The sequence below is a fragment of the Gilvimarinus sp. F26214L genome, assembly GCF_054401055.1.
On record NZ_JBTIYG010000003.1, the window covers coordinates 8,060 to 238,745 of the forward strand.

The following is a 230,686-nucleotide window of genomic DNA, read 5'->3' on the forward strand; positions in this document are numbered from 1 at the left end:
CAGAGCTGCCCCGTACTTCACGTTTTACACAGCGGCTGGCGTTCATTGTTGGGTTACGCTGCGCTAACCCAACCTACGATGATTGCCACAATAGCACCTGTAGGTTGGGTTAGGCCGAAGGCCGTAACCCAACAGGGGCCGCCCGGTACTTCAGGTTTTAGGCGGCGCGGGCTCCAAGGTTTTGCAGGCTCTTCATCCACCGGGCACGCTGCTTGGCACTGGCGTTCTCCACCATTCCGATCAGGGTTTCGCGGACGGGCTTGATTCCCACGAATTTCAGAATGTTGCGTTCAAGGCTTTTGAGGCTGTGGGCGCGAAAGAACCAGCGATAGGCCACGGCCGGCATTCCCATAGTAATGACTACGCGGGCACTTTTGCCGTGCAGACGCTTTTTCGGGGTGCCCCGCTCGCCAGCGTCGTCCAGGGCAAAGCCGGGCCGCATCACCTGTTCGAGAAACGCTTTCATAATGGCGGGCATGGTGCCCAACCAGAGAGGATAAAAAATGACGATGTGCTCCGCCCAGCCAATCGCTTCCTGCGCGGCCTGTATGTCCTGGGGCGGCTGTTCCTCAGCCCACTCCTTCTGGCTGCGCACCATGCTGAAGTCAAGTTTGGCGACGGCAATCTGCTGCACTTCATGACCTGCCGCGCCCGCGCCCTGTACGTAGGCGTTTGCCAGCCCGTGGCCAAGGTGAGACGTATGGAAGTCGGGGTGGCCCTGAATCACGAGAATCCGTTTCATGGTGCGCTCCCGGAAGTTGCTGCGTCAGTAGTGTGGGGGCTTTTCGTCGTGCAACATTTGGGACTGGGGCCCCTCGTGGCGAAGCTGATCGAGTTTGTCCTCCAGCTCCGTTACCTTGCGTGCAAGGCGGTCGATGATTTCGCCCTGCTGAATGATGACTTCATCGAGCTTGTGTTGCGCGTCATCCTGGAACTGGATGCGGGTTTCCAGCTCGATCACCTGCTCTTCCAGGTGGGTGTCGCGCTGTTCCGGCTGCTCCCAGGGGTAGAACGGCGGCATGTCGCGGCTCACCCGGGAGGTAAATTGCGGGGCGCGCTTGTGGAGAAAGCTTTCCACGCCTTCCTTGCCATCACCAATGCTGGTGTAGAACATGGCCAGAGAGTCCACCTTGTGGGCTTCCACCGGGTGGCGTTGAGCGGAATTGCGGTACAGCATCTGGCGAGCCAGAGCGACCGCCACCGGGGAGCGGGCATCAACGATCTTTCTCGCCAGCGCGTGAGCTGCTTCCAGGAGCTGATCCCCCGGGACCACCTCCTTCACCAGACCGCCCCGCTGCGCCTCTTGCGCATCGAAGATGTCGGCGGTGTACACCCACTCCAAAGCCTGGGACAGCCCCACCAGCCGCGGCAAAAACCATGTGGAGCAGGCTTCCGGCACGATCCCCAGCTTGCCGAACACAAAGCCGACTTTAACCTTGTCCGATGCGAGGCGGATATCCATGGGCAAGGTCATGGTAGCCCCTATGCCCACCGCCGCCCCGTTGATGGCGGCGATCACCGGTTTGCAGCAGTTGTATATCGCCAGGGACACCCGACCGCCCGTGTCCCGCACGCCGTCCACAATGGCCGGATCGTCGAAGCGCTGTTCCATGTCGCTCATGCGGGGGCGAAGACTTTCGTCCAGGCCGAACACATTGCCTTCGGCCGAAAGATCCATACCTGCGCAGAACGCCCGGCCGGCACCGGTGACGACGATTGCCTTGACCTCATCGTCGCGATTGACCGCTTCAAAAAAGTCGATCAGCTCCCGGGCCATTTCCACTGTGAAGGCGTTGAGCTGCTCCGGGCGGTTCAACGTGAGCGTCAGCACGCCCCGGTCGTTGCTTGTTTTCAAAGTGTTGTACTGCATAGGCGCGCCTCGGTGGATCGGACTCTTTAACGATAGGAAATTATCGCACGTCCACTTTCTTTCGTCTTCGGTGTTCCTATCCCTCCGCCTGCAGCTTCAAGCGGGCAATCTGGTCGCGGATTCTGGCGGCTTCCTCGAACTCCAGGTTCTTCGCGGCCTGGAACATCTTGTCTTCCAGTTTGGCGATGCTCTTCCACACGTCCTGTGATGCCAGTTCACCCATTTCGTAATCGGAGTAGCGCTCCGCCACCGCCTGCCGTTTTCGACCACCCCCTTTGCCGGGCACCGCACCCGCTTCCAGGATGTCCTTCACCCGCTTCTTGATGCCCATGGGCGTGATGTTGTGTTCTTCGTTGAAGGCCACCTGTTTGGCGCGGCGGCGCTCGGTCTCTTTGATGGCGCGCTCCATGGAGCCGGTCATGTTGTCCGCGTACAGGATTGCGCGGCCATTGACGTTACGGGCCGCACGGCCGATCGTCTGAATCAGTGAACGCTCCGCACGCAGGAAGCCTTCCTTGTCCGCATCGAAGATGGCCACCAGGGAAACCTCCGGCATATCGAGGCCTTCGCGCAGCAGGTTGATGCCCACCAGCACGTCGAACTCACCCAGGCGCAAATCGCGAATGATCTCCACCCGTTCCACGGTATCGATGTCCGAGTGCAGGTAGCGCACGCGCACATTGTGTTCGGCCAGGAACTCGGTGAGGTTCTCCGCCATGCGCTTGGTGAGTACCGTAATGAGCACCCGCTCGTTTTTGGCGACGCACTTGCCGATTTCCGACAACACGTCGTCCACCTGGCTGCTGGCCGGACGCACCTCGATGGTCGGGTCCACCAGACCGGTGGGCCGGACCACCTGCTCCACAACCTGCCCTGCGTGGTCTCCTTCGTAGGGTCCCGGGGTTGCGGATACGAAGATCATCTGGGGCGCCAGGTTCTCCCACTCATCAAATCGAAGCGGGCGGTTGTCCAGGGCCGAGGGAAGGCGGAACCCGTACTCCACCAATGTTTCTTTCCGGGAGCGATCTCCCTTGTACATGGCGCCGATCTGGGGCACGGACACATGGCTCTCGTCGATTACCAGCAATGCATCGTGGGGCAGGTAGTCGAACAGCGTGGGTGGCGGCTCGCCGCTGTCGCGGCCAGAAAGGTAGCGGGAATAGTTCTCGATGCCGGTGCAGTAACCAAGCTCGCGCATCATCTCCAGATCGTAGCGAGTGCGCTGTTCCAGCCGCTGGGCTTCCAGAAGCTTGTCGTTCTTGCGCAGGTATTCCAGGCGTTCTTTCAATTCGTCCTGAATCCGGTCGATGGCGCCGAGCACGGTTTCGCGCGGTGTGACATAGTGGCTCTTGGGATAGATCGTGTAGCGGGCAACCTTCTGCAGAACCTCGCCCGTGAGCGGATCGAACAAGGTGAGCCCTTCCACCTCGTCGTCGAACAGAGTGATGCGCAGCGCTTCCTGATCGGAGTCGGCCGGGTAGATATCGATCACGTCGCCGCGCACCCGATAAGTGGCCCGGCGAAAATCCATGTCATTGCGGGTGTATTGCAGTTCGGCCAGACGTCGCAGAATCTTGCGCTGGTCCATGCGATCGCCGCGCACCAGGTGCAGAACCATCCGGAAATAGGAATCCGGGTCACCCAGGCCGTAGATGGCGGAAACCGTAGCGACGATGATCGCGTCCTTCCGCTCCATCAATGCCTTGGTGGCTGACAGGCGCATCTGTTCGATGTGCTCGTTAATGGACGCATCCTTCTCGATGAAGGTATCCGACGACGGAACGTAGGCTTCCGGCTGGTAGTAATCGTAATAGGAAACAAAGTATTCCACTGAGTTCTCCGGAAAGAACTCCTTGAACTCGCCGTAGAGCTGCGCCGCCAGAGTTTTGTTTGGGGCCATGACCATGGTGGGCCGCTGGACCCGCTCAACGATGTTGGCAATGGTGAAGGTCTTGCCCGAACCCGTCACCCCCAGCAAGGTCTGGTGGGCGAGCCCCGCTTCCAGCCCCTTAACGAGGGAATCAATGGCCTTGGGCTGGTCCCCGGCGGGTTGGAATCGGCTGTGTACTTTGAATGGTTTGGACATAGTCTTTCCGGCGATGGTTTAGCTGGTGATACGTTTTCGGGTGGTACTTGTGCTGGCAGTACTTTTACTGGTGGTACTTTTACTCGCAATAATAGTGCTGGCGGACGTACTGGTTCTTCCCGCGGTCACTCAGCGGGTGGCCGTGATGAGAAAACACTGGTGAATGGATGGATTGCGCTGAAAATCCCGGTCGATGCTGGCCCGGGTGAAGTCTTCAATGGAAAATGCCGCGAGGGAGTCATGATCCAGTTTGAAACGCCTTAGATTGGTGGAGAACACCAGGGTTCCGCCGGGCTTGAGCAACTCCATGCAGCGGCGGATGAGCTTGACATGGTCCCGCTGCACATCGAGGACATTGTCCATCCGCTTGGAATTGGAGAAGCTGGGCGGGTCCAGCATGATCACGTCAAAACCTTCCCGGCAGTTCTCAAGCCAGCTCAGGCAATCGGCCTGAACCAGTTCGTGTTTGTCGCTCAGTTTATTGAGCTCAAAATTCCGTTTCGCCCAGCGCAGATAGGTTTTCGACATATCGACGCTGACACTGGACGCCGCACCGCCGATGGCGGCCTGCACGGTGACACTCGCGGTATAGCAGAACAGATTCAGCAGGCGTTTGCCCAGCGCGAGCTCGGCCACCTTCTGGCGCACCAGGCGGTGATCCAGAAAAAGCCCGGAATCCAGGTAGGCCCACAGGTTCACCAGGAAGCGGGCCTTGCCTTCCTGCACCGTGACCATCCGCTGGAGGGAATCATCCTGCAGGCGTTCGTACTGGGATTTACCCTTGGTGCGGCGGCGCTGCTTGATGCTGATGTGCCCGACATCCGCACCGAATACATGGGCGACCGCCACCTGAGTCTCGGCCAGCCGCTCCGCGGCTTTCACCGGGTCCACGGACTTGGGCGGTGCGTATTCCTGCACATGGATGTAGTCGCCGTACAGGTCAATCGCCGAAGCATACTCCGGCAAATCAGCATCGTAAACGCGGTAGCAATTCACATCCCGCTGCTCGAAATACTTGCCCAGTTGTTTGCGGTTCTTGGTCAGGCGATTGGCCAGCATCCGGGCGCCTTCGCTGAGTTCGCCATCGAGCCGGGGCGACCGGTCGCCCCCCTGCCCCTCACGGACCTGCCCGTCCCGGACGAAGTACTCCGCTTTTACGTCAAACAGCAGCAGTTCGCTGGGGATTTTGCCATTGAACAGCTTGTACTTTTTATAGCTGCGCAGGCCCATGGCCTTGCCCAGTTCCGGGTTGCCGGTAAAGACCCCGGCGCGCCAGCCCGGGAAGTCGCTTTTCAGGATGTCCCCAAGCTGGCGGTAGAGCGGAATGAGCGCCCGGTGCTCACCCAGGCGTTCACCATAAGGCGGATTGGTAAGCAGCAGCCCCTGGTCCAGGGGCGCGTGGGTCGGGCGCTTGAAATCGGCGAGGGGTTTGCGCATCACGCGGATAATTCGCTCCAAACCCGCGGCCTCGATGTTGCGTTCCGCCGCACGGATTGCCAGGGTGTTTTCATCGTAGCCGCGAATTTCCGGCAGCTCGCGGGCAAGGCCCTGCTGATGCCGCTGCTCCGCCTGTTCCTTGAGCTCTGCCCACAGGCCGGCATCGTGTTGTCGCCAGCGCTCGAAGGCAAAGCCCTCCCGCCAGATTCCCGGCGCGATGTCCGCTGCCATCAGGGCCGCTTCGATCAGGAGCGTCCCGCTGCCACACATGGGATCGATGAACCCGGCCCCTTCCCTCTGCAGCTGGGGCCAGCCGGCGCGAATCAACAGAGCGGCGGCGAGGTTTTCCTTCATGGGCGCCACCACCGAATCCACCCGGTAGCCGCGCTTGTGAAGGCTGGCGCCGCTGAGATCAATGTTGACCGTAGCCTGTTGCTTGCCCAGGCGCACGTTGACGATCAGGTCCGGGCGCTCCCGGGTGATAGTGGGGCGGGTACCGTCCGGCTGGCGGAGCCGGTCGACAATTGCATCCTTCACCTTCTGGGCGGAGAACTGGCTGTTGCGCAAGGCGTGGTTGCTCCCCACGAAATCAATCCACAGTCCGGCAGTGGCACTCAGATGCTCGGCCCAGTCGATGGCGTAGACGCCCGCGTACAGTTCTTCCGCCGAGTTGGCCGGAAAGCGCGCCAGGGGCAGCAACACCTTGTTGGCAAGCCGGGACCAGAGACACACCCGATAGGCAAAGCCCAGGTCGCCCTGCACCTCGACGCCCGCCACGGTCTGGCGCGCCTGTTCGCCGCCCAGATCGGTGAGTTCCTCCTGGAGGAGGCTTTCCAGGCCCTTGGGACAGGTTATAAAGAGAGGCTGTTTGACGGGCGCGTTATCCAACAACAAATTTCCTTTGTATTCAGGTGGTTAGGCAATATGCCGGGGGGCCATAAACCGGCCAGAACCATATGACTATTAAATCGTTCACAAGGTCGCAGAATTTGTGTGTACTGAAACTCGGCCCATCGGCTGATCCGGCGATCCCCGGCCAGTCCCTGCGTCGCGCGAAGCATCTCTCCCTGCCTCCCGACGCACCCCGGGGATCACCAGATCCCTGCAGAGGCTCCGGTCTTTGCAGAGCTGCTGCCAGCAGCCGCGATGAGCTGTTCCCCTTGCAGCCGCCGGCACCCGGCCGGGGACTGCAACATCAATTCGCGAGCACTCGCGACATTGTAATCCGTCCGCGGGTTTGTCACTCCCCGGACGAACTCCCTGCCGGCTCCGCCGGTATCAACTGATCGCTGGAGGTTCACAAGGGCGATGTCAGAACAGCAATTGGGTACGGCAATTCAAGGCGTGCGATGTGGGAACGGGTCCCTGCCTCGCGCCGTGATGCTGACCCGATCAACAGCCACTCTGGGAGGTGCTCACCACTATGAAACGCCAGAAACGCAATCACGCGGACCGTGCTTTCGGCAAGGGCTATCAGGCCGGTGTTATGGGGCGCTCGCGCAGCCTGTGCCCCTACGACGTCGGTCCGGCTCGCCACGAATGGTTAAACGGTTGGCGTGAAGGGCGCGAAGATCACTGGAATGGATTCAATCGTGCAGCACAGGCTCAGAGGTTGAGTAACCTGCAAATGAGTAACCACCTGCCGTAAACCGCGATAAACAACAGACAAACTGATTCCTGTCTCCTCAACAGGACCGGGCGCGCAAACGCCCACCCCCACACGCCGTAACCAACCGGCGTAACTTGAGCCCGCCTCCCGCGGGCCGGCGCCTAGCCAGCGCCCTTTGAGCGATGTGCGGACGCAATTGCGTCCGCCGCCTCAAACACCAGATGCGGCCCCCGATAAATCAGGCCGCTGTATAACTGTACCAGGCTCGCTCCCGCTGCAATTTTCTCCCGGGCATCCGCTCCGCTCATGATGCCGCCGACACCAATGATCGGCAGCCGCCCCCCCAGCTCGGTGTGCAGTTGTGCAATCACTTCCGTGGAGCGTTTAGCCACAGGGAAACCGCTCAGCCCCCCCGCTTCAGCCGCGTAACGATGGCCGGCAACCGCGTCCCGACTGAGCGTGGTATTGGTCGCGATCACGCCATCGATGCCGGCTTCCAGGAGTGTGACAGCCACCTGCCGGATCTCCGCCTCATTCATGTCCGGCGCAATCTTTACCGCGATGGGAACGTAGCGCTGGTGCTCGCCGGCAAGCTTGCCCTGCTCCGCCTTAATGGTGTGCAACAGCGCCTGCAACTGCTCGCCAAATTGCAGTGCACGAAGTCCCGGCGTATTGGGCGAGGAGATATTGATGGTGATGTAATCGGCCCAGGGATAGACCTTCTGCAGGCCGATGCGGTAATCATTCTCGGCTTCCTCCACGGGAGTGGTGGCATTTTTACCGATGTTGATACCGAGAATGCCCCGGAAGCGGCGCTGTTTGACGCGCTCCACCAGATAGTCCACGCCCTTGTTGTTGAAACCCATGCGATTGAGAATAGCCTCATGCTCCGCCAGACGGAACAGCCGCGGCTTGGGGTTTCCAGGCTGGGGCCGGGGCGTCACGGTACCGATCTCCACAAACCCGAAGCCGAGTTCCCCCAGCGCGTTGAAGTAGTCCCCGTTCTTGTCCAGGCCCGCTGCCAGTCCCACAGGGTTTGGAAACTCCAGGCCCATGACGCGCACCGGTTGCGGCGCAATCTCCGGCACCAGCCGCCGGGCCAGTCCCAGCCGACTTGCCACATTCAGTGAGCCGAGTGCCAGGTGGTGTGTCAGTTCGGGATCGAGCTGAAAAAACAGGGGGCGAAGGAGAGAATACATAGGAAATTTCAACGGCCAGTGTGCGGCGCGCAGCTTACCGCAACTGGCCGTTCAGGTCGATCCGCTGCCAGCCGTTCCGCGCGGACGCGGCGGCTGGCAGCGGGTGGATCATCCAGCGCCGGCGCGCCGTATATCCTCTTGGGGCTCATCCTGCGGCTCCTCTCCTTCAGGAGCTTCCAGGGATTCGATATGCTGGGTGGTCTGGGCCAGATCGAGAAGCTCGCGCAGCGCCACGGAGTACATGGCAAAGTCACCGCCGGCACCGCCCTGGAGTTCATTGACCATCCCGATCCAGCGGTCCACAAGAGCACGCTGCTGCCGCAACCACAAGTCGATGGTCTTGTCGATGGGCATTCGGTCCCCGGCCAGTCGCAAGATCGCCACCGCCAGCATCCGCAGCTGGGCTTCCAGGTCGTCCATGTAGGCTTCCCTGGCCATGGCCTGCCAGTAACTTTCCACCCTGGCCTCCGCGATCTGGTTGGCAAACCAGTGCAGGTTGATGCGATCCGCCAGCAGGAAGAAAACCTCCGCGGCGCGCAGCACATCGGTGCCACTTTGGCGGGCGGCCTCCACCATTCCGAGCCCGCTGTACAGGTTGGCGGGCATGGCCGCGCCCGCGGCGATTCCAGCCGGAACCCCCAGGGCCACCAGACGGCTGTATTCCCGGTCCCATTCCTCGCGAGCGGCACCGCGCAGAACGTCCGGCATCGCTTCGCCAAGCTCCTCCATCACCGGGCCGAACTGATCGATTTCGCGCCGGGGATCCAGGCTGCCGCGCCGGTTGCGAAGGAGCCAGCGAGTGGCCCGCCGCACCTTGCGCACCATGCTGTTCAGCAACTGCAGTTGCAGGTGTGCGGGAACCTCCAGATCCAGTGCTTCGACCTGACTGCGGAAGCTGTTCAACTTGTAGATGTCCCGGGCCGCGATATAGGCCTTTGCCACGCTGGGAGACTTGGCCCCGGTGGACTCTGCCAGACGATGGCAGAAGGTAATGCCCATATTGTTGATCATGTCGTTGGCCACCTGAGTGGCAATGATCTCCGGACGCAGGCGATGGGCGTACAGCGGCTCCCGGTAGCGTTCCACGAGCACATTCGGGAAGGGTCGCTCCAGGGCTTGCGCCACGTAGTCGTCATCCGTCAGGCTGGGAACCGCAAGCTCCTCCTTCATCTTGACTTTGGCGTAGGAGACAAGCACGGACAATTCCGGCCGGGTGAGGGACTGCTCGTTGGCCTGCCGCTCCGCAAGAGCATCATCGTCGGGCAGGAATTCCAGTTCCCGATCCAGCCGCCCTTCGTCCTCCAGCGCCTGGATCAGGCGTCGGTATTCCCCCATGCGCTGCATCACCTGACTTTCCGCCAGGCTGATGGCCTGGGTTTGCAGATAGTTGTTGCTCAGCACGAGAGCGGCAACGTCTTCTGTCATATCCGCCAGCAACTTGTTGCGCTGTTTCTCGGTGAGGTCGCCGTTCAAAACCAGTTCGTTCAACAGGATCTTGATGTTGACCTCGTGATCCGAGCAATCCACACCCGCGGAGTTGTCGATGAAGTCGGTGTTACAGGCACCGCCGGAAAGGCAGTACTCCACCCGCCCCAGTTGGGTCATGCCCAGGTTGCCGCCCTCGCCGAACACACGACAGCGCAGATCGCTGCCGTTGACTCTGAGGGTGTCGTTGGACTTGTCCCCTACTTCGGCGTGAGTCTCCCGTGCACCTTTGACGTAGGTGCCGATGCCGCCGTTCCAGACCAGATCGACCGGCGCTTTGAGCAGGCCGCGGATCAGCGCGGCCGGCGTCAGTTCGTCTTCGGTAATGGCGAATACCTGTTTCATCTCCGGGGAGATGCGGATGGACTTGGCATCGCGGGAGAAGACTCCGCCGCCGGCGCTGATCAGGCTGGCGTCGTAGTCGGTCCAGCTGCTCTTGGGCTGGTTGAACAGGCGCTGACGCTCGGCGAAGCCCGCCTTCGGGTCCGGGTGCGGATCCACGAAAATGTGCCGGTGGTTAAAGGCCGCCACCAGGCAGATGTGCTCCGATTGCAACATGCCGTTGCCGAACACATCACCGGCCATATCGCCAATGCCCACCACGGTGAAATCCTGGCTTTGCACGTCCACGCCTTTCTCTCGGAAATGGCGTTGTACGCTCACCCAGGCCCCGCGCGCGGTAATGCCCATCTTCTTGTGGTCGTAGCCCTGACTGCCGCCGGACGCAAAGGCGTCACCGAGCCAGTGCCCGTATTCAGCCGAGATGCGGTTGGCAATGTCGGAAAAACTGGCCGTGCCCTTGTCCGCCGCCACCACCAGATAGGGATCGTCGCCATCCACCCGAACCACCTTCTCGGGGGGCAGGATCTTGTTTTCGACCAGGTTGTCGGTGATGTCCAGCAGGCCGCGAATGAAGGTGCGGTAGCACTCGATGCCTTCGTTCTGGATCTGTTCGCGACTGAAGTCTCCGCGCAGGCGCTTGGCCACGAAGCCGCCCTTGGCCCCGTCCGGCACGATGACCGCGTTCTTCACCTGCTGGGCTTTTACCAGCCCCAGGACCTCCGTGCGGTAGTCCTCCAGCCGGTCCGACCAGCGCAATCCTCCGCGCGCCACCTTGCCACCGCGCAGATGCACGCCTTCCACACTCGGGGAATACACGAAGATCTCGAACATGGGGCGTGGCTCGGGAATCCCCGGGATCTGCCGGGGCGCGAACTTGATACTGAGGTAGTCTTTGCTCTGGCCGTCCGCGTCCGTCTGGAAGAAGTTGGTGCGCAGCGTGCCGTTGATCAAGTCCAGGTAGCGGCGAATGATCGTGTCTTCGTTCAGATTGCGAACCTGGTCCAGCCCCTGGACGATCTTCTTCTGCAGGCGCTCGATCCGCTCTGCGCTCTTGCCGCGCCCCTGATGCAGCCGCGGGTCAAAGCGGGCCTTGAACAGGGCCACCAGGTTGCGGGTGATATCCAGATGCTGGGCCAGGGTGCCGGCAATGTAGGTCTGGCTGAAGGTGAACAGGGTCTGCTTCATGTAGGCCGCGTAAGCCCTGAGCACCACCACCTCACGCCAGTTGAGGCGCGCACCGAGTACCAGACGGTTGAACTCGTCGCTGTCCGCCTGGCCGTGCCAGATGGCGGCAAAGGCTTCCTGAAAATGGGCCCGCACCGCCTGCACGTCCACGCTGGTGCCCAGATCGTGTTGCAGTTCGAAGTCGTGCAGCCAGATCGTGTGCGCTTCGCCCTTGAGCGTGCGGCGAATTTTAAACGGCTGCTCGCCCAGGACTCTGAGACCCAGGTTTTCCAGAACCGGGATAACGTCCGAAAGCTCCAGGGATTTGTCCAGATTGAAAATCTTGAAACGCACGGAATTCTCGGCCGCGCCGACGGGCTGGTAGAAACTGAGTGCGATGTCCCGCGAATCCTCAAGCCCGATAAAGGATTGGATATCGTGTACCGCGGTACGCGCGTCGTAGTGTTCCTGATAGCTGGCCGGGAAAGCGCCCTTGAATTGATTGAAGTAGCGGCTGCCCGCTTCTTCCCCCAGGTTCTCGGTCAGGGAGTCGAACAGGTGATCTTCCCAGGAGCGGATCACGCTGACGATCCGCTGCTCCAGCCTGGCCACGTCGTAGGGCTGCGGGTGGTCCGGGTCGACTTTGAACACCAGGTGGACCCGCGCCAGAATCGACTCTGAAAAATAGGTGGTGAACTCGTGTTCACTGGCCCCAACAGCCTCGCCGATAATGTCCTGAACCTTCAGACGCACTTCGGTACTGAACAGATCCCGAGGCACGTAGATAATGCAGCTTATGAATCCCCCGTACGGACTGCGGCGCATGAACAGGCGCACCCGGTAGCGCTCATTGATTTGGGCCACTCGGACGGCCACATCGTAGAGTTGGTCCGCGGTGGCCTGGAAGAGCTCATCCCGGGGGAAGGTTTCCAGTACCTGGCGAAGCATTTTGCCGTCGTGGCCGAGGGGGTCCCAGCCGGATTTCTCAAGTACGTAGCGAATCTTGTCTTTGATGATGGGAATGATTGTGGGCGTGCGGTAGTAAACTCCGGAGGTATAAAGCCCCACAAAGCGGCTCTCGCCGCACACCTGCCCGTCCTCATTGAAGCGCTTGACGATCACGTAGTCCGGATAGGCGGCCCGGTGAACCCGGGAGTGCTGCGGTGCTTTTGCAAAACTGAGCAGCCGTGGCGAGGCATAAAACTCGGCGATCCCCGGGTTTTTTTCGTCCAGAACCAGCTCCTGTGGTGGCTCTTTGGAAAGACGATTGGTCCCCATGCGCCGGTCCGGGTTTTCCACCAGAACCTCTGTGCCGTTGCGAACACAGAGATCGTATTCGCGATAACCGAGAAAGGTGTAGTAGCCGTCGATCATCCACTCCAGGAAGTCCCTGCTGCGCTGGACCTCTTCCGGATCCACCTGTTTGGCCAGCTGCAGGTTGGCCATGGCCTCGCGGGTCTGCTCCATCAACACCGGGTAGGCATCGACGGCGACTTCCACTTCGCGCAGAACGCCACCCAGGGCCTCGGCAATTTCCAGCAACTCCCGTTCGTCGGTGTGGAGATTGATCTCCAGAAAGAGCAGCGCCTCCTTGCCAAAGTTCTCATCTTCCGTCTTGGAGTCGTCATGCAGGGCGAGCAGCTTTTCGCCTTTGCGACGAGCGGACAGCAGAGTGCTTTTTACGGTGTGAATGGCGATGTTGCGGCGGTTGAACTCCATCCGGACCGAGTCCACCAGGAAGGGCATGTCCCGCTGCAGAATGACCACGACCGTGTGCTCGGAAAGCCAGCCGTGCTCTTCGAGGTTGGGGTTGAAGACCTTGATTTTGGGCCGACGCAGGTCGTGCTGCTGGATGAATTGCCACCACTGATAGACGCAGCCAAAAACGTCGGTCCATTGGCGGCCGATGAGCTCCTCCATCGGATAAAGGTGGAAATACTGCTCCACAAAACGGTTGAAATATTCCGGGACGCGCCCTTCCAGTCTTTCGGCGAAAATTCCCTTCGCCCTTTCTACGAACTCCTCACTATCGACGATCTCCTCAGTATCAACAGCCATGGAAACTCCGCACTCCTGATGAGTTTTGTTTAAGAGAGAATAGACCATTGCCTATCTGCTTTGTGCCTTTTGTTGGCGGGCCTGCGAGCCAGTCGGCAATTGTCCGGGAAAGCTTTGCTCTTTCTCAGGGGGAACTTCAAGCGCCAAACGTTTTCCATAGACTTTCGCCGGTACCGCACCGTCAATTCGCGCGAGCATGCCCGACCTCGACACGTGCCGGAACGCGCCGGTAGAATCCCTGCAGTTCAGCCACGACGGCAGGGGATGGCCGGCTTGCGGCCATTTCCCACTCTGCGCTGCAATAACGATTCGCTGAAAGCCATCGCGATAAAACAGAAGCTCTGGCGTCCCTGAACAGAGGGACAGCCGCCCCTCAAGATCGACCGGGAAAAGGTAAGCACTAATGAGCAACGAGATCTCACCCGCTCCAGGCCCCCACGCGGCGCCCCTTGGCGAATCATCCCCCGCCACCGCGCTCAAGTCGCTGCAAAACTGGATGAACGACCAGATCGTCGGGCAGGAACACCTGGTGGAAAGGCTTATCATCGCACTTCTTGCGGATGGACACCTACTCGTGGAAGGACCGCCCGGTCTAGCCAAGACAAAAGCAGTAAAAACCCTCGCAGATGGCATAGAAGGGGATTTCCACCGAATTCAGTTCACCCCGGACCTGCTGCCGGCGGATGTTACGGGAACCGACATCTATCGACCCGAGAACGGAACCTTCGAATTTCAGCCCGGCCCCATCTTTCACAACCTGGTTCTCGCCGATGAGATCAACCGCGCCCCCGCCAAGGTTCAGTCCGCGCTGCTGGAGGCCATGGCGGAGCGACAGATCAGCGTGGGGCGTAAAACCTACGATCTCCCGGCTCTTTTCATGGTCATGGCCACCCAGAATCCCATCGAACAGGAAGGCACCTACCCCCTGCCCGAAGCGCAGCTCGATCGCTTCCTCATGCACCTGCGGGTGGACTACCCTGGCGTGCAGGCCGAGACAAACATTCTGCGCCTGGTGCGCAATGAGGCGGTCCAGCAAAGCCAGGCCCGGCCGGACATGGTTGTGAGCCAGTCCGTCCTGGAACAGGCGCGGCAGGAAGCCCTGGGCATTCACATGGCGCCGGCAGTGGAGGAGTACCTGGTTCAACTGATCATGGCCACCCGCCAGCCGGCGCTGTACAGCGAGGAACTGGCCTCCTGGCTGGAATTCGGCGCCAGCCCCCGCGGCACGATCTCCCTGGACCGCTGCGCCCGCGCCCGCGCCTGGCTGCGACAGCAGGATTTCGTAAGCCCCGACGATGTACAGAGTGTGCTTCACGACGTACTGCGCCATCGCCTCATACTGAGTTTTGAAGCAGAAGCCAATGGAGTCGATGTAGACCAGGTCATCGACCATCTGCTGTCCGCCGTGGCAGTGGCCTGATGAGTGGCGGTGACCTGATGAGGTGCAGCAATGAAGTCCGCCGTTTATAAGCCCGAAGCCGGGCCCGCCCGGTCGGGCCAGGATCTGGGTGCCCACGGCGCCTATACGGACATGAATGCCCTGCTCAAACTGCGCTTTGCCGCGCGGGATCTGCGTCTCGCGCCCCGGCGACAGAGCCGCGCGAGCCTGAGCGGCGCCTCCCGGACACGCTTCCGGGGCCGGGGAATGGAGTTTGAAGAGGTCCGCGTCTACCAACCGGGCGATGACATCCGCAGCATCGACTGGAGGGTGACTGCCCGCACCCACGTACCCCACACCAAGCTCTTCCGTGAGGAACGGGAACGACCCACATTCGTGGCGGCGGACCAGCGCGCGAGTCTTTTTTTTGGCAGCCAGCGCTGTTTCAAGTCAGTACTCTGCGCCCATCTGGCGGGCCTGTTGGCCTGGGCCGCCCTGCACAACAATGATCGCGTGGGCGGGCTCGTGTTCGGGAATCGGGATCACCGGGATGTACGCCCCCGTCGCAGCAAACATTCCGCGCTGGAATTCGTTCAGCGCCTTCACGAATACAACCACAAACTGCATTCGCCGCTGATTGCAGAGCGGCAAATGCCCCTGCGTACCGTCTTGCGGGACCTGCGCCGGATCGCCCGACCCGGCAGCGCGTTGTACCTCATCAGCGATTTTGACGATTACGACGATCACTGCCGGGAAGAGTTGTATCTTTTAAGCCGGCATACAGAAGTTGCCCTGCTGATGGTGAGCGATCCGCTGGAACAGGCTCTGCCCGCGGCGGGTCTGCTGACCGTATCCAACGGCAGCGAGCGCATGCAACTGGCCGCAGACGACGCGAGCGTGCGCGACGAATTCCACACGCGCTACGCGCGACGCTTCGAAACCATTCGACAGCACAGCCAGGCGCTCAGAGTTCCGCTCTACGCCTTCAGCACCGCTGAGGACGAAATCGGGCAGATGCAGCAGATCTATCGCGCCAGCAAGGGCGGGAAGCGGAGAGCAAACCGGCCATGAACGAGCAGGACCCACTCGCTCAGCTGCGGGATATTCATGTACCCGAACCCCTCGGCTGGTGGCCGCCGGCACCGGGTTGGTGGTTGCTTGCGATTCTCCTGCTCGCGGGCATTGCCCTGGGTCTGTACCTCTGGCAACGGCGAAAGCGGGCGAATGCCTACCGCCGTGTGGCCCACGCAGCGGTGGAAAACGCCTGGATCAGGTTGCAGCAAGACGGCGACACCCAAGCCTACGCGGGGGAGGTCAACCAGGTGCTGCGCCGGGCGGCGCGGGTGGCTTTTCCGGGGGAACCGGTGAACGCCATGCAGGGCGTGGACTGGCTGGAATTTCTGGACGCAACCGGCGGAACCGGCGAGGAGTTCGCGGGTGGTCCCGGCAACGCCCTGCTCACCCTGCCCTATCGCCCGGCAGCCGGTCACGGCGATCTTCAGCCGCTCCACGAGCTGGTAATGCGCTGGCTCGCGGAACACCGCCGTCCACGGGGTTCGGAAGGTATTGCCTCCAAGGGAGCGCGCCATGCTGCAGTTTGAGTGGCCGCTGGTTTTTCTGCTCTTGCCCCTCCCCCTGCTGGTCTATTGGGGGCTGCCGCGCGCCCGGCGTGACGAAGCCGCTCTGCGCGTCCCCTTCTACCAGGCCCTCAGCACCCTGCCCTCGGGACGCCGCCGGGAACGGGTACGTGGCAAGGGGTTGACCGCCTTGCTCTCGCTCATGTGGTTGAGCCTGGTGGTGGCCGCCGCCGGCCCCCAATGGCTGGGCGAGCCGGTCCGTCTTCCCGCGAGTGGGCGGGATCTGCTGCTGGCCGTGGACATCTCCGGCAGCATGGAAACCGCCGACATGGTGCTCAACGGCCAGCAGGTGAACCGGATCAGCGTCATCAAGGCCGTGGTAGGCGATTTCGTCCGCCGCCGGGAGAGCGACCGGCTGGGCCTGATTCTGTTCGGCACCCGGGCCTATCTGCAGGCTCCCCTGACCTTTGATCGCAACACCGTGAACACACTTCTTCAGGAAGCCCGGCTCGGCTTCGCCGGTGAGAAGACCGCCATCGGCGATGCCATCGGCCTCGCCACCAAACGCCTGCTCGATCGGCCTGAAGGCAAGCGGGTCTTGATCCTGCTGACCGACGGCGCCAACACCGCCGGGGCCGTCGATCCCTTGCAGGCGGCCGACCTGGCCAGTCAGGCGGGCGTGAAGATCTACACCGTGGGCATTGGCGCCGAGGAATTGGTGGTGCCCGGTATTTTCGGCAGCAACTTCGGCGCGCGGCGGGTCAATCCCTCGGCGGATCTGGACGAAAAAACCCTTGTTTCCATCGCAGACAAGACCGGCGGGCGTTACTTCCGGGCGCGGGATGTACAGGAACTGGCCGGTATCTACGCGGAGCTCGATATTCTCGAACCCGCCGAACAGGAAGCGGAAAGCTTCCGCCCCACTCAGGCGCTGTTCTACTGGCCCCTGGGCGCCGCCTTGTTGCTCAGCGCACTGATCGCCCTTTCACGCCTGCGCTTGCCTGCGCTTGCCCGGGAGGTGGGGAGCACCCGCCCCGATGCATCCGTGGAGAACACCTGAATATCATGCAGGACTTCATCGACAACTTTCATTTTCTCCGCCCCCTGTGGCTGCTCGCGATCCTGCCGCTGCTGCTGATTGGCTACTTACTGTGGTGGCAAAAGCGCTCGCAAAGTCAGTGGCAGAAGTTCATCCAACCCGAGCTGCTCCACCACCTGCTGGAGGAGAGGCTAAGCGGCGCGAGTCGCTGGCCTTTCGCAGGGCTGGTGGCTGCCTGGATTCTGGCGAGCGTTGCCCTGGCGGGCCCCACCTGGAAGCAGCTTCCGCAGCCGGTCCATCAATCCGAGGCGGCTGTGGTCATTGCCTTCGACATGTCACCATCCATGGTGGCGGAAGACTTCACTCCCTCGCGCCTGGAACGGGTGCGGTTCAAACTGCGCGATTACCTGAAGCAACGCGAAGAAGGCCTCACGGCTCTGGTGGCCTATGCCGGCGGCGCCCATGTGGTAAGCCCACTGACCGACGACACTCAAACCATTGCCAACCTGATACCCGCCTTGCATCCGGCCATAATGCCGGTCAGCGGCAGCAATGTGGAAAGGGGCCTGGAAAAAGCGCTGACGCTGTTCAGGGACGCCGGGATACCGGAAGGTGAAATTCTGCTGGTCACCGATGGAGTGGCAACAGACGCATTCCCGTCCATTCGGCAACAACTGAAGGACTCCGGCTACCGGCTTTCGATCCTCGGGGTCGGCACTCCCGAGGGAGCGCCGATACCCACGGGCGATGGCGGTTTCGCCCGTGGTGCCAGCAATGACATTGTCATCGCGCGGCTCAACGAAACCGAGCTGCAGGAACTGGCGCGGGAGTTCGGGGGAACCTACACCGGATTGCGTACGGACGACGGTGACATCGCCCATCTTCTGAATTACACCGAGCGCCAGGAACTCCGCAGCCAGCAGCAGAAGCTTGTGGAACGGGAGTTCGACATCTGGCGGGACGCAGGCCAGTGGCTGGCCCTCCTGCTGCTGCCTTTCGCAGCGCTGGGCTTCCGGCGGGGCTGGCTGCTGAGCATGGGCCTGGTGGCAATGGTCGGGCTTTCCGCGCCCGGCACAAGCCATGCTCTGGAGTGGCGGGACCTCTGGCTGCGAAGCGACCAGCAGGGCCTGAAGGCGCTTGAAAAAGGCGACCCGGTCGCGGCGGCAAAGGAATTCAAGCGTCACGACTGGCGCGGCACCGCCCATTACCGGGGCGATGACTACGCCGCTGCCGCCGAGGCTTTTGCCCAGGGCGACTCGGCGCGAGATCACTACAATCGCGGCAATGCCCTGGCCAGAGCGGGCAAACTCGAGGATGCACTGTCCGCCTATGAGGCAGCTCTGGATCGGGACCCGGAGATGAACGACGCCCAGTTCAACGCAGAGCTGGTGCGCGAGCTGCTGGAGAAGCAAGAGGAGCAGCAACAGCAGCAGGACCAGAACCAGAATAATCAGCCTCAGCAGAACGAGCAGGATTCCGCGCAGCAGGACGGCAGCGAACAGGAGCAGCCCCCCGATCAGGATGGGCAGGACAGCCAAAGTGGCCAGCAGGCACAGAGCGACGACGAGAACAGCGCCCAGGGGGAATCCTCAAGCACCGAAAGCAGCAGCCAGGAGCAGGCGGGCGACGAGGAAGCCGCAGAGGCACTTGCCGAACAGATGGAAGAAGAACTGCGCCGCCGGGAACAGCAAAGCCAGAGCCAGGAACAACCATCCGAGAACCAAAATGATGGAGAGCCGCAGCCCGGGACTACGCTGGCTGAGTCCGAGCAAGCGGACCGATCCGAAGAGCAGCAGGCCCTGGAGCAATGGCTGCGCCAGGTGCCGGACGATCCGAGCGGGCTGCTGCGCCGCAAGTTCGAGTACGAACACCGACGGCTGCGCCAGCAATACCGTCGGGGGAACTGGCTGCCCCCGGAGAACCAGGGACCGCAGCGCTGGTAATTCGTCACGGCCGCCATCCCTCACCGGCAGAGGCACACTCGCAGACGGAAACCGAAGACAAATGATGAAGAGTTTCAATAGAGGTTTTTGGGCCGCCACCTTGGCATTATTGCTGGGCATGGCGTCAGCCACCGCGTCAGGTGCGGACCTGACAGTGAGCGTCGACCGCAGCATCATCAGCGAAAATGAAACGCTGGAGCTCAGCGTGCGACTCAGCGAGCAGGTGGGCTACAGCAGTCCGGATTTCAGCGCGTTGGAGCAGGACTTCGAAATCCTCAGGCAGCAGCGCAGCAGCCAGTTCCGGAACGTCAACGGTGTCATCGAATCCTGGACCGAGTGGACCCTTACCCTTTCGCCGAGAAACGCGGGCACGTTGACGATTCCGCCCTTCAATTTTCAGGGCGCGAGCAGTTCGCCGCTGCAAATCACCGTCAACAATGCCGGGACGAACCAGAGCAATAACGCTCAGGAGCTTTTTGTTGAGGTCGACACGGACAAGTCCCAGTTGTACGTGCAGGAACAGCTTCTGGTGACGATCCGCCTGCACACCGGCATCCTGTTGCGCGACGCAAGCATGGATCGGGACTTGAGCATCGACAATGCGGTGGTGGAAAACCTCACCGAGACCGCCTACAACAAGCAGATCGACGGACGCCTCTATCGGGTGATGGAGCTGGTTTATGCCGTCTATCCCCAGCAGAGCGGTGAGCTGACCATTCCGGGCCTGAGTTGGACTCTCGTAATGGCAACGGAACCGGGCAGCGGATTCCGCAACCGATTCCGGTCTCCCGGTGATGTGCGCCGCCTGCGCAGTGACCCGGTCACGATTCCTGTGAAGCCGCAGGCACCACAGTTCAGCGGTTCTCACTGGCTTCCCGCTCGCAATGTCGAACTGGACCAGCACTGGAGCAGCGACCCCTCGCGCTTTGTGGTAGGTGAGCCACTGACCCGGACCATTACCCTGCGTGCAGAGGGACTGACCTCTGCACAATTGCCGCCGCTGCCGGATCAGGACGTGGACGGCCTGAAGATCTACACGGATCAGCCGCAGTTCGATAATTTGCAAAGTGCGCAAGGAATCACCGGTCATCGGGTGGAAAGTTTTGCCATCGTTCCCACTCGCCCGGGTAAACTGACCCTCCCGGAGACCCGTGTGCAGTGGTGGGACACTGAAGCACAACAGCCGCGGACGGCGACTATTCCCGCTCAGGAGCTGACCGTAGCGCCCGCGGCGAACCAGTCGTCGCAGTTGCCATTACGGGACTCTGCGCAGCTCTCCGGCGATGCCTCAAACGAGGGAGCAGAGGGGCGGGATGGAGCTGGGGGGCGCGATGGCGCCGATCTGCCATGGCCCTGGCTCATCAGCAACCTGGTCTGGGCGGCCCTCGCGCTGGGGTTCATGGTCGCATGGTGGCGCAAGCGCAACGCGGGTGCGCCGGCGCGGAACGATGCCCGTCCCGACGAAAACTCGAGCCGGGGCGATGGCGCCCTGGACGCGGTGCGGCGCGCCTGCAGCGATCATGATCCAAACGCTGCACGTGCGCATTTGGGCCGGTGGGCAAAGGAATATTGGGCTCTGCCCCGGGTCGCATCGGTGCAGGAGATCGCGACGAAAGCGGACTACGAACCGCTCACAAAAGAACTGGAACAGCTAGACAAAATCCTCTATGGTACGCAGCAATCCGGCCAATGGCAGGGCGAGAAGCTGTGGCAGACACTTGTCAAATTCAAGCGTAGAGATAAAAAGAAACGCACGTCACACACAAAAAAGGAAAACGACCTGCTGCCGCCTCTATATCCATCAACTCATTGAACACGCTTCGAATCCGTGGCGGACGCCGCGAATTTATTGTTGAGGATGGGGCTCGGTCGAAAATCACAAAAGGGACTTTAAGGCAATAGCAAGAGGTTCAGCCTTGAAGACAACAGCGCACCATCCTTTGCCGAGGCGGCTGGCCGCCTTGCTGGCCGCCACTTTGATGGCGGCATCATTCTCTGCGGCTGCCAAGCCACCGCCCGATGTGGAGCTTGCCCAAGAGCAGGTCATTCGGCGCGGGAACGGCGGTGAGCCTCACAGCATGGACCCACACATCGCCGAAGGCGTTCCGTCGTCCAACATCCACCGCGATCTTTACGAAGGTCTGATCAGCGAGCAACCGAATGGGGAATTGATTCCCGGTGTTGCCGAGCGCTGGGAGTTGAGCGACGACCGTCTGCAGTACACTTTCTATCTTCGCGAGAATGCGAAATGGTCCAACGGCGATCCGGTTACGGCCCACGATTTCGTTTATAGCTGGCGCCGCGTCGTGGACCCGGCCACCGCCTCCAATTACTCCCTGATGCTTGGAGCCGTGCGCAATGCCGAGGCGATCATTCGCGGCGATCTGCCCCCTGCCGAACTGGGTGTCCGAGCAATTGATGACCACACTCTGGAGGTTCAGCTAAGGGCCCCGACCCCCTTCTTCCTGGGCGTTCTGACCCACGCCATGACCTACCCCGTGCACCGCCCGAGCGTCGAAGAACACGGTGATCTGTTTACCCGCCCCGGGAATCTGGTATCCAACGGTGCCTATCAGCTTGCGGAGTGGGAGGTACAGTCTCACGTCAAACTGGTGCGCAACCCGCTCTACTGGGATAACGAGAACACCACGATCGACGCTGTGTATTTTTACAACACGGAAGACATGAATGCGGCTGTGCTTCGCTATCGCGCCGGAGGCCTCGACGTAACGTACAACCGGCTGCCCGTGAGTCAGATGGACTGGATTCGCGAAAATCTTGGCGACGAGTTGCAGGTGGCCCCCTACCTCGGCATTTACTACTACGGCTTCAACCTGACCCAGTCCCCCTTCAAGGATGCGCCTCTGGAACTGCGCAAGGCCTTGAGCATGTCAGTGGACCGGGAGATCATCACGGACAAGGTTCTCAATGACGGCTCCCTGCCGGCCTATGGTTTTGTCCCGCCCGATGTGCTGGACTACGAAAACCATGAATACGAATGGAAATCTCTGAGCCGCGAAGAACGTTTGGCGGAAGCACGCCGCCTGTATAAGGAAGCGGGATACTCCGAAGACAATCCATTGCGGGTGGAGCTTCGCTACAACACGGAGCAAAACCACAAGAAGATTGCCCTGTCGATCGCCGCCATGTGGAAGCAGAATCTCGGAGTCGTTACGGAGATCATCAACCAGGAGTGGAAGGTCTATCTGGATGTCCGCTCCCAGCGACGCCTGACCCAGGCCTTCCGAATGGGCTGGATTGGCGATTACAACGATGCCTACACCTTCCTGGAGCTCGGGCTTTCCTACAACGCGCAAAACGACTCCGGTTACAACAATCCGCGCTATGACGAACTGCTGGCTCGCTCTTTCGACGCAGAGAGTGTCGAGGATCGCGCACGAATCATGCGCGAGGCGGAAAAGCAGATCCTGACCGATTACCCCATCATGCCCATTTACTACTATGTCACCACCCGGCTGGTAAAACCCTACGTTGGGGGGATCGAGGGCAACATCATGGATCACCTCTACACCAAAGACATGTACATCAAGGCCCGGTGAGTAAACCCCAATGCTGAGTTACATAATCAAACGCTTGCTGAGCGCGATCCCCACGATCTTCGTCATCATCACCCTCGCCTTCTTTCTCATTCGTGTGGCACCGGGCGGCCCTTTTGATACTGATCGCGGATTGCCTCCCGAAGTGGAAGCAAACCTGAACGCGAAGTTCCATCTGGATGAACCGCTTATTCAGCAGTACGGGCGCTACCTGTGGGATGTTGTGCGGGGCGATCTCGGGCCTTCGTTCCAATACCGCGACTTCACTGTCAATGAGCTGATCGCCAGCGGTTTTCCGGTGTCGGTCACCATCGGCGGGCTGGCCATCCTGCTCGCTTTGATTATCGGCGGAGCTGCCGGGGTGATTGCGGCGCTGCGCCAGAACTCCCGCACCGATTACACGGTCATGTCGGCGGCAATGGTGGGCATCTCCATTCCAAACTTTGTGGTGGCACCCCTGCTCATCCTCATTTTCGCCGTTTACCTGGGCTGGCTGCCCGCGGGCGGCTGGAATGGTGGTGCGCTGCAGAACATCATTCTGCCCGTGGTCTCGCTGGCCCTCCTGCAGATTGCCTTCGTGGCGCGTATTGCGCGCGGGTCCATGATTGAAGTGCTGCGCAGCAACTATATTCGCACGGCGCGCGCCAAAGGCTTGCCAGGCTGGCAGATCATCCTCAGACACGGAATCAAGCCGGCGCTGCTGCCGGTCGTATCCTACCTTGGGCCGGCGGCTGCCGGAGTGATTACAGGCTCGGTGGTCATCGAGCAGATCTACGGTATTCCGGGTCTCGGTCGTTATTTCGTGCAGGGCGCGCTGAACCGCGACTACACCCTGGTCATGGGCGTGGTCATTTTCTACGGCTTCCTGATTATCCTCTTCAACCTTCTGGTCGACATCATCTACGCGTGGCTCGACCCGAAAGTCCGATACTCCTGAGCGTGATTCATCATGAGTAGTATTATTCAAAGCGATAGCGCAACATCGGCGGCTCTTCCGCTGGAAGAAGAAGCCATCAAGGGCCGCAGCCTTTGGGACGATGCCCGCAACCGTCTGCTGCACAACCGCGCCGCCGTGGTGGCAATGGGTGTTCTCGGGGTGATCCTGCTGCTGGTTCTCTTTGGGCCGGCGTTGAGCCCCTGGTCCTACGATTACCCGGACTGGGACCACATCCAACAGGCTCCCTCTCTCGAAACAAAGCATTACTTCGGCACCGACGGAATTGGCCGCGATCTATTCGTGCGAACCCTGGAAGGCGGCCGCATCTCCCTGATGGTGGGCGTGGTGGCAACTCTGGTGAGTCTTCTGTTCGGGGTGACCTACGGTGCTACCGCCGGTTATATCGGCGGACGTGTGGACAACGTCATGATGCGCATCGTGGATGTGCTCTATACAGTGCCCTTCATGTTTTTCGTGATTTTGCTGATGGTGGTGTTCGGTCGGCAGTTGATCCTGATCTTTGTGGCCATTGGTGCGATCAACTGGCTGGACATGGCGCGCATCGTGCGCGGTCAGACGCTCAGCCTCAAGCATCGCGAGTTTATCGAGGCAGCGGAAGCGGGCGGCGTCAGCACAGCCAGTATTATCCGCCGGCACATCGTGCCCAACCTTCTCGGGGTCGTTATTGTCTATATCACCCTGACCATTCCCCAGGTGATTCTCATCGAATCCTTCCTCAGTTTCCTGGGGCTCGGTGTACAGGAGCCGCTCACCAGTTGGGGCGCACTTGTGAACCAGGGCGCGGAAGACATGGAATCAGCACCCTGGTCTCTGGTCTTCCCTGCCGTGTTTCTTGCAGCCACTCTGTTCTGTTTCAATTTCATCGGCGACGGCTTGCGCGACGCGCTTGATCCGAAAGATCGCTGATTTTCTATCGAGGTCTCCAGGTGTCTTTACTCGAAGTTAATAATCTGAGCGTGGACTTCACCACCCTGGACGGAGTGGTAAGCGCGGTAAACGATCTGAGCTTTTCCATCGAGCCCGGAGAGGCTCTCGGCATCGTTGGCGAGTCCGGCTCGGGGAAGTCCCAGACAATTCTGAGCATCATGGGTTTACTGGCCAGCAATGGGCGCGCCCGCGGGGAGATTCTGTTCAAGGGCCAGGACCTGCTTACGCTGTCCAACAAGGCTCTGAATGATATTCGCGGCAAGCAGATTGCCATGATCTTCCAGGACCCGATGACGTCCCTGAATCCCTATCTACGGATTTCCACTCAGATGACCGAGGTTTTGCGTCTTCACGAGGGAGTCAGTCAGGCGGAAGCCCGCAAGCGGGCGCTGGAGATGCTCGACCTGGTAAAGATCCCTGACGCCAGGAATCGCTTCGACCGCTACCCGCACGAATTTTCCGGCGGAATGCGCCAGCGGGTCGTCATTGCCATGGCCCTCCTCTGCCGGCCGGAACTGATCATTGCCGACGAGCCCACAACAGCACTGGACGTAACCGTTCAGGCACAGATCCTTCGCCTGTTGGAAGAGGTCCGTCAGGAGTTCAATTCGGCCATCATCATGATTACCCACGATCTGGGTGTGGTGGCAAGCATCTGCGATCAGGTTCTGGTGATGTATTCCGGAGAAACCATGGAGCAGGGCAGCCTGGACGATATCTTCAATCGCTCCCAAAACCCGTACACTCGCGGACTCCTCCGTTCTGTGCCTTTGCCGGACCAGCCCCGCGGCGAACCGCTGTACAGCATCCCGGGCAATCCGCCCAACGCCTTGCGGGAACGGCGGGGCTGCCCCTTCTACGCACGCTGCGATTATCGAGCGGATATATGCAACTCTGCGAAACCCGCGCTGGTGGAAGTTGGCAAAGGCCACTGGAAAGCCTGCCATCACGATGACCTTGACGATGATAAGGTCGCCAAAGTGGCCGAAGCCGGAGGCCGATCATGACCACGCCTCTGCTGAAAGTAAACGATCTGAAGGTTCACTTCGATATCCCGGACCACCGTCGGCTGTTTGCGCCCAAGCAGACATTGAAAGCGGTGGATGGTATCAGCTTCGAACTGCAGGAAGGTGAAACGCTCGGTGTAGTAGGCGAGTCGGGGTGCGGCAAGTCGACGCTCGCCCGGGCAATACTGCAGTTGGTTACGCCCAGCGGTGGGGATGTGCTCCTGAATGGCCAATCCCTTCTGGAACTGGATAGAAATGCCATGCGCGAAGCGCGCCGCCAGATCCAGGTGATCTTTCAGGACCCCCTGGCGGCCCTGAACCCCCGTATGACTCTGCTCCAGATCATCGGCGAGCCGCTCACCGTATACGAGCCTCACCTGTCTGCCGCGGAGCGCAAGGAGCGGGTTCTCGACATCATGGAACGGGTCGGACTGTCCCGCCAGATGATCAACCGCTATCCCCACGAGTTCTCCGGCGGCCAGTGCCAGCGCATCGGCATTGCGCGGGCACTGATCCTCAAGCCCAAGCTGATTATTTGCGATGAGCCGGTCAGCGCCCTGGACGTGTCCATTCGCGCACAGATCGTAAACCTGTTGCTGGAGCTACAGCAAGAGATGGGTTTGTCGCTGATCTTTATTGCTCACGACCTGCATATCGTCCGCCACATCAGTCACAAGATCATGGTGATGTATCTGGGCAAGGCTGTGGAGATGGGAGATAGCGAGAGCGTCTATCACCGTCCCATGCATCCCTACACGCGTGCCCTGATCGATTCCGTGCTGGTGCTGGACCCCGAGGCGAGCCCGACTCGCACCGAGGCTCCCCTGGAAGGCGACCTGCCCTCTCCTCTCAATCCCCCAAGCGGCTGCCCCTTCCGCACACGTTGCCCCATGGCCAAACCCCACTGCGCCGATACCATGCCACCACTCTCCCTTCGCGAAGACGAGTACCCGCGACTGGTTGCCTGTCACGAAGTCTGAGTACGGGTGCGTAGGTTGGGTTAGCGAAGCGTAACCCAACAGGGGTTTGTAAAGCTGCCGGGTTGTGGCGTTCGGCCTGTCCAAGGAGCGGGAGTGGCAACCGAGTTGTTGGGTTACGGCCTGCGGCCTACCCAACCTACGGGCACCCTCCCTCGCAAGACGACTACCCGCTAATCTGGCTGCGGATTCGTAGGTTGGGTTAGCGAAGCGTAACCCAACAGCGGTTTATGAAGCTGCCGGGTTGTGGCGTTCGGCCTGTCCACGGAGCGGGAGTGGCAAACGAGCTGTTGGGTTACGGCCTGCGGCCTAACCCAACCTACGGGCACCCTCCCCCGCAAGACGACTACCCGCTAATCTGGCTGCGGATTCGTAGGTTGGGTTAGCGAAGCGTAACCCAACAGCGGTCTGTGAAGCTGTAGGGCTGTGGCGTTCGGCCTGCTTAAGGAGCGGGAGTGGCAACCGAGTTGTTGGGTTACGGCCTGCGGCCTAACCCAACCTACGGGCACCCTCCGCGCGAAGACGAGTACGAATCCGGGTGCGGATGCGTAGGTTGGGTTAGCGAAGCGTAACCCAACAGGGGTTTGTGAAGCTGCCGGGTTGTGGCGTTCGGCCTGCCCAAGGAGCGGGATTGGCAAACGAGCTGTTGGGTTACGGCCTGCGGCCTAACCCAACCTACGGATACTGCACTCCGTAGGGTGAGTGTCAGGCGCAGCTCGCTCATCAAGCCGCGCCTTTTTGGGCTGCTTACAGGCGCTCGATGTCCGCGTCTTGCTGCACCTGGGCCTCGTAGGCGGCATAGGCGTTGCCGCCTGCCATACCAGCCAGGCGCTGTCGCAGGTTGGCCTTCTCCTCTTCACTCATGCTCGCGTAGTCGCCGTCGCTGACCTCGGTAAGATTGACTACGACGTAGTCACCGCCGGCAGTGGTAAAGCCACGCGTGACCGGTTGACCGTCCGGGCGCGGCATCGCGAAAGCGTTGGTGAGAACCTCCCGATCCACCTGAGCGCTGTTGCGCTGGGTATTCAGGCTGGCCTGCCATTCGTAGCCGCGCTCTTTCGCAGCGTCTTCAACGCTGGTGCCAGCCGCGACTTCCGCTTCGATTTCCTTGCCGATCTCGGCCACCCGTTCAGCGGCCATGTCTCGCTTAACGCTGCGCTCCACCTCGGTACGCACCTCATCAAAGGAAAGAGTGCGGGCCTCCTGATGGTCGGTCACCCGCAGCACCAGGGCATGATCGGGGCCCAGCTCCAGTACTTCACTCGTGTAGCCTTCCTGCAGAACATCATCGCTGAAGGCCGCATCGACCACGGCTGGGTTACTGGCAATGCCGAAACCGCCGTCCCGGCTGAACGGCCCGGCAACCTTGCGCTCGACGCCAATGACCTCGCCGGCGTCGGCGAGATCGTTGGAGCTATAGGTTACATCGGCCATTTCCTGCGTGAGTTCGAGAAAGCGTTTATCTGCTTCGGCCTGCTTCAAGGCGTTGGCAATGCGGTTGCGGTCCTCCTCGAAGGTCGGCGGCTCGGCGCCCCTGACTTCCAGCAGCTTGATCAGGTGATAACCGGCATCCGTACGCACAGGCTCGGAAACCTCCCCTTCTTCCAGGTTGGCCAGCGCCTGTTCAAACTCGTCCGGAAATGTATCGCCGCTGGTAACGCCAAGGTCCCCGCCCATATTGCGGGACCCGAAATCCTCTGAGTACTCTTCCGCAAGCGCGGCAAAGTCTTCTCCGGCTGCCAAGCGCTGCTGGATGTCCTGAAGAATGGCCTCTTCACTGCCGTCGTCCTTCGGCTCAATCAATATGTGGGCCGCGTGGCGCTCCACGTTGGATTCGAATGCGGATACTTCCTGTTCATACTGCTCGCGCAGTTGCTGTTCCGAAATATCGATGCCTGCAGCGATCTCGTCCAGCTTAACCTCGAGATACTCGATCGATACCTGCTCCGGGTTCCGGAATTCCGTTTTGTGCTCCTCGTAATAGGCGCGCGCTCGTTCTTCATCCACTTCCAGTTCCGCCTCCACGGGGGCGACGGGGATGGTCATGTAATAGAAGTCGCGTTCTTGCTGTGAAAGTGCCGCGCTGCGCTGAAGCTCTTGCTGGGTAACGAAACCGCTGGCGGTAAGCCCGGTGAAGTGTTGGTTCAGTATCATGTCTTCCGCGAGCTGTTGGCGATAGCTGGCTGGCGTGTAACCAACATTGAAAACCCGCTGCCGATACAGGTCCGGATCGAAGCGCCCGTCGGTCTGGAATTCAGGCGCGCTCACGATCATCTGATTAACCAGCTGCTCCGCGGCAGCCATGCCACCCTGCCTGGCAACCTGGATCAACAACTCACGCTTGATCAAACTATCCAGAACCGGTTCGCGAAGATTCTCCTCGGATATGAACTGCTGAGGCAGATTGTCGCCGAACTGGGCCCGCATCTGGTTCTGACGCAGGAAAATTGCTCTCTGCAATTCGGCCTCGGTGATTGCCTTGCCCTCCACCTCGGCTACTTCGTTGGCGGAACCTGAATCCACGAACAGCGAATCCACGCCGAACAGGACGAGCGGCACCACCATCAGAGCAACCACGACAACCGCGACAGTACCTTTAAGGTTGTCTCGTAAACTTTGTAACATGTCTAGCCTCTTGAGTTCCTATCGCAGGAGCGCTGCGTTTCTTATCGGTGTCCGGCCTGCACGCGTCCCGAGCGCTTTGACACAACGGGTGTGCGAGGTTTCCGGCGACTGCAACAAAAAAGGCGCACCACTTCTTGATGCGCCCTTTTCGATTGCTATTCACAGTTGGTTTGCTATTCACTGACGTACTGTTCTGGACCCGGAACGGTTTGCACTTCACGCCCGGCATCGCTCAAACCGGTTTACCACAACAGACGAACTTGCTGTCGGGTTGTGGGGCTGTCAGATCTCGTGCATTTTGCGACAGCCCTGGAGGTAACCAGATTATTCTTTACTGCTTCTTGCTTGTTCCAGAATCATGTTACTGAAAAGCTTTCCGGTTGGGTGCGAGCAGATTACGGTTCAGGTGAATAGCATCCAGGGAATACTGTTTAGTTGACAGCGTCCTTCAAAGCCTTGCCAGCTTTGAAACTGGGAATCTTGGCGGCTGCAATCTGGATCGGCTGACCAGTTTGCGGGTTGCGGCCTGTGCGGGCAGCTCGTTCTTTAACGCTGAAGGTACCGAAACCTACCAGCACTACCTGATCACCTTTCTTGAGCGCGTCGGCTACATTGTCAACCATTGCGTCAAGGGCACGACCAGCTGCCGCTTTGGGGATATCCGCAGCAGCGGCGATCGCATCAATCAGCTCAGATTTATTCACTCTTAAACACCTCTTATTATGTTTCCCAGAATCTACTTCCAAAAAACGGTGGACGGTCATGCGGACAACGGCTCCCCCAAGTGAACCCTGAATGGGCTGGAGCCCGCGTAGATATTGAGTTGCGATTTATACCAACTGCCATTGGGGGGGTCAAGAAGACATCCTCTAAAACACCGCAGGAGTCAGCTTTCTGGACGGATTTTAACCGTTTGGCCCCTTTGACGCTCGGGAATGGCGGACCGGACCCTTCCGGTGCACAGGTCCGGTGGAGGGCCGGTACACCCGGGGGATGTACCGACACCGCCGGTCGGTTCCGCCGCCCTACTGGTCCACAGCGACTCGTTAATGCGCCTGCATGGACCCGGCAGATTCCTCCTTGGCCTTATTCACTTTCGCTTCGAGGGCCTGGTACTCCTCATCGGAATAAGGCTCCGGCATATGAGTCAGGGCCACTTCCAGGACCTCGTCGATCCACTTCACCGGGCGGATATCAAGTGCCTCGGTGATGTTTTCAGGAATCTCCCGCAGGTCCCGCTCGTTGTCGGCGGGGATGACCACGGTCTTGATTCCACCACGGTGAGCAGCGAGCAGTTTCTCTTTCAGTCCGCCAATCCGCAGAACCTCACCGCGCAGGGTGATTTCGCCGGTCATTGCCACATCCGCCCGAACCGGAATATTGGACAGAACAGAAACCAGTGCCGTACACATGGCGATACCTGCACTCGGTCCGTCCTTGGGCGTGGCCCCTTCCGGCACGTGGATGTGGAGATCGAAGTTCTCGTGCCAGTCGGGAGAGATCCCCAGAACCTTGGAGCGGGAACGCACCACGGTCAGAGCGGCCTGAATCGACTCCTGCATCACGTCCCCAAGGGAACCGGTCTTGATGACCCGCCCCTTGCCGCGCACAGCGGAGGATTCGATGGTCAACAGTTCGCCACCCACCTGCGTCCAGGCCAGCCCCGTAACCTGGCCGATCTGGTTCTCCTCCTCGGCGCGGCCAAAGTCAAACTTGCGTACGCCCAGGTATTCTTCGAGATCCGTGGCCGTAATGCGCTGATTGATCAACTCCTGGGATTTGACGTGCTGGGTTACAACCTTGCGGCAGATCTTCGCCACCTCCCGGTCGAGCCCGCGCACACCGGCTTCCCGGGTGTAAAAGCGGATGATGTCGCGGATCGCATCCTCTTCCAGCGTCAGCTCTTCCTTCTGGAGTCCATTGCGACTCATTTGCTTCGGCACCAGGTAGCGGGTCGCAATATTGACCTTCTCGTCCTCGGTGTAGCCGGGGATGCGAATCACTTCCATCCGGTCCAGCAGAGGGCCGGGGATGTTCATGGAGTTTGAAGTGCAAACAAACATTACATCCGACAGGTCGTAATCCACCTCCAGGTAATGATCGTTGAAGGTATTGTTCTGTTCGGGGTCCAGCACCTCCAGCAGAGCCGAGGCCGGATCGCCGCGGTGATCCATGCCCATCTTGTCCACCTCGTCCAGCAGGAACAGGGGGTTTTTCACTCCGCACTTGGACATCTTCTGAATCAGCTTGCCAGGCAGCGAACCAATGTAGGTCCGACGGTGACCACGGATCTCCGCTTCGTCGCGGACCCCGCCCAGGGCCATGCGGGTGAATTTCCGGTTGGTCGCCCGCGCCAGGGATTCACCAAGCGAAGTCTTGCCGACGCCCGGAGGACCAACGAGGCAGAGCACAGGTCCCTTGATCTTTTTGACCCGCTGCTGCACCGCCAGATACTCAAGGATGCGCTCCTTGACTTCGTCAAGACCGTAATGGTCCTCGTTGAGTATGGCTTCCGCACGTGCCAGGTCGTGGCGCACCTTGCTGCGCTTTTTCCAGGGGATGTTGACCATCCACTCGATGTACGCACGCACCACGGAAGCCTCCGCGGACATGGGCGACATCATCTTCAGTTTGTTGAGCTCAGTGCGGGTTTTTTCCTCGGCCTCTTTGGGCATGCCGGCAGCCTTGATCTTCTCCTCCATCTCTTCGGCTTCGCTGGCTTCGTCGCCCATCTCACCCAGCTCTTTCTGGATGGCCTTCATCTGTTCGTTCAGGTAATACTCGCGCTGACTCTTCTCCATCTGTTTTTTCACGCGGCCGCGAATACGCTTCTCAACGTGAAACAGATCAATTTCAGATTCCATCAGGCCCAGCAGATGCTCCAGCCGCTGACGGACGTTGGGCATCTCCAGCAGTTCCTGCTTCTGGGGCAACTCGAGGGACATGTTTGCGGCCACGGTATCCGCGAGGCGGCCCGGCTCGTCGATTCCACTGAGCGCGGTCATGACTTCCGCCGGGACCTTCTTGCTCAGGTTCACGTATTGTTCGAATTGATTCATGGCGGATCGAACCAGCAGCTCGGCCTCGCGCTCCGGGATCTCTTCGCTGGCCATGGCTTCCACCTTGGCGCGGAAGAACGACTCGGACTCGTCCACTTCCACAATCTTGGCGCGGGTGCCCCCTTCAACCAGAACCTTTACAGTTCCGTCGGGAAGCTTGAGTAACTGAAGGATGGTTGAGATCGTACCGATCTCGTACATGTCAGCGGGAGTCGGGTCATCCTCGGACGCACTGCGTTGTGCGACAAGGAGCACCTGCTTGTCGGTCGCCATGGCTTTTTCCAGGGCTTCAATCGATTTCTCCCGACCGACGAACAATGGAATCACCATATGCGGATATACGACGACATCGCGCAACGGCAACAATGGCAGTTCGTTGTTTTGCAGTTCTGGGGTATTCGGCATCGTAACCTCTTGGGTGCTCTGTTCGTGACCCTAACTAGGATCAAAAAAATACAGCGGGGTTCGGCTGCTACTGGGCTGATGGGGCTGCGGTGAGTCTGTCCATAGTGTGCTGTAATCTCCTTAGTGGGGGCAAACTGAAAGAATTACAAGCAAATCGAGCCGGGACGGCTCGCGGGGGAGTGCGGAAAGATGTGGTTGTTATCTGTTGATCCCGCCGGGCTGGCCTATGGGGCCCTGAATTCAGTTTAGCAAAGAATCCGGAGCACACCTAAGGCCAACTCGGCAGCAGGTAGGTCAGCTCTTCTCTTTCGAAGAAGCAGCGGCCGGTTTTGTTTCGTTTTCGTAGACGAGCAAGGGTTCGGACTCGCCTTTGATCACTGATTCGTCCACTACCACTTTCGCCACGTTCTGCTCAGATGGAATGCGGTACATGGTATCCAGGAGAACCGATTCCATGATGGAGCGCAATCCACGCGCACCGGTCTTGCGTTCCATTGCCTTGTGCGCAACGGCACGCAGCGCATCCTCCCGGAAATCCACCTCCACGCCTTCCATGCTGAACAGCTTCGAGTACTGCTTCGTCAGAGAATTCTTGGGCTCGGTGAGAATTTGTATCAACGCGGCCTGGTCCAACTCATCGAGCGTGGCGATGACCGGAAGGCGACCCACGAATTCTGGAATCAGGCCATAGCGAACAAGGTCCTCAGGTTCCAGGTCCCGCAGCGTTTCGCCTACATTCTTGCTGTCGTGTTTGCTCTTGACCTCGGCGCTGAACCCGATCCCGCCTTTCTCGGAACGGTCCCGGATGATCTTGTCCAGACCGGCGAATGCGCCACCACAGATAAACAGGATGTTGCCGGTATCCACTTGCAGGAATTCCTGCTGCGGATGCTTCCTGCCCCCCTGGGGCGGAACGGAAGCAACGGTCCCTTCGATGAGCTTGAGCAGTGCCTGCTGCACCCCTTCCCCCGAGACATCGCGGGTAATGGACGGGTTGTCCGATTTGCGGGAAATCTTGTCGATTTCATCGATGTAGACGATACCTTGCTGGGCCTTGTCCACGTCGTAATCGCATTTCTGCAGCAGCTTCTGGATGATGTTCTCGACATCTTCACCCACATAACCGGCTTCGGTCAGTGTGGTCGCGTCCGCAATGGTGAACGGAACATTCAGCAGACGAGCCAGTGTTTCGGCGAGCAGTGTTTTACCACTCCCTGTTGGGCCGACGAGCAGAATGTTACTCTTGCCCAGCTCGACGTCTTCCTTGTCCTTCTTCTTCTCGCCAATGCGCAGGCGTTTGTAATGGTTGTACACCGCCACTGCCAGCACCTTTTTGGCACGGCTTTGACCGATGACATATTGATCGAGAATCTCGGAGATTTCCTGTGGTGTCGGCAGGCGATCGGAAGCCGCCTCGCTGGCGCTCTCCTGAATCTCCTCACGAATGATGTCGTTACATAGATCGACACACTCGTCACAGATGAAGACGGAGGGGCCCGCAATCAACTTGCGTACTTCATGCTGGCTCTTGCCACAGAAAGAACAATACAGCAGTTTGCCGTTGTCGTCCCCGTTGTCGTTACTGCGATCGGTCATTAACTCACTCCGTCAATACATATACCGGTAGTCTAAAGATGCTAGGTTTCGGACGACTTTTCAAGTCCCGGTGCCAAAACTCCGTGTGAGGTTTGGATGTCCGCCCCCAGATTGCCCGCTTCCGGGCAAGAAACACGCCACCGCTCCGGAAACGGTGAGCAGGCGAAGTGTGAATGGGAATCAGAACCGGGACGGTCGCAGCCATATCGGTCACGCGCTCTGCGCTCCCGCGGACAGACGCTCCCGGGAAATCACCAGCCCCGGGGCGGCTCCGGTGTCGGGAAGCACCTTCTGCTGTCACGCAGCACTCAGGTACCCTGTCCATAGTATGGCCAACCGCCCGAAATCCGACTCCTCCCGGCGACATGGCGCCGCGCGCCACGTGCGCGGGAGGATATTCGACAGGCAATTAGTCCCTTTCTTGTACTTATTGATCCGAATTTGAACAGAATTTTTTGCTGGACGCCAACTCAGAGATCCTTGCCGACACCCGGGCGATGACTCAAAACCTCGTCCACAAGGCCGTACTTCTGCGACTCCTCGGCACTCATGAAGTTATCCCGCTCGGTTTCCGCAGCAATCTGCTTGAGCGACCGGCCGGTGTGATGGGCCATCAGCTCGTTGAGCCGCTCCCGGATCTTCAGGATCTCCGTCGCGTGGATATGAATGTCAGAAGCCTGCCCCTGTGCACCGCCGCTGGGCTGGTGGATCATGGTGCGGGCATTGGGCAGGCAGACGCGCTTGCCCTTGGCGCCCGCCGCCAGCAGGAAGGCGCCCATGCTGCAGGCCTGACCGACACACATGGTGCTCACATCCGGCTTGATAAACTGCATGGTGTCATAAATGGACAGGCCAGCGGTCACGGACCCGCCCGGCGAGTTGATGTACAGGTGAATGTCCTTGTCGGGATTCTCCGCCTCCAGGAACAGCATCTGCGCCACGATGAGGTTGGCCATGTAATCTTCCACCTGCCCGACCAGGAAGATGATGCGCTCCTTCAGAAGACGGGAGTAGATATCGTAGGAACGCTCCCCGCGTGCCGTCTGTTCGACGACGATCGGTACACCAACGCTGGAGATTTGCGGTACGGAACTCATAAGGTCAAAGTTTGGCATCTTCGTACTTCATTCCTTGGTTGAGAGGTTGAGGTCTGGACGTGACCGGGGTTTTTGGTGACCACGGTCAGATGATTGCTTCAGAACCAGCTTAAACCGAGACTCTGCCCTATGCCAGTCGTCCCGATAGCCTGTTCGGTCAGGTGCTGCTGGTGCGAGCAGCCGTTCTGTTCCAGGGTGAGACTGCGGAGGGCCTGATGATGGCAAGGAGGTAGAATCGGCGGCCCCGGTCAAGTCTGACTGACCGGGGCCACAGCAGTTCAATGGCGGGAGATGCGGCCGGCCAAATGCTCGTTTACTGTTCGCTCCGCAACCGCTGCATCAGGTCCTCGTAGTTGGTCTGCTCTTCAGTCACCTTGGCCTTGGCCACAATGTGATCAACCACGGCATCCTCGAGCACCATCGCTTCGATGTTGGCGCGGGCTTCGCGATTGTTGGTGTAATACTGCACCACCGCTTCCGGCTCATGGTAGGTTGCTGCAACCTGCTCAATGGCCTCCTGTACCTTGGCCTCTTCCGGCTTGATCTCCTCGGCTTTGATGATCTCGCCGACCAGCAATCCGAGAGCGACGCGCTTACGTGCCTGCTCTTCGAACATGGTGTCGGGCAACAGCGAAGCCGCATCGATATTCTTGGCTGCGTCGCCAAACTGCTGGAGCATCTGCTTGCGCATGCTGTCGATTTCGTTGGCTACCAGCGCCTTGGGCAGGTCCACTTCCTTGGCTTCGTAGAGGGCGTCCAAGGCCTGGGTCTTGATTACGGACTTCTCGGCGTTCTTCAGTTCGCGCTCCATGTTGCTGCGAACCTCCGTCTTGAAGGTTTCGAGCCCGCCCTCGTCCACGCCGTATTTTTTGAAGAACTCGTCGTCGAGTTCGGGAAGCTTCTGTTCCAGAACCTTGTTCACCTTGACCTTGAACTCGACGGCAGCGCCCTTGAGTTCTTCCGCGTGGTAGTCCTCCGGGAAAGTCAGATTCAGTACTTTTTCCTCGCCGGCCTTGGTGCCCACCAGACCGTCCTCGAAACCGGGAATCATGGAGTTGGAACCCAGCACCAGACTTTGATTCTCCGCCTTGCCGCCGTCAAACTCCTCGCCGTCCTTGGTGCCTACGTAGTCGATCAGTACCTGATCGTCCTGCTGAGCCGGTCGGTCCACGGCTTCCCAGGTGGCCTGCTGCTTGCGCAGATTTTCAACCATCGTGTCCACGTCGCTGTCTTCAACCTGGGCGACGGGCTTGTTGATGGCGAAACCGGAAACGTCGGGAACTTCGATCTCAGGATAGACTTCGATGGTGGCGACGTATTCAAGGTCTTCACCTTCGACATTCTTGGTAGTGTCGATGCTCGGCATCCCAGCGGGGTTGATGTCTTCTTTTTGCAGAGCTTCAAAATAGGTGCGGTTGATCACCTCGCCCAGCACTTCCTGGCGAACACCTTCGCCGAAACGCTGCTTGACCACTTTAAAAGGCACTTTGCCCACACGAAAACCGTTGATACGCACTTTCTTGGCAGCGTCCTGAAGGCGTTTTACGACTTCCTTATCAACCTGCTCGGCGGGGACGCCGACGGTGATGCGACGCTCTAACCCGGATGTTGTTTCAACAGAAACCTGCATATCGTTCCTCGTGATTACAAAGTGCGTGTTATTTGGTGCGGTCGGAGAGACTTGAACTCTCACACCTTGCGGCACCAGAACCTAAATCTGGCGTGTCTACCAATTCCACCACGACCGCATTGTTAATTGACGCCGAGCCAATAAAAAATCGACCTGGCGGCGCTTGCCGCTAGTCCTCAAAATCGATGTAAGTCGTTGATTTCCCAGGATTAATTTACAAATATATCCATGGCTCGGCGAGAAGGGCTGGAGATTGTGCCACAGTCGCCCGGGAGGTTCAACAGACTGAACGGCCCGTCATGTCCGGGGTTTCGCCACCAGAACGATTCCATCCGAAGCGGCATCGCAGCACAGTCGCGCGCGCTGGGCTCGAGGCAGCAAAACCGCCTGCTCCGGTGCAATGTGGGTTGTCGCAGGCGACTGGACCAGCTGGAAGCTGCCCGAGACTCCCATCAGCAACAGGTAATCCTCGCCCGCATCGACTACATACTCCCGACCGGCTCGAACACTGAGCCGCTCGACCCGGAAATCCTCGAAGTTCACCACCTCTTCGACCCGCAGGGCTTCGTCCCTAAAGACTTCCGGCAAGGTCGCCGGTTCCGGAGGGTCCAGCGAGATCTTCTGCAAGGCGGCCGCCGTGTCCCAATGTGGCTGAGTAAGGACCTTCTGTGCGAAGGACAGGATCTTGCGCTCATACACCGGCGTTTGGAACTCCACAGTCCGGACGCCGTGCAGCAGAGAATGAGGGGTAAAACAGGGGACCTTGACCACGTCTCCCACACGCAGCGGGGCTACGTGGATGAAGCCTTCCATCTCCTGTCGGAGCGTGGCTTCGCGCTGCAGGAGCGATTCCGGCAGCGCCGTCATCCATTCACGCAGAACGGCCGTTTCGACGGGCGCGTCCAGCGGAATACCTTCGGACCGGCGACGTTCGTCAAGCAGGTCATCAATGGCCACCCGCACTTCGCGGTAGGCGGTCACCGCCGCCAGATAAGCCTGTTTGAAGTGCGCTTCATCGCGAAAGTCAGCACGCTTGGCCTGATCGAAGCCAAAGCGAATCCCCCCTTCCCCGCCGGGCCACGCGTTGCGGTCCACGTGGGTAACCACGTAGACCTCGCGTTTTTCCTCGTGCATTTCGAAATAGAGATCCCCATAGACCGGTACGGGCAGAGGGTCGAGTATCTTCAGCAGGATCAGCCCGGAATTATTGGCCATGAGGCGCGCGGGACACAGCGACAGGAGCCAGGGCAGCGGAAGGGTTCGCCCCCGGGGATCGGCCACTCGCGATTGACCGCGCGCCTCGATCCCGGTGAACCAGACCTCTTGCCCCCAGGGCTTGGCAATATGAATCGGCTCGAGCTTGAGCGCCGAGTCGAGCCTGAGCCACGGGAGGTTCTGATCCTCACACCACTGCCGAACCGCTTCCCACTCGGCCCGCAGGCAATTCAGGCCTCGCAGCAGTTCGTCGGATTTCCGGGCGATGCTGAAGGCCAGTTCCACACCCTCGCTGGACCGGCGGAGGGCAATGAAGGCCAACAGGCTCACGGCGGGCGCCCCGGGCAGGTAATCCTGCACCAGGGTGTAATCCAGCGTGAACGCGTCCTGGAGTTTGCCGCCACGGCCGAACCCGGCCAGTTGGCGATCGAGTTCGGCTTCGGGGTCGTCGGTGGGGATCAGGCTTAACACAGGCTGCTCAATAACTGCGTGAAAAACGCCATTATAAGCCCAAGCCGGCGATCAATTCAGGCGTTCGATCACCGTACTGATACCCTGTCCCATGCCGATGCACATGGTCGCGAGGCCGAGGGTCGCGTTCTTCTCCTCCATGATGGTCAACAGCGAGCCGGAGATGCGGGTGCCGGAGCAACCGAGCGGATGACCAAGGGCGATGGCGCCGCCGTGCAGGTTGACCTTCTCCTCCATCGCGTCCAACAGCTTGAGATCCTTGAGTACCGGCAGACTTTGGGCTGCAAAGGCCTCATTGAGCTCGACCACTTCCATGTCCTCGATCTTCATATTGGCTCGCTTCAGGGCCTGCTGGGTAGCGGGTACCGGGCCATAACCCATGATGGAGGGGTCTACACCCGCCAGACCCGTGGAAACGATGCGGGCAATGGGTTTCAGCCCCAGGGCCTGGGCCTTTTCGGCCGACATCATCAACATGATGGAGGCGCCGTCTGAGAGCTGGGACGATGTCCCGGCCGTTACCTTGCCGTTCTTCGGATCGAAAACCGGAGGCAACTGGGACAGGGCTTCCAGATTGGTATCCGGGCGAATGGTTTCGTCCTGCTCCACCATGGTGGGATAGCCTTCCGGTGTGTGGCCAGGTACTGCGAAGATCTCCCGATCGAACTTGCCGCTCTCCCGCGCCTGGTGTGCAAGCTGATGGGAACGAACCGCGAAGGCGTCCATCTGCTCACGGCCGATGCCGTGCAGGGTCGCCAGGTACTCCGCTGTCATGCCCATGCTGCCCGCTGCCTTCGCGACCGAGCGGCCAATAAGCGGGTTCGGGTCCACGCCTTCGTTCATGTTCAGGTGGCCAAGGTGTTCCACTCCACCGACCACGTAAAGATCGCCCTGGCCGGACTGAATGTTGGCCGCGGCGATGTGCATTGCGCTCATGGATGAGCCGCAAAGGCGGTTGATGGTCTGGCCGGGGACTGTGTGCGGCAGATTGGCGAGCAGCCAGATATTGCGACCCACGTTGAAGCCATGCTCCTCGCGCTGAATCACGCAACCCCAGATGAAGTCATCCACCTCTTCAGGCTTGACGGCCGGATTGCGGGCCAACATAGCCTTGAGGATCTCCGCGGAGATCGTATCGCCACGGGTAAAACGAAAACATCCGTTCTTGGAGCGGCCCATTGCGCTGCGGCCGTAATCAACAATCACTGCATCTCTTGGGTTCAAAGCCACGGTGGTTCTCCTGTATCAAATCTTTTACTTGGCAGCCTGTGGTTACTCAGGGCTGTTCTGGTGCGTCAGGGGAGCGCTAAACGCCCTCCCATTCATTCGCTGTTAGCGCCTGTGTCCGGGTCAGGTCAGCCGAAATATTTCTTGTCGTCTGCCGCCATCTTGCGCATGGAGTCGGTGGCTTCGTACACACCACCGAGGGACTTGTGCTTGTCCGCCATCTCGACAATGGTTTTGGCACCGATGGAGTCGATCCAGGCAAACAGGCCGCCGCGGAACGGAGGGAATCCGATACCGTAGATCAGCGCCATATCCGCTTCCGCGGGCGATTCCACAATGCCTTCATCCACGCAACGGGCCAGCTCTGTTGCCATGGGCACCATCATGCGCTCGATGATCTCCTCATCGGAAAACTCGCGGCGCTCGGCGGTGTGCGGTTTGATGAGCTCATAGGCCGCTTCGCTGGTGACCTTCTTCGGCTTGCCTTTCTTGTCCGTCGTGTACTCGTAGAAACCCTTGCCGTTTTTCTGGCCGAGGCGATCCGCTTCGAACAACACCTCGATGCTGTCCTTGAAGGTTCGGTTCATACGCTCCGGGAAGCCTTCGGCCATAACACCCGCAGCGTGCACGGCTGTATCCAGCCCCACCACGTCCAGCAAATAAGCCGGACCCATGGGCCAGCCCCACTTTTCCATGATCTTGTCGATCTGCTGGAAGTCCGCGCCGTCGCGAACCAGCATGGAAAAGCCGGCGAAGTAAGGGAACAGTACACGGTTAACCAAAAACCCGGGGCAGTCTCTGACGACCACCGGCTTCTTGCCCATGGCACTCGCATACGCCACAGTGCGGGCAACGGCCTTGTCGGAGGTCTTGCTGCCGCGAATCACTTCCACCAGGGGCATGGCGTGAACCGGGTTGAAGAAGTGCATACCGCAAAAGTTTTCCGGACGCTGCAGCGCCTTGGCGAGGAAGTCGATGGAAATGGTGGAGGTGTTGGACGCGAGGATGGTGTCATCGGTCACCTTGCCTTCCACTTCAGACAGCACCGCGTGTTTGGCCTTCGGGTTCTCCACCACCGCTTCGACGACCACGTCCACCTGATCGAAGCCACCATAATCCAGCGTGGGATCAATGTTGTTCAGCACCTCGCCCATTTTGGCGGGGGTCATGCGGCCCTTGTCCACGCGCTTGAGCAGCAGTTTGCGCGCTTCTGAAAGGCCCAGGTCAAGGCCGGCCTGGTTGATGTCCTTCATCAGGATGGGCGTGCCCTTCAGTGCGGACTGGTAAGCAATGCCGCCACCCATGATGCCGGCGCCCAGTACAGCGGCACGTTCGACCTTCTTGTCGGCTTTCGACGCCCACTGCTTGGAGCGCTTACCCAGCAACTGATCATTGAGAAAGATGCTGACCAGTGCGCGCGCAACGCTGCCCTGCGCCAGTTTTGCGAAAGTCTCGCTTTCGATTTTGAGCGCCGCCTCACGGTCCAGAGAAGAGGCTTTCTGCATGGCTTTCGCCGCTTCCACGGGCGCGGGATAGTTGGGTCCGGCGGTGGCCTTGATGAATGCTTTCGAGGTCTCGAAGGCCATCATGGTCTCGATCATGTTCAGCGGCAGCGGCGAACGCTTCTGCTTGCGGCGCGCCTCGTAGTCCAGCTTGCCGGCGATGCACTGCTTGACCGTGTACAGAGCGGCGTCGCGCAGCTGATCCGGTTCAACCACCGCATCCACAACGCCGAACTTCAGGGCGTCGTCCGCTCGATGGTCCTTGCCGGTCGCTATCCAGGTTACTGCGGTGTCGACGCCCGCGATGCGCGGCAGGCGAACCGTACCGCCCCACCCCGGGATCAGCCCCAGTTTGGTTTCGGGAACACCGAGTTTGGCCTGGGTACTTGCAACCCGGTAGTCACAGGCCAGCGCAAACTCAAGCCCTCCTCCGAGTGCGAAACCGTTGACCGCAGCCACCACCGGAACCCGCAGGTCTTCCAGCCTGTTGTTGTTGCGGTTGTTGTCGCCCAACATAGCCGCGATTGCATCCGCTCCGGCTTCGAACACGCCGCCGAACTGCGTGATATCCGCACCAACAATGAAGACGTCTTTGGCGCTGGTGGCGATTACGCCTTTCACCCGCTGCTCGCTCTCGATCGCGGTAATCGCATCGCTGAGCTCTTTGACGACGTCGGCGCTGAACTTATTTACCGATTCATTCTTCAAATCAAATTTGAGCTCGGCGATATCATCGTCGAGCAACTGAACGGTAATGGCGCTGCCTTCGAATATCATTGTTTGGCCTCGTTTTGCGAATTTGAATGAAAGAAATTAGCGGGAAGCAGAGGTCGCTCAGCTGCTTTCCTTGCAGAGCGCCGGCGGGCTCCCCCGTCAGCGCGGGCCGTATGATAACGCTTTTGCTGGTCGAAAACTCGCTCTCGAAGGGGATTTTGAAGTGTTAAAACAGACGCCAGAGTCAGCAACGATGAGTCACCAAGCTCTGGTCAGGGCTTGTACCTGGGTCTGGAGGGGACCACGGTCGCCACAAGCTCGGCGGGTTCGGCGCTGAGATTTCGAAACCGATGGGGCCGGCGTCGCTCGAAGTAAAAACCATCGCCGCAGTGCAGCACATCCGTTTCACCGCCCACTGTCAGCTCAATGCATCCGCAGCTGACGTAGCCGATCAATTCGCCTTCATCGACCAACAGCTCGTCGCCGCTATTGGCGCCCGGCGGGTAGCACTCGCGGATCATGGACACGGCGTGCTCGCCACCTTTGGACCGCAGCATGGAGCGGGTAATGCCGTTGTCGTCGCTGCGGGTAATCTCGTTTTTCTTGAAGAAGACGCGGATCTGCACATCCAGATCCAGGGCGAAGAAATCGGCCAGGGAGATAGGCACCCCGTCCAGAACCTTCTGCAGGCTGTTGATGGACGGGCTCACCTGGCCGTGTTCGATCATGGAGATTGCGCTGTGAGGGACGCCTGCCCGCTTCGCCAACTGGCGCTGCGACCAGCCGTTCAGTTTGCGAAGTACCAGCATGCGCGCGCCGACGTCACTATTCATCCCGCTCCTTCCTGACAGGGGAAATTAAGAAGCGTCTGAACGAGCGCCCCCCGAAGTGACAAATATACGCAACACACTGCGTACCTGCCAAGCAGGCCTACTGCATGTCCTCATAGGGGTTATCGAGGTCCAGGTCCACAGGCTTGGCAAAGCCCGGTACCCGCAGTTCCCGGTCACTCAGCTCGATGGCATTTTCATCGATCATCCCCTCGCCGAAACGATAGATGGTGCTCAGCTTGCCACTGCGCGCCTCTTCCTCGTAGGCTCGGGCCTGTTCACGCACTCCTTCGCGGCGGCTCTGATAGTCGCTGAAAGCCTGCTTGCCGTAGCGTTTTTCGAGCATCTGCTCAACCACGCCCGGCGCAAGGACACTCGCTGTGGCGTTATTGCCGCCGAAGCCCTTCGAATTCAGGAAAGCAACCTGCGGTGCGCGATCGCTCAGATCCTGATCCTCCCGCGAAATACCGAGGCGGTCGGCGTGCACGTCCTCCGCCACGCTGTCCATGGTCTTGATTCCCGGCAGGAGGCCGTACTTGTACACGCCGAGAGTGGCCATGAGCTGGTCGGCACTGGCAGGACCAATGGAGTGTCCGAGGTACGCTTTCACCGCGCCCACCGGCCAGTGCTCGATACCGAAAGCCTGGGCCACCCGGTCGAAGATCAGTGATTCACTGACCCGGTTCTGCGGCGTACTGGAACCGTGGGCCTGAATAACGCTGCGCTCACGAATGGCCTTCTCCCCGAGAATCGCCCGTGCGCTGCCGACCGCCTTGGCCAACGTGAGGTAATTGCCGGGCCCCGGAGCCGAGATGGACTTTTTGTACCCATCGGCATTGATGAAGACGTTGGGTACAGCGCCAAAAATATCCACACCCAATTCCATTGCCAGCTCATCATCCATCAGCAAGGCGTACTGACTGGCCTCACCCAGCACGAATCCGCAGTTCTGACCGAAGGGCCGGCTGGCGCGACGATGATCCACATCCTGACGGCCGTCCAGACGGCGCAGGTTGGCATCCGTGGCGAGCGCACCCATGGCATCAAAGCCATCGATGATCTCGGGAGTAATCGGCGCCTCGGAGCTCCCCACCAGGACCACCCGGCGGCGACCGCTCTGAATGTCCTCAACCCCCTGACGCAGGCTGTAAAGGAAAGTCGCACAGGCACCCACGGCGCTGCCGGTCACCCCCACGCTGCCGAGCACATAGGCATTGATGAAGTCGCCGGGCATGCTGCTCATGCCCATGGCAAGGTGTTTGGACGACACCCGGCCGCCCTTCATGCGGGACTGGATCATTCCCAGGTTACTGAATTCATCGATCTGGCTGAGCACGCTGTTGGAATACACCCCGATCTCGTCCGGGCGAACGCTGTCCACTACGGTCTGCCAATCGATCCCGAGGGAGTTCACCGCGTCCGAAGCACCGACCACCGCCATCTGCAGACCCCGGGGGTGAAAACGCGACTGGTAGCATTGGGACGGATCGAAACCGGTGGGCAACTGGCCCCCGGCCTGGACGGGCATCTGCCGGTAGGCATCCACCTTGACGTCGAAACCGTCGGGAACCTCCACCCGAACCTCATCACCGCTCAGTTCCTGAACGCGCCAGCCAGCCGGTACCAGCTCGGGCAGATGTTTGCGTCGAGCGACAAAGCTGATGACGCCCTGGGCGTCCGGCTGCATCGGCAGGTTCTTTTGCCAGTGCACCGCGTCCGGGTCAAAGTGTTCGATGCGCCGCACCAGTGTTCCCGCGATCACGGCCTCGCGGAAAACCGAAGCGACCTGATCGGCTGTGAAGCTCTGCCCCTGCGTATCTCGAAACGTGCCATTGTCGGCGGTCACCAGCCCCATAAGGGTGGCAAGCCCCACGACGGTTTCGCTGGCATCGGAATTGGGCAGACTTTCCAGGACCATCCGCCGATAAGCGTGGTGGAAGGAGCTGCGACCGGCGGCATTGATGCCACCGATTGCGGTAATGACGGGCAAGCGCATTTTCGACATGTTCTACCTGCTGTATCGAAAAATTTAATAAGACGGAAGAGTATAAAACCGGGGTGGGAGTCTAGGCCGGTGAACGCCGCGGCGCACTGTCATTTTGGCAAGATAATGTGGTATTTTGGCCACAACTCCGATTTCGACGTTCCCGGGCCCATGCAATGGCTTCACAATCCTCCCGAGTCCATTCAATTCAATTTCTGCTTTTGGAGGGCATGATGGCCACGAGTGCCACACTGCCCTCGGAAATGCTTCACGCTGCGCAAAGTGTGGCCGATGGTCGGCGGAGAGGCGAGCACGAGCTGAACATTCGGACGGTTGCGCTGAGTCGCGCCAGGGTGCAGACCCGCGCCGGTTTTCCGTTGTCACCGGACCGCACACTGGCCCGTGCCGGGCGCGCAGACATCATTTATGTCCCTGCCTTGTGGCGCAATCCAAAGCCGATCATCAGGAAGCACGAGGCTGTACTGGACTGGCTGCGCGAAGCCTATGAGAACGGCACGACCATCGCCGGCGTGGGAACCGGCTGTTGTTTTATGGCTGAGGCCGGCTTGCTCGACGGGCGCCCCGCCACCACTCACTGGCATTACTTCGATCGCTTTGAACGAAATTATCCGCGGGTCCACCTCAAGCGGGATTATTTTATTACTCAGGCGGACGAGCTTTATTGTGCCGCCAGCGTAAATTCTTTGGCGGATCTGACGGTGTATTTCATTCGCCGGCTCTACGGGGAGAGTATTGCCCACCATGTGGAGCGACATTTTTCCCATGAGATTCGCCGCGCTTATGAAAGCATGCGTTATTTCGAGGGGAGCAGCGACAAGCACCGGGATGAAACGGTCCTGCAGATCCAGCTCTGGCTGCAGGACAATTATCAGCAGGAGGTGAAGTTCGGGGATCTGGCGGAGCGGTTCGATATGAGCGTCCGGTCTCTGAACCGCCGCTTCAAGCTGGCGACGGACAAGTCCCCTCTGAGTTATCTTCAGGACATCCGTATGGGTGTGGCCCGCGATCTGTTAAAAACCAGTAACCTCTCGATCAGTGAAATCGCTTATAGCGTGGGTTACCAGGATCTGGGCCATTTCTCGGCGTTGTTCAAGAAGTCGTTCTCGGCCACGCCTCATGATTATCGGACGACGGTAAGGGCCAAGCTGTTCAGCATCGGGTGAGTCTCGGCTCTTTTGCTGGATCGAGGATCGGGGTAGGTCGGGCTGGGAAGGTCGGAAATGGAATCGAGGTATCGATTCTGATCCGGAAATCAAAACGTTCTCGGAAAACGGATCTCAACGTTCGAGGTTATGAATCCGTTCGGAATCGGGTTGGACCTTTCGAAAACGCGGTGAATACGTCCGTGTAGCTCCCTCGCGGCATCCATGCCGCCAGGGTTTCGAAAGGTCCAACCCGACCGCGAACTCACATTGTGCGTGCTGAGAGGTCGTCGGCCTGCCACATCTTCACTCGGCAGTAACTGAACGTTCAGCGTTTTTTCTCGGTTTTCATTCCCACCGCACGGGTAAGCCGTACCGCGATGGGAGTTTGCGCTGACGGGGAGGGGTTTCGAGACCCTCACGGCAGGGAAGCCGTGAGGGAGCTCCAGGGATGGATTCACGCGTTCTCGAAACCCCTCCCCGTCAGTGCAAACGGATTAAGGACTCCGCCCTCCACCCACGTGACGAGCCGACGGCGATTCGGAACGCGGGTCTCAAGGTCCGAGGGTGTGAATCCGCTCGCGATCGGGTTGGACCTTTCGAAAACGCGGTGAATACTTCCATGTAGCTCCCTCGCGGCATCCATGCCGCCAGGGTTTCGAAAGGTCCAACCCGACCGCGAACTCACATTGTGCGTGCTGAGAGGTCGTCGGCCTGCCACATCTTCACTCGGCAGTAACTGAACGTTCAGCGTTTTTTCTCGGTTTTCATTCCCACCGCACGGGTAAGCCGTACCGCGATGGGAGTTTGCGCTGACGGGGAGGGGTTTCGAGACCCTCACGGCAGGGAAGCCGTGAGGGAGCTCCAGGGATGGATTCACGCGTTCTCGAAACCCCTCCCCGTCAGTGCAAACGGATTAAGGACTCCGCGCTCAGCCTCCACCTCCCGTGGCGACCCGACGGAGATTCGGAATACGGATCTCAACTTCCGAGGGTGTGAATCCGTTCGCGATCGGGTTGGACCTTTCGAAAACGCGGTGAATACTTCCATGTAGCTCCCTCGCGGCATCCATGCCGCCAGGGTTTCGAAAGGTCCAACCCGACCGCGAACTCACATTGTGCCTGCTGAGAGACCTCAACGCGGCTACATCATCACTTGGCAGCAAATTTCAGCATTTTTTTGGTTTCCATCGTTGGGTTACGGCCTGCGGCCTAACCCAACCTACGCGACGCGACAGCAAATGGAGGTTGAGTGTTTTTCAGTTTCATTTCCATTGCAAAGGTGAGCCGCACCGCGATGGGAGTTTGCGGTGGCGGGGAGGGGTTTCGAGACCCTGGCGGCATGGATGCCGCGAGGGAGCTCCAGGGATGGATTCACGCGTTCTCGAAACCCCTCCCCGCCATCGCAAAGGATTAAGAACTCCGCACCCCGGCCACAATCGCCGAGGATTGTGGTAACAGAGCAGCGAAATAAGTATGTGCACACGCTCCCGAGAAAAGGGGCAGCGGTTTGCAGCCGAGCAGTCGCTAAGGGGTCTTCATGACAGGTGTGGCGACTGACAAGTGGCACAGGCGCTCCATTTCTGCCACCCACTGCTCCATACGTTCGCGCTCCAAACCGACCAACATCGCATAGCGGCGCCCGCCCCAGACAGCCAGGTGCAATGCTTCTATGGTGGCCTCGGCAGGCAGGGCCGGCAGATCATCACAGGCCGCAAACAGTCGCTGCCACACCGTCTTCAGCTCAGTGTAAGCACGCTGCTGGTGTTTGGGCTCAGCAATGCGATTCTCCAGCCGCAGCATAGCGGGCTCGAACCAGGCCAGCCCCTCGCGCTCCAGACCCGACAACAAATGCAACAGGCGGTGCACACGTTGCTGCCAGGACAGGTCGGGCGGCGCTATGGCCTGCGCCTCAATGGCAGCAATCAGGCATTCGATACAGTGGCGCACATAACCCGAATGCAAGGCCTCCTTGCTCGGAAAATAGTCATACAGAGTGCCCACAGCAACCCCGGCTTCCAACGCGACCGCTCGGGTGGTCAGGCGCTCCCAGCCATCCCGTCGCCAAATCCGAACATAGGCTTCAAAAATGGCCTGCACGGTAAAGCGGGCGCGGGCCTGAGTTGGCCTTTTACGCGGCTTGCTGCGCGGTTGCGGGCTATCCGTAGTCATGGTTGACAAATTCCGAACCCGTCGCCGCCGGACAACGGATAAAGTAGACGGATACTTTGGAAACACAGCCGGGAGTCAAGCATGTCTGTTATCACCCAATTACAAACCAACAAATCCGCCCTCGATCAGACCCGTGTGATCGAACAACCCAGGCCAACACTGGCTGACGGCGAGGCATTGCTGCGCATCGACCGTCTGGCGGTCACCACCAACAATATCACCTATGCCTCCTTTGGTGACACGCCCCATCTGCGCTATTGGGATTTCTTCCCGACTGGCGAGAGCGGCTGGGGCCATATGCCGGCCTGGGGCTTTGCCGAAGTTATTGCAAGCACCGTTGAAGGGGTTAATCCGGGTGAACGCTATTATGGCTTCTGGCCGATTGCCAGCCATCTGGTCATGCAACCGGTGCGAGTCTCCGAACGGGGCTTCTATGACGGAACGCCACATCGGCTCGAACTCACCTCGGCGTACAACCAGTATCAGCGTGTCACCACTGACGCCGCGTACCGCGCGAAGGATGAAGACTACCAGATGCTGTTGCGCCCCCTGTTTATCACTTCCTGGATGCTGGCCGATTATCTGCAGGACAACGATTTCTTCGGCGCACAACAAATAGTGGTTTCCAGCGCCTCCAGCAAGACTGCCTACGGCACTGCTTTCGCTCTAGAAGCCTACCCCGGCTGTGAGGTAGTTGCCGTGACTTCCACCGGCAACCAGGCCTTCGTCGACAGCCTGGGTTGCTACAACCACAGTATCACCTATGAGCAACTGACCGAGCTGGATGCCAGCATCCCGACCCTTTATGTGGACTTCTCGGGCGACCGCGCGCTGCGGGAAAAGATTCATGACCACTTTGACGCCCAGTTGGTGCATGACTGCTTTGCCGGTGCAGCCCAAACCCAGGAACATCCCAGCGAGGTGGATGCTCCCGCCAAAGGCCCGGCACCAAAACCGTATTTTGCGCCCTACCAGATTCGCAAACGTAATGCAGACTGGGGCGCGGCCGAGGTAACCCGCCGTTTTAATGAGGCACAACTGGCTTTCATCCGCCGCGTCAGTGATCCGGCCAATCCCTGGATGCAGATTGAGCAGCATGACGGCTTCAATGCAGCTCAGCAGCTGGTCAGTGACCTGGTCAACGGCCGCGTAGATCCCAAACTGGGGCATGTGGTTTTGCTGGATCCCGGTGCTTGAACGCACTCATTGAAGCTTCTGGACGGAAATGGAGTTTCGAGGTTTTGAATCCGTTCGGGGTCGGGTCGCACCTTTCGAAAACGCGGTGAATACGTCCATGTAGCTCCCTCGCGGCATCCATGCCGCCAGGGTTTCGAAAGGTACGACCCGACCCCGAACTCACATTGTGCCTGCTGAGACATCGTCAACCCGCCAGGTCGGCAAGCTGCAGCAAATTGACCTTCAGTCTAGTTCCATCGTTGGGTTACGGCCTGCGGCCTAACCCAACCTACGCGACGCGACAGCAAATCGAGGGTGAGTGTTTTTCCGATTTTATTGCCACTGCGATCATGAGCTGCACCGCGATGGGAGTTTGGGCTGACGGGGAGGGGTTTCGAGACCCTCACGGCAGGGAAGCCGTGAGGGAGCTCCAGGGATGGATTCACGCGTTCTCGAAACCCCTCCCCGTCAGTGCAAACGGATTAAGGACTCCGCCTCCACCCGTGGCGACCCGACGGAACGCGGATCTCAAGGTCCGGGGTTTTGAATCCGTTCGCGATCGGGTTGGACCTTTCGAAAACGCGGTGAATACATCCGTGTAGCTCCCTCGCGGCATCCATGCCGCCAGGGTTTCGAAAGGTCCAACCCAATCCCGAACTCGCTTCGTGCCTGATCGAGGATCTCAACCAGGCACATCTTTATTCAGCGGCAACGTTCAGGTTTTTGGTTTTTAATTGTTGGGTTACGGCCTGCGGCCTAACCCAACCTACGCGAGCCAATGGCACGAGCGTTTTTAGTTTCAGTCCTACTGCAGAGGTAGGCCGCACCGCAAACGGATTAGATACTCCGCACCCCACGACATACCAGGCATAGCCAAGCTCAGCCGATTTGCGACGGGTATTGGAGAGACTTAAATAGGAGGAGAGAAATTGGAGCGGGAAACGAGACTCGAACTCGCGACCCCAACCTTGGCAAGGTTGTGCTCTACCAACTGAGCTATTCCCGCTTTAATAGAAAGGTGACCTGCATCTGCACTATAGCAACCTGCATGTCTGCCAGCCACCTAAATACTGCCAGAAGCAGTGGAAGAAGTGGCGTCCCCTAGGGGAGTCGAACCCCTGTTACCGCCGTGAAAGGGCGGTGTCCTAGGCCTCTAGACGAAGGGGACCCAGAGCTTTGACAACCCGTGGCTGCCAAAAGAGGTGCGCATTCTAAGTAGCCCGTTCACCTCTGTCAACACTTTTGCTCGTCATTTTTTCTTAGGCTAAAAACAGGTAAAACAAGCACTTAGCGGCTAGCACCTTCGCGCAAAAAGCGCAAGGCCCTGCGGCAGTTAATACCGGGCGCTACTCCTCTTCCGGCTCCAGGCGCAGGGACGCGGAGTTTACACAGTAACGCAGCCCCGTGGGCGCCGGTCCGTCCGGGAACACGTGGCCCAGATGGCAGCCGCAATTTTGGCAGTGAATTTCCGTGCGAACCATGCCGTGAGACGAATCCGTCTCCTCCGCAATCCTCTGCTCCTCCAGAGGTTCGTAGAAACTAGGCCAGCCGGAACCGGAATCGTACTTGGTCTCCGATGAGAATAGCGCCTCACCACAACAGCGACACAGGTATTGTCCCGGCGTTTTGCTGTTCACGTACTTGCCCGTAAACGCCGGCTCCGTACCTTTTTCCCGGCAAATCCGGTACTCGTCCTCGCTCAGTTTGTCGCGCCAGTAGGCGTCGTCTTTCAGCTGTTTATCTGCCATAATCTGCTCCAGTTCCTGGTGGCTGTGCACTCGCGCAGCAGGTTGCCGGGGGCGACTCTCCCCTCCCCACCATCCTACAAGTTGAAGATTATGCGCAAGCTTGAAAAGTCCCACAAGTTGGAAGGCGTCTGCTACGACATTCGTGGGCCCGTGCTCGAAAAGGCTAACCGGCTTGAAGAAGACGGCCACCGGATACTGAAGCTCAATATCGGCAATCCGGGCGCCTTCGGTTTCGATGCGCCGGACGAGATTATCGCCGATGTGATTCACAACCTGCGCGAGGCGCAGGGGTATACCCATTCAAAGGGGCTTTTCGCGGCGCGCAAGGCGATTATGCAGGAATGCCAGCGGCTGGACATTCCCGACGTGGACATTGATGACATTTATCTCGGCAACGGAGCCAGCGAGCTCATTGTCATGGCCATGCAGGCCCTGCTCAACGATGGGGAAGAGATTCTGATTCCCGCGCCGGACTACCCTTTGTGGACCGCCGCCGTCACGCTGGCGGGCGGCAAGGCGGTTCACTATCGCTGTGACGAAAGTTCGGACTGGTTCCCGGATCTGGAAGACATGGCGAGCAAGATCACGGACAAGACCCGTGGCATCGTGGTGATCAACCCGAACAATCCCACCGGCGCCGTATACAGCCAGGAAGTGCTCGAAGGTATCGTGGAGCTGGCGCGCGAGCACGATCTGATCCTTTATTCAGACGAAATGTACAGCAAGATTCTGTACGACGACGCGGAGTTTGTACCCATGGCTCGCCTGGCGCCGGACGTGCTGTGCATCAGTTTCAATGGCCTTTCGAAGGCCTATCGCCTGGCGGGCTTCCGCTCCGGCTGGATGATTATCACCGGGGCTAAGCAGCACGCCAAAGGCTACATCGAGGGTCTGGAAATGCTGGCCTCGATGCGGCTGTGTGCCAACGCACCGGCCATGTTCGCGGTGCAGACGGCTCTGGGCGGCTACCAGAGCGTCAACGAGCTGATCGTTCCCGGTGGGCGCCTCTACGAACAGCGCAATCTGGCGGTGGAAAAGATTCGAGACATTCCGGGCGTCAGCTGCGTGACGCCGAAGGGCGCCATGTACTTGTTTCCGAAGATCGATCTGGACATGCACAAGATCCATGACGACGAGCAGATGGTGGCGGATTTTCTGGTTCAGGAGCGGGTGTTGCTGGTTCAGGGCAGCGGCTTCAACTGGCCGGAACCCGATCACTTTCGGATTGTGTTCCTCCCACGGGTGGACGAACTTGGCCCGGCGATTGAGCGGTTCGGGGAATTTCTCCAGCGCTACCGGCAGTAGCCGGCTCAGCTAGTCTTCCAGCATGAAACCTAGCGCCCGCAGCTGAGCGGCCAGCTGCAGGCGCCGCTGGGGGTTGGCTTCCTCCAGTTCCACGCGAAAATTGGAGAATTCCCGCCGAATGGGATAGTTCCTGCGCAGCCGGTCGAAGGCTGCGCGCGGGTCCGTTCCTTCCTGCAGGGCCTGTGCAAAGCGCCGATGATCTTCGCGCATGTCGTAGGCGGTCAAAACGGCGCTGCGCAGAGCCTCCAGGGGGCTCGCCGGGGCGAGACGGATCGGCTCCGGCGCGGGGAACGGGTCCAGTTCGTGATAGGTCTTTTCCGCCGGTCGGTGCAGAAGTTCACATACCTTCCTGTAAATGATTTCCGTGCCCTTCGCCTTGCCGTCGTAGCTGTGGCCGGCAATGTGAGGTGTGCCCAAGGTCACCCGATCGAAAAGCGCCCTGTCCACCTCCGGTTCCGACTCCCATACATCCAGCACCACCTTCAAGTCCCTGCGGGATTCCAGCAGTTCCAGCAGTGCCTTATTGTCCACCACTCCGCCGCGGCCGGCGCTGATCAGGGTTGCTCCGGTTGGCAGGCGCTCAAGCTGTTTCGCGCCCAACAAATGAAGACTGGGGTGGGGACCGCTGCGAGTCAGGGGCGCATGGATGCAGATCACGTCAGATTCCAGCACCTCGTCCAGGCCGGTCAGGCCCGGTTGCGCCGAAGGGGAGAGAAAGGGATCGAAGCAGCGGCATTCCACCCCGAGGGCGGTCAGGCGGCGAAACAGTCCGCCGCCAACCTGGCCGCAGCCGATAATGCCCACTCGAACATTGAGGGAATCCACGCCCAGAGCGGCCAGGGCGCTGAATACATAATCCCCTACTGCCGCTGCATTGCAGCCTGGCGCCCCGCTCCAGCGAATGCCCAGCCGATCCAGGCAGGACACATCCAGGTGATCGATTCCGGCAGTACAGGTGCCTACGAACCGCAGCGCGCTGTTTTCCAGGAGGGTCGGGCCAATGGGGACCACGGAGCGCACCACCAGAATGTCTGCGTCCCGGGTATGTTTCGGCGACAGAGTCCGTGGCGGCACCGTGTATACCTCGCCCATAGAGTCGAAGAACTCGTGGATCAAAGGAATGTTTTCGTCAGCGACAATTTTCATGTGAGCGCTCCGTTGCGTGCGGGCAGCAGCACCTTTTCGAAGCGCGAAAGCAAGCGCGGAAAGCCCATTCGCTCGCAGAAATCCGCCGCCAGGTCCAGGCTCCCCCGCCGGCGGTTCCAGTTCAAATCGTTCACCCCGCAGTCCAGGGGTACAGTGTCCACGATCCTGGCCAGTTGGCGCGCCACGGCCACCTGCTCCCGATAGTCGCGCAATTTGGCGGCCAGATTTTTGGCTCCGCGGATGGGCAGTTGGTGGAGTTCATCGATTTTCTCATACAGCGTATCGATGCAGTTGTGAGCGCCGAGCAGAGCCCGGGCCGTCTTGGGGCCCAGGCCCGGGACTCCCGGGATGTCGTCAATGCTGTCGCCCACCAGGGCCAGGTAGTCCACCAGTTGCTGCGGGTGGACCCCAAATTTGCGGTGAATACAGCCCGGGTAGAACCGTTCGTTGCGGCTGTAATCCCAGAGGTGGTCCTGCTCCCGCACCAGAAGCTGACCGAGATCCTTGTCGCGGGTGAGAATGGCGATGGGCGTGGCGCTGCGCCGCAATTTCCGGCCCAGTGTACCCAGCAGGTCGTCGGCCTCGTACTCCCGACTGCCGAAACTCGCAATGCCCAGCAGTTCAGTCACCTCCCGGCACGCCTGGAGCTGGAACAGCAGATCATCGTCCGGATGGGCCCGACTGGACTTGTAATCAGGGTAGATGCTGTTGCGAAAACAGCTGCCGAGGCTCTCGTCGAAACAGGCGGCGATGCGCGAGGGCTGCTCTGCCTCCAGCAGACGCAGCAGGAAGGTGGTGTAGCCGTACACAGCGCCCGTGGGCTGACCGCAGTCACTGAACCAGTTGTCAGGCAGCGAAAAATAGTACTGAAAGATATAGATGGAGGCGTCGATCAGCAGGTTTGCCGGGGCGTTCGGAGCAGAAGCGGTCACCGCAGGTCCTCCAGGCGATAGGCGTCGGGAGCGAAGGCGCCCGAAGACCGGAAGTGGTCGGCCAGTGCCCGGGCGAAACGGGCGGCCCGGCCCGGTAGGGCCCCACCCGCGTACCGGCGCGCCTGCTGCCAGACCGCGCGTTGGAAGGTGTCACTGGGTCCGGCACTGCCGTCCAGATTGTCCGCGCTCAGCCGGAAAGGGTAAGCCGCGGCCCGCGAAAAAACCCACTCCAGAGCCTGGGGCTTCACCTCGACCTGCTCGAAGGCGCGCTGCTGCTGGGCGTCGCGGCCATCCGGCGAGTACCAGTAGCCATAATCGAGCTGTTTGCGTCGCTCAGGCCCGGCAATGCACCAGTGCGCCACCTCATGCAGGGCGCTTGCAAAATAATCGCGGGTAAAAATGATGTAATTCCAGCCGTCCGAGCTCTCCGCCGGCCGGTACAGGGGCTCCCGGGCGCCGCCCTCCAGACGCACCCGGTGGGATTCGGCAAATAATTGGTTGAAAATCCGCACCAGCGTGTCTGCCTGGTGACATTTGATGGACTGCACAGAGATCATAGATTGAGCAAAACCAGAAAGGCCAAGGTGGTCAGGAGCGCCCGTTTTCAAGCAATCGAAATATTCCCCGCCGAGCTGAGAAGTTTATGTCCCGCGTTGTCCAAACCACGGATTCGAGGGGCTGTAGAGCCGACCGGAGGGGGGTCTCGATTCGTTCAGAGCAGCGTGCTGGACGGCGCAAAATTCGTCAACAAGTGATTGTGCTTTTCAATTCCAGCATATACCTTATGTGGTGATGGTCCCCGACATCACATGCTCTGAATTTCAGCAGCATTTCTCCAGAGCCTTTTTAAGGAGGTGGTATTATGAAGACCTCAACCAATGGCGGCAACATGGACAACGTCGTCGATCTGTTTACGGGGAAACCCTACTCCTCCCTTGCGGACACCCGCTTTATCCGACTGGCTCCCGAGCTCGATGGCCTGGAGATGCTGTACTCCAACGAGGCTAATCCCGAGAAACTGTTCAGCCTTAAGATTCTTTGCTGGGGCCTGCGCGCCGATGGTGAAGTGGTGGGCCTGGTGCCCTGGCTGGACGACATCGTAGCCTGTACGGACATCCGCGATCCGCTCAATGGCAAATGGGAAGGCTACTTCGACCCGGGTATCGACGAAGTCTTCTACGAAGCACCCATTCACAAGATTGTCGAGCTTGAGACCGCTGCGGACTATTACGAGCTGATCTGCGAAGACGAATCGGACATCGTGCAGGAGGTTCCGGACACCATCGGCACTCATGCGGTGTTCTCCGACAACGGCTTCCGTAGCCTGGCACTGACCGAAATTGTGAGCTGGCGTTTGCACCACGATGGCAGCATCTGCGGCCTCGCAGCGGATGAAGCCCAGGTGAAGAGCACCCCGGTATTGCCGGGCGATGAGTGCCTGTACCCGGTGCAGTCGCGCAAAGGTTTCCGTTACTACTTCCAGCACCACATTGCCAACCGCTTGAAGGCCGAGGATCCGGAAGCTCTGGCCGCGATTTCCATGCTGGTGGAAGATTCCTACTGAACGCCTGAAGAATATGGGCTTGTGCTTTTTGCCCTCTTCACCCTTGAGGCCGAGCGGGTCTGACGGCCTGCCCGGTGCTGGCCTCCCGAGCAATACGGCTCACGCTTTGCGAATGTAGTACAGGTAGCTTTCGTCTTGCTGCTCCTGGGACAGGAGTTCGTGACCGAGAAAGCCGCAGAACTTGGGGACGTCGCGCGTGGTGGACGGGTCGGTGGCGATCAGCTTGACCACCTCTCCGCTCGCCACATCCCGGACCGCATTATGCAAGAGCATGAGCGGCTCCGGACACAGCAGACCGGTGGTGTCGAGGATTTTGGCGGGTTCGTAACTCATGGGCGGGAATTGTCGCCCATCTTCAGGAATCTGGCAAAACAATCAGGCCTCTGCACTACTGAGCAGGGCCACCTCGTGCCGGGGCAGCAGGTTGATGGATTCGGTGGTGTAATCGAAGACGATCACCACCTCTCCATTCTTGATTTGGCTGCGAAGCTGCCGCACTTTGGTGTCAAAACTCATCTCAACCGCACCGTAGTCGGTGCCTTCCCTGACAATGAAAGATTCAATCAGCGAGTCCAGCGTCTCGGACGCCAGTCGTTCGTGGGGGATAATCATAAATGGAACTCACTTGCGGGGTGGCGAAATCCGCGCACCTGGATCTTTGCACTTCAAATCTGGGCACCTGCACCAAAATCCTGTGCCCGCAATCTGTACAATTATTCGCCTTCACCGGGGAGACTGCCAAAATCCGCTGGTGTGATCAAGTCATACGCTGCCATTTGTTTTCTGAGCAGCGAACGTTCAAAGACCCTCTAAACATCCACGAACTGGCCCAGCCAGGCACCCACGCCATAGGCCAGGAGCGCGGCGACACCACCCACCAGCAGAGTCTCAAGCCCCGAGCGCCAGGCGCTTACTTTGACAAACTGCCCTTTCAGGGCGCCCACCATGAAAAAGGCAAGCATAGTGATCACCGAACTGAACAGAAAGGGTGATTCGATACTACCCGGGAACCCCCAGTTGAACAGAAACGGTAGCAACGGCAAGGCTCCCACCAGAGCGAAGGCAACGAAAGTCGCGAGCGCCGCCATGCCGGCCCGGCTGGGCTCCAGGCTCAGGCCATGCTCTTCCTTGAGCATGGTGTCCACCCACTGCTGTTCGTCGCTGGTAATCACCGCTACCACTTCTTCGAGTTGATCACCGGAAAATCCCTTACGGGCATAAATCTGCCGGATTTCCTCGCGCTCCCCCTCCGGGTGTAACTGAATCTCAATCCGCTCTTCTTCACGCAGGTTTTCCAGGTGTTCGTTGTCCGCCTGGGTGCCGAGAAAATTGCTGATGGCCATGCTGAAGCCATCCGCAAGGATGTTCGCCAGGCCAAGCACAATGATGATTCCGCTGGCCATACCGGCGCCGGCGACACCGGAAACTACCGCGAACGTTGTCACCGCGCCGTCGATTGCTCCGTAAACGAAATCCTTTACGTAAATCCGGTCGGGACCGGCCGCCAGGCGTCGGCGGATGGCTTCCGGGCTGTGGCTATGGTGCCAATGGCCCTGCGTCTTCCTTTTGATCATGGGTTCTCCAATCGTTGAAAGCGGATTTGGGCCCGTGGCAACCCCCGTGGCAGCGGGTTGGTCGGCATCCGGTTCTCCCGAATCCTACTGAAATCCTGCAACACGTCCAGCGCCGGCCGCCCATTTGATAGAATAGTCGACCGTGCCGTTTGAGCACGGCCCTTTCACCCTATCATCTGCCGTATCCATGAACGTTGTTCTCTATCAGCCAGAAATCCCTCCGAACACCGGCAACCTTATTCGGCTGGCCGCCAATTGCGGCTGCGGCCTGCACTTGATCGAACCCCTTGGCTTTGCACTGGACGATAAAAGGCTGCGGCGCGCCGGCCTGGACTACGGGGAGTGGCGGGATATCGTGGTTCATGAAAGCTGGCAGGACTTTCTCGCCCAGGCACAGCCGGGGCGGCTGCTCGCAGTATCCACCAAGGGAACGCGCCGCTATGACCAGGCGCGCTTCGTGTCGGACGATTGGCTGGTCTTCGGGCCCGAGACCCGGGGCCTGCCACGAGATATCCTCGAGAGCCTGCCCCCCGAGCAGGTACTGCGAATCCCGATGCTGCCGGGCAGCCGGAGCATGAATCTGTCCAACGCGGCGGCGGTCATTGTTTACGAAGCCTGGCGGCAGCTCGGCTTTCCCGGCGCGGGCGAGCAGCCTGTTTAATCCTCGAACTGAAGGTCATTATGCGCATCGGATTGTTTTACGGCAGTTCAACCTGCTACACGGAGATTGCAGCGGAAAAGATTCGCGATTATCTGGCGGAAAAGAACGCCCAGGTGGAGCTGCACGACGTGGGCCAGGAGCCGGTCGCGGGCATGGCCGATTACCCACTCCTGATTCTCGGCATCCCCACCTGGGACTACGGTGAGTTGCAGGAAGACTGGGAGAGTGTCTGGACGGAGCTGAGCGAGCTGGACCTTCGCCACAAGAAGGTGGCCCTGTACGGCTGCGGGGACCAGATTGGCTACCCCGAGTGGTTTCAGGATGCTCTGGGTTATCTGCACGATCAGGTGCTGGAACAGGGTGCGACCCTCTGCGGCTATTGGCCCTCCGCCGGATACGAGTTCAGCAGCTCCATGGCCCTGAGCGACGACGGCAGCTATTTCGTGGGCCTCGCGCTGGATGAAGAGAATGAGTTCGAGCTCTCCGACGAACGCATTCAGCGCTGGTGCGATCAGGTACTGGACGAATTCTCGAATCCGGCCTGAATGCCTTATTGCCAGGCGGGCCATTGGCGAGCGCTCTGGCGAACAATCCGGTCCAGAGCTTCGTCCTTGGTCCGTTTGGATGGTCTGAGAAAAGTCCGCAACCACAATCATTTCAGTAAACAGGCCCTCGATGTCCACACCCCTCAATCCGCCACCCGCCGAGCTTGACTGGAGTGACGACGGTCAGCCGGTTTCCACCCAGCACGACGATGTCTACTTCTCCCGCCACAATGGTCTTGAGGAAACCCGCTATGTGTTCCTGCAACAGAATCGTCTTCAGGAGCGCTGGCAGGAGGAACCCTCACGCTCTACCTTCTTTATTGGCGAGACCGGGTTTGGCAGTGGCCTGAATTTTCTCGCCGCCTGGCAGCTCTGGGAGCAATGCGCACCCCCAGATCGGCAACTCCACTTTGTGTCGGTGGAAAACCAGCCCCTGCTGCGGCGGGACCTGGCGCGAGCCCTAGCCATGTGGCCCGAGCTGGCTCAGTATCGGACGCGATTGCTGGAGCTCTACCCGGAGCGCCTCCTGACCGGCTTTCACCCCTTCAGTTTTTCCGGGGGCCGGGTGAAGCTCACGTTAATCGTTGCGGATGCCGCAAACGGCTTGCAGCAGTTGTTGGCCAGTGACCATCCACTCCACCGCAAACCCTTTCACAGGGGTATGGACGCCTGGTTCCTGGACGGATTTGCCCCCGCCCGCAATCCCCGTATGTGGACGCCTGAACTGTTCGAAGCGCTCGCATCCCTGAGCCATTCCGAAACCAGCCTTGCCACCTTTACAGCGGCGGGGGTAGTCAGGCGAGGCCTGGCGGAAGCCGGTTTTCAGGTGGAGAAACGACCGGGCTTCGGCCATAAACGGGAGATGATCGCCGCTCGCTTCACGGGGCGGCCGCAACCGGACCCGGCCGACTTTCCCACTGAGTGCAGGAAATCCCCCTACCCGGCCCCGTGGCACGTGAGCCCGCGGCGCACGTCGGAGGCACGGGCGGCCGTCATTGGCGCCGGCCTGGCGGGCAGTCACACGGCTCGGGCGCTTGCAGACCGGGGATGGGAGGTAACAGTCTTTGAAAGCTCCCGAGAGGTGGCCACCGGCGCCTCGGGCAATGCTCAAGGCGTGGTGTACGGCAAGTTGTCCACGGATCGGGATGGCCTCGCCCTGTTCAATCTGGCCAGCCTGTTGTTCGCCCAGCGTTTTTACTCGAATTATTGGCGAGAAGCACACGACCCTGCATTCGGCGAGCAGTGCGGACTGCTACAACTTGCCTATAACGAGCGCCAGACACGGATTCAGGGCGGGCTGCGCCGGGTCTTTGCAGATAGCGACGATTTTCTGTGCTTCCTCAGCCCCCGTGAAGCCAGCGAAAAGGCTGGCGTCGCGCTGGATCATTCGGCCCTGTTTTTCCCGTACCTGGGTTGGTTGAGCCCTCCCCTTCTGTGTCGAGAACTGGTGGACCATCCGCGCGTTGCCGTGTACTTCGGCCAGCAAGTGGAGCGGCTGCACCGGGAGGACTCCGGCTGGCGCCTGCAGAGCGCGTGCGGTGAAGACCTGGGACAGTTCCCCAACGTGGTAATCGCCAATGCCCATAACGCGCGGCACCTGCCCCCGATGGCCCATCTGCCCCTCAAACCCATTCGCGGCCAGGTCAGTTGTTTTGACGGCGAAGCCTTGCCGGTCAGAACAGTGCTGTGCGGCGAGGGCTACCTTGCACCCGCCATGCGCGACGAACAGCGGACCTTGCAATCGTTCGGCGCCACCTTCACGTTGCGCGAAACCCGCGCGGATGTCCTGACAGCAGACCACGAAAAAAACCTGGCCACGCTGACCACCTCCCTGCCCCGATTCGCCGACACTTTGAGGGCCATCGATCCGGCGACACTGACCGGGCGCACCGGTTTTCGATGCACCACACCCGACTACCTCCCCCTGGTCGGCCCCGCTCCCGATTTTGCCGCCTTTGCGGAGCGCTACCGGGCACTGCGCCACAACGCCCGCGCCGGCATTGTGGACAGTGGCGCATATTATCCGGGCCTCTACCTGAACGTGGGGCACGGGTCTCGCGGCCTCGCCTACACCCCCCTTGCCGCCGCCACGCTGGCCGCACAGATGAGCGGCGACCTGCTGCCCCTGTCGCGCGACCTGGCTACGGCACTCAATCCGGCGCGGTTCATTATCCGGGATTTGATTCGCAATCGGCTCGCGCCATAATGAACCTCATTCCCACCGGACGACGCTGATCATGACGAGATCCATACTTTTTACCGGAGTACTGCTACGGGCGCTGCCAATTGTTTTGTTGAGCGTTGGTGCGTTGGCGCAGGATATGAAAGTAAAGGAGTACGGCTATCAAACGCTGGACCGTGAGCCCCACGACGCACAAATTTTTACCCAGGGCTTCACCATCGACGAGGATTATTTCTTCGAGAGCAGCGGTCATTACGGTCGGTCATTCCTGGTGCGCTATTCACGATCGGGCGAACACCGACAGAAGCAGGATATTCCACGGGACATTTTTGCCGAGGGAATTACCGTGCTCGATGACCGCCTTTACCTCCTGAGTTGGAAAGCCGGCAAAGCCTGGGCGCTGAGCAAACACACACTCGAAGTCGAGGACGAATACCGGTACAGCGGCGAAGGCTGGGGCTTGACCCACAACGGCACGCACTTGATTCTCAGTGACGGCAGCGATCTGCTGCGCTACTACGACACGGAGTTCAAGTTGCAGAAGACTCTGCCGGTCCGGGTTGGCGACAAACCGCTGCCCCGGCTCAACGAACTGGAATACCACGAAGGCGTCATCTGGGCCAATGTCTGGTACGACGACCGGATCTACAGCATCGATGCGTCCAGTGGCAGGGTGCGGGGTTTCGTGGATTTGCAGCCCTTGAGAGAGGAAGCCGCACTGCGCTCCAGCGAAAGCGTTGTCAACGGAATCGCGTACGACCCGGTCCATGACGGTTTCTGGGTTACGGGAAAGTATTGGCGCTATCGTTATCTGATCAGGTTGAATCCGCCGGACTGAGGCGGGATCCCCAATGCGCTTTCAGTGCACACAACGCCCTCTCGCGGCCTGCACTGTATAACACCAGCCGTCCGAGGGTCAGGGCGCCGACGTGCGCGCAGCGTACCCCGCCCAGACTTCAACGCGGCGGTTTCGGGTCCTGCCCGCCGCGTCGTTACCCGCCACGGGCAAATCGGCACCAAGGCCGAGAACCGGTTCGGTAGGCACCCCCAGCTTGAACAGCTCCGACTTCACCGCGCTTGCGCGCAGCTTGGACAGAATAACGGCTCGGCGCTCACTTTGTCGGCGATCTCCGAAGCCGACCAGGAACAACCGCTTGTCCGCGTTTTCATCCCGTCTCATGTAGGACACGATGCGTTGGATATCGCGCTTCGCCTTGTTATCCAACTGCGCGCTGTCCTCGGCAAAGCGCAGATTGACCGAAAGCCGCTCGGCGCCGTTCGCGAGTTCCAGGTATTCGGGCGGTCCGCTGAGGCCGCCAGTGACCGGCGTGCTGATCAGGTTCTGGGAAACAAAACCGCTCTCCTCCACGATTTTCTGGCCGCGGTCGCTCTGCACATAAGCGAGGAAATCCTCCAGGTGCTGTGACCGTCCCGCCGCGTACAGATAAAGGCGGCGAGACAGGAGGTAGTCTTCCGTGGCCACAACGACACGCTCTGGTGTGAGCGGCGACGTCCCCGCGTGGGAAATCGCCAGGCTCCTGGTCTGACGAACCGACGCCAGGCCGACAAAGCCGATGCCGCGCCGATCCGCCGCGACCAGGTCGGAAAGTTCATCATTGGATTCGAAGCGGCGGGCCGCGGTGGACAGCTTCTGATCACCCAGCACCAGGCTTCTGAAAGTGTCCCAGGTACCGGAATTCTCATCCCGGGCGTACAGGTTGATGGCCCCGGGCTCCGCCCCCAACTCGCTCCAGTCCTTCACGGCCCCCGAGAACACTCTGGCCAGTTGGTCGATGGTGAGGGCAGTTATCGGGTTCTCGTGATGGACAATGACTGCCAGACCGTCAATGGCAATCACGTGCTCGCTCTCAAAGCTTTGCATGTTGGCCAGACGCGCGAGTCGGGCGACCTCGGCGGGCTTTATTCTCCGGGACGACATGGCGAGCTCCGCGTTGCCGGCCTCCAAGGCTGCAAAGCCTGTGCTGGAGCCATGTGCGGCTACGGCCACATGAACCGTGCGCTCTCCGTCGAAGGCCTGAACCCGGTATTCATTGAACACCGGCTCCGCCCGGCTGACCACATCCCGGGCGCCCCGTGCCTGGAACCAGTCGAGCAACAGCTGCTTCATAAGGTTCGCGCCCACCGTGTTGGAACCCTGCACGGTGAAAAGCGGCACCTGGGTTTGCGCGAATTGGAAGTGTGCGGATGGGAGCTCGTCCCCTCCCGGTTGTGCCGAAAGCCCCCTCGGAATGAACCCGCAGACACACAAGAATAACAACAAGAGTCCGCGCCCGGATGCGATGTTTCGCCATACCATCAGAAATCTCCCTTTCCCGGCGAAACATTCGCCGATGCGACTATCGCGGCGCATTGTACAGAGTAAATTTCCTGTTAATGTTACAGTTGTATGGCAGTTGTTCCCGAACCATTCGCGAGCCTCTCGCGTTCCGACGGGATGAGCGACAACACTCATGAGTTGTCTTTCATCAACCGAAAGAGCCGCTACCCGCCCGCGTTACCCACGAGGAGTTCTCTCATGTCTGATCAGGGTTTTTCCATCAACCTGCGCCTTGTAGAAGGCTATCTGTTCCAGATCGATTTTGGTGACTTCGGCAATTTCATGGTTGACGAGCCCGAGCCCCTGGGAAAAGGGGAAGGTCCGAATGCCGAGCGCATGCTCGCCGCAGCGGTGGCCAACTGCCTTTGTGCCAGCCTGCTGTTTGCCGTTCGCAAGTTCAAAGGCGAGCCGGGTGAGCTCAGCGCCACCATAAGCGGTTCAACGGAACGGGTGGATAAGCGATTGAGGATCGCAGGAATGGAAGTGACCATCACACTGGGCAACACGGCCGCCGAGCTGCCGCATCTGGATCGAGCGTTGGATCAGTTCGAGGACTTCTGCGTGGTCACCCAGAGTGTGCGCCGGGGAATTCCGGTAAAGGTGTCCGTAATCGATGGTGAAGGCACGGTGGTCAAGGAACATTGACCGAAGCGACCCCGCCGCAGTTGCTTCAATCGGGAACTTGATTAAAGCAACTGCTTGCCAGCCAGCGGATCAGTACGCGATGTCGATACCAAACAGAAGATAGTTTTCCTTGCTCTGGTGGCCCACAAAGGGGGGGCCGCCGTCTTCCTCACTTTGCAGGTCGATATTGAGCTCCATTATTCCTTTAACATTGCGCATGAAATAATACGCCGCAGTGGCGGTGAGAGTATTGATCTCGATCCCCTCGTAAATGGTGCCTGTATCGTCAAAGTCGTCCGCTTCTGCAATGTTGTAGAGCGCGGAGAAGGCCCAGCGTTGGTTGGGAATGTAGTCCACACCGGCAAAAGCCCCGATCCAGTCGTAATCGTCACCGGGAGCCTGGTCGAGAAAACCCTCCCAGCTGTTCCAGAGCACCTGGCCGTACCAGTGGATCTGCGGGCTGATATCCCCCGCTACATCAATACCGAGGATCTGCTTGTCCGAGTCCCGCACACCGAGATCCATGCCCGCAAAACCACCCGCACTGCGTTGCTCTCCCGCGAGGGCGAAAAGCCCGCCATCAACGGGACCCAGGGACGCGCCTACGCGACCGAAGTAATGTTTGCCGGAATCGTTGTCGAATAATTTGTCCGGGCGACGGTAGCCGGGCCCGTTCAGATCGTAGTTCTGCTCGATGCCATTGCCATTCACAGCGCCGACGGCCCAGTCCACAGGACCCAGATCACCGCTCACGATCAGTCCGCGGTCATAAGTTATCCCTGCGGCGCGGTAGGCGTAGTAATCCTGGAAGGTCAGCCGCACCTCGCGCGGGAACATCAGATCGGACACCTGAAACTGCCCCAGTTGGGCGGACACGCCCGTACCCAAAATGTCCGCATACTGGAACCAGGCATCCTCGACGATGGTTTCACCATTGCCGCCCTTCTCGGCGAATATTGCATAGAAATAGTAGGAAATGTTATCCGAGAGAGGAGCGCTGGACAGCAACTTCACCATGTAAGGAGCCTGGATGTCCGTGCTCGAATCGGACAGGGTGTGGCCGGTAGCCACATCGATCTGCTCGCCGTCCCGCCATTGGACATTGCCCTGGGCGCGAATGGCCAGTGGCAGATACTTCGGCAGGGCAAGGCTCTCGTCTCCCACATCCATCATCGTGTCACGCCATTGAGGCAAGCGGAAGTTGCTGTCGGCGAATGCTTCACCAAATTCATTCAGGCGTGGAAACGCATCGTGGCAAACGGTACAGGACATATTGTATTGACGGGCAAACACCGGGATGGCCGTCGCCACACTGGACCAGTGGAGGGCCAGGGTGAAAACAACTGCGAGAAGCGTCCGCAGAGACAGCTTCGTGGTTTTACGGCTCATGAATAAACCTCCGCTCACGACATCGATTATCGGGAGCAGTAGAATGGCATTCAAACGGAGCTCATCATTTGACACGGATCAATAGACAGGTGAATGTAGAGGCGTGGATGGTCTGCAACGGACCGCGGAAGGGTAAGCTATGAGTGAATTTACCGATCACCTGCAGGAGATTTTCGGCCTGTTTGGCCCCGTCTCGATGCGGCGAATGTTCGGTGGTGCCGGCATTTTCCACGATGGGCTGATGTTCGCCCTGGTCACCGACGACACGCTATACCTGAAAGCCGACGCCGAATGTCTGGGCCACTTCCAGGAGCGCCAGTTGACACCGTTTACCTATCAACGCCAGGGGAAAGCCGTACAACTGGGCTACTTCCAGGCGCCGGAAGAAGTGTTGGAGGATCAGGAGGAAGCCGCGCGCTGGGCGCGCCGCTCCTATGAAGCGGCGCTGCGAAGCAGAAAAACAGGGAAGTAGAAACGGAACGACCGCGGTGACGTTAGTCGGTCTCAAACAGACTGATGTCACCGATTTTGCGCAAGGCCTCAATGTCGGTGATCGTGATCTCCTTCTTGTCCGCCCGAATAAGGCCCTGTTTCTGGAAGCGGCTCAAGGTTCGGCTGACGGTTTCAACTGTCAGCCCCAGGTAATTGCCCAGGTCCGCCCGGGACATGGGAAGGCGAAAACTGGTAACTGACAGGTTTCGGCGACCATTGCGGCTGGAGATGCTGAGCAGCAACGTGGCTACCCGTTCGTCCGCACTGCTCTTGCTGAGCAGTGTAATCAACTGCTGATCCGTGCCGATCTCGCGTCCCAGCAGGCGGTACATGTGGCGATGAAGATTGGGGATATGGCTGCCCAGGTCATCCAGCTTGTTGAATGGGATTTCGCAGATCGCAGATGTTTCCAGCGCCACCGCCGAGTTGGTATGAGTGCTGCGAGCGACTCCGTCCAGCCCCAGAATCTCCCCGGGCAGATAAAAGCCGGTCACCTGCTCCTTGCCATCATTGGTGCTGGTGTATGTTTTTACAGTTCCCGATCGAACCGCGTAGACGGAATGGAAGGTATCCCGCGCCCGGTACAGGTAATCCCCTTTCTGCAGAGGGCGGCCTCGCTGAATGATGCCGTCTACCTTGTCCACGTCTTCCACGTGCAGGCTGATGGGCAGACAAATGGACGCCAACCGGCACTGGGAGCAGGAAACGGTAGGGGTGGAGTGACAGCTCTGAATGATTTCAAGGGGCTGATTGGACTTGGACATACGGTACGAATGATCCGTCTCTGGATGCCCGCAATGGCTGGAGAGGTTGCAGGCGAATTGATATGGATCAAGAGAGTAGGATAAACGCTGCGTGCTTGTCAAAGGCTGCCGGCTGACCCTGAGGCCGGCATCGAGGTCCAGGCCGGTCAACATTGAGATTCAAAACGGTCATCGACACTGTACAATTGAATGCAGATCAACGAGCTCGAAAAAGGGGAATTATCAGTCAATGGCCGATCCGATGGCGCCAAAGCCCGACAAGCAGCCGCAGCAGCAACCGACCCGCGGAAACCCACCCCCCGTTCGCCCCTTCGACGGTCACATGCTCATGTGGCTGTTCATGTTTTTTGCCGTTTATTACCTCTTCTCCACGCTATCCGAGCCCGGGACGCAAAATATTCCCTACACTGAGTTCAAATCCGCAGTCGTGGCGGATGAAGTGGCCAGCGTGCGGTTCGAGGGAGACCAGATTCGGGGCACCTTCCGCGTCGAAAGCAGTGGCGCACGCGGAGCAGACGATGAGCCCAAGACCTTCACGACCGTAATGCCGAGCCCCGGTGACGAGGAACTCCTGCCCCTGCTGGAAGAACGGGGGGTGACCATTACTGCCCGCTCGGCCCAGGAGCCCCGCTGGTTCCAGGTGCTGCTCTCGGTTCTGCCGTGGCTGCTGATCCTCGCCTTTTTCATCTATTCGAGCCGCATGCTGCAGCAGCGCATGGGTGGCGGCGGCAAGGACGGCTTCTTCAGTTTCTCCAAATCCAAGGCCCGACTGTTCGAAAGCACCGATCATGACGTGGGCTACGAGGACGTGGCCGGCGCGGAAGGAGCCAAGCAGGACCTTCAGGAGATTGTGGATTTTCTCAGCGACCCGGACAAATTCCGGGAACTGGGCGCAAAAATGCCCCACGGCATTCTGCTGATGGGTCCCCCCGGCACCGGCAAGACCCTGTTGGCCAAAGCCACGGCTCACGAAGCGGGCGTGCCCTTCTACAGCATCAGCGGTTCGGAATTCATCGAAATGTTTGTGGGCGTGGGCGCCTCCCGGGTGCGGGACATGTTCGCCGAAGCGCGGCGCCGTGCCCCGGCCCTGATTTTTATTGACGAGATCGACTCGGTTGGCCGAGTCCGTGGCACCGGCCTCGGCGGCGGTAACGATGAACGAGAGCAGACTCTCAATCAGGTGCTGGCGGAGATGGACGGCTTTTCGGGCGAAGAAGCCGTGGTGGTACTGGCTGCCACCAACCGACCGGATGTACTAGACCCGGCCCTGCTCCGACCTGGCCGCTTCGATCGCAAGGTGACGCTGGAGCTGCCTCAACGGGGCGCGCGCAGGGATATTCTCAAGGTCCATACCCGTAAGGTTCCCCTGGCGAGTGACGTGGACCTGGACGAAATTGCCGGTATCACCGTGGGGTTTTCCGGCGCGGACCTCGCCAACCTGGTCAATGAATCTGCCCTAATGGCCGCCCGCCACAACAAGCACCAGGTCAACCGCGAAGACTTTCACAAGGCCCACGACAAAGTGGTCATGGGCAGCGAGCGTCGGGACCTGCTCAACCCGTCGGAGCGGAAACGCACCGCGGTTCACGAAAGCGGCCACGCACTGGTTGCCCTGCTGCTCCCGGAGAGTGATCCTCTGCGCCAGGTCTCCATTATCCCCCGCGGCCGGGCTCTGGGCGTCACCGCGCAGCTCCCACCGGAGGACCGCCACAACTATTCCCAACCCTATGTGGAGACCCGGCTCTCCGTCATGCTCGGCGGACGCAGTGCGGAGAAGCTCGCACTGGGCAATATCAGCTCGGGCGCCGCCAACGACCTGGAACAGGCCACCCGGCTCGCCAAGATGATGGTGACCCAGTGGGGCATGAGCGAGGTGATCGGTCCCGTGCATTTTCGGGTCGGCAGTGAACACCCCTTTCTGGGCTACGAACTGACTCAGGAAAAGGACTTCAGCGAAGACACGGCGCGGAAGATCGACGAGGAGGTCCACCGCATCATCTCCGAAGCGGAAGCTCGGACGGAGAAGACCCTGCGGGAAAACAAGGCGGCATTGCAAAAGCTGACCAATGCGCTGCTGGAGAAGGAGACCCTGGACCGGGCGGCAGTCGACGAGCTATTGGCCGACGTTCTGAAGCCCCGCGCGTCGCTGGCGGCGAACCCTTGAACGGTTACCCAGGAGAACGTTTCTAGTCTTCGCCGGGAATCACAAGTTTAATATCTTGAATGCGGCGCCGGTCCACACGGAAGTGGCGGCTCTGGGTCGCCCCTGATGCGTCCCGGGCCTCCACCACATAGTGTCCATCAGGCAAACCGATGGTAAGAAGGCCGTCGGCTGTCGCACGCATCAACTCTGCTCCGGATTGGCTTCGCAGGGCCAGTTCCACATCTTCCAGAAAACGCCCGTCCGGCCCGGAGATGAAAAAGCGAGTCCCCCCTTCCTCCAACTCATCCGCGCCCGGATCCCGTGCGTCATCAAGCCTCCCGTACAGAGTGTAGTCTTGCTGGAAGGCCAGAGCGGTGAAGATTACCGACAGCAACAAAATCCAGTAATGAATCTTCACGCCCGTCCTCCCAACCTCATTCATATCCTGCTTACGAGACAGCCCTCAGGTGAACGAAGTTCGCGGTCGGGAAAGTCTGTCGTTCCTGTTCACCGCATTTGCCCTCCGCGCGTTCGCGAACTGTGCCGGTAAAAGAAACTCGAACCAATTGGCTGGTAACAGTAACAACAAAGGAAAAACGCCCATGTCGGAAATCCTGGCGCCATTTGCGGAAGCGACCGCGGCCACCATCGAGCTGCTGGGCATCCTTGTCATCCTGGGGGCCACCTTATATTCCCTCGCATTCGCGGGAACCTGCCTGATCAGAAAGGCCGAACGCGACCGGCTCTACCACCAGGTCCGTCAGCGCCTGGGCAGCGGTATACTGCTGGGGCTCGAGTTCCTGGTGGCCGCGGACATCATTCACACGGTAGCGGTCGATGTGTCCGCCAGCAGCGTGGGCTTGCTGGCGGCGGTGTTGCTGATTCGAACCTTTTTGAGCTTCAGCCTCGAACTGGAGTTGACGGGGCGTTGGCCATGGCAGAAGAACGCCATCGAATAACCGGAGCAGAGGAAACCTAGAGCGCGGATGGCCACACACCAGTTTTTTCACGAAATCACGATCGCGCGAGAGCCCGAAGTGGTGTTCGACTACGTCACCGACCCGAAACGGTGGCACGAGTGGTTTTCACTGTCCACGCCACCAACCGTGGAGACGGACGGGCAGACACCGGGGGATCGGTTCACCGTGCGGACGGTTCGCCGGGGACCGCAGTTCTTGCCGTTCAGCCTGGTCCGATCCGTGTGTTGCACCATCACAAAGTCGGACCGCCCCTATCTGTGGGAGCTTGAAGCGCAATCCGTCATTCTGGATGCCGTCACCAGCTACACCCTTAGTCACAGTGAGGAGGGCACCGTCTTCAAGCGGCAATTTTCCTACACCACCAAAGGCTGGCTGAGATATGTGGAGCCGGTTCTGTTGCGCAAGGCAATTGCCGTTCAGAGCCGGCGCAGCCTGGAGCGACTGCGCGACAAACTGCAATCGGAAAGCGCCTAACTCCAGCCGCACAGTGAACCAATCAACTCCGGGCCTGCCGAAGCTCTGCGCCTCCAGTCGCAAAGGTACGGCCCGATTGCGGATCGCCTTGAGGACTTCATGTTTGTCGCGTTCCTTATCGCCACCATCGCCCTTGTGGGCATTGCACTATTGCCCCAACTGCACTTCGAGTCCTGGGTGGTTCGAAGCTTCGATTTTCCGCGCCTGCAGATTTCCATCGCCCTGGTCGTTCTGCTCGTCATGGAACTGGCGCTTCTGGACCTGGATCAGCTCTCGAGCTGGTTGCTGATTGTGGCTGCAGTGGTCGGGCTGTGTTACGAAGCCTGGTGGATTATTCCCTACTCTCCCCTGTTTCCCGTGGAAGTAAAACAGGCCGACCGGCGGAATCCCGATCGCACGCTCCGCCTGATGATTGCCAATGTCCTTATGTCCAATCGGCGCGCCGATGCGCTCCTTCACCTCGTGCGGGAGAGCAACCCGGATCTGCTGGTCACCCTGGAGACCGATCAATGGTGGCAGGAACAGCTGGACGTTCTGGAACCGGACTATCCCTACGCCGTGAAATGCCCGCTGGACAACCGCTACGGCATGCACCTTTATTCGCGTCTTCCCCTCAGCAACAGTGGCATCGACTATCTGTTGAGTGAGGACAATCCCTCGATCCATACATTGGTCACCCTGCCGGGCGGCCAGCAAATCCGCTGTCACTTTCTACACCCGGAGCCACCCAGTCCGACAGAGAGCGACGACTCGGTGGAGCGCGATGCCGAGCTGCTGGTGGTGGCGCGCAGCGTGGCCGATTCGGACATGCCCACCATCGTCAGCGGCGATCTGAACGACGTGGCCTGGTCCCGGACCACCCGGGTATTCCGCAAGGTGAGCGGGCTGCTGGATCCGCGGGTCGGACGCGGAATGTTCAACACCTTTCATGCCCAACACTGGTTCCTGCGTTGGCCACTGGATCACCTGTTCCACAGTCACCACTTCACCCTGGTCTCCATGTCCCGACAGGGGGACTTCAGCTCCGATCACTTCGCGCTGGTAACCGAACTCATGCTCGAAGGGCCCGACACGGACCAGGAGGGCCTGGACGAGGATGAAGAAGCCCGCCGGTGGGCCCGGTCCAAGCATCGCAAAGCCGGTGTTTCGAAGCAGGACGTTCCAGAGCCGGAAGACTGAAAAAAGATGCTTTCAGCTGAGAGTTAATCCGTGGTTTTGCGCGCAAAGATTGTATAATCTGCGGCACTCAAGCACCGCCCCGAGACCTTTGGATCGCAGGCGGTCAATAACAACAGAAACCAGAAGGTGATCAGTGTGATTTCAGCAACCGACGCTCTGAAGAGGTTAATTGATGGCAATCAGCGGTTCCGGGCGGGCAAGCGCGAACGGAGCGTCCCGCCCGAGCAGATTCGCCGGGACGAACTGGTGTCGGGCCAGAATCCTTTCGCCATTATTCTCGGCTGCTCCGATTCCCGCGTACCCGCGGAACTGGTATTCGACCAAGGGCTCGGGGACCTGTTTGTTATCCGCGTCGCCGGCAATGTCGTCGCTCCCTCCCAGATCGGCAGCGTCGAATTCGCTGCGGAAGCGTTTGGAACACGCCTGGTGGTGGTGCTCGGCCATACCAAATGCGGGGCCATCCAGGCTACGCTGGAACAGCTGGAACGCCCCCAGGAAAATCGATCACCCAATCTGCGCTCTATCGTGAACCGCGTTCGCCCCGCCGTCGAGACCCTGGTAGAAAGCGGAAGCTATGCAAATCCCGACGAGTTGTATCACCACGCGGTACGGGCCAACATCCGGGCTTCGGCGGATCACCTTCGCCATGGCTCTCAGATTCTCGAACAACTGATCGAAAAAGGTGAGTTGCTGGTGGTCGGTGCGGAGTATTCCCTGGAGACGGGCGAGGTGGATTTCTTTGATGGCCTCCCCCAGTCCTGATTGCCTTCCGCCGGGTCCGATGACTGATCAACTGACGCAGGTTATCCGGGCCATTGACCAAGCGAATCAGGAGGACCCGAACCGGGAGTTCGCCGACGGCCGGGAATGGCCGAAGGAGTATCTTTATTCATTGCGAATGACCCGGGAGTTGCAGAACTTCGCACCCGGCGCGGGGGAAGTGCTCAGGATCGCAGCACGCGCCCAGCACATCCGCCGCTGGAACATCCCCCGCGACAGCTTCCCGCGGAACCGGCCGGGCTACCTCCAGTGGCGGCGCGAACTGGGTCGTTTCCATGGGGAACAGACCGCGTTGCTGATGCGGGAGGCAGGCTATGATCGAGACAGCATCGCACGGTGCCGGGCCATGCTGGCGAAAACAAGCCTCAGGCAGGACCCGGATGCCCAGACCCTTGAGGACCTCGCCTGCCTCGTGTTCCTCCGGTATCACCTTGCAGACTTTGCGGAGCAACACCGGGAGGAAAAGCTGCGCTCCATCATCCGCAAGACCTGGAACAAAATGTCCCCACCGGCGCGGACAGCGGCCATGACCATCGAGTTTTCGAAAGCGCTCAGGATCCTGCTGGACTCAACGCTGTCCGATAGCGCTCGCTGACTAACACCTCGCTGACACACATGCAGCCGCGATAGGCGGGCAATGCGCCTCTGGGGTGCGCATATAGAATCTTCTTTTAAGACAATTTCGTTACGAACTAATCATTAGTGTTGACTTCGATACCTTCTGTGATATACATCACCGCAAGCATGTGAAGTTCCGTTCTTACCTTTCATCCTTGAGGCCCATAATATGAATAAGCTCATAGGTCTTATCGTATTGCTGGTACTCGCTGCGCCGGCGCTCGGCTGTGACGAAGCCTGTCAACGGGAGCGCGCCACCGCCCAAAGCAACGTAGAGTTTGCAAGTTATCTGAGTTGGAAGTTTTGTGAAGATACCAAGCTCTCGTTTATGCAAAGCGATGTCCCCAGCCTGAAAAACTTTCGCAACACCCGGCTCGACACTCAATACAAAGGACGCATACGAAACATCAAGACCTTTGTTGATCAGCGCAAAGCCTGGCTGATGGAGTGTGACGGTTACATGACGCAGACCAACCACGGTCGCATCTTTGGCGATGAAGCGACCACGACCAAGCTGTTTGCGGCCATGGACGCAATGTCGACGGAATTGGGTAAAGCCATCAAGGGAGTCACCTACGTGGCCAGTGGCGATCAGGACGAAAATGCCATCATCGCCTCCAAGTTCGACTCCTTCTTCAAGCTGATGGACGATCATCGGGCTGTAATGAGCCTGAAAGGCCAATTTGTAACCAACTAGCCGTCGGTTGGAAAAGCCATCCCGGGCTTTTCCGACTGAGTTTGCGGCCCGGGTTTGCGGCATCGTCCGCAAACCCTTCACGAGCCCTACTCTTCCCTCGCCTTGCCGCCCATGCAATCGGGTGACGGGGTCACCTGCGCGCCATCCTGCCACTCGTCCGGTGCATAGGTATGCAGGGCCAGCGCATGGACCGGCCCCGCGAGCTCCTCTTGCAATAATTGGTATACTCGCTGATGGCGTTGCACCAGCCGCTTGCCGGCAAATTCCGGGCTGACCACAACGACCTTGAAGTGTGTTTCCGAATTAGCCGGCACGTTGTGCATGTGGCTTTCGTTTTCGACCTTGAGATGGCTCGGCTGCAGTTCGCTGGCCAGGGTAGCTTGGATACGTTCCTGAATACTCACAGATACACCTCTACTGAAGCTTGGGCTGGCGGGATCACGATTTCGAGCCCCCGCCGCGTATAGTCGCCAGTATACGGGGCGACGCCCGACAGCTAAAGAGGACCGCGGAGGACCCAGCGCATGGACCGCACCAGAATCTTCATCGACCGCCGTCGACGCGAACGACGCCAGGAGCCGGACCCCTGCCGCCAACTGCCCATGGACCTCTACCACCGCAAGCGCCGCAAATCCGCCGAGCGGCGTGCCCAGGGGCGATCGCTTCTGGAGCACTACGAGGCGTTCATGGCAGCCCGGGGCGAGCGGGAACCCGAGCCGATGGAGTAAGCCCCCAGCCGCGGACCTGACCGCTCTCGCGCCGCGCCGTTATCAGTCGTCGATGGCCTGGGTGGCCAGCACTTCCATATCCTGACGGATGTTCAGGTGATCGTAAGGTCGCACCTGCGTAAGCATCATGCCGAACAGCTGCTCCACCGGATCGTTCCACCAATAGGTGCAGTACATTCCACCCCACGAGTAACTTCCCGGGCTGATGATCTTGTGGGCGATCCCCTGGTCCAGCATGACTCCGAAACCCAGGCCAAAGCCATAGCCCGCTCCACTGAGCCACACCTGCCGCTTCCCTACGTGGTTCTGTGTCATGAGGTCGACGGTCTTGCGGCTGACCAGCCGCCCGCCATTCACCCGCCCTCCCCGCCGGAGCATCTCCGCGAACCGGAAGTAATCCGCGGCCGTGGACACAAGCCCGCCCGAGCCAACGTAGAATTCGCTGGTTTCGCTGAGAAAAACACTCTCCTCGGTATTGGGATCATCCAGAAGAATTCTCTGGTCGTCCCCGGGTTTGTAGGAGGCTGCAAAGCGGGAAGCCTTGTCCCGCGGCAGGAAGAAATGAGTATCCACCATTCCCAGGGGAGCAAAAATGCGCGCTTCCAGAAACTCCTTGAGAGATTGCCCGGAAATCACTTCAACCAGACGCCCGACAACGCAAGTGGCCCTCGAGTAGTGCCATTTCTCCCCGGGTTCGAAAAGCAGCGGGGCCTGAGCCATGCGCTCCACAAAATCCCCGATAGTCCCGCTGCGATCCCCCGGGCGGACGATTTCCTTATAAGGCTTGTTACTGAAACCGCCGAAGTTCTCCAGATGTTCACTGGCAAACCCCGCTGTATGGGTCAGGATGTGGCGGATATTGATCTGGCGCTTGGCCGGCACCGGGCGCCAGCCGCCTTTTCCGTCATCGGTCATCACGTCCATCTGGGCAAAAGCGGGGATGAACTTGCCAAGTGGATCGTGGAGCTGAAACCGGGCCTCCTCGTAGAGCATCATCAGGGCCAACGACACGATTGGCTTGGTCATGGACGCAACGCGGAAGATGGTGTCCACCTGCATGGGGTCCTGCCGCGCCACCTCCTTGTAACCGCAGGACTCAAAATGAACGATCTTGCCGTGACGTGCCACCATGGTTACGGCTCCGGGAATCATCCCATCGTCCACATAGCGCTGCATAACCGGTTGTATTCGCGCGAGACGCTCGGCGGACATGCCGACCACTTCCGGCTCCGCCATGGGTAAATCGTCAGGTGTTTGTCTGCTCAAACTGATCCTCCGCTTTCTCAGGTTCCGGGTGCTTGGTTCGATCCGGAAGATCGAAAACACCGTCCAGCCACACATCGAGAGCCTTCATGACGGCTTCCCGGCGATTCATTCTGGCTTTCTCATAAAATTCTGGTTGCGGGGCGTTCATCATCAGCAGCATATAGACTTGAAGCCCGAACTCCTTCGACATTCCCGGTTTGCGAAATTCAGTCAGATGGCTGCCAATGTGACGCATGTTTTCGAACATCACATCAAAGTACTTCTTGCGCAATGCCGGATAGTCATTCCCAACATCGTCCCAGAACACCGGCTTGAACTGCGCATCATTGTCATACCAGCGTCCCACGGCCGCATGAACGACGGAGCGGGGATCGTCGCCGCCTGAGAAATCCAGCGGCTGGCGCAGTTGCTCTTCCCAGCCGTTGAGGACCTCGCGCACAAGGTCCTCCTTGGACCGGAAAATCTTGTAAAGAGTCTTTTTGCTGATGGATAGGGAGCGGGCCATGTCGTCCGTGGACACCGCGCGCACCCCCACCTCCTTCGCGCGCTCCACGAAAGTATGGACAATTCGGGTTCGCAGTTCAGCTCCGTCTTCGTTCGCGGGGCGATTTTCGCTGACCGGCATTTTGCTTACCTTTTATTTTTTGCGATCGGAACGATGTACGATATTTGCGAGAATATCTGTCGACTTCCCTGTTCGGCCTGACAGGCTCCCCAGTTTTTCAACCCACTAGTGTTTGGTTCCTGCTGCGATCTTGTCCATGATGGCGAACAGCACACCGGAGACCACGAATGTCATATGGATGATGACTTTCCACATGATCAGGTCCGCATTTACAACATCGGCATCGCGCATTTCCATGAATGTTTTCAAAAGCTCGATTGCGGAGATGGCCACAATTGCGCCTATGACCTTGAGCTTGAGTCCGCTGAAGTCCACCTTGCCCATCCAGTCCGGTCGATCCACATGATTGCTGACGTCGATCTTGGACACGAAGATTTCATAGCCACTGAAAATGATCATCAGTAACAGGCTGCCCACCAGTGACAGGTCCACGAGGGTCAGAATACTGGTAACTACTGCGCCCACCTCCATGGCGAAAAGGTCCTGAACGAGGTAGGCAAGATAGGTCGTGAACTTGATCAGCAACACCACGATGCTGACGATCAATCCGAGAAAAAACGGCGCCAACAGCCACCGGCTGTTGAATATGGTGGACTCGAGACCTCTCTCAAATTTGTTGCTCATTCCCCTGCTCCATCTACTGCTGCGTCCGCTGGTCACGTCGACGCGATCAAAATGCGCAACTATGATAGATGATTCCCGGACGGATGAGTATGCCCGGAGCAGGAGTACAGGGCTGGGAGCGCCGGCCTGACCCAGAGGCGCTGGCAGGCCGGCTGGATTTTACCCACCCCGGTTTTGCGGGCCTGTTCCACAAACCCTTCATGTCGAACCAGGCACTTCGGCCTTGATTGCGGACCGAACGTCGATGTTCGGCCCGGCAGGCCGCTAGTGCATGGTGGGCCAGAGGTCCCAGACTTCCTTGGGATGGATCGCTTTGATCTTCTCGAGTTCTTCGGGGTTCATGTGCCGGGCGGCCACTTTGAGTACGGCCCGCGCGGCCTGCTCGGGGTCCAGATTGTCCCGACCGGGCAGTTTCTCCCGTATGGCTCCAAGATAGTCCTGCTTGTGCCGCCACCGGTGCGGCGCTTCCGACGGGCGCCAGCCTTCGTAGTAAGCGCCACGAATAAGGGTTGGAAGTTGCGCGGCGAAGTCGGCCGCTTCGTCCACCGGAACCCTGTCCCGAACCGTGCGCAGAACCGCGTTCATGGCCGCCCAGGCGGCCTCCCGGTCGACATGGTCAAGCTGATCGGAAATTTCCGCCAGCCACACATTCGCCATCTCAACATTCCGATCGATGGTACCCACATGGTTTCGCATAGTCCCTCCTGGCCGTGCTTAATAGTGATGATTGCAATGGCTTGGACCGACTTGCATGGAGCCTTACTCCAGTCATTCAGGATTTTAATACTCGCGCTAAACTGAGCACCGGGGATATGGCTGCCGGCATCACGTTTGCCGATGGGGTGGGGTGTTTTGAAAACGCATGAATCCATCCCTGGAGCTCCCTCGCGGGGTCCCTCCCGCGAGGGTTTCAAAACACCCCACCCCATCGGCAAACTGCATCGGGGTATCGGAGCCACCAACAGCTTCGACTCACACAAACTCAAGTCCATCGATCCCCTGCGGAGGAGGGGCGCCGGCGCGGAGCTTAAAGCCTGCCCCAGCAAATGCTTTGGGGAAAACCGGCGTATTTGGATTTATGGCGTAACACAATCTCCGTCCGTTTACGGGAAAGCCAACAGATCCATAAAACGGTGCACGGGTGTTCTGCGCAACTGATCGGAATCGTTACACAGATCAAAAATTCTTTCACATCGACCCGGAGGGAAGACTTCCGCGAGGTTGTTGCGAAACTTTCGCTCGAGCAAGGGAACTCCCTCGTCCCGGCGTCGCCGGTGCCCAATGGGATACTCCACCGCCACCTTATCGGTAGAAGTCCCATCGGCGAAAAACACTTGTATCGCGTTGGCGATCGAACGCTTGTCCGGGTCCAGGTAGTCCCGGGAGTAATCGGGATTCTCCTGAACCTTCATTTTGCTGCGCAGTTCGTCGATCACAGGATGTTGCCTGTGGAAGGCATCCTCGTAATGTTCAGCTTGAAGATCGCCGAATGCCAGGGGCACCGCCACCATGTACTGCAGGCAGTGATCGCGGTCAGCGGGGTTGTTCAACCGCCCCTCCTTGGAAATGATTCTGATGGCGGACTCGTGGGTCGTCAGTTCGATGCGCTCGATGTCTCCCAAACGGCTCTGCACCTGCGGATGCAGGATGACCGCGGCCTCACAGGCGGTTTGGGCATGGAACTCGGCGGGAAAGGCGAGCTTGAACAGTATGTTCTCCATCACATAGCAACCGTATTTCCGCTGGAAGTGAAACGGCTGGCCTTTGAAGCTCACGTCGTAAAATCCCCAGGTGGGCGCAGTCAGGGCCCCCGGAACGCCCATCTCGCCACGCAGGGCCATGTCCGCAAGACGTACCGCCCGTGCAGTCGCGTCGCCGGCGGCCCAGGATTTTCGCGAGCCGGCATTGGGCGCGTGACGGTAGGTGCGCAGCGCCGAGCCGTCGACCCAGGCCTGGCTGATGGCGGCCAGGGTTTCCTCCCGTCCGGCGCCCATGAGCCAGGCAGCCACTGCGGTGGATGCGACCCGGACCAGCAGCACATGGTCCAGGCCCACTCGATTGAAGCTGTTTTCCAGAGCAAGAACCCCCTGAATCTCATGGGCCATGATCATGGCATTCAGCACGATCTCCATGGTCAGTGGCGGCTCGTTGTTCGCCGTTTGCCGCTGGGACAGGAAGTCGGCGACGGCCAGAATGGCCCCGAGATTGTCCGAAGGATGCCCCCACTCTGCAGCGAGCCAGGTATCGTTGAAATCCAGCCAGCGGATCGTGCAGCCAATGTCCCAGGCGGCCTTGCCTGGGTCCAGGCGATAGGGCGTGCCCGGAACGCGCGCCCCCATGGGGACCACGGTGCCCTCCACCAGAGGGCCGAGATGCTTGGTGCATTCGGGAAACTGCAGCGCGAGCATGGCGCAGCCGAGGCTGTCCATCAGGCAGTGCCGCGCGGTGGTCATGGCAAGCTCCGAAAAGCTGGGCCTGGCCAGCACATAGTCGGCCATGTCCTTGAGCACCGTGTCGTAATCGGGCCGGTTCGCCAGTTCCGTATTGCTGCTCATCGTGTACCTCTCTTTGTCCTTCCTGTTGTGCTCCGCCATCTGAATGCCCCCATAACGCCCTGCAGAATTTTGACCAGCACGGGCCCCCGGGACCCGTAAACCGTTGACCACCCGATGGCGCTCACCTAAAGTAAGCCGCTTGACCCGAATCCGGTCGAGCCGGAGCCAGTAATGACTCCAAGGTCTGTGTTCGCGCGGTACTCACCGTAGCGAGACCTCCATCCGCGAAACAAGCTACGCGAAACGAAACAAAAGGTACTGTCATGGCGCTGCCCCCCATTCTGAAAGATTCACTCGCCCTGCCGATGATCGGCTCTCCGTTGTTCATCATCTCCAATCCGGACCTGGTGATCGCCCAGTGCAAGGCAGGAATCGTCGGCTCCTTTCCGGCACTGAACGCGCGGCCGGCGGAAGTGCTCGAGGAATGGCTGAAACGCATTACGGAAGAGCTGGACGCCTACAATCAGGCCAACCCGGATTCGCCCGCCGCCCCTTTCGCCGTAAACCAGATCGTGCATGGCTCCAACGATAGATTGCAGCACGACCTGGAGTTGTGCGTGAAGTACAAGGTGCCGATCGTGATTACCTCGCTGGGCGCGCGCCCGGAGGTGAACGAGGCCGTGCACTCCTACGGCGGCATCACCCTTCACGACATCATCAACAACCGCTTCGCAAAGAAGGCGATCGAGAAAGGGGCGGACGGGCTGATCGCGGTAGCCGCGGGCGCCGGCGGCCACGCAGGCACGCTCTCGCCGTTCGCATTGGTTCAGGAAATTCGCGAGTGGTTTGACGGGCCGCTGATTCTCTCCGGCTCCATCGCCACGGGAGGCGCGCTGCTGGCCGCTCAGGCCATGGGCGCAGACCTGGGTTATGTGGGTTCCGCGTTCATCGCCACGGAAGAAGCCAATGCGGATCAGGCCTACAAGGACATGATCGTCGAATCCGCGGCGGACGACGTGATCTACACCAATCTGTTTACGGGGGTTCACGGCAACTACCTGAAACCCTCCATTGTTCGCGCCGGTCTCGATCCGGACGATCTGCCCGAAAGCGACCCCAGCAAGATGAACTTCGGTTCCGGTCGCAATAAGGCCTGGAAGGACATCTGGGGCTGCGGGCAAGGCATCGGAGCGGTAAAACAGGTGGTGCCGGCGGCTGATTTGATCGCGCGCTTCAAGCGCGAGTACGCCGAAGCCAAAGAGCGGGTTTGCAATACCGATTGAAGGCCCTGCGTCGCAAACTCCTCTAAAAAGCATTGAGCGGTCCGACCGCGCAGTTTATGATCCGGGCCTGCTTCCATCCGGGAGCGCCCAGGCTCAGATGACGCCCATGCAGATGCACACGTCCCGCCAGCTCAACTTCAGTCACTGCACCCGCCGCATGCGCTGGGTGGCAGTGGCCCTGTTGCTGTTCGCCCAACTCTCGCTCGCCTACCACTTCCACGATGTGGAAGAGCTCTCGGCCGGGCACGATTGCACAGTCTGCTCGCAACTCCAGTCCGTAAAGGACACCGCCAGCAAAGGAGCTGAAACTCTCCAGCCCGAGCCGGGTTCGGATCGACCGGTCCAGGCGGGCACCAGTGCCCCCGTCGTTACTGCACCCCATTATCTTCCTCCCACCAGAGCACCACCTCTCAGCTGATTTTTCGCCTGCTCCTGGCCGCCTGCGGCAATGGAGTCTGTCACCGGCCCCGCCACGAGCCCGACATCGGTTTCGTGCGGCCGCCTATGGAAAACCATCGGAAATTACATGATGAACGCGAAAATCAGCGGGGTCGCTCTGTGCGCGACCGCTCTGTGGGCGCCCCAGGCGTTTCCACAGCACGAACACGACCACCAAATTGAAGAAATCATTATCAGCGCCTCCCAGAACAGGAGCCGCGCGGAGACCGCACTGCCCGTCAATGTACTGACGGGGGAAGAACTGTCGCAGAAGGCGGCCGCGACCCTGGGGGACAGCATCAAAACCACCCTGGGTGTTCACTCGTCGTCCTTCGGCGCGGGAGTGGGGCAGCCGGTGGTGAGGGGACTCAGTGGCAACCGGGTTACCGTTCTGGAGAACAACTTGTCGACTCTCGATGCCTCCGGTGCCAGTCAGGACCACGCCAGTACGGTCGAAGCCCTGCTCGCTGAGCGAATCGAGATTGTGCGCGGGCCGGCTACCCTCCTCTATGGCAGCGGCGCCATTGGCGGGGTCGTCAATGTGATCGACAACCGCATCCCCAGACAGTTGCCCCAGGCTCTGACCGGCGCCGTGGAAACGCGCTTCAGTCGCGCGGATTCGGGCCGGGTGGCCGTGGCCCGGCTGGAGGGCGGCGCATCGTCCCTCGCATGGCACCTGGATGGCGTATTCCGCGAGACGGACGACTATGACATTCCCGGCTGGGCCATCGATGAAGCGGCCCTGGAGCACGCCGAACACGAGGCGGGCGAACACAATGAAGAACTGGAAAATAGCCGCCACTTCGTCGCCAACTCGGACACGGAGGCACAACGATTGACAGCGGGCGCCTCCTGGATCGGAGATGGCGCTTTTGCTGGTGTGGCAGTCACCCGGCTCGAAAACAACTACGGGTTACCACCTGGAGCCCACGGCCACACAGAACACGAAGAGCCCGCAGGCGCGCACGAAGAGGCGCATTCGGAGTTTGTAAGGCTGGACATGGAGCAGGAGCGCATTGACCTGGTAGCGGCAACCGATCTCGGTGCGGTATTTCATCGCACAGAACTGCAGCTGAGCTCCAATCGCTATGAACACCAGGAGTTGGAAGGCGAACAGACGGGCACACGTTTTACCAACGACGGCCTGGAGGGTCGCATCAAGCTGCATCATCGCATTGGCTCCTGGTCCGGGTTGGCGGGTGTACACGCCAGTGACCGGGACTTTGCCGCGGTCGGCGAGGAAGCATTCATCCCCGAGTCCCAGATTGGCACAATCGGTATTTTCCTGCTGGAGACGCTGGACCAGAACAATTTCACTCATGAATTCGGGGCCCGCTTCGAACAACCGCGGATCGACACCACGAACGCCTGCGATTACGAGGAAACAACCTGGAGCGCCAGTGCCGCTTCCATCTGGCACTACCGAGAGGATGCCAACCTCAGCCTCAGCCTCAGTCGCGCGCAGCGGACGCCCAGTGTTGAAGAGCTGTACTCCAATGTTGACGGTGGAAGTTGTACAGCCCGCCAGGATCCGGAAACCTTCATCGTGCACGGCGCGACCGGGCGGTTTGAACTGGGAAATCCAGGGCTGTCAGTGGAAACCGCACAGAACCTGGAACTGGGTTGGCATAAGCATCTGGGTCCGGTGCAGGCGGAAGTCAATCTGTTCTATAACCGGTTTGATGATTTCATCTATCTCAGTGACGTGGGTGAACACGAGGAGGTGATTGTCAGCCGCTATCTGCAGGAGGATGCGACATTCAAGGGCATCGAAGGCCAGGTCCTGCTGCCCCTGGATTTGGGCGGCCACCATCTGGACCTTACTCTGTTCGGGGATCTGGTCAGGGGGGAGTTGAACGACGGCCAACCGCTGCCCCGCATCCCCCCGGCCCGGATCGGCTTCGAGATGGCCTATGCGAGCCAGGATCACTGGTCCGTCCGCCTGCGAACCACTGCTGTTGGTGAGCAGGACGAGGTTGCGCCCGAAGAGTCAACTACTGATGGCTATGTTCGCGTCGACGCCCATTGGGATTACCACCTGCCGGTGGGAAACGAGGAAGTGGTCCTTTTTCTGAAGGGCGAGAATCTGACCGATGAGGAGATCCGGGATCACAGCTCTCTTTTGAAAAACTATGCCCCGGAACGGGGACGTTCTTTTCAGGTGGGCCTCCGTTACAGTTTTTGAAGTCTCTGCGGTCGTCCTGAATGTACCGATGGCGCCGTGCGGCGGAAGCATCCCTGCTCTCCGTCCGCCGGCGCTTTCCGGCCCGATGCTACGGACCTGTGGAGTGGGACATTGTCAGCCGTGTATCACGCCTTCAGGTGACGCGCGTGATAGCGAATGTGCTGCTCAATGAAGGTGGCAATAAAATAGTAACTGTGGTCGTAGCCCGGGCGGCTATTGAGGGTGAGCGGGATGCCGGCCTCCTTGCAGGCTTGCTCCAACAACTCGGGTTTGAGTTGCTTTTCGAGGAATTGGTCCTGATCCCCCTGCTCCACCAGAATCTCCGGCAGACGTTTGCCGCTGCGGATCAGCTCCACGGCGTCGTAATCTTTCCAGTGGTTTTCATTGTCGCCCAGGTACCCGCGAAACGCATTGATGCCCCAGGGGACCTGGGTGGGCGCCACAATCGGTGCGAATGCCGAAACCGCCCGATAGCGATCCGGATTCTTCAGGGCGATCGTGAGGGCACCGTGGCCGCCCATGGAGTGACCGCTGATGGACACGCGCTCGTCATTCACGGGCAGGTGCTCGGCGACCAGGGCGGGCAGTTCCTTAACCACGTAGTCGTACATGTGGTAATGGCGGGACCAGGGTTCGCGCGTGGCATTGAGGTAGAAGCCCGCGCCGGAGCCGAAATCATATCGTTCGTCCTCGCCCGGTAGGTTGACGCCGCGGGGGCTGGTGTCCGGCATGACGATGGCCACGCCTTCTTCCGCCGCATAGCGTTGGGCGCCGGATTTGCCGCCGAAATTTTCGTCAGTACAGGTCAAACCGGAGAGCCAGTAGATGACCGGCACCTTTTCCGTTTCCGCCTGGGGCGGCAGGTAGACGGCAAAGGTCATTTCGCAATCACAAAGCTCCGACTTATGGGTGAAGCGTTTGTGGTGCCCCTCGAACATTTTGTTGCTGCTGATTTCCTGCATAAAAACAATCCTTTTGGTAAATCTCATCTGACTATTGGTGACAGACAGGTTAGTATGCGCAGGTTTCGGCCTTCGCTGTCTTCACTATGTTTGAAATCACTCCCCTGTTTTTCGCCCTGCTGCTCGGCACCGGTCTGGTGGCGGGCGTGATCAATACTCTGGCAGGCGGCGGCTCCAATCTGACGCTGCCGGCTTTGATGATTCTGGGCCTTCCCGCGGATGTGGCCAATGCCACGAACCGGGTGGGCGTGCTGATGCAGTCGCTGGTCGGCACCCGCGCTTTTGATCGCCACGGCAAGCTGGAACGCGGTGATGCGGTACCCATCCTTGTGCCGACGCTGTTGGGCTCGGTTATCGGAGCGCTCTGCGCATCATACCTTCCTACCACTTATTTGAAACCGATTTTGCTGGGCACCATGTTGACGATGGCGCTGATAATTTTGATTCGCCCGGCAGTGGTGACTCCTATGCCGGGTGAGATGCCCAGGCATGTGGGCAAAAATCCCGGCGCCTGGTGGACGCTGTTTGTGGCGGGTATTTACGGGGGGTTTGTGCAGGCGGGGGTGGGCTTTGTTTTGCTCGCTGCCCTTGCGGGAGGCTTGCGTTATGACCTGGTGCGTGCCAATGCGCTGAAGATGTTTTGCACGGCGATTCTTACGATTCTGGCGTTGGGCATTTTTGTGTGGCGGGATCAGGTTTTGTGGATTCCGGGCCTGACTCTGGCGGTGGGCACGATGGCTGGCGCCCAGTTGGGAGTTCGTTTCGCGCTGAAGGTGAGCCAGAAGACTTTGAAGTGGTTTTTGTTTCTAATGACCTTGTTTGCGAGTGCGGCGGCCTTGTTGTTTTAAGGGTGCGGGTGATGAGTACCGGCTGGTATGTGCTGGGGGTAAGCGCTGGGAGCATGTGCGGTGCCGGGGGTATTGTGCCGGGTCAGGGCTCCGATTCACTCCCGTGACACGCCGTGAACCCTTCCCTGGGGGCTCTTCGACAGCATCCCTGCTGTCGAAGGTCACGGGAGTGAATCGGAGCCCTGACTGCGAGTTGGGTGCGAGCAGCAGGGTTCGCTGGACCGAGGTGACGGCTACTCGCTGTCTTTCTTCTCGGCTTCCGCCTGGGTTCTTGGCTTGTCCGGGCGCGACGTGCCTAAGCTCGCCGACGCGTTCGTGCTCGACGGCGGCGCGGCCGGGGGCTGGTCCGGTTCCGGCACGGTGAAGAAGGGGATGCTCAGCGGGTACTTCCAGTATTCGCCGGTGTTGGCTTTCACGCCGCCGATGATGGCGAAGATGATGTTGACCACGATGACGGCGACAAGCAGCGGCCCGCCGATCAGCACAAACAGCAATATCAGGCTTACGGCGAAGTAGATGATGTAGCTGATCATCCAATTCAGGACGATGCGGCCGTGGATGTCCACCGGACGGCTCTTGTCCTTTTCCGATGCCCACATCACTACGGGAACAATCACGCCGATAAAGGGGATGAACGGCAGTACCACGCCAAGCAGCTGGCTGAAGTGGATCAGCATGCAGAAGACCCGCTCCTCCATGCCCCAGAAGCTCCGCTCGCCCAGGGTCGAGCCGGCGCCGCTCAATATCAGCGCCTTTTCGGCCTCATACTCCTCGGCGGTGAGCACGCCGTCGTCGTGCAGTTTTTTCAGCTTTTCCAGCCGGTCGTACTTGTCGCTCATCCCTGGATCTCCTTGTCACCGCATGTGAGTTACTTGAGTCTTTCGACCCCCACTGCCACAGCTTCGCCGCCGCCGATGCACAGTGAGGCGACACCTTTTTGCAGGTCGTATTTCTCCAGCGCAGCCAGCAGGGTCACCAGGATACGTGCGCCGGAGGCGCCGATGGGGTGGCCGAGCGCGCAGGCGCCGCCGTGAACGTTTACCTTGTCGTGGGGCAGATCCAGGTCCTTCATGGCCGCCATGGTGACAACGGCAAAAGCTTCGTTGATCTCGTACAGATCCACGTCCGCCGCGGACCAGCCACTCTTCTCGAAGACGCGCTTCATGGCGCCCACGGGAGCGGTGGTGAACCACTGAGGCTCCTGGGAGAAGCTTGCGTGTGCAGCAATCCTGGCCAGGGGCGTCAGGCCGCGTTTTTCCGCTTCTGACTGGCGCATCATGACCAGTGCCGCCGCTCCGTCAGAGATGGAGCTGGCATTGGCGGCGGTAACGGTGCCGTCCTTGACGAAGGCGGGGCGCAGTTGCGGAATCTTGTCGAGCCTAGCCTTGCCCGGCTGCTCGTCGATGCTGACTTCCACTTCACCCTTTCGGGTTTTGACTTGTACCGGGGCAATCTCGCCCGCGAAGGAACCATCGGCGATGGCTTGCTGGGCACGCTTGAGGGAGGTGATGGCAAACTCGTCCTGTTGCTCCCGTGTGAAGCCGTAGTGGCTCGCGGTGTTTTCCGCATAAACGCCCATGGGGGTTCCCGGCTCGTAGGCATCTTCGAGGCCGTCCAGCATCATGTGGTCGTAGATGGTATCGGCGCCCATGCGATAACCGCCGCGCGCCTTGGCGAGCAGGTAGGGCGCGTTGGTCATGCTTTCCATGCCACCGGCCACAGCGACCTGGGTGTGGCCCAGCAGCAGGCTGTCGTGGGCCAGCATGGTGGCTTTCAAACCGGAGCCGCACATCTTGTTGATGGTCAGGCAGCTTGCGGAGCGGGCAATCCCCGCCGCCAGCGCCGCCTGCCTTGCCGGCGCCTGCCCCTGCCCGGCCTGCAGTACGCAGCCCATCACCACGTCATCCACCGCGTCGCCACTCACCCCGGCTCGCTCCAGCGCCGCAGCCACCGCCGCCTTGCCCAGCTCGGTGGCACGCACCGCGGCAAAATCACCCATCATCCCCGCCATCGGCGTCCGGGCAGCACTCACAATTACAATCGGATCGTTATTCATCGTTGCAGATTCCTGATTTGAAATGGGAAAAATTGGAAGTAGGTCTTCAAAGCGTTGGCGAGGCAGTTCTCGCGGTGGTTTGGAGCTGGGAGGAAGCGGAGTTTATTCGCCATAAATGAGCATTCCGAGCTGATCCAAAACGCCGCGAGAACCACGCAGGTAGCTTTGAAGGCCTACTTCGGGCCAGAGGCAAGTGTTGTATGCGGCCTCCCCATCACCCGCTCCACCATCGGAATAAAAAACTCCAGCGGTTTGGTCGGGTAGTCCGGATCAAAGGCCTCGCTGTCGTACAGATCGCAAAAGCGTTTGGTGTACTCGTAATAGGGCGAGTCCTTGTAATGGTCACGCATATCCCGGTCCATACCGAGGTGGTGGAAATAGTCGTAGCCCTGGAAGATCTGGTGGTGTTTCAGGAGCCAGTAGTTGGCTTCGGACACGAAGGGCTTGAGTATGGTAGCCGCCAGTTCACCGTGGTCGAAGGTACCCAGGGTATCGCCGATGTCGTGCAAAAGGGCGACCACTACGTACTCTTCGTCCTCTCCCGCTTCGTGGGCGCGGGTGGCGGTTTGCAGGCAGTGCTCCAGGCGGTCCACGGGAAAGCCACCGCAGTCGCCTTTCAGCAGGAGCAGGTGCTGAATGACCCGCTGGGGCAGGCCTTTCGCGTAGTCCTTGAAGGCTTCGCCAATAATCTCCCAGTCTTCCCGGGTACTGTTTTTGAAACTGGTAAAAGTGGCCTGTTTCATAGTGTGCACCTATTTTTGTTAGGGCCGCGGATCAGCGGTATCGGTAATCTGCCACAAAGGGGTTGGTTGCGCGCTCCTGCCCGAAGGTGGACAGTGGGCCGTGGCCGGGAATGAAACGCACGTCGTCCCCGAGGGGCCAGAGCCGCTCGCGAATGGAGCGGATCAAGGTGTCGTGGTCGCCCCGGGGGAAGTCCGTGCGCCCGATGGAGCCCTGGAAGAGCACATCGCCCACTTGGGCAATGCGGGTTTCCGGGTCGAAAAAGATCACATGCCCGGGCGTATGCCCCGGGCAGTGCAGCACCTGGAGGGTGGAGTTGCCCACCTGGACCGTATCGCCGTTTTCGAGCCAGCGGTTCGGAGTAAAGACCTCTGCCGGGGGAAAACCCATCATCTGGCAGCTTTCCGGGAGCTGGTCGATCCAGAACTGATCTTCCTTCTGCGGGCCTACGATGGGCAGGCCATGCTTTTTGGCCAGCGCCGCTGTGCCGGCAATGTGATCCAGGTGGCCGTGGGTGAGCAGGATCTGCTTGAGCTTCACGCCGTTCTGGCTGACAGCCGCCTCCAGCCGGTCCAGGTCCCCGCCCGGGTCCACCAGCGCGCCCTCCCCGGTCTGGTCACACCAGACGAGGGTGCAGTTCTGCTGGTAGGGAGTGACGGGAATTACCTGGAATTTCAACATGGATCTGACGGGTCCGCTCTCGGGCTTGGTAATCCGAAATTATGACATAGGCGCAACTGCCTTGTCCTTTGCCCGTTCCGGCACGAACCCGGTGAGAATCGAATCACAGCCGCGCATCAGCCTGGCCCCGGCCATAGACGGCAACCAAATTCAAGTCTGTTCGCTGGGCTGTTTTTCCGCATAATAAGCCGCCCGGCCGCCCTCAGGCGGCAAATCCCTCATATGACCAACAAAATGTGCAGCGCCTATGAAGTCCATTTCCGCTCGTATCGCAGAAGAACTCCAGGTTCAGGAACAACAAATTCGGGCCGCGGTGGCCCTGCTCGACGAAGGCGCCACAGTGCCCTTTATCTCCCGCTACCGAAAGGAGGTGACCGGCGGCCTGGACGACACCCAGATGCGCAACCTAGAGGAGCGGCTCCATTATCTGCGGGAAATGGAGGACCGGCGCAAGACCATCCTGGACAGCATCCGCGAGCAGGAAAAACTGACCCCTGAGCTGGAAAAGGCCATTCTGGAAGCCGATACCAAAACGCGCCTGGAAGACCTCTACCTGCCCTACAAGCCCAAGCGACGCACCAAAGGTCAGATTGCCATTGAGGCCGGTCTGGAGCCTCTGGCGGACGCCCTGCTGAGCGACCCGACCCTGGACCCCCAGGCGGAGGCCGGCAAGTATTTGAACGAAGAACACAAGATCACCGAAGCCAGGGACGCTTTGGAAGGCGCCAAATATATTCTGATGGAGCGCTTTGCCGAAGACGCAGACCTGCTCGCCAAGCTGCGTGAACGCCTGTCGGAAGAAGCTTACGTATTCTCCCGGGTCATGAAGGGCAAGGAGACCGAGGGCGCCAAATACCGGGACTACTTCGAGTATGACGAGTTGCTCAAGAAGGTGCCCTCTCATCGGGCATTGGCCATATTCCGCGGCCGCAACGAGAGCATTCTATCCATCAACGTGGACCTGAAACTGGACGAAGACGAGCCCTCGGGTAAACGCCACCCGCTGGAGATACTGGTCGCGCGACACTGGAAAATCGAACACCAGAATCGCCCCGCCGATGACTGGCTGGCGGAAGTCGTCCGCTGGACCTGGCGGGTCAAGCTTCACTCCCACCTGGAAACCGACCTGCTCGGCGAACTTCGCGAGCGGGCCGAGGAAGACGCCATTCACGTCTTCGCCAACAACCTGAAAGACTTGCTGCTGGCCGCTCCCGCCGGACCCAAGGCCACCATCGGCCTGGACCCGGGGCTGCGCACCGGGGTGAAAGTGGCCGTGGTGGACAGCACCGGCAAGGTCCTCGACCACGGCGCCATCTTCCCCACCCCGCCCCAGAACCGGCGCCAGGAGGCGGAGGCGCAACTGGTGCACTGGTGCAAAACTCACGGTGTGGAACTCATCGCCATCGGCAACGGGACCGCCTCCCGGGAGACCGACAACTTTGTGGGGCAAGTGCTCAAAGATCATCCGGAACTGAAGGTCCAGAAGGTCATGGTCAACGAGGCCGGCGCCTCCGTGTATTCCGCCAGCGAATTCGCTGCTCAGGAATTCCCCGATCTGGACGTGACCATCCGCGGCGCCATCTCCATCGCCCGCCGCCTGCAGGACCCACTGGCGGAACTGGTGAAGATCGAGCCCAAGTCCATCGGAGTCGGCCAGTATCAGCACGACGTCTCGCCCACCAAACTCACCCGCAGCCTGGGTTCCGTGGTGGAGGACTGTGTAAACGCCGTAGGTGTGGACGTGAATACCGCGTCCGCTCCCCTGCTCACCCGGGTGTCCGGGCTGAACAAGACACTCGCCAGCAACATTGTCGCCTTTCGCGATCAGCACGGCGCCTTCAAAAGCCGCGAGCAGCTCAGATCCATTCCCCGCTTCGGCGACAAAACCTTCGAGCAGGCGGCGGGCTTCCTGCGGGTCGCTAACGGCGACAACCCGCTGGACAGCTCCGCCGTACACCCGGAATCCTACCGGGTGGTGGAGCGCATCGCGCAATCCAACGAGCGGGAACTGCAGAGCCTTATTGGCGACAGCAGCTTCCTGAAATCACTCAAGCCCCAGGATTACACCGATGACACTGTAGGCCTGCCCACGGTGGTCGACATCATCCAGGAACTGGACAAGCCCGGGCGGGACCCGCGCCCCGAATTCAAAACGGCTCAGTTCAAGGAAGGCGTCGAAAAAATCTCCGATCTCAGCGAGGGCATGGTGCTCGAAGGGACTGTAACCAACGTCACCAACTTTGGCGCCTTCGTGGACATCGGGGTCCACCAGGACGGCCTCGTGCACATCTCCGCCCTGTCCAAAACCTTCGTCAAAGATCCGCGCGATGTCGTGAAAGCCGGCGACATTGTGAAGGTGAAAGTCATGGAAGTGGACGTCCCGCGCAAGCGCATCGGGCTGAGCATGCGCATGGATGACGAACCCGGCCAGGCCCCCGCCCGCGGCGCGGCCAACTCCCGCGGCGAACGCAACAGCAGCAACAAGCGCTCCGGCGGCGGTAACCGCCCCCAGAAACCTGTCGACAAGGGCATGGGCACCATGGGCGCGCTATTGCAGCAGGCAATCAAGAAAGGAAAATAAACACAGATCTAGTGCCGGCGTCACGTTTGCCGATGGGGTGGGGTGTTTCGAAAACGCATGAATCCATCCCTGGAGCTCCCTCGCGGGGTCCCTCCCGCGAGGGTTTCAAAACACCCCACCCCACCGACAAACTGCATCGGAGTAAGCGGCGCCACCCGTAGGTTGGGTTAGGCCGCAGGCCGTAACCCAACACCGGGGCCCGGGACAAATGTTGGGTTACGCTCCGCTAACCCAACCTGCTCGACTCCCCGGACCACACCCCCGGAACAAAAACCATCCACCTCTCGCCAAGGTCAACTGACAATGCAATGGCTTTGGTTTAACATCCCTCGTTCACCCGCCGGTCGTACTCACCCCAGGAGTTGCCTATGAAAACCCGCGCCGCTGTGGCTTTTGCTGCCGGACAACCCCTCGAAATCCACGAAGTGGACCTGGACGGCCCCAAAGCCGGTGAAATACTCGTAGAACTCAAGGCGACGGGCGTCTGCCACACTGACGCCTTCACCCTCTCCGGGGACGATCCCGAAGGTGCGTTCCCGACCATTCTCGGCCACGAAGGGGCCGGCATTGTGGTGGAAGTGGGCCCTGGTGTGAAATCCGTCAAACCGGGCGACACCGTCATCCCCCTCTACACCCCTGAATGCCGCGAGTGCGAATACTGCCTCAACCCCAAAACCAACCTCTGTCAGGCCATTCGCGGCACCCAGGGCCAGGGCGTCATGCCCGACGGCACCAGTCGGTTTTCACTGAACGGCAAACCCCTGCTGCACTACATGGGCTGCTCCACCTTCTCCAACTACACCGTCCTGCCGGAAATCGCCGTGGCGAAGATTCGCGAAGACGCGCCCCTCGACAAGGTCTGCTACATCGGCTGCGGTGTCACCACCGGCGTCGGCGCCGTTGTGTTCGATGCCAAAGTCGAGCCCGGCTCCCGGGTCGTTGTGTTCGGGCTCGGCGGTATCGGCCTGAACGTCATTCAGGGTGCGCGCCTGGTGGGCGCATCACAGATCGTGGGCGTGGACATCAATCCGGAAAAGGCGCCCCTGGCCCGCGAATTCGGCATGACCGACTTCGTCAATCCCAAAGACGTGGATGACATTGTTCAGGCCCTCATGGACATTACCAACGGTGGAGCCGATTACAGCTTCGAGTGCATCGGCAACGTCAACACCATGCGCCAGGCTCTGGAGTGCGCGCACAAGGGTTGGGGCGAATCCATCATTATCGGAGTTGCCGGTGCCGGGCAGGAAATTTCCACGCGCCCGTTCCAGCTGGTAACCGGCCGGGTATGGCGGGGCAGCGCATTTGGCGGCGCTCGCGGTCGCACCGATGTACCGCGGATTGTCGACTGGTTCATGGACGGCATGATCAATATCGACGACCTGATTACACATACCATGCCTCTGGACGAAATCAACAAGGCGTTTGACCTTATGCACAAGGGCGAAAGCATCCGCTCGGTCATTCTCTACGATTAATCGGCGGCCCATGTTCGAAACCCCATTCACCCTGCGGGGCGCCCCCGGCGGCCCGCGCCAACCAGTTTGTTTTTATGCTTAATTCCGACGCTCTCCAGCAGCTTGCCCAGCTGAAACAATCCATTGAAGACACCAAGGACTACGCCGAAGGCGTCGTTCGCGGAACCCAAAGCCGCTTCGGTTTTGTCACCCTCGATGACGGTCGCGAGGCCTTCCTCCCCCCCGAGACCATGCAGCAGGTTCTTCCCGGAGACCGGGTCAAGGTGAGCCTCACGGAAAACGACAAGAAGAAGCACGAAGCTCATTTGGAGAAGCTCCTCAGCACTGAGCTGAAGGAGTTCGTCGGCACTTATGTGGAAAAGGGGAACAACCACTTCGTCTCCGCCGATCACCCGCAATTGTCCCGCTGGCTGTTCGTGCCGCCTAAACAGCGCAAGAACTACAGGCACGGCGACCTGGTGAGCTGCCGTGTAAGCCGCCACCCCTTTGGCGATGGCCGGGCACAAGTCAGCATCAAGGCCCGAATTGGTCGCGCCGAGGATGCGGGCATCGAACGGCAGTACATGATCCACAAACACAACCTCCCGTCCGAGTGGAGCCAGGAAGCGCTTGAGGAGGCGAAAGCGATTGCCTCCGGAAGCGATGCTCTCGCTCAGGACGAACGCGAGGACCTGCGTCACCTGGATTTCGTCACCATTGATGCCGAGAGCACGCTGGACATGGACGATGCGCTCTACCTGGAATCAGCGGAGGACGGCTGGCTGCTGTATACGGCGATCGCCGACCCGGCCGCATTTGTCCAGACGGACAGCGCCCTCGACCGGGCCGCCCGCCAGCGGGCCTCGTCCGTCTACTTCCCGGGGCAGACTCTGCCCATGTTCCCCAACGAACTGTCCCAGGATGCCTTCTCGTTGCTGGCCGGTGTGGAGCGCCCCGCTATGGTGTGCAAACTGCGCGTAGCATCTTCCGGCGAAGTCCTCGATTACACCTTCTGCAACGCCCTGATCCGGTCCCGCCACAAACTCAGCTACAACCAGGTGGCGGACCTGCTGGAAAACGGTAATGAAACGGCCGTTCCGGGGGAAGCTCTCGAAATTCTAAGGAACCTGCACCACTTCGCCGGGGCGCGCAAACAATACCGGGACGAGAACCATGTGGTGCAGGAAGACAAGTTCGATTACGTGTTCCGACTCAACAAGCAGCAGAAAATCGAGAAAATCGAGCGGCGCCAGACCACCCTCGCCCATCGTGTGATTGAGGAAGCCATGCTGGCCACCAACTGCTGTGCCGGTGAATTTTTCGCCCGGGCCGCAGAGAGTCTTGGCAAGGCCAGCGGCGGACTGTTCTCCAGCCATGCGGGTTTTCGCCCCGAGCGGGTCGCGGAGATCGAACAGTTGCTCAAGAAGGACAAACCCGACATCGAAAAACTGGAGCTTGAAGTCCTCGACAGCTTTCGCCAACTCATTCGCGCCCTGCAGCAGGACGAGGCGGACTCCGTATTGCTCGCGACCCTGAAACGGCGCCTGCAACCGGCGAACGTCACCTATGAACCAGGGCCCCATTTCGGCCTCGGTTTCGATTATTACGCCACGATCACCTCCCCCATCCGCCGCTACCAGGATCTGCACAACCACCGCATGATCAAGGCGCTGCTTGCAGAGCAGCACGGACACGCGCTGGATGATTCCCTGACTGAGGACCTGCAGGCACAAATCATTCGCAATCGCCAGGCCTGCCGTCAGGTGGAGCAGTGGCTGCTGTGCCAGTTCATGGCCAGGAGGAAGGGTCAGGTGTTCGATGCCGTGATCGCCTCGGTGGCGAGCCAGGGAATACTGGTCCGGCTCACGGACACCGGCGCAGAAGGCTTCATACCCATTCGCGGGAGCAAGAAGGAGCCGCCGAAGTACGATTCCCTGCGCATGACCCTGACCCACCAGGGCACCACCTACCACCTCGAGCAACCGGTGCGGGTCAAACTGGACAAGGTGGACCTTGCGAGCAGGCAACTGCAACTGAGTCTCGCCCCCGACGAGCCCCGGGAGAAAAAGGTGGAGGAACCAGCCGGGAACACATCCTCAAGTGAGGGTACGGCTGAGGGTTCTATAAAGCCAGCTGAGGGCTCTCCAAAGCCGGCTGAGGGCTCTCTAAAGCAGGCTGAGGGCTCTCCAGAGCCGGCTGAGGGCTCCCCAAAGAAGGATCCAGTTGAAGGATCGGCCGAGAAGAAGACAACCCCGGTCGACCCGGGTTAGAGGATTCAGACAACCATGGACGATTTTAGGGAAGTGATTCGCTTCTGGTTCGAAGAACTGGAACCGGCGGACTGGTGGAAGAAAAACCCGGAGCTTGATGCCCACATTGCCCGGCGCTTCATGAACATCCATCAGGCCGCTGCTGCCTGCGAGCTCCACACCTGGCGAAGTGAAGCGTTGGGCCGACTGGTGGAGATCATTGTGCTGGACCAGTTCTCCCGCAACATCCACCGGGATCTGCCCCTCGCCTTCGTCAATGATCCTCTCGCCCTCGGTCTGGCGCAGGAGGCCATTGCGCAGGGCGTTGAGCAGGAACTCAGCGCGGTCCAGCGCACCTTTTTGTATATGCCCTTCATGCACAGCGAGTCCCCGGCGATTCACGAGTGGGCTCTCAGCCTGTTCGAAGCCAACGGCATCAAGGACAACCTGGACTACGAAATAAAACACAAAGAGATCATCGATCGCTTCGGTCGCTACCCACACCGGAATGCCATCCTGGGACGGGACTCCACTCCTGCCGAGCTGGAGTTCCTGAAACAGCCCGGCTCGTCGTTCTAGCAGCCTGCCTGGTAGCAGCCTGCCTGGCCTGCCACCCTGCCGACCCACTCCGGCTCCCCGGGACCACCCCCGACCTTACTCATCATTTCCGGTGCCTATCGAGTGGCCTCACACTGCCTGAACCCCACCTTGGGAAGCCTGCCTCCTTCATAGTGCCTGCCAATCGAAAATGTCCCGCTTATATCGGTGGGCTATCGATGCCATTAAAATAGATAATTTCAATTAATCACACCCATTCGATAGTCTATACACCGTTGAGAGCAACTTCGCTTTACTGAAGTCAAGCAACCACGAGGAGCAAGCATGTCACGTTATATCGATTCAGAACTCAAACCCTTCAATGCCAAAGCCTATTTGAATGGCGACTTTGTGGACGTCAGCGACGCGGACGTCAAAGGCAAGTGGGCTGTATTTTTCTTCTACCCCGCGGACTTTACCTTTGTCTGCCCCACCGAGTTGGGAGATCTGGCGGACAACTATGAAGAGTTCAAGAAAATGGGGGTCGAGATCTACTCCGTCTCCACCGACACTCATTTCACCCACAAAGCCTGGCACGACTCGTCGGAGACCATTGGCAAGATCCAGTTTCCGATGATCGGGGACCCGACCGGAACCATCACGCGCAACTTCAACGTGATGATCGAAGAGGAAGGGGTGGCCGACCGCGGTACCTTCGTCATCGATCCGGAAGGCCGCGTGCAGATCGTGGAGATTACCGCCGGCAGCATCGGCCGGGACGCGCAGGAGCTGCTGCGCAAGATCAAGGCCGCTCAATACATTGCCGCCCACCCGGGTGAGGTGTGCCCGGCCAAATGGAAGGAAGGCGACCAGACTCTCGCACCTTCACTGGATCTGGTGGGCAAGATCTAAGCGGGGACAGCCCTCCCCATCTTTGGCCCGCCTCCCGGCGGGCCCTTTTTAATCCATTCAGTTGACGGAGCTCAGAGAAGACCGATGTTAGACGCGAAACTGAAACAGCAATTGAATACCTATCTGCGGAATATCGTTGAGCCGGTCGAGATTCGTGTTTCCGCAAACCGCAGTTCCCAGTCTGCAGAGCTGGAAAGCCTCGCCCAGGAGATCGCCAGCCTCTCAGACAAAATCCAAGCGCTGCCGGGCAATGGCAAACGCACCCCCAGCATGGCTCTCGCTCCCGCAGGCCAGGAGCCGCGAGTGAGTTTTGCCGGCATTCCCCTGGGCCATGAATTTACATCCCTGGTGCTCGCACTTCTCCAGACCGGCGGCCATCCGTCAAAGGCCGACCCGGACCTGCTCGACCAGGTTCGCAGCCTGGAGGGTGAGTACCACTTCGAAACCTATATTTCCCTGTCCTGCCAGAACTGTCCCGATGTGGTTCAGGCATTGAACCTGATGGCCACCGTGAACCCCAACATCACTCACGAGATGATCGACGGTGCGCTCTTCCAGGACGAAGTGGAAGAACGGCAGGTCATGGCCGTTCCCGCGGTGTACCTGAACGGCGAGCACTTCGCCCAGGGCAGGATGAGCCTGGAAGAGATCGTCGCCAGGCTGGACACAGGCGCGACCGAGCGGCAAGCGGCGGCGCTGAGCGAAAAAGAGCCTTATGACCTGCTGGTGGTGGGCGGAGGTCCCGCCGGTGCAGCAGCGGCAATCTACGCCGCTCGCAAGGGCATTCGCACCGGGCTGGTGGCCGAACGCTTCGGCGGCCAGGTGATGGACACGGTGGGCATCGAGAACTTTGTCGCCACGCCCTACACTGAAGGCCCCAAGCTGGCAGCCAACCTGGAGCAGCATGTGAAGGAATACGGAGTCGACATCATCACCAACCAGCGTGCCTCCGGCCTTACCCGCGAACAGGCCATTGGATTACACCTGGAAAGTGGCGCCACCTTACGCAGCCGCTCCGTGGTGCTTGCACCGGGCGCCCGGTGGCGTCAGCTCGGGGTGCCCGGCGAAGAGGAATACCGGACGAAAGGCGTGGCCTACTGCCCCCACTGCGACGGCCCCTTGTTCAAAGGCAAGCCTGTGGCAGTGATCGGTGGCGGCAACTCGGGCATCGAGGCGGCCATCGACCTGGCCGGCATCGTGGACCATGTCACGGTACTTGAGTTCGCGGACACTCTGCGCGCCGACGACGTTCTGATCCGCAAGGCCCGGTCGCTGGATAATGTGGACATCATCACCAGCGCCCAGACCACTGAAATCCTCGGCGACGGTAACAAGGTCAACGGCCTCATGTACACCGACCGCGCCAGTGGTGAAAGTAAACGGATTGCACTTGCGGGAGTGTTTGTGCAGATCGGGCTGGTGCCCAACACGGAATGGTTGCAGAACAGCGCACTGGCTCTGAACCGAGTGGGCGAAATCAAGATCGACGAACGCGGCGCCACCAGTGTGCCCGGTGTTTATGCCGCCGGCGATGCCACCACGGTTCCGTACAAGCAGATCATCGTTTCCATGGGAGCCGGGGCGACTGCCGCACTGGGTGCGTTTGACTACCTGATTCGCTCGTCGGTGGACGACAGTCCGGTAATGGAACGGGAAACCCCAGCCCTCGCGGTCAACGCCTGAGGATCGGAGCGTCGGAACCCTCCGGCGCTCCTCCACCTGAAAAACAACTCATTATCGAAAGCCGGCTAATCAGCCGGCTGATTTTTGGGTTTGAAAGCCAGCAGCACGTTGCCGGGCGTTTCGTTGAACAATGCGTACCCGGCGCTCACCAGCAGCAAACCGTTGTTCGCCACGATGGTGGCGTTATCGATACTTCCGCCCCTGCCCTTGATGCCATTGATGCTTTCGAAATCCCGCGCCACGTTGTATTCGAACAGCATTTCACCGGTTCGGGAGTCGAACACCCGGAGCATGCCGTCGAGTGTGCCGGAAACCACCGCGCCATCGATGGCGGTGGGCGCGCCGCTGTGGCCGATGCGCGTCTCGCACATGCGCACGCGCTTGGCACGTTCGCCCTCACAGTTGGCACGGGCCGCGTAGGTCCAGATCCGCTCACCGCTCACGACGTCCACCGCGTGGATGCCCGGCTTTTCCTTGCCGCCCGGCGTCGGTTTGGCGTACGCGCGGTTGATGGGGGCGTAAACCCGCTCGCCATCATAGGCAATGCCCCAGTGAATGCCGCCGTTGGCCGCGCCGGTGCCGAACTGCTGGCGCCACAGCACCTTGCCTGAGTCATCCGGGTCCAGTGCCCAGAGGGTGCCGGACTTCTGCCCGCCGAGGATGACCTCGGAACCGTCGGGACGTTTGGCCAGGATGATGGACGCACCAAAGTCAACATCCCGGAACACAGTGTCCTTTTCGCAGTTCAGACCGCCCCGGTGGCAGCCGATCAGATAGATGTCGTTCGCCGTGGCCTGGAAGCTCCAGCGAATAGAACCGTCCTTGAGATCAATGGCGAGAATCGCATCCGTGTTTTCGTGAGCCGGTGCCGACGTTGCCTCGCCCGTACCCACATAGAGCACACCGCGTTTTTCGTCGATTGCGGGCGAGTTCCAGATGGGCGCGCCTGACGGCCCCCAGAGCATCTGGCCATCGCCACGGTCGCGCACCGGCTTTGCATCCTCCATGGCGTGCGCTTCCCAGATTATTTTCCCGCTGCTGGCATCCAGTGCGACCACCATGCCGTGGGTCTGGCAACAGACATAGGATTCGATTGCGCCATGCATGATCTCGTTCTGGGAGACGGGCACGTAGATCACGCCCTCGTGAATGGCCGGTGTCCCGGTGCCCAGTGCCAGCTCGAACTGGCCCAGCTGCTTCTTCCATAACAGCTCACCGGTGTTGGCATCCAGCACGTGGACCGCAGCCCCGTAATCATTGACCGCGATGATCTTGCGACCGTTGGCCTGCTCGCCGTAGGCTGCGCCGCTGCGCAGGATGCCGTCGCTCTGGTAAACCCACTGGATGCACGGCTCACTGGCAATATCGATCGCGTAAACCTTGGCATTCTCGGCAACCGGCAGAAACAGGGTGCTGCCCACCACCGCCGGCTGGGAACGCATGCCGGTCACACCGGGGAACGCAAAGGACCAGGCCAGCTCCATATCCGCAAAATCATCCCGGGACAATCCGGCCTGCTCCGCCGTCAGATGGCGGCTGTTATGCAGGTCAAAACCAAAGCCCCGCACCTTGGGGTCACTCAGGTCAATGGCTCCCTTGTTTGCGCACATCATGGTGTCGATCCACTCGTCGCTCTGAACGGCGGCAGTGAGATAACCGACCAGGTCACTTTTTTCCTGCAGTGACAGCATATCGCCCTGGGCCTTCATCTTGCCGCTGGTCAAAGCCGCGGTCACCATGCCTGCGGACATCTGCTTCAGGGTTTCGAAGGCCGGCGATCGGCTTTGCTCCGGGTTGTCGTGGCAGGTGGCGCAGGCTTTTTCGTAGACCGCTTGCCCGGGGTGCTCCGCCGCCGATCCCGTGCCCGCCATCAGAAACAGGCTGGCGGCCAGTCCGAACAGACCGACGGGGTTTACACAGATTTTTTTCATGATCGGGTTCTCGCGTTGTTCGGCAGTGAGTGGCATTTGCGTTTTCGCGGACCGGGTGGTTTCGCCGGCGAGGAGCAAACATACACAAGCACTGCTGCCGGGTGCCAGCGAGCGAGTGGTAATGAAGGGTAAAGACCTTAGCCGATCATGTGCACCGTTTTTTCGAGACCGGTCTCCTGCTCCTCCATGAACTTGAACTGAGTCCACGCCATGCGGATCAGGTCATTGTGCTGAAGGCGTACGCGGCCGTTGATACGCTCCCCATTGACAAAAGTGCCGTTGGTGCTGCCCAGGTCTTCCAGGAAATATTCCTTGTGGGCGCTAAAGAAGGCATTGCGCTCGGCGATGATGAGGGCGTGTTTGCCACTCACTGCTTCTTCATCAATCTGCACATCGTTGGACGGGTGCCGCCCAATGGTGAGCTGCGGATCGGCGATTTCGAAGCGGTGAGTGACCACGTCTTCCACGAGTTGGGCGAGGATCGCCATAATCTGTTCCTCTTGTTACTGCGTTGGCCAGGTCCTGTCGGGCGCGGACTGGTCTGTTCAAATCAGTTTAGCAGGCTGCTATAAAACAGCTGTGAACCATCTTGCGGCCACACTTTGGGCCTGATCAAACTCCCGCACACGAGGGCGGGCGCTCACAGCTCCATCGCCAGCTTGCGCAGCGCCTCGGCGAACGCGCCCGCTGTGGGGTAGCGCTTGTCGGTATCCTTGTGCAACGCCTTGTTGATAATACGCGTGATGCCCTTGGGCAGGTCCGGGCGCAGCTCCCGGATGCCCGGATGCCTCTCGTTTATGATGTTGTAGGTCAGGCTTGCCAGGTTTTCGCCGCTGAAGGGAAGTTTTCCCGTAAGTAGCTGATACAAGGTCACTCCCAAGCTGTAAACGTCGGTCTCCCGACCCACCTTGTCGCCCTTGAGCTGCTCGGGCGCCATGTACAGTGGGCTCCCGAGGATATCGCCGGTGCTCGTCTTGGAGCTGTCCACGATACGGGCCACACCGAAATCGGTCACCTTGATCCGCTCGGCCTCCGCCTCGTACATGATGTTGGCCGGTTTGATGTCCCGGTGAATGATCTGGTTCTTATGGGCGTACTCCAGCGCGTCGGCCACCTCGGCGCAGATGTCGAGGACCTCCGGCACGGGCAGAAGTTTGTCCTCGTGCACATAGGCGCTGAGCGCGTTGCCCTTCACATAGTCCATTGCGATGAAGGCCAGGTCGTGCTCCTCGCCCACGTCGTAGATGGTCACAATGTTCGGGTGGTTCAGCCGCCCCGCCGCCTCCGCTTCGCGGAAGAAGCGCTGCTTGAATTCTTCCAGTTCCCGGGGATCCAGCTGGCCGTAGCTCAGGGTCTTGATGGCCACCTGACGGGCAATCTTCGGGTCGCGGCCCAGGTAGACAACGCCCATGGCTCCCCGGCCCAGCTCTCGCTCGATTTCGTAGCGGCCCAGAACCGGTTTGCTGATGCTGGATTCGGAAATGATCAGGGTCTTGGCGATGTCGGAATCATTGCCCAGGGTCATGGCCCCACTGCTGCTGAAAGCCATGAGCTTCTCCACCTTTTCCGCCGCGTCCTTGTAGTTTTTCTGGCGGGTAACCACGGCCATATAGGTCTTGATGGCCTCGTTATAGAGGCGCTTGCGCTCCTGCTGCGCCGCAATGTCGTACATGAGGCTCAGCACCGCCTCGCTGGTATAACACTCCTTGATGGCCAGCAGGGCGTCATCGGCGCGACCGTCGCGGAACAGCTGCAGGCCCAGCTGATAACGCGCGCCGTGGGCCGCGGCCTGCAATTGCAGGGAGCGATCTCGCTGGCGTTTCCAAAGCAGCATGGCGAGATGCCCGATCACGAGTAACTGGATGGTGATACCGAGGGGCAGCCACTGCCACTGGGTAATCTGGGCCCCAAGCTGAAAGACGAGCAAGACCACCACCAGAAGGCTGCTGGCGAGGATTCCCGCGATGTACGACAGGCGCGGGAGCAGAACCGCGAGATAAAAGGCGATCAACAGCGTGAGCGCCACCTCGGCGCCCACGAACCAGGCGGGGGTGCGGTAGTAACTTTGGGCATCGAAGCTGCGCAAGGCATTGGCCATTGTATCCAGGCGCCCCGAGCCCTCTGGCCCCAGCAGGATCAGGTTGTTACCCAGCCGCTCCTCGAGGGCCTGATCGAGCGAGACCCGGCCCAGCGGCGACTGGTAAGGATAGGGCCGGAAGCTGCTATCCGGCGATAGGGGAAAGAAGCTGGCCCCCAGTTGAACACCCTCGAACTGCTGCCAGCCAATTGCCGCCGCGCCGGAAAAGTGCCCATACAGGCCAAGCACAAAGGAGGGGTGTATCGCCTCTCCCGCACGGGTGAACAGATGGAGACGGTTCGCGGGCATGGAGTTGGCGGCATCGGGAATTTGCGGGCGAACGAGCGGCGGCAGCCAGTTCAGGTAGTCTCCTGCCGTGGAGGGGGATACCTCGACGGGGAGCCCCGTGACCGGCGCCGACCCAGCGTCCAGCACAACGCGCGGATGGGATCGGTAGCGCTCCACCCCTCGGCTTACGCGCAGGTAGTTTGAGAAGTCCTCTGCGCCCGCCAGAGCGGGCGCGGGACCTTCCCCATCCCAGAGCTCCCCGGCAAATTCCTGCAGGCCCTCGGGCAAGTGGCCCAGGGGTTCAGGAAGGATCAGTCCGACCACCACTTTGCTGCTGGCGGTCACCCGATCGAGCAGGCTCCGGGTTTTGGCGGCGCGGCCCGGATCGCGGGTTAAAAAATGCACTTCCTCCGCCGGCAATTCCACCAGACTGATGCCCAGGGTGGGCTCCGGGACTTTATGAAGTTGCACACCCGTGCGAAAGGCGAGTTGGTCGAGCCAGTGAACCGCTGGCGGGAGGGAGGGTGCGAGCACCAGCAGGACCGCCACGGCCACAACCAGCGTTCGCAGGCTGAGCCAGGCCGTCAGCTTGTCTGCGGTGGCTTTCATTGACTTCTGCATCGCCCCAAATTCATACAGGACCGGAGTGGCCCGCCCCTGTTACTGCAAATACCGCCCGGTGTTGGTAAACCGCCGTCGACCGGGCCGGTTTTATTCTGTGTAATAAATGCCCGGAATCCAGCTCTTCTTGATCTTCAGGGTCTTGGCGAACTCTTCGGGCAGCTCGTGCAAAAACTCGAATTCGTGGGTTCCCAGAGTGATCACATCGCCGTCCGCGAAGGTGTGGTCACTCACCCGCTTGCCCCCGAAAAAGATACCGTTGGTGCTGTTTGCGTCGGTGATCACGTACTGATCACCCTTTTTGTTTACATTGGCGTGGCGCGCACTCACGGTGCCGTCATCCAGCACGATCGTGTTGTCCGCAGCCCGACCGATGGTCAGCGTATCGGTGAGTTCCACCGCACCCACTACCGCCCCGTTGGCATAATGCCGAAGAAATGCCATAACTCAGCCCCTGGTCGCTTGTGTCGAATCGCGACCCGCCCCAGATTTTCGTTCACGGGGCGACCCGGTTCTTATTCCCACTCGATCGTTGCCGGTGGTTTGCTGGGCACATCATAAGTCACCCGGGACGGGCGGGCAATTTCGGTGTGAGGCGATCCAGCCGTCAGTTAGGACAAAGGGGGCCCAGAGCAGACCATCTGGAGCTTCTCCGCCGCACGGGCGCAATGGAGTTCTTCGGCCTAAGACAGTAAGCAGCGAAGGTGGCGAAGCTCCATTACGCATTAACCCCGTATTCGTCTGTCACGACCGTCTCATTGCATCCTCCGCAGAGCGGGCGACCACGATTTTGCCGGTCATGCCGCCGTTTTCCACCAGCCCATGCGCCTCACGCAATCGGGCGGCGTTGAGCGGATAGAGCACGCGGTTAACGGTCGAGCGCAGCACCCCGGAATCGACCAGCGCGGCCACTTCGTCGAGGATGCGATGCTGCGCAACCATGTCTGGCGTACCGAACAGCGGGCGCGTGAACACCATTTCCCAATGCAGCGACACGCTCTTGGCTTTGAACGGCACTGCATCCAGAGCATCGTGGTCGGTAATAATGGCGAGCCTGCCCTGCGGAGCGATCAATTCAGCCAACTCCCCCCAATGTGCAGCCGTGTTCGACAGCGCGGCAATATGCGTGACGGGTGGCACCGGCAGCGCGCTGACTTGTTCCGTCAGTGGCTGCCGATGGTCAATGACGTGGTGTGCCCCTAGGGCTAGGCACCAGTCGCAGCTTTGCGGGCGCGAGCACGTGGCGATCACGGTGAGCCCGGTCAGACGACGGGCGAACTGGATGAGCATTGAGCCCACGCCACCCGCGCCGCCCAGCACCAGAAGACTGCCGGCTTTGGCCGGCTTGCCGGGCGGCACGCCCAGGCGGTCGAACAGCAGTTCCCAGGCAGTCAGAGAAGTCAGGGGCAACGCCGCAGCTTCGGCAAAGCTGAGATTCTCGGGCATATGGCCGACGATGCGCTCGTCCACCAGATGAAACTGCGCATTACTGCCAGTGCGATCGAACGAGCCAGCGTAGTACACCGCATCGCCCGGCCGGAACAGCGTGACGGCTTCGCCGACAGCCTCCACGATTCCAGCGGCATCCCACCCAAGGCATTGGACGGAATCGGGCACGGCAACCAGCCCCGCCCGAATCTTGGTATCCACGGGATTGACCGAAACGGCACGGACCGCTACGCGCAGATCGTATGGCCCGGGTATCGGTCGCTCAACATCCACGTCAACAAGGCAGTCAGGATCGGCCACCGCCGAGTGTTTCCGGAATGCTACGGCGGACATGCTCGAAGAAGTCGCCGCCATCATTGCCTCCAGTCGGCCGCAGACCGATTCCAGCTCAAGACCGGGGAATGACCGACGTTATGCGCGTGGAGAGACAGGCGATACGCCTGGATAAAGAGGGAAATATGAACCGGCATCGCGGCTAGACCTTTGGTGAATGAACGGGACCGCGACGGTACCTCCCCTGACGTTCAGGAAAAAGTAGGATACAGTTCCTTTTTATGCGGAACTTTCTGTCCGCAATCGAGGTACGGAATGGACAATCTGAGCGGTTTAAAGGTGTTCGTGCAGGTCGCAGAAACGCGCAGCTTCGTGGCGGCCGGCCGGCTGCTGGGCGTGTCTGCCTCTGCCGTAGGCAAGAGTGTGGCCCGATTGGAGGAAAAGGTGGGCGTGCGCTTGTTCCACCGCAGCACGCGCAGCGTCACACTGACGGCGGAAGGTGCGCTTTTTCTGAAACGAAGCCGCCGCATTCTGGCCGAGCTCGAAGCGGCGGAGACGGAACTCTCCCAGGCAACGGTCGCTCCACGTGGCCGCTTGCGCATCAGTCTGCCAATGGTGAGTTCACCGTTGGTGCCGGTATTGGGCGAGTTCATGCACGAATACCCTGAGATCGAACTGGATCTGAACTTCACCGACAGGCTGGTCGATGTAGTGGAGGAAGGCTTCGATGCCGTTGTCAGGGCTGGCGAGCCAAGCGACTCGCGCCTCGTTGCCCGAAGACTCGGCTCGTTCCGTTCGGTGCTGGTGGCTTCTCCCGATTACCTGGCGCAGCGCGGTATACCCAAGGCCCCTGCCGATCTGTTGGAACACTCGTGCCTGCACTACCGTTTTCCCCACACTGGCAAGCTGGAGCCGTGGGAATTGCGCCGCGCCGAGGTCGAAGCCGAGCTGCAATTGCCTACCTCAATGATCTGCAACAACATCGAAACGCGCGTGCGCTTTGCGCTGCAAGGCTTGGGGATTGCGTACCTGCCGGAATTCGCAGTCAAGGAACCGTTGTCAGACGGGCGGCTGCGCACCATTCTGGCCAGTTATGCGAAGCGCACGGGCGTCTTCCATGTGCTCTGGCCCGCCAGCAAACACCCCTCGCCGAAAGTGCGGGCTTTAGTGGATTTTCTTCATGCACGGGTATTCCCGGCTGTCTCCTCATGAGCCTCGCTGGGCAATAATTTCCGCTCCAAGGTAGGCGCCGGTTTGGCGCTGTTTACAATCGAGTTGCAAAACGACAGATAGCCGTCAAATCACTTCCAAGGTTTTCTCGCCAGCGTCGCCCACCAGAACAGCAGCGCCAACAGGCTAACGGCCGACCCCAGTAGGCACACGCCCTGCCAGCCAGCATGGGCATAGGTTACGGTGGTGCCGATTGCCCCCAAACCGCTGCCGACTGCATAGAACAACATGTAAAGACCGACGAGCCGGCTGTGTGCCTCGGGTCGAGCGCGGAAGATCAGGCTCTGGTTGGTAACGTGTAGGGTCTGCCCACCCAGATCGAGCAGTACGATGCCGATCACCAGTGCCCACAGCGACCGCTCCATCAGCGACAGCGGCCACCAAGCCAGTAGCAGTACGGCGAGCGCCGCAGCGCTGGCGCCCTGGCCGTATCCGCGGTCAGCCCAGTGTCCGGCGCGTGCGGCGGCCAACGCACCCACCACACCGACCAACCCAAAAGCACCGATGCCAGTTTGCGAAAAACCATAGGGCGGTGCGCTCAATGGCAACACCAACGCACTCCACAAGATGTTGAGCGCGGCGAACATCAGCAACGCCAGCATGCCACGCGTTTGCAACGTCTGATCCTGCCGCAGGAGCGTCAGCATCGACGCGATCAGACGAGGGTAGCTCAGCGTGTGAGTCGCGACGGGCAAGGCTGGCAAGCGTCGCCACAATAGCATCGCGATTGCCAGCATCAGCGAAGCGGCACAGAAGTAAACCCCTCGCCAGCTCGTCAGGTCACTAACGCCACCCGCGAACACCCTTGCCAGCAGTAGGCCGATGAACACGCCGCTCTGCGCGGTACCCACGACGCGGCCTTGCTCATGAGGCGCGGCGGCGCTGGCCGCGTAGGCAATCAGTCCCTGCGTCATCGCTGTGCCCAAGAGGCCGACCGCGAGCATGCCGGCCAATAGGGCAGGCCCGGACTGCGACATGCCTACCGTCACCAGTGCCGCCACCAGCGCCAGCAATTGCACAGTCATCAGCCGACGGCGATCCAATAGGTCGCCCAATGGCACCAATAACAGCAAGGCGAGCGCACAACCGATCTGCGTGGCCGTGATCACGCCACCGACCGCCGCATGGCTGATACCAAAGTCTCGTGCCAGCACATCCAGTAGCGGCTGTGCGTAGTAGACATTGGCCACGCTCAAGCCACTGGCGGCGGCAAACAGCAGCACCAGGCTACGCGACATCTGCGAAGACTGGTTTGGAGCGCGTCGACGTCGACGCACGGTGGCGCCACACAAGCGAGGAATGTCTTCCAGATCCATAACTTCACTCAACTGGTTTCATACAAAAACCAGTTGAATGCTATGGCATGGAGTTTTAAAATGCAACCAGAAGTCCAATCCTTTGCCATCCCCGGAGTAGTCATGCCGCGCCGCAAGTCCTTGAAGGAGGAACCCTGTCCCGTCGCACGTGCCGTGGATGTTATCGGGGATCGCTGGTCGCTGCTCATCGTGCGCGATGCCTTCGATGGCATGCGCCGTTTCAGCGACTTCCAGCGCAGCCTGGGTGTAGCCCGCAACATCCTATCCGACCGCCTGCACAAACTGGTGGACGCTGGCATTCTCGAAATGCAGGCGGCTTCAGACGGCACGGCCTATCAGGAATACGTGCTGACGACCGAGGGCGAACGACTGTTTCCCATCGTGGTGGCATTGCGCCAATGGGGAGAACGCCACCTGTTCGCGCCCGGCGAGCGCCATTCAGTACTGATCGACAAACGTACCGGCAAGCCGGTCCCGCTCATGGTCCCCCACGACTCGGACGGCGCCGAGCTTCTGCCCCTCACAACCGAGGTGCGTAAGCTTTCGCCAGCATCGTCTTGATCGTCCACCCGCCCACGGTCTCGTCGCCGGCCGCGTATGATAGGCGTATGAAGGCTTTGTGCGAGGGAGGGCCAATCAAAACCGCAGGACAGCCTGCCACGGCGCCCACGTCTGCGCGTAGCCATATTCCCAGTTCAAGGGCGCGGGTGCAGCAGGGTGGAGTTCGGCCCCACCGGCTTGCACCGGCTCTTTGGCTGCGCCTGCGAGCCGCTGGCCGATACCGTCACCCCGATCGAGCAGGTCGCGGGCGAAGCCGCGGGCCTACTGCATCGGCAACTGGTGGACGCAGAGACTACCCGACAAAAGTTTGAAGCCCTTCAGGATCTTGGCCGACTGAGAGCATTGATTGCACCTGATCAGCTTACCCATGCAGGGCTATGCCCATACGCTGATACCTCAACCTCGGCGAGTGCAACTGACGACGCCCATTTCCGCCTGTGTCGCCTTAACCTTGATTAGAAACAGTAGGTCGATCTGCCGAATTGAGCCGTTCGCACGTCATCGGTCAGCCACAACTTCAACAGGCCGCCCAAACGGACAAGGTCGTCGTTAATCCGAGCCCGGACCTGCAGCTGGTGTTGGTCAGTGATCACTCCCACTCAATCGTCGCGGGTGGCTTGCTGCTTACGTCGTAGGTCACCCGGGAAACTCCGGCAATTTCGTTGATGATGCGATTAGAGGCCCGTTCCAGCAATTCGTAGGGAAGGTGGGCCCAGCGGGCGGTCATGAAGTCCACGGTTTCCACTGCCCGCAGGGCGATCACCCATTCGTAGCGGCGGCCGTCGCCCACTACGCCCACAGACTTCTGGGGAATGAAGACGGCAAACGCCTGGCTGGTCTTGTGATACCAGTCCGCTTTTCGCAGCTCCTCCAAAAAGATGGCATCGGCCTCGCGGAGGATGTCCGCATATTCTTTTTTCACTTCGCCAAGGATGCGTACTCCGAGGCCGGGGCCGGGAAAGGGATGGCGGTACACCATGTCATAGGGAAGGCCCAGTTCGAGGCCGATCTCCCGTACCTCGTCCTTGAACAGCTCTCGCAGGGGCTCGACCAGCTTCAGGTTCATTTCTTCCGGCAGGCCACCCACGTTGTGGTGGGACTTGATCACATGGGCCTTGCCGGTTTTGGCGGCCGCCGATTCGATCACGTCGGGGTAGATGGTTCCCTGGGCCAGCCATTTGACTTCGGTGAGCTTGTGGGCTTCCTGGTCGAAGACTTCGATGAAGGTATTGCCAATGATCTTGCGCTTGGCTTCGGGGTCCTGCACACCCGCCAGCTTACCCAGGAACAGCTCTTCGGCATTGGCCCGAATCACTTTCACGCCCATGTTCTTGGCGAACATGTCCATCACCTGGTCACCTTCATCCTTGCGCAGCAAACCGTTGTCGACGAACACACAGGTGAGTTGGTCGCCGATCGCCTTATGCAGAAGCGCCGCCACGACGGAGGAGTCCACGCCGCCGGAAAGGCCGAGAAGCACCTTGTCCGAACCCACCTGTTCTCGGACACTCGCGATGGCATCGTCGACTATGTTGGCGGCGGTCCAACTGGCGTCGCAGCCGCAGATGTCGAGGACGAAGTGTTCGTAAATGCGCTTGCCCTGCAAGGTGTGCGTCACTTCCGGATGGAACTGCACGCCGTACAGTCTTTTCTCCTCATGGCTCATCCCGGCAATGGGGCAGGATCCAGTGGAGGCGAGCAACTGGAAGTCTTCGGGCATTTGCACGACCTTGTCGCCGTGGCTCATCCACACATCAAGCAGCGAGCGTCCGTCGTGGTCCACGTGGTCCTTGATGTCCTTGAACAGGGCCGTCTCGCCTTCCACGGTCACCCGGGCGTAGCCGAACTCACGTTGATCGGAGCCCTGGACTTTGCCCCCCAGTTGCTCCGCCATGGTCTGCATTCCGTAGCAGATACCGAGCACCGGAACGCCGAGGGTAAAGACGCTCGCGGGCGCGCGGGGGGAAGAAGCTTCACCGGCTGTCACCGATTCCGGCCCACCCGCGAGGATGATGCCCCTCGGTGCAAAGGCTTCGATTTCCGCATCGCTCATGTCGAAGGCGCGGATCTCCGAGTACACGCCGATCTCCCGAATGCGACGGGCAATCAATTGGGTGTACTGGGAACCAAAATCGAGAATAAGAATGCGGTGGGCGTGGATGTCTTGGGTCATGAATAGCTCATTTACCTGATGTGAAAATTGGCCGAGTTCTCTGGCGCCCTGCCCTCGATGCGTTTGCCGGATGAGGGAGTGTCTTTTGAAAACGCAGTGAATCCATCCCTGGAGCTCCCTCGCGTGGTCCCTCACGCGAGGGTTTCAAAAGACACTCCCTCATCCGTCAAACTTGGACCGATGGTAAAGCGAACTTGACAGCCTCGAACAGAAATAAAGTACCTGCAAACAAAAACGGGGCCGCACTCAGCCCCGTCACATTTCAATGCATCGCCGACTAGCACAATCCAGTTCGGGGCTGGGGCGGGGTGTTTCAGAACCCTCGCGTGAGGGACCACGCGAGGGAGCTCCAGGGATGGATTTACCGCGTTTCTGAAACACCCCGCCCCAGCCCCGAACGGACTACTGGCACCAGCCTATCGCATCGAGAAACCTAACGACCCACAATCGGATAATTAGGCGCTTCCTTGGTGATCTGTACATCGTGGACGTGGGATTCACCCATGCCTGCGGACGTGACCCGCACGAACTGAGGTTCGGTGCGCATGGTCTCGATGTCTACGGAGCCGGTGTAGCCCATGGCCTGACGCAGGCCGCCCATCATCTGGTGAACAATGACGGTGATGGGGCCCTTGTAGGGAACGCGTCCTTCTATGCCTTCGGGAACCAGTTTTTCCGTACCGGATTTCACATCCTGGAAGTAACGATCCGAAGAGCCCTGGGTTTGGGACATGGCTCCCAGAGAACCCATCCCGCGATAGGACTTGTAGGTGCGGCCCTGATAGAGCTCCACCTCGCCGGGGGCTTCTTCGGTGCCCGCGAACATGGAACCCATCATTACGCAGTGGGCGCCCGCGGCGACTGCTTTGGCGATGTCGCCGGAGAAACGTATGCCGCCGTCGGCGATCACCGGGATGCCGGTATCCTTCAGGGCATTGACTACATTGGCGATAGCGGAGACTTGCGGTACCCCTACCCCGCTGACGATGCGCGTGGTGCAGATCGAGCCGGGGCCGATGCCCACCTTGACGCCGTCCGCGCCCGCTTCCGCCAGGGCCACGGCACCTTCCGGTGTGGCCACGTTGCCGCCGATGACCTGCAGAGCGGGATAGTCCTGTTTGATCTTCTTCACCCGCTCCAGCACATTGCGCGAATGGCCGTGAGCGGTGTCCACCACGATCACGTCCACCCCGGCTCGCACCAGCGCGGCCACGCGATCGTCTGTGTCGGGACCGACGCCTACCGAGGCACCCACCCGCAGACGGCCCTCCGGATCCTTACAGGCGTTGGGAAAGGTTTCGGCCTTGTTGATGTCCTTGACCGTGATCAGCCCGCGCAGCTCGAACTTGTCGTTGACCACGAGTACTTTTTCGATGCGGTGCTTGTGCAACAGCGCCCGCACTTCGTCCGAGCTGGCTTTTTCCTCGGCGGTTACCAGCTTCTCCTTCGGTGTCATGATGCTGGCGACGGTTGCGTCCATGTTGGTTTCGAAGCGCACGTCGCGGCCGGTCACGATGCCGACCAGGTCGCCGTTCTCAAGCACCGGTACACCGGAAATATTGTGTTGCTTGGTGAGGGCTACCAGCTCGCGAATGGTGGCGCTGGCGTCGATGGTGATGGGGTCCTTGACGACGCCGGCTTCGAACTTTTTAACGGCCCGCACTTCCATGGCCTGCTGTTCCACGGACATGCTCTTGTGAATGATGCCAATTCCGCCTTCTTGAGCCAGAGCAATGGCGAGGCGCGATTCGGTCACGGTGTCCATGGCGGCGGACACAAGGGGAATATTCAGAGAGATGGCGCGGGTGAGCTTGCTTTTCAGGGACACGTCCCTGCCGATTACTTCGGAGTAGCCAGGAACCAGAAGAACATCATCAAAGGTAAGGGCTTCCTGAGCGATGCGTAGCATAAAGTTAACCTCCCTAGGTTAACGCGACATTATACCGCCCGGGGCGTTTCCTGAATAGGACCTGTCGCCCTTCGCCCGCATCTTTGAGCGCACACTCCGGCTTCTGCTCCCGGCTGACTGTTCAGCCGTAGATGATCCGCTCACGTCCAAGCTGCCTCGCCAGCAGGGCGGCAATCAGCAGTGCACTCAGGAAGGATACCCCCACCGCAATGCCCCACTGCTGAGCTCCGGAGCTCTCACCCATGAAGATATTCTCCATGAGCGTGAGCGGGCCAAGAATGGGGACCCAGACCTGCCAGGCCCCGTTTACGTCCGTGAAGAGAATGTAGTAGGCCAGTGCGATGGGAAGCATGACCAGCAGGCTGATATAACTTTGAGCCTCTTTGAAGGACTTGGCAAAAATCGACAGCAATAACTGCGTGATGGTGGCCAGACAAACAAGCGGTAGCGCGGCCAGGCTGCTGAGCATCAGCTGCCGCCCGCCCACTTCGTACTGGAGCCCGAGCTTTTCCAGAGGCAGGGCCGGGACGACGAAGTAGAGAGCCACGCAGGTGAGCACGAAAACCGCGGCGGTACAAAGAATGGCGGCCAGCCACTTGCCCATGAGAATCAGCTCCCGGGAAACCGGATTGAGCAGCAGCGGCTCCAGCGAGTGCTTTTCCCGCTCGCCCGCCATCATGTCCACCGACAGGCCGATGCTGGAGGTGAATATGGTCATCACCAGCATGATGGGAATGATGGCAAACACCCGTGAGGCAAGCTTCTGGTCGTTGGCCACATCCACATCCTGAACAGTGATGGGCTGGGCGAGCTGCGGAGACACGCCGCGGGCCATCAGCCGGAGACTTCCGACTCGCCCGCTCCATTGCTGGATCAGCATCTTGATGCGGTTGACCTGACCTTGAAGGTTGCTGCGGGAGCGGTCATAGACCAGCTCCAGACTGGCAGGTTCGAAGTCCTGAAAACGCTCCGGCAAATCCGGTGGGATGACCAGTACGAAATCCTCCCGCTGGCTGCGCACCAACTCGACCGGGTCGGCGGAGACCGGCAGAACCTCGACCCCTTCCTCCCACAGCCATGCCATCAGCGGTTGTGCATGCTCCAAGCCGTGTACCGGCAGGCGAAACGATTCGCTCTTCTGCTGGACATTGACGATGAAGAGCACCATTCCCACCAGCAGAATCAGAAAGAAGACCGGCATGAAGAACAAGGTGAGCAGCGCCCGCCTGTCTCGCAATCCGTCGAGCAGCTCCTTGTGAACGATGCTCCTCAATACCTCAACCATCCAACTCCTCCTGCAGTGCCCGGGGTCCATAGGCGAGGTGTATGAAGGCATCTTCGATATTGCGCCGTCCGCTGCGCACCAGCAGATCATCGATGGTCCCTTCGGCAGCCACCCGGCCCCCCGCCACAATCACGATGCGGTCACACAGGTGCCCCACCTCGTGCATCAGATGGCTCGAAAACACCACCGCCTTGCCTTGCTCCTTCAGGGAAAGGAGCAGCCGCCGGACGGCGCGGGTGGTCAGCACATCGAGACCATTGGTGGGCTCGTCCAGCAACACATAATCGGGCTGGTGAACAATGGCGCGGGCCAGCGCCACTTTGGTGCGCTCTCCGTGGGAAAAACCCAGTGCCGGGCGGTTGATAATGGAATCCATCCCCAGCAGTTCGGTCAGCTCCGCCACCCGCGCCGACAGCGCAGCTCCCTTCAGCCCTTGCAGACGCCCGAAGTAAATAATGTTTTCCCGCGCGGTCAGCCGCTTGTAAAGCCCGCCGCCGTCGGGCATGACCCCCAGCCTCCGTTGCACCTCCTGAGGCGCCCTGGTCACGTCTACGCCGCCCACCCGAACGGAGCCGGACGTGGGCCGGACCAATCCGGAAACAATCCGCATGGTCGTGGTTTTACCCGCCCCGTTGGGGCCCAGCAGGCCAACGATTTCACCGGGCGCAATAGAGAAACTCACCTCTTCCACGGCGACCAGGGATCCGAACCGCTTGTGAACCCGCGAGACCTCGATCATTCGTCCCCTCTCTCTCGCAAAAGCGGACCGGCGGGTGTAAGGAATGGGGGGCGCAGCTCAACCCTGGCGACGCACGCAGTCTCCAGTTCCGCGGGACGGGGATCGGCAATGAAGTCCGCCACCAGTGAGTCCACACAACCGGTGTGACTGACGATGTGATGGGCACCGGGAACCCGAACATGGCGGCTGTTGCTGAGCGTTTCGGCGGCCACGTCCCCCCAGCGCGGAGGGGTCACGGGGTCCAGTTCTCCCGAGAGCAGCAGCACGGGCTTGTCGCTGTGTACCGGCTCGAAGTAGCCGGCAGGAAGGATGCCCTGCGGCCAGAATTCGCAAATGCGCTGCATCGGACGCAGCACCTGCAGCTTGAGGATGCTGTTGGACGGCTCCAGCGCGGGGGCGGGACGGGTGACGTCCTCGGCGCAGAGAATGGTCTGCTGAAGCCCCAGGCTGACGGATTGGGCAACCTGTTCCGAAGTGACCAGCAGCAGACTGAAGGGCCGGAAGTCCCCCCGCTCCGCCGCTTCGATGGCAAGGGGCAGCAACGGCGCAAGGTCGCGCTGATACAGGGCCAAGCGGATCAATCCGGCCAGCAGTTGCCCGTCCATGTGGAGGGTAAGGTCCTGCTGGGTCGAAGGATGTTCGAGGGACAGTTTGCGCGGAGTCCGGTCCAGGCTGGCGACCAGAGCGCGGGTCTTCGCTTCCAGGTCACCGAAGCGTTCACGGCATTCGTGATTCCGGTCGCACGCGGCAAAAAGCCGGCCCAGCGATTCATCCGCATCGCGACCTGCATAGTGGGGAAGCTGAATGGCGGTGGGCGCAACTCCGTCGAGCACCGCGGCGCGTACGCTGCCAGGGTGGCGGCGCATGTAGATCAAAGCGGCGCGGCTGCCATAGGATCCGCCCCAAAGATTGATTTGGGGGTAGTTCAGCGCTCTGCGCACCGCCTCCAGATCGTCTGCGAAAAAAGGCGTTGTGTAGTAGCGCACATCGGCATCGTAGGTTGCCAGGCATTCGCGCAGCCGCTGCTCCTGAACGAGAAAGCTCTCCGCGCTGGACAGGCTCAGGTCCACCGGTTGTTCGGGCGTGCAATCCAGGGGGTTCGATTGCCCGGTACCCCGCTGGTCCACCAGCACAATGTCCCGGGTCTGGTTGATTTTCCGAAATACAGGAGGCAGGCGGTCGACCAGGTCCGTGGCCGCTTCTCCCGGTCCACCAGCCAATACAAACAGCGGATCGGGCGCGGGTGCGCTGGCGAGGGCCGGCAGGCGGAGGATGTTGAGTTCGATCTGCCGGCCACCCGGCTCGTCCGGGTTCTCCGGGACCGCGAAACGGCCACATTCACCGCGCCCGGGCAGGAGCCGCTCATCGCAAGGCTCCAACTGCAGGGCGGGCGTTTGCGTGTCACTGATCTCACTTGAAGGCGCACCGCAGGCACTCAGTACCAGGGCACCGCCAAGGACGACCATCCGTAACGCTGAGCGCCACCTGCGCTGCACACGGGCGCTGGCAACCAGCCGGCGAGTCCGGGTGTTAACTTGGGAAGGGATATCGGTCGGGGAAAACGTCATCATTGCTCTGCCGGCAGGTGCTCGCAGAATCCATTATTGTCGCGAGACACCACGCGCGCATTATACAGGCTGGAGAAAGGCAGAGCGAGGCGGTTTTGACGGGACACGCCGGACACCCCGGGGCGGAGTGTGAACCGGGACTCAGCGCTTGGCCAGCCGGTCGAGGCCCTCCCCTTTTACCCCCTGGGCCTGCAACAACAGCTCGGGCCACAGCCGCTGCCAGGTTGTCCACCGATGTGCGCCGGCTACCACCGTGCTGTGGTCGCGGGGAAGCATATCGCGCAAAAGCTGGTGGCTTTCGGCGTAGGTGTCCGATGCCCCGAACCCCAGGTAAATGCGAGCGAGAGTCTCGCCCGAAAGGGACTGAAGCCATGGCCAGAGGTTCTCCCGCTCGAGCACGGGCTCCATGCCGTCGGTCGTCAAATGAGCGTAATGCTCCGGGCGGCCGAGATAGGGGGCAATCAGTATTGCCGAACTCACGTCCTCGGGGTAGTTCCTCATGTAGAGCAATGTGCCGTATCCGCCGAGGGAAATGCCTACAAAATGAATGCGTTCATAGCCCTGGGCTTTCGCCGGATCAACCACATCCTCTTTCAACCGGATCAGCAGGCTGCGCTGGTTGTAATAGCCCAAATGAGCGTTTACGGCGACCGCGTCCAGAGGCAAGCCACTGGCTTGCAACTCCCCCACAAACTGGTGACGGGCGAAGGCTTCCGGGTAATCCCCGATTCCCGGGAGCATCACCACCAGGTCCTTGACCGTATCGGCGCGCAGCTCACCGTGGGCCGGGTAAAAGACGGTTTCGATGGGGGCTCGGGAAGGTTGCAGGTAGTAGCACCCCTGCAGAGCGAGCATGGCCAGCAATGTCGCAGTGATGCCGATACTCCGCATAAATGCCCTCTTCCGGTTCCGTCTCTTCAGTCAGAACGATCCCGAAAACGGGCTGGGGTTCCGCTTCGCGGGCGGAATCTGCGGGCCATCTCACAACAGATGAGGTCGGACTCGCGAATTACAGGCGGGGTTCTAGGGGGACGACAAAGGGGAGAACGTCAGGAAAAGAGAGCGGCAGCCCCAGGGGGCCGCCGCATGGATGCAGGGATTAGCGAGCGCCGCCAGATTCTTTGGCTTGCTCGAACTCCTGCTCGGAGACTTCCTGGTCGCCATTCTGGTCCAGAGATTCAAAGGCGACGGGCTCCATGCCGGACTGCTGAGCTTCAGACTGGGTCAGTTTGCCATCGCCGTCGGAATCCAGCTCAGAGAACTCCTTGCCCTGGATATCCATGGTCGGGCTGGACTGAGTGGGGTCGGACTGGCCCGGCTCCTGGGCGAAGACGCCTACAGAACCCAGAGAAAACATAGCGAGAATCAGAGCTGTCATTGAAGATTTCATAAGTCACTCCCTCAAAAGTTATCGATAACGTCGAACGTTGAACGATTCACTGATCGCCAGCGCCAGGATTGGCTGACTGGCAAAGCGGCTTTTCAGGCCGCCCACCCCCGGAGTGCATTGGCCATGCCATCCCCATAACTCGCTGTTTTTTCGATCTTTTTACGATTTCGGGAAACCGATTACCGACCGGAGGCGCGAACGTTAGGGCGAAAATGCAACAAATAGCGGGCAATCAAGACATAGCCCCGCATTCTCAATCACTTAGCATGTTGCCGAAGTGCAACAGGGGAGCGAATTTGCGGTCTGCAACAGGCGGAACCTGCAGCAAACCGGAAGCTGCACCTAACGAACAGGGACGCGGTACTGCACATCAGGAGTACCTTTCCGCCACATAATTACTCGCGAGCCGATCGGTGATGCCTGTCCGACGCTGGTTCAACCAGCTCACCCTCACACAACAGTGGATCGCCGTCACCTTGCTGACGGTGGTGCCGCTACTTGTCGCGCTCGGCTATGCAGCCTGGTCGCTTGCCCTGCAGTCGGAACAGCAGCGGGATCTGCTGGCCCGCATGGACAACCTCAACAAGATGGATGCCTTCATTCAGCGCCAACTGGCGAGTATGGAGCGAGTTTCGAGACAATTTATGCTGATCGGCGACAGTCGCTTCGCGGAACTGTATCGCCACAGGCTCGAAGCACTTGCGGACTACCGCATCAACCTGGTGGTCACGCTTCCGAGTGGCCGGGAGCAAAGCAAGCTTACGGAGTTGTTGCAACTGGCGTCACAGATCGGTGTTGAACTTTATCAGCGCCCCGCCCAGGTGGACGGCAACAAAATCGACCGATTGTGGGCGCAGATCAATGCGGAACGTGAGGAGCTGAGCAGTCTGATCGAGCGGTTTGGCGAAGAGTCCACAGCCGCCGGCGAACGCCGCTTGCAGCAGGTCCAGCAGCGCCTCGCTCTGATTGGTGCCGGAACGGTCCTGGCCACCCTGGTTCTGATCAGCATCAGCTCCATCGCGGTCACCAAGCCGGTGCGGCGCCTTGCGTCCGCCATTGACAGGATGGGGCATCAGGAATGGGAACAGGCCGTGGAAATCGACGGGCCCCGGGACTTTATAGCACTTGGCAACAGCCTGGAATGGATGCGCCTGCAGTTGCTTGCGGCCGACAAGCAGAAGCAAGCCTTCCTTCACCACATTACCCACGAACTAAAAACACCATTGGCCGCCATCATGGAAGCCGAATCGCTGTTACGCGATCAGGTTCCCGGACCGCTGACCCAGGAGCAGTTCGGGGTGCTGAGCATACTCCATCACAATGCGCGCAGTTTGCAGTCGCTGATTCAGCAACTCCTGAACTATAACGCGATCAAACACAGCCATGCGCTTGAACTCAGCCCTGTCAACATCCGCCAGCTGTGCGAACGGATCCGCCAGCAACTCGATCAGGCCAATACCGAGAACAAGCAGGTTCACTACGAATTCAAGGGCGAGTGGAACTCCATTCCCTGCGATCGCCAGTGCCTGGACATGATACTCAGCAACCTGCTCTCAAATGCTCACCGCAGTGTCGGCCCCGAAGGCAGGATTACTGTGGATTGGGGTCGTGATCGTCATCAGTGGTGGCTCACCGTCGAGGACAACGGTTCCGGCATCGCCGCTGACGAACAGGACAACATCTTCAAACCATTCTATCAGGGACGAAACACCAAGCGAGGGCCGCTGAAAGGCAGCGGCATGGGGTTGGCCATTGTGCGCGAGTGTGTTCTGCGGCTGAACGGCAGCATCGAAATGAGCTCCATACCCGACCAGGCGACCGTGTTTACCCTGCGATTTCCGTTGGGAGACCAGAACTACCATGAAGCTGCTTAATATCCTGCTCCTCACGACGCTGACCGCTTGCGGCCACGTATCCGAGTCCACGGGCCCGGATGCCGCTCCCGATGGCACGGTGCGAGAGCTGCCCCCCGGCACCACCGACGAGGATAAACCGGAACCTCCGGATGAAGTCGACGATTCGGTGATTTCCGATGCAACCACAGAAGAACCCGAAGAGCTGGAAGAGAACTATCTGCCCGTTTCCGACTGGCTGATGCAAAGAAAAAGCGTGTGCGAAGAGGACCCGCAAACCATTGACCTGCAACTGGAGCGCTACGTCGCCAGTATGGACGAACCCATACCCGAGGATGGAGATGACGAACTGGTACAGGCTTATTCCCGCCTCAAAGCGCTCATGCTCGCCAGCTGCGATCCGGCGCGCACTCCCGGGCTGATCGGCCGTTTCCTTCAATCCATGCGGCGTTACAGTCATTGGCCGCCGGAGTATGAGGGGCTTTTCGATCTGCTCGAGGAACAATACCGCGCCTACGTCCTGCTCGACGACAGGTATCGTGAGTTGGAGACACGCCACCAGAAAACCATCGAGGGGATCGGCAACATCGAGCGCTCCCTGGAATCGCCGCCCGATCCGGGGGAGTAGCAGCTTCACACGAACCTGCGAGGAACGCGGGTACTGAGTCAGAAACGATAAGGACATCCAGAGTAGTTTATGAATGCAACAACCGTTTTACTGGTTGACGACGACACAGGCATGATGGACCTGCTTTCCATGCGCCTGCGGTCCGCCGGCTACCAGACCGTATGCGCCACCTCCGGCGCGGAAGCACTGGCCCAGATGCAGGACCGACTGCCGGATCTGGTAATGACAGATCTGCGCATGGAAGAAATGGACGGACTCACCCTGTTCGAAAAAATTCACGAGCGCTGGCCGAGCCTTCCGGTGCTCGTACTCACCGCACACGGGTCCATCCCCGAAGCGGTGGCGGCCACTCAGAAAGGGGTTTATTCCTTTCTGACCAAGCCGGTGGACAAGGAAGAGCTGCTCACCACCATCGGTAAAGCGCTCAAGACCGCCCCCACGGCGGACCTGGAGGACTTGAGCTGCGGACGGGTTAAAACCCGCAGCGCCAAAATGTTCAACATCCTCGAGCAGACGCGCCTGCTGGCCGAGAGCGATGTCAATGTGCTGGTCACCGGCGAGAGCGGCACGGGCAAGGAGTTGATTGCGAGAGAGCTCCACAGTCTCAGCCACCGCTCCGGGAAACCCTTCGTGGGCGTCAATTGCAGCGCAATCCCGGCAGAGATGCTGGAGTCCGAATTATTCGGCCACGTGAAAGGCGCCTTCACCGGCGCGATCCGCGATCATCAGGGCTTGTTCGCGACCGCAAATGGCGGCGTGCTGTTTCTGGACGAGATCGGCGACATGCCCCTGTCGCTGCAGGCCAAGTTGCTGCGTGTGCTGCAGGAGCGAACCATTCGCCCGGTCGGTGGAACGGAAAACATTCCTATTGATGTACGGGTCGTGTCCGCGACCCACAAGAACCTGCTCGATTCCATTCAAACGGCAGAATTCCGCGAAGACCTGTTCTACCGCCTGAACGTGGTGAACATTCACCTGCCCGCGCTGCGGGAGCGGCGGGAGGACATATTGTTGCTCGCCAAGCACTTTCTGCAGGCCATTGCCGACCGGAACCAGGTTCCCGCGAAACAGCTTTCCCCCCAGGCCATTACCCGCCTCCTGGAATACAACTGGCCTGGCAACGTCCGGCAACTGGAAAACGTGATGGAGCAGTGTGCGGCATTGACCCGGGCAACGGTAATCTCCGAAACGCTCGTGGCCAACGCGATCCCCGGAAGTCTCTCCAGCAGCATTCCCCCTCTCAGTGAGGCCAAGAAGGAGTTTGAACGGGAGTACATTGCCACCTTATTGAAGTCCACCGATGGCAATATGCGACTGGCCGCCAAACTGGCCGGGCGAAATCGCTCTGACTTCTACAAGATTGTGAGCCGGCACAACCTGAACGCCAGTATTTACAAGCGAGGAAACCAGGGTAACGTGCAGAACCGCTAGGCGGGCAGGTCCCGGGCATCGCGCAGTGGGGCAAACCCGGAAATTTCCCGGCGGCCTGCTAGAATAGGCAACCGTTTAAATGAAGTTGAGATTCAATGACCACCATCCACCTCGTCCGTCACGGACAAACCGACTGGAATGTCGAACGCCGCATCCAGGGCCAGACAGAATCCTCATTGACGCCGATGGGCCAGGAGCAAGCCCGCCAGGTAGCGAAAGAGTTGCAGAACGTCGCGTTCGATCGCGCCTATTCCAGCAGCAGCCGCCGCGCCAGGGATACAGCCCGTTACATCCTGGAGCATCACGAGGGGGTGGATCTGGAACTGCGCGATGAACTGCGCGAAATCTATCTGGCAAGTTGGGAAGGACAACTGCACGCGGATGTGAAGCAGACTCACCCGAATCTGCACCACCTGTACCGGAATGACCCTTCCCGTTTCGAACTTGATGGTGCCGAGACCTTCTTCGATCTTCAGAACCGCGCCCGGGCGGTGGTGGACGAAATCGCCAGTGAGAATGAAGGAAAAACCCTGTTGATTGTGAGTCACGGCGCCTTCATCAAAGCCCTGCTCACCCACTACGAAGGACGCCATCTGCGCGACTTCTGGCAGCCGCCGCAAATGACCAACTGCTGCCACAGCATCATCCAGCAGGGGTCGGACGGCGACTTCACGATCCACCAGTATGCCGGGCTGCGAGAGTGGTAGAAGCGTCTTTCCTCTGCAGAACACGCCCCTGCAGGGGCAGTCGTAACCGGGCTTAGCCTTCGACCTCGCGCAGGACCACGGCCGGCGCTGCGGTTACAACGCGCCGGCAGCTGATCACGCCCAACAGCCCGATGCTGAGAGTGCCCAGTAAGGTGCCCACGAACCACAAATGCAAATGGGGCTGAATGGGCACCTCAAGTACCCAATGCTGGATGCTCAGCAGCAGAACCTCCGACCCGAATACCGCCAGCAGCCCGGCGAACAGCCCCAGCACGGAAAACTCCGTCCACACACTGCCGATAATGAGCTTGCGTGAACTGCCCAGGGCGCGAAGCAGGCCTGCTTCCCGAAGGCGGTTACCCATGCTGGCGTTCACCGCAGCCACAAGGACCAATGCACCGCCTGCAATCACCAGCCACAGGACCAGCTCCACACCACTGCTCACCTGATCGATAATGCTACGGATCTGCTGGATGATCTTGTCGAACTCGAACACCATCACCGTGGGGTGTTCGAGCAGTACATCGTTTACCAGGGACTTCTTCCCCGGCGGCAGAAAAACATCGCTGCGGTAAACCGGGGAGTAGTCTTCCAGCACGCCAGGGGCCGCGATAAAGAAGTACCATTCAAAGGAATCCCGATTCACGGTCCGGAAATTTTCCACCACCACATCGACGGTCAGGCCGCCCACGCTGAAAGTGAGCGTATCCCCCAACTCGAGCCCCAGCCGCTCGGCCACTTCCACCTCGACGGACATGGCGCCGGGGCGTTGCTCGTCGTTGATCCGGGCCGCGTCCCACCATTGTCCCGCGACAACTTCGTTGTCCTCCTGCAGCTCGGCGTTCCAGGTGAGATTGAGCTCCCGTCGCAGCACCCCGTTGCGCTCGCGCATTTCCTCGGTCGGCGCCTCGCCGTTAATGGCGACCAGACGCGCCCGCAGCATGGGCGAGAAGCTCACGTTCTCAATGCCTTCCTTTTGCAACAACTGGCGCACCGGTTCGCGCTCGTGGGGCGCGATGTTCAAGAAGATGTGGTTGGGGGCATCCTCGGGCAACTGCAGCTGCCAATCGTCCAGGAGACTGCCGCGAATCGTGGTCATGGCCAGCAGCAACATGATGGCGGTGGCGAATACGAGGATCTGCACGGTACTCTGGCCCGGACTGCGCTGCAAACTGGCCAGAGCCAGTCGCCACACGCTCCCGGCATGCATACCCAGCTGGCGCCCCAGGCGCAGGAGCCAAAGCGCCAGTATGCTCGCGACCCCAATGATCCCCGCCAGGCTCAGGAAGACGGAGGCCGTGAGCCAAAGGTCCCCGCTGTAGATGAAAATCAGCAACAGGACCGCCGCCACTCCGAAACCGCCCTGAATCCAGGCGCGGAGGTGCCGTACCGGCATCTCCCGTCGAAGGATCTTCAGTGGCGGAATACGTGGCAGATGCCAAAGCGGCGGCAGAGCGAAAAAGATCAGGCACACGAAGCCGGTGAGAATACCCACGCCGTAGGCGCCAAGACCGGCACCTCCGAGCACCACCGGGAACAACGAGGACAGAGCTGCGGACACCAGGCGCTGAACCACTTCTCCCACCAGCAAGCCGGCCAATGAAGCCATTGCGGCCAGGTACAGCAACTGAAACAGATACAGCCCGCGCACCCGCCGCGCACTGGCGCCCAAACTCTTCATGAGAGCGACTTGATCAACATGGCGGTTGGCGAATTGCTGGGAGGCGATGGCGATGGCCACCCCCGCCAGTAACACGCCCACGATCCCCGCCAGCAGCAGGAAGCGGGTGCCCCGGTCCAGTGCGTTGGCCAGTTGCTCCTGAGAGGATTCCAGACTGAGTATGCGCTGATGTTCGCTGGTTTGCGCCTCCAGCCACTCCTCCAGAGCGACCATCTCGCCTTCGTCGCCGGCCAGCAGCCAGCGATAAGAGACGCGACTGCCCGGCTGAATCACGTTGGTAGCTGGCAGGTCCTCCAGGTTCATGATCAGCCGCGGACTGACCATGGACATGCCGCCGCCGCGATCCGGCTCGTTGATAATCACCCGTGTGGCCCGCAGGTCTTTATCACCCACTTGGACCGGATCGCCGAGTTCGGCTTCCAGGAGCGGCAACAGGCGGGAGTCCACCCAGGCTTCGCCCGGGGCGGGTATTCCGTCCGCCACGCGAATATCCTCCGCATCCACGGCAAAGGGGCGATCGCTCAGTTCGATTTGCCCCAGCAGCGGATAGCCACTGCTGACGGCCTTGATGGAGGCCATGTTCATGCTTTCGTCGGAGAACACCATGGAAAGAAATTCCACCGTGTTCGCCTGACGGACATCGAAACGCCCGGCCGCTTCCTGCTGCCATTGGTCGGGAATGGGTTGGGAGCTGTCGACAATGCGGTTGGCGCCCAGAAATGCGGCGCTTTCCTCGATGAGAGCGGTTTCGAGCCGGTTGGTGAAGACGCTGATGGCGCTGACCACGGCGACGGCCAGCATAATGGCGATAGCGAGGATTTTTACCTCGCCGCTGCGCCAGTTGCGCCACAGCAGGCGGAAGGCCAGCATCAGTTCACCGCCGTTTGCGCGGGTGCGTGTACCACGCGACCGGCCTCGAGCTCCAACTGATGGCGGCAACGGCGGGCCAGCCGATCCTCATGCGTGACGAGAACCAAGGTGGTGCCCTGCTCCTTGTTCAGCTCGAACAACAGGTCGATAATTTTAAGGCCGGTTGCAGAATCCAGGTTGCCCGTGGGCTCATCGGCAAAAAGAACTTTGGGTTCGCTGGCAAAAGCGCGGGCGATCGCAACCCGTTGTTGCTCCCCGCCGGAGAGTTGCTTCGGGTAGTGATGCATGCGGGCTTCCAGGCCCACCCGGGCAAGAAAGGCCTCGCTGCGTTCGCGGGCCCTGTCCCGCCCATGCAACTCCAGGGGCATCATCACGTTTTCCAGGGCACTCAGACCCGGCAAGAGCTGGAAGGACTGGAAGACGAACCCGACGTTATCCGCGCGCACTTTCGCACGCCCTTCCTCGTCCATGTTTGTGAGCTCGTGGCCGTTGAGGTTGACGGTGCCGCTGGTGGGAACGTCGAGGCCCGCAAGAATGCCCAGCAGAGTCGACTTTCCCGAGCCCGACGCGCCGATAATGGCGAGACTGTCGCCGTCGGAAACCTGGAGTGAAACCTTGTCGAGGATTACCAGCTCGCCTTCGCTGGTGTTGACCTTCTTGCTGAGATTGTCTGCTTTAATCACTCGAGAGCCGCTAACCTTTTCGAAGCGCGCCATGGCCAAGGGCCCGGGGCGTCTGTGAATCTGTGAATGCCTCAAAATCCCTTCCCCGGCCATTCGCCAACGAGGCCATGCGGAGGGGTGTACGGGAGTTATTCAGAGGCTTCCTAGTCGCGAAAGTTTGTGAATTGCAGAGGCATATCGATGGGCGCTTCTTTGAGTAGTTGTATCACTTCCTGCAAGTCGTCCCGCTTCTTGCCCGTGACGCGCACCTGATCCGATTGTATCTGAGCCTGAACTTTCATCTTGCGGTCTTTAATCAACTTAACAATCTTCTTGGCCAATTCGGTGCTCAGCCCGGTGCGTACCGTCACCTCCTGCCGGACCTGTTTGCCCGCCGTGTTCAACTCCCCTTCCTCCAGGCACTTGATGTCGATGCCGTTCTTGTGCAGTGCGCTTTTCAACATGTCGAGCATTTGGGCGACCTGGAAGTCCGCCTCCGCCACGATGTTCACATTGAAGTCGTTGCGCTCGAATCGTGCGTCCACACCTTTGAAATCAAACCGGTTGCCGACTACCCGGTTAGCCTGATCCACGGAGTTCGTCAGGGTCTGTTTGTCCACTTCCGAGACAACGTCAAACGATGGCATTTATTCCCTCCCACTCTTTTATGTTCTTTTAAATGGGGAGCATCATATCACCACTCGAAAGCCCGGCGACAGGCACACTGTGGCGCGGCGCCTAAAGCAGGACCGTCACGATGGCCAGCACGCAGAGCCAGAAGATAAGGGTGCGGGAATAAAGAGACAGGACGGCGTTGAACTCACCTTCCGCATGGGCTTGAGGATGGGGGCCCTGGAGGTGAGCACCGTCCACGTTCAGAGCGCCGGCGACGAAGTGGCGCAGCGCTTCACCCGTGGAGAGCTGGGGCGCCCAGAAATAGTTGTGCCAGGCATGAATACACCCGACGAAATTGCCGGTGAGCGCAAAGGAAAGGCCCAGCACCCGGGATGCAGGCCACTCCAGCAACCACAGCCATCGGCGCGCATCTTTGCGGCCTGCAAGCTCGCTGTCCTGCAGGTAGAGAACGCTCAACCGGTAGACGAGCGCGCCCACCGGACCCAGAACGATGAACCAGAAAAGCACCGCGAAGGTACGCTCGAACCCCCGATAGCTCATGCTGGTAAGCATACGCTCATCAAGGGCCTCCCAGTCCCCCTCTCCGATCAGATCCAGCTGCCCCTGACCGGGAATGACGATGGTGTGGCAGGCCGCCAGCGCGCCAAGCCAGTCATCTTGCTGACGCGCCCGGATGTACCGAACTACGCACCCGGTATAGCGACCGCGCCCCACGCTGTACAAAAGCACCGGAACGGCCACCAGAAGCTGAAGCCAGTACCCGATCTCTTCCACCAGCGCCAGCAATATGAACAGCGCAAGCGCCGGTACCGCAATGGCGAGAGCAGGCACAGCAGCCGCCTTTTGCAGCAAAGCGGGCTGGTCGGTCAACCAGTGGCTCCAGCGGAAAAACCAGCCGTCATGATGCAAGGGCTTTGGGGCACCGCTCCAGCGAAGCACCAGGTAGGCGATGACCACCGCAAGTAAGGTCATAGTGAATCTCTCTTGTCCGTCGTTCCGGAATTTTCAGCCGGGCAGGCAGTTGGGAAACGCAGGTCGTCGTTCAACAACCAGCCGCCAGGGTCGAGCGATAGCGCCGCCAGTCAAAAGCCGGGCCCGGGTCCGTTTTGCGCCCCGGTGCGATGTCGCTGTGTCCCGTGATTCGGTTCGGCGTCATGGCGGGATAGGTTTGCAGCAAGGTTTGTGTCACGCCGGCGAGCATTTCGTATTGGGCGTCCGTATAGGGGTGGTCGTCAACGCCCTCGAGTTCAATACCGATGGAAAAGTCGTTACAGCGGGTGCGGTCTTCGAAAAAGGACTCGCCCGCATGCCAGGCCCGGTGCTCAAAGGACACGAACTGGGTGACCTGCCCGGTGCGCTCGATCAGCAGGTGGGAGGATACCCGCAAGTCCACCAGTCGCTGGAAGTACGGGTGCTGAGTGCAGTCCAGAGTGTTGCAGAAGAACTGCTGGACGCAGCCACTGCCAAACTGGCCCGGCGGAAGGCTGATATTGTGAATGACCAGCAGATCGACGGCGCAGTCCCCGGGACGCGTATCAAAATTGGGGGAAGGAACATGATTGGCCGGCTGCAGCCAGCCCTCGGAAATACTGAAGCTCACCGCGGACCCCGAAAGAAAAAACACGCGCCGGATTATTGCACAGGTGGGCCGACGGGAAAACCAGCCCTCCGGCGGGCCCGGTAGGTTAGGTTAGCGAAGCGTAATTCAACAGCTACCCACATCGGCCCGGTTCAACAATGTTGGGTTACGGCCTTCGGCCTAACCCAACCTACGCACACCGCCCAAGTCCGGATGCGGGTAGGTTGGGTTAGCGAAGCGTAACCCAACAGGTGCCCACATCGGCCCGAGTTCGCCATGTTGGCCGCGCTCACAGCCAAAGTTCCACAATGTTGGGTTACGGCCTTCGGCCTAACCCAACCTACGCACACCGCCCAAGTCTGGATACGGGTAGGTTGGGTTAGCGAAGCGTAACCCAACAGGTGCCCACATCGGCCCGATGTTCGCCATGTTGGCCGCGCTCACAGCCAAAGTTCCACAATGTTGGGTTACGGCCTTCGGCCTAACCCAACCTACGGGTCGCGCCGGCCCCCGATGACCGATTCCAGCGCACGTTCGAACAGCATGCTGTCGTCGAGCGGTTTGAGCTGATCCTGCTGTAGCGCCAGGGCAAGGCCCTCGCGGCTCTGCTCCGCCACTTTCATGCCACTGCGGTTCACAAAGATGTACTTGCCGGTGGGTTTGATGATGGCAGCCAACCGGCAACGGTAATTCTTGCCCGAGCTTTCCACCATCTCGAACCAGGCCCCCTGGGTCAGCCGATCCACCATCGCCAGAAATTCGTCTTCTACATGGATTGCGGCTTCGCTTTCCACAGCTTCCATTTCGGCTTCTGCGCTCATGGGCTCAGCGATTTGATCCGCTGAACCGGACCAGGCCTCCGATTCCGACTCCAACTCCGCCGCTGCTGGCGAGCCGGGCTGCAGGCGGGCCAGATGAATCTTCTCCAAACGGTTCAGCAGTTGCGTCATTTCAAAGGGGTTGAACGAGATTCGCTCCAGTCCGTCCCGCAGGCGCTTGACCAGATGCGGAATCATTCCCAGCAGTTTCTGGCGCGAGTCCGGGCCGGGAACCACTGTTACGCTCCACACCAGGTCCTCTGCGGTTTGCAACGCCCGTTGCCACTCCTCGCTGTCCGCGCCGTGTTTTACACGGATAAGAAACAGCACGTTGCTCCAGGCCGTGTCGAGAAGATTGCGCACACTGGGCGGGACCGCCTGACCTTTCAGCACCCCCGCAAGAGCCTCGGTGACCTGCTCCCGCGCGGTTTCCGCTCGGGCTTTACCGTCCTCGGCATCCACCGTGCGACGCTCCAGAATGGACGCCCGCCGGCGTTCACGCTCCACAAAGGAGACGAACTCGGCAAGCACCTCGTCGAAGATTCCCACGTCCGTCTCGAAGCCGCCCAGGAGGCGCTGCACAATCTCATCTATCTTCTGGTACAGCGGGTCGCGCGGGCGCTCGCCATCGGGGTTCTCCTGCCACCCGAGGGAAGCGGTAGCCATTTCGTTCAGGAGCCGCCGCGCGGGGTGGCCGCGCTTGTTAAAAAACGAATCATCCACGAGCGCCACTTTCAGAACCGGGATCTGAAGCCGGCCAATGAGGGCTTTCATGGGCTCAGCCAGATTGCTGTCGTCCAGGATGAAGTCGAACAGCAGTTTGACTAGATTGATGGTCTCCATCTGGGTCCGGGACAGTGCGCGCTCCCCGTGCTGCTCATTGAGCACCTCGAGCAGTCGGCCGGTGAGATCCGTGTTCAGGTTCCTGACGGACGCTACGGAACGGTCCCGGGGCTCGCTGGCGCTGCCCTGCAACAGGGTCAGGGCACCCAGCAGATCGCTGCTGGCCACATAGATATTGACCTGGGTGCTTCCCTGCTCTTGCTGACGGTCGCCACCGGGTTCCTCGGCGGGCGCTTCCGTGCGGGAGGGTGCGGCTTCGGCCTCCGGTTTCTGATGCTGGAGCGAGGGCAGAACATTGTTCTCGATCAGTACCTCGTTGAGGCTGTCGTAAACCTCGGGAAGTTGGCTGACCACATACTGTTCGAACAGCTTGAACAGCACCAGGCGCGCCTTGACCTCCGCATCGAGCCCCCGGACCGCGCGCGCAAAGGCCGCGCAGATCAGCTCGGGGCCGAGCGGGTTGGTTTTCTGGTAAACCTTGTTGGGAACCAGACTGTCGAGGCGCAGGGAGAGATACTGAAGACTTTCACCACAATTTTTATTGGCCTTGGCCACCATGGACTCGATGGCCACGAGCTCTTCCAACTCCTCGTCGCCCACCAGCGAAAGGCCGCTCCCGCTGGCGCTCGCCGAGGCGTAGGGCTCCCCTTGTTCCGGGGCGGGCGGGTTCCCCACCAGGTTGAGGAAGCCCTCATCGATACTGCGGGCAAACTTCGCCTCCATATCGCGGCGGCGAATCCGCACTTCGCGCATGGATTCGAAATACAGGTTCTGATCGTGGTTGCTGGTGGCCTTGTCCGCAAGCGCGAACAGGGCATCATCCGCGTTATCGAACAGGGTGCGCAGCAGCTTCGAGAACAGGTGAGCGCCGCGTTCCCGCGTCGCGTGAACGGGTGCTGGTAAGCGCGCAACCAGCGCGCGGTCGCTGGCCGTAGAGGCATCGGTCCCGGTTATGGAGACGACTTTCGCACCAGGATTTTTGGTGTCGGAGGACATAAGGACAACTCTCCCGGTTCATATCCCGATCGGTGTGGGGGCGGTGATGCGCACCCGGCAACTCTCGCTCGCCCGGGCGTTCGAATCAGGTCGTCCGGCTCTCGCGCATCACCCGCAGGTAACTATGCCTGACCCGGATGACGGCTGTTTGACAGATCTGGGTCCAGTCCGGCGGATCAAAAAGCAGTTGTGCCGGAGCAAGTCCTCGCAGACCGACTTCCGGCAGCCTGCTATGATGGCAGGATCGTGCTTTTACTGGAGTTGGAGTATATATCGCGACTGCCGGCTGACTCAGAGACAAATAGCCAGTTCGAGAAACCATTCACACAGTGGTAATAAGACCGCCGGCCCTTTTATTACTAAAACGAAGCGACCCGCAAGTTCTGACTCCAAAAGTAAATTAAACCCATTTTTCCGTCGAGTTTGCCAAGATGCCCTCAGATTCCTCCCCTTCCCACGCGCGGCTCGGTAGGCACATGCTGTTCATCGGTTGGGCCGTTGGGCTGGCGCTGCTCGTTCTCGCCTTCGGGAACTGGGAAGAGCGTCAGTTCAATCCCAACAGCAACCTCCAGGGCCAGACCCTGGAGGGGGCCCGGGAGGTGACCCTGCAGGGCAACCGCTTTCACCACTACGTGGCCACCGGCGAGATCAACGGTCGCAAGGTCACCTTCCTGCTGGACACCGGGGCCACGGACGTGGTGGTGCCCGCGGGCCTTGCGGAGGACCTGGGCCTGCAACCGGGCGCCCGGGCCTACGCCCAGACCGCCAACGGCACCGTGGAGATCCGCCGCACCATGATCCGCGAACTCACCCTGGGACCCATTCGCTTTGAAGACGTGCGGGCCAGCATCAATCCGGGCATGTCCGGCAAGGAAATACTGCTGGGCATGAGTGCCCTGCGCCAGGTGGAGCTGATCCAGAAAGGCACCGAGCTGACCCTGCGCCAGTACGCACCGTGAACAGCTAAGGCAAAACTGCTATGATCCACGGCCTCTTTCAGCCCCGACCACCATCGAATCCATGACCGATTTTTCCAAGCTCCTTCCCGACCTCGAAGCCGACATCAGCCGCAGCGTGCGCATCGCCCTGGAAGAAGACATCGGCGATGGCGACATCACCGCCCGCCTGATCCCCGCCGAACAACAAGCAGAAGCCACCGTCCTCACCCGCGAGGACTGCGTTGTCTGCGGCACGCCCTGGGTCGATGAGGTCTTCCGACAACTGGACCCGGACGTAAGTATTCAATGGATGGTCAAGGACGGCGACCGCATTGCGGCCAATACCACCCTCTGCACACTCAAGGGCAAGAGCCGCAGCCTGCTCACCGGCGAGCGCACCGCCCTCAACTTCCTCCAGCTCCTCTCGGGCACCGCCACCACCGCCCGCCAGTTTGCGGACCTGGTCAAGGACTCCGCCATCAAAATCCTGGATACCCGCAAAACCATCCCGGGCCTGCGCACCGCCCAGAAATACGCCGTGCGCTGCGGTGGCTGCCACAACCACCGTATCGGACTGTTCGACGCCTTCCTGATCAAGGAAAACCACATCGCCGCGTGCGGCGGCATCAAACAGGCGGTGGAGGAAGCCCGGCGGCAACAGCCCGGCAAGACCGTGGAAGTGGAAGTGGAGAACGTGGAGGAACTGGTCCAAGCGCTGGAGGCGCAGGCGGATGTGATTATGTTGGATAATTTCTCGGGCGAAATGCTGACCCAGGCGGTCCGTTTACGCTCCGAGTTGCACAGCGCCTCTCAGTATGAGGTATCGGGAAATCTTGAAGCCTCCGCTCTCAGTCATCTCGCGGGAATGGCCGTGGATTACGCCTCGTCGGGCGCCCTCACAAAGCATCTGCGGGCAATCGACCTTTCGATGCGGATTGGTTAGGAGCCATCCGCGCTCTGCGGCTCCGCTCCCCGAAATGGCACCCTGCCGTCAATCCAGAAACGGGGTTTCTTTCTCTCCCAATCGACGAGATTGTATTCGACCATTTGGGAGTGATATTCGAGCACAGCGTACCATGTGCCCGTCAAAAGCGCGGCGACCACAACGCCTGCCATTCCTTTTTTCCAGAATGAAGCATTACCCAAACAGGACGTATTATTGACGAGAGCAGGCCGCCACACCACGGCCAGGAACAAAGCCAGAATCCAGAGACCGAGAAACATCGACCAAGGCAGGATGAATATCCCCGATACCTGGGAATGAATAAGCGCTGCAACCACAGAAGCAGTGAGACCCGTTATTCGCAGACCTCGCTCGGTCGGCCCCTCGTCCACAACGGAACGCCGCAGTTTGAGCCATTGCCGAACCGTCGCTCCCACAATCAACAGCAGTCCGAGTATGGACAACCACCCCCACTCGGAGGCCCACACCCACAGCATGCTATGTGGTGCCGCAACCGTTGAGTCTTCCGTGGGCCAGCCAAGCGGGCCAACCCCAAGCGGGAAGTTCTGCAGGCTGAGTTCCCACGCACGGGCCCACAGCCCGAGACGACCACTGCTCGTAGTGTGAAAATCTCTCCCTTTCGCCGCAGCATCAAACAGCCAATCAGGGACGGCGTAACTCAAAAGGAGCCACAACAGCACTCCCACTGCCACGATTCTGAGCATTTCCCTAAACAACACCCGACCGCTTGCCCCCAGGACAATTGCGACAAATATCATCGCCGTTGAGAGGGAAACAAGGCTACCACGACCCATACTCAGCATCAGCACCCAGATCCAAACTCCAGCTGCGGCCCTCAGGGCCCACAGGGTAGCTGGTGAGGCGCCTTTATCAGACAGCCACAACAGAAGGACCGGAAAAAGCGGCAAACTCCAGGTAGCCAAATGACTCCAGAATCGTCGGTGCGGAAATCCAATTGGCAGATGAATGTGTAACGCACCCCCACCGTCGGCAAGGAACCAGCCATACGTAAGCAAGGTCAGCAGCGCGTAGACGCTAACCCCGATTCCAATTGCTACCACTAAAAAATTGGAATAACGAATCCATTCGTCTTCTGGGTGTGCAAAAAACATCGAAGCAAGAAGCCAAGCGGCCGTGAAGTACACGAGGTATTGCAAGACTTCGGCAAGCGTTGCCGAGGACACATCAGAGCTCAGGAGTGAAGCCAATCCAGCGCCAATGAAGATCGAGAATCCCATCAATACAACGAGTGGGGGCCGGTACACCACCCAAAAGCAGGAAATCAGGACAACTGAACACACGATCATCAGAAAAAACCGGGCCCGATCATAGCTGCCCATCATTTGACCACTGTCGCCGACTAAAGCAACGACAATGAGAGCCACTACCGAAAGTGGAACCAGACTCCGTGCCGCTGTAGCGAGATTATTTTTAGCCAGAATCACTGCGAGGCGCTTCCATGCTTAGTCATGCCGCCCACTCTGGCCCGATAGATATTGCTCAACAGACTTTTTCTCTGCTCTCCCGTCAAAGCAGTACCACTTGATAAAATCACCAGTACTCCGCCATTCTCGTCAACCATTAGCAGTGACTCAGCCCCCGGAAGCAAACCCTTCTGAAGATAGACTCGTGTGCCCCCCCTCTCGGAATAGGGATACAGTGCAAAGCCGAAGCAATCCTCGTGACGATCTCTGCCACAGTTTTGGGGCACCTGTGCCGACAACAGATTCAACCTATCGCGAGAAAGCATTCTTTTTACCGACACGGCAAGAGCGGCAGCACTGCCGGACAAGGACGCCACAGGAGCCAGTGCCTCGAAATCAAAGAACCTGTGGTACGTTTCGCCATAAAAGTCGTCATTGCGAAAATCATAATGCACTTCGTCGGGCATGTAAGGTCCGTGTACGAATTGGATTCCTGATTCGTCATCCAAATAGTGTTTCCGAATATGGTCCTGGTAGGTGCTTCCCGTTACGCCTTCGATTACCTGGCCAAGTAAACAATAGCCTCGATTCGAGTAGCTGTGTCGCTCGCCCGGAGCAAAGTCGAGGGTGAATTTCGCCAACACCTGAAGATCGTAGGGACACCAGGGCTTTTGACCGTGAGCGAACATTACATCGAGCGTCTGAAAACGATCGAACCCCGCCTGATGACGCAGCAATTGCTCGATCGTAATGCTTGCAACACGAGGATCCTTCAAGGGTGAAAGATCAGGGATAAACTCAATTAACTTACTGTCCAGTTGGAGTTTTCCCTCCGACACCAGTTGCAGCACTGCATCCGCCGTGAAGATCTTGGTCAGGCTCGCGTAGCGGAATCGGGTGTACTGATCCACCCTCGGCGAAAGAACCGGGACGTTCTTCCACCCGTTTTCACAATGGTGCAGGCGCCCCCCAGAGGTCATGAATACCAGCTGGTTCGAGAGAGAACCACCCTTCCGAGTGATCTTTTCCAGTACCACCTCCATCCACTCTGGCGCTTCGGCACTGCACCGCCCGCTCATTACGCTAAGTTGTGCCTCGACGGGATATATCGCTCGAAAGATGGCGAGCCGGTCGGCAATCCAGAAGTGGGCACCCGTTGCCACGAGGGACACCAGCCCCACGACAATCGTGATATCCACCAAACGCCTTTTCATTCTTAGAGTCTGCCGTAGTTTCGCGTGCACCTTACCCAAAAAAAATGCCCCCGTTCGGGGGCATTTTCGATCGCATGCTGCCTATCTTAGGTGCTGCTTACGTCACAACCTGTCGGAGCGTAATTTGCGTCGACGTTAGTCGTACAGGTCCACGCACCATAGAAATCACGTGACCATTTGAGGTATTTTTCTTGAATCACGCCCGAAGCTCCGTTGCCGAAGGCCGCATTCATTTCAATGGTGTTGCTGCCCGCGGTGGCGGCTGCATTGATAAACGCCGTGAAGCCTGGGATTGGCGTATCTGACTGATCGTTAATCGCTACCAGGTTAGATCCACCCAGCAGGCTGCTTCCGCTGAAACCCCAGTTGCATTGGGTTTCGTCGTCGCCTTCGTTGAAGCAAAGCTCGGCTGCAGTTCGCAGTGCGCCGATTTCGCCCATGACCCGGCTAACCTGAGATTTGGTTACATAGTTCTGATACTGAGGAATCGCCACAGCGGCCAGAATACCGATGATAGCGACTACGATCATCAGTTCGATGAGCGTGAAGCCCTGTTGTTTTGCTTTCATAGTGAACTCCGATAGCAGATATTTGGATAACTTTGTTTGGGTAGAACCCGGCCCGATGCTGCAACACGCATCCGGACACTGACATGCCGCGAGCAACTTCCGGGCCAAGCTCAGCCTTGGCCGTTCGGACGCCGCTTGAAGCGGCCTTCCACCTTCCTCACCGACCAAATCGCTGACAAAATACGTCACATTCCTTCGGTTTTCGTCTCGTCGGCTTGCGATAAACCGCCAGAACCGAACCTTGCGCTCAACACTCACATCGATTGACTAAAGCCTTTGATTTACATAGTGTTAGGCAATCTACCTGTTATCGACTATAAGAATAGCCGGCCACCCTGAGATCCAACGCCCATGAATGCCAAATCCCCCGTGATTAGCGGCCTCGCCCGACGGCTGATTAATGACGGCATCATCGACGAACAAACCGCGCAGAGTACGCTGGCTCAATCTGCACGGAGCAAAACGCCCTTTGCGATTCAACTCGTAAACGACGCAAAGGTGGACAGTCTCGCCGTGGCCGCCGCGGCCAGCGATGAATTCGGCACCCCACTGCTGGAACTGGCGGCCTTCAGTCCCGAGCACATTCCCTCGGACCTGATCGACCAGAAGCTGGTTCAGAAGCATCACGTGCTGCCGCTTTACAAGCGGGGCAACCGGGTGTTTATCGCCGTGTCCGACCCTACCAACCTGCACGCCTTCGACGAGATCAAGTTCAATACCGGCAAAAACGTCGAACCCATTGTCGTGGAGCCGGACAAGCTGGCCCAGGCCATCGAGGCCTACCTGAATCGCCAGGAAGAATCCATCGGCGATGCCCTGGGCGGGCTGGATGACGAGACGCTGGACAACCTGGATGTTGAAGGAGGAGCCCAGGATCCGGCAGAGGTGGACGATGAAGACGTGGAGGCGGACGAGGCGCCCATCGTCAAGTTCATCAACAAGGTGCTGCTGGACGCAATTCGCGGCGGGGCCTCGGACATTCACTTCGAACCCTACGAAAAAACCTACCGGGTTCGCTTCCGCACCGACGGCATCCTCAAGGAAATGGCCCGACCGCCGATCAACTTGGCCGGCCGCCTGGCCGCGCGCCTGAAAGTGATGTCCCAGATGGACATCTCTGAACGCAGGGTGCCCCAGGACGGGCGGATCAAAATGAAGATATCCCGATCCCGGGCCATCGACTTCCGGGTGAACACCCTGCCCACCCTGTTCGGGGAGAAGATCGTACTGCGTATCCTGGACCCCAGCTCCGCCAAGCTCGGCATCGATGCTCTTGGCTACGAGGAAGACCAGAAGCAGCTCTATCTGGATGCGCTGAACCAGCCCCAGGGCATGATCCTGGTCACGGGCCCGACCGGGAGTGGTAAGACGGTGTCCCTCTATACCGGTCTGAATATTCTCAATACGCCGGAACGGAACATCTCCACGGCGGAAGACCCGGTGGAGATCAACCTGGAAGGCATTAACCAGGTTCAGATGAACACCCGGGTTGGCCTTACGTTTGCCGAGGCCCTGCGCTCCTTCCTGCGTCAGGACCCGGACATCGTGATGGTGGGGGAGATCCGGGATCTGGAAACGGCGGAGATCGCCATCAAGGCGGCCCAGACGGGTCACCTTGTGCTTTCCACCCTGCACACCAACAGTGCGCCCGAGACGCTCACCCGTCTGCTGAACATGGGAGTCCCCGCCTTCAACGTAGCTACCACCGTGAGTGTGATTATCGCCCAGCGATTGGCCCGGCGCCTGTGCGGGAACTGTAAAAAACCCGCCAAGGATATCCCCGATCACATCCTCACCCAGGAGGGCTTCGATGAGATCGGCATCGAACGCAAGGACCTCACTCTCTTCCACCCGGCGGGCTGCTCCCAGTGCACCAACGGCTACAAGGGCCGGGTGGGCGTCTATGAAGTGGTTCGCATCACGCCCAAGATCGCCAGCCTTATAATGGAAGGGGGTAATTCCCTGCAGATTGCTAAACTTGCAAACGAAGAAGGCTTTCGGAACCTGCGAGTCTCGGCTCTGCGTAAGGCGGCAACAGGTTTAACGAGCCTCGAAGAGGCGAATCGGGTAACGAAGGACTAGAACAATGGCAACAGTAGCCGCAAGCAAATCCGACGTTTTCATCTACAAGGGAGTGGACAAGAAGGGAAACAAGGTCGAAGGTGAAATGAAGGGCCAGAGCTCGGCTCTGGTACGCGCCCAGCTGATGAAGCAGGGCATCCGCGCCAAAGGTGTGCGCAAGAAGCCCAAGCCGCTTTTTGGGGGAGCGTCCAAAAAAGCCATTAAACCCATGGACATCGCCATGTTCACACGGCAGATGGCGACCATGATGAAGGCTGGTGTGCCGCTCGTACAAAGCTTTGAGATCGTAGCGGACGGTCTGGAAAACCCCAGTCTGAAGGAGCTTCTTCTGTCCATACGCGAGGACGTGGCAGCGGGCAGTGGGTTTGCTCCGAGCCTGCGCAAACATCCCAAGTATTTTGATGATCTGTTCTGTAATCTGATCGAATCCGGAGAGCAATCGGGCGCTCTCGAAACCATGCTCGATCGGGTTGCTACCTACAAGGAAAAATCCGAAGCGCTCAAGGCCAAAATAAAGAAGGCCATGACCTACCCGATCGCAGTCGTTGTTGTTGCCGTTGTGGTCACTGGCATCCTGTTGGTCAAGGTTGTTCCTACCTTTGCCGAAACCTTTGCGGGTTTTGGGGCCGATCTTCCCGCATTTACGCTTTTCGTTCTAAGCATATCCGAGTTCGTCCAGGAATGGTGGTTCATAGGACTGGCGGGCGCGATAGCCTTATTCTTTCTATTCAAAGAAGCCCGGCAACGTTCCAAAGCGTTCGCGACGGGAGTGGATCGCTTGTCACTCAAAATGCCCATCATTGGCGACATCATCTACCAGTCCATTATGGCCCGCTTCGGACGAACGCTTTCAACCACCTTCGCCGCGGGCGTACCGCTTATTGACGCGCTTACCTCGGTGGCAGGCGCAACAGGCAATCGCATCTATGAATCCGCGATCCTGCGTATTCGAGAAGAGGTGTCCACGGGTATTCAGCTCAACCAGTCACTCCGCGGGTCTGGCCTGTTCCCGGCCCTGCTGGTCCAGATGACCGCCATCGGTGAGGAATCCGGAGCTCTGGATGAAATGCTCGATAAAGTGGCCTCCTTCTATGAGGAGGCCGTAGATAATATGGTGGACAACCTCACCGCCATGCTCGAACCCATGATCATGGCCGTACTCGGCATCCTGATCGGCGGTCTCATGGTGGCCATGTACATGCCCATCTTCCAACTTGGCTCGGTGATCTGATCCATGGAATCACAATTGAGCCAGTTGCCCCTCGGGCTGATCGTCGCGTTTTTCGGAATTCTCGGCCTGGTGATCGGCAGCTTCCTGAATGTTGTTATTCTCCGCGTGCCCAAAATGATGACCAACTCCTGGCGCGCGGACTGCTGCGATCTGCTGGAAATGGACACACCAACCGGCGGTGAAGAGCCATTCAATCTTTTTGTGCCCGCCTCCCACTGTCCGGCCTGTGGACACAAGATCCGCGCCTGGCAAAACATCCCTCTGTTGAGCTACATCTTCCTGCGGGGGCGCTGCGCCAACTGCCAGGCGCGCATTTCCCCTCGCTACCCGCTGGTGGAACTGGTTACGGGCCTGCTTTCGGCCGGGGTAATTTTCCATTTTGGGCCCACGGAACAGGGGCTTTTTGCGCTGTTGCTGCTGTGGGGTCTGATCGCGCTCACGGTCATTGACATCGACACCCAGCTTCTGCCAGACAACATTACCCTGCCCCTCCTGTGGCTGGGCTTGATCGTTAACAGTGCGGGCATGTTTGTTCCGCTCCAGGACGCCGTCTATGGCGCGGTGGCCGGTTATCTGGTGCTCTGGTCTGTGTTCTGGGTATTCAAGCTGCTCACGGGCAAGGAAGGCATGGGCTACGGGGATTTCAAGCTGCTGGCGGCCCTGGGGGCGTGGATGGGCTGGCAGTCCCTGCCGGCGGTGATTCTGCTGTCCTCCTTCGTGGGGGCCGTGATCGGCGTCGCCGGCATTCTCATTCAGGGCCGGGACAAGAACATCCCCATTCCCTTCGGGCCCTATCTGGCCATTGCCGGATTGATCACCTTGCTTTGGGGTGAGCAACTGGGTCAGTATTACCTGCAACTCGCGAACCTGCAGTAATCCCTGATAGCTCTTCCAGAGCGGGAAAGCCCATGTATGTAGTCGGTCTGACGGGCGGCATCGGCAGTGGCAAATCCGCTGTGTCCGCCCTCTTCGAGTCCCACGGCATCACTGTTGTTGATGCGGACATCGCCTCCCGCCTGGTGGTGGAAAAGGGACAGCCGGCCCTGGAGAAAATCGCCGAGCATTTCGGCCCGGACATTCTGCAGCAGGACGGCAGTCTCAACCGGGCGGCTTTGCGCAAGAAGATCTTTGATGATGCGGGAGAGCGGGGCTGGCTGGAGCGCCTGCTCCATCCGCTGATCTACCGGGAAATCCAACGTCAGCTCGCCGCGGCGAGCAGCCCCTATGCCATGCTGGTCTCGCCGCTGCTGGTGGAAACCGGACAGAACCGCCTGACCCAGCGGATTCTGGTGGTAGACGTGCCCGAGGAACTGCAACTCGAGCGAGCAATGGCCCGGGATGCCAGCAGCGAGGAGCAGATTCGCGCAATCATGGCAGCCCAGGCCAGTCGGGATCAGCGCCTCAAGTACGCGGACGACGTCATTGTTAACGACAATACCCTCGAGCAACTGGCCGAAGAAGTAAAAGCGCTCCACGAGGATTATCTTTCACGGGCTGCCGGTGCTTGACGCGAACCGTGGGCAGGCCTTTGGAAACTCCTTTTCGACTCGAACTCTTTTCCACTTGAAATAGGGCGCTCATTCGGGCACATTCCCGCCTTGCTCCGAACTCCTCGCCTGCATCGCCGTGGCCTGGTGTTCGATCGCGTACTCCACGCGCAACCACTTCAACCTGAACAGCCGCACTATGCCCGAGCCACTCGAACTTGAATGTCCCCAGTGCAAGGCACCGGTCCTCTGGACCGAGGACTTCCCCTACCGCCCGTTCTGCTCCAAACGCTGTCAGATGATTGATTTTGGCGAGTGGGCGGAAGAAAAGCACCGGATACCCGGCGACAAGGACGTGGACAGCAGCTCCTCCGCCGACGAAGAAGAGTTCTAAATCGCTCAGCCCCAGAACGCGCGGATTGCGGCTACTCCCTGGGCGCCGGCTTCTTTTGCACGGGATAGATTATCCATCCCGAGCCCCCCAAGTGCATAGATCGGGATGTTCACGGCCTCAACCAAAGCGGCGAAGCGCTCCCAGCCGAGGGGCGGCTGATTCGGATGCGTCGCGGTCTGCGCCACCGGGGATAACAGCGCGTAATCCAGATCCAGCTGTTCCGCACGCAGCAACTCCTCCTCCGTATGGCAAGAGGCCCCGCAGAGCTGGCCAGGCGCTGTGGGGCGCCCATCGCAGGCCATCAAACCCTGAGCGGTCAGGTGCAGCCCCTGGGCCTCCTGCTCGTCTCCAATGGCCTGATGCAGGATTACTCTGGCCCCGTAGGCCGTACACATCTGCAGGGCCCCTTCCACCAACTTCGCCCGCTCTTCGGGTGCCAGCCGGTTCATCCCTTCCGCGGGCCTGAGCAGCACCAGCCGAATACCCTTTTCCAGCGCCTGTTCCAGCCGCATTAAAAACTCGTCACGGTCCCCAAGAGCGCCGCTGATGAGCATGGCGTCCGGTAGGTTCAGGGCTTTCACGATGGTCCGGTTGGCCGCCGGCAAAGGATAGTCCCCGTGCGGGCCCAGCTCGCCGACATCCACCCACGCCAGCGGTTGGCCTTCGTTGCCGCGCGGAGCGCCGCTGAACCGGGTGACCTGCCTTACATCCAGCAACACGCTTTTATCCGGGTAGTGGTGACGGATCTGAATGAGAGGCTCACTGGACTCAATCCCGATCAGCAGTTCCTCGTGGAGTTCACGGGCCAGCGCGGTTTCGATGGATTCGCCCGGCTCGACCTTGCCGCCTGGAAACTCCCACAGGCCACCCTGGTGAACATCGTCCCGGCGTTTGGCGAGGAGCACCCGGCCATCCTCGTCCCGCACAACACCCACGGCCACATGGAGGTAGTCGGTCATGTCAGGTCCGGTACTCCGCGTTGATGCGGACGTATTCGTGGGAGAAATCCGTGGTCCAGAGAGTCTGTTCCGCGCTACCGCGCCCCAGGTCCACATTTATGGCGATGTCGCTCTGGTTCATCACCGCCTGGCCCTGCTCCTCCGAATAGGACTGTGCCCGGGTGCCCTGATCGACGATCAGCACATCCCCCAACCGGACGGACACCCGGGCGGGATCCAGCCCCTCCACACCCGCGTAGCCGATGGCGGCCACGATGCGGCCCCAGTTGGGGTCGGATGCGAAGAATGCCGTCTTCACCAGGGGCGACTGGGCGATGGCGTAACCCACCTTCCGGCATTCCTCTTCCGTCCCGCCGCCGGCTACATTGATCTCGATAAACTTCGTGGCGCCTTCGCCGTCGCGCACCATCATCTGCGCCAGTTCCACGAACACCTGCTCCACGGTATCAGCAAAGCTCTCATAGAGGCTGCCTTCCGCCGCGGCAATGGCCGGCACCCCGGCCTGACCGCTCGCCATCAGGATGCAGGCATCATTGGTGGAGGTATCCCCGTCAATCACAATGCGATTGAAGGACTTGCTCGTGGCCCGCCGCAGGACGGCATCCAGGACACCGGCATCAACGGCTGCATCCGTTGCCACGAAGCCCAGCATGGTGGCCATGTTGGGCTTGATCATCCCCGACCCTTTGGCGATGCCGGTTACCGTGACGGTCTCTCCTTCAAAGGCGAACTGCCGGCTCACAGCCTTGGGCACCGTATCGGTGGTCATGATGCTGCGCGCCGCGCGGATCCAGTTGTTGCCTTCCAGGCCCGCAAGGGCTTGAGGCAGGGCCTGCAACATCTTTTGCACCGGGAGCAACTCACCGATCACGCCCGTGGAGAAGGGCAGCACCTGCTCCACACTTACACCTTTCTCATCGGCGATCTGCTGGCAGATTCTTCGGGCATCTCTGAGCCCCTGCTCTCCGGTGCAGGCATTGGCATTACCCGCGTTGATCACCAGGTAACGCACGCAGTTTTCGCAGGCACGGAGGTGTTGCCGGGCGAGAGTTACTGGCGCTGCGCAGAAAGCGTTTTGAGTGAACACGCCGGCGGCTGTACTGCCTTCCGCCAACTCGATGACGAGGATATCGTCGCGGCCGACCCGTTTAATGGCAGCCCCGACGGTGCCCAGGTTGACGCCGGCAAGCGCCGGGATTTCATAAAGAGGGATTTCGCCTACGGTCATGGAGGTGAGTCTCTGGAGAATTGCAAACGATAATCAGCGAAAGTAGCGCCAGGGCCTGACGAGTTCAAGCGAAACAATGCGAAGCCCGCGCGCCGGGCGGCAATCAGCGCGCGGAACACATCTGATGAGTTGGGGCCGAGCCTGAGAGGCAGCGGCCCTATGTTGCCAATATTGGCGCCTTCAGCGCCCTGGCTTCAGAGTGCTTGCCGTCAGGACAGACGACCATGGCACTGCTTATACTTCTTGCCGGACCCACAGGGGCAGGGATCGTTGCGGCCCACTTTCTGCCCCTCGCGCACATAGGGAGTCTGCTGGGCTGCCGCTTGCTGAGGACGCTCGCCGCCCTCCTGCGCGGGCTCCGCCTCGCCCAGTCCGGCCGCTTCCGCGTGCTGGAGTTCCAGTTTCTGGCGCTCCAGCGCTTCGCGCTGCCGGCGCTCCATTTCTGCCACCTGTTCCTGGCTCATGGGTTCGATGCGGGCCAGAATGCGGATGGTCTCCTGCTGAATGCCATTGAGCATGGACTGAAACAGCTCGAAGGCCTCCCGCTTGTATTCCTGCTTGGGATTCTTCTGGGCGTAGGCGCGCAGACCGATGCCCTGACGCAGGTGGTCCATGTTGGCCAGATGCTCTTTCCAGCGGCTGTCCAGCACCTGCAGCATGACCTGCTTTTCGATGTCCCGGATGACGTCGCCGAAGCGCTCGCACTTCTCGTCGTAGGCCTTCTGGGCCGCATCGAGAATGCGCTCGCGCAGGGATTCCTCGTGCAGATTTTCATCTTCATCGAGCCACTTCTGCACCGGCAACTGCAAGTGAAACTCGGCGGCCAGGTGCTGTTCCAGGCCAGGAATGTCCCACTGCTCCTCGATACTCTGGGGTGGTACGAAGCCACTGATGGTGTCGTTGATTACATCCCGTCGGATTGCCGTGATTGCCTCGGCGATGTCCTCCGACTCCAGCAGGTCCTGCCTCTGTTGGTAGACCACCTGGCGCTGGTCGTTGGCCACGTCGTCGTACTCGAGCAACTGCTTGCGGATGTCGAAGTTGCGACCTTCCACCTTGCGCTGGGCGTTCTCGATGGTATTGGTGAGCATGCGGCTCTCGATGGCCTCGCCTTTTTCCATGCCCAGGCGCTGCATGAAGTTACGCATGGAGTCCGAGGCGAAGATCCGCATCAGGTTGTCTTCCATGGACAGGTAGAAGCGCGATACACCCGGATCCCCCTGACGACCGGCGCGTCCGCGGAACTGGTTGTCGATGCGGCGCGACTCGTTGCGTTCGGTACAGATGATGTGCAGACCGCCCGCTTCGATCACCGTGTCGTGGCGCTGCTGCCACTCGGCCTTGATCTGTTCTTTCTGCTCGGGAGTGGGCGATTCCACCTTGGCCACTTCCGCTTCCCAGTTGCCGCCGAGCATGATGTCCGTGCCGCGACCGGCCATGTTGGTGGCAATGGTCACTGTGCCCGGTCGCCCGGCCTGGGCGATGATTTCCGCTTCCTTCTCGTGAAACTTGGCGTTCAGCACCTGGTGCTCGATTTTTGCGGCCTTGAGCCGGCGGGACACTTCCTCGGAAGTCTCGATGGAGGCAACGCCCACCAGCACCGGCGCATTCTTCTCTTTCAGCGACTTGATGTCCTCGATGATGGCCGAGTACTTCTCTTCCATGGTGAGGTAGACCAGGTCGTTCAGATCGGTACGTGCCACCGGTTTGTTGGTGGGTATCACCACCACGTCCAAGCCGTAGATCTGGCGGAATTCAAAGGCCTCCGTGTCCGCAGTACCGGTCATGCCGGACAGCTTGTCATACAGGCGGAAGTAGTTCTGAAATGTAGTGGAAGCGAGGGTCTGGCTTTCGCTCTGGATGGCCACCCCTTCCTTTGCCTCGATGGCCTGATGCAGCCCCTCGGACAGGCGCCGGCCCGGCATGGTGCGGCCGGTGTGTTCATCGATCAGCACCACCTGATCGTTCTGAATGATGTAGTCCACATCCCGGTGAAAGAGAGCGTGGGCCCGCAAGGCCGAGTTAACGTGGTGTACCAGGCCGAGATTTGCGGGAGAGTAGAGGCTGTCGTCCTCCCCGAGCAGGCCCGCCTGGGTCAACAGGTCCTCAACCAACTGGTGCCCCACTTCCGTCATCTCCACCTGGCGGGTCTTCTCGTCCACCAGATAGTGACCCTCATCCTCCTCGCCCTCCTGTTTGCGGAGCTTGGGAATGAGAGTATTGATGCGCTTGTACAGTTCGGAACTGTCCTGGGCGGCGCCGGAGATTATAAGCGGGGTTCGGGCTTCATCGATGAGGATGGAGTCCACCTCATCCACGATGGCGTAGTTCAGGGGCCGCTGCACCTTGTCCTGCAGTCGCAGGGCCATATTGTCCCGCAGGTAATCAAAACCATACTCGTTGTTAGTGCCGTAGGTAATGTCTGCGTTGTAGGCGTCCCGCTTGGCCTGCGCCGGCTGCATGGACTGAATCACCCCGACCGTCATACCCATAAATCGATAGATGGGTCCCATCCATTCCGCATCCCGGCTCGCCAGATAGTCGTTCACCGTCACCAGGTGTACGCCCGTTCCCGGGATCGCGTTGAGATAGGCGGCCAGGGTGGAGACCAGGGTTTTACCCTCCCCGGTTTTCATCTCCGAGATCTTGCCTTCGTGCAGCACCATCCCACCAATCAACTGCACATCGAAATGACGTAGCCCCAGGGTGCGGCGGCTGGCTTCGCGGACGGCCGCGAAGGCCTCCGGCAGCAACTGGTCGAGGGTTTCCCCATCGGCAAAACGCTTGCGGAACTCTTCGGTTTTGGCGCTCAGTGCCGCATCATCGAGGGCCTGCATGGATTCTTCCAGCTGGTTGATGCGCGCAACAACCTTGCGCATGCGGCGCAGTTCTCGGTCATTTTTTGATCCGAAGATGGAGCGAAGTAATCTGCCTATCATGTGTCAATCCAATTGTTGTGCGGCCACCGATCAGTGCCAGATTCAAAAAATGTCGCACAATCTACTACAGGCGGTGGCTCGATTGCTACTTTTGGGGGGTGCGAGCACGAAGCTCGGACAAACGGAAGGTGCCGCGGGATTCCGCTCCCTGGCTCATTGTAATGGGTTCGTTTCCGGGGAAATAAACCCTGCCAGGGAAGGGAAGCAGCTTGAGGGGAAAATCAGCGTGAAGCGCGGTGAATATAGGTCGCAGGGTCGACGGTGCGACCGTTTTTGTACACTTCAAAGTGCACGTGCGGGCCGGTGGAACGGCCACTGGAGCCCATCTTGGCGATAACCTGGCCCTTCTGGACCACCTCGCCCACCTCTACCAGGTTCTCGTGGTTGTGGGCATAACGGGTGGAGAACCCACCGCCGTGATTGACTTCCACCATTTGGCCGTAGCCGTATCGCTCACCGGACCAGGTCACCACACCGGCTGCAACGGAAACCACTTCGGAGCCTTGCTTGCCCGCGAAGTCCACCCCCGCGTGCCAGGCGATATTGCCATTGAAGGGGTCCGTACGGCGGCCGTAGCGGGACGACATCCAGCCTTTGGTGATGGGGCGCCCGGCAATGAAAATGTCGCTCTGGATATTCTGCTTGGCCAGCAGGGCCTCAAGGGTTTCGAGCTGCAGTTCGCGATCCTCGATCTGATCGCCCAGTTGCTGGATCATCTGCAGGAAGTCGGGGGCCTGATAGGCCTCACCCATGGCAACGGATTCCGGGCCACCCACTGCCGGCGGCTGGCTGAAGTCGAATTCGCCCTGGTCGAGTTTGGCGATGGTCGTCAGGCGTTCACCAAGCGCGTCGAGCCGGAGCAGGCGTGCCTGGAGCTCCGCGACGCGCAGCGTCAAGGCACCGAGCCGCTCTTCCGCCTGGCGGCGCGCTTCGGCGATCTGCGCTTTTTGCTCCTCGAGCGCCTGGTTCCACATACGGGTGGACTGTTCGGAAAAGAGCTCTCCATCGTGCCGCTCCTGCTGGATCGCCACCATGTATCCGAGGGCCGTCAGAGAGCCGATAAAACAAAGGGAAACCAGGCCGCGAGTCCAGCCACCGAGGGTGAAGCTACGGGTGCGCCCGTTGCGTTTGCTGACCAGAATAACTTTCATGTGTGTGTTGCCAGCGCCCTTCGACAGACCATGTGCCAAACCCCTACATCGTGTGGCGAGCCCAACAGTTTACGCTGGCTCAGCTATACCTCAAGTAAATTTCATTGGCCGACAGTGACTTAGGCGCTATTTTTTATCGGTTGGGATTTTTGCGTGCCGCATTTCTGTGCTTCCGCCGCGGGAAGCAGGCGTCAAGCGTCACTCCAGCTCAAGCACAGGAAAATATGGCATAGAAAACAACGGATTGCCAATGGCTTTTTGAGCGGAACCTCAACTTTTTTGATGGGCGGCACCACGAGAGCCACGAGCAGTCGGCATTACCGATGCTCGTGCTCAAGATTAAGGCAGGTTAATCCAATCCCTTTGTGCGGACCGCAAAAAGGTCGAATCAGGCGAGTATGGGTTGCATGTAGGAGATCGGGGCAGTGGCCTCGTCTTCGAAAGTCACCACTTCCCAGGCGTCTTCCCGCGCAATCAGCTCGCGGAGAGAACGGTTGTTCAGGGCGTGACCCGACTTGTGGGCCTTGAACTCACCGATCAGGCTGTTGCCCAGCAGATAAAGGTCGCCAATTGCATCGAGTACCTTGTGCTTGACGAACTCGTCCTGGTACCGCAGGCCGTCTTCATTGAGGATGCGGTACTCATCCACCACGATTGCGTTATCCATACTGCCGCCCTTGGCAAGGCCCTTGGAGCGCAGGTATTCGAACTCGTGCATGAAACCGAAGGTTCGGGCACGACTCACCTCTTTAACAAAGGAGGTGCTGGAGAAATCCACCGCCGCTTCGGTCTGGCGATCGCGAAAGACCGGGTGATCGAAGTCGATGGAGAAGCTTACCTTGAAGCCGTCGAAGGGCAGGAACGCGGCCTGCTTATCGCCTTCTGTTACTGTAACCGGCTTTTTGATTCGAATGAATTTCTTCGGAGCATTCTGTTCAATGATGCCTGCTGATTGCAGCAGGAATACGAAGGGCCCCGCGGAGCCATCCATGATCGGAACTTCAGAAGCGTTGACCTCGACAATAACATTGTCGATACCCAGGCCCGCCATGGCCGATAACAGGTGCTCAACTGTGGAGACCTTGACGTCGCCCTTCATCAGTGAGGTGGAGAGCGTCGTGTCCCCCACATTTTCGGCTTTTGCTTCGATCTCCACGACCGGGTCCAGATCGACCCGGCGAAACAGAATACCCGTATCAACCGCTGCGGGTTTCAGCGTAAGAAGGACTTTCTGGCCTGTGTGCAAGCCAACACCGGTGGCCCGAATTTCATTCTTTAGTGTTCTTTGTTTGATCATCGATTAAAGTTTCACCAGTGGAGGCCGCGGAGGCGGCAATACTATCAGAAAAGATTGACCAGGAACAATGCTTAAGTATTAGGACGTACTTCCTAATACCCAGGCTTTATTGATACTGATGCTTTATATAGCCAAAGCGCGCCGGGCTGGCGACCCGGCGATGTGAAAATGTTACCAGCTTCACGCGGAGAAGCCCGTGTTGCAATCGACCCTTCCAGCACAGTGGGGATCCGTGCGCAACCCGCCCATCGATCGGTATGCCTTTTATAGCACCGGTCCGAAGGGCAGCGGCGGGAAGAGTCGATTATAGACCCTAATCCGCCTGGCGTCGGAGGAAAGCGGGGATATCCAGGTATTCCATCTCACTGTCGTCCAGGTGTGATTGCACCTTGGGCCGCGAAGATCCGGCCGCTGCCTTGGTGCGCAGCACGGTCGGGCGGTCCAGGCTGCTGTAGTCCGGCTGCCCGGTACGACGCTGGGTATTGTCCACGACCACCTTGGTGGAGCTCGGGGCCGCTTCCGACTTCTCATTACCCAGGCCAGTTGCCACCACGGTCACCCGCAGTTCATCGGTCAATTCGGGGTCGATCACCGTACCTACAACCACGGTGGCATCGCTGGAGGCAAACTCCTCCACGGTGTCACCCACTTCCGAAAACTCGCCCAGGGACAGATCCGGCCCCGCGGTAATGTTTACCAGGATTCCGCGGGCGCCCTGGAGGTTGATGTCCTCAAGGAGCGGGCTGTGGATGGCCGCCTCGGCCGCCTCGCGCGCGCGGTTCTCGCCAACCGCCCGGCCAGTGCCCATCATGGCCATGCCCATTTCCGACATCACCGTACGCACATCTGCGAAATCCACGTTGATCATGCCGGGGCGGATGATCAGATCGGCGATCCCCTGGACCGCACCCAGCAAGACGTTGTTGGCTGCCTTGAAAGCATCCAGCAGACTGGTCTGCTTGCCCAATACGGAGAGCAGCTTTTCATTGGGGATGGTGATCAGGGAGTCAACCCGGTCCTGAAGGTCGCGGATGCCTTCATCCGCCACCAGAGAACGCTTGCGGCCTTCGAAACTGAATGGCCGGGTAACCACCGCCACGGTGAGAATGCCAAGCTCGCGGGCCACCTCTGCCACCACCGGAGTACCGCCCGTACCGGTGCCGCCACCCATGCCGGCGGTAATGAAGACCATATCGGCTCCGTGAAGAACTTCGGCAATGCGCTCCCGGTCTTCCATCGCTGCCTGACGGCCGATTTCCGGGTTGGCGCCGGCGCCCAGTCCCTTCGTCATGTTGTTTCCGAGTTGCAGAACGGTGCGCGCGTTAATGTCCTTGAGTGCTTGCGCATCGGTGTTCGCACAGATGAACTCGACACCTTCCACGTCGTTGTCGATCATGTGCTTGACGGCGTTGCCACCGCCACCACCGATACCGATCACCTTGATCACTGCGTTTTGCGGCATGTTGTCAACGAGTTGAAACATAATGGATCCCCTTTTGTGAAGCGCGAAGTTTAATTTGTTCGTATTGATTTGCGAATTAAAAATTTCCCTGGTACCAGTTTCTGACTCTTCCCCAGAACGAGCCGCCGGCAGGACGATTGATCCGGCCTTCTCCGTTAGTTTGTTGTTGCAGCCCGTACATCAACAGGCCGACTCCTGTGGAGTAGATAGGGTTGTCGACAATGTCCTTCAGGCCTCGCACATTGGTGGGCGCGCCAAGGCGAACCGGCATATGAAAGATCTCTTCGGCGAGTTCCACCACCCCTTCCATCTTCGAGGTGCCTCCGGTCAGAACAATGCCTGCCGCAAGCAGATCCTCAAAACCGCTGCGACGCAGCTCGGCCTGCACCAGTGTGAACAGTTCGTCGTAGCGCGGCTCCACCACTTCCGCGAGGGCCTGGCGGGACAAGTCCCGGGGCGCGCGATCGCCAACGCTGGGCACCTTGATGGTCTCGTCGGCACCGGTTAGCTTCGCCAGTGCGCAGGCGTACTTGATCTTGATTTCTTCCGCGTGGGGCGTGGGCGTGCGCAGGGCCATGGCGATGTCGTTGGTAACCTGGTCGCCCGCGATGGGGATCACGCCCGTATGGCGAATGGCCCCCTCGGTGAACACCGCGATATCGGTGGTTCCGCCCCCGACGTCCACGACACACACTCCCAGTTCCTTCTCATCCTCTGTCAATACCGAGTAACTGGAAGCCAGTTGTTCCAGAATAATGTCGTCCACGTCCAGGCCGCACCGGCGAATGCACTTTTCGATGTTCTGGGCTGCATTCACCGCGCAGGTCACCAGATGCACTTTGGCCTCCAGGCGAACGCCTGACATGCCAAGTGGCTCCTTCACGCCTTCCTGTTCATCAATCAGGTACTCCTGAGGCAGGATGTGCAGCACCTTCTGATCCGCCGGGATCGCTACGGCCTGAGCTGCGTCGATCACTCGGTCGATATCCTGCGAGAACACTTCGCGATCCTTGATCGCCACGATTCCGTGAGAGTTGAGACTGCGGATATGGCTGCCCGCGATACCCGCGTAGACAGAATGAATCTGACACCCGGCCATCAACTCGGCCTCTTCAATGGCCCGCTGGATGGACTGGACAGTGGACTCAATATTGACGACCACCCCTTTTTTCAAACCCGTGGAGCGATTGGAGCCAATCCCCACCACTTCGATTCTTCCGTCGCTGGTAACTTCCCCAACAATGGCAACGACTTTGGATGTACCGATGTCCAAGCCAACGATCATTCGATTATCGTTTGAACCCGCCATTTGCTAGACCTCGCCTAATAATGCCCTGTTAGCAGCTCGCCGTGATTGACTGGCAACTGCTTATGCTTTCTTATCCGAATTTTCGACGGCCTGTTGCGTTGAATCCGCCGTTGCCGTCTTCCATTCCACTGCAAGCCCGTTCCCATATCGCAGGTCGATGCGGGCCACTTCATTCAACCTGCTGTGCAACTCGCGGTTGTACACCACCAGGAAGCGCTGAATCTTCTCCATGGTCTGATCGCGTCCAATGGTTATTTTCAGACCATTCGCCAAGACCAGATCCCAGCTCAGCAACTCATCACTGTAGAACTCGCGGATCTTCAATCCATGTGAGCCCAGCGTCTGAGCCAGCTTCTGGTAATTTTTCATCATCGTCCGCTCCTGACCCGCGGCACCTGTCAGCAACGGGAGGCCTGTGAGGTGCCCGTTCATCTCCACCGCAATGAATTCGCCACGGTGGTTGAGAAAACCCCGGTCTGCCCAGCGGGCAATCGGTTGTTCCTCCGTGATGGAGATGAACAACTCATCGGGCCAGCGACGGCTGACTGCTGCCTGGGCTATCCACGGGTTATCCTCCAGCTTCTCCTTGATGGCCGAAAGCGGCGACTGCAGGAAGCCGCCGACGATCATGGGAGTCACAATGTCCGAAATCTGCTGTTCACTGACGTAGGCAAATGTCCCTTCAACCCCGATATTATTGATGGGGCGGTCCGAGGCGCGCTCGACAAAATTCTTGCCGTAATAACCCGCGCATCCAATAGCGGCCAGCACACACAGGCCCGCACCGAGCTGGGCGAGACGGCGGGCAATGCGGCCCATTCCGCCTGAACGTCGCGCTGCCCTTCCCCGTACGGTGGCGCCGCGCCTTTTCGTCTTGTGCTCCGCCTGGGCCATGGAATCGTTCCCTTAACCTTTGCTCACAAGAATGTTCAAAACCAGGTCCTCAAAGGAGAGGCCAGCCGCCTTCGCCGCCATCGGGACCAGACTGTGGCTGGTCATGCCGGGCACGGTATTCGCCTCCAGCAGGTAGAAGTTGCCCGCGGCGTCGGCCATGACGTCCACGCGCCCCCAACCCTCGCAACCGATGCTTCGGTAGGCTTGGAGGGCCAGGTCTTTCAAATCCTGCTCCCGTTCCGGCGCCAGACCGCAGGGGCAGTGGTAACGGGTTTCGTCCGAGAGGTACTTCGCTTCGTAATCGTAAAAGACGTTGTCTGTTTCGAGGCGGATCGCGGGCAGCACCTGGTCACCAAGAATTGTGACCGTGTACTCCGGGCCCTGGATGAGGGCTTCCGCTATTACCGAAGTGTCATAAGTGCGAGCGGCCTCATAGGCGCGTTCCAGTTCTTCGCCGGACGTGACCCGGGACATTCCAATGCTCGAACCTTCGTGGGCCGGCTTGACCATAGCGGCCCCACCGAGCTCCCCAAGAATCTGTTGCCAATCAGTTTCATCTCGAAGAACTGCGAACTTCGGAGTCGGGAGTCCTGATCCCTGCCACAGGAGCTTGCTGCGGAGTTTGTCCATGGCCAAAGCGGAAGCCGCCATGGGACTGCCTGTAAACGGAATATCCATTGCACTCAGCAGCGCCTGCACCCTGCCGTCTTCGCCAGCGGCGCCGTGCAGAACGATGAACGCACGGTTCATTTGCGCGCCCTGAATCTGCTCCAGGGCGTTGCTGCCCAGATCGATTCCGAATGCGTCCACGTTAGCCCCCTTGAGGGCCTCCAGAACCGCAGCCCCGGATTGCAGGGAAACCTCACGCTCGGCGGAAACGCCACCGAAAAGAACGGCCACCCGCCCAAGCTCCCGGCGCAACTCTTCGCTGGCCGGAGCAACCGTCTTCATGTTTTCTCGTGTGCTCATGATGAGACCATCCAACCTATCGCAATTGACGCCGGGCCAGTTCAACAGCCAGCGCGTTGACGTTGCCGGCGCCCTGGGTGATCACAATGTCCCCCGGCTCTACAATGTCCTTGATGACTTCGGGCACCCCATCGATGCCCTCGACAAAAATGGGATCCACGTGGCCCCGGTTGCGAATACTGCGTGCGAGGTGACGACTGTCTGCCCCGGCCACCGGCTCTTCGCCCGCCGGGTACACTTCCAGAAGAATCAACACATCCACCCTTGAAAGCACGTCCACGAAATCTTCAAACAGATCCCGGGTACGAGAATAGCGGTGTGGCTGAAACACCATGACGAGCCTTCGCTCGGGCCAGCTCTTGCGGATCGCTTCGATGGTGACAGCCACTTCGCGAGGATGATGGCCGTAGTCGTCCACCAGCATCGCCGTTCCCTTCGCTCCCTGGGGATCGCCCACCGGATAGTCCCCGTAAACCTGGAAGCGGCGCCCCACCCCGAGAAAATTGGCCAACCCCTTTTGGATGGCTTCATCGCTCAAACCTTCATCGGTGGCAACCGCAATGGCAGCCGTGGCATTCAGAACGTTGTGATGTCCGGGCATATTGAGAGTGATGTCCAGCGGTGCCTTACCCTCCGGACGCGAGACCTTGAACCGTGTGCGTAACGCGTCCTGCTGTATATCACTCGCGCGAAAATCGCAGCCTTCGGAGAAGCCGTAGGTAAGTACCGGTCGGCCCACCTGATCAACGATCTCTGCAATAACCGGATCATCTCCGCACAGCACGGCAAGGCCATAGAACGGCAGGTTGTGCAGGAAGCTGACGAAGGTGCTCTTGAGTTTTGCAAAGTCGCCTTCGTAGGTATCCATGTGGTCCGAGTCAATGTTGGTGACCACAGCGACCATTGGCTGCAAATGCAGAAAGGATGCGTCGCTTTCATCGGCTTCGGCGATCAGGTAGCGGCTGGTGCCCAGTTTTGCATTGCTGCCGGCGCTATTGAGCAGACCGCCGATCACGAAGGTCGGGTCCTTGTCTGCTGTGGCGAAAATGCTGGCGATCAGGCTGGTGGTTGTGGTTTTCCCGTGGGTGCCTGCGACCGCAATGCCATGACGGTAGCGCATCAGCTCAGCCAGCATCTCTGCTCTGCGAACGATTGGAATCCGCGCCTCGCGGGCGGCCATGATCTCCGGGTTGCTCTCGTCAACGGCGGAGGAGTTCACGACCACGTCCACGCCGCTGACGTTCTCGACCCGGTGGCCGATGAGGATGGTCAGCCCCATCTCCTGAAGGCGCAAGGTTGTGGTGGATTCTCTGAGGTCGGAGCCAGATATTTCGTAGCCCTGGTTATGCAGAACTTCCGCAATGCCGCTCATGCCCGCACCGCCGATGCCAATGAAGTGAATACGGCGGATGCGTCGCATCTCGGGGATCTCGCTCGCAACCGGCGATTTGTTCGGTTCAGCCATTGGCGGCCTCCATACAGATTCGGGCCACTCGGGTGGCGGCTTCAGGGTGCGCGAGCTTGCGCGCGTTGACCGCCATCTCAAGCAGGTGCTCGGGCGATGCGAGCAATTTTTTCAACTCCGCGCTGAGGCGCTCGGCGTCCATGTCGCGCTCTTGCATCAACACGGCAGCCTGGTTATCCACCAACCAGCGGGCGTTCAGGGTCTGATGATCATCGATCGCATAGGGGTAGGGCACAAAGAAAGCAGCGATCCCCGCCGCCGTGATCTCTGAAACGGTCAAAGCCCCTGCCCTGCACAGAACCAGGTCCGCCCAGCCATAGGCCTCCGCCATGTTTTCGATGAAAGGTTCTACTCTCCCCTCGAGGTTTGCGTCCGCATACCCATCCAGTGTTACCTGCAGGTGCCTGGGGCCGGTCTGGTGCCAGACATCAGGGCGATCCTCAGCGTCCATGTCCGCCAGAACCTGCGGTAAAAGTTGATTCAGTTTCAGTGCGCCCAGGCTGCCGCCCAGAACCAGCAGACGACGTCGACCCGTGTGCCCCGCGAGGCGCTGCTGGGGCTCCGGCAGAGCACTGATGTCCTTGCGCACCGGGTTTCCTACCTGCTCCGCGGCGGGTAGTTTTACCGGAAAAGCCGCGAGACGCCGCTGTGCAATCTTCGCAAGCCACCGGTTGGTGGTTCCCGCAACGGCGTTCTGCTCATGGATCACCAGGGGTATGCCGGCCAGCCTGGCCGCAAGTCCGCCCGGACCCGACGCAAAACCACCAAGCCCCAGGACCACATCGGGCTTGAATGTACGGATGACTCCCAGGGCCTGCCAGACCGCGGTGCTTAGTTTTACCGGCAGACTGAACCACGCTTTCGGGCCCTTGCCGCGCAAACCTGCGATGCTGAGGTAGTGCAGTTTTATGTTCGCCTTTGGCACCAGGTCGGCCTCGATACCGCGCGCAGTGCCCAGCCATTCGACCGCAACACCCTGAGCCATCAGCTCCGATGCAACGGCCAGCGCGGGAAACACATGCCCCCCGGTTCCGCCCGCCATGATCAACACTCGTTCAGCGGCCACGTTGCGCCCTCCCCTTTCTGGGCGGCCGGGATGAAACCGGTTGCGACAACTCCCAATCCAGACGCAACACAATCCCGATCAGCATGCAGCTGATGATGAGACTGCTGCCGCCGTAGCTCACAAAAGGCAGGGTCAGCCCCTTGGTCGGCAGCAAACCTGAAGCAACTCCCATGTTGATGAAGGCCTGACCTGCAAACAGAATCCCGATCCCGAACGCGGCGAGACCGGCGAAGTGGTTGTCGTGACGAATGGCTCGCTGTCCGATCAGAAAGATTCTCCACACCAGTGCCCCAAAGAGCACAATCAGAACCGCGGCGCCCAGCAGACCGAATTCTTCGGCCACGATCGCGAAAATAAAGTCCGTGTGGGCATCGGGCAGGTAGAAAAGTTTCTGTACGCTGCGGCCCAGGCCCACGCCAAACCATTCGCCCTGACCGAACGCAATCAGTGACTGGGTGAGCTGATAGCCACTGTCGAACTGGTCCGCCCACGGGTCGAGGAAGGTCACGAGACGTTCCATCCGGTACGGAGAGAAAATCGCGGCCATACTCAGGAGCCCCGTGCCCAATGCCACGAGCCCCAGAAAGTGCCACAACTTCATGCCTGCGATGAACATCATCGCGAAGATGGTTCCCGCCAGTACAACCGAACCACCGAAGTCGGGTTCCAGCAACAGCAGCCCCACGACCAATCCGACAATCAGAAGCGGTTTAATGACGCCTTTCAACGTGGACTTCAATTCGTGATGACGGCGGGCGAGATAACTCGCAAAGAACATAACCATCAGCAGCTTCGCAGCTTCAGAGGCTTGGACTGAAATCGGCCCCACCATCAGCCAGCGCTGGCTGCCGTTCACCCGTTTACCCAGACCGGGTATCAAGACCGCCAGCAGCAATACCAGTGTGAGCAGCAGAAGAACCCAACCGTACTGCTGCCAAAGCTGCGCCGGCACCAGGGCCAGCATGGCGGCCGCAAACAGGCCCATGCTGAGAAACACAGCGTGCTTTTGAAGAATGTACCAGGGCGAACCGTAAACGGACTCCGACAGACTCATGGAGGCCGAAGCGACCATCAGCACTCCGGCGGAAGCCAGGGTGATGACCAGTCCGAGCAGGACCCAGTCCAGCTCAAGGTTCGCTGGGGGCCGGAGGCCAATCGATACCATGGGGCGCGTAAGGACTGCGATCATGAGGTCAGCTCCTCCACCGCGGCCATAAAACGCTCTCCCCGATCCATGTAGCTACTGAACATGTCAAAGCTCGCACAAGCCGGCGATAACAGTACCGCGTCGCCCGGTTCGGCGGCCGTGGCCGCTTTGTGTACGGCGTCCTCCATGCTGGACGCGGCGATGACGTTGACGCCCACTGACCGAGCGACTGTCGCAATCTGCTCGCCGTCAACGCCGATGCTCACGAGAGCCCGCAGGCTCTCCTTCATCACCGGCGCCAGCTCGGAGAAGTCCGCACCCTTTCCTTCACCGCCCGCGATCAGAATCAGTCGTGCTGGTGTGCGGGCCAAACCCTGAATCGCCGCCAGGGTAGCGCCAACATTGGTGCCCTTGGAGTCGTTGATGAAATCAATTCCATCTCGTTCTCCCACCCACTGACAGCGATGGACGAGCCCCGGAAACCTGCGAAGCGTCTCCAGCATCCGTTGCACATCTGCACCCATATGATGCCCAATCGCCAAAGCAGCGAGCGCATTGGCCAGATTGTGTCGGCCCTGAAGCCTGAGCTCTTTGGCTGACAGCAATTTCTGCAGGCCGAAGGCCAGCCAGCTTTCACCACCCTCCTCGATCAGGCCGAAATGTCCGAGATCGGGCCGGTCGAGACCAAAACTGCACAACACCTGATCCGGCCGCAGCGGCGGCTGGGTGAGTGGATCCTCCCTGTTCACCACAACTTTTTTCGCACCAAAATACACACGCTGTTTGATGCGGTGATAATCCAGCAGCCCTGCATGCCGATCCAGATGGTCCAGCGAGATATTCAGGATGGTCGCCACTTCAGCATTGACCGAGTCCACGGTTTCCAGCTGGAAGCTGGACAGTTCCAGCACATAAACATCCGGCTCGACTTCTCCGAGTAAATCCAATGCCGGAGTTCCCAGATTGCCACCTACGGCCACCCGCATTCCGGCGGTTTTCAGCATCTCGCCGACCAGAGTGGTAACCGTGCTCTTCCCGTTGGAGCCGGTGATGGCCACCAACGGAGCGCTGATTTCATTCACAAACAACTGGATGTCACCCAGCACCGGAACCCCTCGCTCGCGGACTTCGCGCAGAGCGGCCTCATCCGGTGATACACCGGGACTCACAATAACCCGGGTTACGTGTTGCAGGCTCGTCGCACGGAGGTCGCCCAGCTCGAGGCGCACATCCGGGAAGTCTGCTTTGACGCGCTCCAGATTTGGCGGCGCTTGCCGGGTATCAAACATCACGAAACGCTGGTTCTTCGACGCCAGATAACGGGCGACCGACAGCCCGGTCTCCCCCGTACCGATGATCGCGGTCAATTCGCTGCTGGCGATAAGCTCCGGCATTCCGCGCTCGTTCCTTAACGTAGTTTCAATGTGGCCAGGCCGAACAGCACCAGCATGACCGTAATGATCCAGAACCGCACAATCACGCGCGGCTCGGGCCAGCCCTTCAGTTCGTAGTGGTGGTGCAGTGGAGCCATTCGAAAAATTCGTTTGCCCGTCAGCTTGAAGGACGCCACCTGCAAGATCACCGAAACCGTTTCCATCACAAACACGCCGCCCATGATGAACAGGATGATCTCGTGACGCACAATGACGGCGATGATCCCCAAAGCGGCCCCCAGGGCCAGTGCCCCCACATCACCCATGAAAACCTGGGCGGGGTAGGTGTTGAACCACAGGAACCCGAGCCCGGCGCCGCCCAATGCACCGCAAAAGATCACCAGCTCACCGGTACCGGCCACATAGGGAATGTTCAGGTAGTCGGCGAACTGCACGTGGCCCACCAGATACGCGATGATCGCCAGCGCACTCGCCACCATCACGCAGGGCATGATTGCCAGCCCATCCAGGCCGTCGGTCAGGTTCACCGCATTGCTCGAGCCAACCACGACGAAGTAGGTGAACACCACATAGAAGATGCCCATGTCGATGGCAACATTCTTGAAGAACGGCACATAAAGCGTGGTTTCCACCGGATCCACGGCGGATACATAAAGAAAGATCGCGGCCCCGAGGCCGCCGATGGACTGCCAGAACATCTTCCAGCGTGCGGACAAGCCCCGTGAATTGCGCTCGATGACTTTTCGATAGTCATCCACAAAGCCCACCGCTCCGAAAACCGCGGTAACCAGCAGCACCACCCACACATACCGGTTGGACAGATCCGACCACAACAGGGAGCTCACGAAAATGGATGCGAGTATCAGGGTCCCGCCCATGGTGGGCGTTCCGGTTTTTGACAGATGGGATTCGGGGCCGTCATCGCGCACTGATTGACCGATCTGAAGAATGTTCAGCCGGCGAATCATCCACGGGCCCAGTATCAGGGACATGCCAAGTGCGGTCAGCACACCGAGGATGCCCCGGAACGTCAGGTACTGAAACACCGCGAATGCGTTGATGTACTGCTGTAGGTATTCGGCGAGCAACAGAAGCATTTATTGTTCTCCAGAGATGAGCGCCGCCACGACTCTTTCCATGCGCGAAGAGCGCGAGCCTTTTACCAGGACAGTGGTCTCGTCACTCAGCAAAGGCTTGATGAATTCGACAGCTTGATCATGATCGTCAAAATGATGAGCTCCTTCTCCAAAGGTCTCGCAGGCGCCCCGACTCAGGGGGCCCACAGCGACCAGGGTGTTGATTCCCGCGTGGTGGGCGTAATCACCCAGCTCCCGATGCAGTTTGTCTGCGTCGGGTCCAAGTTCCGCCATGTCGCCGAGCGCAAGGATTCTGCGTCCCGTGCGGCGGGTTAGAACATCTACGGCAACGCGAGCGGAATCGGGATTGGCGTTGTAACTGTCATCGATGATTGTCGATCCCGCCACGCCAGGCTTGCTTTCCATTCGTCCCGTTACCGCGTCACTCGCCTCGAGTCCCGACCGGATCGTCTCCAGATCGATACCCAGGGCATGGGCACAGGCGGCTGCGGCAAGTGCGTTGGCAATGTTGTGGCGACCGACCAGCCTGAGTTGAACGGCCACCGAATCGGCTCCGGCGCGCAGGGTAAAGCGTCCACACCCTTCTGCGGTCTCGGTAATAGCCGCCGCAGACACATCGGCTGTGCGCCCGGCGACACTGAATCCGAGACGTTTGCGCGCACCGATCTGCTCCCGCCAGATATCCAGCGCCGGGTCATCGAGATTGACCACCCCAACCCCATCGGACGCAAGACCTGCAAACATTTCGCCTTTGGCCCTGGCCACGCCCTCGGGCGAGCCAAATCCTTCCACGTGGGCCCGCAGGGCGTTGTTCACCAGCCCCACCTGAGGTTTCGCCAGCGAAACCAGGTAGGCGATCTCTCCCGGGCCGCTCGCGCCCATTTCAATTACGGCGAAATCGTGTTCCGGGGTAATTTGGAACAAGGTGAGCGGCACACCGATCTGGTTGTTGAGATTACCCTGGGTCACCAGAACGTGACCGCACCGGCCCAGAATATTGCTGAGCAGGGTCTTGACCGTGGTCTTGCCGCCCGAGCCGGTAATGGCAACCACTGGCCCGTTGAATCGTTCCCGGTTGAGCCGGGCAAGCTGGCCCAGGGCGACGGTGGAGTCGTCCACTACCCATTGGGGCAAATCCATTGCGGATTCGGCTTTTTCCACCACCAGCCCGCAGGCACCCTGATCCCGGGCTTGCTGCAGAAATTCATGTGCATCGAAACGCTCGCCGCGCAGGGCGACGAAAAGGTCACCGCGCTGGAGTGCCCGGGTATCAGTACAGACCCGGGAAAAGCGGCAATCGCCGAAGGGCAAGGAACCGCCCAATGCGCCTGCCACTTCGCTTAGCAGAAACTCGCCCATCATGTGGTGCTTCCCTCCGCTCCGTTGCGCGCGAGCAAAGCGAGCCTGGCCTGTTTGACGTCACTGAACGGAAGTCGGTTGTCGCCCACCTGCTGATAGGTTTCGTGCCCCTTGCCGGCAATCAGTACGCAGTCTCCGGGTTGCGCCGTGAGGATCGCCTGTTTGATGGCTTCACTGCGATCATCGATAAACCGGACGTCCTGCGGACGCTGAAAACCCGCCCGGATGTCGTCTGCGATTGCTGACTGAACTTCGCTGCGGGGATTGTCACTGGTGACGATCACCTGATCGGCCCTCCGCTCGGACGCCTCGGCCATCAGTGGTCGCTTGCCTCGGTCACGATCGCCGCCACATCCGAAAATGCATACCAGATTGCCAGGCACATGATCCCGCAGCGCTTTCAGCGCCTGTTCCAGACTGTCCGGCGTGTGCGCATAGTCGACGATGACGTTGATCTCCGAGTCTTCACAGACCTGCTCCATTCGTCCCGGCACCGGTTTCAGCTGCGGGAGCGCGCGAAGCACGTCGTTCAGAGCGTGGCCCTGAGCACAGCAAACACCCACGACGCCGAGCACATTGCTCAGGTTGAAATCACCCAGCAAACCGCTGCGCAGCTCGCCTTCGCCCCAAGGGGTGACGATATCGGCGCGAACACCGCCCCGCAGGTGCGTTATGTTGCGCAAGTGGATGTCGGCCTCTAAGGCGCCCAGAGCGTAGGTGAACGACGGAACGGCGGTGTCGCCACTAAACTCGCTGGCAAGCTCGCGACCGAAGGCGTCATCCAGATTGATTACCCGGCAATCCAGGCCCTTGTGCTGGAACAGCCGACGCTTTGCGAGCCCGTACTCTTCCATCGATCCGTGGTAATCCAGATGATCGCGAGTCAGGTTGGTGAACAGGGCCGCTGCAAAGCGGATGTCTGCCACCCGGCCCTGATCCAGACTGTGGGAGGACACCTCCATAGCCACAGTTTTCGCCCCCTGGTCTTTCAATTCCGCGAGAATCCGCTGACTGGCAATCGGGTCGGCAGTGGTGAGCCCGGTGTCCACCAGATCCGTCATGGAAGCGGACCGCGCGCTCATCAGCCCGTAGCCCAGAGTCCCGGCCACACCGGATGGCTGGCCGAGCAGGTCGTACAGTTGAGCGAGCAAGTGGCTGCAGGTGCTTTTCCCGTTCGTTCCGGTGACGCCGAGCACATTCAGGGATCGGGACGGATGCCCGTAAAACTCACCCGCAATAGCGCTGACCTCATCGCCCAGCTTTGCAACAGGAACAACCGGTACGGCACCGATCCAGCGAATCTTTTCTTCGTCACTTTCCGCAGTTTTAACCACCGCCCCGGCGCCAGCCTGGATTGCGTCGTTTATGAACTGACGGCCGTCGAGGCGTGTACCCGCAATCGCAATAAACAGATCACCGGGATTCAGCTTGCGATGATCGAGACACAAACCACCAACGGTGGCCTCACCCACATCAGAAGGAAGCCACTTGTTCTGCAGCAGATCCGCGAGCGGCTTGCCGGGTTTGGTATCTTGTTGAGTCATCACGACAAGGGCCCCTTGTTCTCCGAATGCTGTGTAAACTGTGCCTCGCTCTTGTCGGGAGCGACCTGCAGAATTCGCAATGCATTCTCGGCAATGTCGGCAAATACCGGAGCGGCCACTTCGCCCCCGCCGGAATATCCCTTGCGCGCTTCATTAATCATAACCACCACCACGATTCGCGGATCGCTGGCAGGCGCTATGCCCGCGAATACCGAGAACGCAGCATCATAGGAGTAATCGCCGCCTTCCACCTTGCGCGCAGTGCCGGTTTTTCCGGCAGCGGTATAGGATTGCAGACGCGCGCGTGTGGCCGTGCCGCCGGGCTCCAGAACCGTTTCCATCATAGCCAGCATCTGCCGGCCCAGCCGTTCATCGAGCACCCGCTCCACGGGCATTTGCCGACTTTCGTTCTCACCTAGCCGCAACAGCGACACAGGTTTTCGCTGCCCGCCATTGGCAATTACGCTGTAAGCCTGGGCCAGCTGCAGAGTGGTAACCTGAAGTCCGTGTCCAAAGGCAAAGGTGGCCCGCTCCACCGCGGACCACGGGCTGTGGTTGGGCAGATCCCCGGTGGATTCTCCCGGGAAGCCACTGCCCGTACTCTGACCAAGGCCCATGCGAAAAAAGAAATTCCGGACGTAATCCGGATCCAGGTCCATGGCGATTTTGGTGGTGCCCACGTTGCTCGATTTTGTAATCACCTTCGTCACATCCATGACCCCATAGTTGACCGGATCCTGGAAAATCTTGCCCGGCACGCGCACGTAGCCCGGGCTGGTGTCGATTGTGGTGTGCGGCTTGTATTTCCCGGTCTCCATGGCCGCCAGCACGGTGAGCGGCTTCATGGTGGAGCCCGGCTCAAACAGATCCGTCATCGCCCGGTTACGCACCGCAGCCGCCGAAACACTGCGGCGGTTGTTGGGGTTGAACGAGGGTTGGTTCACCATCGCCAGAACTTCACCGGTGGCACTGTCGAGAATCACTGCGGACCCGGAAACCGCATCGTGCTGGGTCACCGCTGACTTGAGGGCACGGTAGGTCATGTATTGCAGGCGCAGGTCCATGCTCAGGCTCAGATCCTTCCCCGGCTGAGCGGCGTTCAGGAGTCTCACCTCTTCAATCGTGCGGCCGCGCCGGTCCTTCATCACCTGCTTGGCCCCCGGTGTGCCGCGCAACCAGGTTTCGTAGGCCAGCTCGATCCCCTCCTGGCCAGCATCATCGATGTTGGTAAACCCCACGAGGTGGGCGGCGACTTCACCAGCCGGATAGAACCGCTGATATTCCTGCTGTGGAAACACACCCGGGAAATCCCGCTCGAGAATTTCCTGAGCGGTCGCTGGCGCCAGGTGACGGCGCAGATACATGAATTCGCGTTGCGAGTAACGGTTGATCTGGTCAGCCAACTCACGGGGCGGCACTCCGAGCGCTTCAGCCAGCGGCTGCCATTGGTCCCGCGCTTCCATCAGCACTTGCGGATTGGCGCAAACCGACAGAACCGGACTGCTCACAGCCAAGGGCTCACCGTTGCGATCCGTGATAACCCCCCGGTTCGCATTGATGACTTCCACCCGCAGGGAACGGGCCTGCCCCTGGGTCTGAAGAAACTTGTAGCCCCGTTCGGTACTGGGGAGTACCTGCAGACGTGCGATGTGCCACAACAGCGCGGTTGCCAGAATTGCGCAGATTCCGACGGTCGCCAGCAAGCGCCAGCGCATGATCACCGGCTGAGACGCAGGCGAACGCATGGCGTTACTCGCCCGACGATTCGTCTTCTGCTGCTTCTTTTTCGGCACGGTCGCTTTACTCATCAGTTGCGGATGACCACCAGTTGCTCCTGGGCCGGCGTTCCCATCTCCAGCTCATCAGCGGCTACGTTTTGCACACGGCTGTAGGCCGCCCAGGTGCTTTGCTCAAGCAGGTACTGGCCCCACACCACGTGCAGCTCCGCCCCCACTCGACGCTTTGTCTCCAGCTCGCTGAGCAGTTGACGGCTGAGGTGATTTGCGTACACAACAGCGATGCCGCTGACCATAATGATCAGCCAGAGAATACCGACCACCAGCGCGTTTCGATTGAAGCGCCGCAGGCCTTCGCTTGTATTTACTCGCTTGCTGTCCATATCCAGTCCTCGCCTCGCGGTTTTGCCCGGTACGTTGAGCAGGCTATTTGGCCAGCTTTTCGGCCACACGCATGATGGCGCTGCGTGCGCGGACGTTTTCATTTACCTCTTGGTCACCGGGTCGCTGAGCCTTGCCGATTGCTTTCATGGTCCGGTTCAGCTTGTCTTCGGTGACCGGCAGACCGCGCGGCAAGTCCTCTCCTTTGGCTTGCCGCCGGATGAATCGCTTGACGATTCGATCCTCAAGAGAGTGGAAACTGATCACCACCAGTCGACCACCGGGAGCCAGCACCTCGACGACTTGACTGAGTAATTCCTCCAGATCCTCCAGCTCCCGGTTGATGAACAGGCGAATGCCGAGGAAGCTCCGCGTTGCCGGGTGCTTGCCCGGCTCCCAGGCCGGATGGGCTTCGGCTACAATGCGTGCGAGCTGGTCGGTTCGCTCGATGGGCGCGGCCATGCGCGCTGCCACGATGGCCCGGGAAATTCGTCGGGCGAACCGTTCCTCGCCGTAACTCCTCAAAACCTGCGCAATCTCCGCCTCCTTGGCCGTGGCGATCCAATCGGCCGCGCTCATGCCCTGCGAAGGATCCATGCGCATGTCCAGCGGTCCCCCCTGGGAAAAACTGAAGCCGCGTTCCGCTTCATCCAGCTGGGGCGAGGAAACACCCAGGTCCAGCAAAACACCACTGACCCGACCAAGCTGCCCTCGTTGTTCCACCAGTCGGCGCACACTGGTGAAAGAACCGCGGGCGAATTCGAACCGCGAATCCTCCGCAAACTCCTGTGCGGCCACTTCGGCCGCCGGATCCTTGTCGACCCCCAGCAATCGGCCCTTGTCCGAGAGCTCGGCCAGAATCGCCCGGCTGTGGCCGCCGCGGCCAAACGTACCGTCTACATAGAAACCATCCCGATCAATAATCAGGGCGGATACCGCTTCCTGCAGCAGGACGGTGGTGTGTGGAGTTTTTTCTTGATTCATGTCTACAGGGACAACGACAACATTTCAGCGCTCATCTCCTCGTCGGCTGCCGAGGCATCCAACCAGGCGTTCCAGCGCTCCTCACTCCACAACTCGAGCTTCTTGCCCTGCCCCACCAGCATCAGCTTCTTTTCGAGGCTGGCGTAATCACGCAGCGTGGGTGGCAGCAAAAGTCGACCGCTGCCATCCATCTCCATGGGGCAGGCGTAGCCGATCAGCAGTCGCTGCAACCGGCTTGCGGCCTTATTCAGGTTGGGAAGGGCCTCGATTTTGGGCAGCAGTTCCTGCCACTGGGGCTCCGGGTAGACGAGCAGGCAGCGCTCTTCAGCGTGGGCAGTAATCACCAGGCGGCCATCACAGACGGACAGCAGCGACTCCCGCACCTTGGTCGGCACGGCGAATCGCCCTTTGGCATCCATGTTGATGGCATGACTACCGAGAAACACTGATTGCACCTTTCGCCTGATTGCCCCGATGGGGCCGTATGCCGCACTGGCTCGGAAGTAGCCAAGGCGGGATTGCCAAAAATCGCCACGATTCCGCTATTTAGTTCTACTTTTTACCGCTGAAACCTACTTTTTCCCACTTTTTACCACCGAAGCTACTATAAGTTGGCACTGATCAAAGTCAAGCCAGCATCGCGCTAAAACATTGAAATTTCGGGGTAAATCACGGAAGACCGGAGGCAAAATGTGGCAATTCTGAGGCACGAAAAAAGAAGAAGATGAATCGAATTCAGCGTGCTATACCGCACACTTAAAGTAATGTCTGAAGAGTAAGATTATTTCGGGGAATCTGCCAGCGAGTTTATTATGAATTGTTATAAATGCTAGCTTGTTCCGCTCCCTCTGAGTTGGGGACGAGGTGATGGTCCAATCGATGTTCGGAGTCGGCCTGTAAGCCGCGTTCTCTCAGGAGAAAGCGTCGGGGGTAGTCATTCATTCTCGTGAATGACACTGCCGGGCAATAAAATCGGAGTCGGCCGATAAGCCGCGTTCTCTCAGGAGAAAGCGTCGGGGGCAGTCATTCATTCTCGTGAATGACACTGCCGGGCAATAAAATCGGAGTCGGCCGATAAGCCGGGTTCTGTCGGGGACAGTCATTCATCTGGGATGCATGTCACCATGCACCTCAAGCGACCTACCCGGATCCAGTGCGGGCCGCACCATTGGATCCCTATTTGGTCTTGCTCCGGACGGGGTTTACCATCGCCACAGACTGTTACCAGCTGCGCGGTGCGCTCTTACCGCACCTTTTCACCCTTACCGCACCCCGGCGAACCGAGGTGAGGCGGTATCCTTTCTGTTGCACTTTCCGTAGGCTCACGCCCCCCAGGCGTTACCTGGCGCCCTGCCCTGTGGAGCCCGGACTTTCCTCCACGACCCGCCGGACAACACAAAACGAGCTGACCAGCCAAAGTCGCAGCGACTGCCGAGCCGACTCCGAGCGCGGAGATTAGCTCGCAGCCCGGGAAAGTGCAAGACGGTATGGGCACGACCATCGCTCCAACCGAGCGGGGCACGCTCCTTCGATGCGAACGGGTGGTACACGACATGGCTACAGCGTTTTCAGGAAGCCGATGATTGTCTGGTTGGTTTCCGCCGCCGCTTCCTGCTGAATCCAATGGCCGATACCCGGCAGGAGAATTACATCCCGCAGATCGGTGACTCTTGCACCAAGGGATTTCAGCAGCGCTTCGCGGCTGGCCCCCATGATCACCATGTCCTTCTCGCCCGCCAGAAAGAGGCACGGCAGATCAATGGTGCGATCCGCGAACTCAGCCATGATTTCCCAGTTCCGATCAATGTTTCGGTAATAATTGATCCCGCCTCGGAAGCCGGCCCGCTGAAACTCGGCCACGAAGTATTCCAGGTCCTCCTCGCTGAGCCAGTCGGGCCGTTCGCGGGGCTCGCCCAGGCGGGGAATCCAGCCACCCGCATCTTTATGTGGGTCTTCCACCTCCGGCTGATTGCGGAAGCTGTCCGGCGAGGCAAGCAGCCGAAAGAGGATTGCCCGCGGGTCCGCGTCAAACTCCGCTTCGGCCACTCCTTCGTCCTGGAAATACAACTGGTAGAAAAAATTGTCCCCGAATCGCTTGCGCAGAATGCGAGTGGGCGGAACGGGTGGATGCCCCCATAAAGGAACGCTCATGTTGACGAGAGCGCGAAATCGGTGCGGATAAAGCTGAACCGTGGACCATGCGATGGCCGCGCCCCAATCGTGGCCCACCAGTATGGCTTCCGTTTCCCCCACTGCGTCGATCACTCCCACCACGAAGGCCGCCAGCTCACGAACGTTGTAGCTTTCTACGGAAGGCAGCGCCTGTGTGCTTCCGTAGCCCGGCATATCCGGCGCGACCGCCCGGTATCCCGCTTCGGCCAGTGCCCTGATTTGGTGCCGCCACGAGTACCACGATTCCGGCCAGCCATGAAGCATCAAGACCAGGGGCCCCTCCCCTTTGTCGGCGATGCGCGCCGTGATTCCGTGGCTTTCAATGGTGCGCAGTAGAATAGCGTCGTGCCCGCTCATGGAAACTCCTTTTGTTTGGGTTGAATACACACTTCTTTACCGCCTGAAACGGCGAAGTCGCAGCCTTGCAGGCCCAGGCTCGACTATAATCCTTTTTCCAAACCCGTGAGAGTCTTGCCCGCAGTTATTCTCACAGCGCATAAATTCCGCAAAACGCCTTTACTACGCGTATAAGTTATTTCACGAATACCGATTATCTCCATCTCAACCCTGCTGAGCTATTGCCATAGCTCCCGGTGTACGCATAATGGCGCCCGAACTCGCAAGACCAACCAAAAAGGTTCTTAAGGATGCTCCGATTAGCTCAATCAACTATTGCGTGTCTTACGCTTTTTCTTTTCGCCCAGTGGGCCGTTGCAGCGACGGTCGCGGAAGAACAGCAACGGCTACAGGCACTGCAACAGAGCCTGGCCAAACAGGAAGCCAGTCTGAACGAAATGCAGACCGAAATGGGAACCTATCCGCCCAAACTCGCGGACGCGCAAGCGCAAGTTCAGAACGCTGAGCGCGAGCTCGCCACGGGCAGAAAGGAACTTGCCGAGCTGAAAGAGCAGGCCGCTTCCGACCCTACGCCGAAGCTGGAACGGGAAATCCCCTTGAAGGAGCACGCCGTAAGAATGCTCGAACGGCGAGTGCGTAGCGAAACTCGCATGCTCGAACGCTACCAGCGTTATCGAGACAATCTGCAGGAAGATATCGCACAGGTTGAGAACGACGTGACCCAGCTCAAGCGGCGGATCTCCGAGCAGCGGCGCCGGGTTGCTGCAGCCCAGGCCGCCCCGACACCGAAGGCCACCGCCGGAACACCTGCACCGATTCGCGCTCCTGAGCAGAAGGCTCCAGCCGCTTCGACCCAATCCGAAGCAGTTGCGAGCGCTGCGCCCGAGCCGCAACGAGCGGCGAAGCCTGAGCTTTCCTCCGCCGATTATGAAGCGTTCCAACTGGCCACCGCCACTATGGACCGCGTGGAAAAACTGGTTGCCTCCAAGCCCGGCACCAATCCCCGCTACACCAGCCTGGAACTCAGCGGTTCCGACATTGAGAATGTTCCCTTCACTCACCTTGGAGCGGACCAATACCAGGCTGAAGTGGTACTCCCCAGTGGTTCACAGCGTTTTCGAATCGACAGCTTGCGATTCCGGGCCACCATCTCTACGGAAAACGCGGGGGAGACCTATGTATTCATTGTGGACGCCCGTGACCGCCATCGCCTGAAAGCAAATTACTTCAAGAAATCCCTGCTCGCCTATCGCGGTACGGAACCGGTCCTCGCCACGCGCAAGGAGCGCTCCACAGAGCCTGAACTGGAGACCGTCGAACTCGCCTCCGGTGAATTGATACAACTGTCGGAAGAGGACGCCTACGCACTGGAGATTGCACGAGAACATGCAGGGCTGCTCAGCGAATTGAATGCGGGGCAGCCTCAGGCCGGCGGTGCCAGCTTCACAATCAGCGGCAACTCCCTGGACAGTGCCGAAATGGAACATCTGGGACAGGACCAGTACAGAGCGGAACTGAAAGTGCAGAGTGGGCGACAGTCCGTCAAAATCAATCGCAGCAGCTTCCGAATCGAAATACCGGAAGCCGACGAGGGCGAGATTTATCTGTTTTTTGTGGATGCTTCACGGCCCACCCGTTTGCAACTGACCTACTATAAGAAGTCGCTGCTTGACTATCTTTGATCTGCAGTGAACAACCGGTCGAATGAGCAACTCATTGGCCGTAAAAAAAGGGGCGTGCCATCGGCACGCCCCTTTTTTGTCTGATCCTTAAAACCTCAATAGTGGTGTCCGGCTAAATGGGCGGCCATCAGAACCGCAAGTCCACTCCGAAATACGCGGATCGTGGCTGCCCCGGGAAGTAGCGATCCCCGCCAAAGCCGGTCCAGTCTGCGCGGTTCGCGTAGTTCTCGTCTGTGAGATTGAGAATATTCAAACTCAGTCGCACCGCCTTGCTCACATCCCATTGACTGCGCAAATTCAACAGATCGTGGCCGTCGTAATGGTGCCGGTTCTCCGGATCCGTGTAATAACTGCCCATGTGAACAAGCTCAAGCTCGGCGCGCGCGCCGCCTCCAATTTGCCAGCCGAGGTGCGCCGTTCCGAAGTGCCGGGGCGCCGAGTCCTCCTGATTGCCGGCAATACTCTGACGGCTGAGCGACTGATCATTGGCGTACTCGTGCTCCGCGTAGTTGGCGACCAATCCCAGATCCCACCGTTCGGACAGCTGATAGCCAAGCTCGAGTTCCACACCCAGGTGATCGGTCTCGCCATCCCCGAGGTTGTTGCGCAGATTGGTGTCCCGGAAAATCACGTTTTCCTTTTCCATTGCGTAGATGCTGAACTGATACCTGAAACCATCCCATCCTCCTCTTGCGCCCAGTTCGAGGCTGAGCACCTCTTCCGGGTCCAGGTGGGCGATCTGCTGCCCGCCTTGCAGGCGATACAGCTCCGTCGCCTGGGGCGCGCGGAAGCCGTTGGCGACGTTCACGAAAAGCTGCTGTGATTCAGTCAGATCGAACAGCAATCCAACTTGTGGCGACCAGTTGTCGAAGTCGTCCTTGCGGTCTGCGGGGCGGCTATAGCGACATCCATCGGCCGGCGCACACGGCGTTCCATCGGCTGCGGTATTCCCGGCAATCATCTTGTTATCGTAATCGTAGCGCATGATTTCGTAGCGCAGCCCCGCAGTCAAACGCCAGCGGTCGGCAAAGCCCCAGGTCAGCTGTGCGAATGGGGCCATCTGCAGTGCATCCACCTGGAAGTCATAATGCCGGCCCGTGGGAAACGGGCCCATGGTCGGGGCGCTCTGGGTTTCTCTCAGCCAGCCATCGGTCAGCTCCGCATCAAAGCCCGCTAGCCACTGAACGCGGTTGGAAACATCGTCATACCAGGTGAACATGAAACCGGCGCTGTCCTGCCCATTTTCCTCCAGCGGTGTCTGCGGCAGGAAATGCTGCAGGAATTCCATTTCCGTTTTGCGCACGTAGGGCGTGATCACAAAACTCTGGGTGTCGGAAACCTGTCGGGCCATCCGCGAGTACAGGCGAAACGACTGCGCATCCCGGTAAGCCTCGGGGTTCTGGTTTGTCGTGATCAGATCATCGTCTTCGTAGGCTTTGTAACCTTCGATGTACCCTGCGGTTTCCTGGTTCAGATTGGTTGCCGCGAAGGTAGTGGTAATGGACCAATTGTCCAGTTCCACCTCGTGGCGCAGTTGGAGCTTCTGTTGGTCATAATAGGCGTCGTCACGCCATCCACCATCGTGGGTGGTGGTCAGATTGACCAGAACCCCCTGATCGCCACTGCGGGTCCCGTAATAGAAGTCCTCCCGGCGATAATCGTTGGAACCCAGTTCCACCCCGAAGCGGGATTCCGCTTCAGCGGGCACGGAGGGCATGATCACGTTGATCACGCCATGCAGGGCATTGGAACCATAAAGGGCATTACCGGGCCCACGGACAACCTCCACCCTCGCCGCCTGTTCGGTATAGGCCTCGAACAGTTCGTTGATGTTACAAAAGCCGGCGGCACGCAGCGGCACCCCGTCCTGGGCCGTGAGAAAGGCGCCGCAGGCGCCTGCCCCGCTCATCACGGCGGATCGAATGGAGGGCAGGTACTCCTGCCCGTCACCCTGATGAAAGCTCACTCCCGGAACCCGGACCAGGGCGTCCTGGATATGGAGATGACCGATCTGCTCCAGCGTCTCCTGGTTCAGCCGGGCAATATTGCCCGCCGTATCGAACTGGGCGTCCCGGCGCTGTGCCGTGGTAACGATTTCATCGATGGAGGGGGTCTGAGCCACGGTCGCCAGGGACGGGGCCAGAAGCAGGGTGGAAACGAGGTAAGGCATTCGCATGTTCAGTTCCGCTCGCTGTCAGTGATTCATCGCGCGGAACCATAGCAAAAAGGAGCATTTGCCCGCCACACGCCGATAGCGCGGCTCGGTTAAGCTCTGTAAATCGACGCAACTCTTGCCGGCAATCGACCGTGCCTCGCGGCCTTTACGGCTTTTCCGCGGCCTCAAGCCTGCCCCGCCTTTGCAGAATGTCGGCACCGGCCCAGCAGAGCAAAGCCCAGGTGGCGCCCGCCGTCCAGCCCGCCAAAACATCCGTGGGCCAGTGCACCCCCAGATAGATCCGGCTGATACCCACCGCAATGGTGAGAAAGATCGCCACGCCGAGCACGTAAATGCGCAATGCGGGACGGGAGTCCAGGCGCGCAAGCAGCACCCCGAGGGTCAGGTAAACCACTGCGGACATCATCGAATGACCGCTGGGAAAGCTGGCGGTATACACCGTCGCTCCGTGCGGGACCAGGTCCGGACGCGGTCGGTCGAAGCCACTCTTCAGCAGAGTGCTCACCAGTATTCCCCCACCGACGGTGAGTGCCACATAGAGCGCCCCGCGGTGTCGCCCGCGCAGCATCATGTGACCCACCGCCACGATCGAAATGAAACCGACGATCGCAAGACCTCCGAGAGCCGTCACATCGCGGCCCACCTCCTCCACCCAACCGGGCCCGAGCGGATCCGACAGATCGGCGGGATTGCGCATGGCAAGCAATACGACTTCGTCCAGCCTGTGGGTCTCCCCTTCCAGCACCTCGTCCGCCAGTTCCATGAATCCCCAGGCGCCGCCCACAATCAGAACCAGCAGCGCCAGCAATGCGTATTCGCTGCGTACAAAATTCACGACACCCCGCCTATCCATGAATCTTCCTGTGCAGATTGTTCGCTGTTACAGATAAGAAATGTTTCGACCGTACTCCGGCGACGGGACAGCCTGGAAGTTAACAGCCCCGGCCGGCATAATCCCCGGTTCACCCGCCGACTGTAAACCTGGATCGTTGCATGTCTCTGCGCATTTACCCGTTTCTACTCCTGACCCTGTCACCATTGCCCCTGTTCGCCACGCCACTGGAAGAGATTACCGTGACCGGTTCCTCGCCCCTTTCCGGCGCGGAGGTCGGTCCCGAACTTCCTTATCAACTCCAGACCTTCGACGCTGAGGATCTGCGTCAGGACCACTATAACTCGTTGGCCGACTTGCTGGACCGGAGGGCCACCGGAGTCTCCGTCAACCATGCACAGAACAATCCGCTGCAGCCGGATCTGCAGGTTCGCGGCTTTTCCGCCTCCCCGCTGCTCGGCGCACCTCAGGGCATCGCCGCCTATGTAAACGGCGTACGAGTGAACGAGCCCTTTGGGGACACCATCAACTGGGACTTGCTGAGCGCCTCGTTCCTGAATCGCGCCACACTCGTCTCCGGTGCCAACGGCGCTTACGGCCTGAACGCCCTCGGAGGCAGCCTGCTGCTCGACACCAAAACCGGCTTCGACGATCCGACCCGGCAACTGCGTGCCAGCTCGGGATCCTTCGGCCGCCATCAAGTGGCCCTCAGCAGCGGCGGCAACAACGGCCGCTGGGGCTATTTTCTGGCTCTGGACGGATTCGAGGAAGATGGCTGGCGCGATCATTCTCCCTCCAGCGCCTACACCGGCTACGGTGCGCTCAGCCTGCGTGACGACGATCTGAGCTGGGATGTGTTCGTCCTGCTGGGGGACACGGACCTGCACGGCAACGGCGCTGCGCCCGAGCAGTTGCTGGACCGCGAAGACCGCATGGCGGTCTTTACCCATCCGGACATCACCGAAAACAACCTCGCCATGCTCAGCACCCAACTGGGCCTGGACCTCGATGAACAATCCTCTGTGCGGGGCAACCTGTTTCTGCGCAGCAACACCACCGACGCATTCAACGGCGACGGCTCCGAGTTCGAGGAATGCAACCCACCGCTGGACGGTCTGCTGTGCGAAGACGATGAGCCCGATCCCGTGGAAGACCAGTACGGTGATTTTGTGGATGACAGTTACAACGCCATCAACAACATCGGAGAGCGGGAACAGGAAAGCTGGGGAGCGACGCTGGAGTATCACCACCGCTGGCGGCTGGGCGCTTCCGAGCACCAGAGCAACTTTGGGGTCGATTTCTACCGGGGTACGACCGGGTTCCAGTCGGCCGTGGAGTTCGCCCGACTTCGCGACGACCGCTCCACCACCCGGTCCGGTCGCTACGACACTGAAGGCGCCACCGTGCTGGACACTCGCATCCAGTCAGCAGCACTGTACTGGATCGACGCCTTCGCCCCCACCGAACGCAGCGAACTGACCTTCACCCTGCGCTATGACACAAATCAGGTGAAAACCGAAGATCGGAGCGGCGAAAACCCCGCGCTGGACGGCAATCACCGGTTCTCCGGATTCAATGGCGGCCTGGGTTTGCGCTATGGGCTTTCGGAGTTCACTCAGCTCTATGGGAACCTCAGTCAATCCTCACGCAGCCCGACCCCCGTCGAACTCGCGTGCTCCCATCCGGACGCGCCCTGCACCCTTCCCAACACCTTCCTCGCGGACCCACCCCTGAACAAGGTCGTGGCCCGCAATCTCGAATTGGGTCTGCGCCAGAATATCAACGAGGCGACCCACTGGAGCCTGAACACATTCCTCAGCGACATCGATGACGACATCGTCTTTCAGACCACCGGCGGAGTTTCATCCAACGAGGGCTTCTTCTCCAACGCCAGCGATACCCGGCGCCTCGGTCTAGCCACCCAGGTGGAAACCGGCAGTGAGAACCTGCGCTGGACCCTGCAATACACCTGGCTTCGCGCTACATTCGAAGACGACTTCCTGGTGAGCAGCCCCAATCACCCCCTGGCGGTCGACGATCGCATTCCAGTCCAGGCGGGCGACCGCTTGCCCGGACTCCCGGAACACAACCTCACTCTGGCGAGCGAATGGACGATCACCGCGACCCTGAGCTGGCGCTGGGACGCTCATTACCAAAGCGGTGTCTACCTGCGCGGCGACGAGGGCAACCTCGATAACAAAACAGACAGCTTCGCCGTCCTCAACACCACACTCGACCTCCGCCCCACCCAGGCATTGCGATTATTCCTGTCGATCAACAACCTCCTGGACGCAGAATACGAATCTTTTGGTCTTTACGGCGAACCGGACGAAGTGACCCCAGGTCTTGACTCCGGAAACAACCGTTTCGTCAGCCCGGGGGAACCACGCGGAGCCTGGTTAGGAGCTCAATACTCCTGGTGAGGTAATTGCTCTGTATCTCGCGTTCTAGGGGCACATCGCAAGAAGCCGCCACAATTCCGGGTAAGGCGATAAACCTGACCCCAAGCAACCGAAGCACTCCGATATCGCAGGCGGGAGTTCGGTGTTGGCTCCTGTGACCTTCGCCAGCAGGGATGCTGGCGAAGAGCCCCCAGGGACGGGTTCACGGCGTGTCACAGGAGCCAACACCGAACTCCCGCCCTGGCACGCACCTGATCGCCCAATCCAAACGGGCCAGGAAGCGCAACTATCTCCCTTTACGCAATCGTCACACCATCATCCAGATAAACATCCTGAATCGCGTGCAGCAAATCAATGCCCTCTTTCATGGGACGCTGAAATGACTTTCGCCCGCAAATGAGCCCCATACCCCCGGCGCGCTTATTGATCACCGCCGTCCGCACGGCCTGCTGAAGATCATTCTCGCCCGAAGCGCCGCCGGAATTGATCATCCCCGCACGCCCCATAAAACAATTCGCCACCTGATAGCGCGTCAGCTCGATAGGATGATCCGGACATAACTCGTCATACACCTTCGCGTGAGTGTGGCCGAACTTCAACGCCGTATAACCCCCGTTGGAGACCGCCTGCTTCTGCTTGACAATGTCCGCGCCAATACTGGCCGCAAGATAATTGGCCTGCCCAGTAAGATCCGCCGCCGTGTGAAAATCCTGCTCCGGCGTCTTGAACGCCGAATTGCGCAAATAGGCCCACAGAACAGTTGCCATCCCCAACTCGTGAGCACGCTCGAACGCCATGCTCACCTCCTGAATCTGCCGTCGACTTTGCTCCGAGCCGAAGTAAACCGTTGCACCGACCGCCACCGCACCCATCTCATAGGCCTGCTCCACGCTGGCGAAATAGGTCTGATCGTACACATTGGGATACGAGAGATGCTCGTTATGGTTGAGCTTCATGATGAACGGAATCTTGTGCGCATAGAGCCGCGCGACGGCGCTGAGCACCCCCAGAGAAGAAGCCACCGCATTGCATCCGCCCTGCAAGGCCAGCTCAACAATATTGGCAGGATCGAAATAGTCCGGATTGATGGCGAAGGAAGCCCCGGCGGAATGTTCGATGCCCTGATCCACCGGCAGAATGGAAAGATAACCCGTACCCGCTAAACGACCGTGATTGAACAGCGCCTGCAAATTGCGCATGACCACCGGCGACCGATCACCGTTCGCCACAACCCGATCGACAAACTCAGGGCCAGGCAGATGCAGCCGGTCCTTACTGATCCCCCTGCACTGATAGCTGAGCAAGGGTTCCGCTTCGTCACCCAGAATCTCCGTGATGTCATGCATGCTTTGCCCCCGATCATCATGTTAACGACGATTAAAGCCACCAATCTAACCACTCATCGTGGCTGTACAGGCTGCTCCAGATCAAAGCATCCTTCAAAGACGCAAAAAAAAAGCGGCTGATTTTCAGCCGCTTTTCGCATCTGTCCGTTTCTACCGTGAATTAGGTGAGCGGAATCAACTCCAGCTCCACCCGGCGATTCTGTTGACGGCCGGCTTCGCTGTCATTGCTGGCGACAGGGTAGCGCTCGCCGTATCCAACTGCCTGTACCCGCCCGGCAACAATGCCGCGGCCGAGCAGATAGCTGCGTACGCTGCTGGCCCGCTCCTCACTCAGAGTCTGGTTGTAGCGGTCCGATCCGGTGGAATCCGTGTGGCCGGATACCTTGATCGCCGTTTGATCAAACTCCTTGAGTACGACGGCGACGGAATCGAGCACTTCAAAGAAGTCGGCGCGGATCTCGCTGCGATCGGTTCCGAATGTCACATTGCCCGGCATTACCAGCTCGATGGTGTCACCCACCCGTCGGACCTGAACCCCGCTGCCCTGCAGCCGTTGCCGAAGTTGTGCCTCCTGACGGTCCATATAATTACCCACGCCGGCACCAATGGCGCCGCCCGCAACGGCCCCGGTAACCGCCCCTTTACGGCGGTCCTCGTCGCTGGCCGAGGCGGCTCCCACCACGGCGCCCAAAACCGCACCCACACCAGCCCCCTGGGCCGTACGGCTGGTTTTTTGCTCACCGGTATAGGGATCAACTGTTGTACACCCTGCGGCAAACAGACCGAGGCTTGCCAATAAAATCAGACTCTTCAAACCTTGCATGCTTGATACTCCAATTGTTTTTCCAAAAAGATTCTGCGCCATCGTCACCGGTATGCCTTGTGCCCGCCCGCGGCGAATAGTAGCCTCAAACTCCCGGTGACTCGAGTGAATTTCCGTGCCTTTTGCGAATAGAACGCGCTATTTCGTCTTTTGTTCCATTTTGAGCCTTTTGGCGGCTTGCGGCCGGTACGCTGTCACACTTAATGAACAGCCTGTGTATGAGCCTCCACCGGCGCCGGTTTTGGAGCAGATTGCCGACCAGAATCTGGCTGCCTGCGTCGAACAGACCCTCAGCGATCAACAGATCGCCGACGCCCAGGAATTGACGCTGCTTGCGTGTACAAGCGCCGGGATTGAGAATCTGGACGGCTTGCAGCAGTTCACGAATCTGGAGCGGGTGGATCTAAGTAACAACGAGGTGGTTCGGCTTCAACCCCTGTTTGAGGCGGATCGGCTCAGGGAGCTTCGATTGGCAGGCAATCCCCGCCTGTCCTGCGCGGATGCGGACACTCTGGAAGAACTGAGAGGCGAACAGTTGCGGATCGAACGGCCCGAGCACTGCCGTTGATCCGAGCTGTCAGCCCCGAGGGCACGGCACCAACAGGGGCTAGGAGGTCGCGACCTGGGGGGTAAACATGAGGCCAATCACATTGCGGTGATGATGCATGACCTTCATGGCGACGGGTTCTTCGTTGATGGCTCCAACCATGCGCCGGAAGCGCACCTTCACGATTGTGCCGACCGGCGGATTGGGCTGATTCTCGATCAGCACCGAAGCGCCACCATCGGAAATGTCCTGGGTGAAGCCCACAATGGTGCCGAATGCCGGGTGCATGATTTCCACCCGGATTGAAGTGGATTTACGCTCAAAACGCCGTCTTTCGTCCAAGGCGGAATCTCCTGGTATTACTTGCAGAACATGGGAGTGCGCCGGGGGCGCCCGCGAACATTCTCGGTGGCTTTTGCCGTTACCGTCCACCACCTGCTGCGGACGGTCGGAACCGGCTACGGGGCTGCCCCACGTTCACCGGTTTCCAGTGCCCTGTTTGGCCTGCTATATCTGAACGCCGAGGCGGCGCCCAACGGCTTCGTAGGACTCCACCACGTCGCCAAGATCCTGGCGAAACCGGTCCTTATCAAGTTTTTCCCGGGTTTCCGTGTCCCACAGGCGGCAGCCGTCCGGCGTGAATTCGTCACCGAGAACAACTTCGCCATCGCTGGTTACCCCGAACTCCAGCTTGTAATCCACCAGCAGCATATTGCCTTCGATGAACAACTGCTTGAGTACGTCATTCACCCGGAACGTGAGTTCCTTCATTTTCTCCACCTGATCCCTGGTCGCCCAGCCAAAGGATGCAATATGGTATTCGTTGACCATGGGATCACCCAGAGAGTCGTTCTTCAGGAAGAACTCGAAGGTGGGGGGATTCAGATCCTTGCCTTCCTCAACGCCAAGCCGACGGCATAACGAACCTGCCGAAATGTTGCGTACCACACATTCGATCGGGATCATCTTCAGGCGCTTGACCAGGGATTCCTCATCCGAGAGCAGCTTCTCGAAGTGGGTGGGAATACCAGCCGCTTCGAGCTTTCCCATGATAAAGGCATTGAACTTGTTGTTCACCATGCCCTTGCGCTCCAGTTGTGCCACCTTTTTGCCGTCGAAGGCCGACGTGTCGTTTCGAAAATGCAGAATCAGGTGGTCCGCATCTTCGGTTGTGTACACTGACTTGGCTTTCCCCGCATAAAGTTCTTCGCGTTTTTCCATCTCACACCTTCGGTCAAGGGCACGCCTTGCGTGCACATCAAAGCAAAACAGGTAGCGGCAGCGCGAAGCCTCGCGCCCGCGCATCAAATCAGATTGCGGCGAACCGTAGTCAGCAACTCCCGGGTCGTGCGGCTTTCAAGCGGTCTGCCGCGGGCGTTCCGCACATGAACGTCCACACCGCTGCCGGAGTTCTTCACGAGAACGAGATAGCCGTCCAGTTGTTCCGGCGCCTGTTTGCCTGCTTCAAAAGCCGCTGGCGGGAACAGATCGCGGTTGTCGGGTGTGTCCGGCAGATCCATGAAGCTCAACACCTCTTCGATCCGGTACTGCTGCGCCGTATTGTCGCCACTGAACCAGCCACTGAAGAACCCGTCACTTTCCTCCGGGTCGGAGTAAGCCACGTAGTAGATCCCTGCATCGGAATCCTGATCCAGAATTTGCAGGCCTTCCTGCTGCAATGCGTGATTCAGAGAGGCCCAGGCACGGACCAGTTCCAGCTCCATGCGCAGCACGGGTTGCTGATTGCGGGACACAATGGAGATTTTCTCGCCGCCGCCAATGGTCTGAGCCAACAACGAGGCACTTGCGGAACCGATCTCAGCGGCAAGGTTCGCCGCCAGTTCCTGGATCATCCAGGATTCCTTCTCATCGCTGCTGGATCGCTCGGGCCAGGTGATTTGCTCCGGGGGCGCCGCGTCCCTCGGCATGCTCACATGGATCACGTGGATCTCCGCACTCTCGGGCTGAATCCCCTGTTCGATTCGCAGACGGTATTTGTCCCGGTTGTCGGGATCATCCTTGAAGGTGAGCCAGGCCGTTTCAATCAGGCCGCGGGGAGCGTCAGTACGTGTCACCTGCAGACCGTTGGCGTTGAGGAAGTTTCGGACCCGCGGCCAGACTTCGCTGGGCGAGGCGCTGGTAAAAATCCAGCTCTTATCGCCCAGCTTCTGAATTTTCACGTTCTCAGAGTAAGCATCGGTCGACAGGGCTTCGGGCCGGGGCACCTCGAATTCGTCGGGATACTGGTAGGCTTCACTGGACACATCAGGGATCGTGTAGAGCTGGCCAAGTACATTTCCGTCCACGTTCCCGGGAACTTCCATGGGAGGCATGGGCTTGGCTTTCAGATAATCATCACTGCGATCCCGGAAATAACCTTCATCACCGAACAGGAAGCCGCAGCCGGAAAGAGCCGAACAGGCAAGCACGGCCATCGTGAATGTTGAATACTTCATCTTGCTGCACACTTTAGTTCAAAGGATTGTTCGTTCAAACGTTGGTTGGATGATCAGTCCGAATACCGGAGCCCGGATTAAAGCCCCACGCCTCGCAAGGCCTCGCGGACTCTGTCACGGTACTGCTCGGCCAGCGGCGTCAGCGGCAGGCGAATCCCCTCGGGGATCATGCCCAGATCATGCAACGCCCATTTGACGGGAATTGGATTGGACTCCAGAAATAACGCCTTGTTAAGACTCTGCAGCTGCTCATCGACGCTGCGGGCTTCCTCGGCCTTCCCCGCGAGCGCCAGACTGCAGACTTCTGCAACCCGGTCGGGAACCACATTGGCGGTCACGCTGATGTTGCCGCGACCGCCCCTGAGCATGAGATCGAGGGCGGTGGGATCGTCCCCGGAAATCACCAGAAATCCGGCAGGCGCTTCGTCCAGAATTCGCTGTGCCCGGACCATATCCCCGGTGGCTTCCTTGATGCCGATAATGTTATCCAACTGGGCAAGGCGCAGCGCTGTTTCAGGCTGCATGTCCACGCCGGTCCGGCCGGGGACGTTATACAGCAGCTGAGGGATGGCAACCCGCTGGGCGATGTACTGGTAATGACGAAACAGGCCTTCCTGGGTCGGCTTGTTGTAGTAGGGAGTCACCAGCAGACAGGCGTCCGCGCCGGACTCCTTGGCGCTTTCGGTGAGCTCCAGCGCTTCCAGGGTATTGTTCGCCCCGGTGCCGGCGATGACGGGAACGCGACCGCGCACGGTCTCCACAACCGCTTTGATCACGGCCTTGTTCTCCGCCATGCTGAGGGTGGCGGATTCACCCGTCGTGCCCGCAGCGACAATGGCGTGGGTGCCCTTCTCGATGTGCCACTCCACTAGCCTGGCCAGGCAGTCCCAATCGATCCGATTGTCCGCATTCATGGGGGTTACCAAGGCAACCATACTACCTTGCAGCATCTTGTACTCCGTAGGGGGCTTGATCCGGCTTCCAATCGGGCTGAATGTGGTGGATTGAAGACCGGGTAATTACAGTGGCTTTGCGCTCTCGTCTGGAACATGACCGCCTCAGCGCCAGCGATCGTCCAGGCCTTGTCGTTGCGGGGTCTAGCCAGGCGAAGGAGCCAATGGTACTGAGGCCGTGTTCCGGACACAAGCGTCAGCGTTCGCAATGCCGGATTGCTCCTCCCGGTCACGCCCCGCGATGGCGGTGGCGCCGCCGACGGGAGCGTTTCGGCAATCCGTAGAGGTCGGGTTCGCCCGGGGGCCGGGACTTGAAACGGCGGTGCATCCACAGGTATTGCTCCGGGCATTCCCGGATGCATCGTTCCACATGTTCGTTGAGCTTCAGCGCGTCTGCCGTTTCGTCACCGGAGGGAAAGTCCTCAAACGGGGGAAGAACGCGGAAGATATAGCCCTTCCCGTCCGGACGGCGAAGGTTCACCAGCGGAATAACCGGTACGTCAGCCATTCTGGCGAGCCGCGGCAGGCCCACCACAGTGGCGGCAGGGATTCCGAAAAACGGCGCAAACACGCTGTGCTTGGGACCAAAATCCTGATCCGGCAGGTAGCCGATGCCATACCCTCTGCGCAGATGCCGCACCATGGAGCGCACGTCGCCCGCGGCGATGGCTGCCGCGGTGGGGTTGCGCCGGGCCCGGGAGCGGGCCTGGATCAGGTCGTAAACGGGGTTGCGGTGTGGCCGGTAGCTCACAGCCATGGAGTCCATCAGGCTGGTCATAGCGGCACCCATGATTTCGAGGGTGGTGAAATGCAGGGTGAGGAGGATCATGCCCTGCCCCTTCCGCAGCTGATCCTGGATGATCTCAATGCCCTCGATTGTGTACAGTTTTTTCAACCGGGAGACGGGCCAGAACCAGGCGATTCCGCTTTCAAATACAGCGGTTGCCGTGGAGACGAAGTTCTCACGCACCAGTGCCTCGCGCTCGTCGGCGCTTTTTTCGGGAAAGCAGAGTTCCAGGTTGCGGCGGGTGATGAAACGGCGCCGCTTCAGCAGGTGGTACGTGACCCACCCGAGCCCGCGGCCGAGCATCAGCAATACGGGGTACGGTAGCTGCGAGACCAGCCACCACAAGCCGAAGCTCAGCCAGGTGAGCCAATATCGGGGGTGCAGCAGGGCGAAGCTGAATTGGACTTTACTTCTGGAATTCACGGTTCTGTCGCAGGCTGATTCAGGGGGCGGGGTTGCTGTACTGCCGATGGATGGCTTCGATACCCCTCAGCAGCTCATCAGACAGTGTAGCCTCGGCACTGTCGATGTCGACTTTCAGCTGCTCCAGTGAGGTGGCCCCAATGATGTTGGAGGTGACAAATTCCCGGGAGTTGACGAAGGCGAGAGCCATGGTCGCCGGATCCATGTGGTGCTCATGGGCCAGCTTCACGTAGGCCTCGGCGGCCGCCTGGGCCTGGGGATTCTGGTAGCGGACGAAGCGTTCGAACAAGGTGATCCGCGCCCCGGCGGGTCGCTGCCCATTGAGGTACTTGCCGGTCAGCACGCCGAAGCCGAGGGGCGAATAGGCGAGCAGGCCGATGTTTTCACGGATGGACATTTCCGCCAACCCCACTTCGTAGGTCCGGTTCAGGAGGTTGTAGGGGTTCTGCACGCTGACGATGCGGGGCAGGTGGTGTTGGTCTGCGAGGCGGCAGTATTCCATGAAGCCCCAGGGGGTTTCGTTGGAAATGCCGATGTGGCGGACTTTGCCCTCTTTTACCAGTTCACCGAGCGCTTCGAGGGTTTCCTGGATGGGGATGCCGGTGTCGCGGGAGTGTCGATAGCCGAGCCGGCCGAAGTAGTTGGTGCTTCGTTCCGGCCAGTGAACCTGGTACAGGTCCAGGTAGTCGATTTGCAGGCGCCGCAGGGAGTCTTCGAGGGCCTGGCGAATGTGCTGTGCGTCCAGGCGTGGCCCACCGCGCAGGTGGTCCATTCCGGTGTTCTGGGTTCCCCGGCCCGCCACTTTGGAGGCGAGAATGATTTTGTCCCGGTTACCGGTCCGGGCGAGCCAGTTGCCGATGTAGGTTTCGGTGCTGCCTTGTGTTTCCGCCCGGGGCGGGACGGGGTACATTTCGGCAGTATCGATGAAGTTGATGCCCCGCTCCAGCGCGTAGTCCATTTGGGAAAACGCTTCATCCTGAGTATTCTGCTGCCCCCAGGTCATGGTTCCCAGGCAGATCTCACTCACTTGAATGTCGGTATTGCCAAGCTGTCTTTTTTTCATGGATTCGATTTGCCGATTGTTGAGTGGTTTTGTGCCCGTCGCCCGTTCACTGGGACAGTGATCGCCTCACATCGCGATTACGACTCCCGCCCCTCACACCAGATCCCACAGCTCGTCGTCGAACAGCCAGTGTTTCTCCGCGTGTTTCGCCGCGCGCCCTTCCCGCTCCAGTTTTAACAAATGCGCCCAAAGGGAAAGCTTGGCGATTTTGTACAGGCGTTTGTCAACGTCCGCGTAGACCACCTCCATGAGCTGGTCGAGTGTGGAATTGGGGATCTGCCGCAGTGCGGCGACGACCTTGTCCTCGCGACTCATGCGGTGGCGAATAAGGTCATTGACGGCCGCCTCGGCATCGGCGATCAGATGGCCATGGGCCGGGGCGAGACGGTCAATCGGGTAGCGGGTCAGAAGTTTCAGGGAGTTGATATAGTCGAGCATGTCGCCACTGGGTGGAATAATGACCACGGTGGCGCCTTGCATGATGTGGTCGCCCACGAAGGCGATCTGTTCTTCCTGCAGGTAAAAGCAAAAATGGTTGCCCACGTGGCCCGGTGTGTAGAGCGCCTCGACGGTGGCGCCGGGGGTGGAGATCCGGTGGCCGTGCTCCAGATGTACGTGGGGGGTGAAGCTCTTGTCCTGGTGACCGTCGTCGTCCAGCACCGACCCGTAAAGAGTTGCGCCCGTCGCTTCGGCCAGCGGCTTGGCGGCAGGGGAATGGTCCGGATGGGTATGGGTCACGGCGATCGCGCTGATTTTCCCCTGGGCCGCGGCCAGGATTGCCTCGATATGGCTGTCGATCCTGGGGCCGGGGTCGATGACGGTGATTTCGTCCGTGCCCACCAGGTAGGTGTTGGTACCCGGCCCCGTCATGGGGCCGCCGTTGGGAGCGGTGATGCGGACCACTCGCTCGCTGAGCCGGATAGGTTTGCCCGGGACGATCTCCGTCTCGATGATGCTGCTGTGTAGATCGGCCACGATATCGGCTTAAAAATCAGCTTTGACGATGGGGCTTACATCCTTGCTGTAGTCCACCGAATCGAAACCAAATCCGAACAGTCGGGCAAATTCGGCCTTATAGCCCGCGAAGTCGGTAACGTCGGTCAGGTTCTCTGTGGTGACCTGCTCCCAGATTTCTGCGACTTTGGCTTGTACCGCTGGCTCCAGTTCCTTTTCGTCCACGCGATAGCGGCCCTTGTCGTCCAGGCGCGGATTCGCGTTGTAGAGGCATTCGGTGTACAGGCGGTAGAGCTGCTCGATGGGGCCTTCGTGGGTGCCCTGCTCTTTCATGACCTTGAACAGAATGGACATGTACAGGGGCATGATGGGAATTGCCGCGCTGGCCTGGCTCATGATCGCTTTCAGGACCGCAACACGCGCTTCGCCGTGTACACCTTGCACTTGTTTATTGATGCAGTCGGCGGCTCGGTCCAGGTCTTCTTTCGCCTTGCCGATGGCCGCGTGGCCGTAGATGGGCCAGGTGATCTTGTCGCCGATATAGGACAGGGCGATGGTCTTGCAGTTGTCGGCCAGTACACCGGCTTCGGTGAGGGCGCTCAGCCACAGTTCCCAGTCCTCGCCCCCCATGACTTTGACGGTGGCCGCGATTTCTTCGTCCGTGGCAGGCTGAATGGTGACTTCGCCCACTTCTTCCTTGTCGGTATTGAGGCTCTTCTGGGTGACGGCTTCGCCGATGGGCTTGAGAACGCTGGAATAGGTTTCACCAGTCTTCGGGTCGGTACGCCGGGGCGCGGCCAGGCTGTAGATCACCAGATCCACGGTACCCAGGTCTTTCTTGATCTGCTCGATCACCTGCTGCTTGCATTCGTCGCTGAACGCGTCGCCATTGATGCTGTGGCTGTAGAGTCCGGCTTCCTTCGCCGCTGCTTCGAAGGCCGCGGTGTTGTAATAGCCGGCAGAGGCGGTTTTGGTCTCCGTGGGCGGCTTTTCGAAGAACACCCCGAGTGTGTCAGCTCCGCAACCGAACGCCGCGGTAATCCGCGAGGCGAGCCCGAAACCGGTGGACGAACCGAGCACCAGGACCTTTTTGGGCCCATTTTCAATGGCCGGCTGAGCTTTGATGTAGGCGATCTGCTCCGCCACGTGAGCAGCACAACCTTCGGGGTGGGCGTTGGTACAGATAAAACCGCGAATCTTGGGGCTGATGATCATTCCTTCACCTTTGTTGTATTCAGAAAGCGCCGCGTCTGTGGGCGACTTGTTGCCATGGCGTGAATGCGGGCGGTGCCGGGACCCTCGTGCTCGAGAACCTTGGGAAAGGGTGCAATTCGACAGGGGCGCCATTATAGCCGCTGATCCGGGGCTTGAATATGGCCGCCCTTTCGACCCGATCCGCGAAGCGGAACCCCGCAAGCGTCGTGGCAGCCAATTCATTCTGCACAAAAACCCGCTTCACTTGATAATGATCAGTTAAAGGAAGTGACGAGGATCTCATAATGGCGCATTTTGCCATCTGAGCGAGTTGTATCATGAGCCAGCGCGTCCTCAAACTTTACGATCACAGCGATCACATCTGTCTTTTCGTCACCGGCCTGGTGGAGGGGGAGGGCATCCCCAGCAATCAGTTGGCCATCGTCGATCACGGCGAGGCGGCACTGTTCGATCCGGGCGGCGACCTGACCTATACACCGCTGTCCATCGAGCTGGCCAAGCACATCAACAGCCATTCCCTGCGTTACGTGTTCGCATCCCATCAGGATCCGGACATCATCGCGTCCCTGCCCCGCTGGCTGATGCACACGGATTGCCAGGTGGTCACCTCCCGGCTGTGGAGCCGTTTCCTGCCCCATCTGGTGTCCAGTTTTGTTTCGGACCGCATGAATGCCTCGCTGGCCAGCCGGCTCCTGGAGCTGCCCGATGAAGGTGAGAAAGTTCCGTTGGGCCGCTCCCATATTCAGGCAGTCCCCGCCCATTTTCTGCATTCGGTGGGGAACTTCCACTTTTACGATCCGATCAGCAAGATCCTATTCTCCGGCGATGTGGGCGCGGCGGTGACTCCGGGGCAGGACCACCTGCCGGTGGACAATGTGGCCGAGCACATTCCGCATATGGTGGGCTTCCATCGCCGCTACATGGCGTCGAACCGGGCCTGCCGCCACTGGGTGCGCCGGGTCCGCAAGCTCGACGTGGAAATGCTGTTGCCACAGCATGGCCGCCCCTTTGTGGGGAAAAAGGCGGTGGGCCAATTTCTGGACTGGTTCGAAGGACTGGAGTGCGGGATCGACCTGCTTGACTGACGGTGCCTGCGCGATCAACAGGAAGCCGGTACACTGGGGAACCTTCTTTCCCGGGCGCAGATCGGAACCAACATGCTGAACAAGATTCTCGACTACTTCAATACGGAACTTGCCCGCAACGAGGGCGAGACCCTCAGCCACGACCAGTGTCAGCTGGCCACGGCGGCCCTGCTGATCGAGGTAGCAGCGGCGGACCGGGACTTCGGTGCCGATGAAATGCAGACCCTGCGCACACTGCTGGCCCAACGATTTGAGCTGGATGACAGTCAGCTGGAGGAGCTGACCCGGCTGGCGGAGGCGGAGCAGGAAGAGGCCACCTCCCTCTACCAGTTCACTCAGATGATCAACCAGCAGTGCCGGCCCAACGAGAAATACCAGCTGCTCCAGGGCATGTGGGAGGTGGCGTACGCGGACGGCAACCTCGACAAGTACGAGGAGCATCTGATCCGCCGGGTGGCGGAGCTGATCCACGTGCCCCACAACGAGTTCATCCGAGCCAAGCTGGAGGCCAGAAAGTAGCCGCAAACCCGGGTTCGCGAGTTCGCCGCCGGCAGGCTCTCACCCCCGCTCGAAGTTTTCCAGCGGGGGATCATCGCGGTCTTCCCAGCGCACCTCGGTCACCCGGGCAGTGGGCGGCCCGATTGCGACTTCTTTCTCCGCGTTGGCCACCTGCTCCGGGTCGCCGCACAGCAGGACCTCCACCCGCCCGTCCGGCAGATTGCGGGCAAAGCCGCTCAATCCAGCGCGCTGCGCGATTCGCTCCACGTAGGCTCGAAAGCCCACTCCCTGAACAATTCCGGACACCAGGCCATAACGGCTGATCATTGACTCTCCTCCTCTGTGGTGAACCGTCGGGGCGAACTCTCCATGCCGGCCTGAAGCTCAGCCGGAGGTGCATCTGAGTGATTAAAAAGCCCCTTAATGTACAATACCGCGCTTTTCAGCCATTCGAACACGGGTGAGGATTCCACACATGGTTACGATTTATCATAACCCGCGCTGTTCCAAGTCTCGCCAGACCCTGGCCATCCTCGAGGAGAAGGGCGTGCAACCCCGCATTGTGCACTACCTGGAGACCCCGCCGGATGCGGCCACTTTGAAGGGCCTGCTGGCGAAGCTGGGGATCAGCCCCCGGGAGCTGCTGCGCAAGGGCGAAGACGCTTACAAGGACAATGAGCTGAACAACCCCCAGCTCAGTGATGAGGAATTGATCGGATACATGGTGCGTTTTCCCAAATTGATCGAGCGCCCGATCGTCGTTAAAGGCGATACAGCCGTCCTGGGTCGTCCACCCGAAAACGTATTGGGCCTGCTTTGATGAGTCACTCCAACCCGTATATCCTGATTCTCTATTACAGTCGTTTCGGCGCGACGGGCGAGATGGCATTGCAAATTGCCCACGGGGTGGATCAGGTAAATGGCATCGAGTCCCGGATCCGCACCGTGCCGCCGGTGTCTGCCACTGTGGAAGCCGTGGACCCGCCCGTTCCCGATGAAGGGGCCATCTACTGCAGCGAAACCGACCTGAAACAGTGCGCGGGGCTCGCTTTGGGCAGCCCCACCCGCTTCGGCAATATGGCGGCACCCCTGAAGTACTTCCTCGACGGTACCAGCAGCCTGTGGCTCAGCGGTGACCTGATTGACAAGCCCGCCGCCGTTTTCACGTCCACCGCCAGCCTTCACGGCGGGCAGGAAGCGACGCTTCTGTCCATGATGCTGCCCCTCCTCCATCACGGCATGGTGGTGGCCGGGCTCCCTTACAGCGAAGAGGCCCTGACCCAAACCCGCACCGGCGGCACGCCATATGGCGTCTCCCATTGGGCCGGCACCGACTCGGATCAGGCGCTGAGCGACCACGAGCGGGAACTTTGTCAGGCTCTCGGTAAACGAATGGCTCATCTGGCTCTGCGCCTGGGAGAAACTCCATGAGCGAAGCGCCCGATGTGCGGGAACCGCAGGCCCTCGCCTGGAGCCAACGGGTCAGCTGGATCTCCCTGGGCGCCCTGGTGGTGCTGTTCAGCTGGATCAATGTGACCTCACCCACCGGATCGTGGCTGCGCTGGGCGGTGCAGGCCCTGCCCTTGCTGATGTTCGTGCCCGGCATGCTTGCGAAGTCGCACCGCGCCTACAGCTGGCTGTGCTTTGTGATTATTCTCTACCTGATCCCCGCCATTACCCAGGCGGTGATGTTGCTTGGCTTTCGCAATGCGGAAACTCCACCCGGACACTGGAGCGACCTTTTGATCCTGTTGCTGACCAGCGTCCTGTTCTTTTCAGCGGTACTCAGCAGCCGCTGGCTGCAGCGCTATCAGTATTCCCAATTTGTCACCGCAAACGGAGCGAGGAATTCCAATGAGCAGCAGTAATCCCGGCGTACTGGGACGAAGTCTGCGGGCTATCGGCCGCACGATTGATCGAACGCGCATCGTGGTTATCAACGCAATCTTCCTGCTGGTGCTTGCCCTGGTGCTGCTGGCGATCTTCAGCGGGGGCCCGGGTCCAATTCCCGAGCGGGCGCCCCTGCGCGTGGAAATCACCGGGTTTCTCGTGGATCAGCGCAGCTATATCGACCCGGTCGCCCAGATGCTGACGCCGAGCGCCGGCTCTTCGGAAACGGTGGTGCGCGACGTGGTGCGGGCCATCAAGGCGGGAGCCCAGGATCCGCGGATAACCGAGCTGGTGCTGGAACTCCAGTACTTCACCGGCGGCGATATCAGCAAGCTGGAAGAAATCGGCACGGCACTGAGCACCTTCAAGGACAGCGGCAAACCCATCACCGCGGTCAGCGCCTTCTATTCCCAGGCCCAGTATTACCTGGCCAGCTACGCGGACCAGGTCCTGATGGACCCCATGGGGGCCGTACTGCTCACAGGCTACGGGAGCTACCGCAACTACTTCAACGAAGCCCTGGATAAGCTGAACATCAACCTGCACGTGTTCCGGGTCGGGGAGTACAAGGACGCCGTGGAGCCCTTCACCCGCATGTCCATGTCGGAGGCCTCCCGTGAGCACAACAGCCAGTGGATCGATCAGCTCTGGGGTATCTACACGAGCCGGGTGGAGACTCAGCGGCAATTGCCCAAGGATGCCATCAACGACTACGTGAGCAACCTGGACCAGCATTTACTCTCCCTTGACGGGGACGCGGCCGCTCTGGCGGTTCAGAACAAACTGGTGGACAGCCTCACCACCGCGCCCCAGCTTCGGCAAATGCTGATTGAAAAATACGGCTATGACGAGCAGCAGGACAGTTATCGGGCCGTTCCCTACCTGCGCTATGTGGACCATCTTGAACAACAGCCCGCGATGGCCCGCAACCGGATCGGGCTCATCGTAGCCAGCGGCACCATTTTCGACGGTGAGCAGCCCCCCGGCAGCATCGGCGGCGACACGCTGGCGGCGCTGATCCGCGAAGCCAGGGAATCACGCGACGTCCAGGCCCTGGTGCTACGGATCGACAGCGGCGGCGGCAGTGCCTTCGCATCCGAGATCATTCGCAGTGAACTGCTGGCCACCCAGGACGCGGGGATTCCGGTGATCGTCTCCATGGGCAGCGTGGCAGCCTCCGGCGGGTACTGGATCGCCGCCAACGCGGACGAAATCTGGGCCACCCCGACGACACTTACCGGGTCCATCGGCGTCTTCAGCATACTGCCCACCTTCGAGAACAGCCTGGATCGGCTGGGCATCAGTACCGACGGCTACGGGACCAACACGCTGGCCGACTCCATGCGCCTGGACATGCCCCTGGACCCGATCGCCGCGAATGTCATTCAGCTTAATGTCGAGAACATCTACCGCCGCTTCCTGACCATTGTGGCCGAAGGGCGCAACACGGAACCGGATCTGGTCCACCCGATTGCTCAGGGACGGGTCTGGAGCGGGATTGCAGCCCAGGAGTTGGGGCTGGTCGACAAACTGGGCTATCTGGACGACGCCATCGCAGCGGCTGCGGAACACGGCGGCGTCAGCGACTACCAGGTGGAGGTTATCGAGCAGGTTCTTTCACCCTGGGAGCTGTTCGTACAAAGCATGGGAACCGGTGCCAGGAGTCTGCTGCGATCGGCAGTCGAGGCAGAAACCGGGCTGGACCCGGCGGCTCTGGGCCAGACCCGGAGTCCATGGAAGGGACTTGCCGAGTTGATGCAACTGGTCCAGACCGACAAGCGCCCGGGGAGCGTATACGCCCACTGTACGCAGTGCGTCTCCCCGCGCTGAACGGGTTGCTGAAGGGACGGAATCAGAGTTTGCCAAGCACCTGCTTGACGAAGGGAATGGTCAGCTTGCGTTGCTCCTGGAGGGATTGCTCATCCAGGCGGTTGAGCAGATAGAACAGTTCGTTCATATCCCGGGGCGAGCGGCTGAGGATAAACTGGGCCACTTCCCTGCTCATCTCCATGCCCCGTCTCCGGGCCCGCGCTTGCAGGGCCCGCTGCTTTTCCTCGTCGTCCAGCACCTCCAGATGGAAAACCACGCCCCAACTCAGGCGCGAGCGCAAATCCTCCAACTGCAGTGGCAGGGATTGAGGGCTGCTTCCCGCTGAAAATACCATGTGCTTGCCGGCATCATGGACGCGGTTGAACAGACCGAACAGCGCCTCCTCCCAATGGGGAAGTCCCGCCACCGCTTCGAGGCTGTCGAGGCAGATCAGGTCCTGGGTTTCCAGGCCCTCGAACAGTGCTTCCGGTGCAAAGCCCGCCAGTTCACGAAGGGGGAGGTACTGGGCGGATCGCCCCTCCCCTGCCGCCTTGTGGCACGCGGCCTGGAGCAGGTGCGTAAGGCCCGCCCCCGGGGCGCCCCAGAGATAGATAAACCGTTCACCGCCCCCGAACTGCCGTTCCAGCGCCGCCACCGCCTGCCGGTTCGGGCTCTCGGGCGGCAGGTAGAAGTTAGCGAAAGTAGCCTCGTCGTGCAGGGAGACGCTCAGCGACAGTTGCCGCGGCCGGGGCTCCATCGTCAACGCCAGCGGTAACGCAGGGGGTTACCCGGGCTGCCTGGCGGAACACCTGCCAGACCCAGGTCTGTATAGGGCAGCAGCCGCTCATCCAGGGCCAGGGCGCTTTGCAGCTGATCCAGGTCGGCCGTCGGATAGACGTAGACCAACATACTGCTCCCGTGAACGGCGACCAGATCATAGCGACGGATGACCGCCAGATTGTCGAGATAGTTGCTCAGGCGGGCATAGCCGGCAAAGTCGTCCACATCGTCGATCTGAAAGACCAGGGCCTCGGAGCTGCCCTCCTGGGGAATGATCCCGTACATCTGAAAGAAGTGAGCGGCCATCTCGTCCACCGCTGCGGCGACCGCGCCTTCCAGGTCGGCCGCCCGACTGTCAAACACGGTGCTGCGACCCCGGTGCATCAAGCGCCAACTGGCGCGCCACTCGCCCCGGGCCGTTTCGGTCAACCGGCCCACCAGAATGCTGTCTGGATTGTACCGTTCCGAGGCCTCACGGATCGTATCCTCCTGTACGGACCAGAGCGCCTCCGATGGCAGCGCAACGCTGTCCTCAAGGTCGAGTATGGGCTTGATCAGGGGCAATCCCCTGCGTCTGGCGGCACTTTCCAGTGCTTCAAGCACTTCGGTGTGAGACGACGGCGTGACGCGGTTGCGGCCCGACGCATCGTCCACCATCAGCCACGGGAGAACACTGGGCCGATTGGCCGGCCAGATCGGCAAACGCAGATCCCGAAGCAGCTTCTCCACAGCGTCGCCGGAGTAGCGCAACACCAGGCGCCAGGCAGGCACTTCGCGGCCATCGTCCTCGACCGTCTCCTCAGTGGTTTCGTAGCGCCACTCCACCAGATAGCGGTCGGCGTTCCCCAGCGCGTCAATCACGTCCGGATTCTCCAGCACCTCGGGCAGGCCTGAGGCCCGTACCACCACTTCGGCCAGCCCGTCCACGGTGGCCTGGCTGCGTTCACGGGGACTCTGGCTGGTCACCAGCATTTCCGCTCGAAACAGGTCGATTCGTTCCTGCGCTACGGCGCTGAAGCTCAGAACAAGAAGGATGAAAACGCGAAAGGCAAAATTCAAGAAAGATTCCTCGGCGGATCGCATGTACTGTGGCTAAACGAATGTGAATTTCGGCGCTATTGTATCAGGCTGTCCCGCTCCTGAATAAGTAGCCAGACTTCTGCGCGTGACGCGCAGCGCACTCAATCTTTGCCTTGGGCCACCGTCGGGCCAGTTGGCGGCCTGCACGGTGGACAATTTCTCCTGCAAGAGCGGGTACTGAACTGATAAAATGCCGCCCGCCTGAACTTCCATCCACCCCCCGCAGAGTACGACTATGAGCAAGAAGGACCCCTCTTCCTCCTCCCCGCCTCCCTCGGAGTCCCTGAGTTACAAGGATGCAGGAGTGGACATCGACGCGGGCAATGCGCTGGTGGATCGCATAAAATCCGCCGCCCGACGCACCCATCGTCCGGGCGTGATGGGCGGCCTCGGCGGCTTCGGGGGGCTTTTCGAGCTTCCGACCGGCTACCGGGAGCCCGTTCTGGTTTCCGGAACCGACGGCGTGGGCACCAAGTTGCGCCTGGCCATCGACAGCGGCCAACACGACAGCATCGGTATCGACCTGGTGGCCATGTGTGTGAATGACATCATCGTCACTGGCGCCGAGCCTCTGTTCTTTCTCGACTACTACGCAACCGGTCGCCTGGATGTGGATGTAGCCAGCTCCGTCGTGACCGGCGTGGGTGCAGGCTGCGAACAGGCGGGTTGTGCTCTGATTGGTGGCGAAACCGCCGAAATGCCCGGCATGTACGAAGGCAATGACTATGACCTGGCCGGATTCGCCGTGGGTGTGGTGGAGAAGAGCGACATCATCGACGGCAGCAAGGTGGCCGCCGGAAATGTGCTGATCGGCCTACCCGCCAGCGGCCCCCATTCCAACGGCTACTCTCTGGTCCGCAAGATTCTCGAGCACAGCGGCGCCAGCCTGGATACGGAACTGCAGGGCAGACCTCTGCGCGACTGGCTGCTCGCTCCCACCCGAATCTATGTAAAACCTCTGCTACAGCTCATGAAAACGGTCCCGGTCCACGCCCTCTCCCACATCACCGGGGGCGGGCTGCTGGAAAACCTGCCCCGGGTTCTGCCGCACGGCGTCCAGGCCGAAATCGATGCACAGAGCTGGCAGCGCCCGGCCATCTTTGACTGGCTTCAGAAGCAGGGCAATGTGGCGGAACGGGAGATGTACCGCACCTTCAACTGCGGCATCGGTATGGTCCTGGTGGTGGCCGGCGAGCACAGCCAGGAGGCGCTTGATCAGCTCCGCGCCGCTGGCGAGAGCGCAGCGATCATCGGCGAGATCAAAACTGCGGACACAAACGCCGCCCCCGTGCGCATTACCGGCAAAGCCGGAACCGTCGAATGAGCAACCCAGCCCGGATCGCGGTACTCATCTCCGGCAGCGGCACCAATCTGCAGGCCCTGATCGACGCGCAGCAGGCGGGGCAACTCTCGGGGCAGATCGTGGCCGTGGTCAGCAACCGCCCCGGCGTGAAAGGACTGGCCCGTGCCCAGAAAGCGGGTATTCCGACCCAGGTCGTCGACCACCGGGACTTTCGGGACAGGGAGGCCTTCGACAAGGCCCTGGCCCTGGCTCTGGATCAGTATCGGCCTGACCTGCTGGTGCTGGCCGGCTTCATGCGCATTCTTACCCCGGGCTTCGTGGCCCATTACCAGGGCCGCATGATGAACATTCATCCGTCCCTGTTACCCAAGTATCCCGGCCTGCACACCCATCGCCGCGCTTTGGAGGCCGGCGATACTCACCACGGGGTGACCGTGCACTTCGTCACAGATCAACTGGATGGCGGCCCGCCCATTATCCAGGCCCGCATTCCGGTTCTGCCCGGGGACACCGAGGAAAGCCTCCAACAGCGGGTTCTTCAGCAGGAACACCGGATCTACCCCATGGCCGTGCAGTGGTTTGCGGAGGGTCGGCTACACTTGAATGGGAGCCGCTGCACATTCGACGGCGAACTTTTACCCCCTCAAGGTCATCTAATCGACGCGACACCTTGATCCGGGCTGCGCTGCCGAGTACTGAGCGCCCGGCCATACACCGCAACATGAATGTCACCCATGAAATCAGCTCTTCTGCATAAAGTGCCCGCGGCCGCCTGCCTGCTGCTGTTCAGCTTGCTTGCTCAGGCCGCCCCCGCCACCCAGCCCAAGAACTTCGAAGCCACTTACAAGGCCAAGTACTTCGGTATTTCGGTCACCGCCACCCGCAAGCTGGAAACACTTGGAGACGGCTCCCGCCTGTTCACGTTTTTTGCCGATAGCTGGCTCGCGGATCTGAAAGAGGTCAGCCAGTTCCGCTGGGCCGACGCCGACCGGATCCAACCCCTGCGCTATGTGTACGAACGCAGTGGCCTGGGCCGGGACCGCGAACTGGTGGTGGATTTCGACTGGGACAAGCGCCAGGTCGTCAACGACGCGAGCGACAAGCCCTGGCGAATGGAGGTTCCGGCGGGTGCTCTGGACAAGCTCAGCTGGCAGCTGCAGATTCGAACCGATCTCTTGAACGGCCGCCCCCTGCTCGAGTATGACGTTGCCGACGGCGGAAGCCTCAAGCAGTACAGTTTCGAAGTTCTCGGGGAAGAAGAAGTCGATACGGACGCGGGCCGATTCAAGGCTGTGAAGGTCAAACGTCTGCGTGACGAAGATGCCGAGCGCCATACCATTTTCTGGATGGCGAAAGAATGGGACTACCTGGTGGTCCGGCTCCTGCAAAAAGAGGAAGACGGGGCAAATTACGAAATTGATCTCCACCGCGCCGTTCTGGACGGGAAGGAGGTTCGCGGCCTGTAGGGAGCGGTGATCGGCGAATTGTAATCCGGGCTCCCGCCCCTCAAATCGCCTTCGTCTGCTGCTTGCCGCATCGAGCACAGCGATAGACCGTCACCAGCCTTCCCTGCTTTACGTCAAACTGCTTCTCCGTCACCACTTCCCATTTGTGGAAGCCATCGCGGCAGAGACTGCGGCCCTTGAACTTTTCTTTCAGCTTGGGCCGCTTGAAGGGAATTACGTCGCCCATAGCGGGAATCCTCGCACCGATTTGTGCCAACCCGGCTCTGCAATTGCCGGGCCTCTCGCGGAGCCTGGCGGGACCGGGAAAAATTGTCCGTGTTCGGCTCGCAAATGGAATGCTTTGCCAGGCTCCTGAGACCCGCTCTCCGAACCAGGGTTCAGGTCTGAGGCAAGGTCACGCCGCGCTGTCCCTGGTATTTGCCGCCGCGATCCTTGTACGAGGTCTCGCAGACTTCATCGGACTCGAAGAACAACATCTGAGCCACCCCTTCGTTAGCGTAAATCTTGGCTGGAAGTGGCGTGGTGTTGGAAAACTCCAGGGTAACGTGGCCCTCCCACTCGGGCTCCAACGGAGTCACGTTAACGATGATTCCGCATCGGGCGTAGGTGGATTTACCCAGGCAGATCGTCAGTATGTTGCGCGGGATTCGGAAGTACTCGACGGTGCGCGCCAAGGCGAACGAGTTGGGCGGAATCACGCAAACCTCGCTTTTCACGTCCACAAAACTGTCTTCGTCGAAGTTTTTCGGATCCACAATGGCCGAATGAACATTGGTGAAAATCTTGAATTCATCCGCGCATCGCACGTCGTAGCCGTAGCTGCTGGTGCCATAGGAAACGATGCGCTGGTCGTTTCCGTCGTAGCGAATCTGGCCCGGTTCGAAGGGCTCGATCATGCCGTGTTCCTGCGCCATGCGACGCAACCACTTGTCGGATTTGATGCTCATGAACTCTCCTGAACGGATGAAGGGGCCAGCGCTGAATTGAACGGAGGGGGATGCCCCACGCGGCAGGCGCTGCCGGGGGGCGAATAATACGGGTTTTTGGCGCCGCAAAAAAGCGGCTCGTCCGCGGGCGGCAAGCAGCGCGGGCCTTGCTCAATCGTCGCTGATGCTGATTTCCGTCGCTGCCGCCAGGCGGTTGATTTGCCACAACTCGGCGCCAATGCGACGGGCGATCTCGCGATAGGCGCGCGCGACCGGCGAGGCAGGCTCCGCAACCACGGTCGGGCAGCCACTGTCGACCTGCTGGCGAATACGCAGGTCCAGAGGGAGGGAACCAAGCAGGGGGGTGTGGTATTTGCGGGCTATCTCCTCGCCGCCACCGGTCCCGAAGATGTGCTCCTCGTGACCACACTGGCTGCACACGTGCACGGCCATATTCTCCACTACCCCCAGCACGGGGACGTTCACCTTGCGAAACATTTCGATGCCCTTCCTCGCATCGAGCAGGGCAATGTCCTGGGGCGTGGTTACGATCACCGCCCCCGTGACCGGTACACTCTGAGTCAGTGTCAGCTGAACGTCGCCGGTGCCGGGCGGCATGTCGATGATCAGATAATCCAGCTCGCCCCAATGGGTCTGTTTGATCAGTTGCTGAAAGGCCCCGCTCACCATCGGTCCGCGCCACACCATGGGAGTTTGTTCGCTTACCAGAAAGCCCATGGAATTGGTTTTCAGGCCGTGCGCCTCGATGGGCATCATGTAACGGTTATCCACCACCTTCGGGCGCTGGTTACCCGCGCCCAGCATCTGGGGCTGACTCGGCCCGTAGATGTCCGCGTCCAGCAGGCCGACCCGGGCCCCCTCCGCCGCCAGTGCCAGCGCCAGGTTGGCCGCCGTAGTGGACTTGCCCACCCCGCCCTTGCCGGAGGCCACCGCGATCAGGTTCTTCACGCCACTGATGGAACCCTCCCGCGCGCTCACTGCCTCCATAATCCGGCTTTTGACCTCCAGTTCCAGGTTTGAAAAGCCCGCATTCCGGGCTTCCTCGCGTAGCGCGGATTCAAGCTCCGCCGCAAGTCCGGCGCAGGGGTAGCCCAGCGCCACGCGCAGGTGCGGGACCCCGCCCTGTTCATCCAGCTCCAGGGCATCCAGGGAACGCAGGCTCTGATTGAGAACGGGATCTTTGAATTCACCGAGGGCGGTTTCGATTGCCGCCAGACTGGCGTGAGACATACGACGACCTTGTGTTGAAATGCGTGTTGAGGTGCGGGGCAAGGGGTATTATCCGACCAAATTACTCGGATTCACAAGGGCCCCAACCCCCGTCCCCGCAAGCCCCGGCAGACGGCGCCGCACCTGATCGAGGGGCCAAAAGGTGGTATAGTTGCGCCCTTTTCAGCCAGGCCCATCTCGCCCCAAACTCAGCCAATATCTGACCTCTGGACCGGACCTGCGCGACTGAGAGGATTCGAAACCCCATGACCGAACGCCGCGACATTCTTGTCACCAACGCCCTGCCCTACGCCAACGGCCCCATCCATCTGGGTCATCTGGTGGGCTACATTCAGGCGGACATCTGGGTGCGCTACCAGCGCATGCGCGGCCACAATGTTGTTTTCGTCTGCGCGGACGACGCCCACGGCACCGCCATCATGCTGCGGGCCGAACAATTGGGCGTTACGCCGGAAGAGCAGATCGCCCGGATCAAGGCGGATCACGAGCGGGATTTCGCGGACTTCCGGGTGGATTTCGACAACTTCCACACGACCCACTCGGAAGAAAATCGCGAGCTGGCCGAGTACATCTACAAGAAACTGCTGGCCAACGGGCATATCAAGACCCGCACCATCACTCAGGCCTACGACCCGGAGAAGAACCTGTTTCTGGCGGACCGCTACATCCGCGGGACCTGCCCCCGATGCAAGGCGGAAGACCAGTACGGGGACAACTGCGAGGTCTGCAGTGCGACCTACACCCCGGACGAACTGATCAATCCGCGCTCCGTTCTGTCCGGCGCCACCCCGGTTCAGAAGGAGTCCGAGCACTTCTTCCTGGCGCTGGGGGAATTCACCGACTTCCTGCGGGAGTGGACCCGGGCCGGCCACCTGCAGCCGGAGGTCGCCAACAAGCTTTCCGAGTGGCTGGACGAAGGTTTGCAGGAATGGGACATCTCCCGGGACGCCCCCTACTTCGGCTTCGAAATCCCCGACCAGCCCGGCAAGTATTTTTACGTGTGGCTGGACGCCCCGATCGGATACATCGCCAGCTTCAAAAATTATTGCGATCGAAACGGCCTGGATTGGGAACAATGGTGGAAGCCGGATTCCAAGGCCGAATTGCACCACTTCATTGGCAAGGACATCATCAACTTCCACGCCCTGTTCTGGCCCTGCATGCTGACCTCCGCCGGTTTTCGCACGCCCACCAAAATCGCCGTAAACGGCTTTTTGACGGTAAACGGCGCGAAGATGTCCAAGTCCCGCGGCACCTTCATCGATGCCCGAACCTACCTGGACCATCTCAATCCCGAGTATCTGCGTTATTACTATGCGGCCAAGCTGTCCAGCAGCGTGGATGACCTGGACCTGAACCTGGACGATTTCATTCAGCGGGTTAATTCCGACCTGGTAGGCAAGGTCATCAACATTGCCAGCCGCAGCGCGAAGTTCATTGAGAAAACCGGCGGGCGATTGTCCACGCGAATCGAAGATCCGGACCTCTGGCAGCGCTTTGTGGGCACGGCCGAGTCCCTGGCCGACCACTACGAAAAACGGGACTTCAGCCGTGCCATGCGCGAAATCATGGATCTGGCGGACCACGCGAACGAGTATGTCTCGCGCAAAGAGCCCTGGAAGATGATCAAGGATGAGGCTCAGCAGGACGCGACCAACGAGGTGTGCTCCCTTGCGGTCAACGCGTTCCGCTTGCTGGTGACCTATCTGGCGCCCGTCCTTCCGAACCTTGCGGAGCAGGCAGCCGAGTTCCTGCGCGCCGAACTTTCCTGGGACCGTACCGGCACCTGGCTCGGCGATCATGAGATCGGCAAGTTCAAGCCATTGATGACCCGGGTCGAGAAGGACAAGGTGGAAGCGGTGGTGGAAGCCAGCAAAGAATCTCTGGAACAGGCAGCGCCTGCGGTGTCCGGGCCGCTGGCGGAAGAACCTATAGCCGACGAGATCGAGTTTGGGGATTTCGCAAAAGTGGATCTTCGGGTAGCTCTGATCGAGAAAGCCGAGCATGTGGAAGGGGCGGACAAACTGCTGCGTCTGACATTGGACCTGGGCGGCGAAAAGCGTAATGTGTTTGCGGGTATCAAAAGCGCCTACGACCCGGCGGAACTGGAAGGCAAGCTGACGGTGATGGTGGCCAACCTCAAGCCGCGCAAGATGAAATTCGGCATGTCGGAAGGGATGGTTCTGGCAGCGGGTCCAGGTGGGAAGGACATTTACGTGCTGCAACCGGATGCGGGAGCGCAGCCGGGCATGCGGGTGATGTAGATGAAATTTGTTGGGTTACGCTTCGCTAACCCAACCTACTCGTGAAGCGGTAACCCTGTAGGTTGGGTTAGCGAAGCGTAACCCAACAGAGGACCAAACAGAGATAATCGGGCGGCGCTGCTGCCCGGATCTGACCGATCCACCTTGCAAGATCTCCGTTGGACACCCACTCAGGACAGCCATTCAGCAATGACCGATTTCGCCCTTATTCTCATCGGCGCCATTCTGGTGAACAACTTCGTGCTGGTTCAGTTCCTGGGGCTGTGTCCGTTCATGGGTGTGTCCAACAAGCTGGAATCGGCCATTGGCATGGCAGCGGCCACGACTTTTGTTCTCACGCTGGCCTCGATCGCCAGTTACCTGGTGCGGACCTTTATCCTGGTGCCCCTTGATCTTGAGTTCCTGCGCACCATTTCCTTCATTCTCGTTATCGCGGTGGTGGTCCAGTTCACCAAGATGTTCATCGACAAGTCCAGCCCCCTTCTCTCGCGAGTTCTGGGCGTGTTCCTGCCGCTGATTACCACCAACTGTGCAGTACTCGGGGTCGCCCTGCAAAACACCACCCGTTCCCACAGCTTCATGGAATCATCGCTCTACGGACTTGGTGCGGGTGTGGGGTTCTCCCTGGTACTGATTTTGTTCTCTGCCATGCGCGAACGCCTCGCCTACGCGGACGTTCCCGCGCCCTTCAAAGGCGCCGCCATTGGCATGATAACCGCGGGGCTCATGTCCCTGGCCTTCATGGGCTTTGGCGGACTCATTTAACGCAGCGCTCCAATGGAATCACTCTTCAGTCTGTTACAGCAAACCTCGATCGCCGTGCTCGCGCTGGTGGGACTTGCGCTCGCCTTTGGTGCCCTGCTCGGCTTTGCGGCGGTGCGCTTCAGGGTGGAGGCGGATCCGATCGTGGATCAGATCGACGGAATCCTGCCCCAGACCCAATGTGGTCAGTGCGGTCATCCGGGCTGTCGGCCCTACGCCCAGGCAATCAGCGAGGGCGAAGCCATCAATAAATGTCCGCCCGGCGGGCAGTCGACGATCAATGCGATCGCCAAGCTGCTGGATGTGGAAGCGCCAGCCCTGGATGAAGAACATGGGGAGGAAAGTGAACTTCCGACGGTAGCGTACATTCGCGAGGATGAGTGCATCGGTTGCACCAAATGTATCCAGGCCTGTCCGGTGGATGCGATTCTCGGCGCCGCCCAGCAGATGCATACGGTGATTGCCGACGAATGTACCGGCTGTGATCTGTGTGTGGAACCCTGCCCCGTGGATTGCATTGAAATGCGACCGGTGGAAGTCACAGTGAACGATTGGCGCTGGGAGCTCCCCTCCCCTGAGACGGAAACGGTTCATCTCATCGCCAGTGATCGCGACGAATCGGGAGCGGCGGCATGAGGAAGATCTGGGACATCCCGGGCGGCATTCACCCACCCGGGCACAAAGACCAATCCCTCGCCCTGCCCCTGGCGGAGCTTCCTTTGCCCGCGCAGTTGGTGCTCCCGGTTTCCCAACACCTGGGCGCACCTGCCGAACCCGTGGTTGCGGTCGGGGACCGGGTATTGAAGGGGCAGCTCATAGCCGAAGGCAAGCAAGCCATCAGCGCCAACGTGCACGCCTCCACCAGCGGCACTGTTGCGGCTATTGAAGAACGCCCCCTGCCCCACCCGTCCGGCCTGAACGGAATGTGCATCGTGCTGGATGCCGATGGCCACGATGAATGGGCGCCGCTGCAAGCGTGCGAGGATTACCGGCAACTGGAACCGGCGCAGGCTTTGGAAAAAATCCAGGCAGCGGGCATCGCGGGAATGGGCGGCGCAGGCTTTCCGACGGCGGTCAAACTCGATTCCCGCCGGCCCATCGAAGCCCTGATCGTGAACGGCACTGAATGCGAGCCGTATATCACCGCCGACGACATGCTGATGCGGACCGCCGCCCAGGACATTGTGCGAGGCATCGGGTTGCTCTCCTATCTTCTGGATGAGCCCCGGGAAATTCTCATCGCTGTCGAGGACAACAAACCGGACGCGATCGCCGCGTTGCAAAACGCGTTGGACAATGTGGGCGACACACGCATGGAAGTGGTGCCCCTGCCCACCAGGTATCCCAGCGGCGGAGAGCGCCAGCTGATCCAGTTGCTCACGGGGCAGGAACTGCCCTCCGGCGGACTGCCCGCCCAATTGGGAATCGTCTGTCAGAACGTGGCCACGGTGCTTGCCGCCTACCGGGCCGTGCGCTTCGGCGAGCCCCTGATCGAGCGCATCACCACCGTTACCGGCGATGCCTTCGCAACCCAGCGCAATGTGCGGGCCCGCCTGGGCACGCCTATTTCGTTCATACTGGGTGAACACGGCTACGACGCCGCGTGTGCTTCGCGCCTGGTCATGGGCGGCCCCATGATGGGGTTCAGCATCCTCAACCCGGATGCGCCGGTGATCAAAACCACCAACTGTCTGCTCGCACCGTCAATGCAGGAGGCTCCTCCACCGGCACCCGCCACTGCGTGCATCCGCTGCGGCCTGTGCGCGGAGGCCTGTCCGGTGAACCTGCTGCCCCAGCAACTCTATTGGTTTGCGCGAGCGCAGGAAGAAGAGAAGCTAAAGGCCCACAATTTGTTCGATTGCATCGAGTGCGGGGCATGCTCCTACGTTTGCCCCAGCCATATCCCCCTGGTCCAATACTACCGCGCCGCCAAGGGGGAGATCCGCAAGCACGAAGCCGAGCGCCGCCACGCGGATCGTGCCCGCCAGCGTTTTGAGTTTCACAAGCAGCGCATCGAAGCGGAAAAGGCCGCCCGCCTCAAAGCCCGGGAAGAAGCACAGGCCAAAGCCCGCCAGCGCAAGGCGGAGGCCGGAGGCGAGCCCCCCGCGAACGCCCCCAAGTCGGAAAAACCCGGGCGGCTGGCTGCTGCGCTGGAGAAGGCGAAGCAAGGCGGCGCCGGCGATGAGCGGGGCCGACTGGAACGCAAGCTTCTGGCAGCGGATGATCGCCTGAACAAGTTGCGCCAGAAGCTCGACAGCGCGGCCGAACAACCAGAGCAGGCGGAAGCGCTGCGCGCGCGAATCAAGGAAGCGGAGCTTGCCTCCCAGGGCATTCGCGACAAGCTGGCAGCGCTTGCGAACGACCCGGCGCAACCGAAGAGTGCTACGCACCCTGCCGGCCCCGGGCCTCATTCCAGTGAGGATGCCAGCAAGGTGGAAAGCTGAACATGATGCCCCAGATCACATCCCCTCACGCTCACAGCCAGAACTCCACTGCGCGCATCATGCAATGGGTATTGCTGGCTACCGTACCCGGCCTTGCGGCACTCACGCACTTCTTCGGCCCCGGTACTTTATACAACCTGGTGTTGGCCGGGGTCACTGCCTTGCTGTGCGAAGCGGCAATGCTGAAGTTGCGCGGCCGGCCAATCGGGTTTTACCTTCGCGATTGCAGCGCACTGGTGACAGCGGCACTTCTGGCCCTGGCCCTGCCGCCCTACTGTCCGTGGTGGATCGTGGTGGTGGGCACCGCAACAGCGATTGTGCTGGCCAAACACCTGTACGGCGGCCTCGGCTACAACCCGTTCAACCCGGCAATGGTCGGATACGTGGTGCTGTTGATTTCCTTCCCCGTGGAGATGACCACCTGGGCGGCCCCGCGCAGTGTGCTGGCGGAGGGCGAGAACCTGATGGGCCCCATCTCGGCGCTTGCGCGGATATTTCTGGAAACACCCGTGGACGCTTACAGCGGTGCAACCCCCCTGGATCTGTTCAAGCATCAGGAGGGTCTCACGGTTCAGGGCATCTACGAGGCGGAACCTGTTTTTGCCCGGGCTGAATGGGCTGGCGCCGGCTGGGAATGGGTAAACCTGGGCTTTTTGGCCGGTGGTCTGTTTCTGCTCTACAAGAAGGTTTTCACCTGGCATACGCCGGTCAGCATGCTCGCCACGCTGGGGCTGATGGCGGCTGTGTTCTACGATGGCGGCAGTTCCGCCAGCGGCGGCTCGCCTCTTTTCCACTGGCTTTCGGGCGGTACCATGCTCGGTGCATTCTTTATTGCCACGGACCCGGTCACCTCCGCCACGAGCCGCCGGGGCAAATTGATTTTCGGGGCCTGCATCGGTGTATTGATCTATGTGATTCGCTCTTGGGGCAGCTATCCGGACGCGGTGGCGTTCGCGGTGCTGCTGATGAATTTTGCCGCACCCTTCATTGATTACTACACCGTGCCCCGCAGCTACGGCCACGCCCGGAGTCGCCCGGGAACAGGACATTGATGATGTTGCGCAGATCCGTTGGCTTCAACAGTTTATTGCTTGGTGCGTTTGCGCTGGTTACGGCGGGTGTGGTGGCGACTACCCAGCAGCTCACAAAGGACTCGATCGCCCAATCGCGCACGCGCGCGGCTCAGCAGGCGCTGTACGAAATCATCCCCCAGGAACGGCACGATAATGACCTGCTGGCCGATACCCTCCAGATACCGGAGGAATATCAGGAGGTTCTGGGCTTATCGGATCGGGCGGCGAATAAGAAGCAGATTCACGTGGCCCGGCGCGCGGGTGAGCCGTTTGCGGTGATCGTTCCCACTGTGGCGCCGGACGGCTACAGTGGCGCGATTGAAATGATCATGGGCATTGACCGAAGCGGTATTCTCGGCCTCCGGGTCACGCGCCACAACGAAACCCCCGGACTGGGCGACAAGATCGAAACCAGAAAGAGCAACTGGATTCTGTCCTTCGACGGCAAGTCGGCGTCGGCCAGGCTGGACGGACGGGATCCGGGTTTTGATCAGTTAACGGGGGCGACCATCACTCGGAAGGCAGTGACCCGCCAGGTTCAGCGAACGTTGCGGTTTTTTGATGAGGCCGGGCTTCTGGAGGACCTTTCGCCCGTGAAAGTTGGCGAAGGAGAAGCGGTGCCACTCGACCGTCTCTCGGGCACGGAGGCGAATTCGGGTCGCGGATACTCTGGAAACCGGAATGAGCGATAATCTGATCAACTACAAAGAAATCAGCGTGAACGGGCTGTGGAGCAACAACCCGGCACTCGCACAGCTATTGGGCCTTTGTCCACTGCTGGCGGTCACCGGATCGGTGGTCAATGCCCTGGGGCTGGGTATCGCTACCATGGCCGTGCTCCTGGGCTCCAATCTGGCAGTTTCGTTGATTCGCAACACGGTCAGCGATGCGGTGCGCCTGCCCGCTTTCGTGATGATTATCGCTTCATTCACCACCTGTGCCGAACTGCTGATGCAGGCCTACACATTCGAGCTGTACCAGGTGCTGGGTATATTTATCCCGCTGATTGTTACCAACTGCGCGATTCTCGGGCGGGCTGACGCCTTTGCCAGCCGCAACCCGATCCTCCCCTCCGCGGTGGACGGACTCATGATGGGCCTGGGTTTTGGTGCCGTGCTGATTGTGATTGGTGCGATTCGCGAGGTACTGGGGGCGGGAACCCTGTTCGCCAACATGCACTTGTTGCTGGGCGAAGGAGCCCGGGACTGGGTGATCACGGTGATTCCCGATTATTCCGGCTTCCTCGTGGCCGTCCTTCCGCCCGGCGCTTTTCTGGCGGCGGGCTTCCTCATTGCCCTGAAAAACTGGATCGACTCCGGCCTGAAGCGCCGGGCCGAACTTCGCCGGCAGCCGGTGGTGCGTGGCAGCAAGCGGGTCAAGACCACTTCGGTGATCGGATAAGCCTTCAGGAGGGCTGGTCGAGGGCCCACTGGTACAGTGCGTTTTTCTTCGCTCCAGTGATCTCGGCGGCCAGGGCCGCCGCCTGTTTGGTCGGAAGGTTCTTGCTCAGGATTGCCATCACCCGCCGGGCTTCCGCTCCCAGCTCTTCACTGCCCCCTCTTTCCGCTCCCCGCACCAGCAAGACGATCTCGCCCTTCTGCTGGTTGGGGTCCGCCACCACCCACTCCAGCAATTCCCCCGCGGCCCCGCCAACGATGGTTTCGAAGGTCTTGGTCAATTCGCGGGCCAGCACCACCTCCCGATCCGCACCGAGCACCTCGGTCATATCCTCCAGTGCCGCGGCCACCCGGTGAGGAGCTTCATAGAAGATAAGAGTGCGGCTTTCCGCCGCCAGGTCTTCCAGCACTTTGCGGCGCGCCCCGCGCTTGGGAGGCAGAAATCCTTCGAAGGCAAAACGATCCGAAGGCAGTCCGGCGGCCGAGAGAGCCGCGATGAGTGCCGATGCCCCCGGGATGGGGACGATTCGGAACCCGGCCTCCCGGACGGCCCGCACGAGCCGGTAACCGGGGTCGGATACCAGGGGAGTACCCGCATCGGATATAAGGGCGATGTTTTGGCCTTCCGCAAGACGCTTCAAAAGTCCAGGGAGACTCTGTTCCTCGTTGTGATCATGGTAGGCCAGCATGGGAGTGGAAATGTGAAAATGTTCCAGCAAACGCTTACTGTGCCGCGTATCCTCGGCCGCGATTATGTCCACCTGTTGTAGTGTTTCCGCGGCTCGGGGTACCATATCTGCCAAATTGCCGATGGGCGTTGCCACCACGAACAGCGTCCCGCCGACCCGGACTTTGGTGCTGTTCTCTGGCTCGACAGGTGAATCATTCATTAACGGGCACCTCCAAAAAACGCATGAGCGGACGCTGCCAGGGAGCGGACAGCGCGACTGGATCGAGTCGTCCCCGGGCGAGCCGCCCCGCAAGGGTGATTCGTCAGCGCCCGACCCGTTTTTTGACAGATGCGCCCTGATTTGTCCGTGGTCCGTTTGCGGTAATGGTCCATGTTGATAGCCACTTCTTGGGCACCCCGCCGGGTGCGAACTGCAGGTCCCTGAATGCTTAGTTTTGCTCGCCCCTTTCTGCTCATTGCTCTCTGTTCCGGTCTCCTGATCCTTTCCGGGTGTAGTGGTCAACCCCGCCCGCGTGGGGATGTTCAGGTGGACGCGGTTACCAGTGAGCGGGTCCGCGATCTGCTGGCCCAGGCACAGACCAGTGACTCGCCGGAGCGCGATCGGCGCCAGTTGGAAGCTGCTCGATTACTGGTGGAAATCGGCGAATTCCAGTGGGCGATGGATCTGCTGGGCTCCATCGATCCGGACCTGCTTGTGGCCGGAGAATTTGTGAACTACACCCTGGACTACAGCCGTGCGGCCCGGGAGCTGGGCGACTACTTCCTGGCGCAGCGCATTCTAACCAACCCCCGGGTTGAACAACAGTGGGACGCCCTTTCAACCGAAGCCGCGCGGGAGCTTCGCGCAAGCCGGGCCGAGCTGTTCGCTCTTCTGGGCGAGCACGTGGCCAGCGTCCAGGAGCGGGTAGTACTCGGCCCGCTTCTGGAAACGGAAGAGGAGCACATGGCCAACCAGGACGGCATCTGGCAAAGCCTGATGGCCCTCTCCGAAGCTGAGCTGGCTGCGCTGGACTCAAACCCGGAGATCACCCGCAGCCCCGTCCTCCGGGGATGGGCCGAACTGGCGGTTCTCAGCAAGAACAACGCGGCGGACATCGAACGCCAGGAATCCCTGATCGACGACTGGATCGCCCGCCGCCCGGAACACCCGGCAAGCCAGCGCCTGCCGAGCGACCTGCAGCTTCTCAAACAACTGGTGGAAGAACAGCCCCGACAGGTGGCTCTGCTGCTTCCGCTCAACGGAGATTACGAGCGTGCCGGGAAGGCCGTGCGCGACGGCTTTCTGGCGGCCTACTATCACGCGAAGGATCAGAACAGCTACGTCCCCCAGATCCGGATCTTCGACACCAATTCCGACGATTTCAACGCAGTGTACGACCTGGCGGTACAGGATGGTGCGGAGCTGATTGTCGGCCCTCTGCGCCCGGAATACCTGGACGAGTTGCATCTGCGCCCCAACCTGCCTGTCCCGACCCTGGCACTGAACTATGCGGCCAATCCCTTCGGCCTCCCGGACCAGCTCTATCAGTTCAGCTTCGAGGTGGAAGACGAAGCCCGTCAGGTGGCCGCGCGCGCCTGGCTCGAAGGCCACCGTTACGCCCTGGTGCTGGTACCGCAGACTGAGCGCGGCGAGCGCAGCGCCCGGGCTTTTCGTGAGGCCTGGACCGAACTGGGCGGCACTATCGTAAACCAGAGCTACTACGCGGACCCGCGCGACTATTCCGGTGTGGTGGAATCCGCGTTGCTGGTGGACGAGAGCAAGGCCCGGGCACGGGCCTTGCGCCAGCGGTTGGGCGGCAGCCTGCGTTTTGAAACCCCGCGCCGACGCCAGGACGTGGACTTCGTGTTCATGGCGGCAGACGCCGCCGCGGGCCAGCTACTGAAACCGACCCTCGCTTTCCATTACGCTGGCGGATTACCGGTTTATTCCACCAGCAGCATATTTGCGGCGGACGAAGGTTTGCGCACCAGCCGGGACCTGAACGGCATCCGCTTTATCACGCTGCCCTGGCATTTCGACAACAGCAGCTCGGTCAAGAGCGCGGTTGAGCGCTATGCCGATCCCGCTCCGTCCTATTTGCGGCTCTACGCCATGGGAGTCGACGCTTATCGACTCTATCCTCGGCTGAAGCAACTGGAACGGGTGCAAGGTACCCGGTTTTACGGCCAGACCGGCGTTCTCGCCCTCACCCCGGAGCGCAAGGTTCAGCGTGAGCAGGTGTGGGCGCAGATCATCAGCGGCCGGGCCGAGCCTCTTCCCACAGTGGTTACCGAGGCGGATGACAGCTAGTCTTACGGGGCAGCGGGCTGAACGGGAGGCCGAGGCCTTCCTGTGCGCCAAGGGCCTGCGGCTTGAAGAGCGCAACTTCAGCTGCAAGCTTGGCGAGATCGACCTGATCATGCGAGACGGCGATACCCTGGTTTTTGCCGAGGTTCGCTATCGCACCAATCCGCGCTTCGGTTCGCCCGCCGAATCCGTTGACTATCGCAAGCAGCAAAAGATCGTTCGCAGCGCCCAGTACTTTATGCAACGCAAGCGCCTTGTTGACGCGATCCCCTGCCGCTTCGACGTTGTGAGCATTACCGGTGGGGCTCCCCCTCAAATCCAGTGGATCAAAGACGCTTTTTGATTCAGAAGTGGCCTGTGGCCACAGGACGGACCGATGTACGAAAGAATCATTCAGACCTTCCACCAGAGCATTGAGACCAAGATGCAAGCCGGTGAACTGCTGGCGCCTCTCATTGCCAAAGCAAGCGAACTGGTGGTGGGCAGTCTGTTGAATGAAGGGAAGGTGCTGGTGGCCGGAAACGGCTGCTCCACGGCGATCGGGCAGGTCTTCGTGACGACGCTGATCAACCGTCTCAAGCAGGAGCGCCCCAGTCTGCCTGCGGTGAACATTGCCAGCGACAGCGCGGTGCTTACTGCCGTGGCCAACGACTTCAGTTTCAATGATGTGTTTGCCAAGCAGATTCGCGCCCTGGGCAATGCGGGCGATGTGCTGCTGATGATCAGCAGCAGCGGTAATTCCAGCAATCTGGTGCAGGCCGTGGCGGCCGCTCATGATCGTCAGGTAAACGTTGTCGCCCTGACCGGCGGCGATGGGGGCGATCTGGCCACCCTGCTGGACGCCAATGATCTGGAACTGCGCGTTCCGTCCGACTCCGCCGCCCACGTGCACGAGGTGCACCTGCTGACCACTTTTTGTCTCTGCGATCTTATCGACTTTCAGCTTTTTGGAGCCGAGGAACCTCTATGAAGAAACTCGCTGTGTTCTGCCTTCCTCTGGTGTGCTATTGGCTCGCCGGTTGTGCGTCGATTGTTGGAGCAACGACCAGCGAACCCATCGACATGGACCCCAATCGTCGCACCATGGGCACCATGATGGATGATTCCCAGCTGGAGACCATCGCCAAAGTCAACATCGACAAAGCTCACCCGGATCTCAAAAGCTCCCCCATTACGGTCACGAGCTTCAATCGTGTGATCTTGCTGACTGGCCAGGTCAAATCCGCCGAACTGCGCGAGCTTGCGGCCCGCACGGTGAGCAAGCTCAGCAAGGTTCGCCAGGTATACAACGAGCTTCAGGTTCAGGCACCGACCTCATTTCTGGCCAACACCAACGACGCCTGGCTCACCACAAAGGTAAAGTCGAAGCTGGCCTTCAATGACGAAGCGCGGGCCAGACGCATCAAGGTATTGACTGAAAACGGCATCGTTTACCTGATGGGGATGGTGCCGCGAACCGAAGCGGAGCACGCGGCGGAAGTCGCCCGCTCAACCACAGGTGTTCAAAAGGTGGTCCTCGCCATCGAGTACACCGACCAGTAGTCGGAGCCGCCGGTCAGGCGAGTTCGCGCGCAAGCCGCTCTATTTCTGACCATTGCCCCGCTTGAATGAGTTGGGGCTTTACCATCCAGGACCCACCCACGCAGATTACATTGGGCAGCGCCAGATAGCTGTCCAGGTTCTCCCGGTTGATTCCGCCGGTCGGACAAAACTGAATGCCGGAGAACGGTGCCGCCAGCGCTTTCAGGAGCGGAATCCCTCCCACGGCTTCGGCGGGAAACAGTTTGAAGCAATCGAAGCCCAAAGCCATGCCCTCAAGGATTTCCGAGGGCGTCGCCACGCCGGGCAGGAAGGCGAGATTCTGTTGCGACGCAGCTTCGGCCAGTTCCCGGGTGAGCCCGGGGCTCACGGCGAAGTCCGCCCCGGCCTTTTTCACTGCGTTCACATCGGCCACGGTTTTCAGTGTGCCTGCTCCCACCAGGAAATCCGGTATTGCCGCCTTCACTGCTTCTATGGCCTCGAGCGCGGTCGAAGTTCGCAATGTGATTTCCACCGCGGCCAGTCCACCGCGATGCAGGGCCCGCGAAGTCTCCACCGCCTGCTCGGCGGAATTCACTGTCAGCACGGGCAGGACCCGCAGCGGCTTTAGCAGGGCAATAACCGATTCCATGCATTCCTCCCGACTGGCAACTCAGAAGACCGTACAGCCCCGGTTCGCGGTGCTGGCGTGTTCACGGAACGCCTGAAACAGGGGGCGCCCCATAGTGCCGTTATCCTGGTGATGCAGAGCTGGGCTGCGGGTGGCGAGCACGCCCTCATCCAGGTGGACCTCCATGGTGCCCTCGTCCGCATCGATGGTGATAAGGTCCCCGTCGCGCAGCCTGGCAATGGGGCCGCCCTCCACCGCTTCCGGGGACACATGGATTGCGGCCGGCACCTTGCCCGAAGCGCCGGACATGCGTCCGTCGGTCAGCAGCGCGACACTGTGACCGCGGTCCTGAAGAACGCCCAGGAAGGGTGTGAGGTGGTGCAGTTCGGGCATGCCGTTAGCCTTGGCACCCTGAAAACGAACCACCGCTACAAAGTCCCTGTTCAGGTCGCCGCGCTCGAAAGCTTCCTTGAGCTCGGCCTGGCTGTGGAAGATTACCGCCGGCGCCGTGGTCTTGCGTTGCTCCGGTTTGACCGCAGAGATTTTGATGATGCCCTGACCAATGTTGCCGTTCAGCAGCCGAAGCCCCCCTTCCTGATTGAAGGCCTCGCTAACAGGGCGCAGCACCTCCCGAAAGCGGCTTTCCATAACCCGGTCCCGCCACGCCACACGGCCGTTTTCGCCGGGAGCGGGCTCGAATTCGTAGGCCTCCATCCCCTCGCCCATGAGAGTCAGTACGTTTTCGTTGAGCAGGCCCGCCCCACGCAGTTCCCGAACCAGAAACGCCATGCCGCCCGCACGCCGAAAAGCGTTTACATCCTCATCGCCGTTTGGATAGACGCGGGCGATCAGCGGAACCACACGGGACAGGCGGTCGAAGTCCTCCCAGCGCAAGTGGATGCCGGCGGACCTGGCCATGGCCACCAGGTGCAGAGTGTGGTTAGTGGAGCCGCCCGTGGCCAACAGGCCCACAAGGGCGTTGACGATGGACTCCTCCGTAACGAGACGGGTGAGTGGCTTGAACTCTTTTGAATCGGGGTCCGCCGCGGGAATGAGCCGCAAGACGGTTTCACGAATCATGGCCTGGCGCAGCGGGTCGTCTGGATTGATAAACGAGCATCCGGGAAGCTGGACACCCATCATCTCCATCATCACCTGATTGCTGTTGGCGGTGCCGTAGAAGGTGCAGGTCCCGGGCGAATGGTAGGAGGCGGATTCAACCTCCAGCAGCTCTTCCCGGGTGGCCTTCCCCTCTGCATAACGCTGCCGCACGTTGGCCTTTTCCTTGTTGGGAATACCGGATCGCATGGGTCCCGCGGGCAGAAAGGCCGCCGCCAGATGCCCGAACTGCAAGGCGCCGATCATCAGACCGGGAACGATCTTGTCGCAGGTGCCCAGGCAGATGAATCCATCGAAGAGGTTGTGGCTGAGGCTTACGGCCGTGGCCATCGCAATCACGTCGCGACTGAACAGGCTCAGCTCCATCCCCGTGCGGCCCTGAGTCACGCCATCGCACATGGCCGGCACCCCGCCAGCCATCTGCGCCGAGCATCCCATTTCGCGGGCAATACTCCGGATGGTTTCCGGGTAGCCCTCCATGGGCTCGTGAGCGGCAATCACATCGTTGTAGGCATTGATGATGCCCAGGTGGACACTTTGCATCATGCGGATGGTCTGCTTGTCCTGCTCGCCACAGGCAGCGTACCCGTGAGCCAGGTTGCCGCAGGAGAGCACCCGCCGGGGCGGATCCTCATCGCGACTGCGCTGCATCCGTTGCAGGTAGTCGCGACGGGTAGCCTGACTGCGATGGCGAATCTCTGCCGTTACTTCTTCGAGAATCGAATTAATTGAACTCATGTGTCACTCCGCCGCGTAGTAGATGTCCAGCAGAACGCTCATTTGGTGCAGGACCGCCCTGATAGGCATCTCCTCGGTTCTTCCGTCCTGGATGGCCCTTTGCAGAACCTGCCACTTCTTCCTTCCGACCACATGCAGAACCAGGTGTTTGGTACTGGTAATCGCCGGCAGGGTCAGAGTCATGCGATTGTGTGGTGCAGAGGGCGGGTGCACGGCGCAGCAGAGCCGTCCCTCCTCGGGTTGCAAGGCAGTACGCAGTTCTGCGGCCCCGGGGAAAAAGGAGGCCGTATGACCATCATCCCCCATGCCCAGTACCACCACGTCAAAGGGCATGGGAACATCCTGGAGACGACGCTCCACCTCCGGCTCCGCCCCGAAGGGCTCGGCCGCCGCGGTTTTCAAGGGCACAAAGCGCGCCGCGGCAGCGCGGTGCTGCAACAGATGCTCCGCCACCAGACGGGCATTGGAATCCGGGTGCTGACTGTCCACCCAGCGTTCATCGACCAGGGTAATCACAACCTTCTCCCAGGGAAGGTCGATGTTCGACAGTGCCTCGAACAGCGGCTTGGGTGTATTGCCCCCCGAAACCGCCAGCGATGCGCTGCCGCGGCTCTTCACGCCGTCCCGAAGAGCGGCGGCAATGGAAGCGCTCAGCTTTTGAACCAGAGCATTGTCGGATTCGAACTTTTCAATAGACCAGGACATGAACGACACCCATTGATTTGCAAAGAGGGCGTGCCGCCCGCGCGCGATCCCCGACGGAATGGCCGCGGCCAGGCTCGGCCGTTGACGGGTCGAATGGCCAGCTCATTAATGTGAGATGACAATTCACTCGTGCCACTGCCTTCCGTCCTTCGCAATCAGCGCAATGCTTTCGGCGGGCCCCCAACTGCCGGCGGTATAACTGACCACCCTTTTCTTGGTAGCACGCCACCCTTCAACAATCTTGTCCACCCACGCCCAGGCGGCCTCCACTTCGTCGGCACGCATAAACAAGGTCGAGTTCCGCCGCATGACGTCATAGAACAAGCGTTCGTATGCATCAGGAACGCGGCGGTTGGTGAACACGTCAGAGAGCGAAAGGTTCAGCGCCACCGACTCCAGGGGCATGGTCTCATCCAGCCCGGGGACCTTATTCAGCAGATGCAGCTGAATGCCCTCGTCCGGTTGCAGACGAATAGTAAGACGGTTGGCCGCTCCCGAGGTCATCTGTTCCCCAAATATGGAGTGAGGCACTTCATTGAACTGGATGATGATCTCTGAAAAACGTTCGACCATACGTTTGCCGGTGCGAAGATAAAAAGGCACACCCGCCCAGCGCCAGTTATCGATTTCGGCCTTCACGGCCACAAACGTTTCGGTGTTGGAGCCGGGGCGCGCGCCCTCCTCCTCCATGTAGCCGGGTACAGGCCTTCCGCCGACGGCGCCCGCGACGTACTGGCCGCGCACTGTATTATCTCTCACTCCCCGCTTTCCCAGGGGTTTCAGAGAGCGCAGTACCTTGAGTTTTTCATCGCGCACAGCCTCCGGATCGATGCGCGCCGGCGGTTCCATTGCCGCGAGGCAGAGCAATTGCAACAGGTGATTCTGGACCATGTCCCGCAACGCTCCGGCGTCGTCGTAAAAGTCCCAGCGACCCTCCACGCCCACCGTTTCCGCCACTGTGATCTGCACGTGATCGATGTAGTGGCTGTTCCACAAAGGTTCGAACAGGGCATTGGCAAACCGCATCGCCAGAAGGTTCTGTACCGTCTCCTTACCCAGGTAGTGGTCTATGCGGTAGACCTGGTCCTCCCGGAAAATGGACGTGAGGCTGCGGTTGATTTCGAGGAAGGACTCGCGACTGTCCCCGAGGGGTTTTTCGACTACCAGCCGGCTGTTGTCGCGCACCAGTCCTACGGCTGCGAGCGCTTCGCAGATGGGCGCGAATATGGAGGGCGGTGTCGCCAGATAAACGATCAGGTCGCGATCCGACTCAGCGAACACGTCATTGCGCAGTGCTTCCAGATCCTCCCGGGCCGTTGCATCCGCCGGATAGTAGCGGAGTCGCGCGGCAAAGCGCTGCCAGGTGTCCTCGTCCAGTGGTTCCGTACCGTGAAATTCTTCCAGTTTGGCGCGCACTCGTTCGGCAAAATCCTCCGCTGGCGCTTTATTGCGCGCGATTCCCACCACCTTGAGGCAATCCGACAGGCATCCTGAAACATCCAGGTAGTAAAGGGCCGGATAGAGCTTGCGGTACGCCAGATCTCCTTCGCCTCCCACGATGAGAATGTCGCATTTCATTCCGGTCTCCTGCCGCGCCTTTGCTTCGATCCCCTACGCAGGAAGCGTGCCCGCCAAACTCAGCAGCCCCTGCCTGTCACCTTGGGCGTCGCGGCTTATGAACTCGTCTGTGCAACTCGTCTGCCACGCGTGTGCAACACGCCTGCCACGCTTAGACGTAGGGCCCCGGACGTCGGCCCGTTGCTGGCACATGTCTGATTCATTCCCGATTTCACTCTGTGATAATCTGCCACCATGACCGCGGGCGCGGCGCTGGCGGATGCGAGGTTCGGGAGGAGAGGCAGTGACAGATTCCACATATCAAACGCTGGTGGCCGAAGAAGACTACCGTGACCTGAAAAGCTCCGTGGACATGCTCGGTCGGGTACTCGGCGAGACAATCAGACTCTCTCACGGCGAGTCCGTTCTGAATCAGGTGGAGCACATCCGCCAACTCGCCAAGGCCTACCGCAGTGGCATGCAGGACAAGCGCGTCGAGCTGATTGATTATCTCTCCACCGTTGAGCCGGACGGGCTGATCATGATTGCGCGGGCCTTCAACCAGTTCCTCAACCTCGCCAATATTGCCGAACAGTTGCACAGCACCCTGAGCGCGGACAACAAGGAACTGAGCGCGGTCAGTTCACTCAACAAGCAGGTCAGCGAATTGCTGGAACAGGGGATACCCGCGGAAGAAGTTCTGCGCGTTATCGAAAATCTGGATATCGACCTGGTGCTCACGGCCCATCCCACGGAAATAACCCGCCGCACCCTCATCGACAAACAAACCCGCATCTACAACCATCTGCAACAAATGCAGACCAGCAAGCTTGAAGGGGAACGTCTCTACCAGGTTCGGCAGGGACTGAGCCAGCAGATTGCCCAGTGGTGGCACACGGATGAAATCCGCACGGAAAAGCCCACCCCGGTGGACGAAGCGGTGTGGGGCTTCGCAGTCATCGAGAACTCCCTGTGGGAGGCAGTGCCCCGATTTCTCGACAAATTGAGCCGCACGGTCAGGGAGTACCTGGGGCATGAGCTCCCGCTGACCTATCAGCCGGTTCACTTCACCTCCTGGATGGGTGGCGACCGGGATGGCAACCCCAATGTGACCGCCGATGTCACCCGCGAGGTTCTGCTGCTGGCCCGCTGGAAGGCGGCGGACCTCTTCCTGAAGGATATCAATGAGCTGACCGGTGAACTGTCCATGAACCGCTGCTCCGATGCGGTGCGGGCCCTGGTCGGTGAGCAGCGCGAGCCCTATCGCGCGGTACTCAAAGAGCTCCGGCAGCTGTTGAACAACACCCTGCAGTATACGGACGATCTGCTTAAAGGACGGGAGCCGCGCACCACTCGGGTGCTCACCGACGAAGCCCAGCTTTGGGATCCGCTCCACGCCTGTTACGAATCTCTTCAGGCGTGTGGAATGGGGATGATGGCGGACGGCAAGCTCAGAGATACCCTGTGGCGGGTACGGTGCTTCGGCGTTCGCTTGCTGCGCCTGGATATTCGCCAGGAGTCGGATCGCCACACAGAGGTATTTTCCGAGTTGACCCGTTACCTGGACCTGGGCGACTACCGGTCCTGGAGCGAGAGTGAGCGCGTTCAGTTCCTGACTGCTGAACTTGCCAACAAACGCCCTCTTTTTCCCCGCCGCTGGCGAGTTTCCGATCCTGTGCGGGAGGTGCTGGATACCTTCGTGATGATCGGCGAACAGCCGCGGCGAGCACTGGGCGCCTATGTGATTTCCATGGCCCGCGCACCTTCGGATGTATTGGCGGTGCAGTTGCTGCTGCGTGAATTCGGCTGCAGCTTTTCCATGCAGATCGCCCCCTTGTTCGAGACGTTGGATGATCTGAATAATGCGGCGGGCGTTCTGCAGGACCTGCTCGCCATTCCCGCTTACCGGGAATATATCGAGGGCCGGCAGATGGTGATGATCGGCTACTCGGATTCAGCCAAGGATGCCGGCGTGATGGCCGCCGGCTGGGCTCAGTATCAGGCCCAGGAGAAGTTGCTCGAGGTGGCGAAGACAGCGAACATTCAATTGACGCTGTTTCATGGCCGCGGCGGCACCATCGGACGAGGGGGTGCACCGGCCCATGCGGCCTTGATGTCCCAGCCACCGGGATCGCTCGAGAACGGCCTGCGGGTTACGGAACAAGGGGAGATGATCCGCTTCAAGCTGGGTATGCCGCAAATCGCGGTGACCACTTTTGGCCTGTACACGAACGCCATGTTGCAGTCCAATCTGCTGCCGCCGCCCAGGCCACGGGAGGAATGGCGGGCACTGCTGAATGAGCTTTCGGAGCGTTCGGCCAAAGCCTATCGGGATCTGGTGCGAGGCAATCCGGATTTCATCGATTACTTTCGCAGCAGTACGCCGATCGATGAGCTGAGCAAGCTGTCCCTCGGCTCCCGACCTGCGAAGCGCAAGGCCGAGGGCGGTATCGAGACGCTGCGGGCGATTCCGTGGATTTTTGCCTGGTCTCAAAACCGTCTGATGCTTCCGGCCTGGTATGGGGCCGGGGAGGCGATAGAACAATTGATTGAGCAGGGTAAGCGGGAGGCCCTGGAGGCGATGTGTGACCAGTGGCCCTTCTTCTCGACGCGCATGAGTATGCTGGAGATGGTGTACGCCAAGTCCGACCCGGAACTCTCCACGTACTATGACAGCCGCTTGGTGGAGGAGCGTTTGCATCCGCTCGGGGCGATGCTGCGGGAGCGTTTGCGCAAGGACATTGAGGTGGTGCTGTCGATCGCCAACGATGAGAGCCTGATGCAGGGTTTGCCCTGGTTGAAAGAATCGGTTCATCTGCGCAACACATATACGGATCCGCTCAATCTGCTGCAAGTGGAGTTGCTGCACCGGGACCGTCAGGAATCTTCGCCCGCGGCCGAAAAGGCCTTGCTGGTTACCATAGCCGGCATCGCGGCGGGGATGCGAAATACCGGGTGAATCTCTTGACAAGAAAACCTGCCTTTCCCGCGGCCCCACCGGCGTAGTCGCTTGAAGGTCCCCTTCCTATCCCGACAGTGTTAGTATCGGGGCATCCCTGAGGAACAGACCAAACAGCGAGGCGCACCATGAGCATCACAGCGATCATAATCATTGTCATTGTTGCGGTACTGGTTTTCTACGGCATCGGGATCTATAACAGGCTCGTCAGCCTGAAGAACCGGTACCAGAATGCCTTCGCCCAGATCGAAGTCCAGCTAAAGCGCCGGCACGATCTGATTCCCAATCTGGTTGAGACGGCCAAGGGCTACATGGCCCATGAGCGGGAGACACTAGATGCGGTGATCAGCGCCCGGAATGTAGCGGCCAAGGGCCTGGAAGCCGCAGCGGCAGCGCCCGGAAGCAAGGCGGCAATGGAGCAGCTCGGTGGTGCGGAAGGAATGTTGACGGGGGCCCTGGGGCGCCTCAACGTGGTGATGGAGGCCTATCCGGATCTGAAGGCAAATCAGAACATGATGCAATTGTCCGAGGAGCTGACCAGCACCGAAAACAAGGTGGCGTTCTCGCGGCAGGCTTATAACGACTCCGTGATGGAGTACAACACCTACCGCCAGTCCTTCCCGCCGGTACTTCTGGCCTCCACCTTCGGCCATGGAACCGATGCAGGCTTGCTCGAGTTTGCGGACAGCGAACAGATTCAGGCGGCCCCGACGGTTTCCTTCTAAACCATGAACTTCTTCGAACATCAGGATATCGCCCGCCGCAACACGCGGCGGCTGGTGCTGTTGATGCTGGCCGCAGTTCTGAGCCTGATTGCCGTGACGACGGTGCTGCTTGCGGTGGTCCTTTACTACTTCGAGTACAGCAATGATCCCCAACAGATGGGCGGCAATGTGGTGGGCGCCGCCTTCCAGACCCTCAGCTGGGAGATTGTGGGCTATGTGGCTCTGGGTGTTGGGATCGTTGTTGCCCTGGGTAGCGCTTTCAAGTTGATGCAGTTGAGCAGCGGCGGGCGCACGGTAGCCGAGGCCATGGGCGGTCGGCTGATCAACCTGGATACGCGAAACGCGGACGAGCGCAAGATTCTGAATGTGGTGGAGGAAATGGCCATCGCCTCAGGGACGCCCGTGCCGCCCGTTTACGTCATCGAGGACGAGAGCATTAATGCCTTCGCGGCCGGGTTCCAGCCCCAGGATGCGGTGATCGGCATCACCCGGGGCAGTATCCGGATCCTCAGTCGGGAGGAGCTTCAAGGGGTCATTGCCCATGAATTCAGCCATATCCTTCACGGGGATATGCGCCTGAACATTCGCCTGGTGGGCATTCTGCACGGCATCCTGCTACTGGGGCTGATTGGCTACTTCCTGTTGCGGACGGCCCACGTGGGCGCTTACTCCTCCTCGCGCCGACGCGGCAACAATGCTCTGCCAATGCTGGCCATGGGGCTGGGCCTGATGATCATCGGCTATGCGGGCACATTTTTCGGCAACCTGATCAAGGCAGCCGTGAGCCGTCAGCGGGAGTTTCTGGCCGACGCTTCCGCAGTCCAGTTCACTCGCAATCCGGACGGTATCGCCGGTGCGCTGAAGAAGATCGGCGGCTACGCTCAGGGGTCCATGTTGCAGTCGCCGCGGGCCGCCGAATTCAGTCATATGTATTTCGGGCAGGGAGTGAAGGCCGGATTCAGTGCACTCATGGCCACGCACCCGCCTTTGCAGGAGCGCATTTCCCGAATCGAGCCGCGTTGGGATGGACGTTTCCCCGCGGTAGAAGGGACGGCACAACAGACGAATGCCCCGGGGGCGGAAAGGCCCCGGCAGGAGGCTGTATCGGGCCTGGCAGCCGCGGCCCCACTATCGGCGGTGGAGTCCATCGGCCAGCCCGGACCCGAACACGTGGAGCACGCCCACAATCTGATCGAGGGGATCGACCCGGAGCTTCGGGATGCGGCCCATGATCCGTTTTCGGCACGTGCCGTGGTTTACTCTCTGCTCATGCAGCGCAGCGATTCCGCGATACTGGAACGGCAATGGCAACAACTGCAGCAGCAGGCGCATCCGGTGACCTACCAGTTCACCGGGAAGGTGTATACGCGGGTGGGCGAACTGGCCCGCGCTCAGCATCTGCCACTGCTGGAGTTGTGCATACCTGCGCTCAAGGCAATGTCGACTCCTCAGCAGGAGGTATTCAAGCGGAACCTGCAGTCGCTGATCAGGGCGGACGAAAAAGTAGAGCTGTTCGAATGGTCGCTCTACCGCATCGTCATGCACAACCTGGAGCCGTCCGAGACCAAAGAGCAGAATTCCAGCCTCAAGGAACTTTCGGATGAGTGCCAGCTGGTTCTGTCCATGGTGGCCCACAGCGGCCACCCGAACCGCAGCCAAGCGGAGAGTGCCTATCAGCAGGGATTCAGCCAACTGGGATTAAGCTCGCGCTTTTTCCTGAACCGGGACGCCATTCACCTACCCGATCTGGACCGCGCCCTGGCGCGCCTGCGCGGCTTGAAACCACTGCAGAAGCCGGCACTTCTGAAAGCCATCGCAGCCTGTATCGAATACGATGCCCAGGTCACGGTGACCGAAGCGGAACTGTTCCGCGCAATTGCCGACAGTCTGGATTGTCCGGTTCCGCCCTTGCTCGCGGAGCAGAAACTCGCCTGAACGAGTCCTCCTCAGTCTGCTGACAAACGCCGCGCATGTCGCGGCGTTTCTGTTTGCAGGTTTTATTTTTCTTTCTTGGCCAGGAGCTCCGCCAGGTCAACGGCCTGCCAGTGAGGGAAATGCTTGCGAATCAGGGCGTTCAGTTCCAACTCGAAAGGTGAGATGGTCGCCGGATCCGCGGCGAAGCCGGCCTGGTCGCTCAGGGCCTCGGTCACCATTCCCGCACCGACGGTGATGTTGGTGAGGCGGTCGATGACGATAAACGCCCCGGTGGTGCGATTGCTCTGATAGGGGTCCACCGCCACATGCTGACTCAAAGCGAGTGACACCAGCCCGATGTCGTTGAGCTGGAGGCTGTCCACCTCGCTGTGCGCCTGTGTGTTGACGTCCACCCTGTACTGGATGTTGCTGACTGCACCCGTGGTATATTTGGTGGCGAACTTGAAGCCATACTGACGCCCGGGCTGGAGTGCCTGCTCGGACATCCACACCAGGTGGGCTCTCAGGTGATTGCTTTGCTGCACAGTGTGGTCGTCCGCATGGACCACCATATCGCCGCGGCTGATGTCGATCTCGTCTTCCAGTGTCAATGTGATGGCCTGCCCCACGAATGCCTGCTCTGGCTCACCATCGTAGGTGATAATGGATTTCACGCGACTGCTCTTGTCCGAAGGGAGGACACGGATCGCGTCCCCCACCTGAACCACTCCGGAACCGACGGTCCCGCAAAAGCCGCGGAAATCCAGATTGGGACGATTGACATACTGCACCGGGAAGCGGAAATCCTCGGTGTTTTTGTCCCCGGCGATTTCCACGGTCTCCAGGATATCCATCAGGGACTGGCCTGTGTACCAGGGCGTTTTGGCGCTGGGTGTCACGACATTGTCGCCGTCCAGCGCGGAGATAGGCACAAAGCGCACATCCCCCAGATCCAGGCCCTCGGAGAACGTCAGATAATCGGATTTGATCTTCTCGAACACGTCCTCGGAAAACTCCATCAGGTCCATCTTGTTGATGGCTACGATGACGTGACGGATACCCAGCAGTGATGCGATATAACTGTGGCGACGGGTCTGGGTCATGACCCCGTGGCGTGCATCGATGAGAATCACGGCGAGATCACAGGTGGACGCACCGGTGGCCATATTGCGCGTATATTGTTCGTGCCCGGGAGTATCGGCAATGATGAATTTGCGCCGAGCGGTTGAAAAGTAACGATAGGCCACATCGATCGTGATGCCCTGCTCCCGTTCCGCCTGCAGTCCATCCACCAACAGCGCCAGGTCCATCTTCTCACCCGTGGTGCCATGGCGGGTGGAGTCAGAACGTACCGCCTCCAGTTGATCCTCGTAAATCATCTTGGAATCGTGGAGCAGACGTCCGATGAGAGTGCTTTTACCATCGTCCACGCTGCCGCAGGTCAAAAAGCGTAACAGCTCCTTATGCTCGTGCTGCTTCAGATAGGCCTCGATGTCCTGTTCGATCAGATCCGACTGATGCGACATATAAAACTCCGCTCCGAGCCTGTCGACTCGTTGATTTGTTCAGTAGTTTGCGTTCCGCCTTCCCGGCCAGTTGATCAGAAATATCCTTCCTGCTTCTTCTTCTCCATGGACCCGGAACTGTCATGATCGATGACCCGGCCCTGGCGTTCGGAGGTTTTGGTCAGAAGCATCTCCTGGATGATCTCCGGAAGCGTCGTGGCAGTCGATTCCACGGCGCCCGTCAGCGGGTAGCAGCCCAGGGTGCGGAAGCGAACCATCTTTTCCATCACTCGCTCACCCGGCTCCAGGGGCATGCGGTCGTCGTCCACCTTGATCAGAACGCCATCCCGTTCCACCACCGGGCGCACTGCCGCAAAATAGAGGGGCACAATGGGAATGTTTTCCAGATGGATGTACTGCCAGATATCCAGTTCGGTCCAGTTGGAAAGCGGGAAAACGCGAATGCTCTCACCCTTATCCACCTTGCTGTTGTAAATATTCCAGAGCTCCGGCCGCTGATTCTTCGGGTCCCAGCGGTGATTTCTGTCGCGGAACGAGTAAACCCGCTCCTTGGCCCGGGACTTCTCCTCGTCCCGGCGGGCGCCGCCGAACGCGGCGTCGAAATTGTATTTGTTGAGCGCCTGCTTGAGAGACTCGGTCTTCATGATGTCCGTGTGCTTCGCGCTGCCATGGGTGAACGGATTCACACCCATTTTCACCCCTTCCTCGTTGATGTGGACGATCAGGTCCCAGCCGAGATCCTTCACGCGCTGATCCCGAAATTCGATCATCTCGCGAAATTTCCAGGTGGTATCCACATGCATCAGGGGAAAGGGCGGCTTGCCTGGGTGGAAGGCCTTCATGGCCAGGTGCATCATCACCGCCGAATCCTTGCCGATGGAATACAGCATGACCGGATTGTCGAATTCTGCAGCGACCTCCCGGATGATGTGGATGCTTTCCGCCTCCAGCTGCTTCAGGTGAGTCAGTGTGTAAGAATCGGACATATGCGGTATTGGGACTCCATTGGTTCGGCAGGGACGCGTCGGTTTGAGCTTCGGGTCGACATGGCTTCGGGGCAGGCCCGGACTTCGTGCTCAACGTCAACAGTGTCACGTGCACCGGCAAAACTCGTGCCGGTGCACGGATTATAGGGAATCCGGATGGCGCAATTAAGTAGCGTTTGTTTCTATGCTTATTCCGGCAGCTTTCGCCAGTTCCACGAACCCGGGAAATGAAGTGGCCACATTGGCGCAGTTCCTGATGTGAATGGGCTGGGAAGCCCGCAGCCCCGCCACCACAAACGACATTGCGATCCGGTGGTCGTCGTGGCTCTCCACAATACCGCCGCCCATCGGACCGCCTTTGATGATCATGCCGTCGGGTGTGGGCTCTGCATCAACGCCCAAGGTCTGCAGCCCTTCCGCCATCACCTGAATCCGGTCACTTTCCTTGACCCGCAGCTCTTCCGCGCCGGTCAGGCGCGTAGTCCCTTCGGCGCAGGCCGCGGCCACGAACAGGGCGGGGAATTCGTCGATGGCAAGTGGTACCAGTTCCGGGGGAATATCGATTCCGTGCAGGGGTGCGTAGCGAATGCGGATGTCGGCGACCGGTTCGCCCCCGACTTCCCGTTTGTTGGCAAACCCGATATCCGCGCCCATCAAGCGCAGAATGTTCAAAATCCCCGTGCGGGTGGGATTGATGCCCACATGGGTCAGTGTGAGATCGGAGCCCGGGGCGATGGCGGCCGCCACCATGAAGAAGGCAGCAGAGGAAATATCCCCCGGCACTTCGATGTCGCAGGCCTTCAAGGTGCCGCCGCCCTCGAGGCTGACCCGCGCACCATCGCAGTTCACGGGATAGCCAAAGCCCTTTAGCATGCGTTCCGTATGATCGCGGGTCACCCCCGGCTCCACCACCGTTGTTTCGCCCTCGGCGTAGAGACCCGCCAGAAGCAGACAGGATTTCACCTGAGCGCTGGCCATGGGCATGTCGTAGTGAATGCCGTGGAGATTCTGCCCGCCGCTAATGCGCAGCGGCGGGAGGCCACGTGCCTCCGTGTCAATTTTTGCCCCCATGGTGCGCAAAGGGTCCGCAACCCGGTTCATGGGCCGTTTGGAAAGAGACCCATCCCCACTCATCTCGGTGTCGAACACCTGCCCTGCCAGCAAACCGGCAAGCAGCCTCATGGAGGTACCGGAGTTGCCCAGATACAGCGGTCCCGGCGGCGCCTGCAGGCCGTGCATGCCCACTCCATGCACCACCACGCTGCCCTGGTTTGGGCCTTCGATCACTACCCCCATATCGCGGAATGCCTGGAGGGTGGCCAGTGCGTCCTCCCCTTCAAGGAAGCCTTCAATGTGGGTTATGCCTTCGGCAATGGAACCCAGCATGATGGAACGGTGGGAAATGGATTTGTCGCCGGGAACCCGCAGGGAACCGGTAATCGTCCCCCCCGGTTGAACCCTGTATTGGAGGCTTTCTCTGGCCATATGGTTACTGCTTTCCGTATAAGACTTTCTCGCTACGCGAGAGCTGAAATGGTCCCGCGCAGCTTTGGCGCGGGTAAATACACCCATCAGGTAATCACCGTCGTCCCGGTCGATTGCGTCACGCAACTGTGCGAGATTGTTGCCAAACAAGTCCAGCGCGCGAAGAACGCTGTCGCGATTCGCCAGAACGATATCGTGCCACATGGTCGGATCGCTGGAGGCGATGCGGGTAAAGTCCCGGAAGCCTCCGGCCGCATAGCGGAAGATGTTCTCGTTCTCCGTATCATGAGCAAGAGTATCCACCAGAGAGTAGGCAATGAGGTGCGGCAGATGGCTGGTTGCCGCCAGTACGTCGTCATGCTCTTTCACGGGCATGCCCACCACTTCTGCGCCCAGCGCTCTCCACATTCTGATCACCCGCTGCAGATGATGTTCATCGGCATCGCCGCTAGGCGTGAGAATTACGCGATGGCGCACAAAGAGTCTGGAATCCGCTGCACCCACTCCGCTTTTTTCGGACCCGGCAATCGGGTGGCCGAGAATGAGCTGGGAAGGAACTTGCCCGAAGACCTGCTGCGCCGCTTTTTCCACGTGCCCTTTGACGCTGGCGCAATCGGTAATGGTTACATCGCAACTGACAGTGTCGGCAATCTGTTGCAGAACGCTGGTGACCGATAGGGTGGGAACTGCGATGCAGATGAGATCACCCTTGCCGAGCTGGTCCGCCACCGCTGCCAGACTGTCGAAGGCTGCATCGGCCAGCCCCTGTTGCAAGGCTGTGTCTCGAGTGTGTTGGGAAGGCGCAATGGCCACGACCCGCTGACAGGCTCTGGCTGACTTCAGGCCCGCAGCAACACTTGCCCCTATTAGACCGAATCCGATAACAACGAGCGTTTTGATTTTCATAGTTTTGCGCTGGATATGGCAGGGATGAACGGAAATGAAGGGAGGCCATCGCCCCCTCCATGAGAATACCGCTGGCGTTGAGTGCCGGGACGGGCCTTACAGCACCGCCTTCGGGTAGGAGCCGAGCATTTTCAGATCCGAGGCTCGCTCCCCCACGTCCAGCAGGGCCGCCTTGACGTTGGCATCGTCCTGGTGACCGACGATATCGATGAAGAACACGTAGTTCCAATTGCCGGTTTTGGAGGGGCGGGATTCGACGCTGGTGAGGTCCACCTTATGATTGCGAAACGGCTCCAGCAGATCGTAGAGCGCACCCGGCTCGTTGCGCATGGAAATGATCACCGATGTTTTGTCCGTCCCGCTGGGCGGCACGTCCTGTGTCCCGATGATCAGGAACCGGGTGGCGTTGTCGGGTTGATCTTCAATCTTTTCGGCCAGCACTTTGAGGCCGTAGAGCTCCGCGGCCATTTCCCCGGCAATGGCCGCTGCATTCCATTCGCCGCGCACCCGCTTGGCCGCCTCTGCATTGCTGCTGACAGGAATCCGGTCTGCATTGGGGTAGCGCGAATCAAGCCATTTTCGGCATTGCGCCAGGGATTGGGAGTGAGAGTAGATCCGGGTGATATTGCTGGTATTGGTGATGTCCGAAACCAGCAAATGGTGATGAATCCGCAAGGCCACTTCCCCGCAGATTTTCAGCCCGGATTCAACAAAGGTATCGAGGGTATGATTCACCACACCCTCCGAAGAGTTTTCCACCGGCACCACGCCGAACTCCACGGCGCCCGCCTCCACCTCGCGGAACACATCATCGATAGCCGCCATGGGTACACACACGGCGGACCGGCCGAAGTGCTTCAGCGCAGCCTGCTGAGTAAAAGTTCCTTCCGGACCGAGGTAGGCGACCCGCACCGGATGCTCCAGCGCAAGGCAGGCGGACATGATTTCCCGGAACAGACGCGCCATTTCTTCGTTGGAAAGCGGACCGTGATTGTTGTCCATGATTTTGCGCAGCACCCGGGCTTCGCGCTCCGGACGATAGAAGTGCACATCGGTTTCGCCCTCGGCTTTTTTGACCGCGGCCACGTCCTGCGCGCACTTGGCCCGCTCACTGATCAGGCGCTCTATCTCGCTGTCAATGGAGTCAATCTGCTCGCGCAGGGCGCGCAACTGTTCGTTTTCCTGTTGTTCCGTGTCTTTGCTCATTCCGAAAAACTCTGGCCCCGGATCTGAAGTCCGGCGCGCGCCTTGGGCGCGCGACCTATTGAAAAATGCGGGCCCTTCCCGCCACTGGCCGGGCAGGAATTTATTCCTGCTCCTGCTCTTCCACCTCTTCCGCGTCGGATTCCTCAATGCGCTCGACGCCCACAAGGTGTTCGCCTTCCTTCAGGCGGATCAGACGCACGCCCTGGGTGTTACGTCCGAGAATCGATACTTCTTCCACCCGGGTGCGTACCAGGGTTCCCTGATCGGAGATCAGCATGATCTCTTCGCCTTCAAGCACCTGCACCGCGCCCACCAGATCGCCGTTGCGCTCGGTGGTCTGCATGGCGATGATGCCCTGGGAACCGCGGCCCTTGGTGGAGAATTCCTCGACGGATGTGCGCTTGCCGTAGCCCTTTTCGCTCACGGATAACACGGTGCCGCCCTCCATGGGGATGACCATGGAAATAACCTGCTGACCTTCCTTCAGGCGAATACCGCGCACACCGCGCGAAATCCGGCCCATGGCCCGAACTTGCGTCTCCTTGAAGCGCGCCGCTTTGCCGGCGCTGGAGAACAGGATAATCTCCTGCTGACCGTCAGTAATGGCGGTGCTGACCAGGCGATCGCCCTCCTCCAGGTCGATGGCCCGCAAGCCGGTGCTGCGCGGACGGGAGAACTGAGTCAGAGAGGTCTTCTTCACCGTGCCCTTGCTGGTGGCCATGAAGATGAAATGGTCCTCGTCATACTCCTGCACCGGCAGAATGGAGGTGATGTGCTCCCCCTCTTCCAGGGGCAGCAGATTCACCATGGGCCGGCCACGGCTCTGCCGCCCCGCTACGGGAATCTGGTAAACCTTGAGCCAGTAAACCTTGCCATGGTTGCTGAAGCAGAGGATGGTGGTGTGGGTGTTGGCGATCAGCAGGTGCTCGACGAAGTCTTCGTCCTTCACAGCGGTCGCCGCCTTGCCCATGCCGCCGCGCCGCTGGGCCTGGTAGGCATCCAGTGGCTGGGTTTTCGCATAGCCGAGATGGGAAATAGTCACCACCCGGTCTTCTTCGGAAATCAGGTCCTCGGTGGTCAGATCCAGGTGGGATTCCTGGATTTGCGTGCGACGCTCGTCGCCGTATTCCTTGACGATCAGGTCGAGTTCCTCGCGAATCACCTCCATGAGGCGCTCGGGATTGGCAAGGATGTTCATGTACTCGGCGATCTGAGTCAGCTTTTCTTCGTACTCCGCCAGCAGCTTGTCGTGTTCCATGCCGGTCAGACGATGCAGGCGCAGGTCAAGGATGGACTGGGCCTGGGCCGGCGACAGGAAGTACTGCTGTCCCCCTTCAGAGTCACGCAGGCCGTACTGAGGCTCCAGATTGTCCGGCCGGCAGACGCTGTCCCCTGTGTCGCTTTTGGCCCGGTCCAGGAATTCACCGACGTCCGCCAGATCCCAGCCGCGGGCCAGCAATGCGTCCTTGGCATCAGCCGGTGAAGCTGACGCTTTGATCAACGCGATCACCGGGTCGATGTTGGCGATGGCGATAGCCAGACCTTCCAGAATGTGGCCCCTCTCGCGCGCCTTGCGCAGCAGGTAGACGGTACGGCGGGTGACCACCTCGCGGCGGTGCAGAATGAAATATTCCAGCAGCTCCTTGAGGTTCAGGGTCCGCGGTTGGCCGTCAACCAGAGCCACCATATTGATGCCGAAGACATTCTGCAGCGCGGTCTGGGAGTAGAGATTGTTGAGCACGACCTCGCCGGATTCGCCGCGCCGCATTTCAATCACGATGCGCATGCCTTCCTTGTCCGACTCATCGCGCAGCTCGGCAATGCCTTCGATTTTCTTTTCTTTGACCAGCTCGGCGATGCGTTCGATCAGCCGGGCCTTGTTCAGCATGTAAGGGATTTCGTGAATGATGATCACGTCCCGATTGGTTTTATCGTCGTGCTCCACGTCCGCTTTAGCGCGCACGTAGATGCGGCCGCGCCCGGTGCGGTAGGCCTGCACGATCCCCGCGCGGCCATTGATAATGGCGCCGGTGGGGAAGTCCGGTCCGGGGACGAACTCCATCAGCTCGTCCACCGACAGATTTTCATTGTCGATCAGCGCGATACAGGCCCGAACCACTTCGCGAATGTTGTGAGGCGGTATGTTGGTGGCCATGCCCACTGCAATGCCGGAAGAGCCGTTCACCAGCAGGTTGGGAACCCGGGTCGGGAGAACGTCGGGGATCTTCTCCTGGCCATCGTAGTTGTCCACCCAGTCGACGGTTTCCTTGTCCAGGTCCGCCAGCAGCTCGTGGGCGAGCTTGGCCATGCGGATTTCCGTATAACGCATGGCCGCCGCGCGGTCGCCGTCGATGGAACCGAAGTTCCCCTGGCCGTCCACCAGCATGTAACGCATGGAAAACGGCTGGGCCAGGCGGACGATCGCGTCGTATACCGCGGAGTCACCGTGCGGGTGGTATTTACCGATCACGTCCCCCACAACCCGGGCGGATTTCTTGTAAGGCTTGTTCCAATCGTTGTTGAGCTCGCTCATGGCGAAAAGCACACGGCGATGCACGGGCTTGAGGCCATCGCGCACGTCCGGCAGCGCCCGCCCGACGATTACGCTCATGGCGTAGTCGAGATAGGACTGCTTGAGCTCGTCTTCGATGTTGACCGGTAGGATTTCTTTCGCTATGTCATCGCCCATAGACTGCGGCTTTCCTCACTGGGGACTTATTCTGGTTTGCAGCGCGCGAAGCCTTTTCCGTACCGCTGAAGCAAAGGCCGGCGATCGCTGAAAGTAAGCGTGCAATATTACCACAAGATCAGTCATATAGGCATTCCGGCGGCCCTGTTGCGCTGCATGCAGGGAGCAATCCCGGTATACTCTCGGCGCCCACGACCGGCCGGGGCCATGACCCCGGTACGGGGCCGTTTCAGCCTCTGCGACCCCGGATTGCCACCCGACCACCCACAGGAGTATCAATGCCAGCCACCCAGAACATCGATCTGCTGATCAGCTCGCGCTGGGTCGTCCCGGTGGTTCCCAATGACCAGGTTCTGGAAGGTTGCGCCATTGCGGTGGACAAGGGGCAGATCCTTGCCATTCTGCCCGTTCCGGAAGCGGAGAAGCGCTACCAGGCGCGGGAGCGGGTGGACCTGCCCAACCACATTCTGATTCCCGGCCTCATCAATGCCCATGGCCACGCCGGGATGAGCTTGCTGCGTGGCTATGCGGATGACAAGCCCCTGCACACCTGGCTGGAAGACCACATCTGGCCGGCGGAGGCCCGGTGGGTGAGCCGCGACTTCGTCCGGGACGGCTGCCAACTGGCCATGGCCGAGATGCTGCGCGGTGGCACCACCTGCTTTGCGGACATGTACTTCTTCCCGGATCAGGTCGCACAGGCCGCTCAGCAGGCCGGCATGCGGGCCCAGGTCACAGCCCCGGTACTGGACTTCCCCACGGTGTGGGGCCGGAATCCGGACGAGTACATCAGCAAGGCCCTGGCCGTACACGACGACTTCCGCTCCAGCGACCTGATCACGGTCGGTTTTGGCCCCCATGCCCCCTATACGGTGTCGGACGGCCCCCTGCAGCGCCTGGCCGTCCTGGCGGAAGAGCTACAGGCCCCTGTTCAGATCCACCTGCATGAAACCGCGTTTGAAGTGGAGCAGGCCCTCCAGAACAGCGGCCGCCGGCCCACCGAACGCCTGCAAGACCTGGGCTTGCTGACGCCACTGACCCAGTGCGTTCACATGACCCAGGTGGCACCCGTGGACGTGGAGCTACTGCTCCAAACCGGCGCCCACGTGGTCCACTGTCCGGAATCCAATCTCAAACTGGCCAGCGGGTTCTGCCCGGTGAATGACCTGCTCGAAGCCGGTGTAAACGTGGCCCTCGGCACGGACGGTGCCGCCAGCAACAACGACCTGGATCTGATGGGAGAAATGTGCACAGCCGCCCTGCTGGCGAAGGGAGTATCCGGCAACGCCGCAGCTCTCAATGCCCACGAAGCATTGCGCATGGCAACCCTGTACGGCGCCCGGGCCATGAATCAGGAACAGCACATCGGCAGCCTGGAAGCGGGCAAGGCGGCGGACATCACCGCCGTGTGCGTGGACTCCCTGGAAGCCAGCCCCATATTCGACCCGGTGTCGCACCTGGTTTACACAAACTGCAGCCGCGACGTAAGTCACGTATGGGTGAAGGGAAAGGAACTGTTGCAGGAGCGCCGCTTGCTGACCCTGAACGAAATGGAGATTCGCGGAAAAGCCCGCGAGTGGCAGGAATTGATGAGCCGACGCCCCGCGTCCTGATCAACGGAACCACAGCTTCGTTAATCGGAAATCGAAGCGGAACCGGCACACGATCGTCACGGTGCGGACACAACGAGGTAAGAGCGTGAATATCAACGTCGACCAATCAGAAATCGCCAAATTCGAAGCCCTGGCCAGCCGCTGGTGGGACCCGCAAAGCGAATTCAAGCCGCTGCACGAGATCAACCCACTGCGCTGCAACTACATCGACGGGCGCTCCCCCGTGGCGGAGAAGGATGTGGTGGACGTGGGCTGCGGCGGCGGCCTGCTTTGTGAAGGGCTTGCCCACCGGGGTGCGCGGGTGACCGGCATCGACATGGGCGAGGCGCCCCTGTCAGTGGCCAGGCTTCACTCCCTGGAAAGCGGCCTGGAGATCGACTACCGGCAGAGCACCGCAGAAGCACTGGCCGGCGAAAAACCCGCCGCCTACGACGTTGTCACCTGCCTCGAAATGCTCGAACACGTCCCGGATCCTGCCGCGGTTGTGCAGGCCTGCGCGGAGCTGGCGAAGCCGGGCGCCCACCTGTATTTTTCCACCATCAACCGCAACCCCAAAGCCTACGCGTTCGCGATTCTGGGTGCGGAATACCTGCTGAAGCTGCTGCCGCGCGGAACCCACGATTACGCCAAGTTCATCCGCCCCTCGGAGATGGCGGGCTGGCTGCGCGAAGCGGGACTGGAGCTTGTGGACATGACCGGGCTCACCTATAACCCGCTGACAAAAGCCTACAAGCTCAACCCCCGGGACGTGAGCGTCAATTACATGGTCCACGCCACCAAGAGCGGCTGACCATTTGCACACATCCATTTGCAGAACAGAACCCATGACATTGAAAGCAGTTATTTTTGATCTGGACGGCACCCTGCTCGATACCGCTCCTGATTTTTTTACCACGGTCAACCAGCTCCGCCAGGAAGAAGGCTTGCCGCCCCTGCCCAACGACATCATCCGTCGCACCGTTTCCAACGGGGCCCGGGCACTGGTGAACATGGCCTTCGAGCTGGAATTTACAGCTCCCGGATTTGACCGGCTCCATCAGCGCCTGTTGCAAA

193 protein-coding genes, 3 tRNA genes, 1 other RNA gene and 1 pseudogene (1 of these 198 only partly in view) are annotated in these 230,686 nt (G+C 59.9%); 82 read left to right on the plus strand and 116 right to left on the minus strand.

The window, feature by feature from the left end:
* Window positions 1-157: 157 nt before the first annotated feature.
* From ACURWW_RS04010 to rlmKL, 4 genes are all read right to left on the minus strand, one after another.
* Window positions 158-742, minus strand: a complete 585-nt coding sequence (locus tag ACURWW_RS04010) for an NAD(P)H-dependent oxidoreductase (protein WP_445618101.1) — start codon at window positions 740-742, stop codon at window positions 158-160.
* 24 nt (window positions 743-766) lie between these two features.
* The gene (locus ACURWW_RS04015; protein ID WP_445618100.1) at window positions 767-1,870 is read right to left on the minus strand and encodes a SlyX family protein; all 1,104 of its coding nucleotides are present in this window, start codon (window positions 1,868-1,870) and stop codon (window positions 767-769) included.
* Window positions 1,871-1,946: 76 nt separating this feature from the next.
* Window positions 1,947-3,956 carry an excinuclease ABC subunit UvrB gene (uvrB, locus tag ACURWW_RS04020; RefSeq protein WP_445618099.1) on the minus strand — a complete coding sequence of 670 codons (2,010 nt, stop codon included), beginning with the start codon at window positions 3,954-3,956 and terminating at the stop codon, window positions 1,947-1,949.
* Between the two features lie 129 nt (window positions 3,957-4,085).
* Complete coding sequence (gene rlmKL, locus ACURWW_RS04025; protein WP_445618098.1) at window positions 4,086-6,281, minus strand: bifunctional 23S rRNA (guanine(2069)-N(7))-methyltransferase RlmK/23S rRNA (guanine(2445)-N(2))-methyltransferase RlmL; 2,196 nt, start codon at window positions 6,279-6,281, stop codon at window positions 4,086-4,088.
* Window positions 6,282-6,816: 535 nt separating this feature from the next.
* Between rlmKL and rmf the strand changes: the two genes are divergently transcribed.
* A complete protein-coding gene (gene rmf / locus ACURWW_RS04030) occupies window positions 6,817-7,041 on the plus strand; it encodes a ribosome modulation factor (protein ID WP_445618097.1) in 225 nt (74 codons plus the stop codon).
* 122 nt (window positions 7,042-7,163) lie between these two features.
* On the opposite strand, the gene ACURWW_RS04035 is transcribed toward rmf, so the two are convergent.
* The gene (locus ACURWW_RS04035; RefSeq protein WP_445618096.1) at window positions 7,164-8,201 is read right to left on the minus strand and encodes a quinone-dependent dihydroorotate dehydrogenase; all 1,038 of its coding nucleotides are present in this window, start codon (window positions 8,199-8,201) and stop codon (window positions 7,164-7,166) included.
* 108 nt (window positions 8,202-8,309) lie between these two features.
* Window positions 8,310-13,250, minus strand: coding sequence for an NAD-glutamate dehydrogenase (locus ACURWW_RS04040; protein ID WP_445618095.1), 4,941 nt, complete (start codon window positions 13,248-13,250; stop codon window positions 8,310-8,312).
* 403 nt (window positions 13,251-13,653) lie between these two features.
* Here ACURWW_RS04040 and ACURWW_RS04045 point away from each other — a divergent pair, with 403 nt between their 5' ends.
* From ACURWW_RS04045 to ACURWW_RS04095, 11 genes are all read left to right on the plus strand, one after another.
* Window positions 13,654-14,670: an AAA family ATPase gene (locus ACURWW_RS04045; RefSeq protein ID WP_445618094.1), complete on the plus strand. Its 1,017-nt coding sequence runs from the start codon at window positions 13,654-13,656 to the stop codon at window positions 14,668-14,670.
* 30 nt (window positions 14,671-14,700) lie between these two features.
* The gene (locus ACURWW_RS04050; RefSeq protein ID WP_445618093.1) at window positions 14,701-15,699 is read left to right on the plus strand and encodes a DUF58 domain-containing protein; all 999 of its coding nucleotides are present in this window, start codon (window positions 14,701-14,703) and stop codon (window positions 15,697-15,699) included.
* Window positions 15,696-16,229 carry a DUF4381 domain-containing protein gene (locus tag ACURWW_RS04055; RefSeq protein WP_445618092.1) on the plus strand — a complete coding sequence of 178 codons (534 nt, stop codon included), beginning with the start codon at window positions 15,696-15,698 and terminating at the stop codon, window positions 16,227-16,229. Before ACURWW_RS04050 ends, ACURWW_RS04055 begins: the two co-directional genes overlap by 4 nt.
* A complete protein-coding gene (locus ACURWW_RS04060; protein WP_445618091.1) occupies window positions 16,216-17,265 on the plus strand; it encodes a vWA domain-containing protein in 1,050 nt (349 codons plus the stop codon). The genes ACURWW_RS04055 and ACURWW_RS04060 overlap by 14 nt, the downstream gene beginning before the upstream one ends.
* A 5-nt stretch (window positions 17,266-17,270) precedes the next feature.
* Entirely contained in the window at window positions 17,271-19,187 is a 1,917-nt protein-coding gene (locus tag ACURWW_RS04065; protein WP_445618090.1) for a VWA domain-containing protein, read from the plus strand.
* Window positions 19,188-19,248: 61 nt separating this feature from the next.
* Complete coding sequence (locus ACURWW_RS04070) at window positions 19,249-21,000, plus strand: BatD family protein (protein ID WP_445618089.1); 1,752 nt, start codon at window positions 19,249-19,251, stop codon at window positions 20,998-21,000.
* Between the two features lie 103 nt (window positions 21,001-21,103).
* Window positions 21,104-22,747, plus strand: a complete 1,644-nt coding sequence (locus tag ACURWW_RS04075; RefSeq protein ID WP_445618088.1) for a peptide ABC transporter substrate-binding protein — start codon at window positions 21,104-21,106, stop codon at window positions 22,745-22,747.
* A 10-nt stretch (window positions 22,748-22,757) separates the two neighbouring features.
* Complete coding sequence (gene oppB, locus ACURWW_RS04080) at window positions 22,758-23,681, plus strand: oligopeptide ABC transporter permease OppB (RefSeq protein WP_445618087.1); 924 nt, start codon at window positions 22,758-22,760, stop codon at window positions 23,679-23,681.
* Window positions 23,682-23,693: 12 nt separating this feature from the next.
* On the plus strand, window positions 23,694-24,608 hold the full coding sequence (oppC, locus tag ACURWW_RS04085; RefSeq protein WP_445618086.1) for an oligopeptide ABC transporter permease OppC: 915 nt from the start codon (window positions 23,694-23,696) through the stop codon (window positions 24,606-24,608).
* 20 nt (window positions 24,609-24,628) lie between these two features.
* Complete coding sequence (locus ACURWW_RS04090; protein WP_445618085.1) at window positions 24,629-25,636, plus strand: ABC transporter ATP-binding protein; 1,008 nt, start codon at window positions 24,629-24,631, stop codon at window positions 25,634-25,636.
* Window positions 25,633-26,616, plus strand: coding sequence for an ABC transporter ATP-binding protein (locus tag ACURWW_RS04095; protein WP_445618084.1), 984 nt, complete (start codon window positions 25,633-25,635; stop codon window positions 26,614-26,616). Before ACURWW_RS04090 ends, ACURWW_RS04095 begins: the two co-directional genes overlap by 4 nt.
* Before the next feature lie 744 nt (window positions 26,617-27,360).
* Here ACURWW_RS04095 and ACURWW_RS04100 read toward each other — a convergent pair.
* The 12 genes from ACURWW_RS04100 to ACURWW_RS04155 form a co-directional block, all read right to left on the minus strand.
* On the minus strand, window positions 27,361-29,238 hold the full coding sequence (locus tag ACURWW_RS04100; RefSeq protein ID WP_445618083.1) for a SurA N-terminal domain-containing protein: 1,878 nt from the start codon (window positions 29,236-29,238) through the stop codon (window positions 27,361-27,363).
* Between the two features lie 431 nt (window positions 29,239-29,669).
* The gene (locus ACURWW_RS04105) at window positions 29,670-29,942 is read right to left on the minus strand and encodes an HU family DNA-binding protein (RefSeq protein WP_445618082.1); all 273 of its coding nucleotides are present in this window, start codon (window positions 29,940-29,942) and stop codon (window positions 29,670-29,672) included.
* 342 nt (window positions 29,943-30,284) lie between these two features.
* Entirely contained in the window at window positions 30,285-32,702 is a 2,418-nt protein-coding gene (gene lon / locus ACURWW_RS04110) for an endopeptidase La (RefSeq protein ID WP_445618081.1), read from the minus strand.
* A gap of 294 nt (window positions 32,703-32,996) precedes the next feature.
* Entirely contained in the window at window positions 32,997-34,298 is a 1,302-nt protein-coding gene (gene clpX / locus ACURWW_RS04115) for an ATP-dependent Clp protease ATP-binding subunit ClpX (RefSeq protein ID WP_445618080.1), read from the minus strand.
* 470 nt (window positions 34,299-34,768) lie between these two features.
* Complete coding sequence (clpP, locus tag ACURWW_RS04120; RefSeq protein ID WP_445618079.1) at window positions 34,769-35,413, minus strand: ATP-dependent Clp endopeptidase proteolytic subunit ClpP; 645 nt, start codon at window positions 35,411-35,413, stop codon at window positions 34,769-34,771.
* Between the two features lie 295 nt (window positions 35,414-35,708).
* The gene (gene tig, locus ACURWW_RS04125; RefSeq protein ID WP_445618078.1) at window positions 35,709-37,025 is read right to left on the minus strand and encodes a trigger factor; all 1,317 of its coding nucleotides are present in this window, start codon (window positions 37,023-37,025) and stop codon (window positions 35,709-35,711) included.
* A gap of 33 nt (window positions 37,026-37,058) precedes the next feature.
* Window positions 37,059-37,143, minus strand: a tRNA-Leu gene (locus tag ACURWW_RS04130).
* A 179-nt stretch (window positions 37,144-37,322) separates the two neighbouring features.
* Window positions 37,323-38,711 carry a hypothetical protein gene (locus tag ACURWW_RS04135; RefSeq protein ID WP_445618077.1) on the minus strand — a complete coding sequence of 463 codons (1,389 nt, stop codon included), beginning with the start codon at window positions 38,709-38,711 and terminating at the stop codon, window positions 37,323-37,325.
* Window positions 38,712-38,762: 51 nt separating this feature from the next.
* Window positions 38,763-39,941 carry an acetyl-CoA C-acyltransferase FadA gene (fadA, locus tag ACURWW_RS04140; RefSeq protein ID WP_445618076.1) on the minus strand — a complete coding sequence of 393 codons (1,179 nt, stop codon included), beginning with the start codon at window positions 39,939-39,941 and terminating at the stop codon, window positions 38,763-38,765.
* 125 nt (window positions 39,942-40,066) lie between these two features.
* Window positions 40,067-42,217, minus strand: coding sequence for a fatty acid oxidation complex subunit alpha FadB (gene fadB / locus ACURWW_RS04145; RefSeq protein ID WP_445618075.1), 2,151 nt, complete (start codon window positions 42,215-42,217; stop codon window positions 40,067-40,069).
* Between the two features lie 209 nt (window positions 42,218-42,426).
* Window positions 42,427-42,987 carry a helix-turn-helix domain-containing protein gene (locus tag ACURWW_RS04150; protein WP_445618074.1) on the minus strand — a complete coding sequence of 187 codons (561 nt, stop codon included), beginning with the start codon at window positions 42,985-42,987 and terminating at the stop codon, window positions 42,427-42,429.
* 97 nt (window positions 42,988-43,084) lie between these two features.
* Complete coding sequence (locus tag ACURWW_RS04155) at window positions 43,085-44,989, minus strand: beta-ketoacyl synthase (RefSeq protein WP_445618073.1); 1,905 nt, start codon at window positions 44,987-44,989, stop codon at window positions 43,085-43,087.
* Between the two features lie 155 nt (window positions 44,990-45,144).
* Between ACURWW_RS04155 and ACURWW_RS04160 the strand changes: the two genes are divergently transcribed.
* Window positions 45,145-46,152 carry a GlxA family transcriptional regulator gene (locus ACURWW_RS04160; RefSeq protein ID WP_445618072.1) on the plus strand — a complete coding sequence of 336 codons (1,008 nt, stop codon included), beginning with the start codon at window positions 45,145-45,147 and terminating at the stop codon, window positions 46,150-46,152.
* Window positions 46,153-47,657: 1,505 nt separating this feature from the next.
* Here ACURWW_RS04160 and ACURWW_RS04165 read toward each other — a convergent pair.
* Window positions 47,658-48,302: a TetR/AcrR family transcriptional regulator gene (locus ACURWW_RS04165; protein ID WP_445618212.1), complete on the minus strand. Its 645-nt coding sequence runs from the start codon at window positions 48,300-48,302 to the stop codon at window positions 47,658-47,660.
* An 81-nt stretch (window positions 48,303-48,383) separates the two neighbouring features.
* On the opposite strand from ACURWW_RS04165, the gene ACURWW_RS04170 reads away from it, so the two are divergent.
* Window positions 48,384-49,499, plus strand: a complete 1,116-nt coding sequence (locus ACURWW_RS04170; protein WP_445618213.1) for a DUF2855 family protein — start codon at window positions 48,384-48,386, stop codon at window positions 49,497-49,499.
* A 909-nt stretch (window positions 49,500-50,408) separates the two neighbouring features.
* Here ACURWW_RS04170 and ACURWW_RS04175 read toward each other — a convergent pair.
* From ACURWW_RS04175 to msrB, 3 genes are all read right to left on the minus strand, one after another.
* A tRNA-Gly gene (locus ACURWW_RS04175) sits at window positions 50,409-50,484 on the minus strand.
* 86 nt (window positions 50,485-50,570) lie between these two features.
* Window positions 50,571-50,646: transfer RNA gene (locus ACURWW_RS04180), tRNA-Glu, on the minus strand.
* A 178-nt stretch (window positions 50,647-50,824) separates the two neighbouring features.
* On the minus strand, window positions 50,825-51,226 hold the full coding sequence (gene msrB / locus ACURWW_RS04185) for a peptide-methionine (R)-S-oxide reductase MsrB (protein ID WP_445618214.1): 402 nt from the start codon (window positions 51,224-51,226) through the stop codon (window positions 50,825-50,827).
* A 90-nt stretch (window positions 51,227-51,316) separates the two neighbouring features.
* On the opposite strand from msrB, the gene ACURWW_RS04190 reads away from it, so the two are divergent.
* Window positions 51,317-52,531 carry a pyridoxal phosphate-dependent aminotransferase gene (locus ACURWW_RS04190; protein ID WP_445618215.1) on the plus strand — a complete coding sequence of 405 codons (1,215 nt, stop codon included), beginning with the start codon at window positions 51,317-51,319 and terminating at the stop codon, window positions 52,529-52,531.
* 9 nt (window positions 52,532-52,540) lie between these two features.
* Here the strand turns inward: ACURWW_RS04190 and ACURWW_RS04195 are convergent, their stop codons facing one another.
* From ACURWW_RS04195 to ACURWW_RS04205, 3 genes are read right to left on the minus strand one after another with little or no spacing between them, the layout of a single operon-like run.
* Complete coding sequence (locus ACURWW_RS04195; protein WP_445618216.1) at window positions 52,541-53,677, minus strand: 4-phosphoerythronate dehydrogenase; 1,137 nt, start codon at window positions 53,675-53,677, stop codon at window positions 52,541-52,543.
* On the minus strand, window positions 53,674-54,609 hold the full coding sequence (locus ACURWW_RS04200) for a 5'-3' exonuclease (RefSeq protein ID WP_445618217.1): 936 nt from the start codon (window positions 54,607-54,609) through the stop codon (window positions 53,674-53,676). Before ACURWW_RS04200 ends, ACURWW_RS04195 begins: the two co-directional genes overlap by 4 nt.
* On the minus strand, window positions 54,606-55,166 hold the full coding sequence (locus ACURWW_RS04205) for an elongation factor P hydroxylase (RefSeq protein ID WP_445618218.1): 561 nt from the start codon (window positions 55,164-55,166) through the stop codon (window positions 54,606-54,608). The genes ACURWW_RS04200 and ACURWW_RS04205 overlap by 4 nt, the downstream gene beginning before the upstream one ends.
* Window positions 55,167-55,471: 305 nt before the next feature.
* Here ACURWW_RS04205 and ACURWW_RS04210 point away from each other — a divergent pair, with 305 nt between their 5' ends.
* Window positions 55,472-56,173, plus strand: a complete 702-nt coding sequence (locus ACURWW_RS04210) for a hypothetical protein (RefSeq protein ID WP_445618219.1) — start codon at window positions 55,472-55,474, stop codon at window positions 56,171-56,173.
* 99 nt (window positions 56,174-56,272) lie between these two features.
* Here the strand turns inward: ACURWW_RS04210 and tusA are convergent, their stop codons facing one another.
* The 3 genes from tusA to ACURWW_RS04225 all read right to left on the minus strand — a co-directional run bounded on the left by tusA (window position 56,273) and on the right by ACURWW_RS04225 (window position 57,747).
* On the minus strand, window positions 56,273-56,506 hold the full coding sequence (gene tusA / locus ACURWW_RS04215; protein WP_445618220.1) for a sulfurtransferase TusA: 234 nt from the start codon (window positions 56,504-56,506) through the stop codon (window positions 56,273-56,275).
* Window positions 56,507-56,548: 42 nt separating this feature from the next.
* Window positions 56,549-56,785: a YheU family protein gene (locus ACURWW_RS04220; protein WP_445618221.1), complete on the minus strand. Its 237-nt coding sequence runs from the start codon at window positions 56,783-56,785 to the stop codon at window positions 56,549-56,551.
* A gap of 197 nt (window positions 56,786-56,982) precedes the next feature.
* Window positions 56,983-57,747, minus strand: a complete 765-nt coding sequence (locus ACURWW_RS04225; protein WP_445618222.1) for a VIT1/CCC1 transporter family protein — start codon at window positions 57,745-57,747, stop codon at window positions 56,983-56,985.
* Between the two features lie 187 nt (window positions 57,748-57,934).
* Here ACURWW_RS04225 and trmL point away from each other — a divergent pair, with 187 nt between their 5' ends.
* From trmL to ACURWW_RS04245, 4 genes are all read left to right on the plus strand, one after another.
* The gene (trmL, locus tag ACURWW_RS04230; RefSeq protein ID WP_445618223.1) at window positions 57,935-58,408 is read left to right on the plus strand and encodes a tRNA (uridine(34)/cytosine(34)/5-carboxymethylaminomethyluridine(34)-2'-O)-methyltransferase TrmL; all 474 of its coding nucleotides are present in this window, start codon (window positions 57,935-57,937) and stop codon (window positions 58,406-58,408) included.
* A gap of 20 nt (window positions 58,409-58,428) precedes the next feature.
* The gene (fldB, locus tag ACURWW_RS04235; protein ID WP_445618224.1) at window positions 58,429-58,953 is read left to right on the plus strand and encodes a flavodoxin FldB; all 525 of its coding nucleotides are present in this window, start codon (window positions 58,429-58,431) and stop codon (window positions 58,951-58,953) included.
* A gap of 130 nt (window positions 58,954-59,083) precedes the next feature.
* Complete coding sequence (mnmC, locus tag ACURWW_RS04240) at window positions 59,084-61,159, plus strand: bifunctional tRNA (5-methylaminomethyl-2-thiouridine)(34)-methyltransferase MnmD/FAD-dependent 5-carboxymethylaminomethyl-2-thiouridine(34) oxidoreductase MnmC (protein ID WP_445618225.1); 2,076 nt, start codon at window positions 59,084-59,086, stop codon at window positions 61,157-61,159.
* 31 nt (window positions 61,160-61,190) lie between these two features.
* Window positions 61,191-61,973, plus strand: a complete 783-nt coding sequence (locus ACURWW_RS04245; protein ID WP_445618226.1) for a glutaminyl-peptide cyclotransferase — start codon at window positions 61,191-61,193, stop codon at window positions 61,971-61,973.
* A 78-nt stretch (window positions 61,974-62,051) separates the two neighbouring features.
* Here the strand turns inward: ACURWW_RS04245 and ACURWW_RS04250 are convergent, their stop codons facing one another.
* On the minus strand, window positions 62,052-63,263 hold the full coding sequence (locus tag ACURWW_RS04250) for a substrate-binding domain-containing protein (protein ID WP_445618227.1): 1,212 nt from the start codon (window positions 63,261-63,263) through the stop codon (window positions 62,052-62,054).
* 408 nt (window positions 63,264-63,671) lie between these two features.
* Here ACURWW_RS04250 and ACURWW_RS04255 point away from each other — a divergent pair, with 408 nt between their 5' ends.
* Entirely contained in the window at window positions 63,672-64,118 is a 447-nt protein-coding gene (locus ACURWW_RS04255) for an OsmC family protein (protein ID WP_445618228.1), read from the plus strand.
* A gap of 69 nt (window positions 64,119-64,187) precedes the next feature.
* Here the strand turns inward: ACURWW_RS04255 and ACURWW_RS04260 are convergent, their stop codons facing one another.
* Window positions 64,188-65,486 (minus strand): hypothetical protein, encoded by a 1,299-nt coding sequence (locus ACURWW_RS04260; protein WP_445618229.1) that lies wholly within the window; start codon window positions 65,484-65,486, stop codon window positions 64,188-64,190.
* 139 nt (window positions 65,487-65,625) lie between these two features.
* On the opposite strand from ACURWW_RS04260, the gene ACURWW_RS04265 reads away from it, so the two are divergent.
* Window positions 65,626-65,958 carry a TfoX/Sxy family protein gene (locus ACURWW_RS04265; protein WP_445618230.1) on the plus strand — a complete coding sequence of 111 codons (333 nt, stop codon included), beginning with the start codon at window positions 65,626-65,628 and terminating at the stop codon, window positions 65,956-65,958.
* Between the two features lie 22 nt (window positions 65,959-65,980).
* Here the strand turns inward: ACURWW_RS04265 and fnr are convergent, their stop codons facing one another.
* Window positions 65,981-66,742 carry a fumarate/nitrate reduction transcriptional regulator Fnr gene (fnr, locus tag ACURWW_RS04270; protein WP_445618231.1) on the minus strand — a complete coding sequence of 254 codons (762 nt, stop codon included), beginning with the start codon at window positions 66,740-66,742 and terminating at the stop codon, window positions 65,981-65,983.
* Between the two features lie 229 nt (window positions 66,743-66,971).
* On the opposite strand from fnr, the gene ftsH reads away from it, so the two are divergent.
* A complete protein-coding gene (ftsH, locus tag ACURWW_RS04275; RefSeq protein ID WP_445618232.1) occupies window positions 66,972-68,906 on the plus strand; it encodes an ATP-dependent zinc metalloprotease FtsH in 1,935 nt (644 codons plus the stop codon).
* A 22-nt stretch (window positions 68,907-68,928) separates the two neighbouring features.
* Here the strand turns inward: ftsH and ACURWW_RS04280 are convergent, their stop codons facing one another.
* Window positions 68,929-69,303 carry a hypothetical protein gene (locus tag ACURWW_RS04280; protein ID WP_445618233.1) on the minus strand — a complete coding sequence of 125 codons (375 nt, stop codon included), beginning with the start codon at window positions 69,301-69,303 and terminating at the stop codon, window positions 68,929-68,931.
* 184 nt (window positions 69,304-69,487) lie between these two features.
* On the opposite strand from ACURWW_RS04280, the gene ACURWW_RS04285 reads away from it, so the two are divergent.
* From ACURWW_RS04285 to ACURWW_RS04310, 6 genes are all read left to right on the plus strand, one after another.
* Complete coding sequence (locus tag ACURWW_RS04285) at window positions 69,488-69,844, plus strand: DUF1622 domain-containing protein (RefSeq protein WP_445618234.1); 357 nt, start codon at window positions 69,488-69,490, stop codon at window positions 69,842-69,844.
* A gap of 27 nt (window positions 69,845-69,871) precedes the next feature.
* Complete coding sequence (locus ACURWW_RS04290; protein WP_445618235.1) at window positions 69,872-70,339, plus strand: SRPBCC family protein; 468 nt, start codon at window positions 69,872-69,874, stop codon at window positions 70,337-70,339.
* A gap of 99 nt (window positions 70,340-70,438) precedes the next feature.
* A complete protein-coding gene (locus ACURWW_RS04295; RefSeq protein ID WP_445618236.1) occupies window positions 70,439-71,518 on the plus strand; it encodes an endonuclease/exonuclease/phosphatase family protein in 1,080 nt (359 codons plus the stop codon).
* 135 nt (window positions 71,519-71,653) lie between these two features.
* Entirely contained in the window at window positions 71,654-72,280 is a 627-nt protein-coding gene (locus ACURWW_RS04300) for a carbonic anhydrase (RefSeq protein ID WP_445618237.1), read from the plus strand.
* Between the two features lie 19 nt (window positions 72,281-72,299).
* Window positions 72,300-72,893: a DUF4202 domain-containing protein gene (locus tag ACURWW_RS04305; RefSeq protein WP_445618238.1), complete on the plus strand. Its 594-nt coding sequence runs from the start codon at window positions 72,300-72,302 to the stop codon at window positions 72,891-72,893.
* Window positions 72,894-73,085: 192 nt separating this feature from the next.
* Window positions 73,086-73,613 (plus strand): hypothetical protein, encoded by a 528-nt coding sequence (locus ACURWW_RS04310; RefSeq protein ID WP_445618239.1) that lies wholly within the window; start codon window positions 73,086-73,088, stop codon window positions 73,611-73,613.
* 86 nt (window positions 73,614-73,699) lie between these two features.
* Here ACURWW_RS04310 and ACURWW_RS04315 read toward each other — a convergent pair whose 3' ends face one another.
* Complete coding sequence (locus tag ACURWW_RS04315) at window positions 73,700-74,017, minus strand: BolA family protein (protein WP_445618240.1); 318 nt, start codon at window positions 74,015-74,017, stop codon at window positions 73,700-73,702.
* Between the two features lie 120 nt (window positions 74,018-74,137).
* Between ACURWW_RS04315 and ACURWW_RS04320 the strand changes: the two genes are divergently transcribed.
* The gene (locus ACURWW_RS04320) at window positions 74,138-74,341 is read left to right on the plus strand and encodes a hypothetical protein (protein WP_445618241.1); all 204 of its coding nucleotides are present in this window, start codon (window positions 74,138-74,140) and stop codon (window positions 74,339-74,341) included.
* A gap of 42 nt (window positions 74,342-74,383) precedes the next feature.
* On the opposite strand, the gene ACURWW_RS04325 is transcribed toward ACURWW_RS04320, so the two are convergent.
* The 5 genes from ACURWW_RS04325 to ACURWW_RS04345 form a co-directional block, all read right to left on the minus strand.
* Window positions 74,384-75,607, minus strand: coding sequence for a serine hydrolase domain-containing protein (locus ACURWW_RS04325; RefSeq protein WP_445618242.1), 1,224 nt, complete (start codon window positions 75,605-75,607; stop codon window positions 74,384-74,386).
* The gene (locus tag ACURWW_RS04330; RefSeq protein WP_445618243.1) at window positions 75,588-76,232 is read right to left on the minus strand and encodes a TetR/AcrR family transcriptional regulator; all 645 of its coding nucleotides are present in this window, start codon (window positions 76,230-76,232) and stop codon (window positions 75,588-75,590) included. The genes ACURWW_RS04325 and ACURWW_RS04330 overlap by 20 nt, the downstream gene beginning before the upstream one ends.
* 105 nt (window positions 76,233-76,337) lie before the next feature.
* The gene (locus ACURWW_RS04335) at window positions 76,338-76,856 is read right to left on the minus strand and encodes a TIGR00645 family protein (protein ID WP_445618244.1); all 519 of its coding nucleotides are present in this window, start codon (window positions 76,854-76,856) and stop codon (window positions 76,338-76,340) included.
* A gap of 264 nt (window positions 76,857-77,120) precedes the next feature.
* On the minus strand, window positions 77,121-77,552 hold the full coding sequence (locus ACURWW_RS04340) for a DUF2267 domain-containing protein (RefSeq protein ID WP_445618245.1): 432 nt from the start codon (window positions 77,550-77,552) through the stop codon (window positions 77,121-77,123).
* A gap of 407 nt (window positions 77,553-77,959) precedes the next feature.
* The gene (locus tag ACURWW_RS04345) at window positions 77,960-79,411 is read right to left on the minus strand and encodes a bifunctional 2-methylcitrate dehydratase/aconitate hydratase (RefSeq protein WP_445616747.1); all 1,452 of its coding nucleotides are present in this window, start codon (window positions 79,409-79,411) and stop codon (window positions 77,960-77,962) included.
* A gap of 263 nt (window positions 79,412-79,674) precedes the next feature.
* On the opposite strand from ACURWW_RS04345, the gene ACURWW_RS04350 reads away from it, so the two are divergent.
* The 3 genes from ACURWW_RS04350 (at window position 79,675) to ACURWW_RS04360 (ending at window position 83,257) form a co-directional block, all read left to right on the plus strand.
* Window positions 79,675-80,634, plus strand: coding sequence for an NAD(P)H-dependent flavin oxidoreductase (locus ACURWW_RS04350; RefSeq protein ID WP_445616746.1), 960 nt, complete (start codon window positions 79,675-79,677; stop codon window positions 80,632-80,634).
* 106 nt (window positions 80,635-80,740) lie between these two features.
* Window positions 80,741-81,052 (plus strand): hypothetical protein, encoded by a 312-nt coding sequence (locus ACURWW_RS04355; RefSeq protein WP_445616745.1) that lies wholly within the window; start codon window positions 80,741-80,743, stop codon window positions 81,050-81,052.
* A 108-nt stretch (window positions 81,053-81,160) separates the two neighbouring features.
* Window positions 81,161-83,257, plus strand: a complete 2,097-nt coding sequence (locus ACURWW_RS04360) for a TonB-dependent receptor (protein WP_445616744.1) — start codon at window positions 81,161-81,163, stop codon at window positions 83,255-83,257.
* Window positions 83,258-83,382: 125 nt separating this feature from the next.
* Here the strand turns inward: ACURWW_RS04360 and fghA are convergent, their stop codons facing one another.
* Complete coding sequence (fghA, locus tag ACURWW_RS04365) at window positions 83,383-84,219, minus strand: S-formylglutathione hydrolase (protein ID WP_445616743.1); 837 nt, start codon at window positions 84,217-84,219, stop codon at window positions 83,383-83,385.
* Window positions 84,220-84,305: 86 nt separating this feature from the next.
* Here fghA and ACURWW_RS04370 point away from each other — a divergent pair, with 86 nt between their 5' ends.
* On the plus strand, window positions 84,306-85,067 hold the full coding sequence (locus tag ACURWW_RS04370) for a sulfite exporter TauE/SafE family protein (protein ID WP_445616742.1): 762 nt from the start codon (window positions 84,306-84,308) through the stop codon (window positions 85,065-85,067).
* 233 nt (window positions 85,068-85,300) lie between these two features.
* Here the strand turns inward: ACURWW_RS04370 and ACURWW_RS04375 are convergent, their stop codons facing one another.
* From ACURWW_RS04375 to ACURWW_RS04390, 4 genes are all read right to left on the minus strand, one after another.
* Window positions 85,301-85,906 (minus strand): DUF4870 domain-containing protein, encoded by a 606-nt coding sequence (locus ACURWW_RS04375; RefSeq protein WP_445616741.1) that lies wholly within the window; start codon window positions 85,904-85,906, stop codon window positions 85,301-85,303.
* Between the two features lie 29 nt (window positions 85,907-85,935).
* A complete protein-coding gene (locus tag ACURWW_RS04380; RefSeq protein ID WP_445616740.1) occupies window positions 85,936-87,123 on the minus strand; it encodes an acetyl-CoA C-acyltransferase in 1,188 nt (395 codons plus the stop codon).
* 173 nt (window positions 87,124-87,296) lie between these two features.
* Window positions 87,297-87,866 (minus strand): HD domain-containing protein, encoded by a 570-nt coding sequence (locus ACURWW_RS04385; protein WP_445616739.1) that lies wholly within the window; start codon window positions 87,864-87,866, stop codon window positions 87,297-87,299.
* A gap of 31 nt (window positions 87,867-87,897) precedes the next feature.
* Window positions 87,898-88,545 carry an MBL fold metallo-hydrolase gene (locus ACURWW_RS04390; protein WP_445616738.1) on the minus strand — a complete coding sequence of 216 codons (648 nt, stop codon included), beginning with the start codon at window positions 88,543-88,545 and terminating at the stop codon, window positions 87,898-87,900.
* A 247-nt stretch (window positions 88,546-88,792) separates the two neighbouring features.
* Here ACURWW_RS04390 and ACURWW_RS04395 point away from each other — a divergent pair, with 247 nt between their 5' ends.
* The 6 genes from ACURWW_RS04395 (at window position 88,793) to ahpF (ending at window position 97,964) form a co-directional block, all read left to right on the plus strand.
* On the plus strand, window positions 88,793-91,126 hold the full coding sequence (locus tag ACURWW_RS04395; RefSeq protein WP_445616737.1) for a Tex family protein: 2,334 nt from the start codon (window positions 88,793-88,795) through the stop codon (window positions 91,124-91,126).
* Window positions 91,127-91,494: 368 nt separating this feature from the next.
* Window positions 91,495-92,604, plus strand: a complete 1,110-nt coding sequence (locus ACURWW_RS04400) for an S-(hydroxymethyl)glutathione dehydrogenase/class III alcohol dehydrogenase (RefSeq protein WP_445616736.1) — start codon at window positions 91,495-91,497, stop codon at window positions 92,602-92,604.
* 74 nt (window positions 92,605-92,678) lie between these two features.
* Window positions 92,679-94,853: a VacB/RNase II family 3'-5' exoribonuclease gene (locus ACURWW_RS04405; RefSeq protein ID WP_445616735.1), complete on the plus strand. Its 2,175-nt coding sequence runs from the start codon at window positions 92,679-92,681 to the stop codon at window positions 94,851-94,853.
* Between the two features lie 15 nt (window positions 94,854-94,868).
* Window positions 94,869-95,411, plus strand: coding sequence for a DUF924 family protein (locus ACURWW_RS04410; protein WP_445616734.1), 543 nt, complete (start codon window positions 94,869-94,871; stop codon window positions 95,409-95,411).
* Window positions 95,412-95,714: 303 nt separating this feature from the next.
* Window positions 95,715-96,281, plus strand: a complete 567-nt coding sequence (gene ahpC / locus ACURWW_RS04415; protein ID WP_445616733.1) for an alkyl hydroperoxide reductase subunit C — start codon at window positions 95,715-95,717, stop codon at window positions 96,279-96,281.
* A gap of 84 nt (window positions 96,282-96,365) precedes the next feature.
* The gene (gene ahpF / locus ACURWW_RS04420) at window positions 96,366-97,964 is read left to right on the plus strand and encodes an alkyl hydroperoxide reductase subunit F (RefSeq protein ID WP_445616732.1); all 1,599 of its coding nucleotides are present in this window, start codon (window positions 96,366-96,368) and stop codon (window positions 97,962-97,964) included.
* 65 nt (window positions 97,965-98,029) lie between these two features.
* On the opposite strand, the gene ACURWW_RS04425 is transcribed toward ahpF, so the two are convergent.
* The 5 genes from ACURWW_RS04425 to ACURWW_RS04445 form a co-directional block, all read right to left on the minus strand.
* Window positions 98,030-99,895 carry an outer membrane protein assembly factor BamB family protein gene (locus ACURWW_RS04425; RefSeq protein ID WP_445616731.1) on the minus strand — a complete coding sequence of 622 codons (1,866 nt, stop codon included), beginning with the start codon at window positions 99,893-99,895 and terminating at the stop codon, window positions 98,030-98,032.
* Between the two features lie 137 nt (window positions 99,896-100,032).
* On the minus strand, window positions 100,033-100,383 hold the full coding sequence (locus ACURWW_RS04430; RefSeq protein WP_445616730.1) for an FHA domain-containing protein: 351 nt from the start codon (window positions 100,381-100,383) through the stop codon (window positions 100,033-100,035).
* 152 nt (window positions 100,384-100,535) lie between these two features.
* Window positions 100,536-102,869 (minus strand): serine/threonine-protein kinase, encoded by a 2,334-nt coding sequence (locus tag ACURWW_RS04435; protein WP_445616729.1) that lies wholly within the window; start codon window positions 102,867-102,869, stop codon window positions 100,536-100,538.
* 102 nt (window positions 102,870-102,971) lie between these two features.
* Window positions 102,972-103,325 carry an FHA domain-containing protein gene (locus ACURWW_RS04440; protein ID WP_445616728.1) on the minus strand — a complete coding sequence of 118 codons (354 nt, stop codon included), beginning with the start codon at window positions 103,323-103,325 and terminating at the stop codon, window positions 102,972-102,974.
* Between the two features lie 300 nt (window positions 103,326-103,625).
* On the minus strand, window positions 103,626-104,687 hold the full coding sequence (locus ACURWW_RS04445) for a zinc-binding alcohol dehydrogenase family protein (protein ID WP_458618434.1): 1,062 nt from the start codon (window positions 104,685-104,687) through the stop codon (window positions 103,626-103,628).
* Between the two features lie 231 nt (window positions 104,688-104,918).
* Between ACURWW_RS04445 and ACURWW_RS04450 the strand changes: the two genes are divergently transcribed.
* Window positions 104,919-105,815, plus strand: coding sequence for a LysR family transcriptional regulator (locus tag ACURWW_RS04450; protein WP_445616727.1), 897 nt, complete (start codon window positions 104,919-104,921; stop codon window positions 105,813-105,815).
* Window positions 105,816-105,904: 89 nt separating this feature from the next.
* Here the strand turns inward: ACURWW_RS04450 and ACURWW_RS04455 are convergent, their stop codons facing one another.
* The gene (locus tag ACURWW_RS04455) at window positions 105,905-107,149 is read right to left on the minus strand and encodes an MFS transporter (protein ID WP_445616726.1); all 1,245 of its coding nucleotides are present in this window, start codon (window positions 107,147-107,149) and stop codon (window positions 105,905-105,907) included.
* 60 nt (window positions 107,150-107,209) lie between these two features.
* Here ACURWW_RS04455 and ACURWW_RS04460 point away from each other — a divergent pair, with 60 nt between their 5' ends.
* The gene (locus ACURWW_RS04460; RefSeq protein WP_445616725.1) at window positions 107,210-107,710 is read left to right on the plus strand and encodes a winged helix-turn-helix transcriptional regulator; all 501 of its coding nucleotides are present in this window, start codon (window positions 107,210-107,212) and stop codon (window positions 107,708-107,710) included.
* Between the two features lie 589 nt (window positions 107,711-108,299).
* Here the strand turns inward: ACURWW_RS04460 and guaA are convergent.
* From guaA to ACURWW_RS04495, 7 genes are all read right to left on the minus strand, one after another.
* Window positions 108,300-109,883 (minus strand): glutamine-hydrolyzing GMP synthase, encoded by a 1,584-nt coding sequence (guaA, locus tag ACURWW_RS04465; protein ID WP_445616724.1) that lies wholly within the window; start codon window positions 109,881-109,883, stop codon window positions 108,300-108,302.
* Between the two features lie 433 nt (window positions 109,884-110,316).
* Window positions 110,317-111,792, minus strand: coding sequence for an IMP dehydrogenase (gene guaB / locus ACURWW_RS04470; protein WP_445616723.1), 1,476 nt, complete (start codon window positions 111,790-111,792; stop codon window positions 110,317-110,319).
* A gap of 121 nt (window positions 111,793-111,913) precedes the next feature.
* A complete protein-coding gene (locus ACURWW_RS04475; protein ID WP_445616722.1) occupies window positions 111,914-113,077 on the minus strand; it encodes an ABC transporter permease in 1,164 nt (387 codons plus the stop codon).
* The gene (locus tag ACURWW_RS04480) at window positions 113,070-113,816 is read right to left on the minus strand and encodes an ABC transporter ATP-binding protein (RefSeq protein WP_445616721.1); all 747 of its coding nucleotides are present in this window, start codon (window positions 113,814-113,816) and stop codon (window positions 113,070-113,072) included. Before ACURWW_RS04480 ends, ACURWW_RS04475 begins: the two co-directional genes overlap by 8 nt.
* Entirely contained in the window at window positions 113,813-115,282 is a 1,470-nt protein-coding gene (locus tag ACURWW_RS04485; protein WP_445616720.1) for an alpha/beta hydrolase, read from the minus strand. The genes ACURWW_RS04480 and ACURWW_RS04485 overlap by 4 nt, the downstream gene beginning before the upstream one ends.
* A gap of 243 nt (window positions 115,283-115,525) precedes the next feature.
* A complete protein-coding gene (locus ACURWW_RS04490) occupies window positions 115,526-116,275 on the minus strand; it encodes an alpha/beta hydrolase-fold protein (protein ID WP_445616719.1) in 750 nt (249 codons plus the stop codon).
* A gap of 208 nt (window positions 116,276-116,483) precedes the next feature.
* Complete coding sequence (locus ACURWW_RS04495) at window positions 116,484-116,774, minus strand: EF-hand domain-containing protein (RefSeq protein ID WP_445616718.1); 291 nt, start codon at window positions 116,772-116,774, stop codon at window positions 116,484-116,486.
* Window positions 116,775-117,190: 416 nt separating this feature from the next.
* Between ACURWW_RS04495 and ACURWW_RS04500 the strand changes: the two genes are divergently transcribed.
* The 4 genes from ACURWW_RS04500 to ACURWW_RS04515 all read left to right on the plus strand — a co-directional run bounded on the left by ACURWW_RS04500 (window position 117,191) and on the right by ACURWW_RS04515 (window position 121,393).
* Window positions 117,191-118,648 carry a HAMP domain-containing sensor histidine kinase gene (locus ACURWW_RS04500; RefSeq protein ID WP_445616751.1) on the plus strand — a complete coding sequence of 486 codons (1,458 nt, stop codon included), beginning with the start codon at window positions 117,191-117,193 and terminating at the stop codon, window positions 118,646-118,648.
* Window positions 118,635-119,255 (plus strand): hypothetical protein, encoded by a 621-nt coding sequence (locus tag ACURWW_RS04505; RefSeq protein WP_445616717.1) that lies wholly within the window; start codon window positions 118,635-118,637, stop codon window positions 119,253-119,255. The genes ACURWW_RS04500 and ACURWW_RS04505 overlap by 14 nt, the downstream gene beginning before the upstream one ends.
* Window positions 119,256-119,324: 69 nt before the next feature.
* Entirely contained in the window at window positions 119,325-120,686 is a 1,362-nt protein-coding gene (locus ACURWW_RS04510) for a sigma 54-interacting transcriptional regulator (protein WP_445616716.1), read from the plus strand.
* Window positions 120,687-120,781: 95 nt separating this feature from the next.
* A complete protein-coding gene (locus ACURWW_RS04515) occupies window positions 120,782-121,393 on the plus strand; it encodes a histidine phosphatase family protein (RefSeq protein ID WP_445616715.1) in 612 nt (203 codons plus the stop codon).
* Between the two features lie 52 nt (window positions 121,394-121,445).
* On the opposite strand, the gene ACURWW_RS04520 is transcribed toward ACURWW_RS04515, so the two are convergent.
* The 6 genes from ACURWW_RS04520 to ACURWW_RS04545 all read right to left on the minus strand — a co-directional run bounded on the left by ACURWW_RS04520 (window position 121,446) and on the right by ACURWW_RS04545 (window position 129,478).
* Window positions 121,446-123,944: an ABC transporter permease gene (locus tag ACURWW_RS04520; protein ID WP_445616714.1), complete on the minus strand. Its 2,499-nt coding sequence runs from the start codon at window positions 123,942-123,944 to the stop codon at window positions 121,446-121,448.
* On the minus strand, window positions 123,944-124,627 hold the full coding sequence (locus ACURWW_RS04525; RefSeq protein WP_445616713.1) for an ABC transporter ATP-binding protein: 684 nt from the start codon (window positions 124,625-124,627) through the stop codon (window positions 123,944-123,946). Before ACURWW_RS04525 ends, ACURWW_RS04520 begins: the two co-directional genes overlap by 1 nt.
* Before the next feature lie 143 nt (window positions 124,628-124,770).
* Complete coding sequence (locus tag ACURWW_RS04530; protein ID WP_445616712.1) at window positions 124,771-125,253, minus strand: YajQ family cyclic di-GMP-binding protein; 483 nt, start codon at window positions 125,251-125,253, stop codon at window positions 124,771-124,773.
* 91 nt (window positions 125,254-125,344) lie between these two features.
* On the minus strand, window positions 125,345-126,214 hold the full coding sequence (locus ACURWW_RS04535; RefSeq protein WP_445616711.1) for a hypothetical protein: 870 nt from the start codon (window positions 126,212-126,214) through the stop codon (window positions 125,345-125,347).
* A gap of 70 nt (window positions 126,215-126,284) precedes the next feature.
* Window positions 126,285-126,842, minus strand: coding sequence for a 1,6-anhydro-N-acetylmuramyl-L-alanine amidase AmpD (gene ampD / locus ACURWW_RS04540; RefSeq protein ID WP_445616710.1), 558 nt, complete (start codon window positions 126,840-126,842; stop codon window positions 126,285-126,287).
* Between the two features lie 470 nt (window positions 126,843-127,312).
* Window positions 127,313-129,478 (minus strand): DUF1631 domain-containing protein, encoded by a 2,166-nt coding sequence (locus ACURWW_RS04545; protein ID WP_445616709.1) that lies wholly within the window; start codon window positions 129,476-129,478, stop codon window positions 127,313-127,315.
* A 476-nt stretch (window positions 129,479-129,954) separates the two neighbouring features.
* Between ACURWW_RS04545 and ACURWW_RS04550 the strand changes: the two genes are divergently transcribed.
* The gene (locus ACURWW_RS04550; RefSeq protein WP_445616708.1) at window positions 129,955-130,437 is read left to right on the plus strand and encodes a retropepsin-like aspartic protease family protein; all 483 of its coding nucleotides are present in this window, start codon (window positions 129,955-129,957) and stop codon (window positions 130,435-130,437) included.
* 61 nt (window positions 130,438-130,498) lie between these two features.
* Window positions 130,499-131,359 carry a carboxylating nicotinate-nucleotide diphosphorylase gene (gene nadC / locus ACURWW_RS04555; RefSeq protein ID WP_445616707.1) on the plus strand — a complete coding sequence of 287 codons (861 nt, stop codon included), beginning with the start codon at window positions 130,499-130,501 and terminating at the stop codon, window positions 131,357-131,359.
* Here the strand turns inward: nadC and ACURWW_RS04560 are convergent.
* The 4 genes and pseudogenes from ACURWW_RS04560 to ACURWW_RS04575 all read right to left on the minus strand — a co-directional run.
* Complete coding sequence (locus tag ACURWW_RS04560) at window positions 131,356-132,825, minus strand: O-antigen ligase family protein (protein WP_445616706.1); 1,470 nt, start codon at window positions 132,823-132,825, stop codon at window positions 131,356-131,358. The two genes, nadC and ACURWW_RS04560, sit on opposite strands and share 4 nt — an antisense overlap.
* Window positions 132,822-134,003 carry a serine hydrolase domain-containing protein gene (locus ACURWW_RS04565; protein ID WP_445616705.1) on the minus strand — a complete coding sequence of 394 codons (1,182 nt, stop codon included), beginning with the start codon at window positions 134,001-134,003 and terminating at the stop codon, window positions 132,822-132,824. The genes ACURWW_RS04560 and ACURWW_RS04565 overlap by 4 nt, the downstream gene beginning before the upstream one ends.
* A 101-nt stretch (window positions 134,004-134,104) precedes the next feature.
* Window positions 134,105-134,458: a pilin gene (locus ACURWW_RS04570; protein WP_445616750.1), complete on the minus strand. Its 354-nt coding sequence runs from the start codon at window positions 134,456-134,458 to the stop codon at window positions 134,105-134,107.
* A gap of 14 nt (window positions 134,459-134,472) precedes the next feature.
* A pseudogene (locus tag ACURWW_RS04575) lies at window positions 134,473-134,587 on the minus strand (pilin); the annotation flags it as partial.
* A gap of 351 nt (window positions 134,588-134,938) precedes the next feature.
* Here ACURWW_RS04575 and pilB point away from each other — a divergent pair.
* From pilB to yacG, 5 genes are all read left to right on the plus strand, one after another.
* Window positions 134,939-136,669 (plus strand): type IV-A pilus assembly ATPase PilB, encoded by a 1,731-nt coding sequence (gene pilB / locus ACURWW_RS04580; protein ID WP_445616704.1) that lies wholly within the window; start codon window positions 134,939-134,941, stop codon window positions 136,667-136,669.
* A 4-nt stretch (window positions 136,670-136,673) separates the two neighbouring features.
* Window positions 136,674-137,900 (plus strand): type II secretion system F family protein, encoded by a 1,227-nt coding sequence (locus ACURWW_RS04585; RefSeq protein ID WP_445616703.1) that lies wholly within the window; start codon window positions 136,674-136,676, stop codon window positions 137,898-137,900.
* A 3-nt stretch (window positions 137,901-137,903) separates the two neighbouring features.
* On the plus strand, window positions 137,904-138,776 hold the full coding sequence (locus ACURWW_RS04590; RefSeq protein ID WP_445616702.1) for a prepilin peptidase: 873 nt from the start codon (window positions 137,904-137,906) through the stop codon (window positions 138,774-138,776).
* A 32-nt stretch (window positions 138,777-138,808) separates the two neighbouring features.
* The gene (gene coaE, locus ACURWW_RS04595; RefSeq protein WP_445616701.1) at window positions 138,809-139,408 is read left to right on the plus strand and encodes a dephospho-CoA kinase; all 600 of its coding nucleotides are present in this window, start codon (window positions 138,809-138,811) and stop codon (window positions 139,406-139,408) included.
* A gap of 178 nt (window positions 139,409-139,586) precedes the next feature.
* Complete coding sequence (gene yacG, locus ACURWW_RS04600) at window positions 139,587-139,781, plus strand: DNA gyrase inhibitor YacG (protein WP_445616700.1); 195 nt, start codon at window positions 139,587-139,589, stop codon at window positions 139,779-139,781.
* Between the two features lie 5 nt (window positions 139,782-139,786).
* On the opposite strand, the gene ACURWW_RS04605 is transcribed toward yacG, so the two are convergent.
* The 22 genes from ACURWW_RS04605 to ACURWW_RS04710 form a co-directional block, all read right to left on the minus strand.
* The gene (locus ACURWW_RS04605; RefSeq protein ID WP_445616699.1) at window positions 139,787-140,740 is read right to left on the minus strand and encodes a Nudix family hydrolase; all 954 of its coding nucleotides are present in this window, start codon (window positions 140,738-140,740) and stop codon (window positions 139,787-139,789) included.
* A 1-nt stretch (window position 140,741) separates the two neighbouring features.
* A complete protein-coding gene (gene argJ / locus ACURWW_RS04610; RefSeq protein ID WP_445616698.1) occupies window positions 140,742-141,968 on the minus strand; it encodes a bifunctional glutamate N-acetyltransferase/amino-acid acetyltransferase ArgJ in 1,227 nt (408 codons plus the stop codon).
* A gap of 209 nt (window positions 141,969-142,177) precedes the next feature.
* Window positions 142,178-144,907, minus strand: coding sequence for a preprotein translocase subunit SecA (gene secA, locus ACURWW_RS04615; RefSeq protein ID WP_445616697.1), 2,730 nt, complete (start codon window positions 144,905-144,907; stop codon window positions 142,178-142,180).
* A gap of 221 nt (window positions 144,908-145,128) precedes the next feature.
* Window positions 145,129-146,058, minus strand: a complete 930-nt coding sequence (locus ACURWW_RS04620; RefSeq protein WP_445616696.1) for a peptidoglycan DD-metalloendopeptidase family protein — start codon at window positions 146,056-146,058, stop codon at window positions 145,129-145,131.
* A gap of 388 nt (window positions 146,059-146,446) precedes the next feature.
* The gene (gene lpxC, locus ACURWW_RS04625) at window positions 146,447-147,355 is read right to left on the minus strand and encodes a UDP-3-O-acyl-N-acetylglucosamine deacetylase (RefSeq protein WP_445616695.1); all 909 of its coding nucleotides are present in this window, start codon (window positions 147,353-147,355) and stop codon (window positions 146,447-146,449) included.
* Between the two features lie 313 nt (window positions 147,356-147,668).
* The gene (gene ftsZ, locus ACURWW_RS04630) at window positions 147,669-148,838 is read right to left on the minus strand and encodes a cell division protein FtsZ (protein WP_445616694.1); all 1,170 of its coding nucleotides are present in this window, start codon (window positions 148,836-148,838) and stop codon (window positions 147,669-147,671) included.
* A gap of 55 nt (window positions 148,839-148,893) precedes the next feature.
* Window positions 148,894-150,126 (minus strand): cell division protein FtsA, encoded by a 1,233-nt coding sequence (gene ftsA / locus ACURWW_RS04635; RefSeq protein WP_445616693.1) that lies wholly within the window; start codon window positions 150,124-150,126, stop codon window positions 148,894-148,896.
* A gap of 60 nt (window positions 150,127-150,186) precedes the next feature.
* Window positions 150,187-151,020, minus strand: a complete 834-nt coding sequence (locus ACURWW_RS04640; protein WP_445616692.1) for a cell division protein FtsQ/DivIB — start codon at window positions 151,018-151,020, stop codon at window positions 150,187-150,189.
* Between the two features lie 12 nt (window positions 151,021-151,032).
* Entirely contained in the window at window positions 151,033-151,989 is a 957-nt protein-coding gene (locus tag ACURWW_RS04645; RefSeq protein WP_445616691.1) for a D-alanine--D-alanine ligase, read from the minus strand.
* Between the two features lie 16 nt (window positions 151,990-152,005).
* Window positions 152,006-153,454: a UDP-N-acetylmuramate--L-alanine ligase gene (murC, locus tag ACURWW_RS04650; protein WP_445616690.1), complete on the minus strand. Its 1,449-nt coding sequence runs from the start codon at window positions 153,452-153,454 to the stop codon at window positions 152,006-152,008.
* On the minus strand, window positions 153,447-154,520 hold the full coding sequence (gene murG, locus ACURWW_RS04655; protein ID WP_445616689.1) for an undecaprenyldiphospho-muramoylpentapeptide beta-N-acetylglucosaminyltransferase: 1,074 nt from the start codon (window positions 154,518-154,520) through the stop codon (window positions 153,447-153,449). The genes murC and murG overlap by 8 nt, the downstream gene beginning before the upstream one ends.
* A complete protein-coding gene (ftsW, locus tag ACURWW_RS04660) occupies window positions 154,510-155,709 on the minus strand; it encodes a putative lipid II flippase FtsW (RefSeq protein ID WP_445616688.1) in 1,200 nt (399 codons plus the stop codon). Before ftsW ends, murG begins: the two co-directional genes overlap by 11 nt.
* The gene (gene murD / locus ACURWW_RS04665) at window positions 155,706-157,061 is read right to left on the minus strand and encodes a UDP-N-acetylmuramoyl-L-alanine--D-glutamate ligase (protein WP_445616687.1); all 1,356 of its coding nucleotides are present in this window, start codon (window positions 157,059-157,061) and stop codon (window positions 155,706-155,708) included. Before murD ends, ftsW begins: the two co-directional genes overlap by 4 nt.
* Window positions 157,062-157,075: 14 nt before the next feature.
* Window positions 157,076-158,158: a phospho-N-acetylmuramoyl-pentapeptide-transferase gene (gene mraY / locus ACURWW_RS04670; protein ID WP_445616686.1), complete on the minus strand. Its 1,083-nt coding sequence runs from the start codon at window positions 158,156-158,158 to the stop codon at window positions 157,076-157,078.
* A complete protein-coding gene (locus ACURWW_RS04675; protein ID WP_445616685.1) occupies window positions 158,159-159,520 on the minus strand; it encodes a UDP-N-acetylmuramoyl-tripeptide--D-alanyl-D-alanine ligase in 1,362 nt (453 codons plus the stop codon). It abuts the gene before it with no gap.
* Window positions 159,517-161,061 carry a UDP-N-acetylmuramoyl-L-alanyl-D-glutamate--2,6-diaminopimelate ligase gene (locus ACURWW_RS04680; protein ID WP_445616684.1) on the minus strand — a complete coding sequence of 515 codons (1,545 nt, stop codon included), beginning with the start codon at window positions 161,059-161,061 and terminating at the stop codon, window positions 159,517-159,519. The genes ACURWW_RS04675 and ACURWW_RS04680 overlap by 4 nt, the downstream gene beginning before the upstream one ends.
* Window positions 161,061-162,869, minus strand: coding sequence for a peptidoglycan D,D-transpeptidase FtsI family protein (locus ACURWW_RS04685; RefSeq protein WP_445616683.1), 1,809 nt, complete (start codon window positions 162,867-162,869; stop codon window positions 161,061-161,063). The genes ACURWW_RS04680 and ACURWW_RS04685 overlap by 1 nt, the downstream gene beginning before the upstream one ends.
* Window positions 162,869-163,180 carry a cell division protein FtsL gene (gene ftsL, locus ACURWW_RS04690; protein WP_445616682.1) on the minus strand — a complete coding sequence of 104 codons (312 nt, stop codon included), beginning with the start codon at window positions 163,178-163,180 and terminating at the stop codon, window positions 162,869-162,871. The genes ACURWW_RS04685 and ftsL overlap by 1 nt, the downstream gene beginning before the upstream one ends.
* A gap of 43 nt (window positions 163,181-163,223) precedes the next feature.
* On the minus strand, window positions 163,224-164,162 hold the full coding sequence (gene rsmH, locus ACURWW_RS04695; protein WP_445616681.1) for a 16S rRNA (cytosine(1402)-N(4))-methyltransferase RsmH: 939 nt from the start codon (window positions 164,160-164,162) through the stop codon (window positions 163,224-163,226).
* Window positions 164,163-164,164: 2 nt separating this feature from the next.
* Window positions 164,165-164,608, minus strand: a complete 444-nt coding sequence (gene mraZ, locus ACURWW_RS04700) for a division/cell wall cluster transcriptional repressor MraZ (protein WP_445616680.1) — start codon at window positions 164,606-164,608, stop codon at window positions 164,165-164,167.
* A gap of 613 nt (window positions 164,609-165,221) precedes the next feature.
* Window positions 165,222-165,606, minus strand: an RNA gene (gene rnpB, locus ACURWW_RS04705) — RNase P RNA component class A.
* 113 nt (window positions 165,607-165,719) lie between these two features.
* Window positions 165,720-166,691, minus strand: a complete 972-nt coding sequence (locus ACURWW_RS04710) for an alpha/beta fold hydrolase (RefSeq protein WP_445616679.1) — start codon at window positions 166,689-166,691, stop codon at window positions 165,720-165,722.
* A gap of 290 nt (window positions 166,692-166,981) precedes the next feature.
* Between ACURWW_RS04710 and ACURWW_RS04715 the strand changes: the two genes are divergently transcribed.
* Complete coding sequence (locus ACURWW_RS04715; protein WP_445616678.1) at window positions 166,982-168,373, plus strand: hypothetical protein; 1,392 nt, start codon at window positions 166,982-166,984, stop codon at window positions 168,371-168,373.
* Between the two features lie 127 nt (window positions 168,374-168,500).
* Here the strand turns inward: ACURWW_RS04715 and ACURWW_RS04720 are convergent, their stop codons facing one another.
* Both ACURWW_RS04720 and ACURWW_RS04725 read right to left on the minus strand, forming a co-directional pair.
* The gene (locus tag ACURWW_RS04720) at window positions 168,501-170,549 is read right to left on the minus strand and encodes a TonB-dependent receptor (protein WP_445616677.1); all 2,049 of its coding nucleotides are present in this window, start codon (window positions 170,547-170,549) and stop codon (window positions 168,501-168,503) included.
* Between the two features lie 145 nt (window positions 170,550-170,694).
* Window positions 170,695-171,384, minus strand: a complete 690-nt coding sequence (locus ACURWW_RS04725) for a phosphatase PAP2 family protein (protein ID WP_458618435.1) — start codon at window positions 171,382-171,384, stop codon at window positions 170,695-170,697.
* Window positions 171,385-171,542: 158 nt separating this feature from the next.
* Here ACURWW_RS04725 and ACURWW_RS04730 point away from each other — a divergent pair, with 158 nt between their 5' ends.
* Window positions 171,543-173,804 carry a TonB-dependent receptor gene (locus tag ACURWW_RS04730; protein ID WP_445616675.1) on the plus strand — a complete coding sequence of 754 codons (2,262 nt, stop codon included), beginning with the start codon at window positions 171,543-171,545 and terminating at the stop codon, window positions 173,802-173,804.
* Between the two features lie 275 nt (window positions 173,805-174,079).
* Here the strand turns inward: ACURWW_RS04730 and ACURWW_RS04735 are convergent, their stop codons facing one another.
* Both ACURWW_RS04735 and ACURWW_RS04740 read right to left on the minus strand, forming a co-directional pair.
* Window positions 174,080-175,129, minus strand: a complete 1,050-nt coding sequence (locus ACURWW_RS04735) for a class I fructose-bisphosphate aldolase (RefSeq protein WP_445616674.1) — start codon at window positions 175,127-175,129, stop codon at window positions 174,080-174,082.
* 160 nt (window positions 175,130-175,289) lie between these two features.
* Window positions 175,290-175,952 carry an OmpA family protein gene (locus ACURWW_RS04740; protein WP_445616673.1) on the minus strand — a complete coding sequence of 221 codons (663 nt, stop codon included), beginning with the start codon at window positions 175,950-175,952 and terminating at the stop codon, window positions 175,290-175,292.
* 214 nt (window positions 175,953-176,166) lie between these two features.
* On the opposite strand from ACURWW_RS04740, the gene ACURWW_RS04745 reads away from it, so the two are divergent.
* Complete coding sequence (locus ACURWW_RS04745; RefSeq protein ID WP_445616672.1) at window positions 176,167-176,520, plus strand: hypothetical protein; 354 nt, start codon at window positions 176,167-176,169, stop codon at window positions 176,518-176,520.
* Window positions 176,521-176,559: 39 nt separating this feature from the next.
* Here the strand turns inward: ACURWW_RS04745 and ACURWW_RS04750 are convergent, their stop codons facing one another.
* From ACURWW_RS04750 to fabV, 8 genes are all read right to left on the minus strand, one after another.
* Window positions 176,560-176,841 (minus strand): PilZ domain-containing protein, encoded by a 282-nt coding sequence (locus ACURWW_RS04750; RefSeq protein WP_445616671.1) that lies wholly within the window; start codon window positions 176,839-176,841, stop codon window positions 176,560-176,562.
* Between the two features lie 165 nt (window positions 176,842-177,006).
* Window positions 177,007-177,720: a phosphoribosylaminoimidazolesuccinocarboxamide synthase gene (gene purC, locus ACURWW_RS04755; RefSeq protein WP_445616670.1), complete on the minus strand. Its 714-nt coding sequence runs from the start codon at window positions 177,718-177,720 to the stop codon at window positions 177,007-177,009.
* Between the two features lie 83 nt (window positions 177,721-177,803).
* Window positions 177,804-178,955: an outer membrane protein assembly factor BamC gene (bamC, locus tag ACURWW_RS04760; protein WP_445616669.1), complete on the minus strand. Its 1,152-nt coding sequence runs from the start codon at window positions 178,953-178,955 to the stop codon at window positions 177,804-177,806.
* A 77-nt stretch (window positions 178,956-179,032) separates the two neighbouring features.
* Window positions 179,033-179,905 (minus strand): 4-hydroxy-tetrahydrodipicolinate synthase, encoded by an 873-nt coding sequence (gene dapA / locus ACURWW_RS04765; RefSeq protein WP_445616668.1) that lies wholly within the window; start codon window positions 179,903-179,905, stop codon window positions 179,033-179,035.
* 232 nt (window positions 179,906-180,137) lie between these two features.
* Window positions 180,138-181,118: an LpxL/LpxP family Kdo(2)-lipid IV(A) lauroyl/palmitoleoyl acyltransferase gene (gene lpxL / locus ACURWW_RS04770; RefSeq protein WP_445616667.1), complete on the minus strand. Its 981-nt coding sequence runs from the start codon at window positions 181,116-181,118 to the stop codon at window positions 180,138-180,140.
* Between the two features lie 19 nt (window positions 181,119-181,137).
* Entirely contained in the window at window positions 181,138-182,181 is a 1,044-nt protein-coding gene (locus ACURWW_RS04775) for an NADP(H)-dependent aldo-keto reductase (protein ID WP_445616666.1), read from the minus strand.
* Between the two features lie 93 nt (window positions 182,182-182,274).
* Window positions 182,275-183,156 carry an MBL fold metallo-hydrolase gene (locus ACURWW_RS04780; RefSeq protein ID WP_445616665.1) on the minus strand — a complete coding sequence of 294 codons (882 nt, stop codon included), beginning with the start codon at window positions 183,154-183,156 and terminating at the stop codon, window positions 182,275-182,277.
* Between the two features lie 9 nt (window positions 183,157-183,165).
* Window positions 183,166-184,350 (minus strand): enoyl-ACP reductase FabV, encoded by a 1,185-nt coding sequence (fabV, locus tag ACURWW_RS04785; RefSeq protein ID WP_445616664.1) that lies wholly within the window; start codon window positions 184,348-184,350, stop codon window positions 183,166-183,168.
* A gap of 317 nt (window positions 184,351-184,667) precedes the next feature.
* On the opposite strand from fabV, the gene ACURWW_RS04790 reads away from it, so the two are divergent.
* Both ACURWW_RS04790 and ACURWW_RS04795 read left to right on the plus strand, forming a co-directional pair.
* Entirely contained in the window at window positions 184,668-185,435 is a 768-nt protein-coding gene (locus ACURWW_RS04790) for an oxygen-binding di-iron domain-containing protein (protein ID WP_445616663.1), read from the plus strand.
* Between the two features lie 72 nt (window positions 185,436-185,507).
* Entirely contained in the window at window positions 185,508-185,954 is a 447-nt protein-coding gene (locus ACURWW_RS04795; protein WP_445616662.1) for a tellurite resistance TerB family protein, read from the plus strand.
* A gap of 39 nt (window positions 185,955-185,993) precedes the next feature.
* Here ACURWW_RS04795 and ACURWW_RS04800 read toward each other — a convergent pair whose 3' ends face one another.
* Window positions 185,994-186,260, minus strand: a complete 267-nt coding sequence (locus ACURWW_RS04800) for an acylphosphatase (protein ID WP_445616661.1) — start codon at window positions 186,258-186,260, stop codon at window positions 185,994-185,996.
* A gap of 148 nt (window positions 186,261-186,408) precedes the next feature.
* On the opposite strand from ACURWW_RS04800, the gene arsC reads away from it, so the two are divergent.
* The 4 genes from arsC to sppA are packed head-to-tail and all read left to right on the plus strand — an operon-like array spanning window position 186,409 to window position 189,653.
* The gene (arsC, locus tag ACURWW_RS04805; RefSeq protein WP_445616660.1) at window positions 186,409-186,753 is read left to right on the plus strand and encodes an arsenate reductase (glutaredoxin); all 345 of its coding nucleotides are present in this window, start codon (window positions 186,409-186,411) and stop codon (window positions 186,751-186,753) included.
* Complete coding sequence (gene wrbA, locus ACURWW_RS04810; protein WP_445616659.1) at window positions 186,753-187,364, plus strand: NAD(P)H:quinone oxidoreductase; 612 nt, start codon at window positions 186,753-186,755, stop codon at window positions 187,362-187,364. The genes arsC and wrbA overlap by 1 nt, the downstream gene beginning before the upstream one ends.
* A complete protein-coding gene (locus tag ACURWW_RS04815) occupies window positions 187,361-187,801 on the plus strand; it encodes a DUF2069 domain-containing protein (RefSeq protein WP_445616658.1) in 441 nt (146 codons plus the stop codon). The genes wrbA and ACURWW_RS04815 overlap by 4 nt, the downstream gene beginning before the upstream one ends.
* Window positions 187,788-189,653, plus strand: a complete 1,866-nt coding sequence (sppA, locus tag ACURWW_RS04820; protein ID WP_445616657.1) for a signal peptide peptidase SppA — start codon at window positions 187,788-187,790, stop codon at window positions 189,651-189,653. Before ACURWW_RS04815 ends, sppA begins: the two co-directional genes overlap by 14 nt.
* Window positions 189,654-189,675: 22 nt before the next feature.
* Here sppA and hda read toward each other — a convergent pair whose 3' ends face one another.
* Window positions 189,676-190,389 carry a DnaA regulatory inactivator Hda gene (hda, locus tag ACURWW_RS04825; protein WP_445616656.1) on the minus strand — a complete coding sequence of 238 codons (714 nt, stop codon included), beginning with the start codon at window positions 190,387-190,389 and terminating at the stop codon, window positions 189,676-189,678.
* A gap of 2 nt (window positions 190,390-190,391) precedes the next feature.
* Complete coding sequence (locus ACURWW_RS04830) at window positions 190,392-191,471, minus strand: DUF2066 domain-containing protein (protein ID WP_445616655.1); 1,080 nt, start codon at window positions 191,469-191,471, stop codon at window positions 190,392-190,394.
* A gap of 256 nt (window positions 191,472-191,727) precedes the next feature.
* Between ACURWW_RS04830 and purM the strand changes: the two genes are divergently transcribed.
* Genes purM through ACURWW_RS04845 form a run of 3 tightly spaced genes read left to right on the plus strand, consistent with a single transcriptional unit; the run spans window position 191,728 to window position 194,261 of the window.
* Window positions 191,728-192,816, plus strand: coding sequence for a phosphoribosylformylglycinamidine cyclo-ligase (purM, locus tag ACURWW_RS04835; RefSeq protein ID WP_445616654.1), 1,089 nt, complete (start codon window positions 191,728-191,730; stop codon window positions 192,814-192,816).
* Window positions 192,813-193,469, plus strand: coding sequence for a phosphoribosylglycinamide formyltransferase (gene purN, locus ACURWW_RS04840; RefSeq protein ID WP_445616653.1), 657 nt, complete (start codon window positions 192,813-192,815; stop codon window positions 193,467-193,469). Before purM ends, purN begins: the two co-directional genes overlap by 4 nt.
* Before the next feature lie 60 nt (window positions 193,470-193,529).
* Window positions 193,530-194,261 carry a DUF3108 domain-containing protein gene (locus ACURWW_RS04845; RefSeq protein WP_445616652.1) on the plus strand — a complete coding sequence of 244 codons (732 nt, stop codon included), beginning with the start codon at window positions 193,530-193,532 and terminating at the stop codon, window positions 194,259-194,261.
* 40 nt (window positions 194,262-194,301) lie between these two features.
* Here ACURWW_RS04845 and ACURWW_RS04850 read toward each other — a convergent pair whose 3' ends face one another.
* The 3 genes from ACURWW_RS04850 to apbC all read right to left on the minus strand — a co-directional run bounded on the left by ACURWW_RS04850 (window position 194,302) and on the right by apbC (window position 196,438).
* Window positions 194,302-194,487 (minus strand): hypothetical protein, encoded by a 186-nt coding sequence (locus ACURWW_RS04850; protein ID WP_445616651.1) that lies wholly within the window; start codon window positions 194,485-194,487, stop codon window positions 194,302-194,304.
* Window positions 194,488-194,638: 151 nt separating this feature from the next.
* Complete coding sequence (gene dcd / locus ACURWW_RS04855; RefSeq protein WP_445616650.1) at window positions 194,639-195,208, minus strand: dCTP deaminase; 570 nt, start codon at window positions 195,206-195,208, stop codon at window positions 194,639-194,641.
* Between the two features lie 150 nt (window positions 195,209-195,358).
* Entirely contained in the window at window positions 195,359-196,438 is a 1,080-nt protein-coding gene (apbC, locus tag ACURWW_RS04860) for an iron-sulfur cluster carrier protein ApbC (protein ID WP_445616649.1), read from the minus strand.
* A gap of 245 nt (window positions 196,439-196,683) precedes the next feature.
* On the opposite strand from apbC, the gene metG reads away from it, so the two are divergent.
* The 7 genes from metG (at window position 196,684) to ACURWW_RS04895 (ending at window position 204,382) form a co-directional block, all read left to right on the plus strand.
* Window positions 196,684-198,702, plus strand: a complete 2,019-nt coding sequence (gene metG, locus ACURWW_RS04865; protein ID WP_445616648.1) for a methionine--tRNA ligase — start codon at window positions 196,684-196,686, stop codon at window positions 198,700-198,702.
* Window positions 198,703-198,891: 189 nt separating this feature from the next.
* Window positions 198,892-199,467: an electron transport complex subunit RsxA gene (gene rsxA / locus ACURWW_RS04870; protein WP_445616647.1), complete on the plus strand. Its 576-nt coding sequence runs from the start codon at window positions 198,892-198,894 to the stop codon at window positions 199,465-199,467.
* A gap of 12 nt (window positions 199,468-199,479) precedes the next feature.
* Window positions 199,480-200,100 carry an electron transport complex subunit RsxB gene (rsxB, locus tag ACURWW_RS04875; protein ID WP_445616645.1) on the plus strand — a complete coding sequence of 207 codons (621 nt, stop codon included), beginning with the start codon at window positions 199,480-199,482 and terminating at the stop codon, window positions 200,098-200,100.
* Window positions 200,097-201,908 (plus strand): electron transport complex subunit RsxC, encoded by a 1,812-nt coding sequence (rsxC, locus tag ACURWW_RS04880; RefSeq protein WP_445616644.1) that lies wholly within the window; start codon window positions 200,097-200,099, stop codon window positions 201,906-201,908. Before rsxB ends, rsxC begins: the two co-directional genes overlap by 4 nt.
* Window positions 201,909-201,910: 2 nt before the next feature.
* On the plus strand, window positions 201,911-202,960 hold the full coding sequence (gene rsxD / locus ACURWW_RS04885) for an electron transport complex subunit RsxD (RefSeq protein ID WP_445616642.1): 1,050 nt from the start codon (window positions 201,911-201,913) through the stop codon (window positions 202,958-202,960).
* A gap of 2 nt (window positions 202,961-202,962) precedes the next feature.
* The gene (locus ACURWW_RS04890; RefSeq protein WP_458618436.1) at window positions 202,963-203,673 is read left to right on the plus strand and encodes an RnfABCDGE type electron transport complex subunit G; all 711 of its coding nucleotides are present in this window, start codon (window positions 202,963-202,965) and stop codon (window positions 203,671-203,673) included.
* Window positions 203,663-204,382 (plus strand): electron transport complex subunit E, encoded by a 720-nt coding sequence (locus ACURWW_RS04895; protein WP_445616640.1) that lies wholly within the window; start codon window positions 203,663-203,665, stop codon window positions 204,380-204,382. The genes ACURWW_RS04890 and ACURWW_RS04895 overlap by 11 nt, the downstream gene beginning before the upstream one ends.
* Window positions 204,383-204,386: 4 nt before the next feature.
* On the opposite strand, the gene rsmI is transcribed toward ACURWW_RS04895, so the two are convergent.
* Entirely contained in the window at window positions 204,387-205,268 is an 882-nt protein-coding gene (gene rsmI, locus ACURWW_RS04900) for a 16S rRNA (cytidine(1402)-2'-O)-methyltransferase (protein ID WP_445616638.1), read from the minus strand.
* Window positions 205,269-205,493: 225 nt separating this feature from the next.
* Here rsmI and ACURWW_RS04905 point away from each other — a divergent pair, with 225 nt between their 5' ends.
* Genes ACURWW_RS04905 through ACURWW_RS04920 form a run of 4 tightly spaced genes read left to right on the plus strand, consistent with a single transcriptional unit; the run spans window position 205,494 to window position 208,898 of the window.
* Window positions 205,494-207,359, plus strand: coding sequence for a penicillin-binding protein activator (locus ACURWW_RS04905; protein ID WP_445616637.1), 1,866 nt, complete (start codon window positions 205,494-205,496; stop codon window positions 207,357-207,359).
* Window positions 207,349-207,699, plus strand: coding sequence for a YraN family protein (locus ACURWW_RS04910; protein ID WP_445616635.1), 351 nt, complete (start codon window positions 207,349-207,351; stop codon window positions 207,697-207,699). Before ACURWW_RS04905 ends, ACURWW_RS04910 begins: the two co-directional genes overlap by 11 nt.
* A gap of 33 nt (window positions 207,700-207,732) precedes the next feature.
* Window positions 207,733-208,326, plus strand: a complete 594-nt coding sequence (locus tag ACURWW_RS04915; protein WP_445616634.1) for an SIS domain-containing protein — start codon at window positions 207,733-207,735, stop codon at window positions 208,324-208,326.
* Window positions 208,323-208,898, plus strand: coding sequence for a BON domain-containing protein (locus ACURWW_RS04920; RefSeq protein ID WP_445616633.1), 576 nt, complete (start codon window positions 208,323-208,325; stop codon window positions 208,896-208,898). Before ACURWW_RS04915 ends, ACURWW_RS04920 begins: the two co-directional genes overlap by 4 nt.
* Window positions 208,899-208,911: 13 nt before the next feature.
* On the opposite strand, the gene eda is transcribed toward ACURWW_RS04920, so the two are convergent.
* From eda to zwf, 4 genes are all read right to left on the minus strand, one after another.
* Window positions 208,912-209,526, minus strand: coding sequence for a bifunctional 4-hydroxy-2-oxoglutarate aldolase/2-dehydro-3-deoxy-phosphogluconate aldolase (eda, locus tag ACURWW_RS04925; protein ID WP_445616631.1), 615 nt, complete (start codon window positions 209,524-209,526; stop codon window positions 208,912-208,914).
* 21 nt (window positions 209,527-209,547) lie between these two features.
* Entirely contained in the window at window positions 209,548-211,362 is a 1,815-nt protein-coding gene (gene edd / locus ACURWW_RS04930; RefSeq protein WP_445616630.1) for a phosphogluconate dehydratase, read from the minus strand.
* Window positions 211,363-211,365: 3 nt separating this feature from the next.
* Complete coding sequence (pgl, locus tag ACURWW_RS04935) at window positions 211,366-212,067, minus strand: 6-phosphogluconolactonase (RefSeq protein WP_445616629.1); 702 nt, start codon at window positions 212,065-212,067, stop codon at window positions 211,366-211,368.
* A gap of 123 nt (window positions 212,068-212,190) precedes the next feature.
* Window positions 212,191-213,645, minus strand: coding sequence for a glucose-6-phosphate dehydrogenase (gene zwf / locus ACURWW_RS04940; protein ID WP_445616628.1), 1,455 nt, complete (start codon window positions 213,643-213,645; stop codon window positions 212,191-212,193).
* A gap of 283 nt (window positions 213,646-213,928) precedes the next feature.
* Here zwf and ppc point away from each other — a divergent pair, with 283 nt between their 5' ends.
* From ppc to ACURWW_RS04955, 3 genes are all read left to right on the plus strand, one after another.
* The gene (gene ppc / locus ACURWW_RS04945) at window positions 213,929-216,583 is read left to right on the plus strand and encodes a phosphoenolpyruvate carboxylase (protein WP_445616627.1); all 2,655 of its coding nucleotides are present in this window, start codon (window positions 213,929-213,931) and stop codon (window positions 216,581-216,583) included.
* 128 nt (window positions 216,584-216,711) lie between these two features.
* The gene (locus ACURWW_RS04950; RefSeq protein WP_445616625.1) at window positions 216,712-217,308 is read left to right on the plus strand and encodes a LemA family protein; all 597 of its coding nucleotides are present in this window, start codon (window positions 216,712-216,714) and stop codon (window positions 217,306-217,308) included.
* Between the two features lie 3 nt (window positions 217,309-217,311).
* Entirely contained in the window at window positions 217,312-219,243 is a 1,932-nt protein-coding gene (locus ACURWW_RS04955) for a M48 family metallopeptidase (RefSeq protein WP_445616624.1), read from the plus strand.
* Window positions 219,244-219,305: 62 nt separating this feature from the next.
* On the opposite strand, the gene cysN is transcribed toward ACURWW_RS04955, so the two are convergent.
* From cysN to gyrA, 5 genes are all read right to left on the minus strand, one after another.
* Window positions 219,306-220,748, minus strand: coding sequence for a sulfate adenylyltransferase subunit CysN (gene cysN, locus ACURWW_RS04960; protein WP_445616623.1), 1,443 nt, complete (start codon window positions 220,746-220,748; stop codon window positions 219,306-219,308).
* Between the two features lie 74 nt (window positions 220,749-220,822).
* Window positions 220,823-221,734, minus strand: coding sequence for a sulfate adenylyltransferase subunit CysD (gene cysD / locus ACURWW_RS04965; RefSeq protein ID WP_445616622.1), 912 nt, complete (start codon window positions 221,732-221,734; stop codon window positions 220,823-220,825).
* 165 nt (window positions 221,735-221,899) lie between these two features.
* Complete coding sequence (locus ACURWW_RS04970; protein ID WP_445616621.1) at window positions 221,900-224,125, minus strand: bifunctional prephenate dehydrogenase/3-phosphoshikimate 1-carboxyvinyltransferase; 2,226 nt, start codon at window positions 224,123-224,125, stop codon at window positions 221,900-221,902.
* 96 nt (window positions 224,126-224,221) lie between these two features.
* Window positions 224,222-225,331, minus strand: coding sequence for a prephenate dehydratase (pheA, locus tag ACURWW_RS04975; protein WP_445616620.1), 1,110 nt, complete (start codon window positions 225,329-225,331; stop codon window positions 224,222-224,224).
* 100 nt (window positions 225,332-225,431) lie between these two features.
* Window positions 225,432-228,020: a DNA gyrase subunit A gene (gene gyrA, locus ACURWW_RS04980; RefSeq protein WP_445616619.1), complete on the minus strand. Its 2,589-nt coding sequence runs from the start codon at window positions 228,018-228,020 to the stop codon at window positions 225,432-225,434.
* Between the two features lie 278 nt (window positions 228,021-228,298).
* On the opposite strand from gyrA, the gene ACURWW_RS04985 reads away from it, so the two are divergent.
* The 3 genes from ACURWW_RS04985 to ACURWW_RS04995 all read left to right on the plus strand — a co-directional run.
* Window positions 228,299-229,633 carry a TRZ/ATZ family hydrolase gene (locus ACURWW_RS04985; RefSeq protein ID WP_445616618.1) on the plus strand — a complete coding sequence of 445 codons (1,335 nt, stop codon included), beginning with the start codon at window positions 228,299-228,301 and terminating at the stop codon, window positions 229,631-229,633.
* Between the two features lie 85 nt (window positions 229,634-229,718).
* Window positions 229,719-230,423: a bifunctional 2-polyprenyl-6-hydroxyphenol methylase/3-demethylubiquinol 3-O-methyltransferase UbiG gene (gene ubiG, locus ACURWW_RS04990; RefSeq protein WP_445616617.1), complete on the plus strand. Its 705-nt coding sequence runs from the start codon at window positions 229,719-229,721 to the stop codon at window positions 230,421-230,423.
* 34 nt (window positions 230,424-230,457) lie between these two features.
* Window positions 230,458-230,686: the start of an HAD family hydrolase gene (locus ACURWW_RS04995; protein ID WP_445616616.1), read on the plus strand. The gene runs 440 nt beyond the window's last position; only the first 229 of its 669 coding nucleotides appear in the window; the start codon lies at window positions 230,458-230,460; its stop codon lies off the right edge, out of view.

Excerpts from the sequence above, each read along its gene's own strand:
- ACURWW_RS04010 (WP_445618101.1), bottom strand. The coding sequence starts at position 742 with ATGAAACGGATTCTCGTGATTCAGGGCCACCCCGACTTCCATACGTCT.
- ACURWW_RS04015 (WP_445618100.1), bottom strand. The coding sequence starts at position 1,870 with ATGCAGTACAACACTTTGAAAACAAGCAACGACCGGGGCGTGCTGACG.
- uvrB (WP_445618099.1), bottom strand. The coding sequence starts at position 3,956 with ATGTCCAAACCATTCAAAGTACACAGCCGATTCCAACCCGCCGGGGAC.
- rmf (WP_445618097.1), top strand. The coding sequence starts at position 6,817 with ATGAAACGCCAGAAACGCAATCACGCGGACCGTGCTTTCGGCAAGGGC.
- ACURWW_RS04035 (WP_445618096.1), bottom strand. The coding sequence starts at position 8,201 with ATGTATTCTCTCCTTCGCCCCCTGTTTTTTCAGCTCGATCCCGAACTG.
- ACURWW_RS04040 (WP_445618095.1), bottom strand. The coding sequence starts at position 13,250 with ATGGCTGTTGATACTGAGGAGATCGTCGATAGTGAGGAGTTCGTAGAA.
- ACURWW_RS04045 (WP_445618094.1), top strand. The coding sequence starts at position 13,654 with ATGAGCAACGAGATCTCACCCGCTCCAGGCCCCCACGCGGCGCCCCTT.
- ACURWW_RS04050 (WP_445618093.1), top strand. The coding sequence starts at position 14,701 with ATGAAGTCCGCCGTTTATAAGCCCGAAGCCGGGCCCGCCCGGTCGGGC.
- ACURWW_RS04055 (WP_445618092.1), top strand. The coding sequence starts at position 15,696 with ATGAACGAGCAGGACCCACTCGCTCAGCTGCGGGATATTCATGTACCC.
- ACURWW_RS04060 (WP_445618091.1), top strand. The coding sequence starts at position 16,216 with ATGCTGCAGTTTGAGTGGCCGCTGGTTTTTCTGCTCTTGCCCCTCCCC.
- ACURWW_RS04065 (WP_445618090.1), top strand. The coding sequence starts at position 17,271 with ATGCAGGACTTCATCGACAACTTTCATTTTCTCCGCCCCCTGTGGCTG.
- ACURWW_RS04070 (WP_445618089.1), top strand. The coding sequence starts at position 19,249 with ATGATGAAGAGTTTCAATAGAGGTTTTTGGGCCGCCACCTTGGCATTA.
- oppB (WP_445618087.1), top strand. The coding sequence starts at position 22,758 with ATGCTGAGTTACATAATCAAACGCTTGCTGAGCGCGATCCCCACGATC.
- oppC (WP_445618086.1), top strand. The coding sequence starts at position 23,694 with ATGAGTAGTATTATTCAAAGCGATAGCGCAACATCGGCGGCTCTTCCG.
- ACURWW_RS04095 (WP_445618084.1), top strand. The coding sequence starts at position 25,633 with ATGACCACGCCTCTGCTGAAAGTAAACGATCTGAAGGTTCACTTCGAT.
- ACURWW_RS04100 (WP_445618083.1), bottom strand. The coding sequence starts at position 29,238 with ATGTTACAAAGTTTACGAGACAACCTTAAAGGTACTGTCGCGGTTGTC.
- lon (WP_445618081.1), bottom strand. The coding sequence starts at position 32,702 with ATGCCGAATACCCCAGAACTGCAAAACAACGAACTGCCATTGTTGCCG.
- clpX (WP_445618080.1), bottom strand. The coding sequence starts at position 34,298 with ATGACCGATCGCAGTAACGACAACGGGGACGACAACGGCAAACTGCTG.
- clpP (WP_445618079.1), bottom strand. The coding sequence starts at position 35,413 with ATGCCAAACTTTGACCTTATGAGTTCCGTACCGCAAATCTCCAGCGTT.
- tig (WP_445618078.1), bottom strand. The coding sequence starts at position 37,025 with ATGCAGGTTTCTGTTGAAACAACATCCGGGTTAGAGCGTCGCATCACC.
- fadB (WP_445618075.1), bottom strand. The coding sequence starts at position 42,217 with ATGATATTCGAAGGCAGCGCCATTACCGTTCAGTTGCTCGACGATGAT.
- ACURWW_RS04150 (WP_445618074.1), bottom strand. The coding sequence starts at position 42,987 with ATGAATAGTGACGTCGGCGCGCGCATGCTGGTACTTCGCAAACTGAAC.
- ACURWW_RS04155 (WP_445618073.1), bottom strand. The coding sequence starts at position 44,989 with ATGTCGAAAATGCGCTTGCCCGTCATTACCGCAATCGGTGGCATCAAT.
- ACURWW_RS04160 (WP_445618072.1), top strand. The coding sequence starts at position 45,145 with ATGGCTTCACAATCCTCCCGAGTCCATTCAATTCAATTTCTGCTTTTG.
- ACURWW_RS04165 (WP_445618212.1), bottom strand. The coding sequence starts at position 48,302 with ATGACTACGGATAGCCCGCAACCGCGCAGCAAGCCGCGTAAAAGGCCA.
- ACURWW_RS04170 (WP_445618213.1), top strand. The coding sequence starts at position 48,384 with ATGTCTGTTATCACCCAATTACAAACCAACAAATCCGCCCTCGATCAG.
- msrB (WP_445618214.1), bottom strand. The coding sequence starts at position 51,226 with ATGGCAGATAAACAGCTGAAAGACGACGCCTACTGGCGCGACAAACTG.
- ACURWW_RS04190 (WP_445618215.1), top strand. The coding sequence starts at position 51,317 with ATGCGCAAGCTTGAAAAGTCCCACAAGTTGGAAGGCGTCTGCTACGAC.
- ACURWW_RS04195 (WP_445618216.1), bottom strand. The coding sequence starts at position 53,677 with ATGAAAATTGTCGCTGACGAAAACATTCCTTTGATCCACGAGTTCTTC.
- ACURWW_RS04205 (WP_445618218.1), bottom strand. The coding sequence starts at position 55,166 with ATGATCTCTGTGCAGTCCATCAAATGTCACCAGGCAGACACGCTGGTG.
- ACURWW_RS04210 (WP_445618219.1), top strand. The coding sequence starts at position 55,472 with ATGAAGACCTCAACCAATGGCGGCAACATGGACAACGTCGTCGATCTG.
- tusA (WP_445618220.1), bottom strand. The coding sequence starts at position 56,506 with ATGAGTTACGAACCCGCCAAAATCCTCGACACCACCGGTCTGCTGTGT.
- ACURWW_RS04220 (WP_445618221.1), bottom strand. The coding sequence starts at position 56,785 with ATGATTATCCCCCACGAACGACTGGCGTCCGAGACGCTGGACTCGCTG.
- ACURWW_RS04225 (WP_445618222.1), bottom strand. The coding sequence starts at position 57,747 with ATGATCAAAAGGAAGACGCAGGGCCATTGGCACCATAGCCACAGCCCG.
- trmL (WP_445618223.1), top strand. The coding sequence starts at position 57,935 with ATGAACGTTGTTCTCTATCAGCCAGAAATCCCTCCGAACACCGGCAAC.
- fldB (WP_445618224.1), top strand. The coding sequence starts at position 58,429 with ATGCGCATCGGATTGTTTTACGGCAGTTCAACCTGCTACACGGAGATT.
- mnmC (WP_445618225.1), top strand. The coding sequence starts at position 59,084 with ATGTCCACACCCCTCAATCCGCCACCCGCCGAGCTTGACTGGAGTGAC.
- ACURWW_RS04245 (WP_445618226.1), top strand. The coding sequence starts at position 61,191 with ATGACGAGATCCATACTTTTTACCGGAGTACTGCTACGGGCGCTGCCA.
- ACURWW_RS04250 (WP_445618227.1), bottom strand. The coding sequence starts at position 63,263 with ATGAAGCAGCTGTTGCTCGACTGGTTCCAGGCACGGGGCGCCCGGGAT.
- ACURWW_RS04255 (WP_445618228.1), top strand. The coding sequence starts at position 63,672 with ATGTCTGATCAGGGTTTTTCCATCAACCTGCGCCTTGTAGAAGGCTAT.
- ACURWW_RS04260 (WP_445618229.1), bottom strand. The coding sequence starts at position 65,486 with ATGAGCCGTAAAACCACGAAGCTGTCTCTGCGGACGCTTCTCGCAGTT.
- ACURWW_RS04265 (WP_445618230.1), top strand. The coding sequence starts at position 65,626 with ATGAGTGAATTTACCGATCACCTGCAGGAGATTTTCGGCCTGTTTGGC.
- fnr (WP_445618231.1), bottom strand. The coding sequence starts at position 66,742 with ATGTCCAAGTCCAATCAGCCCCTTGAAATCATTCAGAGCTGTCACTCC.
- ftsH (WP_445618232.1), top strand. The coding sequence starts at position 66,972 with ATGGCCGATCCGATGGCGCCAAAGCCCGACAAGCAGCCGCAGCAGCAA.
- ACURWW_RS04285 (WP_445618234.1), top strand. The coding sequence starts at position 69,488 with ATGTCGGAAATCCTGGCGCCATTTGCGGAAGCGACCGCGGCCACCATC.
- ACURWW_RS04290 (WP_445618235.1), top strand. The coding sequence starts at position 69,872 with ATGGCCACACACCAGTTTTTTCACGAAATCACGATCGCGCGAGAGCCC.
- ACURWW_RS04295 (WP_445618236.1), top strand. The coding sequence starts at position 70,439 with ATGTTTGTCGCGTTCCTTATCGCCACCATCGCCCTTGTGGGCATTGCA.
- ACURWW_RS04305 (WP_445618238.1), top strand. The coding sequence starts at position 72,300 with ATGACTGATCAACTGACGCAGGTTATCCGGGCCATTGACCAAGCGAAT.
- ACURWW_RS04310 (WP_445618239.1), top strand. The coding sequence starts at position 73,086 with ATGAATAAGCTCATAGGTCTTATCGTATTGCTGGTACTCGCTGCGCCG.
- ACURWW_RS04320 (WP_445618241.1), top strand. The coding sequence starts at position 74,138 with ATGGACCGCACCAGAATCTTCATCGACCGCCGTCGACGCGAACGACGC.
- ACURWW_RS04330 (WP_445618243.1), bottom strand. The coding sequence starts at position 76,232 with ATGCCGGTCAGCGAAAATCGCCCCGCGAACGAAGACGGAGCTGAACTG.
- ACURWW_RS04335 (WP_445618244.1), bottom strand. The coding sequence starts at position 76,856 with ATGAGCAACAAATTTGAGAGAGGTCTCGAGTCCACCATATTCAACAGC.
- ACURWW_RS04340 (WP_445618245.1), bottom strand. The coding sequence starts at position 77,552 with ATGCGAAACCATGTGGGTACCATCGATCGGAATGTTGAGATGGCGAAT.
- ACURWW_RS04345 (WP_445616747.1), bottom strand. The coding sequence starts at position 79,411 with ATGAGCAGCAATACGGAACTGGCGAACCGGCCCGATTACGACACGGTG.
- ACURWW_RS04350 (WP_445616746.1), top strand. The coding sequence starts at position 79,675 with ATGGCGCTGCCCCCCATTCTGAAAGATTCACTCGCCCTGCCGATGATC.
- ACURWW_RS04355 (WP_445616745.1), top strand. The coding sequence starts at position 80,741 with ATGCAGATGCACACGTCCCGCCAGCTCAACTTCAGTCACTGCACCCGC.
- ACURWW_RS04360 (WP_445616744.1), top strand. The coding sequence starts at position 81,161 with ATGATGAACGCGAAAATCAGCGGGGTCGCTCTGTGCGCGACCGCTCTG.
- fghA (WP_445616743.1), bottom strand. The coding sequence starts at position 84,219 with ATGCAGGAAATCAGCAGCAACAAAATGTTCGAGGGGCACCACAAACGC.
- ACURWW_RS04370 (WP_445616742.1), top strand. The coding sequence starts at position 84,306 with ATGTTTGAAATCACTCCCCTGTTTTTCGCCCTGCTGCTCGGCACCGGT.
- ACURWW_RS04375 (WP_445616741.1), bottom strand. The coding sequence starts at position 85,906 with ATGAGCGACAAGTACGACCGGCTGGAAAAGCTGAAAAAACTGCACGAC.
- ACURWW_RS04380 (WP_445616740.1), bottom strand. The coding sequence starts at position 87,123 with ATGAATAACGATCCGATTGTAATTGTGAGTGCTGCCCGGACGCCGATG.
- ACURWW_RS04385 (WP_445616739.1), bottom strand. The coding sequence starts at position 87,866 with ATGAAACAGGCCACTTTTACCAGTTTCAAAAACAGTACCCGGGAAGAC.
- ACURWW_RS04390 (WP_445616738.1), bottom strand. The coding sequence starts at position 88,545 with ATGTTGAAATTCCAGGTAATTCCCGTCACTCCCTACCAGCAGAACTGC.
- ACURWW_RS04395 (WP_445616737.1), top strand. The coding sequence starts at position 88,793 with ATGAAGTCCATTTCCGCTCGTATCGCAGAAGAACTCCAGGTTCAGGAA.
- ACURWW_RS04400 (WP_445616736.1), top strand. The coding sequence starts at position 91,495 with ATGAAAACCCGCGCCGCTGTGGCTTTTGCTGCCGGACAACCCCTCGAA.
- ACURWW_RS04405 (WP_445616735.1), top strand. The coding sequence starts at position 92,679 with ATGCTTAATTCCGACGCTCTCCAGCAGCTTGCCCAGCTGAAACAATCC.
- ACURWW_RS04410 (WP_445616734.1), top strand. The coding sequence starts at position 94,869 with ATGGACGATTTTAGGGAAGTGATTCGCTTCTGGTTCGAAGAACTGGAA.
- ahpC (WP_445616733.1), top strand. The coding sequence starts at position 95,715 with ATGTCACGTTATATCGATTCAGAACTCAAACCCTTCAATGCCAAAGCC.
- ahpF (WP_445616732.1), top strand. The coding sequence starts at position 96,366 with ATGTTAGACGCGAAACTGAAACAGCAATTGAATACCTATCTGCGGAAT.
- ACURWW_RS04425 (WP_445616731.1), bottom strand. The coding sequence starts at position 99,895 with ATGAAAAAAATCTGTGTAAACCCCGTCGGTCTGTTCGGACTGGCCGCC.
- ACURWW_RS04430 (WP_445616730.1), bottom strand. The coding sequence starts at position 100,383 with ATGGCGATCCTCGCCCAACTCGTGGAAGACGTGGTCACTCACCGCTTC.
- ACURWW_RS04435 (WP_445616729.1), bottom strand. The coding sequence starts at position 102,869 with ATGAAAGCCACCGCAGACAAGCTGACGGCCTGGCTCAGCCTGCGAACG.
- ACURWW_RS04440 (WP_445616728.1), bottom strand. The coding sequence starts at position 103,325 with ATGGCATTTCTTCGGCATTATGCCAACGGGGCGGTAGTGGGTGCGGTG.
- ACURWW_RS04445 (WP_458618434.1), bottom strand. The coding sequence starts at position 104,687 with ATGATGGCGGCGACTTCTTCGAGCATGTCCGCCGTAGCATTCCGGAAA.
- ACURWW_RS04450 (WP_445616727.1), top strand. The coding sequence starts at position 104,919 with ATGGACAATCTGAGCGGTTTAAAGGTGTTCGTGCAGGTCGCAGAAACG.
- ACURWW_RS04455 (WP_445616726.1), bottom strand. The coding sequence starts at position 107,149 with ATGGATCTGGAAGACATTCCTCGCTTGTGTGGCGCCACCGTGCGTCGA.
- ACURWW_RS04460 (WP_445616725.1), top strand. The coding sequence starts at position 107,210 with ATGCAACCAGAAGTCCAATCCTTTGCCATCCCCGGAGTAGTCATGCCG.
- guaA (WP_445616724.1), bottom strand. The coding sequence starts at position 109,883 with ATGACCCAAGACATCCACGCCCACCGCATTCTTATTCTCGATTTTGGT.
- guaB (WP_445616723.1), bottom strand. The coding sequence starts at position 111,792 with ATGCTACGCATCGCTCAGGAAGCCCTTACCTTTGATGATGTTCTTCTG.
- ACURWW_RS04475 (WP_445616722.1), bottom strand. The coding sequence starts at position 113,077 with ATGGTTGAGGTATTGAGGAGCATCGTTCACAAGGAGCTGCTCGACGGA.
- ACURWW_RS04480 (WP_445616721.1), bottom strand. The coding sequence starts at position 113,816 with ATGATCGAGGTCTCGCGGGTTCACAAGCGGTTCGGATCCCTGGTCGCC.
- ACURWW_RS04485 (WP_445616720.1), bottom strand. The coding sequence starts at position 115,282 with ATGGTCGTCCTTGGCGGTGCCCTGGTACTGAGTGCCTGCGGTGCGCCT.
- ACURWW_RS04490 (WP_445616719.1), bottom strand. The coding sequence starts at position 116,275 with ATGCGGAGTATCGGCATCACTGCGACATTGCTGGCCATGCTCGCTCTG.
- ACURWW_RS04495 (WP_445616718.1), bottom strand. The coding sequence starts at position 116,774 with ATGAAATCTTCAATGACAGCTCTGATTCTCGCTATGTTTTCTCTGGGT.
- ACURWW_RS04500 (WP_445616751.1), top strand. The coding sequence starts at position 117,191 with ATGCCTGTCCGACGCTGGTTCAACCAGCTCACCCTCACACAACAGTGG.
- ACURWW_RS04505 (WP_445616717.1), top strand. The coding sequence starts at position 118,635 with ATGAAGCTGCTTAATATCCTGCTCCTCACGACGCTGACCGCTTGCGGC.
- ACURWW_RS04510 (WP_445616716.1), top strand. The coding sequence starts at position 119,325 with ATGAATGCAACAACCGTTTTACTGGTTGACGACGACACAGGCATGATG.
- ACURWW_RS04515 (WP_445616715.1), top strand. The coding sequence starts at position 120,782 with ATGACCACCATCCACCTCGTCCGTCACGGACAAACCGACTGGAATGTC.
- ACURWW_RS04520 (WP_445616714.1), bottom strand. The coding sequence starts at position 123,944 with ATGCTGGCCTTCCGCCTGCTGTGGCGCAACTGGCGCAGCGGCGAGGTA.
- ACURWW_RS04530 (WP_445616712.1), bottom strand. The coding sequence starts at position 125,253 with ATGCCATCGTTTGACGTTGTCTCGGAAGTGGACAAACAGACCCTGACG.
- ACURWW_RS04535 (WP_445616711.1), bottom strand. The coding sequence starts at position 126,214 with ATGACCTTACTTGCGGTGGTCATCGCCTACCTGGTGCTTCGCTGGAGC.
- ACURWW_RS04545 (WP_445616709.1), bottom strand. The coding sequence starts at position 129,478 with ATGTCCTCCGACACCAAAAATCCTGGTGCGAAAGTCGTCTCCATAACC.
- ACURWW_RS04550 (WP_445616708.1), top strand. The coding sequence starts at position 129,955 with ATGCTGTTCATCGGTTGGGCCGTTGGGCTGGCGCTGCTCGTTCTCGCC.
- nadC (WP_445616707.1), top strand. The coding sequence starts at position 130,499 with ATGACCGATTTTTCCAAGCTCCTTCCCGACCTCGAAGCCGACATCAGC.
- ACURWW_RS04570 (WP_445616750.1), bottom strand. The coding sequence starts at position 134,458 with ATGGGCGAAATCGGCGCACTGCGAACTGCAGCCGAGCTTTGCTTCAAC.
- pilB (WP_445616704.1), top strand. The coding sequence starts at position 134,939 with ATGAATGCCAAATCCCCCGTGATTAGCGGCCTCGCCCGACGGCTGATT.
- ACURWW_RS04585 (WP_445616703.1), top strand. The coding sequence starts at position 136,674 with ATGGCAACAGTAGCCGCAAGCAAATCCGACGTTTTCATCTACAAGGGA.
- ACURWW_RS04590 (WP_445616702.1), top strand. The coding sequence starts at position 137,904 with ATGGAATCACAATTGAGCCAGTTGCCCCTCGGGCTGATCGTCGCGTTT.
- coaE (WP_445616701.1), top strand. The coding sequence starts at position 138,809 with ATGTATGTAGTCGGTCTGACGGGCGGCATCGGCAGTGGCAAATCCGCT.
- yacG (WP_445616700.1), top strand. The coding sequence starts at position 139,587 with ATGCCCGAGCCACTCGAACTTGAATGTCCCCAGTGCAAGGCACCGGTC.
- ACURWW_RS04605 (WP_445616699.1), bottom strand. The coding sequence starts at position 140,740 with ATGACCGACTACCTCCATGTGGCCGTGGGTGTTGTGCGGGACGAGGAT.
- argJ (WP_445616698.1), bottom strand. The coding sequence starts at position 141,968 with ATGACCGTAGGCGAAATCCCTCTTTATGAAATCCCGGCGCTTGCCGGC.
- secA (WP_445616697.1), bottom strand. The coding sequence starts at position 144,907 with ATGATAGGCAGATTACTTCGCTCCATCTTCGGATCAAAAAATGACCGA.
- ACURWW_RS04620 (WP_445616696.1), bottom strand. The coding sequence starts at position 146,058 with ATGAAAGTTATTCTGGTCAGCAAACGCAACGGGCGCACCCGTAGCTTC.
- lpxC (WP_445616695.1), bottom strand. The coding sequence starts at position 147,355 with ATGATCAAACAAAGAACACTAAAGAATGAAATTCGGGCCACCGGTGTT.
- ftsZ (WP_445616694.1), bottom strand. The coding sequence starts at position 148,838 with ATGTTTCAACTCGTTGACAACATGCCGCAAAACGCAGTGATCAAGGTG.
- ftsA (WP_445616693.1), bottom strand. The coding sequence starts at position 150,126 with ATGGCGGGTTCAAACGATAATCGAATGATCGTTGGCTTGGACATCGGT.
- ACURWW_RS04640 (WP_445616692.1), bottom strand. The coding sequence starts at position 151,020 with ATGGCCCAGGCGGAGCACAAGACGAAAAGGCGCGGCGCCACCGTACGG.
- ACURWW_RS04645 (WP_445616691.1), bottom strand. The coding sequence starts at position 151,989 with ATGAGCACACGAGAAAACATGAAGACGGTTGCTCCGGCCAGCGAAGAG.
- murC (WP_445616690.1), bottom strand. The coding sequence starts at position 153,454 with ATGGCTGAACCGAACAAATCGCCGGTTGCGAGCGAGATCCCCGAGATG.
- ftsW (WP_445616688.1), bottom strand. The coding sequence starts at position 155,709 with ATGATCGCAGTCCTTACGCGCCCCATGGTATCGATTGGCCTCCGGCCC.
- murD (WP_445616687.1), bottom strand. The coding sequence starts at position 157,061 with ATGCCGGAGCTTATCGCCAGCAGCGAATTGACCGCGATCATCGGTACG.
- mraY (WP_445616686.1), bottom strand. The coding sequence starts at position 158,158 with ATGCTTCTGTTGCTCGCCGAATACCTACAGCAGTACATCAACGCATTC.
- ACURWW_RS04675 (WP_445616685.1), bottom strand. The coding sequence starts at position 159,520 with ATGATGGGCGAGTTTCTGCTAAGCGAAGTGGCAGGCGCATTGGGCGGT.
- ACURWW_RS04680 (WP_445616684.1), bottom strand. The coding sequence starts at position 161,061 with ATGACTCAACAAGATACCAAACCCGGCAAGCCGCTCGCGGATCTGCTG.
- ACURWW_RS04685 (WP_445616683.1), bottom strand. The coding sequence starts at position 162,869 with ATGAGTAAAGCGACCGTGCCGAAAAAGAAGCAGCAGAAGACGAATCGT.
- ftsL (WP_445616682.1), bottom strand. The coding sequence starts at position 163,180 with ATGGACAGCAAGCGAGTAAATACAAGCGAAGGCCTGCGGCGCTTCAAT.
- rsmH (WP_445616681.1), bottom strand. The coding sequence starts at position 164,162 with ATGAATCAAGAAAAAACTCCACACACCACCGTCCTGCTGCAGGAAGCG.
- ACURWW_RS04710 (WP_445616679.1), bottom strand. The coding sequence starts at position 166,691 with ATGAGCGGGCACGACGCTATTCTACTGCGCACCATTGAAAGCCACGGA.
- ACURWW_RS04715 (WP_445616678.1), top strand. The coding sequence starts at position 166,982 with ATGCTCCGATTAGCTCAATCAACTATTGCGTGTCTTACGCTTTTTCTT.
- ACURWW_RS04720 (WP_445616677.1), bottom strand. The coding sequence starts at position 170,549 with ATGCGAATGCCTTACCTCGTTTCCACCCTGCTTCTGGCCCCGTCCCTG.
- ACURWW_RS04730 (WP_445616675.1), top strand. The coding sequence starts at position 171,543 with ATGTCTCTGCGCATTTACCCGTTTCTACTCCTGACCCTGTCACCATTG.
- ACURWW_RS04735 (WP_445616674.1), bottom strand. The coding sequence starts at position 175,129 with ATGCATGACATCACGGAGATTCTGGGTGACGAAGCGGAACCCTTGCTC.
- ACURWW_RS04740 (WP_445616673.1), bottom strand. The coding sequence starts at position 175,952 with ATGCAAGGTTTGAAGAGTCTGATTTTATTGGCAAGCCTCGGTCTGTTT.
- purC (WP_445616670.1), bottom strand. The coding sequence starts at position 177,720 with ATGGAAAAACGCGAAGAACTTTATGCGGGGAAAGCCAAGTCAGTGTAC.
- bamC (WP_445616669.1), bottom strand. The coding sequence starts at position 178,955 with ATGAAGTATTCAACATTCACGATGGCCGTGCTTGCCTGTTCGGCTCTT.
- dapA (WP_445616668.1), bottom strand. The coding sequence starts at position 179,905 with ATGCTGCAAGGTAGTATGGTTGCCTTGGTAACCCCCATGAATGCGGAC.
- ACURWW_RS04775 (WP_445616666.1), bottom strand. The coding sequence starts at position 182,181 with ATGAAAAAAAGACAGCTTGGCAATACCGACATTCAAGTGAGTGAGATC.
- fabV (WP_445616664.1), bottom strand. The coding sequence starts at position 184,350 with ATGATCATCAGCCCCAAGATTCGCGGTTTTATCTGTACCAACGCCCAC.
- ACURWW_RS04790 (WP_445616663.1), top strand. The coding sequence starts at position 184,668 with ATGAGCCAGCGCGTCCTCAAACTTTACGATCACAGCGATCACATCTGT.
- ACURWW_RS04795 (WP_445616662.1), top strand. The coding sequence starts at position 185,508 with ATGCTGAACAAGATTCTCGACTACTTCAATACGGAACTTGCCCGCAAC.
- ACURWW_RS04800 (WP_445616661.1), bottom strand. The coding sequence starts at position 186,260 with ATGATCAGCCGTTATGGCCTGGTGTCCGGAATTGTTCAGGGAGTGGGC.
- arsC (WP_445616660.1), top strand. The coding sequence starts at position 186,409 with ATGGTTACGATTTATCATAACCCGCGCTGTTCCAAGTCTCGCCAGACC.
- wrbA (WP_445616659.1), top strand. The coding sequence starts at position 186,753 with ATGAGTCACTCCAACCCGTATATCCTGATTCTCTATTACAGTCGTTTC.
- ACURWW_RS04815 (WP_445616658.1), top strand. The coding sequence starts at position 187,361 with ATGAGCGAAGCGCCCGATGTGCGGGAACCGCAGGCCCTCGCCTGGAGC.
- sppA (WP_445616657.1), top strand. The coding sequence starts at position 187,788 with ATGAGCAGCAGTAATCCCGGCGTACTGGGACGAAGTCTGCGGGCTATC.
- hda (WP_445616656.1), bottom strand. The coding sequence starts at position 190,389 with ATGGAGCCCCGGCCGCGGCAACTGTCGCTGAGCGTCTCCCTGCACGAC.
- purM (WP_445616654.1), top strand. The coding sequence starts at position 191,728 with ATGAGCAAGAAGGACCCCTCTTCCTCCTCCCCGCCTCCCTCGGAGTCC.
- purN (WP_445616653.1), top strand. The coding sequence starts at position 192,813 with ATGAGCAACCCAGCCCGGATCGCGGTACTCATCTCCGGCAGCGGCACC.
- ACURWW_RS04845 (WP_445616652.1), top strand. The coding sequence starts at position 193,530 with ATGAAATCAGCTCTTCTGCATAAAGTGCCCGCGGCCGCCTGCCTGCTG.
- ACURWW_RS04850 (WP_445616651.1), bottom strand. The coding sequence starts at position 194,487 with ATGGGCGACGTAATTCCCTTCAAGCGGCCCAAGCTGAAAGAAAAGTTC.
- dcd (WP_445616650.1), bottom strand. The coding sequence starts at position 195,208 with ATGAGCATCAAATCCGACAAGTGGTTGCGTCGCATGGCGCAGGAACAC.
- apbC (WP_445616649.1), bottom strand. The coding sequence starts at position 196,438 with ATGTCTCACGCCAGTCTGGCGGCAATCGAAACCGCCCTCGGTGAATTC.
- metG (WP_445616648.1), top strand. The coding sequence starts at position 196,684 with ATGACCGAACGCCGCGACATTCTTGTCACCAACGCCCTGCCCTACGCC.
- rsxA (WP_445616647.1), top strand. The coding sequence starts at position 198,892 with ATGACCGATTTCGCCCTTATTCTCATCGGCGCCATTCTGGTGAACAAC.
- rsxB (WP_445616645.1), top strand. The coding sequence starts at position 199,480 with ATGGAATCACTCTTCAGTCTGTTACAGCAAACCTCGATCGCCGTGCTC.
- rsxC (WP_445616644.1), top strand. The coding sequence starts at position 200,097 with ATGAGGAAGATCTGGGACATCCCGGGCGGCATTCACCCACCCGGGCAC.
- rsxD (WP_445616642.1), top strand. The coding sequence starts at position 201,911 with ATGATGCCCCAGATCACATCCCCTCACGCTCACAGCCAGAACTCCACT.
- ACURWW_RS04890 (WP_458618436.1), top strand. The coding sequence starts at position 202,963 with ATGTTGCGCAGATCCGTTGGCTTCAACAGTTTATTGCTTGGTGCGTTT.
- ACURWW_RS04895 (WP_445616640.1), top strand. The coding sequence starts at position 203,663 with ATGAGCGATAATCTGATCAACTACAAAGAAATCAGCGTGAACGGGCTG.
- rsmI (WP_445616638.1), bottom strand. The coding sequence starts at position 205,268 with ATGAATGATTCACCTGTCGAGCCAGAGAACAGCACCAAAGTCCGGGTC.
- ACURWW_RS04905 (WP_445616637.1), top strand. The coding sequence starts at position 205,494 with ATGCTTAGTTTTGCTCGCCCCTTTCTGCTCATTGCTCTCTGTTCCGGT.
- ACURWW_RS04910 (WP_445616635.1), top strand. The coding sequence starts at position 207,349 with ATGACAGCTAGTCTTACGGGGCAGCGGGCTGAACGGGAGGCCGAGGCC.
- ACURWW_RS04915 (WP_445616634.1), top strand. The coding sequence starts at position 207,733 with ATGTACGAAAGAATCATTCAGACCTTCCACCAGAGCATTGAGACCAAG.
- ACURWW_RS04920 (WP_445616633.1), top strand. The coding sequence starts at position 208,323 with ATGAAGAAACTCGCTGTGTTCTGCCTTCCTCTGGTGTGCTATTGGCTC.
- eda (WP_445616631.1), bottom strand. The coding sequence starts at position 209,526 with ATGGAATCGGTTATTGCCCTGCTAAAGCCGCTGCGGGTCCTGCCCGTG.
- edd (WP_445616630.1), bottom strand. The coding sequence starts at position 211,362 with ATGAGTTCAATTAATTCGATTCTCGAAGAAGTAACGGCAGAGATTCGC.
- pgl (WP_445616629.1), bottom strand. The coding sequence starts at position 212,067 with ATGTCCTGGTCTATTGAAAAGTTCGAATCCGACAATGCTCTGGTTCAA.
- zwf (WP_445616628.1), bottom strand. The coding sequence starts at position 213,645 with ATGAAATGCGACATTCTCATCGTGGGAGGCGAAGGAGATCTGGCGTAC.
- ACURWW_RS04950 (WP_445616625.1), top strand. The coding sequence starts at position 216,712 with ATGAGCATCACAGCGATCATAATCATTGTCATTGTTGCGGTACTGGTT.
- ACURWW_RS04955 (WP_445616624.1), top strand. The coding sequence starts at position 217,312 with ATGAACTTCTTCGAACATCAGGATATCGCCCGCCGCAACACGCGGCGG.
- cysN (WP_445616623.1), bottom strand. The coding sequence starts at position 220,748 with ATGTCGCATCAGTCGGATCTGATCGAACAGGACATCGAGGCCTATCTG.
- cysD (WP_445616622.1), bottom strand. The coding sequence starts at position 221,734 with ATGTCCGATTCTTACACACTGACTCACCTGAAGCAGCTGGAGGCGGAA.
- ACURWW_RS04970 (WP_445616621.1), bottom strand. The coding sequence starts at position 224,125 with ATGAAAATCAAAACGCTCGTTGTTATCGGATTCGGTCTAATAGGGGCA.
- pheA (WP_445616620.1), bottom strand. The coding sequence starts at position 225,331 with ATGAGCAAAGACACGGAACAACAGGAAAACGAACAGTTGCGCGCCCTG.
- gyrA (WP_445616619.1), bottom strand. The coding sequence starts at position 228,020 with ATGGGCGATGACATAGCGAAAGAAATCCTACCGGTCAACATCGAAGAC.
- ACURWW_RS04985 (WP_445616618.1), top strand. The coding sequence starts at position 228,299 with ATGCCAGCCACCCAGAACATCGATCTGCTGATCAGCTCGCGCTGGGTC.